Source organism: Mucilaginibacter gotjawali, assembly GCF_002355435.1.
In the GTDB taxonomy this organism is placed as follows: Bacteria; Bacteroidota; Bacteroidia; order Sphingobacteriales; family Sphingobacteriaceae; genus Mucilaginibacter; species Mucilaginibacter gotjawali.
On record NZ_AP017313.1, the window covers coordinates 286,000 to 516,685 of the forward strand.

182 protein-coding genes, 2 tRNA genes, 3 rRNA genes and 1 pseudogene (2 of these 188 running past the window's edge) are annotated in these 230,686 nt (G+C 44.6%); 110 read left to right on the plus strand and 78 right to left on the minus strand.

Annotation, left to right across the window (positions count from 1 at the left end; translation table 11 throughout):
* Both MgSA37_RS01415 and MgSA37_RS01420 read right to left on the minus strand, forming a co-directional pair.
* On the minus strand, positions 1-413 hold the 5' end (the start) of the coding sequence (locus MgSA37_RS01415; protein ID WP_096349496.1) for an acyl-CoA mutase large subunit family protein. It extends 1,135 nt beyond the left edge of the window; only the first 413 of its 1,548 coding nucleotides appear in the window; it begins with the start codon at positions 411-413; its stop codon lies off the left edge, out of view.
* Positions 414-513: 100 nt separating this feature from the next.
* The gene (locus tag MgSA37_RS01420) at positions 514-1,044 is read right to left on the minus strand and encodes a DUF7935 family protein (protein WP_096349497.1); all 531 of its coding nucleotides are present in this window, start codon (positions 1,042-1,044) and stop codon (positions 514-516) included.
* Between the two features lie 91 nt (positions 1,045-1,135).
* Here MgSA37_RS01420 and MgSA37_RS01425 point away from each other — a divergent pair, with 91 nt between their 5' ends.
* Positions 1,136-1,489 (plus strand): HesB/IscA family protein, encoded by a 354-nt coding sequence (locus MgSA37_RS01425; RefSeq protein ID WP_096349498.1) that lies wholly within the window; start codon positions 1,136-1,138, stop codon positions 1,487-1,489.
* 94 nt (positions 1,490-1,583) lie between these two features.
* Here the strand turns inward: MgSA37_RS01425 and MgSA37_RS01430 are convergent, their stop codons facing one another.
* The 3 genes from MgSA37_RS01430 to MgSA37_RS01440 form a co-directional block, all read right to left on the minus strand.
* Positions 1,584-7,739 (minus strand): cadherin-like beta sandwich domain-containing protein, encoded by a 6,156-nt coding sequence (locus MgSA37_RS01430; protein ID WP_172885279.1) that lies wholly within the window; start codon positions 7,737-7,739, stop codon positions 1,584-1,586.
* Between the two features lie 673 nt (positions 7,740-8,412).
* Positions 8,413-12,375 carry a cadherin-like beta sandwich domain-containing protein gene (locus MgSA37_RS01435; protein WP_096349500.1) on the minus strand — a complete coding sequence of 1,321 codons (3,963 nt, stop codon included), beginning with the start codon at positions 12,373-12,375 and terminating at the stop codon, positions 8,413-8,415.
* Entirely contained in the window at positions 12,339-13,037 is a 699-nt protein-coding gene (locus MgSA37_RS01440) for a hypothetical protein (RefSeq protein ID WP_157750375.1), read from the minus strand. The genes MgSA37_RS01435 and MgSA37_RS01440 overlap by 37 nt, the downstream gene beginning before the upstream one ends.
* Positions 13,038-13,418: 381 nt before the next feature.
* On the opposite strand from MgSA37_RS01440, the gene MgSA37_RS01445 reads away from it, so the two are divergent.
* The 3 genes from MgSA37_RS01445 (at position 13,419) to MgSA37_RS01455 (ending at position 19,766) form a co-directional block, all read left to right on the plus strand.
* Complete coding sequence (locus tag MgSA37_RS01445) at positions 13,419-13,919, plus strand: hypothetical protein (RefSeq protein WP_157750376.1); 501 nt, start codon at positions 13,419-13,421, stop codon at positions 13,917-13,919.
* A 98-nt stretch (positions 13,920-14,017) separates the two neighbouring features.
* Positions 14,018-16,546, plus strand: a complete 2,529-nt coding sequence (locus tag MgSA37_RS01450) for a TonB-dependent receptor (RefSeq protein WP_096349503.1) — start codon at positions 14,018-14,020, stop codon at positions 16,544-16,546.
* Positions 16,547-16,655: 109 nt separating this feature from the next.
* Positions 16,656-19,766: a WD40/YVTN/BNR-like repeat-containing protein gene (locus tag MgSA37_RS01455; RefSeq protein ID WP_096349504.1), complete on the plus strand. Its 3,111-nt coding sequence runs from the start codon at positions 16,656-16,658 to the stop codon at positions 19,764-19,766.
* A gap of 21 nt (positions 19,767-19,787) precedes the next feature.
* Here MgSA37_RS01455 and MgSA37_RS01460 read toward each other — a convergent pair whose 3' ends face one another.
* From MgSA37_RS01460 to MgSA37_RS01485, 6 genes are all read right to left on the minus strand, one after another.
* On the minus strand, positions 19,788-20,267 hold the full coding sequence (locus MgSA37_RS01460) for a hypothetical protein (RefSeq protein WP_096349505.1): 480 nt from the start codon (positions 20,265-20,267) through the stop codon (positions 19,788-19,790).
* 132 nt (positions 20,268-20,399) lie between these two features.
* Entirely contained in the window at positions 20,400-27,647 is a 7,248-nt protein-coding gene (locus tag MgSA37_RS01465) for a cadherin-like beta sandwich domain-containing protein (protein ID WP_096349506.1), read from the minus strand.
* 356 nt (positions 27,648-28,003) lie between these two features.
* A complete protein-coding gene (locus MgSA37_RS01470; RefSeq protein WP_096349507.1) occupies positions 28,004-35,341 on the minus strand; it encodes a cadherin-like beta sandwich domain-containing protein in 7,338 nt (2,445 codons plus the stop codon).
* A 221-nt stretch (positions 35,342-35,562) separates the two neighbouring features.
* A complete protein-coding gene (locus MgSA37_RS01475; RefSeq protein WP_157750377.1) occupies positions 35,563-42,249 on the minus strand; it encodes a cadherin-like beta sandwich domain-containing protein in 6,687 nt (2,228 codons plus the stop codon).
* Between the two features lie 297 nt (positions 42,250-42,546).
* Positions 42,547-43,164: a response regulator gene (locus tag MgSA37_RS01480; protein ID WP_096349509.1), complete on the minus strand. Its 618-nt coding sequence runs from the start codon at positions 43,162-43,164 to the stop codon at positions 42,547-42,549.
* A gap of 221 nt (positions 43,165-43,385) precedes the next feature.
* Entirely contained in the window at positions 43,386-46,295 is a 2,910-nt protein-coding gene (locus MgSA37_RS01485) for a sensor histidine kinase (protein WP_157750378.1), read from the minus strand.
* A gap of 325 nt (positions 46,296-46,620) precedes the next feature.
* On the opposite strand from MgSA37_RS01485, the gene MgSA37_RS01490 reads away from it, so the two are divergent.
* The 9 genes from MgSA37_RS01490 (at position 46,621) to MgSA37_RS01530 (ending at position 54,635) form a co-directional block, all read left to right on the plus strand.
* Positions 46,621-47,148, plus strand: coding sequence for a YceD family protein (locus MgSA37_RS01490; protein ID WP_096349511.1), 528 nt, complete (start codon positions 46,621-46,623; stop codon positions 47,146-47,148).
* A gap of 7 nt (positions 47,149-47,155) precedes the next feature.
* Complete coding sequence (gene rpmF / locus MgSA37_RS01495; RefSeq protein ID WP_096349512.1) at positions 47,156-47,347, plus strand: 50S ribosomal protein L32; 192 nt, start codon at positions 47,156-47,158, stop codon at positions 47,345-47,347.
* A 15-nt stretch (positions 47,348-47,362) separates the two neighbouring features.
* Positions 47,363-48,301, plus strand: a complete 939-nt coding sequence (gene plsX, locus MgSA37_RS01500) for a phosphate acyltransferase PlsX (RefSeq protein WP_096349513.1) — start codon at positions 47,363-47,365, stop codon at positions 48,299-48,301.
* Between the two features lie 11 nt (positions 48,302-48,312).
* On the plus strand, positions 48,313-49,302 hold the full coding sequence (locus tag MgSA37_RS01505; RefSeq protein ID WP_096349514.1) for a beta-ketoacyl-ACP synthase III: 990 nt from the start codon (positions 48,313-48,315) through the stop codon (positions 49,300-49,302).
* A 245-nt stretch (positions 49,303-49,547) separates the two neighbouring features.
* Positions 49,548-50,021 (plus strand): acetyl-CoA carboxylase biotin carboxyl carrier protein, encoded by a 474-nt coding sequence (accB, locus tag MgSA37_RS01510; RefSeq protein ID WP_096349515.1) that lies wholly within the window; start codon positions 49,548-49,550, stop codon positions 50,019-50,021.
* Positions 50,022-50,112: 91 nt separating this feature from the next.
* Positions 50,113-51,453, plus strand: coding sequence for an acetyl-CoA carboxylase biotin carboxylase subunit (gene accC / locus MgSA37_RS01515; protein ID WP_096349516.1), 1,341 nt, complete (start codon positions 50,113-50,115; stop codon positions 51,451-51,453).
* A gap of 73 nt (positions 51,454-51,526) precedes the next feature.
* Entirely contained in the window at positions 51,527-52,420 is an 894-nt protein-coding gene (gene tatC / locus MgSA37_RS01520; RefSeq protein ID WP_096349517.1) for a twin-arginine translocase subunit TatC, read from the plus strand.
* A gap of 138 nt (positions 52,421-52,558) precedes the next feature.
* On the plus strand, positions 52,559-52,993 hold the full coding sequence (rpiB, locus tag MgSA37_RS01525; RefSeq protein WP_096349518.1) for a ribose 5-phosphate isomerase B: 435 nt from the start codon (positions 52,559-52,561) through the stop codon (positions 52,991-52,993).
* A gap of 256 nt (positions 52,994-53,249) precedes the next feature.
* On the plus strand, positions 53,250-54,635 hold the full coding sequence (locus MgSA37_RS01530) for a LutB/LldF family L-lactate oxidation iron-sulfur protein (RefSeq protein ID WP_096349519.1): 1,386 nt from the start codon (positions 53,250-53,252) through the stop codon (positions 54,633-54,635).
* 175 nt (positions 54,636-54,810) lie between these two features.
* Here MgSA37_RS01530 and MgSA37_RS01535 read toward each other — a convergent pair whose 3' ends face one another.
* The 4 genes from MgSA37_RS01535 to MgSA37_RS01550 all read right to left on the minus strand — a co-directional run bounded on the left by MgSA37_RS01535 (position 54,811) and on the right by MgSA37_RS01550 (position 57,714).
* Positions 54,811-55,155, minus strand: coding sequence for a hypothetical protein (locus MgSA37_RS01535; RefSeq protein ID WP_096349520.1), 345 nt, complete (start codon positions 55,153-55,155; stop codon positions 54,811-54,813).
* A 345-nt stretch (positions 55,156-55,500) separates the two neighbouring features.
* On the minus strand, positions 55,501-56,094 hold the full coding sequence (locus tag MgSA37_RS01540) for a hypothetical protein (RefSeq protein WP_096349521.1): 594 nt from the start codon (positions 56,092-56,094) through the stop codon (positions 55,501-55,503).
* A gap of 251 nt (positions 56,095-56,345) precedes the next feature.
* Entirely contained in the window at positions 56,346-56,786 is a 441-nt protein-coding gene (locus MgSA37_RS01545) for an SMI1/KNR4 family protein (RefSeq protein WP_096349522.1), read from the minus strand.
* Positions 56,787-56,850: 64 nt separating this feature from the next.
* Positions 56,851-57,714: a DUF4198 domain-containing protein gene (locus MgSA37_RS01550; protein WP_096349523.1), complete on the minus strand. Its 864-nt coding sequence runs from the start codon at positions 57,712-57,714 to the stop codon at positions 56,851-56,853.
* A gap of 202 nt (positions 57,715-57,916) precedes the next feature.
* Between MgSA37_RS01550 and MgSA37_RS01555 the strand changes: the two genes are divergently transcribed.
* The 5 genes from MgSA37_RS01555 to MgSA37_RS01575 all read left to right on the plus strand — a co-directional run bounded on the left by MgSA37_RS01555 (position 57,917) and on the right by MgSA37_RS01575 (position 63,180).
* Positions 57,917-59,893, plus strand: a complete 1,977-nt coding sequence (locus MgSA37_RS01555) for an alpha-ketoacid dehydrogenase subunit alpha/beta (protein ID WP_096349524.1) — start codon at positions 57,917-57,919, stop codon at positions 59,891-59,893.
* A gap of 6 nt (positions 59,894-59,899) precedes the next feature.
* Positions 59,900-60,445, plus strand: coding sequence for an AAA family ATPase (locus MgSA37_RS01560; RefSeq protein WP_096349525.1), 546 nt, complete (start codon positions 59,900-59,902; stop codon positions 60,443-60,445).
* A gap of 344 nt (positions 60,446-60,789) precedes the next feature.
* Positions 60,790-61,368 carry an RNA polymerase sigma factor gene (locus MgSA37_RS01565; protein WP_172885280.1) on the plus strand — a complete coding sequence of 193 codons (579 nt, stop codon included), beginning with the start codon at positions 60,790-60,792 and terminating at the stop codon, positions 61,366-61,368.
* The gene (locus MgSA37_RS01570; RefSeq protein ID WP_096349526.1) at positions 61,365-61,928 is read left to right on the plus strand and encodes a hypothetical protein; all 564 of its coding nucleotides are present in this window, start codon (positions 61,365-61,367) and stop codon (positions 61,926-61,928) included. Before MgSA37_RS01565 ends, MgSA37_RS01570 begins: the two co-directional genes overlap by 4 nt.
* Entirely contained in the window at positions 61,909-63,180 is a 1,272-nt protein-coding gene (locus MgSA37_RS01575) for a DUF4097 family beta strand repeat-containing protein (RefSeq protein WP_157750379.1), read from the plus strand. Before MgSA37_RS01570 ends, MgSA37_RS01575 begins: the two co-directional genes overlap by 20 nt.
* Before the next feature lie 97 nt (positions 63,181-63,277).
* On the opposite strand, the gene MgSA37_RS01580 is transcribed toward MgSA37_RS01575, so the two are convergent.
* The 4 genes from MgSA37_RS01580 to MgSA37_RS01595 form a co-directional block, all read right to left on the minus strand.
* Complete coding sequence (locus MgSA37_RS01580) at positions 63,278-64,465, minus strand: class I SAM-dependent rRNA methyltransferase (protein ID WP_096349528.1); 1,188 nt, start codon at positions 64,463-64,465, stop codon at positions 63,278-63,280.
* Positions 64,466-64,698: 233 nt separating this feature from the next.
* Positions 64,699-65,811, minus strand: a complete 1,113-nt coding sequence (gene dinB, locus MgSA37_RS01585) for a DNA polymerase IV (protein WP_096349529.1) — start codon at positions 65,809-65,811, stop codon at positions 64,699-64,701.
* A gap of 85 nt (positions 65,812-65,896) precedes the next feature.
* Complete coding sequence (locus tag MgSA37_RS01590) at positions 65,897-66,391, minus strand: hypothetical protein (protein WP_096349530.1); 495 nt, start codon at positions 66,389-66,391, stop codon at positions 65,897-65,899.
* An 87-nt stretch (positions 66,392-66,478) separates the two neighbouring features.
* Positions 66,479-67,669 (minus strand): THUMP domain-containing class I SAM-dependent RNA methyltransferase, encoded by a 1,191-nt coding sequence (locus MgSA37_RS01595; RefSeq protein WP_096349531.1) that lies wholly within the window; start codon positions 67,667-67,669, stop codon positions 66,479-66,481.
* Between the two features lie 82 nt (positions 67,670-67,751).
* On the opposite strand from MgSA37_RS01595, the gene MgSA37_RS01600 reads away from it, so the two are divergent.
* Positions 67,752-68,114 (plus strand): DUF3127 domain-containing protein, encoded by a 363-nt coding sequence (locus tag MgSA37_RS01600; protein WP_096349532.1) that lies wholly within the window; start codon positions 67,752-67,754, stop codon positions 68,112-68,114.
* 144 nt (positions 68,115-68,258) lie between these two features.
* On the opposite strand, the gene MgSA37_RS01605 is transcribed toward MgSA37_RS01600, so the two are convergent.
* The gene (locus MgSA37_RS01605) at positions 68,259-69,131 is read right to left on the minus strand and encodes a T9SS type A sorting domain-containing protein (protein ID WP_096349533.1); all 873 of its coding nucleotides are present in this window, start codon (positions 69,129-69,131) and stop codon (positions 68,259-68,261) included.
* A 129-nt stretch (positions 69,132-69,260) separates the two neighbouring features.
* Here MgSA37_RS01605 and MgSA37_RS01610 point away from each other — a divergent pair, with 129 nt between their 5' ends.
* Both MgSA37_RS01610 and MgSA37_RS01615 read left to right on the plus strand, forming a co-directional pair.
* Positions 69,261-71,090 carry a sensor histidine kinase gene (locus MgSA37_RS01610; RefSeq protein WP_096349534.1) on the plus strand — a complete coding sequence of 610 codons (1,830 nt, stop codon included), beginning with the start codon at positions 69,261-69,263 and terminating at the stop codon, positions 71,088-71,090.
* Positions 71,091-71,325: 235 nt separating this feature from the next.
* Complete coding sequence (locus MgSA37_RS01615) at positions 71,326-72,018, plus strand: response regulator transcription factor (RefSeq protein WP_096349535.1); 693 nt, start codon at positions 71,326-71,328, stop codon at positions 72,016-72,018.
* Here MgSA37_RS01615 and MgSA37_RS01620 read toward each other — a convergent pair.
* Positions 72,011-72,616, minus strand: coding sequence for a hypothetical protein (locus tag MgSA37_RS01620; RefSeq protein WP_096349536.1), 606 nt, complete (start codon positions 72,614-72,616; stop codon positions 72,011-72,013). The two genes, MgSA37_RS01615 and MgSA37_RS01620, sit on opposite strands and share 8 nt — an antisense overlap.
* 32 nt (positions 72,617-72,648) lie before the next feature.
* Positions 72,649-73,230, minus strand: coding sequence for a bleomycin resistance protein (locus tag MgSA37_RS01625; protein ID WP_096349537.1), 582 nt, complete (start codon positions 73,228-73,230; stop codon positions 72,649-72,651).
* A 261-nt stretch (positions 73,231-73,491) separates the two neighbouring features.
* Here MgSA37_RS01625 and MgSA37_RS01630 point away from each other — a divergent pair, with 261 nt between their 5' ends.
* Together MgSA37_RS01630 and MgSA37_RS01635 are read left to right on the plus strand one after the other, a co-directional pair.
* Complete coding sequence (locus MgSA37_RS01630; RefSeq protein ID WP_096349538.1) at positions 73,492-75,051, plus strand: M28 family metallopeptidase; 1,560 nt, start codon at positions 73,492-73,494, stop codon at positions 75,049-75,051.
* 253 nt (positions 75,052-75,304) lie between these two features.
* A complete protein-coding gene (locus MgSA37_RS01635) occupies positions 75,305-77,170 on the plus strand; it encodes a RagB/SusD family nutrient uptake outer membrane protein (RefSeq protein ID WP_096349539.1) in 1,866 nt (621 codons plus the stop codon).
* 55 nt (positions 77,171-77,225) lie between these two features.
* Here the strand turns inward: MgSA37_RS01635 and MgSA37_RS01640 are convergent, their stop codons facing one another.
* A complete protein-coding gene (locus tag MgSA37_RS01640; RefSeq protein WP_096349540.1) occupies positions 77,226-78,629 on the minus strand; it encodes an MBL fold metallo-hydrolase RNA specificity domain-containing protein in 1,404 nt (467 codons plus the stop codon).
* Positions 78,630-78,837: 208 nt separating this feature from the next.
* Between MgSA37_RS01640 and MgSA37_RS01645 the strand changes: the two genes are divergently transcribed.
* Positions 78,838-79,209 carry a BlaI/MecI/CopY family transcriptional regulator gene (locus MgSA37_RS01645; protein WP_096349541.1) on the plus strand — a complete coding sequence of 124 codons (372 nt, stop codon included), beginning with the start codon at positions 78,838-78,840 and terminating at the stop codon, positions 79,207-79,209.
* Between the two features lie 2 nt (positions 79,210-79,211).
* A complete protein-coding gene (locus tag MgSA37_RS01650; protein WP_096349542.1) occupies positions 79,212-80,918 on the plus strand; it encodes a M56 family metallopeptidase in 1,707 nt (568 codons plus the stop codon).
* 137 nt (positions 80,919-81,055) lie between these two features.
* Here the strand turns inward: MgSA37_RS01650 and MgSA37_RS28525 are convergent, their stop codons facing one another.
* Positions 81,056-81,193: a hypothetical protein gene (locus MgSA37_RS28525; protein ID WP_172885281.1), complete on the minus strand. Its 138-nt coding sequence runs from the start codon at positions 81,191-81,193 to the stop codon at positions 81,056-81,058.
* A 285-nt stretch (positions 81,194-81,478) separates the two neighbouring features.
* Here MgSA37_RS28525 and MgSA37_RS01655 point away from each other — a divergent pair, with 285 nt between their 5' ends.
* On the plus strand, positions 81,479-81,901 hold the full coding sequence (locus MgSA37_RS01655) for an SPW repeat domain-containing protein (RefSeq protein WP_096349543.1): 423 nt from the start codon (positions 81,479-81,481) through the stop codon (positions 81,899-81,901).
* Positions 81,902-82,007: 106 nt separating this feature from the next.
* On the opposite strand, the gene MgSA37_RS01660 is transcribed toward MgSA37_RS01655, so the two are convergent.
* On the minus strand, positions 82,008-82,271 hold the full coding sequence (locus MgSA37_RS01660) for a protein tyrosine phosphatase (protein WP_096349544.1): 264 nt from the start codon (positions 82,269-82,271) through the stop codon (positions 82,008-82,010).
* Between the two features lie 87 nt (positions 82,272-82,358).
* Entirely contained in the window at positions 82,359-82,919 is a 561-nt protein-coding gene (locus tag MgSA37_RS01665) for a nuclear transport factor 2 family protein (RefSeq protein WP_157750380.1), read from the minus strand.
* Between the two features lie 131 nt (positions 82,920-83,050).
* Here MgSA37_RS01665 and MgSA37_RS01670 point away from each other — a divergent pair, with 131 nt between their 5' ends.
* From MgSA37_RS01670 to MgSA37_RS01690, 5 genes are all read left to right on the plus strand, one after another.
* On the plus strand, positions 83,051-83,386 hold the full coding sequence (locus tag MgSA37_RS01670) for a tRNA-binding protein (protein ID WP_096349546.1): 336 nt from the start codon (positions 83,051-83,053) through the stop codon (positions 83,384-83,386).
* The gene (locus MgSA37_RS01675) at positions 83,386-83,856 is read left to right on the plus strand and encodes a nucleoside deaminase (RefSeq protein WP_096349547.1); all 471 of its coding nucleotides are present in this window, start codon (positions 83,386-83,388) and stop codon (positions 83,854-83,856) included. The genes MgSA37_RS01670 and MgSA37_RS01675 overlap by 1 nt, the downstream gene beginning before the upstream one ends.
* A 175-nt stretch (positions 83,857-84,031) precedes the next feature.
* Entirely contained in the window at positions 84,032-84,637 is a 606-nt protein-coding gene (locus MgSA37_RS01680; protein ID WP_096349548.1) for a superoxide dismutase, read from the plus strand.
* 121 nt (positions 84,638-84,758) lie between these two features.
* Positions 84,759-85,754, plus strand: a complete 996-nt coding sequence (locus MgSA37_RS01685) for a zinc-binding dehydrogenase (RefSeq protein ID WP_096349549.1) — start codon at positions 84,759-84,761, stop codon at positions 85,752-85,754.
* A gap of 5 nt (positions 85,755-85,759) precedes the next feature.
* On the plus strand, positions 85,760-86,767 hold the full coding sequence (locus tag MgSA37_RS01690; RefSeq protein WP_096349550.1) for a ferredoxin--NADP reductase: 1,008 nt from the start codon (positions 85,760-85,762) through the stop codon (positions 86,765-86,767).
* 65 nt (positions 86,768-86,832) lie between these two features.
* Here the strand turns inward: MgSA37_RS01690 and MgSA37_RS01695 are convergent, their stop codons facing one another.
* Both MgSA37_RS01695 and MgSA37_RS01700 read right to left on the minus strand, forming a co-directional pair.
* A complete protein-coding gene (locus MgSA37_RS01695; protein WP_096349551.1) occupies positions 86,833-88,059 on the minus strand; it encodes a glycoside hydrolase family 5 protein in 1,227 nt (408 codons plus the stop codon).
* Positions 88,060-88,089: 30 nt separating this feature from the next.
* The gene (locus MgSA37_RS01700; protein WP_096349552.1) at positions 88,090-89,565 is read right to left on the minus strand and encodes a glycoside hydrolase family 30 protein; all 1,476 of its coding nucleotides are present in this window, start codon (positions 89,563-89,565) and stop codon (positions 88,090-88,092) included.
* A gap of 216 nt (positions 89,566-89,781) precedes the next feature.
* On the opposite strand from MgSA37_RS01700, the gene modA reads away from it, so the two are divergent.
* From modA to MgSA37_RS01715, 3 genes are read left to right on the plus strand one after another with little or no spacing between them, the layout of a single operon-like run.
* The gene (gene modA / locus MgSA37_RS01705; protein WP_096349553.1) at positions 89,782-90,558 is read left to right on the plus strand and encodes a molybdate ABC transporter substrate-binding protein; all 777 of its coding nucleotides are present in this window, start codon (positions 89,782-89,784) and stop codon (positions 90,556-90,558) included.
* 35 nt (positions 90,559-90,593) lie between these two features.
* Positions 90,594-91,265: a molybdate ABC transporter permease subunit gene (gene modB / locus MgSA37_RS01710; RefSeq protein ID WP_096349554.1), complete on the plus strand. Its 672-nt coding sequence runs from the start codon at positions 90,594-90,596 to the stop codon at positions 91,263-91,265.
* Positions 91,262-91,888, plus strand: coding sequence for an ATP-binding cassette domain-containing protein (locus MgSA37_RS01715; protein ID WP_096349555.1), 627 nt, complete (start codon positions 91,262-91,264; stop codon positions 91,886-91,888). Before modB ends, MgSA37_RS01715 begins: the two co-directional genes overlap by 4 nt.
* A 55-nt stretch (positions 91,889-91,943) precedes the next feature.
* Here the strand turns inward: MgSA37_RS01715 and MgSA37_RS01720 are convergent, their stop codons facing one another.
* The 5 genes from MgSA37_RS01720 to MgSA37_RS01740 form a co-directional block, all read right to left on the minus strand.
* The gene (locus tag MgSA37_RS01720) at positions 91,944-92,453 is read right to left on the minus strand and encodes a molybdopterin-binding protein (protein WP_096349556.1); all 510 of its coding nucleotides are present in this window, start codon (positions 92,451-92,453) and stop codon (positions 91,944-91,946) included.
* Between the two features lie 50 nt (positions 92,454-92,503).
* Positions 92,504-93,085: a peroxiredoxin-like family protein gene (locus MgSA37_RS01725; protein WP_096349557.1), complete on the minus strand. Its 582-nt coding sequence runs from the start codon at positions 93,083-93,085 to the stop codon at positions 92,504-92,506.
* Between the two features lie 79 nt (positions 93,086-93,164).
* A complete protein-coding gene (locus tag MgSA37_RS01730; protein WP_096349558.1) occupies positions 93,165-93,431 on the minus strand; it encodes a hypothetical protein in 267 nt (88 codons plus the stop codon).
* A 273-nt stretch (positions 93,432-93,704) separates the two neighbouring features.
* Positions 93,705-93,980 carry a hypothetical protein gene (locus tag MgSA37_RS01735; protein WP_232010763.1) on the minus strand — a complete coding sequence of 92 codons (276 nt, stop codon included), beginning with the start codon at positions 93,978-93,980 and terminating at the stop codon, positions 93,705-93,707.
* A gap of 8 nt (positions 93,981-93,988) precedes the next feature.
* On the minus strand, positions 93,989-94,543 hold the full coding sequence (locus MgSA37_RS01740) for a sigma-70 family RNA polymerase sigma factor (RefSeq protein ID WP_096349560.1): 555 nt from the start codon (positions 94,541-94,543) through the stop codon (positions 93,989-93,991).
* 365 nt (positions 94,544-94,908) lie between these two features.
* Here MgSA37_RS01740 and MgSA37_RS01745 point away from each other — a divergent pair, with 365 nt between their 5' ends.
* From MgSA37_RS01745 to MgSA37_RS01755, 3 genes are read left to right on the plus strand one after another with little or no spacing between them, the layout of a single operon-like run.
* A complete protein-coding gene (locus tag MgSA37_RS01745) occupies positions 94,909-95,691 on the plus strand; it encodes a DUF1223 domain-containing protein (RefSeq protein ID WP_096349561.1) in 783 nt (260 codons plus the stop codon).
* Between the two features lie 37 nt (positions 95,692-95,728).
* Entirely contained in the window at positions 95,729-96,430 is a 702-nt protein-coding gene (locus tag MgSA37_RS01750) for a cytochrome b/b6 domain-containing protein (protein ID WP_096349562.1), read from the plus strand.
* Positions 96,414-97,205 (plus strand): molybdopterin-dependent oxidoreductase, encoded by a 792-nt coding sequence (locus tag MgSA37_RS01755; protein WP_096349563.1) that lies wholly within the window; start codon positions 96,414-96,416, stop codon positions 97,203-97,205. The genes MgSA37_RS01750 and MgSA37_RS01755 overlap by 17 nt, the downstream gene beginning before the upstream one ends.
* Positions 97,206-97,255: 50 nt before the next feature.
* Here MgSA37_RS01755 and MgSA37_RS01760 read toward each other — a convergent pair whose 3' ends face one another.
* The gene (locus MgSA37_RS01760; protein WP_096349564.1) at positions 97,256-97,645 is read right to left on the minus strand and encodes a DUF302 domain-containing protein; all 390 of its coding nucleotides are present in this window, start codon (positions 97,643-97,645) and stop codon (positions 97,256-97,258) included.
* Between the two features lie 174 nt (positions 97,646-97,819).
* Between MgSA37_RS01760 and MgSA37_RS01765 the strand changes: the two genes are divergently transcribed.
* The 3 genes from MgSA37_RS01765 (at position 97,820) to MgSA37_RS28965 (ending at position 100,421) form a co-directional block, all read left to right on the plus strand.
* The gene (locus tag MgSA37_RS01765) at positions 97,820-99,154 is read left to right on the plus strand and encodes an IS5 family transposase (protein WP_096349565.1); all 1,335 of its coding nucleotides are present in this window, start codon (positions 97,820-97,822) and stop codon (positions 99,152-99,154) included.
* A gap of 140 nt (positions 99,155-99,294) precedes the next feature.
* Positions 99,295-99,585 (plus strand): PAS domain S-box protein, encoded by a 291-nt coding sequence (locus tag MgSA37_RS28675; protein ID WP_232010764.1) that lies wholly within the window; start codon positions 99,295-99,297, stop codon positions 99,583-99,585.
* The gene (locus MgSA37_RS28965) at positions 99,582-100,421 is read left to right on the plus strand and encodes a sensor histidine kinase (RefSeq protein WP_232010765.1); all 840 of its coding nucleotides are present in this window, start codon (positions 99,582-99,584) and stop codon (positions 100,419-100,421) included. Before MgSA37_RS28675 ends, MgSA37_RS28965 begins: the two co-directional genes overlap by 4 nt.
* 21 nt (positions 100,422-100,442) lie before the next feature.
* Here the strand turns inward: MgSA37_RS28965 and MgSA37_RS01775 are convergent, their stop codons facing one another.
* The 5 genes from MgSA37_RS01775 to MgSA37_RS01795 all read right to left on the minus strand — a co-directional run bounded on the left by MgSA37_RS01775 (position 100,443) and on the right by MgSA37_RS01795 (position 105,065).
* Positions 100,443-100,874: a hypothetical protein gene (locus MgSA37_RS01775; protein ID WP_096349566.1), complete on the minus strand. Its 432-nt coding sequence runs from the start codon at positions 100,872-100,874 to the stop codon at positions 100,443-100,445.
* 5 nt (positions 100,875-100,879) lie between these two features.
* Complete coding sequence (locus MgSA37_RS01780; protein ID WP_157750381.1) at positions 100,880-101,221, minus strand: phage holin family protein; 342 nt, start codon at positions 101,219-101,221, stop codon at positions 100,880-100,882.
* An 87-nt stretch (positions 101,222-101,308) separates the two neighbouring features.
* Positions 101,309-101,575: a YtxH domain-containing protein gene (locus MgSA37_RS01785; RefSeq protein WP_096349568.1), complete on the minus strand. Its 267-nt coding sequence runs from the start codon at positions 101,573-101,575 to the stop codon at positions 101,309-101,311.
* A 160-nt stretch (positions 101,576-101,735) separates the two neighbouring features.
* Positions 101,736-102,773, minus strand: coding sequence for an AI-2E family transporter (locus MgSA37_RS01790; RefSeq protein ID WP_096349569.1), 1,038 nt, complete (start codon positions 102,771-102,773; stop codon positions 101,736-101,738).
* Between the two features lie 306 nt (positions 102,774-103,079).
* Complete coding sequence (locus MgSA37_RS01795; protein ID WP_096349570.1) at positions 103,080-105,065, minus strand: KUP/HAK/KT family potassium transporter; 1,986 nt, start codon at positions 105,063-105,065, stop codon at positions 103,080-103,082.
* A gap of 823 nt (positions 105,066-105,888) precedes the next feature.
* Here MgSA37_RS01795 and MgSA37_RS01800 point away from each other — a divergent pair.
* Complete coding sequence (locus tag MgSA37_RS01800) at positions 105,889-109,920, plus strand: beta strand repeat-containing protein (protein WP_172885282.1); 4,032 nt, start codon at positions 105,889-105,891, stop codon at positions 109,918-109,920.
* Between the two features lie 440 nt (positions 109,921-110,360).
* A complete protein-coding gene (locus MgSA37_RS01805) occupies positions 110,361-118,934 on the plus strand; it encodes a putative Ig domain-containing protein (protein ID WP_096349572.1) in 8,574 nt (2,857 codons plus the stop codon).
* Positions 118,935-119,011: 77 nt separating this feature from the next.
* Here the strand turns inward: MgSA37_RS01805 and MgSA37_RS01810 are convergent, their stop codons facing one another.
* Both MgSA37_RS01810 and MgSA37_RS01815 read right to left on the minus strand, forming a co-directional pair.
* On the minus strand, positions 119,012-120,406 hold the full coding sequence (locus tag MgSA37_RS01810) for a Gfo/Idh/MocA family protein (protein WP_096349573.1): 1,395 nt from the start codon (positions 120,404-120,406) through the stop codon (positions 119,012-119,014).
* A gap of 214 nt (positions 120,407-120,620) precedes the next feature.
* Positions 120,621-122,195, minus strand: coding sequence for a carboxylesterase/lipase family protein (locus MgSA37_RS01815; RefSeq protein WP_197706066.1), 1,575 nt, complete (start codon positions 122,193-122,195; stop codon positions 120,621-120,623).
* 151 nt (positions 122,196-122,346) lie between these two features.
* On the opposite strand from MgSA37_RS01815, the gene MgSA37_RS01820 reads away from it, so the two are divergent.
* Positions 122,347-124,239, plus strand: coding sequence for a beta-N-acetylhexosaminidase (locus MgSA37_RS01820; RefSeq protein WP_096349575.1), 1,893 nt, complete (start codon positions 122,347-122,349; stop codon positions 124,237-124,239).
* A gap of 81 nt (positions 124,240-124,320) precedes the next feature.
* Here the strand turns inward: MgSA37_RS01820 and MgSA37_RS01825 are convergent, their stop codons facing one another.
* Together MgSA37_RS01825 and MgSA37_RS01830 are read right to left on the minus strand one after the other, a co-directional pair.
* Positions 124,321-124,830: a hypothetical protein gene (locus MgSA37_RS01825; RefSeq protein ID WP_096349576.1), complete on the minus strand. Its 510-nt coding sequence runs from the start codon at positions 124,828-124,830 to the stop codon at positions 124,321-124,323.
* 265 nt (positions 124,831-125,095) lie between these two features.
* Complete coding sequence (locus MgSA37_RS01830; protein ID WP_157750382.1) at positions 125,096-125,251, minus strand: hypothetical protein; 156 nt, start codon at positions 125,249-125,251, stop codon at positions 125,096-125,098.
* Positions 125,252-125,616: 365 nt separating this feature from the next.
* Here MgSA37_RS01830 and MgSA37_RS01835 point away from each other — a divergent pair, with 365 nt between their 5' ends.
* On the plus strand, positions 125,617-125,898 hold the full coding sequence (locus MgSA37_RS01835; protein ID WP_096349578.1) for an ATP-dependent Clp protease adaptor ClpS: 282 nt from the start codon (positions 125,617-125,619) through the stop codon (positions 125,896-125,898).
* Between the two features lie 116 nt (positions 125,899-126,014).
* Here the strand turns inward: MgSA37_RS01835 and MgSA37_RS01840 are convergent, their stop codons facing one another.
* Positions 126,015-127,241 carry an IS4 family transposase gene (locus MgSA37_RS01840; protein ID WP_096349579.1) on the minus strand — a complete coding sequence of 409 codons (1,227 nt, stop codon included), beginning with the start codon at positions 127,239-127,241 and terminating at the stop codon, positions 126,015-126,017.
* 213 nt (positions 127,242-127,454) lie between these two features.
* Positions 127,455-128,519, minus strand: coding sequence for a branched-chain amino acid aminotransferase (locus MgSA37_RS01845; RefSeq protein ID WP_096349580.1), 1,065 nt, complete (start codon positions 128,517-128,519; stop codon positions 127,455-127,457).
* 567 nt (positions 128,520-129,086) lie between these two features.
* Between MgSA37_RS01845 and MgSA37_RS01860 the strand changes: the two genes are divergently transcribed.
* The gene (locus MgSA37_RS01860; RefSeq protein ID WP_096349583.1) at positions 129,087-129,539 is read left to right on the plus strand and encodes a type II toxin-antitoxin system VapC family toxin; all 453 of its coding nucleotides are present in this window, start codon (positions 129,087-129,089) and stop codon (positions 129,537-129,539) included.
* 37 nt (positions 129,540-129,576) lie between these two features.
* Complete coding sequence (locus tag MgSA37_RS01865) at positions 129,577-129,999, plus strand: hypothetical protein (protein WP_096349584.1); 423 nt, start codon at positions 129,577-129,579, stop codon at positions 129,997-129,999.
* Here the strand turns inward: MgSA37_RS01865 and MgSA37_RS01870 are convergent.
* The gene (locus MgSA37_RS01870; protein WP_096349585.1) at positions 129,996-130,949 is read right to left on the minus strand and encodes a tryptophan 2,3-dioxygenase family protein; all 954 of its coding nucleotides are present in this window, start codon (positions 130,947-130,949) and stop codon (positions 129,996-129,998) included. The two genes, MgSA37_RS01865 and MgSA37_RS01870, sit on opposite strands and share 4 nt — an antisense overlap.
* 242 nt (positions 130,950-131,191) lie before the next feature.
* Here MgSA37_RS01870 and MgSA37_RS01880 point away from each other — a divergent pair, with 242 nt between their 5' ends.
* From MgSA37_RS01880 to MgSA37_RS01895, 4 genes are all read left to right on the plus strand, one after another.
* Positions 131,192-131,950 carry a hypothetical protein gene (locus MgSA37_RS01880; RefSeq protein WP_096349587.1) on the plus strand — a complete coding sequence of 253 codons (759 nt, stop codon included), beginning with the start codon at positions 131,192-131,194 and terminating at the stop codon, positions 131,948-131,950.
* Between the two features lie 192 nt (positions 131,951-132,142).
* Entirely contained in the window at positions 132,143-132,730 is a 588-nt protein-coding gene (locus tag MgSA37_RS01885) for an RNA polymerase sigma factor (protein ID WP_096349588.1), read from the plus strand.
* On the plus strand, positions 132,727-134,301 hold the full coding sequence (locus MgSA37_RS01890) for an outer membrane beta-barrel protein (protein ID WP_096349589.1): 1,575 nt from the start codon (positions 132,727-132,729) through the stop codon (positions 134,299-134,301). Before MgSA37_RS01885 ends, MgSA37_RS01890 begins: the two co-directional genes overlap by 4 nt.
* A gap of 85 nt (positions 134,302-134,386) precedes the next feature.
* Positions 134,387-134,866 (plus strand): universal stress protein, encoded by a 480-nt coding sequence (locus tag MgSA37_RS01895; RefSeq protein WP_096349590.1) that lies wholly within the window; start codon positions 134,387-134,389, stop codon positions 134,864-134,866.
* An 80-nt stretch (positions 134,867-134,946) separates the two neighbouring features.
* Here MgSA37_RS01895 and MgSA37_RS01900 read toward each other — a convergent pair whose 3' ends face one another.
* Positions 134,947-136,239, minus strand: coding sequence for an HAD-IB family phosphatase (locus MgSA37_RS01900; RefSeq protein WP_096349591.1), 1,293 nt, complete (start codon positions 136,237-136,239; stop codon positions 134,947-134,949).
* 317 nt (positions 136,240-136,556) lie between these two features.
* Here MgSA37_RS01900 and MgSA37_RS01910 point away from each other — a divergent pair, with 317 nt between their 5' ends.
* The 3 genes from MgSA37_RS01910 (at position 136,557) to MgSA37_RS01920 (ending at position 138,238) form a co-directional block, all read left to right on the plus strand.
* Positions 136,557-136,961, plus strand: a complete 405-nt coding sequence (locus tag MgSA37_RS01910; RefSeq protein WP_096349593.1) for a DUF1761 domain-containing protein — start codon at positions 136,557-136,559, stop codon at positions 136,959-136,961.
* A 73-nt stretch (positions 136,962-137,034) separates the two neighbouring features.
* Complete coding sequence (locus MgSA37_RS01915) at positions 137,035-137,424, plus strand: RidA family protein (protein ID WP_096349594.1); 390 nt, start codon at positions 137,035-137,037, stop codon at positions 137,422-137,424.
* A gap of 187 nt (positions 137,425-137,611) precedes the next feature.
* Positions 137,612-138,238, plus strand: coding sequence for a hypothetical protein (locus tag MgSA37_RS01920; RefSeq protein ID WP_096349595.1), 627 nt, complete (start codon positions 137,612-137,614; stop codon positions 138,236-138,238).
* Here the strand turns inward: MgSA37_RS01920 and MgSA37_RS29315 are convergent.
* Together MgSA37_RS29315 and MgSA37_RS01930 are read right to left on the minus strand one after the other, a co-directional pair.
* Positions 138,235-139,074 carry a methyltransferase RsmF C-terminal domain-like protein gene (locus tag MgSA37_RS29315; RefSeq protein ID WP_096349596.1) on the minus strand — a complete coding sequence of 280 codons (840 nt, stop codon included), beginning with the start codon at positions 139,072-139,074 and terminating at the stop codon, positions 138,235-138,237. The genes MgSA37_RS01920 and MgSA37_RS29315 overlap by 4 nt on opposite strands.
* Entirely contained in the window at positions 139,047-139,631 is a 585-nt protein-coding gene (locus tag MgSA37_RS01930; RefSeq protein WP_096349597.1) for a hypothetical protein, read from the minus strand. The genes MgSA37_RS29315 and MgSA37_RS01930 overlap by 28 nt, the downstream gene beginning before the upstream one ends.
* A 666-nt stretch (positions 139,632-140,297) precedes the next feature.
* Between MgSA37_RS01930 and MgSA37_RS01935 the strand changes: the two genes are divergently transcribed.
* The 5 genes from MgSA37_RS01935 (at position 140,298) to rrf (ending at position 145,904) form a co-directional block, all read left to right on the plus strand.
* Positions 140,298-141,819: ribosomal RNA gene (locus tag MgSA37_RS01935) — 16S ribosomal RNA — on the plus strand.
* Between the two features lie 299 nt (positions 141,820-142,118).
* Positions 142,119-142,193 (plus strand) — tRNA-Ile (locus MgSA37_RS01940).
* Positions 142,194-142,295: 102 nt separating this feature from the next.
* Positions 142,296-142,372, plus strand: a tRNA-Ala gene (locus MgSA37_RS01945).
* A 252-nt stretch (positions 142,373-142,624) separates the two neighbouring features.
* Positions 142,625-145,501, plus strand: a 23S ribosomal RNA gene (locus MgSA37_RS01950).
* 291 nt (positions 145,502-145,792) lie between these two features.
* Positions 145,793-145,904 (plus strand): 5S ribosomal RNA (rrf, locus tag MgSA37_RS01955).
* The 16S, 23S and 5S rRNA genes sit together here with 2 tRNA genes alongside, the layout of an rRNA operon.
* A gap of 452 nt (positions 145,905-146,356) precedes the next feature.
* Here the strand turns inward: rrf and MgSA37_RS01960 are convergent.
* Entirely contained in the window at positions 146,357-146,593 is a 237-nt protein-coding gene (locus MgSA37_RS01960) for a hypothetical protein (protein WP_096349598.1), read from the minus strand.
* Between the two features lie 169 nt (positions 146,594-146,762).
* Here MgSA37_RS01960 and MgSA37_RS01965 point away from each other — a divergent pair, with 169 nt between their 5' ends.
* Together MgSA37_RS01965 and MgSA37_RS28035 are read left to right on the plus strand one after the other, a co-directional pair.
* Positions 146,763-147,563, plus strand: coding sequence for a sulfite exporter TauE/SafE family protein (locus MgSA37_RS01965; RefSeq protein ID WP_096357189.1), 801 nt, complete (start codon positions 146,763-146,765; stop codon positions 147,561-147,563).
* A gap of 223 nt (positions 147,564-147,786) precedes the next feature.
* Positions 147,787-147,933, plus strand: a complete 147-nt coding sequence (locus tag MgSA37_RS28035) for a hypothetical protein (protein WP_157750383.1) — start codon at positions 147,787-147,789, stop codon at positions 147,931-147,933.
* Between the two features lie 58 nt (positions 147,934-147,991).
* Here the strand turns inward: MgSA37_RS28035 and MgSA37_RS01970 are convergent, their stop codons facing one another.
* Positions 147,992-148,999: a glycoside hydrolase family 88/105 protein gene (locus MgSA37_RS01970; RefSeq protein ID WP_232010766.1), complete on the minus strand. Its 1,008-nt coding sequence runs from the start codon at positions 148,997-148,999 to the stop codon at positions 147,992-147,994.
* Positions 149,000-149,172: 173 nt separating this feature from the next.
* Complete coding sequence (locus MgSA37_RS01975) at positions 149,173-150,186, minus strand: hypothetical protein (protein ID WP_096349600.1); 1,014 nt, start codon at positions 150,184-150,186, stop codon at positions 149,173-149,175.
* A 132-nt stretch (positions 150,187-150,318) separates the two neighbouring features.
* Here MgSA37_RS01975 and MgSA37_RS01980 point away from each other — a divergent pair, with 132 nt between their 5' ends.
* On the plus strand, positions 150,319-151,113 hold the full coding sequence (locus MgSA37_RS01980; RefSeq protein WP_096349601.1) for a PIG-L deacetylase family protein: 795 nt from the start codon (positions 150,319-150,321) through the stop codon (positions 151,111-151,113).
* A gap of 62 nt (positions 151,114-151,175) precedes the next feature.
* Here MgSA37_RS01980 and MgSA37_RS01985 read toward each other — a convergent pair whose 3' ends face one another.
* Positions 151,176-152,138, minus strand: a complete 963-nt coding sequence (locus MgSA37_RS01985) for an AAA family ATPase (protein ID WP_096349602.1) — start codon at positions 152,136-152,138, stop codon at positions 151,176-151,178.
* 7 nt (positions 152,139-152,145) lie between these two features.
* Complete coding sequence (locus MgSA37_RS01990; RefSeq protein WP_096349603.1) at positions 152,146-153,546, minus strand: peptidylprolyl isomerase; 1,401 nt, start codon at positions 153,544-153,546, stop codon at positions 152,146-152,148.
* A 181-nt stretch (positions 153,547-153,727) separates the two neighbouring features.
* On the opposite strand from MgSA37_RS01990, the gene MgSA37_RS01995 reads away from it, so the two are divergent.
* The 3 genes from MgSA37_RS01995 to MgSA37_RS02005 all read left to right on the plus strand — a co-directional run bounded on the left by MgSA37_RS01995 (position 153,728) and on the right by MgSA37_RS02005 (position 156,069).
* On the plus strand, positions 153,728-154,264 hold the full coding sequence (locus MgSA37_RS01995; RefSeq protein WP_157750384.1) for a hypothetical protein: 537 nt from the start codon (positions 153,728-153,730) through the stop codon (positions 154,262-154,264).
* A gap of 4 nt (positions 154,265-154,268) precedes the next feature.
* Positions 154,269-154,850: a non-canonical purine NTP diphosphatase gene (locus tag MgSA37_RS02000; RefSeq protein ID WP_096349605.1), complete on the plus strand. Its 582-nt coding sequence runs from the start codon at positions 154,269-154,271 to the stop codon at positions 154,848-154,850.
* A gap of 697 nt (positions 154,851-155,547) precedes the next feature.
* Positions 155,548-156,069, plus strand: coding sequence for a hypothetical protein (locus MgSA37_RS02005; protein WP_157750385.1), 522 nt, complete (start codon positions 155,548-155,550; stop codon positions 156,067-156,069).
* Positions 156,070-156,378: 309 nt separating this feature from the next.
* On the opposite strand, the gene MgSA37_RS02010 is transcribed toward MgSA37_RS02005, so the two are convergent.
* Complete coding sequence (locus MgSA37_RS02010; protein ID WP_096349607.1) at positions 156,379-157,620, minus strand: peroxiredoxin family protein; 1,242 nt, start codon at positions 157,618-157,620, stop codon at positions 156,379-156,381.
* A 27-nt stretch (positions 157,621-157,647) separates the two neighbouring features.
* Positions 157,648-158,787, minus strand: a complete 1,140-nt coding sequence (locus MgSA37_RS02015) for an acyl-CoA dehydrogenase (RefSeq protein WP_096349608.1) — start codon at positions 158,785-158,787, stop codon at positions 157,648-157,650.
* Positions 158,788-159,425: 638 nt separating this feature from the next.
* Here MgSA37_RS02015 and MgSA37_RS02020 point away from each other — a divergent pair.
* Together MgSA37_RS02020 and pnuC are read left to right on the plus strand one after the other, a co-directional pair.
* Positions 159,426-161,477: a M13 family metallopeptidase gene (locus MgSA37_RS02020; RefSeq protein WP_096349609.1), complete on the plus strand. Its 2,052-nt coding sequence runs from the start codon at positions 159,426-159,428 to the stop codon at positions 161,475-161,477.
* A 276-nt stretch (positions 161,478-161,753) separates the two neighbouring features.
* Entirely contained in the window at positions 161,754-162,350 is a 597-nt protein-coding gene (pnuC, locus tag MgSA37_RS02025; protein ID WP_096349610.1) for a nicotinamide riboside transporter PnuC, read from the plus strand.
* A gap of 73 nt (positions 162,351-162,423) precedes the next feature.
* Here pnuC and MgSA37_RS02030 read toward each other — a convergent pair whose 3' ends face one another.
* Positions 162,424-163,302 (minus strand): hypothetical protein, encoded by an 879-nt coding sequence (locus MgSA37_RS02030; protein ID WP_096349611.1) that lies wholly within the window; start codon positions 163,300-163,302, stop codon positions 162,424-162,426.
* A 1,845-nt stretch (positions 163,303-165,147) separates the two neighbouring features.
* On the opposite strand from MgSA37_RS02030, the gene ilvD reads away from it, so the two are divergent.
* The 12 genes from ilvD (at position 165,148) to ilvA (ending at position 178,517) form a co-directional block, all read left to right on the plus strand.
* On the plus strand, positions 165,148-166,854 hold the full coding sequence (ilvD, locus tag MgSA37_RS02045) for a dihydroxy-acid dehydratase (protein WP_096349614.1): 1,707 nt from the start codon (positions 165,148-165,150) through the stop codon (positions 166,852-166,854).
* Positions 166,855-167,019: 165 nt separating this feature from the next.
* Positions 167,020-168,735, plus strand: coding sequence for a biosynthetic-type acetolactate synthase large subunit (gene ilvB / locus MgSA37_RS02050; RefSeq protein ID WP_375782353.1), 1,716 nt, complete (start codon positions 167,020-167,022; stop codon positions 168,733-168,735).
* Between the two features lie 53 nt (positions 168,736-168,788).
* Positions 168,789-169,379 carry an acetolactate synthase small subunit gene (gene ilvN, locus MgSA37_RS02055; protein WP_096349615.1) on the plus strand — a complete coding sequence of 197 codons (591 nt, stop codon included), beginning with the start codon at positions 168,789-168,791 and terminating at the stop codon, positions 169,377-169,379.
* A 118-nt stretch (positions 169,380-169,497) separates the two neighbouring features.
* A complete protein-coding gene (locus MgSA37_RS02060) occupies positions 169,498-170,076 on the plus strand; it encodes an O-methyltransferase (protein WP_096349616.1) in 579 nt (192 codons plus the stop codon).
* 151 nt (positions 170,077-170,227) lie between these two features.
* Positions 170,228-171,286, plus strand: coding sequence for a ketol-acid reductoisomerase (gene ilvC, locus MgSA37_RS02065; RefSeq protein WP_096349617.1), 1,059 nt, complete (start codon positions 170,228-170,230; stop codon positions 171,284-171,286).
* Positions 171,287-171,371: 85 nt separating this feature from the next.
* A complete protein-coding gene (leuC, locus tag MgSA37_RS02070) occupies positions 171,372-172,775 on the plus strand; it encodes a 3-isopropylmalate dehydratase large subunit (RefSeq protein ID WP_096349618.1) in 1,404 nt (467 codons plus the stop codon).
* Positions 172,776-172,825: 50 nt separating this feature from the next.
* Complete coding sequence (locus MgSA37_RS02075; protein WP_232010767.1) at positions 172,826-173,248, plus strand: GxxExxY protein; 423 nt, start codon at positions 172,826-172,828, stop codon at positions 173,246-173,248.
* A gap of 90 nt (positions 173,249-173,338) precedes the next feature.
* Entirely contained in the window at positions 173,339-173,935 is a 597-nt protein-coding gene (leuD, locus tag MgSA37_RS02080; RefSeq protein ID WP_096349619.1) for a 3-isopropylmalate dehydratase small subunit, read from the plus strand.
* Between the two features lie 105 nt (positions 173,936-174,040).
* On the plus strand, positions 174,041-175,105 hold the full coding sequence (leuB, locus tag MgSA37_RS02085; RefSeq protein WP_096349620.1) for a 3-isopropylmalate dehydrogenase: 1,065 nt from the start codon (positions 174,041-174,043) through the stop codon (positions 175,103-175,105).
* 97 nt (positions 175,106-175,202) lie between these two features.
* Positions 175,203-175,961 carry a class I SAM-dependent methyltransferase gene (locus MgSA37_RS02090; RefSeq protein ID WP_096349621.1) on the plus strand — a complete coding sequence of 253 codons (759 nt, stop codon included), beginning with the start codon at positions 175,203-175,205 and terminating at the stop codon, positions 175,959-175,961.
* Positions 175,962-176,107: 146 nt separating this feature from the next.
* Complete coding sequence (locus tag MgSA37_RS02095; RefSeq protein WP_096349622.1) at positions 176,108-177,274, plus strand: 2-isopropylmalate synthase; 1,167 nt, start codon at positions 176,108-176,110, stop codon at positions 177,272-177,274.
* Between the two features lie 4 nt (positions 177,275-177,278).
* The gene (gene ilvA / locus MgSA37_RS02100) at positions 177,279-178,517 is read left to right on the plus strand and encodes a threonine ammonia-lyase IlvA (RefSeq protein ID WP_096349623.1); all 1,239 of its coding nucleotides are present in this window, start codon (positions 177,279-177,281) and stop codon (positions 178,515-178,517) included.
* A gap of 18 nt (positions 178,518-178,535) precedes the next feature.
* On the opposite strand, the gene MgSA37_RS02105 is transcribed toward ilvA, so the two are convergent.
* From MgSA37_RS02105 to MgSA37_RS02115, 3 genes are all read right to left on the minus strand, one after another.
* Complete coding sequence (locus tag MgSA37_RS02105; protein ID WP_096349624.1) at positions 178,536-179,561, minus strand: type II secretion system protein GspG; 1,026 nt, start codon at positions 179,559-179,561, stop codon at positions 178,536-178,538.
* A gap of 19 nt (positions 179,562-179,580) precedes the next feature.
* Positions 179,581-181,782 carry an alpha-galactosidase gene (locus MgSA37_RS02110; RefSeq protein WP_096357195.1) on the minus strand — a complete coding sequence of 734 codons (2,202 nt, stop codon included), beginning with the start codon at positions 181,780-181,782 and terminating at the stop codon, positions 179,581-179,583.
* 204 nt (positions 181,783-181,986) lie between these two features.
* On the minus strand, positions 181,987-183,261 hold the full coding sequence (locus MgSA37_RS02115; protein ID WP_096349625.1) for a metal-dependent hydrolase family protein: 1,275 nt from the start codon (positions 183,259-183,261) through the stop codon (positions 181,987-181,989).
* Between the two features lie 99 nt (positions 183,262-183,360).
* On the opposite strand from MgSA37_RS02115, the gene MgSA37_RS02120 reads away from it, so the two are divergent.
* The 3 genes from MgSA37_RS02120 (at position 183,361) to MgSA37_RS02130 (ending at position 185,571) form a co-directional block, all read left to right on the plus strand.
* Complete coding sequence (locus tag MgSA37_RS02120) at positions 183,361-183,930, plus strand: RNA polymerase sigma factor (protein ID WP_096349626.1); 570 nt, start codon at positions 183,361-183,363, stop codon at positions 183,928-183,930.
* Positions 183,914-184,681 (plus strand): hypothetical protein, encoded by a 768-nt coding sequence (locus MgSA37_RS02125; RefSeq protein WP_096349627.1) that lies wholly within the window; start codon positions 183,914-183,916, stop codon positions 184,679-184,681. The genes MgSA37_RS02120 and MgSA37_RS02125 overlap by 17 nt, the downstream gene beginning before the upstream one ends.
* Before the next feature lie 83 nt (positions 184,682-184,764).
* On the plus strand, positions 184,765-185,571 hold the full coding sequence (locus MgSA37_RS02130) for an outer membrane beta-barrel protein (RefSeq protein ID WP_096357197.1): 807 nt from the start codon (positions 184,765-184,767) through the stop codon (positions 185,569-185,571).
* 545 nt (positions 185,572-186,116) lie between these two features.
* On the opposite strand, the gene hemA is transcribed toward MgSA37_RS02130, so the two are convergent.
* Entirely contained in the window at positions 186,117-187,340 is a 1,224-nt protein-coding gene (gene hemA, locus MgSA37_RS02135; protein WP_096357199.1) for a glutamyl-tRNA reductase, read from the minus strand.
* A 167-nt stretch (positions 187,341-187,507) separates the two neighbouring features.
* Between hemA and MgSA37_RS02140 the strand changes: the two genes are divergently transcribed.
* From MgSA37_RS02140 to MgSA37_RS02155, 4 genes are all read left to right on the plus strand, one after another.
* The gene (locus MgSA37_RS02140) at positions 187,508-187,903 is read left to right on the plus strand and encodes a DoxX family protein (RefSeq protein WP_096349628.1); all 396 of its coding nucleotides are present in this window, start codon (positions 187,508-187,510) and stop codon (positions 187,901-187,903) included.
* A gap of 28 nt (positions 187,904-187,931) precedes the next feature.
* Positions 187,932-188,384 (plus strand): RDD family protein, encoded by a 453-nt coding sequence (locus MgSA37_RS02145; RefSeq protein ID WP_096349629.1) that lies wholly within the window; start codon positions 187,932-187,934, stop codon positions 188,382-188,384.
* Positions 188,385-188,387: 3 nt separating this feature from the next.
* Positions 188,388-189,218: an alpha/beta hydrolase family protein gene (locus MgSA37_RS02150; RefSeq protein WP_096349630.1), complete on the plus strand. Its 831-nt coding sequence runs from the start codon at positions 188,388-188,390 to the stop codon at positions 189,216-189,218.
* Positions 189,219-189,352: 134 nt separating this feature from the next.
* On the plus strand, positions 189,353-190,357 hold the full coding sequence (locus tag MgSA37_RS02155) for an MBL fold metallo-hydrolase (RefSeq protein ID WP_096349631.1): 1,005 nt from the start codon (positions 189,353-189,355) through the stop codon (positions 190,355-190,357).
* Between the two features lie 131 nt (positions 190,358-190,488).
* Here MgSA37_RS02155 and MgSA37_RS02160 read toward each other — a convergent pair whose 3' ends face one another.
* The gene (locus MgSA37_RS02160) at positions 190,489-191,244 is read right to left on the minus strand and encodes a phosphosulfolactate synthase (protein WP_096349632.1); all 756 of its coding nucleotides are present in this window, start codon (positions 191,242-191,244) and stop codon (positions 190,489-190,491) included.
* Between the two features lie 174 nt (positions 191,245-191,418).
* Positions 191,419-192,822, minus strand: a complete 1,404-nt coding sequence (locus tag MgSA37_RS02165; RefSeq protein WP_096349633.1) for a tetratricopeptide repeat protein — start codon at positions 192,820-192,822, stop codon at positions 191,419-191,421.
* A 234-nt stretch (positions 192,823-193,056) separates the two neighbouring features.
* Here MgSA37_RS02165 and amaB point away from each other — a divergent pair, with 234 nt between their 5' ends.
* From amaB to MgSA37_RS02200, 7 genes are all read left to right on the plus strand, one after another.
* Positions 193,057-194,598, plus strand: a complete 1,542-nt coding sequence (amaB, locus tag MgSA37_RS02170; RefSeq protein WP_096349634.1) for an L-piperidine-6-carboxylate dehydrogenase — start codon at positions 193,057-193,059, stop codon at positions 194,596-194,598.
* A 105-nt stretch (positions 194,599-194,703) separates the two neighbouring features.
* Positions 194,704-196,317: a S8 family serine peptidase gene (locus MgSA37_RS02175; RefSeq protein ID WP_096349635.1), complete on the plus strand. Its 1,614-nt coding sequence runs from the start codon at positions 194,704-194,706 to the stop codon at positions 196,315-196,317.
* Positions 196,318-196,550: 233 nt separating this feature from the next.
* On the plus strand, positions 196,551-197,534 hold the full coding sequence (locus MgSA37_RS02180; RefSeq protein ID WP_096349636.1) for a pyruvate dehydrogenase complex E1 component subunit beta: 984 nt from the start codon (positions 196,551-196,553) through the stop codon (positions 197,532-197,534).
* Positions 197,535-197,728: 194 nt separating this feature from the next.
* On the plus strand, positions 197,729-198,259 hold the full coding sequence (locus tag MgSA37_RS02185; protein WP_096349637.1) for a hypothetical protein: 531 nt from the start codon (positions 197,729-197,731) through the stop codon (positions 198,257-198,259).
* Positions 198,260-198,416: 157 nt separating this feature from the next.
* Positions 198,417-199,166, plus strand: a complete 750-nt coding sequence (locus tag MgSA37_RS02190) for a 3-keto-disaccharide hydrolase (RefSeq protein WP_197706068.1) — start codon at positions 198,417-198,419, stop codon at positions 199,164-199,166.
* Between the two features lie 11 nt (positions 199,167-199,177).
* Positions 199,178-200,701, plus strand: coding sequence for a Gfo/Idh/MocA family protein (locus MgSA37_RS02195; protein ID WP_096349639.1), 1,524 nt, complete (start codon positions 199,178-199,180; stop codon positions 200,699-200,701).
* A 143-nt stretch (positions 200,702-200,844) separates the two neighbouring features.
* Positions 200,845-202,191 carry an MFS transporter gene (locus MgSA37_RS02200; protein WP_096349640.1) on the plus strand — a complete coding sequence of 449 codons (1,347 nt, stop codon included), beginning with the start codon at positions 200,845-200,847 and terminating at the stop codon, positions 202,189-202,191.
* 64 nt (positions 202,192-202,255) lie between these two features.
* On the opposite strand, the gene MgSA37_RS02205 is transcribed toward MgSA37_RS02200, so the two are convergent.
* Together MgSA37_RS02205 and MgSA37_RS02210 are read right to left on the minus strand one after the other, a co-directional pair.
* Positions 202,256-203,494 carry an SAM-dependent methyltransferase gene (locus MgSA37_RS02205; RefSeq protein ID WP_096349641.1) on the minus strand — a complete coding sequence of 413 codons (1,239 nt, stop codon included), beginning with the start codon at positions 203,492-203,494 and terminating at the stop codon, positions 202,256-202,258.
* Between the two features lie 84 nt (positions 203,495-203,578).
* Positions 203,579-204,376: a DUF1365 domain-containing protein gene (locus MgSA37_RS02210; protein ID WP_096349642.1), complete on the minus strand. Its 798-nt coding sequence runs from the start codon at positions 204,374-204,376 to the stop codon at positions 203,579-203,581.
* 118 nt (positions 204,377-204,494) lie between these two features.
* Between MgSA37_RS02210 and MgSA37_RS28680 the strand changes: the two genes are divergently transcribed.
* Both MgSA37_RS28680 and MgSA37_RS02220 read left to right on the plus strand, forming a co-directional pair.
* Entirely contained in the window at positions 204,495-204,674 is a 180-nt protein-coding gene (locus MgSA37_RS28680; RefSeq protein ID WP_197706069.1) for a hypothetical protein, read from the plus strand.
* Positions 204,675-204,715: 41 nt separating this feature from the next.
* The gene (locus MgSA37_RS02220; RefSeq protein ID WP_096349643.1) at positions 204,716-205,318 is read left to right on the plus strand and encodes a hypothetical protein; all 603 of its coding nucleotides are present in this window, start codon (positions 204,716-204,718) and stop codon (positions 205,316-205,318) included.
* Between the two features lie 4 nt (positions 205,319-205,322).
* On the opposite strand, the gene MgSA37_RS02225 is transcribed toward MgSA37_RS02220, so the two are convergent.
* From MgSA37_RS02225 to MgSA37_RS02235, 3 genes are read right to left on the minus strand one after another with little or no spacing between them, the layout of a single operon-like run.
* Positions 205,323-206,639: an NAD(P)/FAD-dependent oxidoreductase gene (locus MgSA37_RS02225; protein WP_232010768.1), complete on the minus strand. Its 1,317-nt coding sequence runs from the start codon at positions 206,637-206,639 to the stop codon at positions 205,323-205,325.
* 28 nt (positions 206,640-206,667) lie between these two features.
* Positions 206,668-207,807: an alpha/beta hydrolase gene (locus tag MgSA37_RS02230; protein WP_096349644.1), complete on the minus strand. Its 1,140-nt coding sequence runs from the start codon at positions 207,805-207,807 to the stop codon at positions 206,668-206,670.
* 53 nt (positions 207,808-207,860) lie between these two features.
* Positions 207,861-208,919, minus strand: a complete 1,059-nt coding sequence (locus tag MgSA37_RS02235; protein WP_232010769.1) for an SAM-dependent methyltransferase — start codon at positions 208,917-208,919, stop codon at positions 207,861-207,863.
* A 399-nt stretch (positions 208,920-209,318) separates the two neighbouring features.
* Here MgSA37_RS02235 and MgSA37_RS02240 point away from each other — a divergent pair, with 399 nt between their 5' ends.
* The 5 genes from MgSA37_RS02240 (at position 209,319) to MgSA37_RS02260 (ending at position 214,715) form a co-directional block, all read left to right on the plus strand.
* The gene (locus MgSA37_RS02240) at positions 209,319-211,199 is read left to right on the plus strand and encodes a M61 family metallopeptidase (protein WP_096349646.1); all 1,881 of its coding nucleotides are present in this window, start codon (positions 209,319-209,321) and stop codon (positions 211,197-211,199) included.
* Between the two features lie 233 nt (positions 211,200-211,432).
* On the plus strand, positions 211,433-211,780 hold the full coding sequence (locus MgSA37_RS02245; RefSeq protein ID WP_157750386.1) for a hypothetical protein: 348 nt from the start codon (positions 211,433-211,435) through the stop codon (positions 211,778-211,780).
* Between the two features lie 165 nt (positions 211,781-211,945).
* Positions 211,946-212,494, plus strand: coding sequence for a hypothetical protein (locus tag MgSA37_RS02250; protein WP_096349648.1), 549 nt, complete (start codon positions 211,946-211,948; stop codon positions 212,492-212,494).
* A gap of 149 nt (positions 212,495-212,643) precedes the next feature.
* Positions 212,644-213,942, plus strand: coding sequence for a M20/M25/M40 family metallo-hydrolase (locus tag MgSA37_RS02255; RefSeq protein ID WP_096349649.1), 1,299 nt, complete (start codon positions 212,644-212,646; stop codon positions 213,940-213,942).
* Positions 213,943-214,109: 167 nt separating this feature from the next.
* The gene (locus MgSA37_RS02260; protein ID WP_096349650.1) at positions 214,110-214,715 is read left to right on the plus strand and encodes a hypothetical protein; all 606 of its coding nucleotides are present in this window, start codon (positions 214,110-214,112) and stop codon (positions 214,713-214,715) included.
* Between the two features lie 8 nt (positions 214,716-214,723).
* Here the strand turns inward: MgSA37_RS02260 and MgSA37_RS02265 are convergent, their stop codons facing one another.
* Positions 214,724-215,110, minus strand: a complete 387-nt coding sequence (locus MgSA37_RS02265) for a hypothetical protein (RefSeq protein WP_096349651.1) — start codon at positions 215,108-215,110, stop codon at positions 214,724-214,726.
* A gap of 131 nt (positions 215,111-215,241) precedes the next feature.
* The gene (locus MgSA37_RS02270) at positions 215,242-216,792 is read right to left on the minus strand and encodes an NAD(P)/FAD-dependent oxidoreductase (RefSeq protein WP_096349652.1); all 1,551 of its coding nucleotides are present in this window, start codon (positions 216,790-216,792) and stop codon (positions 215,242-215,244) included.
* Positions 216,793-216,911: 119 nt separating this feature from the next.
* Here MgSA37_RS02270 and MgSA37_RS02275 point away from each other — a divergent pair, with 119 nt between their 5' ends.
* Both MgSA37_RS02275 and MgSA37_RS29635 read left to right on the plus strand, forming a co-directional pair.
* The gene (locus tag MgSA37_RS02275) at positions 216,912-217,139 is read left to right on the plus strand and encodes a DUF433 domain-containing protein (RefSeq protein ID WP_096349653.1); all 228 of its coding nucleotides are present in this window, start codon (positions 216,912-216,914) and stop codon (positions 217,137-217,139) included.
* Between the two features lie 138 nt (positions 217,140-217,277).
* Positions 217,278-217,361, plus strand: a pseudogene (locus MgSA37_RS29635) (hypothetical protein); the annotation flags it as partial.
* Between the two features lie 267 nt (positions 217,362-217,628).
* Here the strand turns inward: MgSA37_RS29635 and MgSA37_RS02280 are convergent.
* Complete coding sequence (locus tag MgSA37_RS02280) at positions 217,629-218,042, minus strand: DUF7674 family protein (protein ID WP_096349654.1); 414 nt, start codon at positions 218,040-218,042, stop codon at positions 217,629-217,631.
* A 379-nt stretch (positions 218,043-218,421) separates the two neighbouring features.
* On the opposite strand from MgSA37_RS02280, the gene MgSA37_RS02285 reads away from it, so the two are divergent.
* Both MgSA37_RS02285 and MgSA37_RS02290 read left to right on the plus strand, forming a co-directional pair.
* Complete coding sequence (locus tag MgSA37_RS02285) at positions 218,422-218,634, plus strand: hypothetical protein (protein WP_096349655.1); 213 nt, start codon at positions 218,422-218,424, stop codon at positions 218,632-218,634.
* A gap of 151 nt (positions 218,635-218,785) precedes the next feature.
* Entirely contained in the window at positions 218,786-220,300 is a 1,515-nt protein-coding gene (locus MgSA37_RS02290; protein WP_096349656.1) for an alpha/beta hydrolase-fold protein, read from the plus strand.
* A gap of 127 nt (positions 220,301-220,427) precedes the next feature.
* On the opposite strand, the gene MgSA37_RS02295 is transcribed toward MgSA37_RS02290, so the two are convergent.
* Positions 220,428-220,838 (minus strand): BrxA/BrxB family bacilliredoxin, encoded by a 411-nt coding sequence (locus tag MgSA37_RS02295; RefSeq protein ID WP_096349657.1) that lies wholly within the window; start codon positions 220,836-220,838, stop codon positions 220,428-220,430.
* 292 nt (positions 220,839-221,130) lie between these two features.
* On the opposite strand from MgSA37_RS02295, the gene MgSA37_RS02300 reads away from it, so the two are divergent.
* The 3 genes from MgSA37_RS02300 (at position 221,131) to ahcY (ending at position 224,023) form a co-directional block, all read left to right on the plus strand.
* A complete protein-coding gene (locus MgSA37_RS02300; protein ID WP_096349658.1) occupies positions 221,131-221,994 on the plus strand; it encodes a M23 family metallopeptidase in 864 nt (287 codons plus the stop codon).
* 12 nt (positions 221,995-222,006) lie between these two features.
* Positions 222,007-222,432 carry a bactofilin family protein gene (locus MgSA37_RS02305; RefSeq protein ID WP_096349659.1) on the plus strand — a complete coding sequence of 142 codons (426 nt, stop codon included), beginning with the start codon at positions 222,007-222,009 and terminating at the stop codon, positions 222,430-222,432.
* A gap of 274 nt (positions 222,433-222,706) precedes the next feature.
* On the plus strand, positions 222,707-224,023 hold the full coding sequence (gene ahcY, locus MgSA37_RS02310) for an adenosylhomocysteinase (protein ID WP_096349660.1): 1,317 nt from the start codon (positions 222,707-222,709) through the stop codon (positions 224,021-224,023).
* A 180-nt stretch (positions 224,024-224,203) separates the two neighbouring features.
* Here the strand turns inward: ahcY and MgSA37_RS28040 are convergent, their stop codons facing one another.
* Both MgSA37_RS28040 and MgSA37_RS02315 read right to left on the minus strand, forming a co-directional pair.
* Positions 224,204-224,341, minus strand: a complete 138-nt coding sequence (locus MgSA37_RS28040) for a hypothetical protein (protein WP_157750387.1) — start codon at positions 224,339-224,341, stop codon at positions 224,204-224,206.
* Between the two features lie 153 nt (positions 224,342-224,494).
* On the minus strand, positions 224,495-225,046 hold the full coding sequence (locus MgSA37_RS02315; RefSeq protein WP_096349661.1) for an REP-associated tyrosine transposase: 552 nt from the start codon (positions 225,044-225,046) through the stop codon (positions 224,495-224,497).
* 234 nt (positions 225,047-225,280) lie between these two features.
* On the opposite strand from MgSA37_RS02315, the gene MgSA37_RS02320 reads away from it, so the two are divergent.
* Positions 225,281-225,796, plus strand: coding sequence for a hypothetical protein (locus tag MgSA37_RS02320; protein WP_157750388.1), 516 nt, complete (start codon positions 225,281-225,283; stop codon positions 225,794-225,796).
* 58 nt (positions 225,797-225,854) lie between these two features.
* Entirely contained in the window at positions 225,855-226,385 is a 531-nt protein-coding gene (locus MgSA37_RS02325; protein ID WP_096349663.1) for a GNAT family N-acetyltransferase, read from the plus strand.
* Here MgSA37_RS02325 and MgSA37_RS02330 read toward each other — a convergent pair.
* Positions 226,351-227,376: a hypothetical protein gene (locus tag MgSA37_RS02330; RefSeq protein WP_096349664.1), complete on the minus strand. Its 1,026-nt coding sequence runs from the start codon at positions 227,374-227,376 to the stop codon at positions 226,351-226,353. The genes MgSA37_RS02325 and MgSA37_RS02330 overlap by 35 nt on opposite strands.
* Positions 227,377-227,476: 100 nt before the next feature.
* Entirely contained in the window at positions 227,477-228,142 is a 666-nt protein-coding gene (locus MgSA37_RS02335; protein WP_096349665.1) for a hypothetical protein, read from the minus strand.
* A 142-nt stretch (positions 228,143-228,284) separates the two neighbouring features.
* Here MgSA37_RS02335 and MgSA37_RS02340 point away from each other — a divergent pair, with 142 nt between their 5' ends.
* Positions 228,285-228,920, plus strand: a complete 636-nt coding sequence (locus tag MgSA37_RS02340) for an RDD family protein (protein WP_096349666.1) — start codon at positions 228,285-228,287, stop codon at positions 228,918-228,920.
* A gap of 64 nt (positions 228,921-228,984) precedes the next feature.
* On the opposite strand, the gene MgSA37_RS02345 is transcribed toward MgSA37_RS02340, so the two are convergent.
* Positions 228,985-229,431: an endo-arabinase gene (locus tag MgSA37_RS02345; RefSeq protein ID WP_096349667.1), complete on the minus strand. Its 447-nt coding sequence runs from the start codon at positions 229,429-229,431 to the stop codon at positions 228,985-228,987.
* A 373-nt stretch (positions 229,432-229,804) separates the two neighbouring features.
* Here MgSA37_RS02345 and MgSA37_RS28685 point away from each other — a divergent pair, with 373 nt between their 5' ends.
* A complete protein-coding gene (locus MgSA37_RS28685; RefSeq protein WP_183476245.1) occupies positions 229,805-230,449 on the plus strand; it encodes a hypothetical protein in 645 nt (214 codons plus the stop codon).
* A gap of 54 nt (positions 230,450-230,503) precedes the next feature.
* Here the strand turns inward: MgSA37_RS28685 and MgSA37_RS02355 are convergent, their stop codons facing one another.
* On the minus strand, positions 230,504-230,686 hold the 3' end of the coding sequence (locus MgSA37_RS02355; protein WP_157750389.1) for a carboxypeptidase-like regulatory domain-containing protein. 2,502 nt of this gene lie beyond the right edge of the window; the window shows 183 of its 2,685 coding nt (coding positions 2,503-2,685); its start codon lies beyond the right edge, outside the window; its stop codon occupies positions 230,504-230,506.

A 230,686-nucleotide genomic window follows, 5' to 3' on the forward strand; every position in this document is an offset into this window, starting at 1 on the left:
AATAAAATAGGAGCGGTGGCATTAATGGTCATCGAGGTGGAAATATTTTTCAGTTCGATGCCGTCGAACAAGATTTCGATATCTTTTAATGAGTCAATAGCCACCCCAACTTTTCCTACTTCCCCCTCCGCCAGCTCATGGTCCGAATCATAGCCAATTTGTGTAGGAAGATCAAACGCAACGGAAAGCCCCATGGTGCCCTGGCTTAACAGGTAATGGTAACGTTTATTGGATTCTTCGGCGGTTGAAAAGCCGGCGTACTGGCGCATTGTCCAGGGTTTCCCACGGTACATATCCTTCCGGATCCCCCGGGTAAACGGAAATTCGCCCGGAAGTTCATTCATGCCCGAAGGCTCAGTATAAACCTCTTTTATTTCGATACCAGATGTGGTCGTATGTTTTTTTCCGGGCATGTTTTTTAATTTGAAAATTTGAAAATGTGTTAATTTGAAAATGAACCGGAGATTTAGGAACTATGAAAGTTTTTAATTTTCAAATCAACTCATTTTCAAATTAAAATAGCTCCTCCAGGTCTTTACGCATCATGCTGGTGCCGATGTCGTATGGGTTATTTTCTACCTGGCTCAAAAATCCCAGTATTGCTTTACTCAGCTCCAGTCCGGTTGCGGTTTCGGGCAATGATTTTACGGCATTGCCTACCATGGCCAGGGTATCATCCTTCAGGTTTTTCACTACTCCCCAGGCGCGGCTGCTTACATAAATTTGCTGGGTGATATTGTGCTGGTACTCGCTGCGGATATCCTCCATTATTAAACTGTGTAATTCATGGGCGCTGTAAGCCGTGGCATTCAACCTGATCAGCATATTGGCAGGATTGATGCGTTCAATAAATAAAACCAGGCGCTCATAAGCCTGCAGGCGCAAAGGCAGCGTCTGGCTGCTCATTGATTTCCTGAACTCCAGTAATTGTATTTTCTCATCTCTTTCAAGATAAGGCTTCACCAGGTAAAAGGCAATCCATACAACCCCAACGCCGGCGAAGGTATATTTTAAAATATCTAATAAAAATGGTAAAAGGTTCATACAGATGAATGTTAAATAGCGGTCATAAATAGTCCGGGTGCAACAAAAATCTGCAATTTACCTTATATTTGTGTACTTAAATAAAAATAAGATGAGTATTGCTGTTGAAACCGCGCCTGCACCGGTAACATTTACAGAAGGCGCCGTAAAGGAATTGTTTAAATTAAAGGACCAGCAGGAAATCGGCGAAGATTTCGGCCTGCGCGTTGGTGTTGAGGGTGGTGGCTGTTCAGGGATGAACTATATTTTAGGTTTTGACCATAAAAAAGACGGCGACCAGGAATTTATGATCGACGGCATCAAAGTTTATATGCACAAGGCCCATGGATTATACCTCGCCGGGATGCAGATCGACTTCCAGGACGGCCTGAATGCCCGCGGTTTTACTTTTAATAACCCCAATGCGGCCAGCACCTGCGGATGCGGTACCTCGTTCTCCGTATAGTCCGATAGCATCAGAATAAAAGAGCCGGGAACCAGGATTGAAGTGTTTATCTTCTCCTGGTTCCCGGCTCTTTTTGTTTATTTCTCTCGTTGGCTTAATATTTCAGTACTATAAAGCCCGTTTTATGTATGGTGGTACCGTTTGCCACATAATCCAGCGAATAAAAATAAGTGCCGGGCAGCTGCATTGCCCCCGTTTTGTTGCTGTGCCCGTCAAATACTTTATTGCTGTTATCGTACCCTTTAGCTTCAAAAACCAAAGCTCCGCTGCGGTTCATGATCTGCAGTTTATTATCCGGATAGCCGGTGATCCCATCTATCAGCAAAAAGTCATTGATACCGTCCCCATTGGGCGACAGGCCCTGGTGTACCAAAATTTCCTCCCCCATCATTTGCGGATGGGCTGTCGGATTACTTACACTAATAGGCTGGTAAACAGTATTTAAGGCATTTATAGCCCGGGTAACAACAACGGTGTACGTTTTTGTTATTACACCATCGCGGGCGGTTACCGTTGCCGTAATCACATTATCCCCTGGAGATAACACGATATTACCTGACGCTGTGCCTGTGGCTACTGTCGTTCCATTTATAGTTACAGTTGCCAATGGATCGGCCGTTGTGGGCTTTACCGTTATAAATGATACAGCGTAACCAACTACCGCTGTATAGCTTGTTGTCCCTCCCGCAAATGCAGGAGATAAACTGCCGCTGCTTAATTTCAGGATGGCGAGATTGGGGCTTGGCAGGCGGGTTAGCGTAATCGTGTAGTATTTTACAGTACCGTCCGGTGCTTTTACTGTCGTTGTGATAATATTGGGGCCTATACTTAAAGGCAAGTCTGGCGAAGCAGATCCCTGTGGTACGATCACCCCGTTTATCCTGATTGTGTCAGCAGGGTCTGCGGCGACCGCTGTTAAAGTTATGGATGCGGTTGCATTACCAACGGAGGACGTATAACCGGTTATTGCCTGCGTAAATACTGGCGACAAGTGCCCTGTGTTTAAGCTCAACGCAGTGAGATTTACATTTGGTGCTCGCGTTACCCTGATTACGTAGCTACGGGTAGAAATACCGTCCTGGGCAGTTACCAATGTAGTGATGGTATTGATACCCACAGCTAGTGGGATTGGTGCTGAAGCCGTGCCGGTTGCAACTATCGATCCGTTTACACTCACAGTAGCTGTATTTACTGTTGTGGTCGGGATCACAGAGATACTGGTTATTGCGTTACTTACTGAGGCTGTATAATCCTTATAGTCAGGCCCGGCATCAACTGTTAATGCGGTTGCAGGACTTAATTTCACAGAACTTAAATTGGCGTTATTTGAAGCTGCACGGGTGACCAGGATTACATAGGTATGGGTAGATATCCCATTTTCAGCGGTTACCACCGTGGTAATGGTATTAACGCCAACATTTAAAGCTATCGGTGCGGATAATACACCCGATGAAACAGCCGCTCCATTCACTGTTATAGTGGAAGTTGCGACAGAAGTAGTAGGAATTACCTGGATGCTGGAAGTGTTGTTATTAACCGATGCTGTATAATCCTTATAGTCAGCACCTGCTACTGTCGTTAAAACAGTGCCGGGGCTTAACCGGATCGCACTTAAATTATCATTTGCAGATGCTGCGCGTTTTACGGTTACAGCATAACTATTGGTTGTTGTGCCGTCCTGGGCAGTTATGATTACTGTTATAAAGTTATCACCAACATTTAATGGCTGTGCAGCTGATGCAGCGCCCGAAGCTACTACAACCCCGCCAACTTTAATAACCGCATTGGAATTTCTGCTTACGGGTGTTATAGTAACTGCAGTAATTGCGTTACCTACGGATGCAGTGTAGCCGCCTGCGCCATTTGCGGTAAACGATCCTGAACTTATGGCAAGGCTTAAAAGACTTGCATCTGCTGACGGCAGGATAGTTAATGAACCGTTAACGTACCCTATGATATAATTGGCATCCAGGGCCCCGGAGGCAGTTATTGTGTAAATGCCCGCAGCTGACGACGATGAGGCGGTTGTGGTAATTGCCGGCTGCCTGCTTAAATTCTCTTGTGTATCACCATTTACAAAGCCCGTAATGGTGGCGGTCAATACCGGCACAGGTCCGCCATAATTCATCGTTTGATTATTTGCTGTTATGGTCAGCGCAGCCGGGCTTACGGTAAGCAATTGTGTTACATCAGACGCCGCCAAATGTTTTTCGTCGCCTTCCTGTGAGACGGTAATATTTGTTGTACCTGCACCTTTAATTTGGATAGTACCATCGTTTAAGACTTCAGCTACCGCGGTATTACCGCTGCTGTAAATTAATGCTGAATCGCCGTTGTTGCTTGTTGCGCCTGCAGTAAAGTCTCCATCGCCATAAGTTTTGGCGGCAAGCGACCCGAACGTTATGGTAGCCGGAGTTTTTGCCCGGTTTACCGTCAACGTATAGCTTTTGGTAGTTACGCCATCCTGTGCAGTTACGGTTGTCGTAATAACATTGGTACCTATATTAAGACTGATGTTGCCTGACGCAGCGCCCGACGCTACAGCCACATTGTTAACTGTTATTGTTGCGTTTGTGTCATCTGTTGTTGGTGTAAGTGTAATTCCGGTAATGTCGTTGGAAACATTTTGTGTGTAAGCGTTTGTATTTGGATCAAAGGCCTGGTCGAACGCGCCGGTACCGGTTACGAGGCTGCTCAGGGAAGCATCGGGTGATGCTGCCCTGGTTATGGTCAGGGTATAAAAATTTATGGTTGAGCCGTCCTGCGCGACTACTATCGTGGTGATGGTATTTACGCCCACATTTAATTCAATATTCCCTGAAGTTGTGCCCGAACCTACGGCGGCACCATTGATAGTTAATACGCTGGTATTAACGTCAGATGTTACCGGGGTTAGGCTGATCGTACTAACGGCGTAAGGTACGGTTTCCGTGTAGTTGATGGTCGTTGGTGAAAAAGCCTGGTCAAATGAACCTGTGCCGGGCGAAAGGCTGATAAGCGTCGCATCAGTTGAAGCTGCTTGTATTATATTTGTCGTATAAGTTTTAGTGGTAACTCCGTCTTGAGCTGTAACAGTAGTTGTAATCACATTACTGCCCGGGTTGAGGGGTATCGGATCTGATGTGGCGCCTGATTCGACGGTGGCACCGTTAACCTTTAAAACAGCTGATGGATCGGCAGCAGTTGCTGTTACAATAATGCTTGAGATCGTGCTGGCCACTGTATCTGAATAAGCGGTGGTCCCGCTTGTAAATACAGGGCTTAGCGAGCCGTTACTGTACACCAGGTTTGCAAGCGATGCATCGTTAATAATGTTAACCGTTGACGACGATCCACCTGAATCTGAGTTACCATTATCATCGTTGCCGGTTCCCGGTTGGATACTGATCGACAATTGTCCATTGCCCGAGATGCCACTCAGTGTAACGTTAAACGAAGTGCCGCTGCCTGTCACCGCTACTGACCCATAAGCCGCTGTTCCGCTGGTTGAAACGTTTATATTTCCGGGCGCTAAAGTCACACTCATGTTTTCTCCTGAATAAGTAACCGGGAAGCTAAGGGGCCCAACAGCCGTATTGCTTCCTGACGGTGTGCCGATAGTGAGCGTTGGCGCAGGGTAAGGTGAAATAGTTACTACATCAGATGATGTACCGGGAACGCCTGAAATAGCGGAAGGGTTAATGCCAGTTGTATTAGCCATCGTTAATGCCACAGTTCCGCTGGCTCCGCTATAGGTTACTGCAACGTAATAATAATATAGTTCGCCACCCTGCCCATCTGAATACGGACCATAGGGGCCATACACGCCTTGCGGCGATGCGCTTAAACTTCCGGTGGTTATTACCGAGAAATTACTTGTTTTCAATCCTGCTATATTTCCTTCAAAAGCTACCTCAAAATCCATGTCTCCAAAACCATTATTGCGGTTGGTGTTATCAACCGAAATTGACGCAAGGCTGGCGGCACGCGTTATCATGAGCGTGTAGTTTTTAGTAGTTACCCCATCTGGCGCCATTACTGTAGTTGTGATGGTGTTGCTGCCGACACTCAGGTTGATGGTGCCTGATGCTGATCCTGATAGTACAGCGTTCCTGTTGACAGTTATGATCGCATTAGGGTCAGTGCTGGTTGGTGTTAGCGTTATGGAGCCGGTACTGTAGGGCACCGTTTGGGTATAGGAAGTAGTCGCAGGGGAAAAATCCTGGTCAAGTACGCCACCACCTGATACCAGGCTCCTTAAAGTTGCAATGCTTGATGCAGCGCGAATTATAGTTACAATATAAGTACTCTTTGTAATCCCATCCGGCGCAGTCACCACAACGCTTAACGAATTTGTGCCTGTATGAAGCAAAATTGAACGGGATGATGTACCGGAAGTTACCGAAGTATCATTTACGGTAATTGTTGCGTTTGCATCGGTGGCCGTCGGTGTCACAGTGATATTGCCGGTGGCGTTTCCTACGCTTGCTGTATAGGTGGTAGTTCCTCCTGCTAATGCCGGGCTTAAAGTGCCGTCGCTGAGTGTAAGATTGGATAGGCTAACATCATAAACAACCGAAAGGTTAATGTTTGCTGTACCGCTGCCGTAATAATTATAGCCTTTAACGGTATAATTGGTGGCCGGGCTGATAGCCGCTGGTATACCACTAACACTACCGGTGGTGCTGTCGAAGTTCAAGCCTGCCGGTAAAGCAGGGCTGATATAATAACCACTAAAGGCTGATATTTTAGTAACCAGATTGGTGTTCCAATCAGCAATAAAAATATTATTAAGGGCATCTACAGCTGCGCCGCAGGTATTGCTGAAATTTTGGCCAATGGCAACCTGTGATCCGCCGGCAGCCGGCACGATATAGACATAGCCATTGAAACCCGTAATATATATTTTGCCGTTATTGCCCGCTGCTATATAAGATGGCCCTGTTATGGTTGCGATAGTGACCGGTGTGCCGCCTCCTGCTGGTATTTTTTTCACCGCGTTGTTGAGCGCGTCGCAGACATAAATATTGGCCGAAGCGTCGAGCGCTATACCCACGGGATTGTTAAATCCGCTTCCAAGGGTTAAAATGGTGCCGCCTGTGGTGATCTCTTTAATGGCGTTGTTCTGACTGTCGGCAACATAAACATTGCCTGCAGCGTCAACGGCTACTCCTTGCGGATGATTAAATCCTGAACCCAGCGCGCGCTTGTTGGTCCCGTCAGCTGCCATTTCCCAAACTGAATTGTCGTTATATCCGGCCACGTAAATATTGCCTGTTGCGTCAACAGCAACGCCACAAGGGTAATTGAAAGTTGAATTCAGTGTTATAATCGCGCCGCCTCCTGCTGGTATTTTTTTTATCGCATTGTTTCCTGCATCAGTTACATACACATTTCCGGTTGCATCAGCGGCGATACCATGAGGGTTAATAAAGCCCGACCCAATGGTATACTGGTAGTTTGCTCCCGGTGCGCCAACTGTACCTGCACTAATCGCCGGTGCCAGGTTTGCCCCGGCTTTATGCTGCGTATAGATCGCGGGGCTCGTATAACTGAATGCCGGCGGCGAATCTGCGCGTTTAACAATGACCGATGTAGTTAAAGTGCTCGAATTATCAGCGGAGGTTGATACGACAGTGATGGTGTTATCCCCTATATTTAAGGCGATCGTACCTGAAGCCGAACCTGTGTTCACCGTTGTTCCATTTACAGTAACGGTAGCAAGAGGATCATTAGCTGTAGGGGTGATGGTTATACCACCTGAAGCATAGCTAACGGAATCGGTATAGCTTGTTGTATTTATTGAAAAAGAAGGGCTGAGGGTACCCGAACTTACCACCAGGCCGGACAGCCTGGCATCAGCAGTTGTTGTAAAATTAATGGGGTTATTTGCTGCGGTAGTAACATTAAAAACCGGGGTACCTGAGGTTCCATTTGCTTCAAATACCATAACCCGGTAGATTGTATTGCCCGTTAAATTTGAAATATTGACTGAAGAACCGATGCCGGCATAAACACAATAAAAACCGGATGTTCCTATTTGAGTGCCAGAGTGAAAGTTGCTGTTTGCTGAATAACGGGTAGCCGAAGGGGCCGGATTTCCACTGGATGCCTGCGCAACAAATACTTCCCTGAACACACCATTTCCGTTAGTCCACCGTATCGTTGCTGTGGCAGCGGTCAGGTTGCTGATTTTGACGCTATCGGCCTGCACCGTTGGCGCGGGGGCCGGTATACCCGCCCTGGCCTGGCCAGCAAAGACAGCTGCCATTAAAAAAATAACAAAAAAACCTTTAAGTGTTATGCTCTTTAATCGGGCATTAATTGTAGCAATCATATGTGTAAGTTTAAATTCATAATAAGTGTCGGTAATTTGTATCCATCAATATTTGGCGTTCCGCAGGTACCCTGGTGGTAATGCCCACTAAAATTCAGATATGCTGTTTGTGATGAAGTTTTTGCACCATAGGCTGTTTTAAGTGTAACCCTTTTTAAGTCTGAAAAACCAATACCCGGAAGCGCTCTGCAAAGGAAACAGCAGTTAAATTATCTGAAGAGCTTGAATTTTGAGCGCTCCGGGGTTGGCCAATTATTTTTTGTATCGCCTGATAAACAAAGGATAACATGATCGTTTTTTTCATTTGTGTTTGATAATGGTTTAATCCTTTATTAACTTCCGGTGATACGATGATCGTTTTTATAATTCAGGGGTATTATAAAAACAATCAATTGTACGGCTCAGAGCGGCTTAGGTTTATAGACCCTTTTATGAAATTGTTGTAGTGTTTTGGCTGACATCAACGGTTTGAAAATTAACAGATTGTCCTGCAACTGCTGGCGAAAATGATGTAACACGGGTGCATCCGGCCCTGCCCTTGTGCGCTATTAAACAAAAAGACCGCCCTGGGATAGCCAGGGCGGTCTTTTTTAAAAATAAGTCGAAATTAATACTTCAGTACGATATACCCGGTTTTATGTTTAGTTGTCCCGTTTGCGGTATAATCCAGCGAATAAAAATAAGTTCCGGGCAACTGCATTGCGCCGGTCTTGTTAGAGTGCCCGTCAAATACCCGGTTACTATTATCATACCCTTTGGCTTCAAATACCAAAGCTCCGCTGCGGTTCATGATCTGTAGTTTATTATCCGGGTAACTGGTGATCCCGTCTATCAGCAAAAAATCATTAATACCATCCCCATTGGGCGAAAGGCCCAGGTGCACAGTGATCTCTTGTCCCATCATTTGCGGATGATCGGTTGGATTACTCACACTTACCTCTGCTGACAAATTAGCGATTGCAGCCGCACGTGTTACCGTAATGGTGTAAGTTTTAGCGGTAGTGCCATTTTGGGCCTTTACCACTGTAGTAATAATGGTGTTACCTAAATTTAAAGCAATAGCGCCACTGGCTGAACCAGAAGCAACAGCTGTTCCGTTTACCGTTATGGTCGCCAGCGCGTCACTTGCTTTCGGCGTTACAGTCGTCGAAGATACCGAATTGGCGACTGATGCAGTATAACTGGTAGTTGCTGTTGCAAATGCAGGTGTTAATGGCCCTGCGCTTAGGGTTAAATTGGAAAGATTTGGATTGGCCGGCAGCGACCGTGTTAGGGTTACCGTATAGGTTTTGGTGGTTACCCCATCCTGCGCGGTTACAACCGTTGTAATGGTGTTGGGGCCTACACTTAAAGCGATAGCCCCTGAGGCGGCTCCTGAAGTTACGGCTGTTCCGTTTACCGTTATTGTTGCCGTGGCGTCACTGGTAGTTGGCGTTAAGGTTACTGATGCTTGCGAATTGGGTACCGATGCTGTATAACCGGTGGTGCCGGATGCAAATACCGGGTTAAGCGTGCCCGTGCTTAATTGCAGGTTGGCAAGGTTAGCGTTGTTTGAAAACCTGGTTACAGTTACTGTATAGGATTTTGTGGTGGTTCCATTCTGGGCTGTTACCACGGTGGTGATAACGTTCGTACCCACAGTTAAAGGAATAGCGCCCGAGGCCGTATTGTTACTTACCGCTGTACCGTTCACGGTTATGGTGGCCAGGGCATCACTTGCTTTCGGGGTCACCGTCATCGAGGTTACTGCATTGGCCACTGAAGCGGTATAACTTGTAGTTGCTGTTGCAAATGCAGGCGTTAATGTCCCGCCGCTTATGGTTAAATTGGAAAGATTAGCATTGGCGGGCAGCATCCTGGTTACGGTAACCGTATAGGTTTTGGTGGTTACGCCATCCTGTGCCGTAACAATTGTAGTAACCGTATTAGGGCCTACACTTAAAGGTATACCCCCTGAGGCTGTACCCGAACTTACCGCTGTACCGTTAACGGTTATGGTTGCCAGGGCATCGCTGGCTTTCGGCGTAACTGTTAGCGAGGTTACTGAATTGGCGACAGATGCAGTATAGCTTGTAGTTGCCGTTGCGAATACAGGCGTTAGTGTCCCCGCGCTTAGGGTTAATTTTGTAAGATCGGCATTGGCGGGCAGCGATCGTGTTACGGTAATGGTATAGGTTTTGGTGGTTCCGTTCTGGGCCTTTACCACGGTGTTTATAACATTGGTACCCACAGATAAGGGAATAGCGCCCGAGGCAGTACCCGAACTTACCGCGGTACCGTTCACCTTTATTGTTGCCAGGGCATCAGTGGCCTTCGGTGTTACGGTTATCGAGGTAATCGTATTGGCTACAGATGCGGTATAACTTGTAGTTGCTGTTGCAAATGCCGGCGTTAATGTCCCTGCACTTATGGTTAATTTTGAAAGATTGGCGTTGGCCGGCAATGACCGCGTTACGTTTACCGTATAGGTTTGGGTAGTTACGCCGTCCTGTGCCGTAACAACGGTTGTAATGGTGTTAGGGCCTACAACTAAAGGAAGGGCGCCGGAGGCCGTGCCCGAAGTTACAGCAGTGCCGTTTACTTTTATGGTTGCGGTAGCGTCGCTGGTGGTTGGTGTCAGTGTTATTGAAGCTACCGAATTAGGTACTGAGGCTGTATAACTTGTGGTGCCGGATGCAAATACCGGGTTAAGCGTTCCTGTACTTAATTGCATGTTAGCAAGGTTCGCATTGTTTGAAAAAGGCGAAGGAACTGTGGCGGTAAATAACCCGCGGCCATGGGTTGCGGCTGCCAGTGTCCTGTCAGAAGCCCGATAGGCTAACATATCCACCTCCACATTTGCCAGTCCGGTATTTGTTGGATCCCATACCGTTGACGATCCGTTGATGAGGTCGGTGGTCCACACGCCTAATTCGGTAGCAATGATCGCCTTGGTTGGGTCTCCGGGATAAAACAACGCCCAGCGAACAGGCATGTCAGGCAGGTTTCCGCTCACATTGGTCCACGTAGGGGTAGCGGCACTTGCATTCGTGGTTTGGATAACATGGGTTACGCCATAATTGGAATAGGTTACCATAATATGGTCCTCACTGGCAGGATCCACCGCAACGCATGAAACGTTGATATTACTGCCCAGGCTTGGGGCCAATACAACCCCTGCTAATGAGGTGCCTGTTTGCGCGTTGTCTACACGTACAACGCTGCCATTATCCAATCCAAAATACACACGGTTGGCGGTAATGGGGGCTACGGCCACCGTGGTTACGTTGGCACCGGCGAAAGCAGAAACAGCTACTTCGTTATAAGTGGGGCTCAAGATATTTGCCGCCCTGTAGTAGTAACCCGAAGCACTGCCGGCGTAGAGGTTTTTTGTTGAGGGATCATAAGCAGTCGGGTTGATAAACTGACCATTGCCAAACCCGCTTAAGCCATGAAAGCTAACGCCATTATCTGTAGAAACGTAATAGTTGTCGTACACATAGGAAGTTACCTGGATATTGCCATTGGTCTGGTCGATAAAAACATCAGCGCCATCGCCGCCGGTTGCCACTGACGTTGGCCCGATGCCCGCACTTGTAAATATTTGCGAGCCATTATCCTGGGCGCCCGCCAACGCGTAATTGGTGCTGGTAGGGTGCAGGGCAACTGAATAATACTGCGTAACGTTATAGCCATTGTTTTTATTCACAAAAGATGGCGTAACGTTGGCATTAACGGTATAAAATACACCACCGTCGGTACCCATCATTAAACGGGTTGATGATCCGGGCGCATAAACATAGGCGTGATGGTCTGCGTGTACGTAATTTGAAGCGGTGGTGGCAGCGCTCCAAACACTGTAGCGTGTCCAGGTTAGCCCGCCATCGGTTGATTTTTCGGCATCGAGGCTGCCAGCATATAAAACACTGGGGTTGTTAGGGTCAATCGCCGCAGCAATGGAATACCATGACTGCCCGTTGCTAAATGCCTCGGTGGGAACAGCTTTTACGGTCCAGGTATTGGCCGATTTGTTATACTGCTGTACCGAGGATAGTTTTAAATTACCGGTGCTGCTGTAATCGGGTTCAAAAAAGCCATAAACAATATTGGCATCACTGGGGGCCGTGGCTAGTTTTATCCGGTTCCAGGCGGTTGTACCCGGGGTTATCGTCCCGTTGCTCGCCGGTGTAATATTGGTCCAGGTGCCGGCATTCCCGGTATGTGTGCCGTTGACTGTAAAATCAGAAATATAAATATGCCCGGTTAAATAAATTACCCCGGTGCTTGCGTATACATCGCCGTTGGCCGCCATTTGAAGGTCGGCGCCGGCTTCGGCTGAATTGATTACATTGGTCCAGGTACTGCCGCCATCAGTTGATTGATCAACCCCAAAGCCTACAAATATATCGGTTTCACCAGCAATGTAAACATGGCCGTTTTTGTCAACCAAAATGGCGTTAATATATTTAAACCCTGCTGTACTGGCAAGATGTGCCCAGGTTGCGCCACCATCAGTTGATTTCCAAACCCCCAGCCCCTGTATGGCATCGCCATTTAAAAAACCTTCGCCGGTACCTGCATAAATTTCCAACGGATTAACCGGGTTTTGTGCAATACAACTGATAGCGATGTTGTCAAAAAATCGTTTATTTTAGTCCATTGCACCGGGGTTGCGGTAATATCACTGGTAACCCACAGGCCGCCGCCAACGCCGCCGGCAAACACTTTTTTATAGCCGTTCGCCGCATCGCCCATATCAAACATCAAGGCCCTGGTGCGGCCGCCAACATTATTGGGGCCGCGTTCAAACCATTGCATATTACTAACAGTAAACGGAGCGGATGGCAGTGCGGCGGGGGCGTTCCCTGACGGTTTTACCACGTTGCCCTGTGGTACGGCATTGTTTCTTCTAACTTTAATGTTATTCAAAAACTGATCTCTTTTTTGGCGGGCTATAAGCAGTCGCTCAAGCGGTACCCGGTTTAATTTGGGGTCGCGTTGCTGTAAAAATTCCTGGCGTCCGCGCGCGCGGATGTCGTTATCTACCCCATCCTCCAAATCATCCTCTTCCTTCTTTATTTTTTTCGTCCTTTTAAGCTTTCCGGGCTTCTGGAATTGCGAAGTATCACGCGGACTAACCGCCGTTTTCAGCGAACGCGCTGCTGCGGTTGTCCCCATTGCCTGTTGAAAGCACATAACGATCAAAAAAGCAACAACGATTTTGCAGAAGGTCTTAAAGTAGATTGTCTTCATAGCGTGAAATTTTTATATCTCTTAGGTTAATAATTGTTTTTGATTTAGATGAAATTTAACTTAAATGGCTTTACTTTCAGTTAATCTTTCCAGGCATCAGATATTCCTTATAATAGGGGTAAAAAGGATTTTAAATATAGAATAATATTTTCCGGAAAACAAATACCTTTTTTACATAGCTTATTGGTGGTCAAATTTTTATACAGCGCCTTTAATTAATTCAGCCTGTTTTTTTTATTTTAATAACAACCATTTAACATTTATTGGTACTTTTAAAGAGTTTGATTCCCCTCGTTCATTTTACACGGTATTTATTGCCTGTTACCGGATTGATCATCATTGCTTAATTTACGTCAAATCAAAAAAATAATTTCCATATCGTTGGTTTTAATACTCGGATTTAACCAGGTGGGCTTGCCTTTTTTTTATTGGGCAAAAATTCAGCTCTGCAAATTAAAAGCGGAATATGCCGAAATGGAACGGGCAGCATCAACAAAATCACTCATCGTATTTTCATCACAAAAAAAAGGTATTCAACAGGTAAACGGAAGCGAGCTGCTTGTTGCAGGCAAAATGTATGATGTGGTAAAAACCCGGTTGCATAACGGCATCAGGTATTATTATGTGGTAAGCGATAGTGATGAAGATACTTATATCCATAAACTGGCCGATACGGAAAAAGGCGACCGGGGGGAGAAATCGATGCCTGCAAAAATGTTTAAGCTTTACGAGGTGAAGTATGTAGCAGACGTGAAGAATTACGACTCCGCTTGCGTGACTTCGGATCATATCACCGGCTTTAACGTTATCAATTCTCCGTTTATTTATCCTGTTCCTTTCAAAGATATTTTCTCCCCGCCTCCAAATCTTTCATTTTCCTGAATTTCCTGATAGGTTAATAACCATAAATGTTTAGGCTTGCATTGTTCACAATGTGCCTGCCTGGATATTATTACTATTAAATTTATTATCTGAATTTTATGAAAAGACGATTACATTTTTTTTCTTTTTACCTGTTCCCTTTTTTTGTTTTTCTTGCAGGCGGCCTGGCAGCAAGCGCCCAGGGAACGCTGGGTGGCAAAATAACCGGCGGCAAAAATCACCTGCCTGTTGCCGGGGCAACCATCAGTTTTTCTGATCTGAATATATCGGCTGCATCCGACTCGCTTGGTCAATATAAGCTCTCGCGCATTCCTGATGGTTACTACCTTATTAAGGTGTCTGCAACAGGGTATGCATCTAAAATTGAATCCGTTACGATTAAAGGAAGCATCAAAAAGGATTTCCAGCTCGACGCTTCAGCCATTGAACTAAATGAAGTAGTGGTTACAGGCGTGATTGCCGCCACTGCCAGCAAGGACGCGCCTGTGCCGATCACCACGATGAACTACGACCAGTTGCTTCAAAGCTCGTCGACGAATGTGATTGACGCCATTGCCAAAGCGCCGGGCGTTTCGGCCATTACCGACGGGCAAAGCATCTCAAAGCCGGTAATTCGCGGGTTGGGTTATAACCGCGTTTTAACGGTGAACGATGGGGTGGAACAAGTTGACCAGGCCTGGTTTGATGAATTCGGCATCGAGGCCGACCCCGATGCCGTAAACCGTTATGAAATATTGAAAGGTCCGGCATCACTGGCCTATGGATCAGACGCTATTGCAGGGGTGATCAATTTAATCCCTGAAGATCCCTTGCCGGAAGGGCAGGTTAAAGGCGATGTTTTGTTAAATTACCAAACCAACAATGGTTTGATGAAAGGAATGTTTCACCTGGGCGGAACAAAAAACGGGATAGCCTGGAGCGCGAGGGTGGATAACACCATGGCGCATGCCTATCAAAATAAATACGACGGATATGTGATTAATTCGCAGTTCAGTAATTTTAATGCTGATGGTACCATCGGGCTGCACCGCAAATGGGGATACACCCAGTTGCACGCCAGCTATTTTGACTTGCAGACAGGTATAGTGGATGGTACGCGCGATTCAGTATCCGGTCAGTTAATGCGGCCCGTTGCTTACCCCGATCTTAATGGAGGAGCCCCAACTTATGAAATCCCAACGCACCAGGAGCAGACTACCTATACGCCGTTTGTGATCAACCAAAAAATACATCACACCAAAATTGTTTGGGACAATAGCGTTGCTGTTGGCGAAGGACGCATAAAAGGCATATTCTCATGGCAGAAAAACCAGCGGCAGGAATTGAACGACCCTACCATACCCAATACCGCCGATATTTATTATTCGTCAAACGCTGCGACCTATGATCTGCGGTATATTTCGCCGAATTTAAACGGGTTCAATTTTTCTACCGGCACCAACGGGGTTTATCAATCGTCCCAAAGCCTGGGTACATTGCTGCTGATCCCCAATTATAACTTTTTTGAGATCGGCGCTTTTGCTATCGCCAATAAAAAGATCGGCAGGTTTAATTTAAGCGGCGGGATCCGTTATGATGAGAGAACGTTTAACGGCATCGATCATTGGGTTGATTCAACCACCCAGGCGCCGGTTGCACCTGGCGCAACTAATGGCTTTCATGAATTCCCAGGGTTTACCTCGCATTTCAGCGGGATGTCGTTCAGTTTTGGCGGCACTTATGATATTTCAAAAAGCGCTTATGTAAAAGCTAATATCGCCAGGGGCTGGCGGGCGCCCAACGTTGCCGAAGCAGCTGCCAATGGTGTACATGATGGTACGGTAGTTTATGAAATAGGCGACCCGTCACTTAAGCCGGAAACCAGTTTGGAAGAAGATATTGCCTTTGGCGTAAATGCAAAAGATGTTGATTTTGAGGTTGACCTGTTTAACAACAGCATCAGTGATTTTATTTATGCAAGAGGTTTAAAAAATTCAATGGGTGCTGATTCTATCAACAACTCCCTGAATGCCGTTGGTTTGGGCGCTGCGCCGGTGTATAAATACAGCCAGGGCGGTGCGCAATTGTATGGCGGAGAAATTACTTTTAATGTACACCCTTCGGCTATATCATGGGTGCAGTTGAATACCACTTTAAGTTATGTAAAAGGCGGACTGCAGCATGCGCCCGACTCTACCAAATATTTGCCTTTTGTACCACCAACCCGGATTACAGCGGACCTGAAATTCCCGGTCAATCCTGCCGGCGGTCCCATCAAAAATGCCTACCTGAAATTCGGTATGTTAAGTTGCTTTCAGCAAAATGATGTTTATCAGCAGTTTGCCATTTACAGCGGGTTAAATACCGCATTAACACCTTATGAATATGCAGCGAGTAAGTCGGCAACCAAAGGATACACCTTATTTAATGTGGGTGCGGGCGGTGATATTGTTGCGAAGGGGAAAACAGTTTGCAAGCTTTATTTAATCTGCAATAACCTGTTTAACACTGCTTATATTGATTATATGAGCCGTTTTAAATATAACCCGGTAAATTATACAACCGGCAGGGTCGGTGTGTTTAATATGGGCAGGAATTTGAGTTTGAAGCTGTTGATCCCGCTTGACTTTACGCCGGAGCGGAAATAATTGGGGGGAATTAGGGCGGTCTTCGGTCAGTTGACTATCTGAATTTGAACATCAGGAATATTGAGGTATATTTAAAGCCTGTTTAAATTTTAGATTAAATTTTTCAACTATGAGATCGCCTTACCCTTCCCCCAAATTTGCAAGTGTTATTGTTTTATTATTTTTTTCGTTAACGGTTAATGCCCAAAAAATAGATCCTTCGGCCTATAACATGCTGCAATGGCGGATGATCGGGCCGCACCGCGGCGGAAGAACCGTTGGCGCCACGGGCGTGGTACAACAACCGAATGTTTTTTATATAGGGGTAAACAATGGCGGGGTTTGGAAAACCATAGATTATGGCAGAACCTGGCAGCCGGTTTTTGATGAGCAGCCCACCGGGTCCATCGGCGATGTTGCTGTTGCGCCGTCAAATCCAAACGTGGTTTATGCCGGCAGCGGCGAGGGCATCCAGCGGCCCGACCTTTCGGTTGGCGATGGTGTTTATAAATCAACCGACGCAGGCAAAACATGGATAAATACGGGACTAAAAGATGCGCAGCAAATAGGCGGACTGGCTGTAGACCCTAAAGATGAAAACAAGGTTTTTGTGGCGGCCCTTGGCCATCCCTACGGGCCAAATACAGAAAGAGGGGTTTACCGCAGCACCAATGGCGGCAAATCCTGGGAAAGGGTATTATATAAAGATGAAAATACGGGCGCGATACAGGTGACGATCGACCCAACCAATTCAAATATTATTTATGCCGACCTATGGGCCGGCCGGCAGGGCCCCTGGGAAAACGGCGAATGGGAAGGTACCGAAAGCGGCTTGTTCAAATCAACCGATGGCGGTACTACCTGGGTTAAATTAACCAAAGGGTTGCCATCGGCTGCCGATGGTTTGGGGCGGATTGGTTTTTGTATAGCGGCCAGCAACCCGAAACGGATGTATGCCTGCGTGGATGCTACGAAAGGCGGCGGTTTATACCGCTCGGATGATGGCGGGGAATCATGGAAAGAACAAAGTACGGATGAGCGCCTTTGGGAACGCGGCGACGATTTTGCAGAGTGCAAGGTGGATCCTCAAAATGCTGATGTGGTTTATATTGCCAATGTGGTTACCTGGAAATCAACAGATGGCGGCAAAACCTGGCTGGCAATCCGCGGCGCACCCGGTGGTGATGACTATCACCGCTTGTGGATCAATCCGGAACATCCTGAAATTATTTTGCTGGTAAGCGACCAGGGCGCTGAAATTACCGTGAACGGCGGCCAGTCATGGAGCTCCTGGTATAACCAGCCAACGGCGCAGTTTTATCACGTAAGTGCAGATAATGCTTTCCCCTATAATGTTTACGGCGGGCAGCAGGAAAGCGGCTCGGTAGGCATTGCCAGCCGTGGTAACGACGGACAGATCACTTTCAGGGAATGGCACCCGGTAGGTGCCGAAGAATATGGCTATGTAGCCGCCGACCCGCTTAACCCGGATATTATTTATGGCGGTAAACTTACCAAATATGATAAGCGCACAGGCCAGGTTCAAAATATATCGCCACAAATTGGAAGAAGAGGCAACTATCGCTTTTTGCGGACAGCGCCGGTTATCTTCTCAACTGTCGACCCAAAGAGCCTGTTTTACGCGGGCAACGTGTTGTTTAAAACCATTAACGGCGGTAACTCCTGGGCTGTTCTTAGTCCCGACCTCACCAGGAGCAGCTGGGAGATCCCTAAAAGTGTGGGCATTTATAACAGCGATAAATTAAAAACGATGCCAAGGCGCGGAGTGATCTATACCGTTGCGCCGTCACACAAAAATATTAATACCATTTGGATAGGTACAGATGACGGCTTGATACAATTGACCAATGACGGCGGCAAAACCTGGAAAAATATAACACCGGAAGAAATTACCTCATGGAACAAGGTCTCGCTCATCGATGCCGGTCATTTTGATGACCTGACCGCTTATGCCGCCATTAATAAGATCAAGCTGGATGATATGAATCCGTACATCTACAAAACACACGATGGTGGTAAAACCTGGAAAAAGATAGTGAATGGTTTGCCGCGCGATCCGGTGAACGCGGTTAGGGAGGATCCTGATTGCAAAGGTCTGCTTTTTGCCGGAACTGAAAGAGCGGTTTATGTTTCTTTTAACGACGGGGAACTATGGCAGCCTTTAAAGCTGAATATGCCTGCAACCTCCATACGGGATTTGGTTATTAAGGATAACGACCTGGTAGTTGGCACGCATGGCCGTTCGTTCTGGATCATGGATGATATTGCAGCATTGCGCAACCTTGCCAAACTAAAAAACGCCAGGGAGACTGCTTTATATGAAACCGGTTTTGCCTGGAGGGTGCGCTGGAACATGAACAGCGATACCCCTCTGCCGCAGGAAGAGCCTGCCGGGCAAAACCCGCCTGACGGCGCAATTATTGATTATTATTTAAATGACGATGCAAAGGGAGTGGTCAGTATGGAAATACTTGACGCGACCGGTAACGTGGTGCGTACTTACAAAAGTAACGATGCGCCTTACGAGGTACCGCCGGTAAATATCCCGCTATACTGGATTAGGCCGCAGCAGATACTTTCGGCAGCGAAAGGCGCGCACCGGTTTATCTGGGATATGCATATGCAGCCGCTTAATTTGCCGCCTGATTACGCCATCGCTGCTATTTATGGCCAAACAGCGCCAAATCCAACATCGCCATGGGTAATGCCAGGCGTTTACACCGTGAAGCTGACCGTAGATGGTAAAACCTATACCCGGCCGCTAACTATTAAAATGGACCCAAGGGTAAAAACACCCGGGATCGAACTAAAAAAACAATACGACCTTTCGGATAAATGTTACGTCGAATATAAACAGGCTACAGCCGCTATGGATAAACTGCAAAGTTTACAAATACAGGCCGAAAAAATATTGCCCAATGCAACCGGTGCTTTGGCCGCCTCATTAAAAAGTATGGCCGCTGATGCCTCAAAATTGGAAAAAGGGGAGCAGGCAAGCAAGCAGGACGGCTTTGCAAGCGTAAAAGGGAAGCTGTTCGGCTTGATGAATTTAATGCAGCAAAGTGATATGCCGGTAACTACGCAGGTTTCAGGGGCGGTTACGGATGCCGATGCTTCGTTTAAGCGACTGAAATTGCAATTCAGCAGTCTTACCGGTGATAAGCTTAATTTATTGAATGAGCAGTTAATGAAGGCGGCCCTGGGAAAGATTGTTTTGTAAGTTGGAATTTAAGCGGGTGATTTATGGCATCAGATCGGGCGTAAGTTCGGCAACGGATTCGTTCGATCTGATATAAACAGATTTACCGTTTAATGTGCCGGTTAATATGAACGAACATGCTTCAGGTTTTTCAATTTTCCCCCGGAGTGTCAGTATTAACTGAGTTATTTTGCTTTTGCGGCCGGTTTTAATTATTACCGGCATATTGGTGTTTTTTAAGGTGCCGGCAGTTATTGTATCCTGTTCTGCCTGCACCGTTTCCACTTTATATTGGTTTCCATCTATAAAGGCTGTTTCCCAAACCGGCGATTCATTTTTCCTGCTTACTTTAAGGTAACAGATCAGTTGGGTTGTTTTGCCCTGTAAATGCTTTCCGTTTCTGTCGGCAGGTACGTTGCCGTTATATTGCGTTTTTGTAAAAAGCCAGACCTTTTGCACGTGGTATTCACCCTGCAGACTATAAAAGGAGAGCAAAAAGGAGAGCCATAGTACTTTGATCATGATTGATAAAAGTAAGTAATCATTTCATTTAAAACGCTATCGGGCAAAAGGTTGTTGTCCTGAAAAAATTATCCTTTTTATCTGAAAAGGTTAGAAACTGATCGCCAGTCTCTAACCTCTGATTAACTCACCTCAATACTTCAGTATAATAAACCCTGTTTTATGTTTGGTTACCCCCTGGTCGGTATAATCAAGCGAATAAAAATAGGTGCCCGGCAATTGCATGGCACCGTTTTTATTTGAATGCCCGTCAAATACCCTGGTACTGTTATCGTAACCTTTGGCTTCGAAAATTAACTGACCGGTTCTGTTCATGATCTGTAGTTTATTATCCGGGTATGCGGTGATGCCATCAATTAACAGGAAATCGTTGATGCCGTCGCCGTTGGGTGATAAACCCTGGTGCACCATAATTTCTTCCCCCATCATTTGCGGATGTTCGGTTGGATCGCTTACACTGATCTCCCCCGACAAATTGGCGATGGTAGCCGCCCGCGTTACGGTGATGGTATAGGTTTTGGTGGTGGTTCCGTTTTGGGCTGTTACTACTGTAGTAATAATGGTATTGCCCAAACTTAAAGCAATGGCGCCACTGGCTGATCCCGAAGCTACGGCAGTGCCGTTTACTTTTACCGTTGCCAGCGCGTCGGCGCATTTGGGGGTGACGGTAACTGAAGCCACCGCATTAGCCACAGCTATGGTATAGCTTGTAGTCGCCGTTGCAAATACGGGCGTTAAAGCCCCTGCGCTCAGGGTTAAATTTGAAAGATTGGCATTGGCGGGCAGCAGCCGTGTTACGGTTACGGTATAGGTTTTGGTGGTTACTCCATCCTGTGCGGTAACCACGGTTGTAATGGTATTGGTGCCAACATTTAAAGGGATGGCTGCCGAGGCAGTGCCCGAAGTTAAAGCGGTACCATTTACCGTAATCGTGGCGTTAGCGTCGCTCGTGGTAGGGGTTACCGATACCGAGGTTACAGAATTGACTTCGGATGCCGTATAACTGGTGGTAGCCGAAACAAATACAGGGCTAAGCGTTCCGGTGCTGAGCGTTAACGCGGAAAGGCCGGCATTGGCAGACACAGCCCTTGTTACGGTGATGGTATAGGTTTTGGTGGTGGTGCCATTTTGGGCAGTTACTACCGTGGTGATGACATTGGCACCCACGTTTAAAGGAATAGCACCAGAAGCCGTATTGGTACTTACTGAAGTGCCGTTTACTGTTATGGTTGCTGTTGCATCAGTTGCTTTCGGAGTTACGGTTACCGAGGTTACCGTGTTGGCTACGGATGCGGAATAACTGGTCGTAGCTGTTGCAAACACAGGTGTTAAAGTACCTGCGCTTATACTTAATGCAGCAAGGTTAGCATTGGCAGACAATGCGCGGGTAATGGTTAGGGTATAGGTTTTAGTAGTAGTGCCATCTTGTGCCGTTACTAGCGTTGTAATTACATTAGCACCTACATTTAGAGCGATAGCTGCTGAGGCTGTGCCGGATGCAACAGTAACGCCGTTTACTTTTAGTGTAGCCGTTGCGTCACTTAACGTTGGGGTTACTGTGACAGAAGTTACCGTATTGGCAACGGAAGATTTGTAAGTGATAGTGCCGCTGGCAAACACAGGTGTTAGTGTGCCGGTACTAATGGTTAATGCAGAGAGTGTTGCAATGCTGGATCCGGCCCTGTTTACAACGATGGTATAAGTTTGCGTGCTTACACCATCCTGGCCGGTAATTACAATGGTTATGGTATTTGGCCCGACATTCAGATCTACGGGGCTTGAGGCAGCGCCTGGTTTTACCCCGATACCGTCAACAGTAACAAATGCATTTGGATCTGTTGCGATTGGAGTTACCGTGATTGAACTTACACTATTGGCTACGCTTTCATTATAATTTGCCGTTGTTGAGCTAAACGCAGGCGATAGAGTACCTGAACTTGTAGTAAGCCCGGATAGTGTAGTGATGGCCGACGCTGCCTTTGTTACGGTTATTGTATAAGTTTTGGTGGTAGTACCGTTTTGAGCGGTGACTACCGTAGTGATAACGTTATCGCCTGCAAACAGCGTAATTGGAGCTGATGCCGTACCTGAGGTTACAGCTGCACCATTTACAGTAACGGTAGCAGTTGTTACGCTTGTTGTTGGCGTTACGGTTATGGTTGAAACCGAACTTGCTACCGACGCCGTGTATGTTAAAGTAGCAGCAGCGAAAACAGGTGTCAATGTGCCGCTGCTTATTACAAGATGTGAAAGGTTTGCATTTGCCGAAGCGGCCCTGGTAACGGCAATGCTATAATTTTGTGTGGTGGTGCCGTCAGATCCGGTTACTACCACGCTGATATTGTTTACACCCACAACAAGCGGTAAACTGGCAGATGCGGTGCCCGAAGCTACGGCGGTGCCGTTCACTTTTACAGTGGCGGCAGCATCGCTGGTAGTAGGTGTTACGGTTAATGTTGTTACAGTATTGGCTACACCTGCTATGTATGATAAGGTTGCTGAAGCAAAGGCAGGCGACAGCGTGCCCGCACTTAAAACTAAAGCTGAAAGGTTAACGTTTACGCCAACGGCCCGTGTTATAACAACGGTATAAGTGCTGGTTGTTGTACCATCCTGCGCAGTAACGATGGTTGTAACGGTATTTTGGCCCACATTCAGCGGAACATTTACCGGGGTTGATGGTCCGGCTATTGTTCCATTTACTTTCACAGTGGCCGTTGCGTCAACAACAGTAGGTAATACATTAACCGAGGTTACAGCATTGGTTACACTTGCAGTGTAGGAATAGGTGGTAGCAATAAAATTGGGGCTCAGCGTTCCAGCACTGATCGCCAGGTTGGCAAGCAAAGCATTTGATGATGCAGTCCGCGTAATTACTATGGTATAAGTTCGGGTTGATGTCCCATTTTGGGCCGTCACTTTTGTAGTTATCGTATTTTGGCCGGGCTGCAGCGCAATAGCCCCCGATGCCACACCAGAGACAACGGCTACACCATTTACCTGCACCGTTGCATGTGATTCTGCGGTTGTTGGTGTTATCGTAACGGAGGTTACGGAGAAAGGAACGGTAGCCGTATAGCTGAGCGTTGCCGCTGCAAAAACAGGGCTTAAGGTCCCGGAGCTTATTACCAGTTTTGATAGTGCCGGATTATTTGATAAAACCGCTCCGTTTACGGTTATGTTTACCGTTGCTGCTTTTCCTCCCCCTGCGTTATACCCGGTAACGGTATAATTGGTAGCGGGGCTGGCCACAGTTGGCGTTCCGGTTATAATGCCTGATGTGCCGCTGATAGCCAAACCCGCAGGCAATGCCGGGTTTACATAATACCCGCCAACGAGTTTGATTTCTTTTGCCTCGTTATTGCTGAAATCAGCAACATACACATTTCCGGCAAAATCAACTGCTACGCCGTATGGATTGGCAAAGCCGGACCCAATAGTAACCGGCGCGCCGCCTGCTACGGGAATTTCTTTAACAGCGTTTGATGTGCGATCAGCAACAAATACATTTCCCAGGTTATCAACTGCAACGCCATATACAGAAATAAATCCGGAGCCGATAACAACAGGAGCGCCACCTGCAGCAGGAATCTTTTTTACTGCATTATTTCCTGAATCGCCAACATAAACATTACCCGCTGCGTCTACTGCGATACCAAAAGGGTGGCTAAAGCCAGTCCCAAGGGCAGTAATGGTGCCTGTTCCTGCAGCGATCTTTTTCACTGCATTATTTCCATAATCAGCAACATAAACATTGCCCGCGGCGTCAACCGCTACACCGGCAGGGTTGCTGAAGCCCGAGCCGATAGCCGTGGGCGTGCCTGTGCCGCCCGTTATTTTTTTAACCGAGTTATTGCCGCCATCACCTATGTAAATATTTCCGGTCGCATCAATTGCAATACCAACAGGTAATAAAAAGCCCGAACCAACTATTGTTGGGCTTTGACTGCCCGGTGCAAATTTATAAACAGAACTGCCGGTATTGTTGGTTACAAAAACATTGCCGGTAGCATCAACAGCCAGTGCTTCAGGAGCGCTTAAGCCAAGGGCCAAAACCGATGGCACAGCGCCAAAGCCCTGGGTGGCTACGCCGCTGCTGGTTGGGGCAAGCGCTGTAATAGTAGTACCCATGGTATAAACCTGGGGGGTGGTGTAACTAACGGCCGGCAACGCTGGTGCATTTACGGTAATATTTACCCGGTTATAATTACTTCCGGAAGTATTGTAACCCCAAACAATATAGTCCTGCCCCACAACAGCCGTAGTCGGCGTTCCGCTTATGGTACCAGTTGTGTTATTGATTGTTAATCCGGCAGGAAGTGCATGGTCTACAAAAAAACCGCCATTGGGGATGAACTCCTTTACCGAAGCATTGTTATAATCGGCGACGTATAGCGCACTGGCAGGCGCTGCGTAGGTAGCGGTTGGCTGCGCGATGGCGATACACGAAGGCTGGCTTACTGAAGTGCTGAGCGTAAGTATAGTGGTGCTTCCGAAAGGAACCTCTTTGATGGCATTATTTGTGCCATCAGCTACAAAAACGTTCCCCGTTCCGTCAACCGCAACGCCATAGGCATTATTGAAACCTGATCCGATTGACGTATGTGTGCCGCCGCCCGCAGGTACTTTAATTATTGAGCCCGTGCCGGTAGTCCCGATGTAAACATTTCCGGCAGCATCAGCAGCCACGCTTAGTGGGGCGCTGTAACCACTGCCTATGGTAACAATTGAATTATCACTTGCGAGCAGTTCTTTTACCAATCCGCTGCCGTTATCTGCCACATATAAATTTCCGTACCCATCAACAGCCAGCCCGGTTGGATGGCTGAACCCACTGCCTACGGCAACAGGTGTAGTAGTTCCGGAGAAGATCTTTTTGATGGCATTGTTATTGTAATCAGCAATGTAAATATTTCCAAAGAAATCTACAGCCACTGCGGTTGGGCCGTTAAAGCCTGACCCTACGGTAACCGGGCTGCCACCGCCGACCGGGAATTTCTTTACCACATTCGCGGTGTAATCAGCAACATACATATTCCCCTGTACATCCAGCGCAACGCCGCGCGGATTGGTAAAATTTGACCCAACGGCTAACCCTGTAGCAGGATACGATGGCGCCAGCACACCGTTGGCAACCGGTGTAACCGGGGTAATAGCAGTGCCTGCATTATAAACTAACGCAACGTTATTGTTGTAAACCAACGTAGGCGCTGCACCGGCCGCTACGGTAATGTTCACCACAAAAGAGAATCCGCCCAGGCTGTTATAAGCTGATGCCGTGTAATTTATGGATGGCCTTGCTGTGGTTGGTGTTCCGGTTATGGTACCGGTACTGGTATCGAAGTTTAAGCCTGCAGGGAGCGATGGACTGATATAAAAACCACCGTTAGGCACTACTTTAGTAACGGAGTTATGCCCTGCATCGGCTACTAAAATATTTCCGTAAATATCTACTGCCAGGCCCTGAGGCGTACTGAACCCGGTAGCAATAACAGCAGGAGTATTGCTTCCTGCCGGGATTTTTTTAACAGAACCCGCGGTATGTTCGGTAACAAAAATATTCCCAAGGGCATCCACCGCAACACCTGTTGGTGAAACGAATCCTGATCCTATGGTGATTGCCGCGCCGCCATTTGCCGGAAGTTCGGTAACCAGGTTTGTTCCTGCATCAGAAACATATACATTTCCTGCGCCGTCAGCCGCTACCGCATTTGGTGTGGTAAACGCCGTACTTAGTGTAACGGTTGCTCCGCCGCCAACGGGGATCTTTTTTATCGCATGATTGCCCTGGTCGGCAACGTATACGTTGCCGAGAAAATCGACGGCTACGCTGACAGGGCTGCTAAAGCCTGTGCCGACGCTTACCGGGGTATTGCTGCCGAAAGGTATTTTTTTGACCAGGTTGTTGGTCTTATCCGCCACATAAATATTCCCGGTTATATCAATAGCTACCCCCGAAGGCGCGCTGAATCCGGAACCCAGGGTTGCTGTAACGCCTCCCCCGGCGGGGATCTCTTTAATCGCGTTGTTGGCCATGTCAGCCACATAAATATTGCCTGCAGCATCAGAAGTTACCGCATTTGGCGAACTAAAGCCGGTAGCAACTGCGGCAAGGGTACTGCTGTAGCCCGGCGCGCCAACTGTGCCGGTAACTACCGGCGAACGCGGTGAAATAGCCACCCCGGTATTATAACTGAGCGGTGTGTTATAGTAAAACGAAAGACCGCTTACCTGGATATTTGCCTGCGCCGTGCTGCCGCCGCCCGTGGTGGCGTAAGCAGTGATGGTATAGTTAGTGGCGGGGCTCACCTTTGTTGGCGTGCCGGTAAAAACACCTGTTGTGCCATTGAAACTTAATCCCGGAGGAAGGGATGTGGCGAAATAACCGCCGATCGGGATGATCTCACGCACATAACCGTCGCCATTATCGCCTGCAAACACATAACCTGAATTGGCGATGGTAACGCTCACCGGCACGTTTATACCCGAACCTATGGTTACGGGAGTTGTAGTCCCGGCCGCTATTTCCTTTACCGCGCCGTTGCCCGCATCGGCAATAAACAAATCTCCTTCAAGGTCGATAGCCAGGCCCTGTGGCTGGTTAAATCCTGACCCGATAGTTATTAATGCACCGCCTGCTGCAGGGATCTCTTTCACCGTATTATTACCCTGGTCGGCTACAAAAACGTTTCCCAAAGCATCCACAGCGATGCCGGTGGGGGATACAAATCCCGAGCCCAAACTAACAGCGGCTCCGCCGCCCACGGGTACCTTTTTTACAGCCGCATTTCCCTGGTCGGTTACGTAAACATTGCCCGCAAGGTCAACCGCCACTCCGTAAGGATGGTTAAACCCGGTGGCAATGGTGGCAGGGGTGTTGCTCCCCGCAGGAATCTTTTTAATCACGTTATTGCCATAATCGGCCACATAAATATTGCCGCCCGCGTCAGCAGTTAAGCCGTATGGAGCACTAAAGCCCGAGCCCACAAGCACCTTGCTTGCGTTACCGCCGCCATAGGGTATTTTGGTGATGGTATTTGCCACCGCATCGGCAATAAAAACATCCCCGGCGCCATTAACGGCTACGCCTGATGTGCTGCTGAAACCTGAAGCCAGCGTAACCGCGTTAACGTTATATGCTGGCGCACCAACGCCGCTGGTTGCCGGAGCAAGCGGTGTTATAGCTGTATTTACTACAAAGTTTTTGGCGGCATAACTGAACACCGGTTGTGCAACGCTGTGCAAAGAAATAGCCGAAAAAAGGCTGCATATAATGATGGAATACAATAATAGCCTGTTTTTGGGATGGCAGCCGCCAAACGGACGGCGGCTTATAAAAAAGTACTTCAAAGGGTTGCGGGATGATAATTTCTTTTTCATTGCGTGAGCGGATTGTTGCGTTGGGGATAATTTATTAAGCTTAAACAGTGCTTAATTTTTAAGCTGATTATGTTTATAGTAACATAAAAGTGACAATGTTTTGCCGATTCATTCACGCGTTTTAATAAGTGGCGGCAAAACTCTGATAAGTGGTAGTTATTTACTACAATGGCCTGGGGTATCTGGTGTTCAATCGTGGCCGGCGGTTATTAAATATCCGCTTTAAAAAAGCTAATAGGAGGGGTGGGTTTTCCAAAATATAAAAGCCCCCCTGTTAAAATAACAAGCGGGCTTTAGCAAAAATGAAAAGGTTGAGGCGGTTTGTTTGGTTTGCAGCGGTGGTTTGAACAGCCGCGCTAATATTTCAATATGATAAAACCCGTTTTACGTTTGGTTGTGCCGTTTACGGTAAAATCAAGGGAATAAAAATAAGTACCCGGCAATTGCATAGCGCCGGTTTTGTTGGAATGCCCGTCAAACACCTTCGTGCTGTTGTCATACCCTTTGGCTTCGAAGATCAATTGCCCGCTGCGGTTCATTATCGTCAGTTTGTTATCCGGGTAATTGGTGATCCCGTCTATCTGCAAAAAGTCATTGATACCATCACCATTGGGCGATAATCCCTGGCGTACTACAAGCTCCTCGCCCATCATTTGTGCCTTTCCGGCCGGGTTTGTTACGCTTATCGGTTCATAAACGCTGTTCAATGAGCCCGCTGCACGGGTTACCGTTACCGTATAGGTTTTGGTGGTCGTTCCGTTTTGGGCCGTAACGATGGTCGTGATCACATTGGTACCCACATTTAAAGCAATTGCACCCGAGGCCGTGCCTGAATTTACCGCCACACCGTTCACTGTTATGGTTGCCAGGGCATCGCTTGCTTTGGGCGTCACCGTAGTTGATGTTACCGCATTGGCAACTGATAGGGTATAGCTGGTAGTAGCGGTTGCAAAGGCAGGCGTTAATGCCCCTGCGCTGAGGCTTAAACCGGAAAGATTGGCATTGGCGGGCAGCATCCGTGTTAGCGTTACCGTATAGGTTTTGGTGGTGCCATCCTGTGCCGTAACTACAGTGGTAATGGTATTGGGCCCTACATTTAAAGCAATAGCACCTGAGGCGGTACCAGAGCTTACGGCCGTACCATTTACTGTTAGGGTTGCCGTAGCGTCACTGGTGGTTGGCGTTACGGTTACCGAAGTTACTGAATTCACCACTGATCCGTTATAGCTGGTAGTGCCGGATGTAAATACCGGGCTAAGCGTGCCGGTGGTGATGGCTAAACCGGCGAGGTTGGCGTTGTTCGAGAGCCTGTTTACCGTTACCGTATAGGTTTTGGTGGTTACCCCATCCTGTGCAGTAACTACCGTTGTAATGGTATTTGTACCTGCACTTAAGGCGATGGCCCCCGAGGCTGTCCCTGAATTTACGGATGTCCCGTTTACTGTTATCGTTGCTGTGGCGTCGCTGGTGGCAGGCGTTACGGTTACAGAAGTTACCGAATTTACAACTGATGCCGAATAGCTGGCGGTAGCTGATGCAAATACGGGCGTTAAGTTTCCGCTGCTCAAGCTTAAGTTTGAAAGGTAAGCATTTGTTGAAGGCGCCCGCGTTACCGTTACTGTATAGGTTTTGGTAGCGATGCCATTTTCTGCCGTTACTATGATGGTGATCAAATTGTTACCCGCATTTAAAGGGATGGCACCTGATGCCGTATTGGTACTTACTGCGGTACCGTTCACTTTTATGGTTGCCAGTGCGTCGCTGGCTTTTGGTGTTACGGTTATGGAGCTTACCGGATTAGCCACGGAAGCTGAATAGCTGGTTGTTGCTGTTGCAAAAACAGGCGTGAGTGTACCTGCGCTTAGGGTTAAATTGGAAAGATTGGGATTGGCAGGCAGCATCCGCGTTACGGTGATGGTATAGGTTTTGGTGGTGGTGCCATTTTGGGCTGTTACCACGACAGAGATCACATTGTTTCCTACTATTAGCGGAATAGCGCCGGATGATGTATTGGTATTTACCGAGGTACCGTTCACTTTTATAGTAGCCAGGGCATCGCTGGCTTTTGGGGTCAGCGTTATGGAGGTTGCCGAATTGGCAACAGATGCGGTATAACTGGTGGTTGCTGTTACAAATGCTGGCGTTAATGTCGAAGCGCTTATGGTTAAATTAGCAAGATTGGCATTGGCAGGCAGCATCCGTGTCACGGTTATGGTATAGGTTTTGGTAGTGGAGCCATCCTGTGCTGTAACAATTGTTGTTATGATATTCGCACCGACACTTAATGGGATGGCGCCTGATGCCGTTCCTGAATTTACAGTAGTGCCATTCACTTTTATAGTTGCGCTGGCATCGCTAATAGTTGGCGTTACAGTTACAGACGAAACTGAATTTACTACGGATGCTGTGTAATTTGTGGTGCCTGATGCGAATACAGGGTTAAGGGTTCCTGCGCTTAATTGCATGTTTGCCAGGTTCGCATTGTTTGAGGGCCGCGTTACAGTTATGGTATAAGTAGTGGAGGTAACACCATCCTGTGCTGTTACAACGGTAGGGATTATCGTATTACCCACAGACAAAGCAATGTTCCCGCTGGCTGTGCCCGAATTAACAATGGCTCCGTTTACGCTTACGGTGGCATTCGGGTCGGAAGTGGTTGGGGTTACAGTAACTGCGGTTACACTATTATTTACAATGTCGGTGTAACTGGTCGTACTGCCCGAAAATACCGGCGAAAGTGTGCCGGCACTGATGGTCAGCGACGACAATGTAGATATAGCCGACAATGGCCCTTCCACCGTTATTTTGTAGGTTAATTTACTAACGCCGTTTTGGGCGGTTACGGTAATGATTATCGTATTGGAGCCAGGCGCAAGCGGGATAGGGCTGCTTTGCGAACCGGAGGCAACGGCAACGCCGTTTACCGTGACGGCTGCCGTAGGGTCAGCCGTGGCAGGGGTTACCACAGCTTCAATATTTCCGCCAACGATTACGTATCCAATGCCTGCACTGGATAGCAGGGCATTAGATGACGGTGCCGCGCGGTTTACCGTTATGGTATAGGTTTTCGTGCTGGAATGATCGCTGGCGGTAACCACTATACTGATGGTATTGGCTCCAACCTGTAAGGCTATAGGTGCCGATGTGCTGCCGTAAGCCACGGCCGCGCCATTTACGGTAACGGTAGCATTACCATCCACCGCCGTTGGTGTTATGGCAATTTGTTGGGTAGCATAAGGCACACTCACCGCATAACCGGTAGTTGCTGTGGCAAAAGCCGGGCTTAAGGCGCCGGTGCTTACGGCTAAATTGGCCAATGCGGAACTCGGCGGTGTTACGCCAAAACGCAGGGTAGTTTGGGTGCTTCCGCTTGCGTTGTACGCGGTGATCCTGTAATCTTTTACAGGGGTGATAACGGTTGGTGTTCCACTGATGACGCCTGTGGTGTTGTTAAAACTCAAACCCGCAGGTAAGGAAGGCGATATATAATAGCCGCCACTGGGGGTATATTTCCGAACCTGCGCGAACCCGGCATCGGCAACGTAAAGGGCTCCATTTACGTCAACGGCTACGCCGTTAGGGGTTTTCAGGTTGGGGATTACTGTTATAACCGGCCCGCCGCCTGCGGGCAGCTCCTTTACCACGCCGTTGCCGCCGTCGCCTATAAATATATTGCCCGTGCCATCGGCTGCCAATTGGTAGGGTGCGTTAAACCCGGTGGCCACGGCAATTGGTGTACTGCTGCCGGCCGGTATTTTATAGAGTGTATTATTGCCCCTGTCGCCCACAAATATGTTCCCAAGCCCGTCGACAGCTATACCGGTTGGCGTAATAAACCCGGAGGCTATCGTGGTGGGCGTATTCGATATCAATTGCAACACTGTACCATTACCGGGACTTGCTCCAAACACATTGCCGTGCGAGTCGGTGCTAATACACATTACCGGAGCATTGTCATAAGCCTGATTTACAGCCATTGCCGGGAACGGTGATAGTTTTTTTGCCTGGCTGCGTATCGTATAAAATATGTTGCCTGTGCTATCCGTAGCAACACAAAACAAGCCGTAGTTATAAACTTCCCCTGGTAACTGTACATACGGTCCCCTACCCTTTGCAAAACATTTGTTACCACGATAATACCCCGGAGAAAAATCTGAGCTAACTGCAAATGTCCCAAAATTATAAGGATCGGCCACAAAAACATTTAACGAAGTATCAACAGCAACAGCATAAGGCGCGCCGAACTGGAAATCCATAAAGCCGGGCACCGGGTTATAGCCCTGCGCAGCTACGCCGGTTGAAGCGGGCGTAAGCGGGGTAATAGCCTTGCCGATATTGAAAGATTGGACACCACCGTAGGATACAACGGGCGGAGCGGCTATAACAGCCAGGCTTTGCACAGCCGAAGCGCTGCCCAGCGTATTATAGGCGGTCACCGTGTAGTTTACCGACGCGCCAGCTGTGGTGGGGGCAGTGGGTGTACCGCTGATGCCGCCCGTTGAACCGTTAAAGCTTAAGCCCGGCGGCAATACGGGGTTAATGTAGTAGCCCCCGGTTGGGCTAAAACGGTCTATTACGTTGTTGGTATAATCGGCCGCATACAAATTCCCTTTGCCGTCAATAGCCAGGGCTTTTATGGTACCCAGGCCGGAAGCAATAAGCACGGGCGTAGTGCTTCCAACCGGTAATTCGCTGATGGTATTGGCTATATTGTCGCTATAGTATAAGTTCCCTGCGCCATCGATGCAAATATTGGCCGGCGCGCCAAGGCCCGTAGCCAGCGTTGTCCACTGTGCGCGGCTGGCGGGAATCACGTCAATAGTTCCCGCGCCGGCATCTGAAACATAAACATTCCCGGCAGCGTCAGTCGCCACACCCGAAGCTGAAGAAAAACCATTCCCGATAGCAAATGGATTCGCCTGCGCATTTATGGGGAAGCCGTCAGTATATTCAATTACAGATTCGTTTCCATCATTCGTGGAAACATACGCATTACCCGCGGCGTCAATGCTAATTCCCGTGCAGGTATTGCCGGTGAGTGGCGCTGTGGGCGGAGACCCGTAGGCTACGCTTGTTGAACCAGGCGGAATAACACTAAATTGATAGATGCCGGTTAGTGTAGTGGTTGTAAGATTTGTAAAATAAAAGTTTCCCACGCCATCCGTTGCCAGTGGGCTATAGCCGTTGCCCAGGGATGTTGCCAGCACACTCCCCGGTGCAAATTTATCTATATTGTTGCTGTTATCCGCTACATATACATTTCCGGCGGCATCAACCGCCACACCCGTTGGCGATGTTACACTGGCAAAAGTGGTCGGAGTACTATTGTATTTTTGTGCCGATATACTCCCGCTGGTTGGCGTAATTGTTGTAATAGCCGCGCCCACTGTTGCATTTACAGGGACGCCATAACTTAATGATGGCGTAGTGATGGTTTGAATGTTTACTGCGGCCGTAAGGTTGCTGCTTCCGGCCGTTGCGCTTACGGTATAATTGGCCGCAGGTACGACGGCTGTGGGCGTCCCGCTGATCACGCCTGTTCCACTATTGATGCTTAGGCCCGCCGGTAGGCCCGGATTTACCTGGAAGTTGTTTATTACTGCCAGCTTTTCGATAGTTGTTCCTAAATTAACGTATAAGTTACCCTGGATATCAAAAGCGATAGCGTTAGGCGCCGAAGGTAAAGTGGCCACGGTTAACGGGCTGGTTGAGCCGGGGGCAAGTTCGTTGAGCGATGTTCCGTTTCCATACCACACATCTCCCTGCGCATCCAGCGCAAAAGCGGTAACGCCGCTCAGGCCGATATTGGGCGTACCCCAGGGGCTAACCACCGACCAGGCCCCGCCTGAGTAAGTGGCATAGTAAAGATTATTATCAGTACCTATATAGGCCAGTTTTAATCCACCCTGGTAATTATTTATCGCCATCGCCGAGCCTGGGAATGCATTGTTGATCAGGACCGGGGTGGACCAGGTCCCCGCGGTGCGCGTCACGAAGGCTAGCTGCCCGCCCGCGTTATAACCCCTGTTGATCATCGCAATTTCGGGGCCCGATGATGGGTGTACGGCAGCCACAATCGTTACACCTCCGGGTTGCGCTGAGCATATGGTGACCGGGGGATTAAATGAGCCGTTAGTAATATCCATAGCCCGGAAGGCGCCGTTAAAGGCGCTCAATAAGGTGCTGGTTGAGGCAGAAATGGGGGCAATGGCAATATTTGCACTACTGTTGGCAGGTAAAGGAACAAAGCTATTGCCCATTTGATATTGGATAATTTCGGTGCTGCTTGAAATAATATAAGCATTGCCATTATAGTCGAGGGCCAGGCCGGTGCCCGACGTAGTGCTGGCAAAAACACTTGTATTTACGGTTTCCACAGGCGTTAATGGGGCGATAGGCGTGCTGGTGGGGTATATATTTGGAGTGGTGTAACTAACTGAGGATGGCCCGCTAACCTGTATATTTACCGTCGTCGTAAACGCGCCGCTCCCGGTGGTTGCGGTAACGGTATAATTGGTGGCCGGGCTAACCGCGATGGGCGTACCGCTGATGACCCCCGTTGCACTGTTGAAACTTAGTCCGGCCGGAAGCGCCGGGCTTACCTGGAAGCTGCTTGCTACCGCCAGCTTTTCAATAGTTGTGCCTAAATTAACACATAGGTTTCCTGCTACATCGAATGCGAGGCCAACAGGTTTTGACGGCAATGTGGCCACGGTTATCGGGGTAGTTGAACCGGGAACGAGTTCGTTCAGCGAGGCGTCGGTAGCGTACCACACATTTCCTTGCGCATCCATCGCAAAAGCCACTGTATTTTCTTGGCCCAGGTTGCTCAAGTTGATATTCGGAGAACCCCATGGAGTAACCGCCGACCAGGCGCCGCCCGAGTAAGTTGCATAGTAAAGCTGGGCATCAGAGCCTACGTACGCCAGTTTAAAGCCCCCCTGGTAATTATTCATTGCCAGGGCAAAAAGGGGTTGCCGATACGGCGACAGCATATTCTCTGGCAGATAAGTCGGGCCGGACCACACCCCGGCGGTGCGCGTAAAAAAGGTTATTTGCCCGGCGTCATAACCTACATTGACCATGGCAATTTCGGGCCCTGATGCCGGGTGTACAGCTGCCACAAAGGGGAATGCTGTGAGCTGCGCTGAGCTGAATAATGATACCGGCTGCTGCAATTGTCCGTTGGAAACATCCACTGTTTGCATGATGTAAGAGGAACTTCCATTTATAGCCCATGACAATAAGGTGCTGTTTGTAGAAGAGATCAGGGCAGCGGCAAGGGAAACCGCCGAAAAACCTGGTACTGCAACCGGGGTGCTGCTACCCGGCGCATATTGATAAAAATTTGAAGATCCGTCGCCAGATTCCTGTATATACGCGTTGCCATTATAGTCGAGCGCGAGGTGTGTTCCAGGTACTGTACTGCCAAAAACACTTGAGTTTACCGTTTGCGCAGGAGTTAAAGGGGTGATTGCCGTGTTAGTTTGGTATGCGTTTGGCCCTGTGTAACTAAATGACAGCGTTTGCGCTGCTGCAGGCATGGCAAAAAAAACAAAAGAAAGTAAAGCCGCTGCAAAACGCAACGGCTTTTTTATTTGTGTAAAGGGTTTGGGGGTGTTTAATAAACGGCTGGCGGCTTTGCAAAGCTTTTTTGCACCGGCATAGTAGATTTCAGTATAAAAAATTGTCATATCAGGTCGGATTTTAATAAAGGGACAGCCAGTAAAAATTACCGCGCAGGCAGAAGATAATTGTTAATAACCTGCTTATCAAAAATATCCGAAATATCAACACGTGTCTATAACATCTTTGGGGTATATGAGGGTTAGTTATTAGAGGTTAGATGATTAGAGATTAGTTAATCAGCGGCCGATTTTTCCTAAATGCTAATTAACTAATCTCCTATTTTCAACTAATACTTCAGTATGATGAATCCTGTTCTGTGTTTGGTTGTGCCGTTTACGGTAAAATCAAGCGAATAAAAATAAGTACCCGGCAATTGCATAGCGCCGGTTTTGTTGGAGTGTCCGTCAAACACCTTCGTGCTGTTGTCATACCCTTTGGCTTCGAAGATCAATTGCCCGCTGCGGTTCATTATCGTCAGTTTGTTATCCGGGTAATTGGTGATCCCGTCTATCTGCAAAAAGTCATTGATACCATCACCATTGGGCGATAATCCCTGGCGTACTACAAGCTCCTCGCCCATCATTTGTGCCTTTCCGGCCGGGTTTGTTACGCTTATCGGTTCATAAACGCTGTTCAATGAGCCCGCTGCACGGGTTACCGTTACCGTATAGGTTTTGGTGGTCGTTCCGTTTTGGGCCGTAACGATGGTCGTGATCACATTGGTACCCACATTTAAAGCAATTGCGCCCGAGGCCGTGCCTGAACTTACCGCCACACCGTTCACTGTTATGGTTGCCAGGGCATCGCTTGCTTTGGGCGTCACCGTAGTTGATGTTACCGCATTGGCAACTGATAGGGTATAACTGGTAGTAGCGGTTGCAAAGGCAGGCGTTAATGCCCCTGCGCTTATTGCTAAACCGGAAAGATTGGCATTAGCGGGCAGCATCCGTGTTAGCGTTACCGTATAGGTTTTGGTGGTGCCATCCTGTGCCGTAACTACAGTGGTAATGGTATTGGGCCCTACATTTAAAGCAATAGCACCTGAGGCGGTACCAGAGCTTACGGCCGTACCATTTACTGTTAGGGTTGCCGTAGCGTCACTGGTGGTTGGCGTTACGGTTACCGAAGTTACTGAATTCACCACTGATCCGTTATAACTGGTAGTGCCTGATGCAAATACGGGTGTTAAGGTTCCGCTGCTCAAGCTTAAGTTTGATAAATCAGCATTGCTTGAAGCAGCGCGCGTTACAGTAACCGTATAGGTTTTGGTGGTGGTGCCGTTCTGGGCTGTTACCACTGTGGTAATAACGTTGCTACCCACATTTAAAGGTATAGCACCTGATGCGGTGTTGTTACTTACCGCAGTACCATTAACTGTTATTGTTGCCAGCGCATCACTGGCTTTTGGCGTCACGGTTATTGAGCTTACCGAATTAGCTACAGATGCCGTGTAGTTAATTGTTGCCGTTGCAAATGCAGGCGTTAACGTCCCTGCGCTGATGGTTAAATTGGAAAGATTGGGATTGGCAGGCAATGACCGCGTTATGGTGATTGTATAGGTTTTGGTGGTTACCCCGTCCTGCGCAGTAGAAACAGTTGTAATGGTATTAGGGCCAACACTTAAAGGAATGGCACCTGAGGCTATCCCCGAATTTACCGCTACAACATTTATTGTCACTGTTGCAGTAGCATCTGCGGTAGTTGGCGTTACGGTTACCGAAGTTACCGAATTGGGTACCGATGCTGTATAGCTGGTGGTTGCGGTCGTAAATGCCGGGGTTAATGTTCCTGCGCTTACGCTTAAACCTATCAGGTTGGCGTTATCTGAAAGCGAGGTAACGCTGGCAGGGTTGCCGGTACTTTGGGTTGTTAAATATCTTATGTTGCCACTTGTACCGTTATATTCGATTACCATTAACTGGTAGGTAGTTCCTTTAGTCAGGCCGGTAATGTGTACCGTGTTACCTGTTCCGTTATAAACGCAGTACCAGCCGGTACTGCCAACCTGGTCGCCGGTGCCAAAAGCCGCGTTGGCGTTGTAGGCTGTATTATTTACCGGCGCCGGGCTGCCTGACGAACCTGCAAACATAAACACAGCACGCGAGGTGCCGTTGCCGTTTGTCCAGCCGGCGGTGGTAGCGGTTTTGGTGGTGCCGGTAAAGGTTAGGTTGCCGGCCTGCGCGGTGGGGGCCTGCAATGAAATATATGCCCAGGCGGCGCCCAGGCTGTTATTATCGCCAAAGCCGCCTGTCATGGCGGTGTTGCCATCAGCGCTGAGCGATACAGAAGCGCCTATGTAGGCACCGGAGGTAGCATCTGTGCCCACCAGTTTTGGGCCCCGCTGTGTCCAGGTACCACTGTTGCGGGTGTAAACCCATGCCGCGCCCTGGTTGTTATAATCAGACTCCGCACCTACAATTGCCGTATTGCCATCCGAGCTTAGCGATACAGAAGTACCTTGCCCGGATTTGCCGGCAGCGCCCTTCCCAACCAGCTTTAGGCCTTGCTGTGTCCAGACGCCAGCGCTGCGGGTGTAAACCCATGTGGCACCTATGTAGCTATTGTCATGCGCTCCGCCTATTATGGACGTATTGCCATCGGCGCTGATCGCTACCGAAGTGCCCTGAGCAGCAGCACCGACAGCACCCGTACCCACCAGTTTTGAGCCCTGCTGTGTCCATACGCCACCGGAGCGGCTGAAGACCCATGCGGCGCCCTGGCTGCTATTATCGGCATAACCACCCACTATGGCGGTATTGCCATCGGCGCTAAGGGATACCGAACTCCCCTGGCCGGAATTGACGGCAGCGTCGGTAAAAACCAGCTTTGGGCCTTGTTGTGTCCAGGTGCCGCCGCTACGGGTGTAAATCCAGGCGGCACCGTGGTAATAGCTATAGCCACCGTAATCACCTGCTATGGCCGTATTGCCATCGGCACTTAGCGATACAGAAGCGCCTGAATAACTGCCGGCGAGCGCATCGGTGCCTACTAATGGCGAACCCTGTTGTGTCCAGGTACCGCCACTGCGGGTATAAACCCAAACCGCACCCGCGCCAGCAGCATTATACCCGCCTGCAAGGGCTGTATTGCCATCGGCGCTAATCGCTACTGAAGTGCCTTGAGCAGCGCCATAGGGGCCGATATTGTTGTTATCCACGAGTTTGGGCCCCTGCTGTGTCCACACACCGCCGGTTCGGGTATAAATCCATACGGCGCCCACGTTGGAATTGTCAGATGGTCCGCCCACTATTGCGGTGTTGCCATCGGCGCTAACAGCCACTGACGCGCCTTGACCTGCAATAGCACTGGAGCCCGTACCCACCAGCTTTGAGCCTTGCTGCAGCGATGGGTACAGGGTTGCAGTTACTTTGAAGTTACTGCCACCTGCAGCCATGCCGCCTGCCGCAGTTATTGAAACAGGTCCGGTTGCCGCGCCGGGCATCACCATGCCCACCAGGGTGTTATCTTTGTCTGATATTATTATTGCCGGCACACCGCCTATGGTAAGGCCGGCTGCCGCGATTAAATTTGTACCGCTTATGGTTACCAATGTGCCCACGGGTCCGCTCGTCGGGGTAAAACCTGCAATGGTGGGGGGCTGCGGCGGCAAGGTTGTTACCCCTGCCGGATTGCCTGTGCCTGCAGTGGTTAAATATTTCACGTTGCTGCCCGGGCCGTTATATTCAACTACCATTAACTGGTAGGTAGTTCCGATGCTTAGGCCGGTAATGTTTACCGTGTTGCCTGTGCCGTTATAAACGCAGTACCAGCCGGTGCCGCCCACCTGGTCGCCTGTGCCAAAAGCCGCATTGGCTATGTAAGCGGTATTGTTTACCGGTGCCGGGCTGCCCGACGAACCTGCATACATAAATACCGCCCTTGAGGAGCCGTTACCATTTGTCCAGCTGGCGGTGGTAGCTAATGTGGTGGTGTTTGTAAAAATTACGTTGCCGGCCTGCACAGTGGGGGCCGGCAATGAAATATATGCCCAGGCTGCGCCCAGGCTGCTATTATCGCCAAAGCCGCCTGCAATGGCTGTATTACCGTCCGCGCTGAGCGATACGGAACTGCCTTGTTCGGAACTGCTGCCGGTGCTGCCGGTACCCACCAGCTTTGCGCCCTGCTGGGTCCATACGCCGCCGCTGCGGGTGTAAACCCAGGCTGCGCCCTGGCTGTTATTGTCAAACCAGCCCCCAACCATCGCCGTGTTGCCATCTGCGGTAAGGGATACGGAAACGCCCTGTTCGGCAGCGCCGACAGCGCCTGTACCCACCAGTTTTGAGCCTTGCTGTGACCATACACCGCCGCTGCGGGTGTAAACCCAGGCCGCACCAACGCTGCTATTATCACTTTTCCCGCCTACTATGGCCGTATTGCCATCGGCGCTCAGGGATACGGAAAAACCCTGACCCGCATTGCCGGTAGCGCCGGTACCTACCAGCTTTGCGCCCTGCTGAGTCCATACGCCGCCGCTGCGGGTGTAAACCCAGGCTGCGCCCTGGCTGTTATTGTCAGCAAAGCCGCCCGCAACGGCTGTATTACCATCGGCGCTAAGCGATACCGACCAGCCCTGATAAACATTACTGCCAACAGCGCCCGAGCCCACCAGCTTTGCGCCCTGCTGTGTCCAGGTACCACCGCTGCGGGTATAAACCCAAACCGCGCCTACGCCTGAATTATCATAATAACCGCCCACAATTGCCGTATTGCCATCGGCGCTGATCGCTACCGAATAGCCTTGAACGGCGCCATAAGAACCGGCAACGCCTGTACCCACCAGTTTGGGCCCCTGCTGTGTCCAGGTACCGCCGCTACGGGTATAAACCCAGGCAGCGCCCTGGTTGTTATTGTCACCAAAGCCCCCTACTATTGCTGTATTGCCATCGGCACTGATGGCAACTGAATTGCCTTGATCGGTGGCACTGCCAACAGCATCATTGCCTAACAGTTTTGAACCCTGTTGTGTCCATATGCCGCCGCTGCGGGTGTATACCCAGGCGGCCCCACGGCTTGAATTGTCGAAATTGCCGCCTGCGATGGCGGTATTGCCATCGGCGCTTACCGCTACCGAAATGCCCTCCTCTGCGTTGCCCGTGTTGCCGGTGCCCACTAATTTTGATCCCTGTTGTAATGACGGATACAAGGTTGCGGTTACCGTAAAGTTGGCGCCGCTGCCTGCTGTACCGCCGTTGCTGGTAAATGACACAGGTCCGGTTACTGCTCCGGGCATCACCATGCCCACCAAAGTGTTGCCATTGTTTGATACTACGATGGCTGGCACACCGCCGATGGTAAAGGCAGTTGGGGCGGTTAAATTTGTGCCGCTTATAATTACCAATGTACCCACGGGGCCGCTCGCCGGGGTAACGGAACTGATAGAGGGCAAAATATCGCCGGAAACATTTACCGTTTGCGATGCGCCGGCGCCGGTATCTGTATTGCCGGCCAAATCGGTGGCATATCCCCCTGCCACTGAAATACCGAGGGTTCCGACACCCAAAATATGTGAAATGGTGACAACATAGGACGTGCCGGACCCCGTCACTGATACTGTGCCGCTTGCCGTACCGGTAGTATTTAAGGTAATGCCTGAAGCTGTAAGGTTACTGGAGCCGAAATTTGCATCCGCGTAGTTTACGTTATACGAAACCGAGCTCGTTCCGCTATTGCCCACTGTTGTTGCCGACGGCGAACCAATTGTTGCCACCGGCGGCGTTTTATCAATCGTCCCTCCTCCCGAAAAAGGTAAGTTTGTACTTATGCCGGGGGTTAACCCCGTTGCATTAGCCAGGTTTAAGACGATCATGCCATCGCCGGTGCCGGTATTTACCGTTACGGTATAAGTTGAACCGGATCCGCTGACCGATGCTACACTTGCTCCGCTCACTGCTCCGGTGGTGGTTAAGTTGAAATTACCGGTGCTTAGCCCGGTAATTGAAGCGCCGAAGGTTACTGTGAACGGCATCGCGCTTCCGTTTGAGAAGGCGCTGTTGGGAATAATGGAATTTATTGTCGTAGGATGAATGTTTACTTGCTGGGTAAGTGAACCGGTGCTTGACAAATAAGTTGAATTTGCGTTATAAGTCGCCTGGATATTGTAAGTACCTGCTGTTGAAAAGCTGGGGTTAAGCGTTGCCACTCCGCCGGACACCGTCGCGGCGCCAAGCGCTTTGCCATTGGCGGTAAAAGTAACAGTTCCCTCGTTAACAGTACCTGCTGCACTTCCAATTTCGGCAGTTAAAGTTACCGAGTTGTTGGGTGAAGTTATAAAAGAAGGATTAGGGTTTGAGGTAACAGTTGTAGTTGTTGGCGTGGTACTTATTTGCTGCGTAATGGTAATCGCCCAGCTGCTGATCGTGAAAGCATTGCTTCCATAAACTGCATACAAGCGCCAGGTACCATTTGGACTGGCACCGTTGAAAATGGAAGATAAAGTGGGATTGGAAGCGCTACTGCCTGGCAGATTATAAGGGCCGGATGGAGCAGGCGAAGGAAATGCGTAATTGGCTGGTACATAAGATGTAGGCTTATAGGTACCCGAATTCAAATTTCCGTTGGTGGCAAATGTACTTGCCTGGTCCGAGAAAAACAACTCCACATTGGATGGACCGGCAGTAGCCTGAGCTGCTGTACCAGCAAGTAAAACAATATTTTCTCCCAGGGGTCCTACCAGTAATAGTGAAAACGGACCCGGTAATGATGCAGAAGTTATACCCTGTACATCAATTGTTAAGCCACTTATTGTGCCTGCAAGACCGCTTACCGCTATGGTTGACGGGTATGGCGCAGGGGTGGCATTGCCCGAGGTTCCGGTAATTACGGCAGAACTGGCGAACGTTTGCCCCATTACCGTATTATTTAACCCAAACATGACGGTTAAAACAACAAAAAAAACAAATCGCCATTTGGCCTGCAAATGAGCGGCAAACGGGTGTAATTGTGCGTTGCGGCGGGTAAGGTTGTTGTGCATCATATCAGCTAAATATATAAACTGGAAATATGTATTGGAAACATCGCATGTGCTCAATGTCTTCATGCAACATATCCGCAAGAAAGTTAGCTCAAATGGTAATACCCATCAATCACATATTTGGGGTATATGGGGAAGTGGGAAAGTCCGGAAGGCGGAAAAGAAAAAATTTTAGCATTACCGTAAAAACTGCTGACAAGATTTTTTCAGGAGTTAAGTTATTAATTATTAGTTGTTTATGCTTTTTTAGCAGATGCGGCATTTTAGCGCTGCAACTACACTTTTCGATTTTGCGCCCGGTTACCTGAACTCGTTAATGAGCTGTACCCGGCTGTTCACCTGTAATTTGCGGTAGATGTTTTTGATATGCTGCCTTACGGTATCCGGTGAGATATTGAGCTTCCAGGCAATTTGTTTATACGTTTCGCCGGTAATGAGGAGCTGTGATACCTCGCGTTCGCGGAGGGTAAGTTGTTCATGCTCATTGCTTTCAGCCGCGACTTGCTTGCCCGAAAAATAGGCGATCACTTTCTTTGCAACCAACGGGCTCATAGGTGCGCCGCCATCCAAAGCCTCCAGCAAAGCCGTTTTTATTTTATGCAGTGGCGTGTTTTTTAACAGGTAGCCGGTAGCCCCGGCCTGCAATGCCTTAAAAATGCGCTCTTTGTCTTCGTAAACGGTAAGCATGAGGATATTTACCGACGGATGTTTTTGTTTGATCCTGAATGCGCCTTCAAGGCCGGTAATACCGGGTAGCTCGATATCCAGCAACAATACATCCGGCACGGTATTGATCTTCAGAAATGCCTCGACGCTTCCAAACTCGCCCACGTGATTAAATTCAGGCTGCATTTGTAAAAATTCAACCACACTGTTCCTGATATAAATATCATCCTCAACTATTGCAACATTTATCATGTATCAAAAATGATAATATTAAACCTTTTTGCCTATAACATGATTGGGGTATTTGTGGGTTAGTGATTAGTTAATTAGAGATTAGTCAGGAAGTCAGTAAAGTCCGAAAGAAGCTGCAACAGGACTTTCAGCAAAAACAACTAAGCTGTAGATGAAAGGAGTAATACTTAAAAAAGCAAAATTATAACTAATCTCTAATCTCCAGTCTTTAATCACTAACCTCACCATCGTTTCATCTTTATCGTTATCGTAAACAAACTTCCGTCATTCAAAATATCCAGCGTGGCTTTCATGCGTTTGGCGCGCATTTGCATGTTGCGGAGGCCCTGGCCGGTATGGGTTGATGCCGGTTTTTTTTCGGCAATGGTATTTTTTATACTGATGGTCATGCCTTTTAGCTGGTTGTTAAGCATTATAAAAACTTCGGGGTTGGTATTGTGCTTGGCTATGTTATTGATGGCTTCCTTAAATACCAGGTAAATGTTTTGCCTTACCAGTTGGGGCAGGTCGGTCACCCTGTCTAATCCCGATACTTCAAAATTCAGGCTTGCCATACCGTCGAGCATATTGTGGGCATGCTCCCGCATCCTGGCCACCAGGTCCTCGCGGGTATCGTTCCTCGCATCTATCGACCATATAATATCCGAAATAGACGCTATGGCTTCCTTACTGTCTTTTGATATCCGCTCGACTACTTTAGTATCAAGTTGCTGTTTAATGTTCATCAGTTCGCTGGTCAGCGATATCCGTGTAAGTGCACTGCCGATCTCATCATGCAAATCGCTTGCGATAGTGGTGCGCAGCAGGTGCTGGTTTCTTATTTGCCGGGCACGGGCAAGCCAGGCCATATAAATAATCAAGCCTATAACCAACCCTACTATCATATCAAAAAACCAGGTTTGATAAAAATGAGGTACCACTGTAATGGTTTTAATAAGCCAATAGCGCTGATCGGTGACAGAAGGAAACCGCACCTGCAATGTGTATTTTCCGGGCGGGATGGCGAATAAAGAAACTTCTTCAGATAACTTCCGCTTCTGCCAGGCAGTGCCGAGCTCCTTAATACGGAAGAGGATGTATTTTTGATAAAAAGGCCCCGAAAATTTTAGCCCTATAAAGGTATTGCCAGGTAAAATTTTGATAACGCCCTGGTTTGAAACAAAAATATCAGTAGCCGGCTGCTGCGACGTCTTATATCCCTTCTTAATATAGGATAGATTTACGCGGTCATTGGGTTTTCCCGCAGCAGATCTCAAATAATCTTTGTCTAAAAAAGTTAGTCCCTGGGTGCCCCCGAGAATAATCTTATTTTCAGCCGTATCATCAAATACTGCCGAATGATTAATTTCCTGATATAAACTGCCATCGAACGCCGGCAGATCAGGAATGGCGAGCGGCTGCATCCCGGATGACCGGTCAAAAATGCTTATCCCCCCGCTCGTGCCGGCTATTACCAGTTTATCGAGTTGAAATAAGGAATAAACGTACTCGCCTGCCAGCCCATCTCCAAAATGAATTTGTTTAATTACTTTTCCGGCTTTATCAATTTTTATCAAACCCTCTCCGTTCGTGCCTATCCAAAATCCGTCGTTATCTTTAAGTATGGCATAACAGCCCAGCGCACGGCCTGCGGGGTACACTTTATTTGCGTTGCCACTTTTATCAACTTTAAATAAACCCAGTACCGATGCTACCCATAAATCGCCATTGATAAATTTAAGGTCCTTAACAATCCCAATTTTTGCGTCGGTAAGCCATGGGGTAATTTTATAATCGCCGTTGGGCAAAGCAGTCAAATAGTAGATATATCCGGATGAGCCAGTCAGGAAACCGTTAGTGTACGGTATTATTTTAGTAGTACTGGTAGTACGCAAAGTGTTTGGGTTTAAATGCCATTCATCGGTACGTGTATCCAACAAATAAAATCCTGTGCCGCCTTCCATGCCTACCAATAGGTTGTTTGGCGCAACAGGCTGCACCGTATAAGCAATATTGCCGTTTATACGTTTAAAAGTATTGCCATCGTAAACAAAATGCCCCTGGTAGGTGCCCACGTATAACTTTTTATTTGACGAACGGTAGATGCTCCGGACACTTTTATTCTTAAAAAAATCAACAACCAGCTGCTGTTTGTCCGTTTCGCCGGGCATATCGTCCGAAGGGCCAATTTCCAGCAGGCCTTTATCTGTCCCTGCCAGTGTTCGGTTGGTGCCGGGTTCTTTGCACATATCCTGTATGCGCAAATCTTTTATCACTTTAAAAACCGGGAGCTGCCCGTCTTTGCCGGGGAGGGAAAGGCTGTAGGTTTCGTCAAAGCGTTCGTAAACAATTTGCAGGCTGTTTTTATCATATACTACCAGGCCATTACCACAATTGGCAAAAACATATTTCGAATCGCACCATGCTTGTTTTACAAAAGCCAGTGCCTGAAGTGGTGCAGCGGGAAGGCTCCAAATAATGCTGTCTTTCTTAACCAATCCTGCTTTTTTATGCGAAAACAAATAGGTGTTACCTTTTGCATCAATGGTATAATATTCCATACCATCGCCTTTAACCCAGCCCTTGCAGGTAAAATATTTATCTGTTTGCTTTAATCCACGCTCATCAGTAAACATCCACCGGCTGCCGTCGCTGGTCATAAATTGAAGTGCCCCGCCTTTGCCGATCATATAATTAATCGGCCTGCCAGGCATGTTATATTGGCTCAAATGCTTGTTGCCGATATTATAACAGAGTATTTGATACCTATTTGTGGGGACATCACCTAAACTAACAAATAAGAAATTATGATACCGGTATATGCCGTCCGGCACGGTGTTTTGCGGCAGTAAAGGGCTATGAATATCAACCGGCTGTACGTCGGAACCATCAAAACGCCAGATTCCCTGGTTGGTTATAAACCACAAAAAGCCTTCGTTATCCAGCATCAAATGTCTTATTTCGGCATGGTCAAACGGTTTGGGAAGATTGACCGGGTTTACAGTGATGGAGTTTTGCGCGGCCGATAATAAAGGAATAACGCAAATTGCCATCGCCAGAATACTAATGCTGATGAGTTGGCGACAAAAATGGTAAGGTAGAAAAAAGAGGAGCGGCGTGTCTGTGCTTTTTGAGCCCGGCGGTTCGTGCATTATTATTCTTTGCGATTGAATAATAAAGATAAGGATTTTGGTTGAATATAAACAACCCACTAATGGAGCTGCACAATGAGGATCTTTGATGCTTTGTTCAGCTCCAAAACTTTGCGATAGCACAATATTTAACAAAAGCATCGGGGCTGAAAATAATTACCTTAGGCCTATTGCCGGAAGCGACAGCTACCATGCTCTGGCACCCAGCTGTTTTGGTGCCGGTGAGCCAACGCACAACCACTAAAAAACGCCCGCAAACCCTATTTAAAAAAACCCTTTTCAAATATCATATTTATCCTTACATTTGCGGGCTAATTGTTGCTCATTGAAATCGCTAAGAAATTTTTCGATTCCTTTTACCGGCCTTAAACTGGGAAAGCACGGGTTTGAATTCGAAGTAACGGATGCTTTTTTTGATGAATTTGAATATTCACTGGTAAAAAAAGCGAATTTGAAATGCCAGGTGGAGCTGGAAAAACAGGAAACGATGATCATCCTGAATTTTCGGATCACGGGCACGATTGATACCAACTGCGACCGTTGCCTGGCGCCCTATCCGCAATATGTGGATGTACGCGAGCAGCAGGTGGCCAAGTTTGGTGAAGAGGCAATTGACGAGGATGAGGAGATCATTATCCTTACCAAAAACGACCACGAGATTGATATCTCGAAGTTGATTTACGAATACATAAACGTTGCATTGCCGCTGATTACGGTTTGCATTGATGAGGGTAACACCCCTTATTGTGATAAAGAAATGCTGGAAAGCCTGAATAAGCTGACCGCAAGTACTGAACAAAACGAGCAAGTTGACCCACGCTGGGAAGCGCTCAAAAATTTAAATAAAAAATAAAAGGATTATGCCACATCCAAAACGTAAAATATCCAAATCAAGGAGAGACAAGCGCAGAACGCATGACAATGCTCCTTTGCCAACTTTAACTACCTGCAAAACTACTGGTGCCGTGCATTTGCCGCACCGTGCTTACACTGTTGATGGTAATGTTTACTACAACGGAAAGTTACTGATCGAGAAAGCAGCCGTAGCTTAAGTTTAATTTTCTGAAATGAAGATTGGCTTAGATATTATGGGCGGCGATTTCGCTCCGCAGGCTACAGTCTTAGGGGCAATTGCTGCTTTTAAGATGTTAGCTGCTGATCAAAAACTGGTGTTAATAGGCGATAAGGACATCGCCGTTAGTATCCTTCAGGAAAATAATTTCAGCCCCGATAATTTTGAATATGTTCATACCACCGAGGTGATCGGCATGGGTGAACATCCTACAAAAGCCATCGTACAAAAGCCAAATTCCAGTATCGCTATTGGTTTTAAATTGCTTAAGGAGGGAGAGCTCCAGGCTTTTTCGTCTGCAGGCAATAGCGGCGCTATGCTGGTTGGGGCCATGTTTAGTATTAAAGCTATACCCGGCGTGTTACGCCCGGCAATCACAAGTATTGTTCCGCGGCTGAAGGGCAGTTTGGGTATGCTTGTTGATGTTGGCGCCAATGCCGATTGTAAGCCGGAATTTTTGCCGCAGTTTGGCGCCCTGGGCAGCTTATTTGCTCAATATGTTTACCATATTGAAAACCCGCGGGTTGCCCTGATGAATATTGGCGAGGAAGAGGAAAAAGGCAATATACTTTGCCAGGCCGCCTACCCGCTGATGAAAGAAAGCAAGCTAATTAATTTTGTTGGTAATATTGAAGGGCGCGATGCCTTTGAAGACTGTGCAGATGTAATTGTTTGCGATGGCTTTACCGGGAACGTTATCCTGAAGCTTGCTGAATCATTTTACGACGTATGTGTTCAAAGGAATATCAAAGACCCGTTTTTTGATATGTTTAATTATGAGCAATACGGTGGAAGCCCTATACTAGGTGTAAACGCGCCGGTGGTGGTGGGCCATGGCATATCAAGTCCTGAAGCGATAAAAAATATGGTGCTTTTATCAAAAAATATGGTGGAAAGCACTCTTGTTGAAAAAATAAAACTGGCTTTCCAGTAAAAAATAATAAAATGAGTAAAATTCACGCTGCTATTACAGCCGTACATGGTTATGTACCCGATTATGTACTAACTAACCATGAGCTGGAAACAATGGTAGAGACCAATGATGAATGGATAACCTCACGTACCGGAATTAAAGAACGCCGGATTTTAAAAGGCGAAGGTTTGGGTACTTCGGATATGGCCGTGCCGGCCGTTAAAGCTTTGCTTGAAAAACGCGGTATTGGCGCCGAGGAAATTGACCTGATCATTTTTTGTACCACCACCCCCGATTTTGTATTTCCGGCTACGGCCAATATCCTTGCCAATAAAATAGGCGCCAAAAATGCCTGGGGTTACGACCTGCAGGCAGCCTGCTCCGGGTTTATATTCGGGCTGGCCACCGGCGCACAGTTTATTGAAAGCGGCAAGCACAAAAAGGTATTGGTAGTTGGCGGCGATAAAATGTCAGCAATAACAAACTTTAAGGACCGCGCCACCTGTATTATTTTTGGCGATGGCTGCGGTGCTGTTTTGCTTGAACCAAATGATGAAGGCAATGGCGTAATCGACTCTATTTTACGTAGCGATGGTTCGGGCGCAGCTTTCCTGCACCAAAAGGCAGGCGGCTCGGTAAAACCCGCAACCCACGAATCTATAGATGCTTACGAGCATTATGCTTACCAGGAAGGCCAGGCTGTTTTTAAATTTGCCGTTACCAATATGGCCGACGTTGCTGCCGAAGTAATGGAACGCAATAGCCTTACTGCCGATGATATAGCCTGGCTGGTACCTCACCAGGCTAACAAACGGATTATTGATGCAACAGCAAACCGTACCGGCGTAAGCGCTGATAAGGTAATTATCAATATTGAACGGTATGGCAATACCACAAACGGAACTATACCCCTATGTTTGTGGGAATGGGAAGATAAATTTAAAAAAGGAGATAACCTGATCCTGGCCGCTTTTGGCGGAGGATTTACCTGGGGATCGATTTATTTAAAGTGGGCTTATTGATTTGAAAATGAGTTAATTTGAAGATTTGAAAATTAATCATGAGCGTTTCTGATTTTCAAATTAACACATCTTCAAATTTTCAAATTCTTTTAATTCGTACATTATTCATCGGAACATTATCAAATATGTTTTGTTAATTTGCTTATAACTAACTATCAATTTAACTAATTAAAATATTTGCATCCGCCATTTGGCGGACATATTTGCAAATCTGAACATTTTATTAAACCAATTAACCACCGGGCATGGATATTAAACAAATTCAGGATCTTATACGCTTTGTTGCCAAATCAGGAGTAAACGAAGTATCCATAGAACAGAATGATTTTAAGATCACCATTAAAACCAACCAGGTTCAAACTGTTGTTAATGCAACTGTACCCGAAGGGCTTCATTACGCACCTGCTCCGGCAGCAGTGCCGCCGCCTGCTCCTGTAGCGGCCGCGCCAGTCGCCGAACCTGTTGCTGATACCTCAAAATTTGTTGTGGTAAAATCACCAATGATCGGTACTTTTTACCGCTCGGCAAGCCCTGACAAACCTCTTTTTGTAAATGTGGGTGATGAGATCAAACCCGGATCAGTGCTTTGCATCATCGAAGCCATGAAGCTTTTCAATGAAATTGAATCTGAAATTTCGGGCCGTATCGTAAAAATACTGGTTGATAACGCATCACCGGTTGAATATGACCAACCTTTATTTTTGGTAGAACCTGCTTAATTAGTTGATTAAGTTTATGGGTTGATTCGGTGAATGGTTTGTTTCAACTTAATCAACCGCTCACTCAATCAACCAATAACCAATTAAAAAAATGTTTAAAAAAATATTAATAGCTAACCGCGGTGAAATTGCCCTGAGAATTATACGCACGTGTAAGGAAATGGGGATAAAAACCGTAGCTGTATATTCAACTGCCGACAGGGATAGCCTGCACGTGCGTTTTGCCGATGAGGCCGTATGTATAGGCCCCCCGCCCAGCCGTGATTCTTATTTAAATATCCCCAATATTATTTCAGCTGCTGAATTAACCAACGCCGATGCGATCCATCCGGGCTATGGTTTTCTTTCTGAAAACGCAAAGTTCTCTGCCATTTGTGCGGAGTACGGGATAAAATTTATTGGCGCTACTGCTGCGCAGATCAATGCCATGGGCGATAAAGCCTCGGCAAAAGAGACCATGAAAAAAGCAGGCGTACCTACTATTCCGGGTTCCGAGGGATTATTGACCGGTGTAAAAGAAGGTATTGATATTGCAAAAAAAATAGGCTATCCTATCATATTAAAAGCAACTGCCGGCGGTGGCGGCAGGGGCATGCGCATTGTTTGGAAGGATGAGGAGTTTGAAGCAGCCTGGGATTCGGCCCGGGCGGAGTCGGGTGCTGCATTTGGTAACGATGGCATGTACCTGGAGAAATATGTGCAGGATCCTCGCCACATCGAGATCCAGGTAGTGGGCGACCAGTATGGCAAAGTTTGCCACCTTTCCGAAAGGGATTGCTCTATCCAGCGCCGTCACCAAAAATTGGTAGAAGAATCTCCTTCGCCGTTTATGACGGAGAAGCTGCGCAAGAAAATGGGCGATGCTGCTATTAAAGGCGCAAAAGCTGTTAAATATGAAGGCGCCGGGACCGTAGAGTTTTTGGTTGACAAAGACCGGAACTTTTATTTTATGGAGATGAACACCCGCATCCAGGTAGAACACCCGGTTACGGAAGAAGTGATCAATTTCGACCTGATCAAAGAACAGATCAAAGTTGCTGCAGGCATCCCGATATCGGGCAAAAACTACGAGCCGCAGATGCACGCCATTGAATGCCGCATCAATGCCGAAGATCCGGCAAACAACTTCAGGCCTTCGCCCGGAAAGATCACCAATTTTCATTCACCCGGCGGTCATGGGGTTCGTATTGATACCCATGTATATACCGGTTATGTTATCCCGCCGAATTACGATTCAATGATTGCGAAAGTGATTTGCGTGGCACAAACCCGCGATGAAGCTTTAAGCACCATGGAGCGCGCGTTAAGCGAATTTGTAATTGAAGGCGTAAAAACCACTATTCCATTCCATTTACAATTGTTGAAGGACCCCAATTTCAGGGCCGGTAATTTTACAACAAAGTTTATGGACACTTTTGAGTATCACGGATAAATGCATGGCGTTTAAATAAACAAACGAATACATGGTTTCAGGGTGATAAGCGCCCGCAATTTTATAGGTAAAAATGAGCATATTCAGCAAACTGACCAGGTCGATCAAGGAAAAAGGGGAACAGATGGGCGCTGAAATGTCGTTTTTTCAGCACCTGGAGGCCCTGCGCTGGCACCTCATCAGGTCTGCTTTAGCGATATTGGTATTTGCCATCGTCGCTTTTATTTATTACCACGAAATTTTCTACAATGTAATCCTGGGTCCAACCCGTACTGATTTCTGGACCTACCGGATGATGTGCAACATGGGAGGCTTTTTTCATAGCTTGATTCCCTATATTGATGCCAAAGGGTTTTGTGTCGGTGAAATAAACTTCCATTTGATCAATACCGACCTGGCCGGGCAGTTTAACCTGCAGTTCAGCTCGTCTATCATGATCGGACTCATAGCGGGCATTCCTTATCTTTTGTATGAGATCTGGCGATTTATCAGACCGGCCCTGCACGAAAAAGAACGTAAAGCTGCCAGCGGTTTTGTGTTTTATTGTTCTGCTTTGTTTGCGCTTGGCGTTATGTTTGGCTACTATGTGGTAACCCCTTTATCCATCAGGTTTTTTGTCAATTACAAAATCAGCGATTCCATCGATAATTTGTTCAGTATAGATTCCTTCATCTCGTCGGAAAGTATGCTGACGCTTGTTGCCGGGATCGTTTTTCAACTGCCGATAGTAGTGTATATCCTTTCGAGCCTGGACATCTTGACGCCGAAGTTTATGCGCGAAAAACGGCGTTATGCTACGGTGATCATTTTGGTACTGGCTGCTATTATCACACCTTCGCCGGATGCGTTGACGATGCTGGTGGTAGCGATGCCATTGTTCATACTATATGAGTTCAGCATCTGGGTAGCCGTTATGGTACAGCGCAAGAAGAAGAAAAATGAGGAAACCGGATTGACGGTTCAGTAATATGATGTGCGGATGTGCAAATATGCAGATGTGCAGATAAAGAAATAATTTGAAGATTTGAAAATGTGGTAATTTGAAAATGCTTTTCAGGCCATCCATCTTCAAATTTTCAAATCAACAAATTTTCAAATTAATAATATGAAACAGGGGCTAAAAATTGCAATTGGCGGAGATCACGCAGGGTTTGAATACAAACAGGCGATCATTGATTTTTTATCAGGACAGGAAGTTAAGGATTTTGGTCCTTTTTCTGCCGATTCATGCGATTATCCTGATTTTGCCCACCCCGTGGCTTTAGCCGTTGAGAGCGGAGAATTTGATTTTGGCATCCTGATCTGCGGCAGCGGAAATGGGGTGGCCATCACCGCCAACAAACACCAGGGTATCCGCGCGGCTATCTGCTGGAATGAGGAACTGGCCGACCGTGCCCGCAGCCATAACAACGCCAATATTTTATGTTTGCCCGCCCGCCATATTTCTTTGGAAGAAGCAAAAAAGATAGTCGACATATTTTTCACGATTGAATTTGAAGGCGGAAGACACGCAAACAGGGTGGATAAGATTGCCTGCTGAGGGAATCCATGATTCCTATTCTTATTTTTTGATTTCCCAGCAAATGCTTTAGGCAAATGTAATTAAGTTAGGGATTTTAATATCGAACCCCCAATGCCGAACCTGCCCGCCGGTAGGCTGGTGTTGAATAATGAAGTAAGACACTTCGAAATTCGACATTAATAATTCATTATTCGATTTTAAATTCCTTCTATTTTTCCTTTAACTTAATGACTTGGGCTTTAGACTTAAGACCAAAACCCCTATCTTCGTATTAATGAGCAGTACGGCGGAAGAATTTTTGGTAGCTTCAGAGGAAAAGGCATTTGATAAAAGGCACAGGCGTATTATCAATTACAACATTGGTAAATACGATGCGGCTGTTGAAAGGGGATTGTCGCGCATCATCAACCTTGAAAACATTAAGCGCAAGCAGCATGTGATTAAATGGCGGGTGATGGAAAACCTGGATAAATACCTGCCCGAATTTGAAGCCAACTTTATGAAACACGGGGGCAAGGTGATTTGGGCCAATGATGCCGAAGAAGCTAACCGCGAGATCCTTAATATCCTGCAAAAAGCGGGCGCCAAAACCGTAGTAAAATCAAAATCGATGGTGACCGAGGAAATTCAGCTCAATGAATTTTTGGAGGCAAATCATATCGAATCGCTGGAAACCGATTTGGGCGAGTATATTGTGCAATTGCTGGGCCAAAAACCATATCATATTGTTACGCCGGCGATGCACCTTAGCAAAGAGGATATTGCCAAATTATTTAATGAACGCTTTGGCACCCCGCTTGATTACACCCCCGAACAACTCACCCAAAAAGCCCGCGAGTTATTGCGCGATAAATATGTGCAGGCGGATGTGGGCATTACAGGTGGCAATTTTTTAATTGCCGATACAGGCAGCGTTGCTGTGAGCGAAAATGAAGGTAACGCCCGTTTAAGCATATCATTTCCTAAAATACATATTGCGGTGGTGGGGATTGAAAAGATCATTCCTTCGATAGCCGACCTGGATATGTTTTGGCCCATGCTGGCTACGCATGGTACCGGTCAGAATTTAACCGTTTACAATACCCTGTTAAACGGCCCCCGTAAACCAGACGAAACCGACGGGCCCGACGAAATGTACGTGGTATTGCTGGATAATGGCCGCACCAACCTGCTTGCCCAAAAAGAACAGCGGCAGGCGCTATATTGCATCCGCTGCGGCGCCTGTTTAAATGCCTGTCCGGTGTATAAAAATATTGGCGGCCATACTTACGAAACCACGTACAGCGGCCCGATAGGCTCCATTATTTCGCCGCATATGAACGGCATGGAGCAATTTAAGCACCTGAGCTATGCCTCCAGCCTTTGCGGAAAATGTACGGAAGTTTGCCCGGTGAAGATCGACATCCACAAAATGCTGCTCCTGAACCGCCGGGATGCAGTAAACGAACACCTGGTGACCCCCATGGAAAAATATGGCTGGACGGCCTGGAAACAAGGGATGCTGAAACGCAAATGGATGGACTTTTTCAGCGGCAAAACCAAAAACTTCTTGCTAAAACGGTTCTTCAAAAAAACCTGGGGCCATTACCGCGAAATGCCCACAGTAGCGCCAAAATCCTTCAGCCAGGAATGGATGGAAAGGAATGGGGGGAGAGATTAGTCCGAAAGTCAGTAAAGTCCGGAAGTCCGAAAGAATCGGTGAAGGGAAGAGGAGTGCGGAAGGTCGATTGCGGAATGGTGAAGGAGTTTATGCTTACTTATTGATAGCAACGGCAGGTATTGTCTTCAAGTTTACTTTTCGTTATTGCAATCAAGCGGCACGTTGACTGGGCGGATTATCTTTCAAGTTCGTCTTTTCCTTGAATAACAATTTGACCATTCCTTTTAATTAACTCTATTATCATTGAATTTTTCTTCTTAATCAGCGAATCTCCTTTCGTTATCCTGTTATGGTCAAAATCCCAATTGTTGTCCGATAAATCATAACTACTACCATTTATAATTATGGTAGCTTTACCTTTTATATCATAAGAAACACGTTCAACCCGCCCATCAAATTGATAGGCAAGATATATTTTTCTATACTTATAAGAACCATACATAAATAAGACACGGGCTAAACACACGAAGAGTACAAAGAAAACCATAACTGTGACAGTGTGCCTTTTATTAAATAGCATATCAGCAAATTTTACATAAATATATCGTTACCTGGTGTATTTTGCAATCCCCAATCGAGCAAATATCTAAGTTAGTAAAGGCCTTCGGCGATTTGTATAGTCTCTTGCTTTTCGTTATTGAAGTTAAGCGACAGGGCCTGACTAGGCGGGGATTATCGCGACCCCAGCGGGGGCCAATATCGGTAGAAAAAATATCAGCCAGATGTGCCGTGCCATCGGTACGGAACCTATACGCAATGCATTGGCGTTAAAGTCGCTTCACGAGTTGCGTACCGATGGCACGCTTTTTATTTATTATTTATTTTTCTACCAATATTTTGCACCTAACGGTGCAATCAAAATAATCTATAATGAACTACCTCTAAACTCTTTTACAATAAATAAGCTTGTGGAATTTTCATTTATAACTTCTCTCAAGAGTTCTTTATTTATACTTAATAAATCAATACTGGACCGACCATAAATTTTCATTATAAATGATAATTCACCATGTGAAATATCCAAATTTTTATAATAAACCCCCTCTTTATTAAATATAGCGGATGGGTATGAGATTAAATCCCTGGAAAATTTTAGCAAATCATCGTTTGTAAAAATTAAAGCACCCCTAAATGCTTTCGGAATATTATTTTGTTTGAATAGGGCTCGTAAAGCGGTTAAATTATCCTCGTCATTTGGAAACCAATTCAAGTCTTTATCGTCGTGATTTACAGTCCAGGATGAACCATTATCAAGTTTTAATACTACATTCTTAAATAAACCTTCATAAGCGTCAACAAACGCTGTTAACCCGGGTACCTTTCCTTGATAAGCGCCGGGTAATTGAATTGAAACTCCATTCCATTCGGTAGGTAAATCACAATCATCATCCCAAAATTGAAGGTAAAGCCGTCTATTGTAAGGAAGTACTTTTTTAACGCTCTTATTAAATTCTATCATAACGGCATCTTATTTGCATTTAAAAAACACTGAACCAGTAGGGGACGTTTGTCAGGCGACAATAATGGACAGGCGGCCAATTACTTTTTGTGTAAACCCGCAATTTTATTAAGCATCTGATTGTCAATTAAATAATATCAAATAATCTGAGAAAGTGTGAACCTTTTGTAAACCCTGATTGCTTGTTTGCTTGTTTATGCCGTCAAGCTTCGTCTTTCTAACAATCTGTTCGTAATTCCGGTACAAGCGGGTTAATCAATCAGATTTTCAATAAAATCATTAAAAGAAATAGATAACTGAGTGAAATAATTTTCAAATATTTCAGCATCGTAATGGTGCATATCACAAAAGAATATTGCATTATACTTGTCAGGTAATGTCGAAATACAAAAAAAATCCCCTCCATCATCTGACGCAAACGGTAAGAAACCTACTGGCAATATCTGCTCGATAACAAATAAATCCATGTAGGCTTCTTCTAACTGGGTAAATCCCTTATATCGAATAGAGAAAAAATGGTTTATTCTTGTTTTGACTCCATCAGGCCACAGATAATTTCTATTAACGGGATACCCTCCGTTGTATTTGACATAATGATCTCTGAAATTTGGGGTAAACGAAACCCCTAATTGATTTTCTACTTCTTTTAGTTCTTCATAAGTCAACTTTTTGCTTAATTGCAAAAATTTCATATATCAACGTTAATTCCGCATTCGCCTCTCCGCATTCCGCAATTAAATAAATCCGAACCCACGCCTAATGCACATTCCCGAACCCGAATTCTTTATAAGTATTAGGCATTTCGTCTGAACTGCTGAAGGGGAAGGTGTAGGTGGTCCACCAGCTAACATAATCGGCATCTTTGTCGCCGGTAGGTTCCACATGCACACTGCGCAGCATATAAATGCCCTCGCGGCTCATGGTGATGGATATTTCGCCCTTATTATCGGTGGTATAGGTTTGGGTATAAACATTGCCGCCAAGCGATTTGATATAAAGCGCTACCACTTCGCCTTTTGCCGGTTTGCCGCTGAATAAAAGCTGGGCCACCATATCATCGCCATATTGCTTTTTGTAAGGATTGTCTTTTAAAACAATTTCGCTGGCTTCGCCAAGTACTTTTTCGTAGTCGCTGCCATCATGGTTATCAACGGAAAATAATGTTTTTATATACCGTGCATGTTTTTCCTTTACACGGAACTGGGTGCCATTTTTTATCTTGTCGGCCAGCTTATCATTACCCAATTGGGTTAAAAAATCGGCATAATTATCGCGCGAATAATTGCTGTGATCAACCCCGGTAGTGATGGACACCAGGGACTGCCCGCTGGTTTCCATGGGGAAATCCTTCAGTAATATCGAAGTGTCTTTGGCAAGACTGGTAAGATCCGTTTTCTTTTTGCCCGAATAAAGCACAAAGGAGATGATCTTTGCGGTTTGCGGGGCAACTTCATTCTGCTTTAAAAATAAATCACCCTCTAACAGGTGGAGGTTAAGTTTATCGCCCTTATGCAGAAAAAAGTTCTCGGGCAGCAGGAAATAATCGTGGGTAGTTGCCGCAAGGCCTATGGCCGCGGCCAGGATCAGCAGGATGAGGGGTATCTTTCGTTTATAGTTCATTAGTTCACAGGTTCATTTGTTCATTGGTGCATCGCGGATTAACCGTTTAGCTCAACGAACTATTATCACCGCAATTTATCATTTTGTTTAATAGCAATGAAGCATGTGATAAACAAATTACTTTTAAACCATCTCTATCAAACTTTTCACCAATGAACTAATGAACTAATGAACCAATAAACAAATTCCGTAGTTTTGCCGGATGATTTTCGACAGGAAAAACCTGACAAATAACCAGCTGATAGATTTTTATTCGAAGTTGCTGTGGCCGCGCATGATCGAAGAGAAAATGCTGATCCTGTTACGGCAGGGGCGCATCGGTAAATGGTTTTCGGGGATAGGGCAGGAGGCCATTGCCATTGGCAGTACCCTTGCCATGAACAGTGATGAATACATCCTGCCAATGCACCGCAACCTTGGCGTGTTTACCGCGCGCGAGATCCCGCTTTCGCGGCTGATGGCGCAATGGCAGGGCAAGGCCTCCGGTTTTACAAAAGGGCGCGACAGGTCGTTTCATTTTGGCACGCAGGAATATAAGATCATCGGGATGATCTCGCACCTTGGCCCGCAGATGGCCCTGGCTGATGGTATTGCACTGGCTGATGTGTTGAGCAAACGCAGCCGGGCCACCCTGGTTTTTACCGGCGAAGGCGCCACCAGCGAGGGAGATTTCCACGAGGCGTTAAATATAGCTGCGGTATGGAACCTGCCGGTGATTTTTTTGATAGAGAATAATGGTTACGGGCTAAGCACGCCCGTGAGCGAACAATATAAAGCCAGGCAACTGGTTGACAAAGCGATAGGCTACGGCATGGAAGGCCGCCGCATTGACGGCAATAATTTGCTGGAAGTTTACCATACCATCAGTGAATTAGCCACTGGCATGCGCACCAAACCACGCCCGGTATTGGTGGAGTGTATGACCTTCAGGATGCGGGGGCATGAAGAAGCATCAGGCACCAAATATGTGCCGCAGTATTTATTTGATTTTTGGAAAGAGAAAGATCCGCTGGCCAACTTTGAAAAGTATTTGATAGATGAACATGTACTTCGCCCCGAATGGCTGCCGCAGATGCGCGCAGAGTTTACGACCCTGATCGATTCGGAAATTGAAAAAGCATTCAGTGAGCCCGACATTATCCCCAATGCGGAAACAGAGGTTGCTGATATGTACAAAGCGCACAACCTTCCAACATTCCAACCTTCCAACCTTCCAACAAAAAAAAGATACATCGACGCCATCAGCGATGGCCTGCGTCAAAGCATGCTCAAATTTGAACACCTGGTGATCATGGGCCAGGATATTGCCGAATATGGCGGCGCTTTTAAAATAACGCAGGGTTTTGTGGAAGAGTTTGGTAAAGACAGGGTGCGAAACACCCCCATTTGCGAATCGGGTATTGTAGGCGCCGCCATGGGGCTGGCTTTAAACGGCTACAAAGCGGTAATGGAGATGCAGTTTGCCGATTTTGTTACCAGCGGTTTCAACCAGGTAGTAAACAATCTGGCCAAAACACATTACCGATGGGAGCAGGCAGTTGACGTGGTGATCAGGATGCCGGCAGGCGCCGGGACAGGCGCAGGACCGTTCCATTCGCAAAGCAACGAAGCCTGGTTTACTAAAACACCGGGATTAAAAGTAGTATACCCTGCTTTTCCTGACGATGCCAAGGGCCTGCTGATGGCTGCCATTGACGATCCCAACCCGGTAATGTATTTTGAGCATAAATACCTCTACCGCAGCAACACCGGCGAAGTGCCCGACGGCGATTATTATGTAGAAATAGGTAAAGCAAAGATCATACAGGCAGGGAACAAAGCCAGCATCATTACTTTTGGCCTGGGCGTGCACTGGGCGATAGCATATGCGGCCAAACACCCTGATCTCTCGCTGGAGATCATCGACCTGCGCAGCCTGCAGCCATGGGATAAAGAAGCAGTAGAGCAAAGCGCAAAAAAGACCGGCCGCGTTTTGATTTTGCATGAAGATACCTTAACCAATGGTTTCGGAGGTGAAATAGCCGCTCATATTGCCGAACATTGTTTTATACACCTTGATGCTCCTGTGATGCGTTGCGCCAGCCTGGATACTGCTATCCCGATGAATAAGGCGCTTGAAGATCAGTTTTTGGCCAAAGCAAGGCTGGAAGAGACCATGGAACGGTTATTGAACTATTAGTATTAAATGAAAAACCCGTCTCCCGAAATTTTAAAAATTGCAGTAGTGGGCCCTGAGTCGACAGGGAAATCAACCATGTCATCCTATCTTGCAAAATACTATAATACCATTTGGGTGCCGGAGTTTGCACGTGAATATTGCGAGAAACTAACCCAACCACCTACCTGGCAGGACGAAGTAAACATGTTTTACGGACAGGTTGCGCTTGAAGATGAATTGTTGCCGCAGGCAAGCCGGTTGCTGATTTGCGACACCACATTTATCACTGTAAAAATTTGGAGCGAATATACGTTTGGAAAATCGCCGCAGGAAGTGCTGGATGAACTGCCTAAACGCACCTATGACCTTTACCTTCTTTTAAACATCGACCTGCCCTGGGAAGAAGACCCGTTACGGGACTTCCCCCATCTGCGCGGGCATTTTATGGAGGTTTGGCATAAAGAATTGGATGAGCTGAACGCGAATTATAAAGTGATATCCGGAACCGGGTTTGAAAGGCATAATAACGCCGTAAAGGTTATAAACGAGTTTCTGATTTCGGATCTGAAATAGGATACTACTAGGAAAAGTGTCAGTTATTTGAAGCTGTTTAAAAACGGTTTTGAGAAACTAACATAGGCAAAAGTCCATTGCCGTTGGCTTCAGCCAACGGAATGTTTGAATTGCGTGTGTTGGCTTTAGCCAAATTGCCGGTGTAATTGGCTGCTAATGCATTTGGCTAAAGCCGAAAATGTTCAGTTTATCAGATTCCGTTGCCTGAAGCCAACGGCAATGATGAATTTAAGTTATTTTTATACAGCGTCTTGCTATAAATTAAATAAATCCGCAATCGAACATCCGAATTCCGAAATTCTCTACCTTCATGCAACGTTGTAAAAAACCTTGCGTCATATAACATGCAAGCTGATCAAACTTTGGAAGCCGTATATATCGACAAACATTATCAACTGGTGGTGGAGTGCAAACAGGGCAGTAAAAAAGCCTGTTATGAACTGTACCGTTTATATTCAAAAGCGATGTTGAACGTCGCCTTCAGGATAGTGGGTAATATTGCCGAAGCGGAAGACGTGTTGCAGGAAGCTTTTTTGGATGCTTTCGGTAAGGTGAAAGATTTCAGGCAGGACACTACTTTCGGCTTATGGCTGAAACAAATTGTAGTAAACCGGTCCATCAACCTGTTGCGCAAACGAAGGCTGGACTTGATCGAATTGGAAGGCGAGCAGATAGAGAATATAGCCGATGAGGTTGCTGAAGACGACGAAGAAGTAAAGTACAAGGCGGCACAGGTTAAAGAGGCTATAAAAGAATTGCCTGATGGCTACAGGTTAGTGATATCACTTTACCTGCTGGAGGGATATGATCATGAAGAAATTGGACAAATACTAAATATATCAGAAAATACCTCGAGAACACAGTTTTTGAGAGCAAAAAGAAAACTGGTAGAGATTTTAAATAAAAGGGGGATACCATCATGAGCAAAGGATTGGAAGATTTAATACAGAGTAAAAGGGAGGAGTTTGACGACCTGGAACCATCTGCAGATCTGTGGGGGAGAATTGAAAAGCAGTTGCCACCTCAATATACTGAACAACAAAAACGCGAAGCGAAAACGTTTTCGCTTGGCTTTGTGCTGCGCGTTGCAGCAACAGTGATCGTTGTAATGGGCATATCATTCGCGCTGTATTTGCACAACAGCCACAGGAATGGCGTCGACCTGGCAGCGATAAATCCTGAATATGCCCAGCAGCAGGTACACTATACTTCACTTATAGAATCAAAGCGTACCGAATTAAAATCTATTGAAAAAACAGATCCGGAATTGTATAAGGAGTTTAACTCCGAAATAAGCAAAATGGATTCGACCTATAAACAATTAAAAAGCGAATTGCCCGCCAGTCCTAACCAGGAGCAGGTTTTATTAGCCATGATCCGCAACCTGGAAATACAAACACAGGTGCTTAACAGGCAATTACAGGTGATTGAGCAGTTCAATCAAATAAAAAAGGAACAAAAAAATGAGAGTAAAGATATTTAAAGTTTCTATGCTGCCGGTTATTGCATTTTTAGCTATTAATACCGCCGGTTTTGCACAGGATATTTCGGTTTCAGTAAGTACCTCTTCCCCATCGGAGGTATCTGTTAATGCAAAGGTTAAGACTAAAAGAATCAAGGCAAAAATCAATAAGCTTAACAACGACCTTGAGTTGAGCTTAGATAATTTAGCCGCGAATATTACTGAAACCATAAATGATATTGCGCCGAAAGTTGTATCGGAAGTAACCAATATGGCCTCAAATATTGTGGTGGAAGTGAATGATGATAGCAACAACGATATTGCATACAATGGTGATGAAAAAGGATCGGTAATCGAAAAGTTTAAAAGCTATAGTAAAAGCTACCCGTTGGATGGCAACGACCGGATCAGATTGAGTAACCAATATGGAAAAATAGTGGTAAACACATGGGACAGGCACGAAATTAAGGTAGATGTACAGATAAAAGCCGTGGCGCAAAGTGATGATGAAGCCCGGAAACTTTTAGATGGCGTTCAGATCCTGGATAATAAAGATGGCGACCAGGTGTCGTTTAAAACCCAGATTGAGCGCAATAACAGTTCGTGGAAAATATGGAACTGGGGCGGAAATAACGGAAAGCACAAAGTGGAAATTAATTACACCGTTTATATGCCTGCAAAAACTGATCTCAGTGTGGAAGATAGCTATGGCTCCATACAGTTGCCTGATCTTTCCGGAAAAGTAAGGATCAATTGCTCCTACGGCAGTGTATTGGCCCAAAACCTGAGTAACCCGGCTAACGAAATTGAAGGCAGCTACGGCAGCCTGAAGGCGGGCAATATCAACGGCGCGCGCCTTGATTATTCGTACGGAAGTGCCGAGATCGAAGAAATCAATAACCTGAAAGCGGACCTGAGCTACGGCTCATTTAAATTAGGGAAGTTAAATGGCACAGCATCAATAGACTTGTCGTATGTCGGCGGATTTAAGATAGATGAGATCTCCAATTCATTTAACAAGCTGAATATTGATGCTTCTTATTCAAGTGTAGCGCTTGGTGTGCCTGCCAATGATAACTTTAATTTTGATATTACTACCTCCTACGGCGGCTTTAGTTATGATGACGAAAAGGTAGCCATCACCAGTAAAACTCCGGCCGATGGCAGCAGGCACGAAAGTTCAACCAAAAACTATAAGGGCCATTTTGGAAAAGGCGGGTCTGAAGCCCAAATCAATATCCATACCAGTTATGGGAGTGTGAATTTTAAATGATTTGACACGAATAAGTTCGAATTATGCGAATTTAGGAACGGAAATGTTTGCGGAGTTTGGAGACATCTGACCGTACCCGTTACATTTCGCTTTTCCCTCAAACCACCCTGCACAACAACCCTTTTAAATACTCACCTTCCGGGAACGACGACCTTACCGGGTGATCTTCAGGCTGGCAAAACTGGTAAATAAATTGCACCTGTTTGCCGGCATCCAAAGCTGCCCATGCCAGCACCTGTTTAAAAGTTTCCATATCCATAGCGCCGGAGCAGGAAAATGTTGCCAGCAAACCGCCCGGGTTCAGCAAAAGCATCCCCATACGGTTAAGGTCTTTATAGGCCCGCGAAGCTTTGTCCAACGCTGAACGCGATGGTGCGTATTTGGGGGGATCCAATACAACGATGTCAAACGTCTCGCCCTCATCCCTGAATTTACGGAGCTGTTTATTTACATCGGATACAATCGGAGTAACTTTTGTTTCATCAAATTTATTCAGGATAATATTTTCTTTTAGGGTTTCAACCGCCAGGGCTGAACTATCAACAGTGGCGACCGATGTCGCGCCATTTTGCAAACAATTCAATGTGAAGCCTCCGGTATAGCTGAAGCAGTCGAGCACTTTTTTGCCCTTAGCATGTGCCGCCAGTATTTTGCGGTTCTCGCGCTGGTCGCAGTAAAAGCCTGATTTTTGGCCTTCGGCGATGTTGATATTATAGGTGATGCCGTTTTCTTTTACTTCAACGCGCTCGGGTGGATGGCTTAAAGTAAGGGCAGTGTTGATAGTCTCCAAACCCTCGTGGCTGCGGGAAGAGGCGTCGCTTTTATCAAAAATACTTTCGGGTTTCAATAAAAGCTGCAATTCATCAATGATCACCGGCAACAATTTTTCAATGCCCGATGTCAGTACCTGTACGGCCAGGTGACCGGCATATTTATCAACGATCAATCCCGGCAGGAAATCCGATTCGCTGAAGATCAGCCGGCAGGTATTGGTAAGGCCATCGGCCAGAATTGAGCTTCGGCTTGCTACTGCGATGCCTACTTTTGCCCGGAACCATTGCTCATCAACGGCAACAGCCTCATCCCATTCCAGCAAACGCAAAGCCACCCGCGATTGGTCGTTATAAAAACCATAGGCCATAAAGCCGCCTTTGGCATCCATTAACCTAACAATATCGCCATTGGCAGGTTTCCCCTTTATATTTTCAATAGCGCCGGAAAACACCCAGGGATGGCGATGAAGCACCGCTTTTTCCTTGCCTTTTTTTAATATCACATCGATCATAGCGGCAAAGGTAATAAATGAAGAATAATGAGGCTGTCTCAAAAGTACCTAAGTATAAAAACCAATCAACTTTAATTCTTTCATTGTGTTCTTTGTGAAATCTTTTTGCCCATAGTGGTTAATTTTTACCACAAAGAGCACCAGGGGTTCACTAAGGTCACGAAGATTTGAAGGTGACAAAATATTATTTGGCATTGAACCTTGCTTTTTGGCTTTTGGGACAACCTCTCCGGTTAAAAATCAAACAGGGTTAACTGATCTGTCGGCTTTTCTTCTTTACCCCTCACCACCACATCATTAAAATTAGAAAGCGAAATCCCGAGCAGCCTGATCTTTTTATCCTCGATGCCTGTCGCCACAAGCAGTTTTTTAGCGGTTGCGCAAACAGTTTCCAGGTCGTTCAACCCAGTAGGAAATGACTGGTTGCGGGTGATCTGTTTAAAATCGCTGTATTTTATTTTCAGGGTGACGGTGCGGCCCTTTAATTCGTACTGCTGCAGACGTTTGCAAACTGTTTGGGCAATTTTATCAAGCTCCTCTTCCATTTCTCCCAGCGTGGTAAGGTCATAAGGGAAAGTATCTTCTGCAGCCAGCGATTTTGTTTCGCGGTTGGGCTGCACTTCGCGGTTGTCAATCCCGCGGACGATCTGGTAATAAAACTTCCCAACCTTGCCAAAGTGTTTGGTTAATTCCCCTTCAGTCAATTTTTTAAGATCATCACCGGTATGCAGGCCCATATTCTTCATCTTTTGAGCGGTAACTTTACCTACGCCAAAAAACTTTTCAACCGGCAGCTTCTCCATAAAAGCTTCAATAGCCGAGGGGCCTATGAAGGTTAAGCCATCAGGCTTCTTGATATCCGACGCAGTTTTGGCAACAAATTTATTAATGGATACTCCTGCGGAGGCGGTCAATTGCAATTCATCCTTAATGGCTTGTTTTATTTGCTGCGCGATCTCGATAGCGGAACCGATATTGAGTTTATCGCTGGTGACATCGAGGTAGGCTTCATCCAATGACAGGGGTTCGATGAGGTCGGTATAACGGCTGAAGATCTCACGGATTTTTTGGGAGGCTTCTTTATAGGCAGGAAATCTGGGTCTTATAAATATAGCATGCGGGCAAAGCTGCAGGGCTTGTTTGGATGACATGGCCGACCGGATACCGAACTTCCGTGCCTCATAACTCGCGGTAGCAACCACGCCGCCACGCCCTTCGGGCAGGCCGCCAACAACCAAAGGTTTGCCCCGGTATTCGGGATTATCCCGCTGCTCAACCGACGCATAAAACGCATCCATATCAATATGGATAATCTTGCGATAGTTTTGCGCGTCTCCTTTTGGCATATTGCTGTAGCCTGTTATTTTGCTTGGTACAAATATACAGGGAACGGCAAAACTTACTTTAGTTTGATTGGCAATTATAATTCAGTTAAGGAAGATCGTAATTTACCGGCACGGGAGGCAACAGGGTAGTTTCATCAAGGGGCACCTGGTCTTTTGCCATGATAGGATTTCGTCTGCGGTAGTTGTCATATACCTTTTTTTGCAGATCACTTCCGGCAGCATCAGGCGGGTTAAAAGTAAATACAAAGGGTATAATGAAATCGTGGGCTTTTTCATTTGCCGAAATGATCCACTTATGGTTGGTTTTTCTTAAAGCGTCAATAACCGGCTGTACCAATATTGCATCGTCAGCATAATAAACAACTATTTTGCTTACCCCGCCATTTTGATTCGCGGTAAACTTAATAACAGCAGTGCCAATGGCTTTTTTTTGTGTGATGTCCTGCGAAACATTCAAACTATCTCTGAAAAACTGGGTCATCGCTTCTTTGCCGCCCTGGAACGGAAATGATAGTTGCTCCTGTGCAAAGCAGTAAGCGGATATTGTTAAAAATATTACAGTTAGTATGTTCCTTTTCATTGTGTAGATTAATAATGAACCTGCCTGACGGTGGGCAGGTATCGAACTCCGAATTTCGAATTTTGAAGTTGTAATTGTTTTACTTCATTATTCGATATTTTCTTTTTCTTCATCCTTCGGAGCCCTTTTGCTGCCCTCATAAAGCTCATATTCGAGCAGTCGGCAGTCGAGTTTACCATTATAAAATTCAATTTTCCTTTTGGCCGCCAGGCCGATTTTTTTCGCAAGATCGGGGTTGCCGGTAAAAATATAGCCCCTGTACCCCTTGCATTTGGCTTTCATAAAATCGCCTACGCGTTTGTAGGTCATCTCCAGCTTGGTATGTACGCCCAGGCGTTCGCCATATTCGGGGTTAAACATAACAATGCCTGCCTCTTCCGGTACCGGTGTATCTGCAAAGTCACAAACGCTGAAGTCTATTAAATGTTCTACGCCTGCGGTTTTTGCATTTTTTTGGGCGATGTCAACCGCATCGTCTGAAATATCCGTCGCGATGATCTTAAACCCTATTTCTTTTTTTGCCTTGTCTTTCAGTTTCCTTCTTTCGGTAAAAAACACGGTTTCATCGTACCCCATAATATGCATAAACCCATAATTCATCCTGAAAAGACCCGGGCATTTATCGGTTGCCAGCAGGGCGGCCTCAATAGCCAGCGTGCCCGAGCCGCACATAGGATTAATAAAGGTGCTTTTCATGTCCCAGTTGGTGGCCATAATGGTGGATGCTGCCAGGGCTTCAAGCATTGGCGCCTTGCCCGGGATCTTCCGGTAACCATGTTTGGCAAGCGTTTCGCCGGACGTATCCATAAAAATATCGGCGTCACTGTCCTGCCAGTACAAGTGTACCAGGGTTTTATTTACTTCGGGGCCGGAGTTCGGCCTTAAGCCTTTTTGGGCCTTTATCCTGTCGGCAATGGCGTCCTTCACCTTTACGTTTGCAAATAAGGGTGTGCGGATATGCTCATTATTAACGTTGGATGATACCGAAAAATAGCCCGAAAAATCGATCAGTTTTTCCCATTCAATCTGTACCAGGTTATCATAAAGTTCCTGCGGGTCATCAGCCTTAAAGCTTTTTAGCAGGTATAAAACCTGGCTTGCGCAGCGCAGGTTAAGGTTTAAAGCAATACAGTCCGTCACCGTGCCCAAAAGCTCGACGCCGGTTTGAAAAACACGGACAGGTTTAAAGCCCAGATCCTCCACCTCTTTTTGGAGGTAGGGCGACAGCCTTTTATTGCAGGTAATAACGATTTTACTTTCAGTGTGGAAAACTTGCATAATATTTTGCGAATTTATGAATTAAATACGGCCGTTTTTGTTTCTTAATCTATTAACTTTACATCTTTAAATTTTTTAGTTTATGGAAATTAAAGGTAAGGTACATGAAGTAGGTGCAACCATGCAGGTAACCGACTCGTTAAAGAAAAGGGAACTGATAGTTGAATATATCGAGAATCCTCAATATCCCGAATATTTAAAGTTCGAAGCTATACAGGACCGCTGTAACTTATTGGATAATGTTAAGGCTGGTGATGATGTGGAAGTGTTTTTTAACCTGAGGGGAAGGCCATGGACCGATAAAGCCGGCAAAAAGAGCTATTTTAACTCGATGCAGTTATGGAAAATAAATATGCTGGCCCCTGCGGGTGCAAGTGCGAGCCCTGAATATGCGCCACCGGCTGATATCAGCGCTACGCCTGATGAGGACGATCTGCCTTTTTAGTTATTAGGCATTAGTCATTTGTCATTGGTGCTTGACGGATAAGTTCAAATTTCATTAAAAAGCAAATAGCCTTTAGATTCCTAAAGGCTATTTGCTTTTTATAGCTTTCGTCGAATGACCACTGACTAATGACCACTCACCAACCTACTCCTCTTTCATAATCCTTTTCACAGCAATTCCGCTACCCTGTTTTACCTGCAGGTAATAAATGCCGTTTAACCCGATAACGAAGCTTTTTGTAAAACTGCTGCCTGTCGTTTTTTCAGACCACAGTTCTTTGCCTTCGCTGTTTATCAGTTTAACATCAGCGGCTCCCTTTGATGGCAGTGTAAACAGCAATAAAGTTTTCCCGGTTGAAAATTGCGGAACGATATTCAAATCGGCAATATCAAGCATCGGGCCTTCAATATGCGGCATTTTTTTAAGGTCATCATTGGTTACATCAGAAATATAGAAACTTACCCGCGTGCTGATGTCATCGTTGTCTGTATTTATATAGGTAAAATTCTGGCTGTTCCTGTGATCGGGCCGCATCATAGGTCTCCGCATCGGGCCATTTGCATCACCGTTTCGCCATTCCATTCTCTCCGGCATTTGATCCGGATTGTTATATTTAAAGGTCATACGGTTTTTCATACCACCCCGTGTCTCCGAACGTGTTTCAACCATATTGCCAAGGCTGTCTTTGTTGATCGTAATGTTTTCGGTAATCATCTGGCGTCCGCCATCATTTTTCATCGCGGTATCCTTGCGTTTAAAAACAAAAACCCGTTGCTTGCTGTCATTGCCTGGCGCCATATCTCCTGATAAATGTTTAATGTCCCTGAGGGCATTCGCCCTGTCTTTTGGCGACAGTGTTTTAATATTTTTGCCGTTAATGGTCGTATCGCCATTTTCTATTTTTATTTCAATATCCTTTTGATTTTGGGCCATCAGCATCGGTGGTAATCCTAGTATCGCCATCATGCTTAAAGCAAAAATGAATTCAAAGCCGGGTTTAAAAAATTGGGTTTTCATGGATATGTGGATTTAAGGTTCAAAATTAGCAAACAACTATAAGCCAAAACGTTAATTGGGTATATTTAATTGTTAAAATTTGTTAAAAGCCAGCAATGTCCGTTTATTTAAAATAATTTTGTTTTTCGCATGAAAAGAAAAAGCATCGCGCTGATCATAGGTTTGATGGGTTTTGCACTGTTAGGTGTAATGGCTATGCAATTGTATTTTCTGCGCCAGTCGTACCAGATGCAATCCGAACTTTTTGACCGCTCGGTAAATGAGGCTCTCGGTAATGTTGTTGCAAAAATAAGTAAGCAGGATGCGCTGAATTTTCTGAAAGTAAAAGCAAAAGGGGGCGACGCCTATAAACCTGTGTGGAACGGTAATCAAAATAATATCAGCAACAGCAAAGGGGTTACAGACAATAATCTTGTTGCAAATGCAAATCTTGTAACCAGGCATAAACTAACCAGCCGGGAAAGAAAGATTGCTGTTTGGCGTGACAGCCTGAGGCGGATGATCCTTCATAAAAGAATGGACGACGAAATGGCCAGGCTATTGCAGGGTGGATCCGTTGACCTGCAGATTCATTTGGAAGAGTTTACTGATGAATTTGGCAATGTTCACGGTAGTGTTACCCCCGTACTGGTGAGGAATCCGGCCCCTGTTTTAAATAAGCATCAAAAGCTGCATAAATATGACACGGTACGTTATACCTATATGGACCCTCAATTTGGCAAACAGGTAATTTCTATCCCGCATTTAAATTTACAGTGGCAGCAGGAACAACAAAGAAAGCAAAAGGAAAAGCAGTTGCGCGAATTAAGGAAAATGCTTGAAAATGATTCGCTGCAAAATACGCCGAGGGGTAAGTCAACTGTAATTGAAAACCTTGCCGAGGAATACGGGAAATATGGCGAACCTTTAAAAATGCGTTTGAACCCTTTTTGGATAGATACGCTTATACGGTTTGAATTGCATAATAAAGGGATCGATCTGCCGATTAGTTACGACGTAATGACAGCCAACAGCGACTCCGTTATTTTTTCAAAAGCAAATGATGTTACCGGCGCTCAGCCAACCTTTAAAAATATTACCGTTTACCAAACGCCTATCTTCAGCAGGGATGTGATCAATGATCCGGGCTTGATCAGGCTCGCGTTTCCGCAAAAAAACTCATTGATCCTTAACAAGATGACTGCCTCATTGGCTACTACAGGTGGGTTACTGATGGTGCTGGTTTTTTGCTTCGGATATACCATATTCTCGATACTTCGTCAAAAAAAGGTGTCCGAAATGAAAACCGATTTCATCAATAACATGACGCACGAGTTTAAAACGCCTGTATCAACCATCATGATTGCCAGCGAAGCCCTGAAAGACAGCGAGATTGCTGTTGACAGAAGCAGGGTGGCGAGGCTTGCCAATATTATTTATGAAGAAAACGAACGTTTAGGGAGCCATATCGAAAGGGTGTTGAACATTGCGCGGATAGAAAAGAATGATTTTAAACTCGAAAAAAGGCCGCTGGATGTGAATGAAATGATAGCCGTTGTGGTTGACAGTATGGAGCTGAAGCTGCAAAAATGCAATGCTAAAACTACGTTACAACTGGATGCGGATAATGCGGTGATCAGCGCAGATGAACTGCACTTTTCAAATGTAATTTATAACCTTATTGACAATGCCATTAAATATAGCGCCGGTGACCCTGAAATTACCATCAGCACCCAAAATAAAAACGGGCAGGTGGTTATTAAGGTAGCTGATAAGGGTATAGGCATGAGTCGGGACCAGCAAACAAAAATCTTTGAACAGTTTTACCGCATACCAACCGGCAACCTGCACGATGTTAAAGGGTTTGGATTAGGCCTGAGTTACGTTAATACCGTTGTGAAAAGGCTTAACGGTATGATCAGCGTAAAATCGGAAAAAGAAAAAGGATCGGAATTTGAATTGAAGTTCCAGGTGACGTGAGGAAGTCCGGAAAGTCGGAAAAGTCCGAGAGAAGCTACGGAGGGCGGTATTGACGGTTCGGGTGAAATGCCGCACATTTTATAAACAATCAATCTTTCGGACTTCCGGACTTTCCGGACTTCCGGACTTAAAACAATCAATCTTTCGGACTTCCGGACTTTCCGGACTTCCGGACTTAAAACAATCAATCTTTCGGACTTCCGGACTTTCCGGACTTTCGGACTTAAATAATCACATGAAAAAAATACTATTGGTTGAAGATGATCCGAATTTAGGACTGCTGTTACAGGATTACCTGCAACTGAAAGGCAAGTTCGACGTTGTTTTGTGTAAAGACGGCGAAGAAGGCTTGCGCAACTTTACAAAAAACACCTACGACCTGTTGATCCTTGATGTAATGATGCCCAAGAAGGATGGCTTTACATTAGGGAAAGATATCCGGAAAATAAACAGCCATGTACCTATTATTTTTGCGACAGCCAAGGGGATGATAGAAGATAAAACCCAGGCCTTTAATTTAGGCGGGGATGATTATATTACAAAACCTTTTCGTATTGAAGAGCTTTTGCTCCGTATCAATGCTTTGCTGAAAAGAGCCGGCAATTCCGAGAAACATGAGGAAGAAAAGCAAACTACCTTTAAAATAGGGCAGTATAGCTTTGACTATACCCAACAGGTAATTACGATTGGTGACAGCCCGCAAAAACTATCCACCAAAGAGGCTGAACTGCTGCGTTTGCTTTGCCTGCGCAAAAACGAAGTGCTTACCCGCGAAGAGGCGTTGCTGAATATCTGGCATGATGATAATTATTTCAACGGCCGCAGTATGGATGTGTTTTTAAGTAAAATACGGAAGTATTTAAAGGACGATCCGAGTGTGGAGATCATTAATGTACATGGCAGGGGATATAAATTGCTAATTAATTAACCGGCGTCTTAAAATATCCTTCAAAATAGTATTTGTTTGTTTGCGTACCTTTTTTGCTGTTTTGTATTATTTCAGTAAACCGGGCTTTTATATACCCGCTGATATTATTTGCAACAGCATAGTTTTTCTGATATATGATCAGTTTGCATCCGGTAACTTTATAAATTATTTTCTCGTCCATGATGAGCTCGGGATAGACCACCCGGGGATCGAAATTGAAGGTGTTGTTTTTTAGCGCCAGGTGAAATTCATTGGCGTAAGCCGGCATCCCGCCTGAAAAGTTCAGGCTGATATTTCTTCTTTTTCTTGTCGCAGAACAATACTTTATGGTATAACCTCCCTGGATATTTGTTTTGCAGTTGGCAGTAAAGTACAAGTGCGCAGTATCGGCTGCCTCAAGTTTTTCGCCGTCCGTTTTCTCAAACTTTCCGTTTTCATATTTTATGACGCCTTCGGGATAACTCCATTTTTTGGTAAAGGAAAATGCTCCTTCCGGAGCTTTTTTAATAACCATGACCGGGTAAAATAAATGCTGGCCGGACGCGGAACAGGTAATAAAAAAGCAACAGGCCAGGGCCATCAATAGTTTAAACTTCATTGCGGGTAATTAAAATTGTGGCCTGTCAGCGATCATTCATCGCCCATGTCTTCACCAAAATGGATAATATTACCGTTGTTATCCAGTATGCTGAATTGTTTCATTCTCCAGGGCTTTTCTTCTAATTTACCGTTTGGATGAATAATACCAAGAGGTTCGTATTTTGCGTAAAGTTTATCAATACCCTTAACATTGATATAGCATCCTGTGTTTTTCGCAATTTCCGGATCTGTACACGGCCATAAATGCAGGTTTATTTTATCAAGGCCTAAAATCAGGTAGCCTTCCCAACTCGAGTAAAACATAAAGCCCAGTTTTTCCGTGTAGAATTTAATAGTTTCCTCTTCATTAAGGGATGCTAAAATGGGGACTGCTGATTTGAGCATAGTTTCATCTGATTTATAAATTTCCGATTTATCCTGTTCTTCCTTACTCCAGGCTCTAAAAATAGCTCTATCCACTTTGGGCGGCTCATTTTCCGGATAGCCATAGGCAATGCTGTTAAACAAATTAGCTAAACGGAGCCGCGTCTGCCATGTTAAGCTACTAAAGTAAGCAGCATCTTTAGTCCTTTGTGCGTTAAAAGCAGTCCTGTCTAACGAGTGCGAACCCATAATTCAAATATACTTCAAAATAATTATTGCTTTTAAAAAGAATCAAGAGCCAGGAGTCAAGATAGCGCGAATAGCGATTGGTAATAACCAGGTAGCCAAAAAAACTTGTTCAATTATTATTGATACTGTTTTTTTAATCTTGATTCCTGGCTCTTGATTCTTGTCTCTTTCTCCTCCATTGTAACAACTTTTTTAGATGGCTGATTAACTTTTGCGGCTTATAATAAATAAGTTTGTTCCAACTGATCTTAATTATTAAAAATGAATAAAAAACTACTTTCATTGTGCCTGTTTTTTGCAGGCGCTGCCGGCGCCGCGTTTGCGCAGGAGCCTGTTGACACCGCTATGGTCAAGAAAATCCGCGAGGAGGGTTTGAACCATTCCAAAGTGATGGAGACTGCATTTTACCTTACCGATGTTTCCGGCCCACGTTTATCGGGCTCGCCCGAATTAAAGCATGCCCAGGAATGGGCGGTTAACCAGTTAAAATCATGGGGGCTGGTAAACGCGCAGCGCGAGCCCTGGGGCAAATTCGGCAAAGGCTGGGAGGTTCAAAAAAACTATGCGGCCATCACATTGCCATATTACCACGCCATTATTGCCATACCAAAAGCCTGGACACCGGGTACTAACGGCCTCATAAAAAGTAATATTGTGCTTATTAAAGCAGATACCATTACCGACCTGGACAAATATAAAGGCACCCTGCAGGAAAAAATTTTAATTATTGACGCCAAAGCCGGCACCGAACGCACTTTTAAAACGGATGCTTCACGGGCTACCGATGAAGAATTGGATGCCATGGCCAAAGCAAAACCGGAAGCAGCGGCACCACGCAGGGCTATTGACCGCAATTCGCCTGCATTCCGCGCCAGGGCATTCCGCACGGCAATAAACACATTTTTAAAAGATCAGAATGCCGGCTTGGTATTGAGCCAGGCCCGGGGCAGCGATGGTACCGTTTTTACCACTAACGGCGCATCCTACGCGGATACAGCAAAAGCTGTATCGCCTGAACTAGAGGTAAGCGGGGAGGATTTTCAGCGCATTTTGCGTTTGGTAAAAGCCGGTATACGCGTTGAAATGGAAGCTGACATAAAAACACAATTTTATACGGATGATTTGCAGGGCTATGATGTTGTTGCAGAAATACCCGGAACTGATAAAAAGCTGAAAGACCAGGTGGTGATGATTGGTGGTCACCTCGACTCCTGGCATGCGGCAACCGGCGGAACGGATAACGCCGCCGGGAGCGCTGTGATGATGGAGGTAATGCGCATCCTGAAAGCGGTTAATTTTAAACCGCGCCGCACCATTCGCATTGCCTTATGGAGCTCAGAAGAACAGGGGCTGTTCGGCTCAAGAGGATATGTGCTCAACCATTTTGGCGATCCAAAAACGATGGAACTTAAACCTGAACAGGCAAAACTTTCAGCCTATTATAACCTTGATAACGGTTCAGGAAAGATCCGCGGCATTTTTTTGCAGGGCGACTCGTTGGCGGGTCCAATATTTAAAGCCTGGCTTGATCCGTTTAAAGACCTGGGAGCATCGACAGTTACTATACGAAATACCGGAAGTACCGACCATGTCTCCTTCGACGCCATAGGGATCCCGGGGTTCCAGTTTATACAGGACGGTTTGGACTATGGTAGCCGTACCCACCACAGTAACCAGGATACATATGATAAATTAAGCGAGGACGATTTGAAACAGGCAGCAACCATTGTGGCATCCTTTGTTTATCATACCTCCCAGCGGGAGGAAATGATACCAAGAAAAGAATTGCCCAAGCCGCAACCGCCGGCTGCCCGCAATTAAAAAATATGGCCCCCCGCGAAAACGGGGGGCTTTTTATTTTAAGGCGAAAATAGCCTGGGTTTAACAGGGAATCCTGGTTTGTTCAAACATGTACGGCTTTTGTTTTGAGGCGTTTACCTTTTAGTTTTATTATTAAATAATTAAATAACTTTTATATTTGATGTAGCATAGGATGATGAATCATCGTATAAATTGTCAATACCCCTTTGAACAATTATAAACCATAATCCTGAACGTGTTTAATTTTTTGCTCATGAAAACTTCTTATGGTAAATTCATTTCCCTGGGATCGCTGGTTGCACTTACTTTAATTTTTTCGTGTAAAAAACTGCTTAACCAGGCACCGGTGGGCTCGCTAAACGGCGCTGTACTGGCCAACAAGGCCGGTCTGGACGGACTGCTGATCGGCGCCTACTCCATGCTGGATGGTTACACCAACACCTCCGGCACTGAGTGGGAATCGGGTATCGATAATTGGGCCTATGGCGGAGTTGCAGCTGACGATGCTTTTAAAGGCTCAAACGCGACCGACCAAACAGCTGTAGTTCCTATCGCCAACCATACGGTAGATCCCTCAAACGAATATATTGCAGAAAAATGGGCTGCGTTTTACAATGCCATTCAGCGTGCAAATGACGTGATCCGCGAAATCCCTTTAATAAAAGATGGTTCCGTATCAGCAGATTATGCAAAAGAAGTAACAGCCGAAGCGAAATTTTTGCGCGGCGTGTTCCACTTCGAACTGGCAAAAATGTTCAGGAATGTACCTTATGTAGACGAATCTATCACTTACAGTGCAGGTAACTTTAACGTGCCCAACCCCGGCCCGATATGGGATAAAATTGAAGCCGATTTTACTGCTGCAATGGCTGGTTTACCAAAAACACAGGGACAAATTGGCCGTGCTAACTATTACGCCGCCGAAGCATTTTTAGCAAAAGCATACCTGTGGGATCACCAGTATGCCAAAGCCAAAACAGCCCTGGATGACCTGATCACCAATGGCGAAACTGCCGGCGGTGAAAAATATGCATTGAGCGCTAGTTACGAAGATAATTACAATGCTGTTAAAAAGAACGGCCCTGAATCAGTATTCGCGGTTCAGATGACTGTTAATGACGGTTCAAACGGATCAAATGACAATCCTGGTGAGGCCTTAAACTTCCCTGCCGGTACCTACACAGGTTGCTGCGGTTTTTACCAGCCATCATACACTTTGGCCAATGCCTTTAAAGTGGATGCAAACGGCTTGCCCATGTTGGGCACAACAAGTACGGTTTGCGCTGATTTTTCAGCCAATAATTCAACTACTGTTAATGTTACCGCTAACTTGCCCAATTACAACGTGGTAAACCTTGCCAACGACCATGGTTTAGGCGCTTCGGATGCATTCACACCTCCGACAGATGCCTTGGATCCCCGTATCGACTGGACAGTTGGCCGTCGCGGTATCCCATATCTTGACTGGGGCCTTTGCGGTGGTGAACAATGGTCACGTGGCGACCTTTGCCCATACAACCCGATCAAAAACGTTTTCTACCACTCTCAGCAAGCTTCAACTGCTGATAACAACGGCGGATGGGCCAGTAACCAGGGTACCGCAAATAACTACAACCTGATCACTCTTGCCGACCTTTACTTATGGCGTGCCGAGTGTGAGGTTGAGTCAGGCGACCTTGCCGGTGCAATGGCTGATGTAAACGTGGTAAGAAACCGTATGCAGGATCCTGCTGGCTGGGTTCACACCTATGTTGACGACAGCAACCCATCTGCCGGTTTTACCACCACTCCTGCTGCCAACTATAAGATTGGTTTGTATACTACATTCCCTTCACAATCATATGCCCGCGAAGCAGTTCATATGGAAGAGCAGTTAGAATTTGGTATGGAAGGTCACCGTTTCTTCGACTTACAGCGCTGGGATCCTATTTATGGTGGTCCTGAGCCTGCAGGTTACATGGCTGGCGTTATAAATACACATATCGCCGCTGTAACACGCGTAGCTAACCCCATTTTGGACGGGCATTTATTTACAGCCGGTAAAAACGAACTTTACCCGATACCGCTTGAGCAAATTACTTTGGAAAATGGACAATTAAAACAAAACCCCAAATATTAGCCCTGAATCATAAAGAAAGCTGCTTTCGGGTGGCTTTTTTTTTGATTCAGCTATTTTACAAACCGGCTATTTTTTGATGCTGGTAGGGTATTTCAACATCTTTAAACCCTTTTGCCAATATTTTTTCCCTGAAATGCTGCTGCACTTCGTATTCGCCATGTACAAGAAATATTTTTTTAACTTTTCCGGGGTCCTGGTTCGAGATAAAATGGAGCAGATCATCATAATCGCCATGTGCGCTCATTGATTTTACGGATTCAACTTGTGCTTCAACCTCAAAACGTTCCCCATAAATGGTAACTTCTTTTTCACCTCTCAGCAAGCGGCCGCCAAGTGAGTTTGGCTCACAATAGCCCACCATTAATATCGTGCAATTTTTGTTGCCGATGTTGTTTTTTATATGATGTTTAACCCTGCCGGCTTCGGCCATGCCTGATGCGGATATGATCACACACGGCGATGGGTCATCGTTCAAAGCTTTTGATTCTACCGTTGACTGAATGAAACGCAGGCCTTTAAAATCAAAGGGGTTTGCATCGATTTTTAAAACATCGCTCACTGCTTTATTATAAACTTCCGGGTGGTCCATCAATACCCGGGTAGCTTTTTCAGAAAGAGGGCTGTCAACATAATAGCGCACATCAGGCAACAGGCCTTTCAATTCTAAACCATTTAGTGCGTACAGCAATTCCTGTGTGCGGCCGACGCTAAATGCAGGGATGATGACCTTGCCTTTATGGATAAGGCAAGCGTTATTGATTACCTCCAGCAGTTTATCTTCAATTGAGCCTGTTTCCTTATGGAGCGAATCGCCGTAGGTTGATTCGATTAAAATATAATCAGCCTGGGCGAAAGTTTGCGGGCTTTTCAGCAGGATATCCCCGTAACGGCCAACATCGCCGCTAAAGGTGATGTGGGTTTGTTTGCCATCCTCTTCTATGGTTAAATGTACCGCCGCGCTGCCAACCAGGTGGCCGGCATCTGTGAAATTGAATTTTACGGAAGGGGTAATTGCGTAATCCTGGTGATAGTCGACCGATTTAAACAGGCTTAATGCTTGCATTACTTCCTCTTCCGTATATAATGCACTTAATAAGGGCAAATTGTTTTTGCGCCGGTGTTTATTGCTGTATTCGGTATCCTGCATCTGTATCCTGGCCGAATCCATTAAAAGAATGTTCACCAGGTCGAAAGTTGGCGGGGTGCAAAATATCGTCCCCCTAAAGCCTTCAGCAACCAACCGGGGGATTAGTCCGCAATGGTCGATATGGGCGTGAGACAAAATAAGGTAGTCAACCTTTTCAGGGTTAAAACCAAAATGTTCGTTCAGGCCCTCTGTATGCTCGCCCATTCCCTGGAACATGCCGCAATCCAATAAAATGCTGGTTCCGTCGTTTAGCTGAACGAGATGTTTGCTGCCGGTAACGGTGCGCGCCGCACCGTGAAAAGTAATTGTCATTGGCTTTTTTTAGGAATTGGAAAGCTACAAAAACGACATGGAAAAGAAGCAACTAAAAATAACTAAAATTTTAGTTGTAATTTTCATTATTAAGATTTACCTTAGATCAACCAATAATTGGAAAGTTGGCCCGGGGGTATATTTTTTGCTGTCGTTTTTAAATTAAAGCCGTTCCGATCCGTTACAACTATTTCAAACTTAAAGTACCATGGAAATAAAAGAATTAACCCGTGCCGAAGAACAAATAATGCAGGTATTATGGCATTTGAAAAAAGGGTATGTAAAAGATGTGATTGAAGTGTTACCGGAGCCAAAGCCTGCTTATAACACGGTATCGACGATCATCAGGATATTGGAGACCAAAGGTTTTGTGGGCCATACCGCTTATGGTAAAAGCCATGAATATCACCCGGTGATCAGCAAAGAACAGTATCAGAATTTTGCAACTGATAAACTAATGACGGGCTATTTTGATAACTCGGTAAAACGTATGTTCTCCTACTTTGTAAAAAAGGAAAAGATTGACCTTAAAGAGGCTGACGAGATAATGAAACTGATTGAAAAACTTAAAGAAAAATAATCATGACCTGGTGGCAATATCTGGTATTGGTAAATATTTACCTGTTGTTATTTTATGTATTCTACGTTGTTTTACTTAGCAGCGAGACATTTTTTCAGCTGAACCGGATTTACCTTGTTTCGGCCGCTTTGTTTTCTTTTTTTATACCGATGATCCAATCGGATTGGGTGAAAAATTTATTTATCACCCAAAAAGTTGAATACTCCATTTACAGCAGCCCGGTATTTCTTTACCATTTTAAGCCTATCCGGGATACACATATTACGATGGGTGAAATATTGGTTTGGGTTTATAGCACCGGAATTGCCTTTTTAGTGATCAGGTTTTTAGCGCAGGTTATCGCCCTTAACCGGATCATAAGGAAACCACAATCAGAGATTGCTTATTCTTTCTTTAAAAAAATAAAACTCGGCAATCAACAGGAAAACCGTGACGTTATTGCGGCGCACGAAAATGTACACGCAAAGCAATGGCATTCGGCTGATGTACTGGTGATGGAAGCTGTAATGATCATTAACTGGTTTAACCCGGTGGTTTACCTGTACCGGTATGCAATTAAACATATACATGAATATATTGCCGACCGGCAGGCCATAAAAGCAGGAACTGGTAAAGCCGAGTATGCTTTGATTTTATTAAGCCAGACATTTGACACCCCTGCTCACCAATTGGTAAATCCATTTTTTAATAAAAGTTTATTAAAACAACGCATCATGATGCTCCACAAAAACAAATCGCAGCGGGTAGCGCTGGTTAAATATTTTTTGTCGGCACCTTTGTTTATTTTGATGCTGATCCTTTCATCTGCCACAGTAAACAACAGTAAAACAATACGGCTGATCAATACAAAATTTCAAACGGTTCTTTTGAAACCGGCAAATGAAATAACGGAGATCACCATTGATAAATCATCGGACAAAAACGGACTGGTTAGGTTAAATACCACGCTGATTGATACCCCGCAAAAGAAAAAGATAATAACGATCACAATAGACGATACTGCTAAAAAAGCCGGCCCGGTATTTACAGCAGTGGAACAAAACCCAAGCTTTCCCGGCGGCCTTGAGGCTTTTTACAGATTTTTGGGTAAGAACGTTAAATACCCCCAGGAAATGCGCGATAAAAATGTGCAGGGACGGGTGATCATCAGATTTATAGTTGAACAGGATGGGGCGTTGACAAATTTCAACATTGTACGCGATTTAGGTTATGGTGCTGGTGAAGAAGCCGTACGGGTTTTGGCTTTATCGCCAAAATGGGAGCCCGGAATTCAGAATGGCAGGGCTGTTCGGGTAATGTACTCTGTCCCCATCAATTTTACTTTAGCTGACGAAGGTCCTGCCAAACCCGTTGAAAATAAATCAGGGGCAATAAACGGTGTAAAAGGAACTGTTATTGGGTTAACGCTTCAAAAGGATAAAAGCAACCCTGAAGATACTGTTAGCAACCAAAATGCCATTCATATTATTGGCGCCGGCGCAAACCCTTTGTATATTATTGATGGCAAACAAACCGCTTCAAACGGGCTTAGTTTAATCGATCCAAAAGAGATCGAAAGTATATCTGTGCTAAAAGATAAATCGGCCACGGCGCTCTATGGAGCCAAAGCCTCTGGCGGGGTAATTATTGTAACGACTAAAAAAAGCAAAAAACTCCAAATCCTGTCATCCCCAAAAACTGATTATACGAATCCTCAATTTCATAACTAAGAATGAAATAATTGATTGAATAACACTGTCTATATTATCCCTTAAAATTATTAAAAAGAACTGGCGGAAAAGAGACGGGACAAGCGTTTAAAGATAGTTCAACTAATCTCTAATCTCCAGCCTCTAATCTCCAACACCTACTTCTTCTTTTTAGCGGCCTCCATAATGGGTTTAACCACATTGGATTTTCCAGACTGGTAGTCGGATGGCGCTTTTTTAGCTAAAGGATTAGCAGGTTTTTTTTTCTCTTTTACGGCTTGCCTGTCTTTGCTCATGGGATGGTATAGTTAGGATGAATTTTTAGATATCTGAATATGAAACGATATTAACGGGCATTAATTGCACGTTTTTATAGCGGGATAATGTTTCCGTATGGATTAAAGGTACGCTTTAAAAAGCTGTAAAAAACGAATTGGGGCTTTTTTTTAAATATTTATATGAATTATGGTAAGAATTATGCTGAAAGCATTTACAGATAAAAGGAAATTTATACCTTTGACGTAATTATTTGAAAAAAGTAATCTTAATTAATAAAACGCTACTACAATAACAATTAAAATATGAAACCGTTTATTTCCACCGCATTTTACGGCTTTTTTAAGTACATCCTGGCGCTTACTTTAATAGCAACCCCATGGATATTTAAAGGGTTTGATGGAACTAAGCTGGCTGATATATCAAGCGCAGCTTTACTGATCCCGATTTATATTGGCTGGTTGCAATTGATCATGAATATTTTTAGTGATACGGAAGCAAGCCCGATCAGGCAGTTCCCGATAAAAATGAACATGGTACTTGATACTGTAATGGGTTTCATTTTATTTGTATCGCCATGGCTGTATAACTTTAAAGCAAAAGCTTTTTTGCCTGAAATATTTTTTGGCGCCCTTTTGATATTTTTAGGTGTTTTCACCAAAAGATCACCTTTTACCAGCAAAGAAAATCATTCACCTTCAAAAGGCCTGTTAACTTCAACAGACTGAACAGAAAGAGGCTGGTAAAATCGATCAAACCTGATTTTATAGCCGTTCACAATATTAGTGCAGATCCCGCCAGTTTTAAGAGTTGCCGGGATTTTTTATGTTAGGTTTATAAATAGTTGTAAAGTTTTTCTCTGAGGATGCTGATAAGTTCATCGTCGCCGAAGCGATAATTATCCTCAATATCCAGCACGATCAAAGTTTTTTTCGTTAATATAAGGGGGAATTGCTGGTGGAGCAGTTGTTTATGCCTGCGTTCCATCACCATGATCACATCAGCCCAGGCCAGCAGTTGCTCGTTTACTTTTATCCTCGCTTTATCACTCGTTCCTGCAGAACGTGCCCAATGGTCCGGATGATTTTTAAACAACATTTCGGCGGTGGGGCTTCGCCATTGGTTTTTACTGCAAATGAACAGGATATTGGACAAGCGGATTTTATTATCGGTGAACGAAAATTTTTAGTTACTGGCAATGATGCCTTTTTCCTGCATCCAGGTCTGGCTCTTCACCAGCCATTTACCGTTAATATCCCTCAATACAAAAGTAAAAGCGCCTCTTACGGCAAAGTGCTGCTTGCCGGGTAAATTGCCTTTGTAGCTTACAGGCACAACAATATAAACATTGTCTTCCCTGGATTGGTATATGTTTATAGGTTCAATTTTTCCGGTAAGGTTGGTCAACCGGTTATTTTTACATGCTTTTTCAACGGCATTAACCCATTGCACCCCGGCCGTAGGGCCATTCCACGAATAAGGAGCCTCATCATCAGCTATTGCTGCGTTAGGCGTATATAATTTGGCCACCGCTTCAATATTAAACGAATTTGTAGCATTTATAATAGTAGTTATTACCTCCATAATTTCTGATGGCGGTACAGTGTCGACTAAAGGACGCGTGCAGTTGTTGATTCCTGTGTGTTTATAAAAAGAAATTTTCGAAGTAGCGTTAGCTGCCCCGGCAGGTACAAATAAGACCGCCAGCAGGCAAAAAGCCGATATAAACAAAATATTTCTAGTCATAAATGATAAAATGCGGAGCAGCATTTTGCTTTTCCAATTACAAAGTTAAATTACATAAACGCTTTTACACTATAAAATAAAAAATCGACCCCAAAGGGTTTTGATTTGTTGCAGGTTTTTAACTTTGCAAAATGGAAACCATCACCTGGCACGAATTTGAGAAAGTTGAACTCCGGGCCGGAACGATACTGGAGGTTGCAGATTTCCCCGAAGCCCGCAAACCTGCTTATAAAATAAAAGTTGATTTTGGTTCCCTGGGTATAAAATGGTCGAGCGCTCAGATTACCCGGCATTATACTAAAGAAGAATTGCCCGGCAGGCAAATCATCGGGGTGTTAAATTTCAAAGCGAAACAGATCGCCAACTTTATGTCGGAGTTTTTGGTTACCGGTTTTGCAGATGAAAACGGTGACATTGTGCTGGCGGCTATTGATAAACCTGTCCCGGATGGGAGTAAACTGATATAATGAGGTATGTTACTTTTGGCGATGAACCCGCCGTTTCGCCCGACGATTTTTTTATGAATGAGGCTATCCGCGAGGCGAAATTGGCTTTGGCTGAAGATGAGATCCCGATTGGCGCCATCGTGGTTTGCCAGGGAAAGATCATTGGTCGCGGGCATAACCTTACGGAAAGGTTGAACGATGTTTCGGCCCACGCCGAAATGCAGGCGCTTACCGCAGCTGCCAACTATATGGGAGGTAAATACCTGCCTGAATGTACCTTGTACGTAACATTGGAACCATGTGTAATGTGCGCCGGCGCCTGCTACTGGTTCCAGCTAAGTCGTATCGTTTTTGGAGCGTATGATACCAAACGCGGTTTTGGCAGGTTAAATCAAAAGATTACCCATCCAAAAACCGTTATTACCGGCGGTATCCACGAAAACGAATGTGCCGACCTGGTAAGGGATTTTTTTAAAAGCAAGAGGAAATGAGAAAAGTCCATGGTCGATAGTCCATGGACCATGGCAGAAAATAATAAATAAAAAACTATGGACCATGAACTATGGACCATCGACTGTTTGAAAAACATTACATTTATCAGAACAAAATACCCAATCAACACTTTATATTTGTTACACACTATAATTAAACATTAAACTTAATATTATGGCTTTTACACTACCGGCGTTACCTTACGCTACCGACGCGCTTGAACCGCATATTGATAAAATGACCATGGAAATTCACCATGGCAAACATCACCAGGCTTATGTTACCAATTTAAATAAAGCACTGGAAGGAAAACCAGAAGCCGACAGCAATATTGAAGATATCATTAAAAATATCTCCAAATTCCCGATGGCTGTCCGCAATAATGGTGGTGGCCACTTTAACCACAGCTTATTCTGGACCATATTAGGCCCCGGAGCAGGTGGCGAGCCTACCGGCGCGCTTGGCGATGCAATTAAAAGCACCTTCGGCTCATTTGCCGATTTTAAAACTAAAATTAACGAAGCAGGCGCAACCCGCTTTGGTTCAGGCTGGGCATGGCTGATCGTTACACCAGAAAAAAAACTGGCTGTATGCTCAACGCCAAACCAGGATAACCCATTGATGGATATAGCTGAAGTAAAAGGTACCCCGATATTCGGCATAGACGTTTGGGAGCATGCTTATTATTTGAAATACCAAAACCGCCGCCCGGACTACCTGGCAGCTATTTGGAACGTGATCAACTGGAACCACGTTGCCGAATTGTATAGCAAAGCGTAGTCCCCCGGCCCCCTAAAGGGGGTGATAAGAAGTAAAGCGGCAGTTATTCAATACTGCCGCTTTTTTAATTTTTAAAAATCCGGGAAATCATAATAATCAGCGTAATCCACGTTCAGACAAAATGAAAGCAATTGTATTAGAAGGTGCAGGCCAACCTTTAGTTTTAAAAAAAGTTGAAAAACCAATCCTAAACGCGGGTGAGGTTTTGGTAAAAATAAAAGCGGCGGCCTTAAACCGCCGCGATTACTGGATAACTATTGGCAAATACGCCGGCATAAAATACCCCTCTATTTTGGGTTCGGATGGGGCCGGAATCGTTGCGGAAGTTGGAAACCGTGCAGATGAACATTGGATCGGCAGGGAAGTAATCATTAACCCGAGCCACGATTGGGGAGATCATCCGGAATACCAGGGAAAGGATTTTAAGATACTGGGCCTGCCCGAAAATGGCACTTTTGCTGAATATGTAAAAGTAAGCACAGAATACCTGTATGCTAAGCCAACCCACTTAGATTGGGAGCAGGCTGCTGCTTTGCCGCTTGCAGGTTTAACAGCCTATCGGGCCTTGTTTACCAAAGGCAAAGCTAAAAAGGGTGATAAAGTGCTGATCTCCGGCGTAGGGAGCGGGACCGGTACCTTTGCACTGACCTGGGCCTTTGCTGCCGGATGCCAGGTTTTTGTAACGTCTGGTTCGGCGGAAAAAATTGCTAAGGCGATGCAATTGGGGGCATCGGCTGGTGTAAATTATCATACGCCGGACTGGCCCGAACAATTGCAGCAACTTGCCGGGGGCTTTGATGTAATCGTCGACAGTGCCCTGGGCGATGGGTTCGCCAGGTTTTTGGATATCAGTGATCCCGGGTGCCGGATTGTGTTTTTCGGCGGGACAGCCGGGAATGTACCTGAATTGAACGGACGTAAAATATTTTGGAAACAATTACAGATCCTGGGTACCACTATGGGCACAAAGGAAGAATTTAAGGCGATGGTTGATTTTGTAAATGAACACAGGTTAGTGCCCGTAATTGATGAGGTTTTTCCGATGGTTGATGCAGAAAAGGCAGTACAAAAAATGGCTGAATCCCCGCAGTTTGGTAAAATTGTTTTAAAGGCGTAAAAGGAATGCTTCAGTTAAAAGTTGAAGCGATTAAGTGGGAACTGCCGGATGCGGCCACTTTGGTTTTTAGCGAAGTATCCGGGAAAAAGGTAAATTATAAAGCCGGGCAGTTTATCACCCTGGTTTTTGATCATCATGCTGAAGAGATCCGCCGGTCTTATTCCCTGAGTTCATCGCCTGACGAGGATAAATTATCCATTACCGTTAAGCGTATCACTAACGGCGAGATCTCGCGCTACCTGCTCACTAAAATAAAGCCCGGCGATATTATAAACGCAGTTGAGCCGGCGGGCAGATTTACGATAGAAAATTTAGAAGCCGAAAAAGATATATTTTTATTTGCGGCGGGCAGCGGAATTATCCCCATATTTTCACAACTTAAATATGCACTCGCCAGGCCCGGGTACTGTAAATTCATCCTGATTTACAGCAATCAAAATGAAAGTTCGATTCTTTTTAAGGATGAATTAAATGAACTGGCAGAAAAAAGTCCCGCCAGGTTAAAAATCATTCATTTACTAAGCAGCCAGGCCAACCGCCTTAATAATTTGGTGGTAGAACAGTTAGTCCGCCAGCATCTGAAATCAACCTTAATTAATGCCGAAATATACACTTGTGGGCCTTATGAGTACATGCGGATGATTCGCCTTACCATGCTGTATATGGGGTTTGATCCCGGGCAGATCAGGAAGGAAAATTTTGTACTGGATACCGTGCCGGTAAGTGCAGCTATACTAAATTACCCGCCGCGGAGGATACAAATCCATTTTAATAAAGAAACTTATGACCTGGTTTGTGGCGAAAACCAATCGATATTGCAGGCCGCCTTGCAAAATAGTATCCCGTTACCCTACAGTTGCCGGGTAGGGGATTGCTCAACTTGTTCGGCTATTTGCAAAAATGGCAGGGTGGAGATGGTGAAAAATAATGTGTTGACGGATGCCGACCTGGCCAAAGGCTGGATCCTGACCTGTACCGCGCATCCTTTAACGGAGGTCGAAATTGAATTTTAATGCATAGCCGGCAGAAAGGAACATAGCTAATATCCGCTTTTAGCTTTCTGCTTTAGGCCTTAAGCTTATCTAAACCCCAAAGCTGCCATATAACCTTTATTTGGCCTGCAATTTTCAAATTTGCAGTTTTGGATAAACTGGAATAATGCCTTTTTAATTAATTCCCTGTCCTGAGGCGCTGCTTTGCGGATGGCGCCGAAATCGGCCCTTGGCTGTTCGGTATATTCAATTACTTTATCATACCCTGCCGGAACATCAAAAGTGATAACGCCCGCTGTATTGTCCATTTTTTTATAGGGCCAGTAATGCCAGCCGATGTTGTTCCTGTCGAGGGTTTTTCGGAAGGCTTCGCACCACTCATCCTTATTCTCTCCTGTTTCGCCGCAGTAGATGGGGACATTGTATTTATCCCTGAAATCGATATAATCCTGGATAATTTCTTTCCCTGTTGTTTGGGTCCAGTATTTATGGAACTGGTACACCAGCTTTTTATCAAACGGCGGGCCGAAAGGTTTAAAGTTGCTGTCCCACTGTGCGCCGCCCAAAATCAGGATGTGGTTTTTATCCACCATCCGGATGGCTTTGGTTATTTCTTTATAGGTGGGCTCAAGGTAGGGGTTAAGTTCATCGGCATTAAAATAGGTAGCGATAGGCTCGTTCAGTAAGTCATATCCCAGAATGATGGTTTCATTTTTATAATGATTGGCTATGCTTTTCCAGATAGCGGCTGTTTGTGACCGCATGGCTTTGCTTTTAAATAAAAAAGGATAGCCGTTTCCATCGTCAATATTATCGCCTGTTTGCCCGCCCGGAGCGCAATGCATATCTAAAATAACATAAAGTTTTTCCTTTTTGCACCACCCGATCACCCTGTCAAGCAATTCAAAGCCGCGGTTAGCGTTATTTTGCCCGCAGTAATTTTCAGTAGTAAAAAGCCTGTAGTTAAAAGGGATACGGATAGAGTTCATCCCGGATGCTTTTAAAAAGTGGATATCTCCGGCGGTAATATAATTGTCCTGGTATTGCTTCCAGAATTTGGTGGTTTCTTCAGGGCCTAAAAGTTCGAGTATCGCTTCATTGATCAGCCTGGGCGAGCTTACATCCTTAAATTTAAACATATAGCCCTCGGGCACCAGCCAGTTGCCCAGGTTTGTGCCCTTCATCAGGAAGGGTTTATTATCAGGGCCGATAATATCTTTTCCACGTACGCTGATAAATTTGCCGCCCTGGGCCCTAAGGAATGCCGGGATAAAGAGAATTAACAGTGAAGCATACAAAAGTTTTCTTTTCATGATAACAGGTTATTTATCTAAAAGTAAATATTACCAAACATAGGTTGCAACGGCGCCACCGGGCAAAGTGGTGGTAACCATCTTCCCGTTAAATTGTATATTAAAAGTTTGCGCTGCATTTGCGGAATTTAATACAATGAGAACCTTTGATCCGTCAGCATTTTTAAAGGCGACGTTGGGCAGCGAGTTCACTTCGTCTGAAGCGATCCGAACAGCCCCCGGTCTCACAAATTTTGACGCATGTGCAATAATATAATAGGATACATTGCGGGTTACTGATGGCGCATTAATGGTTAAAGCCCCCTGGCACGTAGTACAGCCGCCGTTGGTATGCGGGCCAAAGCCGCCGTCAGTCGCCAGGTTCCATTCCAGTACATTCCGGCTCCAGTTTTTTGTGGCGCCGATAATCAAATTGGTGATATGCCAGGCTAAATCGCCCGAAAATGTACCCGAAGTTGAAGTATATTGCTCGGTAAAATAAATATTCTTATTGGGATACGCGTTATGAACCGGTGTAAGGGCGCTGATATTGCCGGCATAAAGATGAAACGCCGAGCCATCAACATAAGGGTTGGCAGCCGCATCGGCAAGGATGGTTAAAGGATAGTCTGTACGGTCGGTGTTATGGTCGTATACCAATATTTTGGTCGACAGGCCGGCCGTTTTTAACTGCGGGCCTAAACTATTTTTAACAAAATTTGCCTCCTCAAGCGGCTGCATTACCATCGCGGGGTTATTATTCGGGTTAAGGGGCTCATTCTGCGGCGAGATGGCATCAATTGTAATACCCTGTGCCTGCATTGCCTGTATGTATTTAACCAGGTAAGCCGCATAAGCATCGTAATAGGCCGTATTTAAGTTTCCGCCTGTAAACCCGTTATTGCCCGTTGTATTGCTTTTCATCCAAACAGGGGCGGTCCATGGCGTAGCCATTATTTTAATAGATGGATTTAAGGCAATTATTTTCTTCAAAACCGGTACCAGGTCGGTCAGCTCAGCAGCAATGCTAAAGTTAGCAAGGCTGACATCAGTTTGCCCGAGGGCCATGTCATCATAAGTAAAGTCGGCGGCGCTCATATCCGAAGCTCCGATGGAGATCCGGAGGTAACTGATGCCGATATGCGTGGTATCGGTTAAAAATAATTCCTTTAATAACGCGTCCTGCTGTGCTGCTGCGAGGCTATGGATCAAGGTGGCACTGCCCCCGGTTAAGCAAAAACCAAATCCATCTATGCCCTGGTACGTTTTTGTAGTATCAACATTTATGTTGGTATTGCTATTGCTGCTGCTCTTGAAAATCAAGCCCACATTTTGTTTTTGTAATAATGCCGATTGACTCGGGGTAGTCAGCCACATCGCCACGTCCGACTTTAAAGTAACCACCGGTGGTATTACAGGCACGGGTTGTATGCCACCGCCCACAGCCTTTTTGGTGCAGCTGATGCCAGCCAGTAAGTTGAAAACTAAAACGAAAGTGAAAATGATTTGCGTGGAGCCTTTCTTCATGATTCTCAGGTATATGGTAAATAAAATTTAAATTGGTTTATTAAAAATATAAAAATAAATCGGCTTTATATTCGGATAGGGCTAATATAGTATTATTGTATGTTAACGGGTATTCGGAATCGGGCAAGTTTTTGTATCACATAACCTTTACAAAAATTCTGATAAGCTTTACTAACAGTGTATATTAGCGCTGCGTTTGATTATTAATAAAGACAAATGGAAGGCAAAAAGCATTTTATCAGAATTGCAAATAAAACCAAGGTTTTAACGGCTGGCTTTTTATTATTTACAGGGCATTTGTTTGCGCAAAATATAAAAGTAGCTGTGGCAGCTAACCTGCAGCCAGTAATTAAAGCGCTTGGGCAGGATTTTAAACAAAAAACAGGCGTAGCCATTGAGCCAATAGTTGGTGCATCGGGAAATTTGGCAACCCAGGTACGTAACGGTGCGCCTTTTGATGTTTTTTTGTCTGCCGATATGACCTTCCCTGAAACATTGTTTAAAGAAGGCTTAAGTACAAAAAAACCTGTCGTTTATGCGCAGGGCAGCCTGGTGATCTGCAGCATTCAGAATATAGGTTTTGAAAACTGGGCGCGGGTATTGCTCACCGGGAGAATAAATAAGATAGCCATTGCCAACCCTGCAATTGCCCCTTACGGCAAAGCCGCGACCGAGGTGCTGAGAAAAAAGGGAATAATAGCTGATGTGCAAACCAAGATAGTTACAGGGGAAAGTATTTCGCAGGTGAATACCTATATCACAACAGGAGTTGCTGATGTTGGTTTTACCACCCAGGCTTTGGTAAAAGATCCTAATAATAAAACAAAGCTCTACTGGGAGGTGATCGACCCCCAAATTTACTCGCCCATTGAACAGGGCATGGTTTTATTAAAACATGGCGAGGGTAATCCAGACGCTGAAAAGTTTTATCAATATATCCTTAGCGCTGCTGCAAAAGCTATTTTTAAAGAATATGGTTACCATGTAGAATGATCTGCGTGTTAAAATCCTGCAAATAAATCAAATTAATGGATCTCAACCCCATATGGCTCACTTTAAAATTAGCAGGCATAACCACCATTTTACTCCTGGTGATCGGTTTGCCGGTGGCCCGGTGGTTGTCAAAAGGGCGATCCATTTTTAAGGTAATCGTCGAGGCCATTATTACCATGCCGCTGGTTTTGCCCCCATCGGTATTGGGGTTTTATTTACTGCTGGCTTTCAGCCCGCAGCATGGTATGGGTAAATGGTTGCAGCAAACTTTTAACGTACAGTTTGTATTCTCCTTCCAGGGGCTGGTACTGGCATCCGTAATTTACAGCATGCCCTTTATGCTGGGGCCTATAAAGTCAGCTTTGCAGCAATTGCCGGTAACACTTTCACAGGCATCTTTTTCATTAGGAAAAACCAGGTGGCAAACATTTATTCATGTTTTATTGCCCAACATCAAACCATCTTTGCTCACAGCTATTGTGCTCACCTTCGCACACACCTTAGGCGAGTTTGGCGTAGTGCTGATGATCGGCGGCAATATACCCAACGTTACCCGTGTAGCTTCTATAGCAGTATATGATTCGGTAGAGCAGATGGATTACTCCACCGCCAACGCATACTCGCTTATTTTGTTTGGTATTACATTTATCCTGGTGATCTCCGTATTCATTTTTAATAAGTACCGTTTAAAAAGCCCGTTGGAATGATCAGTATCAACATAGAAAAAAAGCTGAAGACGTACCATGGGCAGCAAGTATTAAAAATTGCCGGGCATTTTGCCATGGGCAGTATCACTAAAATTTACGGCCCATCCGGCGCGGGGAAAACCACTTTTTTAAAGGTGATTGCCGGATTTGTTCAGCCTGAAAAAGGAAATATTATGGTAGACGGCCTACCCTGGCTGGATACCACTTCAAAAATCTCGCTGCCAGCCCAAAAAAGAATGGCCGGTTTCGTTTTCCAGGATTATGCACTTTTTCCAAACATGACAGTGCTGGAGCATTTGGAATATGCCACTAAAGATGACAGCTGGATAAAAAGGCTGCTGGCCATCGGCAAGCTGGAAACTTTAACTACCCACAAACCCGAATATCTTTCCGGCGGTCAGCAGCAGCGCCTCGCAATTTTAAGGGCGTTGGCTACGAAACCGAAACTGTTATTGATGGATGAACCGTTTTCGGCCATTGATCCCAAAATGAAAACTGAATTGATCAGGGAATTACAGTTGTTATTTAAAGAATTAGGCACAACAGTGTTCATTGTGAGTCATAACCTGCCGGAAGTTGAAGGTTTGTCAAATGGTGAATTAATGATCCCGTTAGTAAGCTAACTAACATTAAAGTGAATTGGTGAAAATTCGGCCTTATTCGTGACATTCGCGTCAATCAATCAACCTTCCCCACCACTATCTTCTCCAGATTATGCAAATAGCGCCGCCCGGTTTTAAAATCCGATGCGGAGGTCATCTGGATGCTTTCGGGCATTTTATCCGCTTTAATGCCATTCTTTTCCATAATTATGAAAACGTGGTTGCCAACCTCTGTATTAAACAATTCGTTCCACGAATAAACCACGGCATAACCATCGTTACCCATGCAGGTAAAATAAAACCTGCTGTACAATTTGGGGCTGTTTGCATCCAATACGATATGACTTAAAATATCTTTTAACAAAACGCCTTTTAACTGATCGTCCTGATGTTTAAACGTCCCCAAATGATCGGTTACCCTAATATCGCCAATAACATTTACCTGGTAAGTGTTTAGCGAGTCCAAAGTAATTATGGAGCTGTTTTTAACCTTTCCGCTAATGCCGAAACTAAGGGTTTGTTTTAAAGGCTCCTGGGCTGACGCAGTGGAGCTAAAGAAAAGAAATAATATCAAAATGTATTTCATGACAGGCTGAAAGCAGGTGGTGCTTTCAAAACAAATATAAATACTAAGGCTTAATTTAAGGAATTTAATATGGCGTGTACAGTTGTCCGTTTGGTGTAGTCTTTATCGAAATGTACATAAATGATCTTTCCGGAAGGTGCGATTACATAGGTTGCTGGCACAGGCAACACATGGTCGGTATTGCCATTGTTTTTCTCCAGATCGACGCCGTAGCTTTTTAACTTAGCATTAAGGGCATCATCCACCCGGTAGTTTACATCATAAGCTTTCATGATGCGGTAATCTGTATCCTGGATAATAGAAAACGATGCATTGGTTTTACTAACCGTTTTTTGGATATTTTCGCCGGTTTCAGGTGTTACGCCAATTACGTAAACGCCTTTAGTGGTTAATAACTGGAGTGAGTCCTGTAGTTCTTTGATCTGTTTATTGCAATAAGGGCACCATTGCCCGCGGTAAAAAAACAGGACTATCGCTTTGTGGGATTTGAGCAGATTTTTCAAATCTACTGTTTTGCCTGAATTATCCTTACCACTAAATAAAGGCGCCTGGCTGCCGCTTTTCAATCCCGATTGAGCTGAAACTTGTGTGTATAATGCTATGCCGAGTAGAATAAGTATATATTTTTTCATGTTCGATTTTATTAGTCTTAAATGTAGGATGATGCAACAAAGGGGGGCGGGGCCCCCCTTAAAACAGCACCAAACATACTTACATTTTACCTGAAGAATCCTTAGCCATTTTCATTTTGCCGGAATTCATTTTATCCATTTTTTTGTCGGCTTTCATTTTGCTTTTTGCCATTTTGCCGGATTTTTTGGTCTCCATTTTGTCCATCTTCATTTTGTCTTTTGCCATTTTGCCGGTATCACTCAACGCCGGAGCAGAAGCGTGGTTAAAAGATTTTGCCTGGACATTAAGGGTTAATGAAGCGATAACTGCGGCGGCGATAACTGCGCCTGAAAAAATTGATTTCATACTTTGTTTTTTAGTTTTTTAATGATTTTACCCCTTGGTCGGGCAAACTTTAGAAACCTTACAAAATATTTTAATTAAACAACACGAATGTTCACGAATAGGGGTGAATAGACACGAATTGATTGGGCACGAATGTTCCCGAATGGTTTCTAATTTACACGAATAAGAAAAAACCTGAATGATATTTTTAGAATTTTGTTGAAATTGATATTGCTTTTTTAAAGCCGATTAGTGAATATTCGATCTTATTCGTGAACATTAGTGTAGATAATTTTATTTCTTTAATTCTTCCTCAATCTTTTCCTGCAATTCCTTTTTAAAGGAATCATCCAGCCCGGGTTTAGCTTGCATTGCGCTTTTAAAAAGTTCTTTTACCAGTTTATTGATTATATGGCTTTGTTTTTGGAAGATCCTGCAAAAGGAACAGCCAAAAAGATGGATGCGTAGTTCAATAGCTTCCCTGAAACTTAATCTTTTGATGGATTTCTTTTCGATCAGGTAGGTGGCTTGCTTGCAGTTATGTATAATTTTTTTCAGATGGCTCATCATTCAATCAATTAAATCCAGTTTTTTTGAAGGCATGCTCTCAGGTTCAGTTTGGCGCGATGGATGATCACCCAAAAATTTGAGGCCGTCACTTTAAGTTCGGTGCATATAGTTTCAGTTGCTTCTTCATCAATATGTTTCATCGTAAAAACGGATTTCCATAATACCGGGAGCTTTTGCAGGCATTGTTGCAGGATGTGCTCAAATTCTTTGTTAACCAGGTGGTCTTTATCTTCAATGCCAAATTCCTTCGGGCCATGTTCGGCTTTCCAGTGCCCGTCCTCTTCAAAAAAGTCTGCCTCCCGGTTTTCTTTTTCTTCGTTGTCAATTGCTTTCAGCCCCTGTGATTTTTTCCGGTAAACATCAATGATCTTGTTTTTAAGGATGGCTGTAAGCCACGTTCGCTCGGAGCTTTTACCTTCAAAGCTTCCTGTTTTTTGCAGTGCGGCTAAAAAAGTTTCCTGCACCAAATCCCTGGCCATCTCTTCATCGTTGATACGTGTAATAGCAAAGGAGTAAAGATAATCGGCATGGGACGAAACCCATTGATGGGGATTTAAAAGCATAAATAAAATTAATAATTAACACGAATGAGGTCGAATTTAATAGGCACGAATTTCACGAATAGATTCGAATATACACGAATCTGTTTGGTGAAAATCCGGCGACACAGGCTTCATTTTACTCTTTAGTCGTTAATACATGGAATACCTTACAATAAAAAGGAGGTTTAACCCAACGCACATAAAACGCGCCGGATAGGATTAGTGTCAATTCGATCTTATTCGTGCACATTCGTGTCCATTCAATTCATTTTGCTACAGGTTGATTCAACAAATTTTAGAAACCTAAAATAATTTACATTTATTGTAAGGTTTTGGAAAAGTATCCGACAGAGAGAACAAAAACAGTAATTTTAAATGATAAAAAGATGAGACCAACAAAGATATTTATCCTTGCAATGTTGCTAATGGTTGCCACCCTGGGGACAAAAGCCTACATAGGCACTAAGCTTTTAACCCACATCAAAAAAGAAAGCAAAGGCTTTGCTGTTATAGAGCTTTTTACTTCTGAAGGTTGTTCCAGTTGCCCGCCGGCGGATGCTTTAGTGGCGAAAATAGCAAAAGAAGATAAGGATATGCCGGTTTACATACTGGCTTATCACGTTGATTACTGGAACCGTTTGGGCTGGAAAGATGCATTTAGCAGCGCTGACTTTTCAAAAAGGCAAAATGAATATGCAAGCTACTTACACCTGCGGCAAATTTATACGCCGCAGATCATTGTAAACGGTAAGACAGAGTTTGTGGGTTCCGAAGAAGGTACCCTAAGAAGTGCCATCAAAACCAACCTGCAGGTAGCTTCGCCGGCGCAGCTTTCCCTGGGTATTTCGGCTGTTGAGAAAGGGCAGGCCACAATCAAATACAGCGCGGATGGAACTGATAGTAATACAGTATTGCTAATAGCTGTATTGCAAAAAAATGCACAAACAAAAGTTGAGCGGGGCGAGAATGTTGGCCGTACCTTATCGCATGTGCAGATCGTGCGTAAACTTCAAAAAGTTGCGTTAAATAGCAAAACCGGTACAGTAAATGTATCTTTACCAAATGGTTACGATGCCAGTGGCTGGGAGCTTGTAGGTTTATTGCAAAATACTTCCACAGGTGCCATTACAGGTGCAGCGAAGATAAAGGGAACATCCGCCACAATTTAAAAGGAGCAATAAGTCTTAAAGAGAGCATTATTCAGGTATGAAAACGATTAAAGAAAAACACTCATTAGCCATGCGCTGGTGCCACTGGGTAAACTTCCCGATATTAAGTATTATGATATGGAGCGGGTTGCTGATCTATTGGGCTAATGATATTTATTCCATCACCATTTTCGGGCATACGTTTGTTAAATTTTTCCCTGACTGGTTTTATAAAACTTTGGGCATCCCGCAGCGGCTGGCCGAGGGGATGGCCTTTCATTTCTTATTTATGTGGTTTTTTACGCTCAATGGTGTGTTTTATATCTTATATACCATAATTTCGGGAGAATGGCGTGAATTGGTGCCAAAAAGGAACTCTTTTAAAGAGGCCTGGCTGGTATTGCTCCACGATTTGCACATCCGCAAAACGGCGCCACCGCAAAATAAATACAATGCCGCGCAGCGCATTGCTTATACTGCTATTATCATAATGGGTGTCGGATCGGTAATAACGGGGTTGGCTATTTATAAACCGGTGCAATTTTATTACTTAACATGGCTTTGTGGCGGTTATCATTTAGCCCGCATTTTTCATTTTGCCTTAACTATAGGCTATGTACTGTTTTTTGTGATCCACATTGTGCAGGTGATCCTGGCGGGATGGAAAAATTTCAGTTCCGTAATATCAGGCTTTGAAGTAGTTAATGAAACACCTAAACCAGCAATTCAAACAGTAAACGACGATGAAAACGCCAAATAAAAAAATAAAAAAGGAGCTCACTATTGAGCAAAAGATCAACAGGCGCAATTTTATTTCTTTCGGCGCTTTCACTGTTTTTGCTGCTGGTGCGTTTGAAGGCTGGCGATGGTTGTATAAATCGCCAACCGAAACAGCAGGCATAACCGGAGAAGCGCACCGGCCGTTAAGGAAGGCGCTAAATAAAACAGAGATATTTTTCAGAAGATTAGTTTTCAACGAAAATCACCTGGTAAAAACTTATCCTAAAGAGATGGCTGCTAAACGGGTAAGGTATAACAGCGATATCGGGATGGAAGCCAAAAAGAAATTCGATCCGGCTACCTGGAAATTACAGGTGATAAAAAAGGGTGGCGAAATACTGCAGGTTTCCATTGATGAATTGAAAGCCCTGCCAAAAACGGAGATTGTTTATGATTTTAAATGCGTTGAAGGCTGGGACCAGATCCAGCATTGGGCCGGCGTAAAATTCAGCGACTTTATAAAGCATTTCCAGCTGGAGGACTACGCAAAAATGCAATACGTGGGCATGGAAACACCCGACAAAGGATACTATGTGGGCATTGATATGCCCAGTGCAATGCACCCGCAAACGCTGCTTGCCTATGAGGTTAACGACCACCCCATCCCGCTTAACCACGGCGCGCCGCTGCGTCTAATCATCCCCGTAAAATATGGCATTAAAAACCTGAAACGAATAGGCTCCATTAACTTTAGCAATACCCGCCCACGCGATTATTGGGCCGAGGAGGGTTATGATTACTATTCGGGATTGTAGGGTTAAAGTATTGATGATGTATCTCTTAAGTCAGATTGGATATTATAGGTTCAGCTATTTAGCGCCGCTGTAACCAGCGTGTCAAGATTTAAGGGGGAATTGGCAATTTGCGTTAATCCGTACCTTTCTGTAATATATGCCTCGTCGTTATAAGCGATAAAAACGTTCCTTTTGTGGTCTTCCCAGGCAATTATTTTTAATGGCAGGTCAAGTGCGGCCATAGGGTTTTCCAGTATAACCTGGCCGCCCGCTTTTGGGTTTCCAAACAGGATAAATTCCAGCGGTGGTATTTCCAGGCCGGCCTTCCGGAGTTCCGCTTGCTGGTCGATGCGTGCGTATACAGTAGCGCCATGCGCCTGCACAAGTGTTTCCAAACGGTCAATTATTTCTCTTACGGAATGCCGGCTCTTATATAAAGTTATACCACGTGATGTTTCCATAGTTGTAGCATTGGTTTTACGAAAATAATTAAAAGAGTAACCGTTTTAAAAGCGCGGTAATTAGTCGTCCCTTAAAAATGATTTAATTTGTTGATAATCAACAAGATGTTAATAATATTTATTTCTATAATCTGCAAGTTTTTCAGAAATTAGTGTAAAAGCTTGCAGATATTTATGCTTAATAAACCAATAAATACAGGACAGCTGAGTTTTTTACAGCCAGGCTTAAAAGAGCAATTGTCCAATAAACACCCTTTATACTTATTAGCTGATCAGATTAATTGGTCTTTGTTCGAGGAGAGCTTCAGGAAACATTATAAGGAGGACTTTGGCAGGCCTGCCAAACCGATCCGGTTGATGGTAGCCCTGCTGATGCTGAAGCATATCCGAAACCTGAGTGATGAAAGCGTGGTGGAGCAATGGTCAGAAAATGCTTATTATCAATACTTTAGTGGAGGGCAAACCTTCACAGCAAAAGAACCTTGTGAGGCCAGCGAACTGGTACATTTCCGTAATCGCATTGGGGCAGCAGGTATAGAATTAATTCTGAAGGAAAGTATCCGCATAAACGGCAAGGATGGCAAAGAAGACAGAGCAAGCATTGACACCACCGTTCAGGAAAAGAATATCACTTACCCTACCGATAGTAAACTGCACCGGAAGATTATTAAAAAGTGCGTAAGCATTGCCCAAAAGGAAGGGATAGTGCTTCGTCAGAGCTACAGCCGCACTTTAAAGAAGCTGGGCATTGATCAGCGATTCAGAAACCACCCTAAAAATGGTGCAAAAGCGCGTAAAGCGGATAAAAAAGTAAAAACAATAGCTGGCAGACTGGTAAGGGAACTGCAAAGAAAACTACCTGCAGAAAGCTTTAGTGATGAGCTGGATTTATTTCAACGGGTACTCCGGCAAAAACGGCAGGACAGCAATAAAATCTATAGCCTTCATGAACCAGATGTAGTATGTATCAGCAAAGGCAAAGAACATAAGAAATATGAATTCGGCAGCAAAGTATCCATTACCGTTACCCAAAACAGTGGCGTGATCATCGGGGCGCTGAACATTCCCGGCAATGATTATGACGGCCATACGCTGGATGCTGCCCTGGAACAACAGCAAAGACTTACCGGACACACGCTCAAAGAAGCATTTGTGGACCGGGGGTACCGGGGAAGAAAAGAGGTGCACGGAACCCTTATTCATACCCCAAAAACATTTAGCAGTAAACTAACAAGTTATCGCAAGAACAAATTAAAAGAAGGCTTCTCAAACAGGGCGGGTATTGAACCTAAAATAGGCCATCTGAAAGCCGATCACCGTTTAAGTCGTAACTTTTACAAAGGAATTAAAGGCGATACGATCAATGTAATGCTCGCCGCAGCTGCCATGAACTTCAAAAGAATGATGAATATCTGGAAAGACAACCTTTTGGCACTTATTTTTCGCCTTATTCAGATTTTTACAGCATCTGCTACTCGCCCGAATTATTCATCCGTCATTGTTTATTGACTTTTTAAGGATCGACTAATTAATTTAATTTCTTATGGGTTTATAATTTGGTAACATACTTGTTATTTATTAGTTTTAGGTAGCGCTTTATGATGCTTACAGGTAAATTTATTTAACTTGTTAAGTTTTTGTATTGAACTATGGATTTACCGGGAGAGGATAAGGCAGCAATAGCGCTGGCCAATGAGAGGGGGCGTTCGGTTGCAACCAATAATTTTGATCTTGAGTTGTTTTTTGAATTAACGCCTGATCTTTTGTGCGTGGCGGGTTTTGATGGCTACTTTAAAAAGATTAATCCGGCAGTTTCCAAACTTTTAGGTTATACCGACGAGGAATTGTTTTCAGCGCCTATAAATCACTTTGTTCATCCGGAAGACCAGAACATTACCCAGCAAAACCGCGAAAAGCTTTTGAGGATTTTCCACTGTTGAACTTTGAAAACAGGTACGTTACGAAAAGCGGCGGGATAGTTTGGCTGGCGTGGACATCAATGCCGGTTTACAGTGAGAAACGGGTTTATGCTATCGCTAAAGATATCACCCATACAAAGAAACTGGAAGAAGACAGGAATTTGCTGATCAAAGATCTTACCAAGATTAATACAGATCTGAAGCAATTAACCTTTACGGCTTCGCATGACCTGAGGACGCCTGTCGGAAATTTGCTGTCCGTTTTTGATCTTCTGGATACTTCAAAAATTGAGGATGAGGAGACCCTGGAGTTTATCAATATCCTGAAGTCGGCAACCGAGAGCCTGAAAAACACCTTAAATAAATACATGGATGGTTTAATTCAAAAAGAAACCATACAGGCGCAGGTTGAGGAGGTGGATCTGGAGGAATCGCTCAAAGTAGTGTTGTGGTCCTTAGGTTTTTTAATAAAAAGCTCAAATACTATATTGAGGGCCGATTTTACACAGAAAAAGACGATTAGGTTTAACAAAGCTTATCTGGAAAGTATATTTTTAAACCTGATCACCAATTCGGTTAAATATTCAAAGCCCGGGCTTCACCCGGAAATTTCCATTACTTCAAAACAAAATAATGGGGTAAGCCAGCTGATATTTACAGATAACGGGCAGGGTTTTGATATGGATAAAACAAGGGATAAAATATTCGGCTTTAACCAAAAGTTTAATGACAGGTCAGATAGTAAAGGTATTGGCCTATACCTGGTATATAACCATATCACCAGCCTTGGTGGTAAAATTTCGGTAAGTAGTCGTCCAAATGAAGGCGCCGAATTCGTTATCTCCTTTAAGGATTGAAACCCTTCAATCTTTTAATAATCAATAGGTCTCGCTTAATGGCGGCACTCCTTTGTGCGCAGGTGTTACCTGAGGGATTTTGCTTTTGAAAAGTGATTTTGCCTTATCCCAAAGGCTAACTACCATGTCTTCAGTTATAAAATTAGAGGCTTTTTGAGAAACAAGGCCAACAAGTGTTTTTATGATAAAGCCTGAATTCCTGAAAACAGTTTTATTCAAAGTAAACGGTAATACAAAACGCGAGATCAGGCTAACGATATCCTGGTCAAAAAAGCCGTTCTCTTTGTGGCCATCGGCATTTGCCGGCGTGTGAAATATGGATATGATGGATGATAATATAGCACCCGGGCTTCTGAACCGCTGGGACAATGCAATACTTTGCTCCTGCTCAACTCCCTTAAGCCTGGATATTTCGTTCCGCAAATCATCAATATTTCTAACAGGTATATCCATTTGGTTTAGTCTTTAAATATCTTTTGTATAAATGCGTCAACGATAGGTTTTTCAAGCCTTTTTTTATTGTATTTTATGGCTAAGGCAATAATTAAATACAAAACGGATACGCACCCAAAACCCATCCACCAGGCGTGAAATAAACTGCCTAAATAAAGCGCCAGGGTAAAACTGGCAAATAAAAAAGCCAGCACCATACTGATAATGGTTACCAAATCAGAAATAAGGCCTGCGGCTATGGTGGTCCCGCCTTCTATAGCCTGGTATTTAGCCAGTTTTATACGGGTTTCCGCATAATCTTTAAGCTGATCAATTAAGGGTGGCGGAGTATCGTTTTTTGCTTCCATATTTTTATTTACTGTAATCAATCAGCCTTTGGTTTCAAGTTTGCAGAAAATTTCCGGGAGCTTAAAACCAAAGACTAATTATTTCTATCACGCATGTTCAAGATCATCCTGAAATTCCTGCTCAACGCCGTTTATTTTGGTCTTAATATTATCAACAACTTTATTTTTTAAGTCCAACAGGTTGTCAATCTCTTTTGATGCAGTTTCTTTAATTGAATCGCCCAGGTTTTTTAGTGATTCTGCAAGCTTGTCGCGCGTTTCATTTCCCTTGTCAGGTGCAAATAAAATACCCAACGCTGCCCCTGCCGCCAATCCTACCAGCAAAGCAGCCAAAACTTTTGTGTTATCTTTCATAGACTATAAATTTAAAAGTTGATTAATTGTTTTTTTAATTTTGATTAAATATCCTGCCAAATGTTACCGGTCTGACTAAATGTCTCAATTTGTCTTCTTAGTGACGCTGATATGGCCGATTTATTATTACCCACAAAGATAAATATATTATAGTTTACGTTTATGGCGCTGTACGAATCCGTTCCAGCCTGTCGGCTGCCATTCTGTTGGTTTCATAAATTTCGAGCAGGAGCAGAAAATACGACAACAGCAACGGCCCGAAAACCAATCCAAGAATCCCGAAAAGCGGAACACCTATAAAAACACCTATAATGGAAATGAGCGGGTGGGTATTGGCCAGGCGCTTATTGATGATGGCCCTTAAAAAATTGTCGACATTGCCGATAAATAATAGGCCATAGGCTAAAAGCAAAATTCCTTTAACAGGATGCCCGCCGGCAAATAAAATGATGCTGGCCGGAATAGTGAGCGTTGGCGCCCCTACCACCGGTAAAAAGGATATAAAAGCGCCGATCACCCCCCAAAATACCGGGTCGGGCAGATTGAATATCAAAAAGCCGTTTGCAAGTAAAAATCCCTGAACAACAGCAATAATGCCCTGCCCCAGTACATTTGAATAGGTTGCATTACGCAAGGCTACCGCAAACTTTAATGCATGCTGTTCCCTGAAGGGGGCATACTTAAGCAGTGCGGATTCAAATTGCCGGATCTGCACCAGCATAAAGTAGAGCAAAAAGTACATTACCAGCAGCGTGATAAGGATATTGGCAGCGCTGCCTAATATTGACGGGAAAAGATCGGTAGCAAAGGTGCCGAGTTTCTGCATGGTGTTTTCGGCAAAATGCGGCTGGTTAAAATTGTAACCGGCATAATCATCAATTTTTGAGATCCAGCTTTGCAGGTCAAATGATTTTAAATTAATACTCCCTATCTTGCTGACAACCATAATACTGAGCGACATTAAAGGAATAACGATAACTACGAGCGATGTAAACATGATAAGTACAGCAACCAGCGATTTATTCCATTGCTTTTTTTCGACCAGATGCAGGTAAACCGGCCTGAAAAGAGTAAACAATACGATAGCGCCTAAAATTGAGCTAAATAAGCCACTTAACGCATACAGAAGGAAACAGCCCAGGATGACGATGGCCCCGAGGACAATATTGTTGCGCTGCTTGTAATTAAAAATTGACATTTTAAGGCCTAAACTTATCTTATAAACGCAAAAACTGTAAAAAGTTTTTGCCTTAACAGTTAATAATTGTTAAGTGATGATTTTGATTTATTTAAGGTGCAGTAATACTTAAATTGGTTTAACCGGGTAATTCACATTGTTGACCGCACCCGGCCGATTCATCGGAATAAAGTTAAGTAATTGCAATGATATTGGTGTGCTGGTGCCGGTGTTTGCAGGCATAATTACCTGGCCGGATAAAAAAACAGCCGGCTGTGTGGCCGGCTGTAATGATTTTTTTAGGGCTATAATGCCTGCTGATTTAATTTAAGCCTCAATTCTTTTTAAAATAATATTGCCAACAGGTTTCACTACCAATGGTATTTTTTCGACATATGTTTCGCTGGTATCCAGGCCGAATGCTTTGGCCTCGGTTTGTGCCAGTTTTTTGATGGCAAAATAGCTGTTGAGGATAAATCCTTCTTTAGCGCCAAAGGAGTTGTTGTACGAAAGGAATTTCTCCATAATGACAAACCTGAAATCGGCCGCTATTTTGTATTGATTCAGCGATTCGTATTTGCTGGTGATATCAATTTCCTTGCGGGCAACCATGTCCTCAATAACTTTGCGGTACAAAACATTTACTCTCGGCTGGATCCTGAAACCTAAACGGAACTCAACCCGGATAACTTTGCCTGGCTCAATCTGGTCGACACTATACTCCATGGTATAGGGTTCATTGGTGGTTTCGATATGGATGAACCAGTAAGTATCGGCCCGTTTGGGTTTCCGGCTCATGATGGAGTACATCACCTTTTCCTCAATCTGTTTGGCGTTGTTTGCCTTGGTCAGGTAGATAAGGTGGGTGGAGTATTTGCTTACCGACTCATCGGCGCTTAAAGCAATTAACAGGGGTATCTGATCTTTCAGGTCGATAAAATGCAAAAAGCGGTTGTTGATCTTGCGCGCTTTGAACCAGATGTACATGGTAAATATCAGTCCGATCTCGAAAACAACAAAGAAGATCCGCTTTAATAATTTAGCAGCGTTGGTAATGAAGAAGGAGAATTCAACGGTTAAAAATACGCACAGGATGATGACAACAATCCAAAGCGGCCAGTGTTTCACATAACGCATAAAGTACGACATGAGGATGGTCGTCATCAACATGGCAATGGTGATGGAAAATCCGTAAGCAGCCGTCATGTGCTCTGATGTTTCAAAATAAAGGGAAACCAGGATACAGCCGATACATAAGATCCAGTTGATGCTGGGGATATAGATTTGCCCGCGGATATTTGATGGATATTTAATGGTGATGCGTGGCCAGAAATTCATGCTTACCGCTTCGCTGATGAGGGTAAACGAACCGCTGATGAGGGCCTGGCTTGCAATAATGGTTGCTAAAGTAGCCAATACCACGGCGGGGATCATTAGCAATTGAGGGTCAGGCACAATGGCGTAGAAAGGGTTAACCCCGGCAAAACTGGTGCCGGCAGGCCGCGACAGCACCCAGGCTCCCTGGCCCAGGTAACTTAATAAAAGCGTAGTTTTTACAAATATCCAGCTTACCTGGATGTTTTTCCGCCCGCAATGCCCCAGGTCGGAATAGAGCGCTTCGGCGCCCGTGGTACATAAAAACACCGCGCCCAGTAACCAGAAACCTTCCTTGTGTTCAGTAAGCAGCCTGTAGCCATAAACCGGGCTTAATGCTTTGAAGATAGCGGGATCATGCACGATCTGCAAAGCGCCCAATGTGCCGATCATCAAAAACCACAGTAACATGACCGGGCCAAAGGCTGAGCCGACGATCTTGGTGCCGAATTGCTGAAAGAAAAATAACGCCAGCATGATCCCGATCACCAGCCCTAAAATAAGGTGGCTTCCAGGCACAAATTCGGGGTGTTTTATTGGATTGCTTAGTGCGGGCACATTGCTTAACCCCTCAATGGCTGACGTTACCGAGATAGGAGGAGTGATAATGCCGTCGGCAAGCAGGGTGCCGGCGCCAATAATTGCAGGTATGGCCAGCCATTTTCCGTAACGCCGCACCAGGGCATATAGTGAAAATATGCCGCCTTCACCATGGTTATCGGCCTGAAGGGTAATGATAATATATTTAAAAGTGGTTTGTAAGGTAAGTGTCCAGAAAATACAGGAGATTGAACCCAGCACGAGCAGGTTGTTGACCTTGCCGCCTTCAACCAATAAGGTTTGAAAAACATATAAAGGGGATGTGCCGATATCGCCAAAAATAATACCTAGGGTAACAAGCGTACCAGCAAACGTGAGCTTTTTAATGTGGGATTCCATTGATCAGGAAAGAATAAAATGTTGGTTGAAAGAAAATGAAACAGATAATTCCTGCCGCCGGGATATGGCGGATGGGGGTAAATTATTGCTGCTGCTCATTATGAGTGTTTAATCAATTATTTTTTAGTTATTAATAAAGCGAAGCCAATCCCTGTGCCATTAGCCGAAAATCTTTCAGCTATTAAATTAAGACGTTGATTTTCAAAATATTATCAAGTTGGCGTATGGCCTACATATTGTAAATAGCCTATCATTTTGATAGGGTGATTATCATTTTGATAGGATGGGTGATGTGTTTTTTTACAAAAAAGACTTTTTGGGCGGTAAATAAATTAAAAAATGAAGGAGCAATCTGAAAACTTTTTAACGGTTAGGTGTATTATACGTTCAGCAATTTGTCTTAATTTTTATAAAAATGAAAAATATAAGTTTTCTGTTCGCCACACTCCTCTTGTTTTGTTTAAGCAGTTGTACTGCAATCGAGGGGATTTTTAAAGCTGGTTTTGCGGTTGGCATTATCGCCGTGGTTTTAGTTATCGCACTCATTATCTGGATCGCCTCTATGTTCAGGAAATAACGGTTTGCATTTAATAACCGGATGTATTCGGGCTGATCACTTCCCTGGTATATCTCATTCAAATACAACAAAAAAACTGCGGCAGATTTAAAAAGATCACTTGGATTCAATAAAAACTGCGCGATAAATTAACAATAGGAAGTTTTCAACATTTTAACGGGTAAGTTAAATATATTTAATAATTTCATGCCGGATTGACGTTGTTCCTTATCACGGTCAAGATTGATAAATTATTACTTTACTAAATTGAAAACGAAATTATTTATAAGTTTTTTTGTTTTGGTTTTAATATTGGGTTTTAAAGACGCCAATGCCAACGCAATACCCCTACTCCGCAGCGCAGGCAGTACCACTTTAAAATCAATTAAGCTAAGTACCGGCTCAACACTTACCCTTATATCTGGCACCAGTAATGTAAATTATACAGCTTCGGTAGCTGCTGCTGTTACAATATTAACGGTAACGCCAACTACAACAACCCCTGCTTCCACTGTAACCGTTAACGGGCTGCCGGTTGCGTCAGGAACGCCATCGCAAGCTATTGCCATTACAACCAATCCAACGGTTATTAATTTGCTGGTTACTGCGTCTGGCGGAAGCACGCGGTCATATTCCATCACTATTTACAAAAACGGTTCAAGCGATGCCGCGTTAAAATCAATAAAGCTAAGTACAAATTCATCACTTACCCAGGTAACCGGCACAAGCAATGTGAATTATACGGCCTCTGTAGCTTCTTCTACCGCGTCGTTAACAGTAACGCCCACAACTGATGACCCTAACGCTACAGTTACCGTTAACGGGATAGCCGTTGTATCCGGTTCCCCTTCACCGTCTATTGCGTTACCGGCCAATCCAACGGTTATTAATATGCTGGTTACCGCTCAGGATGGTACCGTCCGGTCATATGCTGTTACTATTTATAAAAACGGCTCAAGCGATGCGTTATTAAAATCTTTAAAGCTAAGTACGGGTTCGCTTCTTACTTTAGTAACGGGCACAAGTAATGCTAATTACACAGCTTCGGTAACTTCAACCACTACGTCGTTAATGGTAACGCCAACTACTGATGACCCCAATGCTACCGTAACTGTTAATGGCATTGCCGTTGCATCGGGCACAGCATCGGCGCCTATTGCTATTCCAACCAATCCTACAGTAATTAACCTGCTGGTTACTGCACAGGACGGTTCAACCAAAAGAACTATCTCTATTACGGTGAACAAAAATGGTTCAAGTAATGCAGCGCTGAAGGGTTTAAAGTTAAGTACCGGTTCAGCGCTTACTTTGGTAACAGGGAGCAGTAATGTCAATTATTCAGCTTCTGTAAGTTCATCAGTTGCGGCATTAACCGTAACCCCAACTACGGCTGACGCCAATGCGACCGTAACGGTTAATGGTATTGCTGTTACATCAGGCACCCCTTCGCAATCTATTGCCCTGACAAGTAACCCTACGGTGATTAATTTGCTGGTTACCGGGCAGGACGGGAGCACCACCAGGACGTATTCAATCTCAGTTTATCAAACCTCGTCGTTAACCTTTATATGGACAGGCGCTGGCGCCAATAGCAATTGGAGTAACAGCAGTAACTGGGCGCCATCAACTGGTTTTCCGGCAGCGGGTGATACGGTACTTATTGGTGCTACGGCAAAAACCCCGGTGGTTGATGTGCCCTCCGCATGCGCGGCAATACAAATAACCGGCCCTACCAATGTTAGCCTTGCTGCGCCATTAACTGTTAGCGGGGGAGTAACCGTAAATGCCGCGCTATCAGTTTCCGGAACGGGCGGCGCGTTTACTGCAGACTCGCTGGTAATTAATTTCAACGCCGGGCTTACCAATTCAGGAACATTTACGGTCAATTCAGGCCACATATTTTTAAATGTCAGTGCGTCTGTTACAAACAATGCATCCGGTACTTTTAACGCCGTTAATTTGCAGTACATCAATATGGTGTACCAGGCGAACATCATAAATTCCGGAAACTTCAATGTCCGGGGTTCGGCAATAAAGTTGGGCGGCGCGGGTTATATCAGCAACATGGCAGGGGCAACTTTTACAATAAACGGCGCGAGTACCATAGATTTTGCATCAAATTCAGCCGCCCTGGCTTATATCCGGAACAGCGGAACATTTTATGCCGGTTCTATTGGTTCTGCCTGCATCGTTAATTTAAATTACCCGGGCGTTTATCTTCAAAATACGGGTACTTTTTATTTGGGTTCATCGTCTGTTATTAATTTAACCGGCTTTGGTACCTCTGTTCAAAATACCGGAAACTTTACCTTGCAGTCCGACAACACGGGCTGTGCCGCCATTGGAAATATTTCGGGTGTTAATGCTGTTTGTACCGGCACTTATAATGTTGAACGTTATTTAAGCGGGGGTACCAGTGCTTACCGATCTTACCGCGACCTTTCTTCGCCGGTATATGAAGCAACCGTGGGCGGGAATAATGTTTACAGCGTAAATTATGTAAAATTATCGGCACTTATAACCGGCACGGCGGGTCCTGCGGGCGGCTTTGATAAGGCAGGCAACCCAACCCTTTATTTGTACCGGGACAATTTAGCGCCGTCAAACAGTTCATTTACGGGGGGCAATTTCAGGGGAATCGCTAATATCAGCGCCGACCCGAATTATACAATTGATAATGATGGCAGTGGTTTTAATATACCTGTAGGCAATGGCTTTATGTTTTTTGACCGGGGCGACCGTATCAACAACCTCGCCAATAAATATAGCCCCGGCACTGTGGCGGAAGCCATTACTTTAACTGCGACAGGGACACTGAATACCGGGCCGGTAACCGTGAAGCCTTGGTTTAGCCTTTTATCAACTTTAGATTATACGGCGGTTGCAGGTAATTCATCTGTTTTGGGATTAGCTTTTGTGGGCAATCCGTATCCAAGTTCAATAGATTGGGACACTTTTAGCACAACTTCTTCAGCGAGCGGGATCTACGGGCCAAATGTAAGTCCTTTTATATATGTGCTCGACCCTTTAAGCGGAAGCTATAATGTTTACCAGCAAGGTAACGGTGGTTTTGGCACTTTAGCATCATCCGGCTCCAACGTAATACCTAGTGGACAGGGGTTTTTTGTAAGTGCACTTTCGTCCGCCGCCTCGTTGACATTTAACGAAGCCGGAAAAACAGGCGCACAGGCAAACCGGGCTATCGGTAATTTGTTCCTCGGCAATGCACCTTTGGCAAATGTGAGCCAGTTCATCAATTTGAAACTGGTTCAGGATTCAACTCATAGTGATGGCTTGCTTGTAAGATTTGACAGCAACGCCAAACCGCAATTTGCGATGAATGAAGACGCGGTATATAAACCGGGCAGCGGGGCAGTTAGCCTTTCGAGCTTGTCCGCAGACAATGTAGCGCTGGCCATTAATTCGCAGGCCCTTCCAAAATTAAGCCCGGCGATTATCCCTTTAAACGTAAATGCTACTGCTGATGGCGGCTACCAATTAAAACTGTCGGCTATAAAAAGCATTCCTGATCTGTACGACGTGTGGCTGAAAGATGCTTACACCAAAGACTCGCTTGATATTAAACATAACCCGGCTTACGCATTTGACATAGTTAAAAGCGACACCAATAGTTTCGGAGCAAAGCGTTTCAGTCTGGTTGTTCGCGAAAACCCTGCTTTAATGGTTCACCTGTTGAATTTTGCAGCAACAAAAGCCGTTGATGGCGCACAGCTGGTATGGAAGACCGAAAACGAACAAAACTACACCAATTTTACCGTTGAAAAGAGCACAGACGGCGGCACAACGTTTAATGTATTGGGCGGATATGCCTCAAGCGCGGCAGGTGCCTATAGTTTGGTGGACAAGGCGCCTGCGGCAGGAGAAAATTTGTATCGCCTGAAAATGGTGGATTTGAACGGAACCGCCAGCTACTCCGGCGTGGCTAAACTGATGTACAGCAATACCAATAGCCTGGCAAAAAGCAATATCAGTATTTATCCTAACCCGTCTTCGGGGGTGATCAACCTGGCAGTTAACCAGGATAACAGCAATTCGATACCAGGAATTTCGGCTTTGCAACACCTTAGCTTAACGCCAGCGCTTAACGGTGTGGTAAATCAGCAGGCTTATGATATTAAGATCATTAATGCCATCGGTTCGGTTATCAAATCAGTTACTTCAGCAAGCGCTACCTGGCAGGATAATGTAAGCAATTTGTTGCCCGGGACTTATGTTATTGAGGTTATAAATGATAAAAACAAAAGCCTGGTCGGGAAAAGTACTTTTGTAAAAATATAAAGGCTGCGGCGGGACATTTTTACAGTGCGAAGAAATAAAGCATGTAAAAACCTGATGTAAACAATGTTCCCGCTTTGTGGAAAATATTACATTGCATTTTAAATATAATATAATAATTCCCCTATAGGGGTATATTATTAAATTTATATCTCTTATAGTACATTTTCTTTTTTACCGAAAAAAACTACACACCTTAACCTTTCGGCAACGCCGCGTAACCAATGTTTAACTTTGATGAATCTTAAGAAATAATTTAAAACTATACTCACGATAGTTTTTAAGTCTGATTATTTTCTTTAGATTAAAATCCCTTTAGCACTGTATTTGTGTTATTTAAGGCAAATTGATAAATTATAGTTTTCGATTTGAAGGCAGGTAGTGTATACCTGGCTCCCCTCCTGCATCTCTGAAAACCAGGTTATACCTAACGATTCTTTATTGTGAGAAAACTTTTACTTTACGTATTTGCTGTATTTTTATTTTTGCTGTTTGGCAATAGCACATTTGGGCAAACGATAACCTATCCTGCGACAAATATATTTACCGTTGGCGTAGCTGTTACGCTAACCCCTACCGCAACGGGTGGAACACCGACTGGCTGCACGTTAAATATAGGGACCATACCCCCGGGTTTAACATTAAATGCAAACGGAACAATTACCGGGACGCCCACAACGGTAGCTGCAGCAGCTAACTTTAGGGTAAGAGAAAGCAACGGCGGGGGCCGTAACAGCAACACTTTTACGATCCAGATTGTTGCTGCGGCTACGTTGAGTTACACATCTCCTCCGGCATTTAATGTTGGTACTCCGATTACACCTTTGAGCCCTACGTCATCAGGTGTGGGAGCAATAGGTTATGGAACAGGGACAGCACTTACAGGTGCTACTTTGAGCGGAACCTATGGCATGGCCATAGATGGTTCAGGGAATGTTTATGCAACCAATTATAATGGCACTACTGTCAGCAAATGGAATTCATCCGGGGTTTACCAGGGTACTTATGGTACAGGCAACCCCGCATACAGCAGGCCGGCAGGTATCGTATTTGATGCTTCAGGAAATGGCTATGTTTTAAACAGAAATACTACGGGAAATGGCAGGGTTTATAAATTTAATTCATCAGGTGTATACCAGTCTACTATTATAAATGGATTAAGCCAGGCCGTCGGATTGGCCATTGATGGATCGGGAAATCTTTATATCGCTGATCCAAATGCAGGAAGGGTATATAAATATAGTAACACCGGTACCTTATTGCTGACAATTACTTCAAATCTTACCAATCCGGAGAATGTGGCAATTGATGGTGCGGGAAATATTTATGTGGTAGATATCACAACCAATAATTTAAATAAATATAATTCCAGCGGAACTTTTGTATCCTCGATAGTTACAGCTTTAAGTACGCCTTATGGGCTGACAATAGATGCCGCCGGAAATTTGTATGTCGGCGATTCAGGTACGGGAACTGTTAAAGTTTATAATTCAACAGGTACCACATTAACAACAATCACAGGCCTGACCGATCCTAGAGGCTTGGTTACAGACAGCAAAGGAAATCTTTACGTTTCTGATTTTACCAATGGCTCAGTAACCAAATACCCGCCTGCCGGAGGCTATTATATAACAAGTATAACCGGCGGTAGCACAACGTTACCTGCCGGATTAAGCTTTAACAGTTCGACAGGGACTTTTACAGGTACGCCCACTGCTACGTTTGCTTCAACAACTATCACCGTTACTGCTTACAACACAGCAGGCACGGGAATTAGTGCGAACGTTACGTTTTCTTGTATTGTTCCTCCGCCGGTACTAACTTATGCCGGAACGCCATATTCTTATACTACCGGTATTTCAAATACAACAGCCGCAATTACCAATACGGGTGGCGCAGTTACCAGCAGCTATGCGTTATCAATTACCAGCGGCGCATTACCGGCAGGGATAACTTTTAATACCGCCAACGGCACATTTACTGTTGTTCCTACGGCCGCAGGTTCTTTTACAGGTAATGTAACGGCAAGCAATGCCGGGGGAAGCAGTTCTGCACCTATTTCAATGACGGTAACCAATCCGGCAGTTCCAAACATTTCGTATGCTTCTTCTCCTTACATAGTTACGTACGGCACCGTTGTTAACGCAACGATCACCAATTCAGGCGGACCGGTGGCAAGTTATGCTATCACATCCGGAACAATGCCAACGGGTTTAACGTTAAACACATCCACCGGCGCAATTACAGGAACGCCATCAGTAACAGCGATAACCAGCATAACGGTAACCGGAACAAACGTATCCGGCACCGGTAATGCTACGTTTACCATAACGGTTAACCCTGCGCTGCTAACTATTACGGCCACGGGCCCTGCAAAAACTTACGGTACTGCCCTAACGGCAGGGCCAAGTGCAACAAACTTTAGCACGAGCGGAACAGTAAATGGCGAAACGGTTTCGGGCGTTACCCTAACACCGGATGCAAATGGCTTGTCGGCTTCAACAGCAGCCGGATCGGCATACGTGGTAACTCCTTCGGCAGCAACGGGTGGTGGTACTTTTTCTGTAAGTAATTATACCATCACCTATACTCCTTATAACGGAACTGTTGCAACAGCGCCATTAACGGTAACTGCCAGCGCCCAAAGTAAAGTATACGGATCGGTGTTTACTTTTGCAGGCACGGAGTTTACCACCAGCGGTTTGCTGTTTTCAGATGCTGTAACCAGCGCGTCGCTTACAAGTACGGGATCGGCGGCCACCGCGGCAGTGGGTACTTATAATATAGTTGCCACGGCTGCCGTTGGAACAGGTCTATCAAACTATACCATAAGTTATACAAATGGTACGATGACGGTAACAAAAGCTGCTTTGACCATTACTGCAAATGATGTTACCAAAACTTATGGAACTACTTTAAATACGGTTAATGCATCATCGGCGTTTACTTCAACAGCCCTTCAAAACGGCGAAACTATCGGGACGGTAAAAATTGTTTATGGAACGGGTTCAGCGGCAAATGCTGCGGTAGGGACATACACATTGCAGGTAACGCCGTCGGCGGCTACAGGTGGAACTTTTAATACGAACAACTATAATATTACCTATGCAAAAGGGGCAATTATTGTTAATCCCGCGGCGCTAACTATCACCGCAAGTGCAAACAACAAAACCTACGGCGCCACTTTAACCAACGGGAATATAACCACGGGTTATAATTCAGTCGGCTTGCAAAACGGGGAAACGGTTGGTAGAGTTGCTGCAGTTTATGGAGCCGGTGGAGCAGCCGCCGATCCGGTTGGAACTTATACCAACCAGATCACTATCTCCGCGGCGGGCGGCGGAACATTTACTCCATCTAACTACACCATTACCTATGCCCCAGGCAATATTGTGGTAGGGCAGGCTAATTTGACCATTACCGCGAATAGTGTTACCAAAACCGTGGGTACAACCTTAACAAGCGGGCCAGGTTCAACCGCCTTTACTTCAACCGGGCTTCAAAACGGTGAAACCATAGGATCGGTGACCATGACGTATGGCGCGGCCGGCGCTTCGGGCGCCGCAATTGGCACCTATGCAAACCAGGTAACGCCTTCGGCAGCTATCGGCGGCACTTTTACAGCTGGAAATTATTCGATCACTTATGCAAAAGGAACCATTACCGTTGTGGATGTGGCGCCGGCATTTACCTATAATACGCCAAATGTTTACACCGTTAACATAGCCATTTCAACTTTAGGCCCGGTAAATACAGGAGGAACGGTTTTAGCTCCCGGTACAAATGCCGGGACCGCCTTAACAGCTTCGCCGGCTTTTAACGCCCCCCAGGGGATGGCTGTTGATGCCTCAGGCAACGTGTATGTAGTGGACAACAACGGCGTTATTAAGGTATTTAATTCAAGCGGCACCAATACCGGGACCTTTGGTTCGGGTTTAACCAATCCGGTAGGAATGGTTTTTGATGCCTCAGGCAATGCCTATGTGCTGGACGCGAGTACCAAAAAGGTTTATGAATTTAACGCTGGCGGGACGCTGGTTAATACTTTAACGATTACCGGTTTAAATAACCCCCAGGCTATTGCCATTGATGCTTCAGGCAATTTATACATCGCGAACCAGGGCGCCAATAGTATTATTAAGGCTAATTCAAGTACCGGTGCTGTAATTCAAACCATCACTTCAAATATAAATGCGCCTACCGGGGTAGCCATTGATAACTCGGGGAATATTTATGTAACCAACTCATTTAATTTTGGAACATTCAGCGCTACGGTAACTAAGTACAATTCAAGCGGTAATTACACCTCTACTTTTAAAACAGACTTTCTGGGTAATTACTCAGCCATCACAATTGACAATTCAGGAAATATTTTCGTTGCCGATAACAGCCTTTTATATGAATCGGTATATGAATATAATACGGCCGGAACTACACTTAAAACGATTACCGGCTGGACCGCGCCGGACGGGATTGTTGTAGATAAAACCGGGAACCTTTATATCTCTGACAATAGCAACAATACCGTAACCAAATACGGCCCTACGGGCGGCTATTACATAAGTGGTCCGTTGCCGGCGGGTTTAAGTTTCAACAATACAACGGGGCAAATTACAGGTACGCCAACTGCATCTTTCGCCACAACAAGTTATACAGTTACCGCTTATAACTCAGGAGGTAGCGGCACCAGTAATGTCTTCACCATAACCTGTGGCATTGGTCCGGTATTTAGCTATGCATCGCCTCAGACTTATACGGTGGGTACCGCCATCACTACCCTTTCGCCAACGGTTACCGCCAACGGACCGATCGTAAGCGCCACTGTCAGCCCGGCGTTGCCTGCCGGATTAGCTATTGATGCCTCCGGAAATATCACCGGCACACCCACAGTTGCCAGCCCCTTAACTACCTATACCATTACTGCAACAAACCCTGCGGGCTTTACCGGAACGGCTACCTTGCAGATTAAATGCATTAACCCGCCGGCACCTATCATAGTCTATACTACGCCGCATGTGTATATCACTAATATAACTATTGCGCCACTGGCTCCAACCAGCACCGGCGGGCCCGTCGCAAGTTATTCAATCAGCCCGGGTTTACCCGCAGGTTTATCCATCGATCCGCTTACCGGGATCATATCGGGCACGCCGACGGTGATCAGCCCGGCCACCAATTACCTGGTCACAGCTACCAACGCAGGAGGCACAGCAACTTTTACAATCAATATTACCGTCAATCCACCTGCACCGGCCATCACTTACCCAAGCCCGGATGTGTATAACGCAGGCACGGCCATCGCGCCGTTAACGCCAACCAATACCGGCGGCCCTATCCTTGGCTTCACCGTGAGCCCCGCGTTACCGGCCGGTTTGAGCATAGACCCGGTAACAGGGATCATCACCGGAACCCCTACTACTATTACCGCTGTTTATGGCTATGTAGTTACCGCCACCAATGCAGGGGGGAGCAGTTCGTTCACCATCTTTATTACTATCGTTTCTTCGGCGCCGGTATTTACTTATACCACGCCTGATAATTATACCGTGGGCAGTGCAATTCCGCCGCTTGTTCCGGTAAACACCGGGGGAACTCCTGTGAGCTATGCGATTAGCCCCGGCCTGCCTTCAGGTTTAAACTTTGATACTACTTCAGGTATTATAACCGGTACACCAACTGCCGTGAGCGCGGCCGCTAATTATGTAGTTACCGCAACCAATGCCGGAGGCACGGGCAGCTTTACCATTAATATTTCCTGCCACCTGGCAGGCCCTGTTATAGCATATGCTACGCCGGATATTTTCCCGGTTGGGGTGGCTATTGCGCCGTTGAGCCCAACCAATACCGGCAGTGCGCCAACCAGCTATTCCATCAGCCCGGGTTTGCCTGCGGGATTGAATTTTGATACCACTACGGGGATTATCTCGGGGACACCAACCATTGCAAGTCCTCCAACAGCTTATACAGTTACAGCTACCAATGGTACGGGCAGCGGGAATGCGACCCTTATCATTTCGTGTACAGGTTATGTGGATTGGCTTGGCGGCACCAGCACCGACTGGAACGACCCCGCCAACTGGGCCACCAACGCGGTGCCGACAGCGGCAGACATTGCAGGCATCGGGGTAAATGGTACTTTCACCAATTTTCCTAACGTACTGGCAGGTGCAGGCACCATCAATGTTGGCGCTGTGGTTATCGGCACCAATGGCGGCCAGGCCGGTGGTTTTGTGGTGAATAGCGGAAGCACCTTAAATGTCACCGGCGGCATTACTTATCAAAGTGACGCAAACTCTGCATTGGGATACATAGCCACTATTTCAGGAGCGGGCTCGGTTACAGCAGGTGGCATAAATATAAATGCAAATACAACACTTGGCGTTTCTTATACCGAAACATTGGCATCGTCTGTAAATAGCATGGCTTTATCAAGTAATATTGCATTAACCTCGTCAGATGCTGGCGGCAATAGCTTTAAACCAACCTTTAATATTACCGGCGGAACAGTTTCATTGGCTGGAAATGTTCAAACGGCCAATACAGCAGCAGGTACTTCAACTATAGCTGTAACGCCGGTTACTACTGCAACATTACAATTGGCAAATGCTGCGCCACTATCAGGTTTATCGGCAACGGGAACTAATGTGATCGCATTTAACAATGCAGGCGCAACTATTGAATATTCGGGCGCGGCGCAAACTTATTATACCGATGCGCCAATTACCGGCTTAGCTTCGGGCGTAACTTATGCCAATGTTAAATTCTCAGGCACCAGTGTGAAAACACCAACCGGCACCGGTGCTAATAATTTAAAAATATCAGGCGATCTGACCAATGCGATTACTTTAAATGACGCCGGCAATTATATCGACCTAAGCGTTCCAACGGTAATATTTAACGGCACCACCCAAAATATTTATGGGGGCAATGGCACAGGTACCAAATTTTATAACGTCACATTCAGCGGTGCCGGTACTACCACTATTCAAAGCGGTAGCGCAAGTGTTGCATCATCAGGTTTATTGGTGATGAGCGGCGCAAGCGCTGTATTGGCCGCAAACGGCTTACTGACATTAACTTCAGACATCAATGGCTCAGCAACTGTAGCGCCTCTACCGGCCGGATGCAGCATCACCGGCAATGTAAATGTGCAGCGGTTTATTACCGGCGGCAACATTCTGTACAGGGGATACCGTTTGGTTTCCTCGCCGGTTTATGCAGCTACCGTTGGCGGTAATAATGTTTACAGCTTGAATTACCTGATGAACAGCGTTTATTTGAAAGGCACTAACGGTGTTGCGGGCGGTTTTGACGCATCCGGCAACCCTAATCTCTACCTGTTCCGCGAAAACCTCGCACCTTCCAACTCGTCATTTACCAGCGGCAATTTTAGGGGGGTAAGTGACCTGTCAGCCGGGCCGAGTTATTCAATAGATAATGATGGTAGCGGATTTAACATCCCGGTAGGTAACGGGTATATGTTCTTTTTCAGAGGCGACAGGAATGTAGCGCCATTGTCATCGGAAACCTCCACCTCATTCGTCCCTACAAATACGATATTAACCGCCACCGGTGTACTTAACCAGGGCCAGATCACGGTAAGCGATTGGTATACTCCCGGTTCAACCAATTTAGGGTTTACAACTACACCGGGCAACGGACCGGTACAGGGCTTCAACCTGGTGGGTAACCCTTATGCCAGTTCTATCGACTGGGACCTGTTTAATACATCGTCACCAACTACCGGGATCTATGGCGGTCCGGGTGGCCCGGGCGTGGCAACCAACCCGTTCCTTTATATCATTGACCCGGTAAGCAAGAATTATAATATTTATCAGTCGGGCTTTGGCGGGGTGGGTACCATTGCTTCATCTGCTTCAAATATTATCCCGAGCGGGCAGGGTTTTTTTGTAGTAGCGCCGGCCAACACAGCACAGCTGGTATTTAATGAATCGGCAAAAGTAAGCACCCAGGCCAATGCCACCAACGGTAACTTATTTTTGGGTCCACCGCCGGTAGCGAATGTGATCCAGTACATGCATTTAAAACTATTCCAGGACTCAACCAATGCGGATGGGATGCTGATCAGCTTTAACGGCAGCGCCAGGCCTCAGTATAACATTAACGAAGACGCCATTTACAAACCGGGTAACGGCACTGTAAGCCTGGCCAGTATCTCTGCAGATAACATCGCACTGGCCATAAATACCATGCCTTTGCCCGGCCCGAAACCGATGGCCATCCCGCTAACCGTAAACGCCAATACCGATGGTAATTTCACCATCAAACTTGAAGCGGTAAAAAGCGTACCTGCGTTGTATGATTTTTGGCTGAAAGACGCATTTGCCAAAGACTCGCTGGATATCAGGCATAATCCAAGCTATGCCTTTACACTGGCACACAGCGATACCAATACTTTCGGCGCGCACCGGTTCAGTTTGATCATCAGGCAAAACCCATCGCTGATGGTGCATTTGCTGAACTTTGGCGCCACCAAAGTGGCCAACGGCGACCAGGTGATATGGACCACCGAAAACGAACAAAACTATACCAGCTTTGCCGTAGAGCGGAGTACCGACGGCGGTTCGACGTTTAATGTATTGGGCGGCGTACCGGCGAGCGGGATAGGCAGTTATAGTTTGCTGGATAAAACACCTGTATTGGGTGCAAATGCTTACCGTTTAAAGATGACCGACCTGAACGGGACCGTCACCTATTCAAACGTGGTAACCATCATGTACGCCAATACCGGCAACCAGATTGCAACCAATGGATTTATATTATATCCAAACCCGACAGCAGGGCCGATGAACGTGAAAATGAACCAGATCAATGCAGGGCAGGCCTACACGATACAGATTATTAACAACCTTGGCGCGGTAATTAAAACGGTAACATCCAACCAGCCAAACTGGCAAACCGATGTAAGCAGTTTAGTGCCGGGCACCTATTTTGTGGAAGTAAAAAATAACAGTACCAATGCTCTTGTTGGGAAGAGCGGGTTTGTGAAACTTTAGGTTAGAGATTAGTTAATTAGAGATTGGAGATTAGTAAGAACGTAACTAACTAATCTCTAATCTCCAGTCTCTAATCACTAACCCAACCTCATATGCTCCGCATCCCAATGGATCACTTTGTTTTGAAAATAGCTGTCGTTGCATGCTAATGCGGGAGCTGCCGCCCTGAAGCCGAATACGGCATCTTCAACTATTGGTTTGCCAAGGCGGATGCCGTCAAAGAAACTATTGAAATGGTCGATATTGGCGTCATAGCCAGCGGGTGTATGGTAGGTTGTCCCCGGTATATTAGGAATTTGCTGATCAGCAGCTGAATATTTTTTATTATAGTCGTCCATCAGCGCTTTTTGCATAGCGGTAGTATAAGTACCAAACGAATCCCATCCATCGATCCCCGGGGCAACCGGCATTTTATTTTTACGGATGGTAAAGCCGCCGCCTTCATCTGACAAGTCCAGTACTCCTTCGGAGCCGATAATTTTGGTTGACGAATGATCACCCTCGCCGCTAATGAAGTTAACCCGTAAAATAGCCTGGAAGGCTGGGTGTTCTTTGGTGTGGGGATACTCAATCACTGCGCTCATAACGTCGGGCACATTTCTGCCATCTTTCCAGTAATAGGTGCCACCAATAGCAAAAATCTTATCGGGCCCTTTTGAATCGGTAATAAAGTGAATGCCTGATAGCAGGTGAACAAACAGGTCGCCGGCAACGCCGGTACCGTATTCGCGGTAGTTTCGCCACCTGAAAAAACGGTTACTGTCGTACGGCAGCTTTTTCTGGTCCTTTGCGGTGTACCTGTTCCAGTCGACCGTTTGGGGCGAGGCATCCAGCGGGATGGTATATTGCCAGGCACCCAAAGCGCTTTGGCGATTAAACGAAGCTTCGATAGAATTGATCTGCCCGATAGCGCCAGACTGGTACAATTCCTTTGCTTTTTTGAAGGCCAGGCTGCTCACACGCTGACTGCCCACCTGGAAAACGGCTTTGGTTTCCTGTTGGGTTTTTATCTCGTCCAACCCCTCGCTGATGTAATGTACCATGGGTTTTTCGCTGTAAACCGCTTTGCCCTTGCGCATGGCTGCTTTGGCGATGGTACTGTGCCAGTTATCGCTGGTGGCGATGATAACCGCATCCACATCGTTGCGGTCGAGGATCTCGTGGTAGTCTTTGGTGGTGAAGATATGTGCGCCGAAAACCTCTTTTGCATGGTCGAGCCTGCCGGTGTACAGGTCGCAGCAGCCAACCAGTTCAACCCCCGGGCAGGCCAGGGCCGTACGGGTATCATTATACCCCATAATGCCCAAGCCTATAGTGGCAATGCGCACCTTATCATTCGCGCTGTATCTTTTTTCAGCCTGCAAAATTCTGTATTCGTGTTCTTCCATAGCGGCGAAGCTTGAAAGTGTTGCCGAGGTAAGCGCGATAGTGCCCCCGAGCTGTTTTAAAAATTTTCTGCGATCAGATGACATGGTTTTCGTGATTTTTTAATTGGTGGGTGTAAGTTAGTGGGAAAGTCCGAAAAGTCCGAAAGTCCGGAAGAAAAAGTTTGTAAATAAGTCCGAAAGTCCGGAAAGTCGGAAGAAAAAGTATTCAGGATAGTCAAGGGTCGATTAAGTTGGCTGTGTTGATTAAGTTTTTTCCCAGGAAGGTGCCAACCCAATCAACTTAATATAACCCAATCAACTATTTCCCCGCTTCCACCCTGTCTACCATAAATTTCAATTCCTCCTTATCCGGCAGGGTTTGTTTGCCGCTGGTGGCGTCAAATATCATGGCTTGCTGCGTGGCGTTGTCATATTTCAGCCAATCGGGCAAGCCTTGCCCGTTGGGGTTGCCTGTGGTAATAAAGTTGACCCAGTAGGCCGACATCAGCGTTGCCAAAGGCTGGTCTGCAGGTTCCCAGGGGCGGTTAAGGAATTTCAGGTCATCCATCACATAGGCAACCTCGCCGGTATGGAAGGCGCCGTATTTTACAAAGTCAGGCGTTGCCGGCAATTTGCGGTTAAAGTTGTATGCATAAATGGGCGCTTTGCCCTGTTGGCTTTGAAGTGTGATCCATTTATAGCCCGACATGGCGAAGGTTTGGTCGCGGCTTATTTTTACCTGCGAGCGGGCGGCTTCTTCATCTGTATTGCCGGGGTAATATTTCAAAAATTCATCCGCATCAGCGCCATATTGTTTTTTAATCTGCGCTACATATTCGTCTTTCTTTTTAAAACTCATTACAAAACTTTCATCCGCGTTCCAGCCGGTAATTACGGGTACGTTATTTTGTTTGCCTTCGGCGAAGATCTGGTAAATGGGTTCAGGCAACACATAGCCATCGGTAATAGGTGAAAAACGGCCCTGGATCTTCATCAAATCTTCAGCCGGCATTTTTCTGAGGTCTGCTATATCATGAGCTTTGGCTGATTCTGCAAATTTTACACCTTGCTCTTCTGCTGCTTTGAGCGTTGTTGTTGGTATAAGCGGATTAGCGATCATAAATGAACCACTCTCGGCAATGGCCCTGTTGAACAGGCCATGTGCCACCGGCGAGGCCACCAGGGCATTCACACTCATGGAGCCCGCCGACTGCCCGTCGATCGTTACATTATCCGGGTCGCCGCCAAAGGCGGCGATGTTCTTCTTGATCCATTTAAGCGCTGCCACCTGGTCCAGCAAACCATAATTCCCCGACGCATGATTGGGCGATTCTTTGGTAAGATCAGGATGCGCCAGAAATCCAAAAACACCAACCCGGTAATTGGCCGATACAAAAATGACGCCTTTTTTAGCCATCGCTTCGCCATCATAAATAGGCACACCCGCGCCGCCGCTGCTGAAGCCGCCGCCATAGATCCATAAAAAAACGGGGTGTTTTTCACCTTTGTGCGCTTTTGTCCAAACATTAAGGTACAGGCAATCTTCGCTGATCGGGGTTTCGGGGATCAAAAACTCCGGGGTATAAACCATAAATGGCACAGGTTTGCCCTGCATGGGGCTTGGCCCAAAGGCATTGCATTTTTTTATACCCTGCCAGGAGATCACCGGCTGTGGCGCCTTCCAGCGTAATTCGCCAACCGGGGGCGCGGCAAAAGGAATGCCTTTATAAGCTGTAATATCACCATCGGCACTTTTAACACCGCTGATGCTACCGCCTTCAACTCGGATTGTATCATCATTTTTACTAACGCTTTCTGCCCCTTTAAAGGAATAAAACATCAAAGTGATGCCTGCCAAAACAGGGCAAATGCCTCTAACGAATTGTTTTTTCATGAAAATTGGTTTATAATGTGTCGGGATGACGCAATATAATAATTATCCTGCGATGATTTTATATGGAAACACTTTTTAATATTATTTAAAAAGTATAATTTGCAGGCTGTAAGCCCCTGTAATGTAAACCCTTTTTTAAAAAACTTGTAGCATGAAAAAAGTATTTCTTTTGTCCATCTGTTGTTTCATGGCGTCCATTTCTTTCGCCCAAAATAACAAAGGCACTTTGGCTATTATTCCCGAACCTGTAAGCGTAGTAACAAGGGACGGCGAATTTATACTGCCTAAACATATTTTAATTGAAGCCGGTTCGCAGTCGGAGGAAAAATTGGTGTCCACTTTTTTGCGGAACAAGCTGACAACCGCAACCGGTTTTGCAGTTACCGTAAGAAATGCGTTTTCGGCCCCGGCGACTATTAAATTACAGTTAAATACCACAAACGATGCGGTACTTGGTAAAGAAGGATATTTGTTATCAGTTGGCAAAAAAGGAATCATCATAAAGGCAAACACTGCAGCCGGCTTGTTTTACGGCGCACAGACACTGTTGCAATTGTTCCCGAAAGAGATCGAAAGCCTGGAAGCTGTTCCTAATTTTACATGGACTGCTCCTTTGGTAGATATAAAGGATTACCCGCGTTTTGGCTGGAGAGGATTGATGCTGGATGTTTCGCGGCATTTTTTTACCAAAGAAGAAGTGGAGCAGTATATCGACCAGATGGCGCGTTATAAATTTAACCTGCTGCACATGCACCTTACTGATGATGAAGGCTGGCGCGTTGAAATAAAAAGCCTGCCGCGTTTAACCACCGTGGGCGCTTATAACGTTAAAAAGATCGGGCATTTTGGCGATTTCTCTCAACCCCAACCTGACGAGCCGCGCACTTACGGTGGTTTTTACACCCAGGAGGATATAAAAGAACTGGTACAATATGCCAAAGACCGCTTTATGAATATTATGCCCGAAATTGACGTGCCCGGACATAGCATGGCGGCAGTGGTTTCGTATCCTGAACTATCTTGCACCCCTGGTGCAGATAAATTTGTGGTACGCTCGGGCGAGGACCAGCAAACGGATAATACCTTGAATCCATCCAGCGAAAAAACTTATGCCTTTTTAGATAAGGTAGTAACTGAAGTAGCCAAATTGTTCCCATTTGGTTATATGCACATGGGAGGTGATGAGTGCAACAAGGAATACTGGCAAAAAAGCGATTCGGTTACTGCATTGATGAAACGCGAAAACCTGAAAACCTACGAAGAGGTGCAAAGCTATTTTGAAAAACGTTTGGAAAAAATAGTAGAGTCAAAAGGTAAAAAGTTTATGGGCTGGGATGAGATTATTGAAGGTGGTTTAGGCCCCAATGCAGCCGTAATGAGCTGGCGTGGCATACAGGGCGGTATTACCGCTGCCAGACTGGGCCATGAAGTAGTAATGAGCCCTACCACCTTTGCTTATCTTGACTATATGCAAAGCGACCGCGTAATGGAGCCGCATGTATATGCTACCCTTCGTTTAAACAAAACCTACGAATTTGAGCCGGTGCCCGACAGTGTTGATGCCAAATTGATCCTGGGCGGACAAGCCAACCTGTGGACAGAGCAGGTATTCAATTTCAGGCAGGTGGATTATATGACCTGGCCGCGCGGCTTCGCCATTGCTGAATCGGTATGGTCGCCAAAGGATAAGAAAAACTGGAACAATTTTTACCCGAGGGTGGAGAAGCATTTTGGCAGGCTTGACGAAGCAGAGATAAAATATGCGCCAAGCGTTTACGACCCAAGCTTTGAGCCCCGGCTAACCCCGGATAATAAAATGATCATCGAGCTGACCAATGAGCTGCCGGGCCTGGATATTTATTACAGTTTTGATAACTCGTATCCCGACAGGTTTTATCCTAAATATACCGCACCGTTATTAGTGCCCGAGGATGCTACCCAGTTAAAGGTGATCACTTACCGCGGCAACAAACCCGTTGGCCGCATGGTGACTATGCCGATTGCAGAACTGCAAACGAGGGTGCAAAGAAGCCAGAAACATTAATTTTGTCACTTAATTTGTCATTGCGGGCAAGCTGCCCGCAATGACAAAAATAAAACATAGAAACCGTTAAAACATCCGGGATCACAGTGTTTCAAACGGAACAAGGCTTTCTTCGATGATCAAACCGCTTTTACAAAAGCCCAGTAAATGCGGGCCTTCCAGCTTTGCATAAAGTGTGGCCAGGTCGTGGTCGCTGCCGGTTTTACTGATCATGAAGGTGTCGGGTCCAATGCTACTCAGCTGGGCGCCGTACGTGCCGAGCAATTGCCAGATGCTGTTATTTAACGCGGTAGCTGCCATGCGGTAAAAGCCGTTTTTTTTGAGCTGGTGGCTGGTGTCATAAGTGGTTATCGCGTATACTTCGATGATCTTTTTCAGCCTTTCAGTAAAAGGCAGCAGTTCATTTTCAGGAACGACAGCTTCCAGCGTTAGCAATACCAGGTCGCTGATGTCTGTCCGGGCTACGTTGAGGCTTTTTATTTCAAAGTTTTTCCGGTTGAAATAAACAAGGATTTGGCCGAGGAGACCTTTTTTGTCTTCAGCATAAATGGCGAAAATGGTTTGCTGGTGCTGTTTGGATAACTTTTTCATGATTTTAAGATTAAAAAAAAGCCCCCCGGTATTTCCGGAGGGCTGAATATTGCTGGTAAATTTTTGACAATAGGATCAGGACACCCCCGGTAGTATGGGAATAATGAGAAGGACAACGACAATAATTATTGCGCTTGAAATGCGGGTATATAGTTTATTGGTTGCCATGCAGTGTTGCAAGGTAGTAATTTTATAAGTACCGCAAAAATGGTTTGCTGAAAATTTATGATGGTGAGTTACTCGTTCCTTTAAATGCGGGTACGCTTTATTTTGAAGGGCGCGGTGCCGGATACTTCTTTTTGTTGATTTGGAGGGTTTTTACCCGGGAGGGTTTAGGTTTTGTACTTGCAGCAGCAGCAATTGGTTGCTGTTGTGCGGCATTATCCTGGTAGGCCAGGGGGATCCATTCGGGCTTTAGCATATTAAAATCGGTAAAAATGTTATTTTTTGCCTCAAACCTGCGGGTCAAATATAGGGAAAAACAGGCCCTGTTATGCGGAAATCATCTTTGTTTTATGCCCGATAAAAATTAAACCTATTGATTTACAATTTATTAATATTGTTTACAGTCGTTCCCGGGTGTTCACCTTTGTTCTTATTTTACAGGAGGAACAGCAAAGCTTTGCCAAATATAACGTCACACCAATGCCTGTTAATGTGTCCGGCCAGGCTGTGTCATTACGATACACCTGAAACTGCTGCCGGTATATAGAAAACCTTGTTTAATGACCAATGAGCACATTTTTGCCGTTTTATTATAGATTTTGAGTAAATTCGCAGTTACATATGTCAACCGAAGTACAGGAAGAAACATTTACCCTGGAGGAATTGCTGGTAAGCCTGAAGGAGCTTCACCGCCTCATTTTATGGAACGATGATGTTAACACGTTCGATCATGTGATCTTTTGCATGATGAAATACCTCGATTACTCAGAAAACCAATCCGAAAAGATAGCCTGGAAGGTACATAATGAAGGCAAGTGCGCCGTGCTGGAAGGTTCGTTTACCGAGGTAGAAGTATACCGCAAGATTTTACAGCAAGAGGGATTGACGGTGAGTGTAGAGTAGAATTTGAGGTCCATGGCTCATCATGGGTGTCCGGTAGAAAGTTTAAACTTACAAAAAAAGCATGTTTAAATGATTGAGACACGTTTTAAAAGTTGATTTTGACTGGGAAAAAGTATCTAAATCGGGAATAAAAGGTTAGCTTGCGGGCTTGCTTTTAGCTTTAGTCGAACCGTAATCTCTCTAATGTCATTAACGATATAGGATAGGCTATGGTAATGCATTAAGCAAATGCGAATCAGGTTTACGAAATTAGAAAAGCCATGTACAGTTTTACTGATGCATCTTCTGATGACTTCCAGCAGTAAAAAAGCGATCATGGCGATGTATATCTGAGACTTACAAGCATTTTCGGATGTGCCTAAAAAGGTTTTAATCTGTAAGTTCTGTTTCATTCCCTTAAAAAACAGTTCAATATTCCAGCGAGATTTATAAATCAGACTTATCGTCTCAGCAGACCACTCTAAATTAGCTGTTAACAGGTCTATCTCACGATTATTTATGCTGTCATAAGCCACTACTCTCCGCATTTTACAAGTGCCCAAGCCGGTAGTGCGCGCCTTTTCCCCTGTGATCTGGATGATCTGATCAGAAATGATGATTGTGTTTTCCCCGGATATTACAGGCCGATCTTCCAGCACCTGGTAACTTATTTTTTCTTTCAGGCGGGTAACAAAGTCGCCATTGTTATCAATACGATCTTTAAAAAAGGCAAAATCAAGGTACCCTCTGTCATATACCAAAATACTTTGGTAGCTTGTTTTGAGGTGAGATAGAGCCTTCCTGTCATCTGTCTTAGCATCGGTGATATAGACCATTTCCGGTATTTGGCTTGCCAGGTCGAAGCTCACATGTGCCTTGATCCCGCCTTTTGCTGTCCGGAATTTTGCCCATTTAATCAGGTTTAGGCATACGGTCATCGTGGTGGAATCTATCAACTTTACTGAGCGCCCTTTAATCTCTTCAATGATCTTATAATGCTCGCTTTTTGAAAACAATCCTTTGTAGTAAGTTATTAATTCGGAGAACAATAACTCATATACTTGATAGTTACGCTCTGCATTCCCATCCGACATTGTGGAACGGGCCGGAGATTGTTTTAAGCCAAGTTCTTTTAGGAACAATGTGTTTACATTCATGCCTAAAGTGATGTCCCGGAGACTATAACAGCCGTTCAGCTGTCCGAAAAGCATAGCAATTAGCTGACTTTCTGTATTATAGCGCCTAAAGCCATCATCGGAAGAATTCTTATTAATACACTTACTTAATATTGTAGAAGGAATTAAGCCGAGGATTTGGCTAAACAAACACTTGTCATTACTTTTACTTCTGTGAATTGAGCTCATTGGATTGTTTTAAATGTGGTAATTCAAAACTAATCTTTTGAGCTCTTTTCTTTAAACTTTTTTCTACCGGACAGTAGTGATGGCTCATGGTCGATGGTACATGGAAGAAAATATACATTCTGAGATGCACCTTATACTCATACGGTGAATCCATTAATTAATAAAAAGCGCCTTTAGAAGACTAAAGGCGCTTTTTCGATATTATTAAGAAACTTAAACGAGATAATTCCAGCCATGGGTATCCGCAACCCTACCATATTTTATAGCATCCAGTTCCTTTAAAACCTTTTGCGAGAACTCCCTTTCTTTTGGGTCGATCAGGAAATATTCTTCGCCATTATAGCTGATTGAACCCACAGGAGCAATGGTAGCAGCAGTGCCTGCCCCAAAAGCATCGGTTAATTTGCCTGTTTTGGCGCCTTCAATAATTTCGGCAACGGATATGCGGCGCTCCTCAACCGGCATGCCCCATTCGCGGGCAAGTGTTAAAACAGTATCGCGGGTAACGCCATCCAAAATGGTATCGCGGGTTGATGGGGTGATCAGTACGCCATCCAGCACAAACATTACATTGGCGGCTCCCATTTCTTCTACATACTCGTGGTTTTTGGCATCGGTCCAGATTACCTGGTCAAAACCTTGTTCTGTTGCACGTTTTCCGGCAAGCATGGCGCCCCCGTAGTTGCCCGATGATTTGGCATAACCCATACCGCCTTCAGCAGCCCGGGTAAAAAATGTCTCCACTTTTACGCGTAGGGTTTTTGAAAAATACGGGCCGACAGGACCCAGCAAAACCATAAATTTATAAGTGCTTGACGGTTGTACCCCCAAAAAAGGATCAGTAGCGAACATAAACGGGCGGATATACATCGAGTGATGTGCTTTTGAGGGAACCCAATCGCGGTCGACGTCCACTACTGCAGCAATACTTTGTACAAAAATTTCTTCTGGAAGTTGTGGCATGCACAACCGCTCTGCCGATTTATTAAAACGGGCGGCGTTTTTATCGGGGCGGAAAACAGATACCTGTCCGTCAGCATGTTTGTAGGCTTTTATACCTTCAAAGAATGATTGACCGTAGTGTAAAGCAGAAATAGCCGGGCTAAAAGAGACCTCGCCATAAGGGACTATCTGAAAATTCTTCCATTCTCCATTTTCGTAATCGGCCACAAACATGTGGTCGGAAAATGTTTTACCAAATTGTAAATTGTTAAAATCCGTTTCTTGCAAACGGGAGTGGTTTGTTTTGGTGATCTTAATGTCCAGCGTCTCAGTCATGGCCTTTGATTATTAGAATTCGAAAAATGGCAATATAGCGATTTTTCCTCGTTCATGGCTCATAGTTCATCGTTCATGGCTGTTTTTTTACATAAATAATATACTAAAGCTTTATAATAATAGATTCCGGCCATGAACTATCAACCATGAACTATGAGCCAGCAATTTTCTCCACCCAACCTTTTCCCCATTCATCAATTTCCTGTTCGGTCCATAATTCAGGGTAAAAGGGCCTTTTTTTGAAAAAGGTGAGATAGTGTTTTGCGAATTGATGCCATAACTGACTTGAATATTGTACAATATATTTTGTAAATTTGTGATACACATGGCGCATTAAGACTATGAAAAAAAAAATATCGAAGCATTCAATAAGCCTCGTCCTTTATTTTCCGGGCTTAAATCATATTCTGTTGGTGAAATATTAGCGGCCGGTGGCACTACTGCCTTCGCTAATAAGATGGGGAAAAGTGCTGAGGGATTAGAAGATGCTTTAAAAAAATTACCAAAAGAAGCATTCCTTACAGAAGAAGAGTTTTCAGAAGCGATGAAAACATTGAATGAAAACAAATGAACCTATTGCTTGATACAAACATTCTTATTTATCTTATTAAAGATCCAAGCAGTCAATTGCTTGAAAATGTTATAAATCCCAATAAAGAGAATATTCTTGTATCTGTAATTTCGATTGGCGAATTAAAATCCATTGCATTACAGAATAACTGGGGCGTTAGAAAATTACAAACAGTTGAAACAGTTTTAGATAAAGTTTCGATAGTTGAAGTGAGCGAAAGTTTGATAAACACTTACGCTGAAATTGACGCCTTTTCACAACGACGGAATCCATCATATACTGATTATCCATTTAGCACACCGCGAAACATGGGTAAAAATGATTTGTGGATAGCGTCAACAGCAGCATTACTCGGTTTGAAAGTGGTAACTACCGATGCTGACTTTAATCATTTACACCAGATATTTATAGAAGTACAAACTGTGAAACCCGACTTATTTAGAAGTTGAGATTTTTTGTTCATATTTTAGAAATGAACCTTGTCATATGAAATTAGTTTTAGCAATAATTCTTTTTTTTACGTTCGGATTAATTAATGATCAGGTACCGAATCCCCGTTTATTTAAGTTAACAACCTTTAAAAACGTGCCGGATGATATGACAGGTTGCGGTGATGATTGTTATTTGTCAGCAAAAGATGAAAAACGGGATGTGCTTATTTGCAGAACCGACTATGCCGGTGCCCTCATCCACGTTAACAATAAGGCCGTTTTGTTAAAGGCAGATCAAACGGTAAAACATGATAAAGACGAAGAGATTTACACATCCGGTAAATACATCTTAAGCCTGAAAATGATCTATAAAAAACAAGATGGTGACGAAGATTATGCATTTAAAGGCATCCTGACAATTAAATGGGGCGAAAAAATTTTATGCCAGCAAAAAGTAACTGGCGAGGGTGGTTGTTAAATACCTTTCACAGCACTGTCCACCCAACCTTTTCCCCATTCATCAATTTCCTGTTCGGTCCATAATTCAGGGTAAAATATGCGTTTCTGAAATCTTGGGGGCAGATACTTTTGCCAGTTGGTGCCGCCGGTGGCTTTTATTTCTTCAGGCTCGCGGTTAAGGTAGCGTACCGCAGATTTATAATGCGACAGCGGCCAGTTTACATTTACATTGATGTCCAGTTGCTTTAATTCGTCTTCGAGTTGTACGGTTGCCTGGTTATTAATTTTAAGCTGGTGATAAAGCGCATTGAAATTATGGTGAATACTTGCCTCGCCCAATTCGATAAAGCTTTTGGCGTATTTCTTTTCAAACTGCTTCAGTGTAAGCGTTTTTTTGCCCGTAGAGAGCTCTGTGGCGCCGAATTTCCAATACAGGTATTCAAACTGATCCCTGATGGAAGCATCCTTTAGTTCCGCTCTTTTATCCCTGGCTACCAGGTTGATAAAATTGGTAGCATAAATTTCTATCATGCGGTATTGCCCGCTCTGGAAACCGCTGGCGGGTAGTAATGACATCCTGAATTTTAGGAACTGGTCCTTCTCCATTCCTTCCACCATGATCTCAAACGATTGGGTAAGGGCCTCAAAATACCGGTTAATGCGTTTTAAACGGGCAGTAAAAAAATCGGCATTTAAAGGTTGCGCAGCAGTGATCTGTTTGCATTCATGCAGGGCGAGCTTAAAATACAGCTCAGTGATCTGGTGATAAATAATAAAGATCTCCTCATCCGGGAAAGGCGTTTTTGGATTTTGCAGGCTCAAAAGGGTATCCAGGTGGATGTAATCCCAATAGGTTAAAAAATCAGCATGAAGCAAGCCATCCAGGTACGATACCATATCCTGCCCCATGGCTTCATACTTTTCCTGTAAGCGGGTCAGTCGTTCTTCAATTTCGGGAGAGAAATGCATGGTCAAAGGTAGTAAGATTTAGGGGATAGAGCCAAGAGCCAGGAACCGGGAGACAAGATTTAGGATGAAAAGGTCGGGATGCTTGGGTATCCTTATCAACCCGAAATATCTCCTTTCTTTTTTCTGTCTTCGCTCCTGAGTCTTTATTCTTGGATCTTTTTCCCTCCTCCACCCAACGTTTCTGATCGTAAACCCGATGATGCTATAAAACGGATTAGAAAACATCTTTTAAAACTAAAAAAATGAAAAAATCACTCTATGGCTTAACAGCGCTTTTGCTGGTATTTTGTTTAATATCAGCATGTAACAAATTTGGCGATCTGCCCGGTTCTCAAAATGGTAAATTGCAGGCTTCGGCTTATAAGGTTGATATCGACCAGCCGGATACCCTGGTATTTGCGGGCGCAAAATCAACTGACAGTGTTAAGTGGAGTGTAATACCATCAGGTTTTGATTCACTCATTACTCAAAACAACAAAGCGTTGATTTTTTTTAAAAAAGCAGGCAAGTACCAGGTGAGCGCAGCCGCTAAAGGCGTAGCCGCCAGCACTAACATTACCGTTAGCGATTCGGTTTATCACCCGGTTACAAGCTACAATTATGTGCAGCTTACCGGCGACCAAATCACACTTGTTCCTCACTTTTATAGCGCCCCACTGGCTGATTCAAGCTACCTCTCCTTCGTGGCCCAAACCCAAAAATCATATTGTGGTACCAGCCGCCTGGTGGTTGCCGATAGCCTGATCAGCAATAAATTTGGGATCAATTTTCTGTATGTAAAACAGCCAACCCAGTGTACTCTCGGCGAAAGCCCTATAGCTACGGTTATCAATTTTACACAAAACCTGCCGGGTACTTTGCCAAACGGTACTTTTCCTTTATCGGTTACCCTAAATGGCACTACTTACAACGGAAGCATTGTTGCCACGTCAACTACCATTACATTTAACTGGAATTATACGTCGGGTGTATTGATAGCGCCTAAACAGATCAGCAGATAGGTTGTAAGCGATGTAAGGAGTTGTAAATGTTGTAATGTTACGTTTGTAATCGCCGTAATTAGGTTATTGTAAATAGTTACAACTCCTTACAACCTTTGCAACTTTTTTCAATAATAAATAAATATCAACCCAACGTTTCAGGCCGGCCATCCGAAGAGTATCTTTAAGCCGATGAGGGAATGAATTTTTGGAATGAACCTTACAAAAAAGCAAGCAAATAAGCTGGTAACAGGATGTATTGATAATAACCGCAAGGCCCAGGAGGAATTGTATAAGCTTTTTTATGCCGATATGTTAAGGGTCTGTATCAATTATTTGCCCGATAGGGAAATGGCTAAAGAAGCATTTAATACAGGATTCCTGAAAGTATTTCAGTCGATTAAAAATTTTGATACCGAAAAAGGAGAGCTGGGGGGATGGATCAGGAAGATCATGATCTTTACATCGATTGATAAATGCCGGAGCGAATTGAAATTTAATCATCTACTGATTACTGATAGGGATGATGACGAATTTTTCATTTCGCCCGATATATTAGAAAAGCTTTTTTTTGACGATATATTAAAAGAGATCCGCACGCTGCCCCTTGCAACGCAAACAGTTTTTAATTTATCAGTACTGGATGGCTTTAGCCATAAAGAAATAGCGGCACAATTAAATATAAGTGAGGGTACCTCGCGCTGGCATTTGTCCGAAGCCAAAAAACAATTAAAAGGATTGCTTGAAACATCAGCAAAAGGCGCTGGCCGGCAAGCAGAAAGGAGTGGTAAAACCAAATGAAAAACTCACTCAAATACCTTAAACTCTGGCAGAAGAAAAGAGGTGAGATGCAGGTCAATGATGATCCGCAGGCCGATTGGCTCCGGATACAATCGCTTCTGGATGAACAAATGCCCGAAGTTAAAAGGTTATCCGGCTTTAAAAGACTCAAGATATTGCCAACTTTTTTTATTGCTTTTTCGGCAGCGGCGATGGTTTATATGGTAAGTAATATTGTTTCACTCGAAAAAAACAAACACCCCGTCAAACATGGTTATCACCATACTGCTAATTTTATTCCTGATTCCGCCAATCAAAGTCAGGCCATAGCCGTTGATTCTTTAAATCCAGCTGGTTCCGGGACAGCAGCCGATAGCACGGGATTAACCGGAGAAACGGCACAAAACGCAGATAGCAGCCTGGTTAAACCGATTAACGATGAAGCCGCGACGAACAGAACGAAACCCGCTAAAAATGTCGGGGTCGCCGGCGGTCAGGCCCCTGCAGGCCAGGTTTCCGGGGGTATAAATGCCCAAAATAAAACTGTCTCAGCAAGCAAAGGTTTTGGGCAGAGAACCGCGCTATCAAACCTTTTGCATGTGTCCGGACAGCGCAATAACACCGGCCTGCATGCAGCAGGAAGAGGCGCAAAAGGGCTTGTACAAAGCCGTTATCCTGGCCATGCCTTGCTGCCGAATGCTCCGAATTCAAATAATGAGCCGGTTAGTGATGCTATTACTCCCAATTTATTTACGGGCACGCAGAATGCCTCGGTCAGCCGCGATAATCCTTTCATAGCGGCAGTAAAACCGCAAATAGATTTTACTGCTATAAGTGCCGTTCATCCGGTCAACCTGCCTGCTTTTGGAAGTGGTTTGGTGCCCACAGGTTCGGGGCAGCCACCGGCCGCAAAAAATACAAAGGGAAAAACCGCAAAAGCAAAAAACAACAAACCCTCGGATATTGATTGGGGAATACTCACCGGCGTAAATTCGGCAGGTAGTTTTACCCCGAAAAACCAGAATGCGAACTTTTACGGGAGTTCCCCGGTCGACTTGTACTTTGGCTTGTTTGTTTCGTATAAGGTGAATGCTACCTGGGCAATAGCCCCACAGCTTAGGCTATTTAGCCCTCAAACCATCACCACAACCTACTCACATGCAAATAACAGTAAGGTTGATTCAAACCAAAACCTTACTATAACATCTTCCCGCAAAGTTTATGCTTTAAGCGTCCCCATTTATGCAGTTTATAATGCAACCAGCAATCTAAGTATTAAAGCCGGCCCGGTGATCAATTTCCCAATAAAACAAATTAATACCAATAGTTTGTTGCAGCCGGCCACGTTAAAAGCCGACAGCGCTTACTACACAAACATCATTGGTATAATAAATAAAACAAAATATGATCAAAAACTGAATTTTGGAATATCAGCCGGGGCAAGCTACAAATACAAGCGCTTTATTTTTGAAGCGGCCTATCTGAAAAGTTTAAGCGGCTATAGCGTAACATCAGGGCTGGGCAGCTATAAGTCTTATAACGGCACATTCCAATTTACGATAGGATTTCAGCTGGATAAATTGAAACCCTGATAGTGAAATTTGCCATTATTTTTGTTTTCCGAATCCCGATATAACCCAACTTGTTGCTATATTTATAACAAAAATATTTACTGCTATGATGATCAAAAAAATCCTTATCGGAATAGATGATAGCAAACATGCAGCATATGCTGCAGAGTTTGGGTTTGATTTAGCCCGGAAATTTAACGCACAGGTTGGCCTGGTGAATATCGTAAGCCCGGTTATAATTTCGCAGTTAACGGGTGCCGATCCAATCATCGGAATGCCATTACAGGGTACCGGTATTGAAGAAACCGAGCTATTGGATATACAAAAAAGCCAGTCAGAAAATATCGTTGAGCAAACCATTAAAAAATTTGCCGGGGATTTACCTGTTACCCATTTTTCGGAATACGGTTCAACTGCCGATGGAATAATAAGCTGCAGCAAAGAGTTTAATGCCGACCTGATCGTTGTTGGCACACATAATCGTACAGGCCTTGATCGCCTGTTTATGGGTAGCGTAGCCGAGCACGTAGTACGGCACTCGACGGTGCCGGTTTTGGTGGTGCCTTTAAAGTCCGAAAGTCAGTAAAGTCGGAAGTCCGTAAGATGATTGTGGTTAAAATTCAACTATAAAAATCTTTCGGACTTTCGGTCTTCCCGACTTTCGGACTAATATAGCAGCCTGAACTTTATCGTATGCTCAATCGCCTTCAGCTCATTTAAAACTTCCGGATCATAACCCGTGTTTACATCCGTAATTACATAACCGATTTGCGGGTTGGTCACCAAAAATTCGCCCACAATATTAATGTTGTGGCGGGCAAAAACATCGTTTATTTTAGCAAGAATGCCCGGTACGTTTTTATGGATGTGGATGAGCCTGTGCGCGTTGTTGTTCCGTGGCGGCTGCAGGTCGGGGAAATTGCAGCTGGTATGGGTTTTGCCCTCGTTCATAAAAGCAATTACCCTTCGGGGGATAAAATCTTCATTACGCGGATTGTTTTTGGGGTCATCAAAAATAATGATGCCATTTTCGCAGGCCGCTTCCATCAATTTGCGGCCGTTTATTTTGCCGAAAATGCCTATCACTTTTAACCTGCCTGCATTTTGCAGTTGTTCAGGCGTGGGCTGGTTTTCTTCGTCGCAAAATAAAATACCGGCTTCCTGCAGGTATTTCTCCTCAATACTATCCTTTTCGCGGATATTATAGCCTTCTTTCCGCATCAGCGAAAGCGCTTCCTCTTCCACATTACCAATTACCAGGCACTTGATCCGGTTTTTAGGGTACGATATAGCCCTGGGAAGTTTATTGATGTACAAAAACTCGTCAAAGCTGGGCGTAATGTGGTCGGCCTTTTCGGCTACTGATTTGCGCTCGATATTTTCAGTAAAAGCAAAGAATTTTTTAATCATTCCCGATTCCTTCAGCTGGAAATCCGAATAGCCATCGCCAATGCCAAATATTTCACCCTGTAAGTTAAGCTCTTTCAATAATTTAACCTTGCCACCTTCCTGCGAAAGCGGGTTGCTGCGGTCATACCCTATAATATTGCCTTCCTCATCAAATACAAAGGTATTGGCGTATATATTCTCTTTCTTAATAAAATACTCTGTTACTACGGGGGTAATAAATTCCTTAAACCCACCTGATACGATCAGCACCTCGTCAGCATGGTTTTTGAAAAACACCGTATTGCGCGAAAATGAGGTCGATACTTTCTTTTTTAAATGAGTAACCAATTGTTTTAAATGGTCGCGGTTGGCCTCTAAAAGTTTAACCCTGTTCTCCAGGCTTTGGGTAAAAGATAATTTACCCTCCATGGAGGCATTGGTAAGGTCCTCTATCTTTTTGTAGATATTTTCCCTGTCGGGGTGATTTTTTAGGGAGATCCGGGCCAGCTCGTCTAAAGCCTCAACCTGCGTAAATGTACTGTCGAAATCTATGATAAAGTATTGATCCATTTTGATATGCAACTATGCGATTGCCTTGCGGTTGCAAATGTGCGAATTTTGGATGATTTATAGACGTTAGAATGAAAGGTAAAAATGCAGGGCTGTTTTTTGTAAATCAGTATTTTTTTCTTTATTTTTGAAATAAATACCCCAGGCAATTTTGCTTAAATTATTAATTTCCAAAGCTGTAGCAGTGCCTGCTGTTTGTTTTTTTATGCGCGAACATGAGCCGGCGTTTTGTTTCAGCAAACATATTCCGGATTCCGGCCAAACGAAATAGAATTCATTCAACGTAGTTAATACAATAAAACCCTAAAATCACGATTATGCAAGTTCATGTAAATTTCCTGGCTGTCGCAGCGGCGGCAGTTGCCTGTTACATTATCGCCGCTATTTGGTATGGCGCTATTTTTAGCAAAGTTTGGGTGCGCCTTACCGGCATCACCGATATGAAGCCCGAACCTTTAAATATTGTGCTGGTGCTCATCGGCTCATTTGTAATGGCCTATGTTCTGGATCATTCCCTTGTTTTCGGCAATGCCTATTTAAAAACAAGCGGTATACAAGGGGGACTAATGGGCGCATTTTTCCTTTGGCTGGGCTTTGTTGCCACGGTAACCTTGTGTACTAAATTGTATGAGAAAAAACCATGGGGGCTTTGGCTGCTGGATAATGCTTTTTGGCTGATCGCCATGATGGTGATGAGCGTTATCTTATCAGTGTGGCCGTAAGTTATTTATTGCAAGAGAAATTAGGACAAAATTTTATTAAGTTTGAGTTACTAAACAATTCAACACTTATCAAATGGATCCACAGGTTTTTAACACCCCCAACGCACCGCGCCCCAATGCTTTTGTTCCGCAGGCAGTAATAGCGGGCAACCTCATCTTTGTTTCAGGCACGGTCGGCACTGATCTTTCTACCGGAAAGTTGGTTGCCGGTGGTTACGAAGAGCAGGTTGTACAATCTTTCAAAAATGTGAAGACTATATTGGAAGATGCCGGGAGTTCGCTGGATAAAGTGGTAAAGATAACCGTGTTCATGGTATCCGGTCAGGATCCCTATTTTTCGGTCATCAATAAAGTTTACAGTACATTTTTTCCAAAGGTAACACCTGCGCGAAGCGCCCCGCAGGTGATGCCTTTTCCTGGCGGTATTCTTTTTTCGGTAGAATGCATCGCAATTATTGGATAAAGCCTCGCATAATAAAGATGTTGGCGTAGTAATAGCTACAGCTACCATGCCCGGATTGGAGGGCTGGGTCGGATGTTCTCAGTTCTTGCGCCAATTATTTGTATGCCCAGGCAATAGTTCTTATAGCGGGTATCCGAAAGACGATTTTTGATTTACGACAATAATCATACATACCTTATATTTGAATATGAAATTCCTTTTCCTCTCACTGTTGTTTTTGACAAGCTCACCCCTTTCCACACGAACTAATAATCGTTTTTTGCCGGCTATCGCCCCGCCAGATTCTATCCTTGCCAAACTAAAAGCTTCTAAGGCTGCCATTGATAAATATGTAGCACAGCATCCGAAAAATTTAATCGTTTTAGTTAAAGTGCCGGGCAAGAAAAATTTAGTAAGGGTTATAAATGAGAAATGGCCAGATGAAATTGAATACACTTATAATATAATGATAGGCCAACCCGGAAAGGTAATCTTTATCGACCAAATACCTTACAGTGAAAGTGGGGATTGGTTTATCGAGTATAAACATTATTTTGATGAGCGTGGAAACACATTTGCTTTTAGCAAGGAAGAATCAATTTTTGATGATAGTGTAAAGGGGGGCATTGTAAGAACGACGCTTTTGAAATATTTTGACGCGGGGTTTAAAAATATAAGCCAGGTTGATAAACTTACGGACAAAGACGGAAATGAAATAAAGAAGAATAAAAACAACTTCAATTTTCGGGAATATAAATATGCTATTTATAAAAGTGTAAAGGATTGCCTTGACGGGTATTATATCAATTATAGCCAACTCAAACTCCCCCTTTAGGGGGTCGGGGGGCTAGCGAGTATCCTGATCTCTTTTGGATAATAATTATTGATCCTGTTTGGCAGCAGCTTTGCCCATCCCAGCGGTTCGCCTTCAAAGCACATCAGGCTCCAGCCTTTATCCGTTGGGTTGATATCGATATTCTCCCGCCTTAAATATTGTATGGCTTGCTCATAGGTAAGCTCCGTTTGCAAAAAAGCATCCTTGTTAGTATGGATACTCAGCGCCAGTTCATGATCGGGTACCAGGTCTTTACCCATCAGCTTACCTATCCTGACACCTGATTTTTTAATATAGAGATACCGCTGCAAGGTGTCCAGGCTTTCTTTATGAATCCTGTTGATCGCCAGCCAGTCGTCATTAATTTTATTATAATAATAGTTTTCAGGTTCAATTAAATAGCGTTTCACTATTTCGATCTCCTGTAAGGCTAATTTTTGATGCCCTTTTGCTTTGAAGGACGGTGCATCATCAGCCTGCTCTTTCTTTTTCAGGCAAGCTGCAAATAAGCCTTCACCTTTTGCCTGCCCCGGGTAAAAACGATAGCCAAAGGCTTGATGCTTTTCCGACCGGGTTTCAACAATACCCCACTCCTTGTCATGGTGAGTTTGCCGAACCATAGGTATAGGTAAGCTTTCCATATTAAAGGTGTCACAGAGCCAATCAAGGATTTCCTCATTTTCCTGGTGCGAATAGGAGCAGGTACTATATATAAGGTATCCGTCTTCTTTTAAGGCGGGATAAACATCGGCCAGTATCCGTTCCTGCCGCTGGTGGCAAAGGTTTACATTGGCTTCGCTCCATTCGTTCATGGCTGCCGGGTCCTTACGGAACATGCCCGAACCCGAACAGGGCGCATCAGCCAGGATGATATCAAAAAGCCGGTCAGCCGGCCGAAGTCTTTTGGATCATTATTGCTTACTATACTATTGGCAGTGCCCCAGCGGTTAAGATTATCGCATAAAACAGGTACCCGTGTTTTAATGATCTCGTTAGCCACCAGCAGATCATCGGCGCCGATGGCCGAATTGATGAGCGTGCTTTTGCCGCCGGGCGCGGCGCACAGGTCGAGTATTTTCACCGGTTCATCCTTGTCCGGTCTTATGGTTTTAAGGATATGATCAATAAACATGGAGGATGCTTCCTGCACATAATAACAGCCTGCGTGAAAAAGCGGGTCGAAAGTAAATGACGGGCGGGTGTTAAGATAATAACCATCGACACACCAGGGCACCTGGCCATCAGTTTTGAGGGCATGTTTTTTAAAGGGATTTAAACGGATCGAAGTAGGCGATTCAGTATTTTGATGTGCATTGATGAAATTTCCGGCGTCGAAACCTGGCTCGGCACTTAATATTGAAATAAAATTTTCGGGGAAATTGGGCTCGTTCATATCTTTTCAAAGATACTAATTCCATTGAATGGTGGTCTTTGGCACCTCATCAAATACAATAGTGCTTTTCATTTGGTTTAGCATACAGATAGTTAGCTGTTATGTTTTATCTTTTTTAAAAAATGTTTTGGCAGGTAGCCGAAATCTCTGTACATTTGTGACCGCTTTAGAAAAAAGGCGTTGTTTTTTGAAAATATAGCGAATAAAAATAATCTGAAAATAAGTGAAAATAACACTTGACAGGAATTAAAAATAATCGCATCTTTGCAGCCCGCAAACGAGGAAAGAAAAGGAGAGAGGAAGCGGGGAAAAAGAAGAAAAGTAAGCTTTAGAAAATAAAAAAAAATAAAGTTTGCGAAACAGAAAAAGGTTGATACCTTTGCAGTCCCAAAAGAAAGGGTCGCCGAAAGGCAAAAAGCGGAGAGCGATTCTCAGCTTTAAAAAATGAAAAGTTGACACTTGAAAGAGTGAAACACTATAAAGTCTGAACCGTGAGGCGAAGATGAAAAGTTCTTATAAAAGATAGATAATCATGTAGCATAACAGCTGAGCCGCGAGGCGAGGTAGTTATGAGATAAAAAGAGAGAGGATACTGTAAAAGGAATAATTTTTTTACAGATTCTATTAATTAATAATAGGGTCAGGTAAATCAAACAACAACATTATACAATGGAGAGTTTGATCCTGGCTCAGGATGAACGCTAGCGGCAGGCCTAATACATGCAAGTCGGACGGGATAGGAGAGCTTGCTTTCCTTGAGAGTGGCGCACGGGTGCGTAACACGTATGTAACCTACCTTTATCAGGGGGATAGCCTCTCGAAAGAGAGATTAAGCCCGCATAACATGAAGACACAGCATTGTGATTTCATCAAATATTTATAGGATAAAGATGGGCATGCGGAACATTAGCTAGTTGGTAAGGTAACGGCTTACCAAGGCTACGATGTTTAGGGGATCTGAGAGGATGACCCCCCACACTGGTACTGAGACACGGACCAGACTCCTACGGGAGGCAGCAGTAAGGAATATTGGTCAATGGGCGCAAGCCTGAACCAGCCATGCCGCGTGCAGGAAGACGGCCCTACGGGTTGTAAACTGCTTTTGCAGGGGAATAAACCTCATTACGTGTAATGAGTTGAATGTACTCTGAGAATAAGGATCGGCTAACTCCGTGCCAGCAGCCGCGGTAATACGGAGGATCCAAGCGTTATCCGGATTTATTGGGTTTAAAGGGTGCGTAGGCGGCCTATTAAGTCAGGGGTGAAAGACGGTAGCTTAACTATCGCAGTGCCTTTGATACTGATGGGCTTGAATGTACTAGAGGTAGGCGGAATGTGACAAGTAGCGGTGAAATGCATAGATATGTCACAGAACACCAATTGCGAAGGCAGCTTACTATGGTATGATTGACGCTGAGGCACGAAAGCGTGGGGATCAAACAGGATTAGATACCCTGGTAGTCCACGCCCTAAACGATGAATACTCGATGTTAGCGATATACAGTTAGCGTCAAAGCGAAAGCGTTAAGTATTCCACCTGGGGAGTACGCCCGCAAGGGTGAAACTCAAAGGAATTGACGGGGGCCCGCACAAGCGGAGGAGCATGTGGTTTAATTCGATGATACGCGAGGAACCTTACCCGGGCTTGAAAGTTAGTGAATGATACAGAGACGTATCAGTCCTTCGGGACACGAAACTAGGTGCTGCATGGCTGTCGTCAGCTCGTGCCGTGAGGTGTTGGGTTAAGTCCCGCAACGAGCGCAACCCCTATGTTTAGTTGCCAGCATGTAATGATGGGGACTCTAAACAGACTGCCTATGCAAATAGAGAGGAAGGAGGGGACGACGTCAAGTCATCATGGCCCTTACGTCCGGGGCTACACACGTGCTACAATGGGCAGTACAGAGGGCAGCTACCTGGCAACAGGATGCCAATCTCAAAAAGCTGTTCACAGTTCGGATCGGGGTCTGCAACTCGACCCCGTGAAGTTGGATTCGCTAGTAATCGCAGATCAGCAATGCTGCGGTGAATACGTTCCCGGGCCTTGTACACACCGCCCGTCAAGCCATGGAAGCTGGGGGTGCCTGAAGTGCGTAACCGTAAGGAGCGTCCTAGGGTAAAACCGGTAACTGGGGCTAAGTCGTAACAAGGTAGCCGTACCGGAAGGTGTGGCTGGAATACCTCCTTTCTGGAGCAGTATCCACAAAATCTCTTCAAAACATAACAGCTGAGGCTGTTAGCTGCATGATCTATTTTTTATATTAGAAATGAGATCTGAGATCTGAGATGTGAGACAAAAATCTCAATACTCAAATCTCAATACTCAAGTCTAACAAAAGGAAACCCAAAAGATGAAGCCATTAGTATATGGCTTTAACTGAAAGAGGTTGCGAGATTGTAAGAAATTACGAATTACGATTTACGAATTACGATTGACTCGGAAACAAGAAAAATCTAAAATCGTACATCTGAAATCGTAAATCAAACAGTCCCGTAGCTCAGTTTGGTTAGAGCACTACACTGATAATGTAGGGGTCAGCAGTTCAAATCTGCTCGGGACTACACGCGGCGCAGCCGCGAGTCAAAAGTCGGAAGTACAGAGTCCAAAGTCAGAAAAAGACAAAGACTTAGAACTCAAGACTTAAGACTTACGACTCATCATAGGGGGGATTAGCTCAGCTGGCTAGAGCATCTGCCTTGCACGCAGAGGGTCAACGGTTCGAATCCGTTATTCTCCACCACGCCCACCGTTTCCCTCAAGGGGGATAGGATATCATGCAAAGTTTGAGGGATCAAACGGGGCCACGTTCTTTGACATATTGGAAGAAGTAAATTGAAAGAGAAGACAACAGTATAGAGGACTGTTAAGGCTTCAAAGGTTTACAAGAACAAAGGGACAACGGTAGCGATACCAATGAACTGATGAACGAGTGAACTAATGAACGTAACAAGAATCAAAAAGCATACCATACGAGCAAAAGGCGTATGAGTAGAAGAAAGTAAGAAAGGGTACACGGGGGATGCCTTGGCTCTCAGAGGCGATGAAGGACGTGATAAGCTGCGATAAGCCGCGGGGATCAGCAAATATGAATTGATCCGCGGATTTCCGAATGGGGAAACCTAACTATTTGAAGAATAGTTGCATAAATGCGCGAACGTGCTGAACTGAAACATCTAAGTAAGCATAGGAAGAGAAAACAACAGTGATTTCCTGAGTAGTGGCGAGCGAAAGGGAAGAAGCCCAAACCTACTATGTTACGGCATAGTGGGGGTTATAGGACCACAACATGATATACAAAGAAAACCGGAACGGGGTGGGAAACCCGGCCATAGAGCATGAGAGCTGCGTACGGGTAATTGATGTAAGGATAGTGGTATCCTGAGTACCGCGAGGTCGGAGACGCCTTGTGGGAATTTGCCGGCACCATCCGGTAAGGCTAAATACTCCTGAGAGACCGATAGTGAACCAGTACCGTGAGGGAAAGGTGAAAAGAACCCCGAACAGGGGAGTGAAATAGAACCTGAAACCGTGTACTTACAAGCGGTCGGAGCTGCGAAAGTGGTGACGGCGTGCCTTTTGCATAATGAGCCTACGAGTTACTCTTCATTGGCAAGGTTAAGTGTTTAAGACACGCAGCCGAAGCGAAAGCGAGTCTGAAAAGGGCGCACAGTCAGTGGAGGTAGACGCGAAACCTTGTGATCTACCCATGGACAGGTTGAAGGTGCCGTAACAGGTACTGGAGGACCGAACCGATAAACGTTGAAAAGTTTCCGGATGATCTGTGGGTAGGGGTGAAAGGCTAATCAAACTGGGAAATAGCTCGTACTCCCCGAAATGTTTTTAGGAACAGCCTGGCGGTTGAGTTAATAAGAGGTAGAGCTACTAATTGGGTGCGGGGGAGTCAAATCCTACCAAATCCAGATAAACTCCGAATGCTTATTAATATACGCTGGAGTGAGGCTCTGGGTGCTAAGGTCCAGGGCCGAGAGGGAAAGAACCCAGACCATCAGCTAAGGTCCCCAAATTACCGCTAAGTTGAACTAACGAGGTCCGATTGCACAGACAGCTAGGATGTTGGCTTGGAAGCAGCCATTCATTTAAAGAGTGCGTAACAGCTCACTAGTCGAGCGATCGGGCATGGATAATAAACGGGCATCAAGCGGTATACCGAAGCTATGGATTTGCACTTTGGTGCATCTGGTAGGGGAGCATTCTATTGCCGGCGAAGCAGATACGTAAGTTACTGTGGAGGTTATAGAAAAGCAAATGTAGGCATAAGTAACGATAAGGCGGGAGAGAAACCCGCCCACCGAAAGACTAAGGTTTCCTGATCAACGCTAATCGGATCAGGGTTAGTCGGGGCCTAAGGTGAAGCCGAAGGGCGTAGCCGATGGACAACTGGTTAATATTCCAGTACTATTTATAATTGCGATGCGGTGACGGAGCAGTGACACTGACGCGAACTGACGGAATAGTTCGTTAAAGGCCGTAGGTATAGGAGAGGTAGTAAAGTACGCCACTCTTGCTGAAAGCTGATAGTACCTTGAGCCTTCGGGTAAGGGGATAGTTCAGGTAATCATACTTCCAAGAAAACCCGCTAAGCTTCAGATTATGAATACCCGTACCGTAAACCGACACAGGTAGTCGAGGAGAGAATCCTAAGGTGCTCGAGTGAATCATGGCTAAGGAACTCGGCAAAATGGCCCTGTAACTTCGGGAGAAGGGGCGCTTCAGCAATGAAGCCGCAGTGAAAAGGCCCAGGCGACTGTTTAACAAAAACACATGGCTATGCAAAATCGAAAGATGACGTATATGGCCTGACACCTGCCCGGTGCTGGAAGGTTAAGAGGGGATGTTAGGAGCAATTCGAAGCATTGAATCGAAGCCCCAGTAAACGGCGGCCGTAACTATAACGGTCCTAAGGTAGCGAAATTCCTTGTCGGGTAAGTTCCGACCTGCACGAATGGTGTAACGATCTGGGCGCTGTCTCAGCCATGAGCTCGGTGAAATTGTGGTATCGGTGAAGACGCCGGTTACCCGCAACGGGACGGAAAGACCCCATGCACCTTCACTACAACTTAACATTGAAATCGGCTACAGGATGTGTAGGATAGGTGGGAGACTGTGATCTGGCTTCGCTAGGAGTCAGTTAGTCAACGTTGAAATACCACCCTTTCTGTATCTGGTGTCTAACTCCGCATAGCGGAGGACATTGTTTGGCGGGTAGTTTGACTGGGGTGGTCGCCTCCAAAAAGGTAACGGAGGCTTTCAAAGGTAAGCTCAGTACGCTTGGTAACCGTACGTGGAGTGCAATAGCATAAGCTTGCTTGACTGTGAGACAGACAAGTCGATCAGGGTCGAAAGACGGATATAGTGATCCGGTGGTTCTGCATGGAAGGGCCATCGCTCAAAGGATAAAAGGTACGCTGGGGATAACAGGCTGATCTCCCCCAAGAGCTCATATCGACGGGGAGGTTTGGCACCTCGATGTCGGCTCGTCACATCCTGGGGCTGGAGAAGGTCCCAAGGGTTGAGCTGTTCGCTCATTAAAGTGGCACGCGAGCTGGGTTCAGAACGTCGCGAGACAGTTCGGTCCCTATCTGTTGTGGGCGCAGGAAGTTTGAGTGGGGCTGACCTTAGTACGAGAGGACCGGGTTGGACTAACCTCTGGTGAATCTGTTATGGCGCCAGCTGTATTGCAGAGTAGCTACGTTGGGAATAGATAAGCGCTGAAAGCATCTAAGTGCGAAACTAGCCACAAGATGAGACTTCCATTGAGGGTCGTAGCAGACTACTACGTTGATAGGTTACAGGTATAAAGGTGGTGACATCATAGCCGAGTAATACTAATCGCCCGAAGCTTTCTCATAGCAGGTAATAATAGTGATTAGAGATCAGAGAATAGAGATTAGGACTTGTCCTGTTCGCTAAACTTAAGGCTCTAATCACTCAACACTAATATTGTTGTTTTCTCAATCTACTTACTTCTTTCAATTATGTTTAAGTTTGTTCATTAGTTCACTGGTTCAGTAGTTCATTGGTAACTGCGGGATAGTAAACAAAAGACAACAAACAAAATAAAAATACTGGTTAGGTACATTAGCCAACATGCTCATACCAATGAACAATTGAACTAATGAACCAATGAACCAAAAAATATTCAGGTGCCTATATCGGCGGTGTCCACCTCTTCCCATTCCGAACAGAGAAGTTAAGCCCGCCAGAGCCGATGGTACTGCAGTAAAATGTGGGAGAGTAGGTCGGTGCCAAATCTTATCAAGACCCTTAGTTCAAACGAACTAGGGGTTCCTTGTTTTAGTGCCATCTTTTACGGATGTTATGCCCGCCGGAGCCGATGGTACTGTCCGGCTGAAAGACGGATGGGAGAGTAGGTCGGTGCCAAATCTTACTGCGTCCGCCAAAAGGCGGATCAAGACCCTTAGTTCTAAAGAACCAGGGGTTTCTTGTTTTATAGCCTTTTTTTGTTCCCATCGCCGTCATACACCAACCAACAACAGTAAGCCGGGTTCATCACCTAAACTACAATGAAAAAGCCCTGGCGTTATACACCAGGGCGGTCGAAAGCTTATTAGATTTAAATACCCATGGAATTTAGTATTGGTATTATGCAATCAGCAAACAAGCCATTGATAGCAAATACAGTGTGCTGCGGATGGCGGGATAGCAAAAAATTAATCCCTAATCTCCGGCCGCTAATCTCCACCTACGAGTTTTTCTTCAAATACTCGTCGGTAAACTGGGCGATATATCGTTCCACATTATTGCGGATCTCTTCCAGGTCGCGGTTTTCCACTTTTGCCAGCACCTGCATCAGTAACAGGTTGTTTATTTTATTGTAGGCATAAGTTGAAGCTGCATTGCTTAAAAGTTTGGCATTCAGATCAATTACCCGCGCCAGTTGTTCAGCCTTTAGTTTATCGTTTTCTGTTAGATCGCTCATAATGGATTGTATTAAATAAAATTAGTCGAATATTGGTTTGTCCTGCAAATAAAAACAATTGCCGCCGATATTTTAATAATTTTTTGTGACTTTATTGTTGAAATTGAAAAAACTATAATATGCATCTTTGCGCCTTTAACCCTTTCCCCTAACAGGGATGTTCATTAAGATGGCGCATATTCTACTGCTTATTGGTAATATATTTCCCCCGTCGCACGCTGTATCTACTGACCTGTTTTTGCTGGCTGCAGGCTTGTTTGCCGGAATGATCAACGCTGTGGCCGGCGGCGGCACTTTTATCAGTATGCCGGTATTAATTTATGCAGGTTTACCCTCGGTTCAGGCAAATGCATCCAGCACGGTTGCGTTATTCCCCGGTGCGCTTGCAAGCGTCTATGCTTATCGTAAAGATTTTAAAAGTTTTGAAAAGATCTCGCTAAAAGCACTCATCATTATTTCGCTAACGGGTGGCTGTATCGGCGCGTTCCTGCTGATTCTGACACCGTCTAAGAATTTTGATAAGATCATCCCCTGGCTGATATTATTCGGCTCGCTGACATTTATTTTTGGAAAACAGGCAGGCCGGCTGCTGCAAAGCCGGTTTACGATCAGCCGGAGTTCCCTGATTATTGCACAATTTATTTTAGGGATTTACGGTGGGTATTTTGGCGGCGGAGCGGGCATTATGATGATGGCCGTATGGAGTGTTTTCGGATTAACCGATATCAAGCTCATCAACGTCAACAAAACGCTATTGGTGGGAGCAGCCAATTCCATCGCTGTTATTATTTTCATCATCTCGGGCAAGATCTGGTGGACCCAAACCTGTATTATGCTGGTAGCTACTACCATAGGTGGTTATGCCGGCGCTTACTATGCGCGCAGGTTAAATCAGCAAGTACTGCGCGGGGTTATTGTTTTCCTGATCATTCTGATCACTGCATTTTTCTTTTACCGCGCCTATAAATAGCTCATGCCATCCCTCCGGATATCTGTTTTATTTAACCAGATAAAAAAATAGTTTGTTTGGTAATTGCTACATCTTTTTATAATAAGGAATACAGGGTAATATAAGTTCCATGCCTCTTATACGTAACATATTGCAAATAAACCGGTTAATCTGCAGGTGGCACCTATTTTGTATTGTATTATAAAATAACGTTAATAATAACCATTATATAAAAATCATCATTATGAAACCGATCAAATATTTTGCATTGCTACTGGTGGTAGCGGCAAGTTTAAATTCTTGTGTTGTACACCGCGAAGGTTGGGTTCGCGGCCATTATAATTATGGACCAAGGGGAGGCCGTGTATGGGTTCCGGGGCATTATAATTAATTTTTTAAAATAACGGTTGCAGGGGAAATTTACCTGCAACTTTTAGTTTATAAAATTCTTAATGCTCATCCAGGTATTGGTATAGTTGAGCGCCTGCAAGTAAAAAGGCGCCGGTACCATAAACCTCGTTACTATCTTCTGTCACTTTATCAGGGCTGCCTCCTATGGGTTGTACATAGCCTAACATTCCGTTGGGTTTAACGGCGGTGACCATTGCCAGCCAGGCCCTTTTGGCTACCGGCAAATATTGCTGTTTATTTAATAGCCCGTGGTTCATTCCCCACAAAATAGCATAACAATAAAAGCCGGTTCCGCTGCATTCTTTAATAGGATAGCTCGCCGGGTCTAACAATGAGGCGTGCCAGCTTCCATCGGGCTGCTGTAAGGAAGCGATCTTTGCCGCCATATCTTTAAACAGGCTAACAAATTTTTCCCTCCCGGTGTAATTGGCAGGCATATTTTCAAGCAACCTTGCCAGCCCTGCCAAAACCCATCCATTTCCCCTCGACCAAAATACTTTTTCACCATTCTTTTCTTTCTTGTCCAGGTAACTGCCATCCCTCGAGTAAAGATGCGCCTGCGGGTCGTACAAATAGGCGGTGGTTTTCCACCAGAGGGTGGTAGCTTTATCCAGGTACTTCCGGTCGCCGGTGGCAGATGATAAATAAGCCAATGCCGTTGGCCCCATAAACAAGGCATCGCACCAGGCCCATTCGCGATCCTGGATGTTATTCTTCCACTCCAGTGACTCAGTAAAGGGGAGGCTAACAATACTATCCCCCAAATGTTGAAAAGGGGCGATCATTTCGGGCCGTTTGTATTTCATATACAACAGCGAATAGGTTTGCCCAACGCAATAATCATCAGCCATCAGGCGGTTGTTTCCTGTGTTCCAGTTCACCTCATTACCAATTTCTATCAGTTTATTATCGTACCTTTCATCGCCGCTTGCCTTACTCAAATCAAAAAGGCCGGTATACAAAGCAGCATTTGTCCAATCGGTTTTTTTGTGCGTGAAACCTTTGGTTTGCCAGTATTGTAATTGCCAGTCGCCAACCCGTTTCATTATTTTGAGGACGGAGTGGGGGGAAAAGACAGTGTCGCGGGACACGGGATTTGATTTGTGTGCCTTCACAGCTTGCACAATTATTAAGAATGTCAACACCAATATAGAAATTTTATTAGGTTGAGTTTGGAGTAGTTTCATTTTTTAATCCTATTTGTTTTCGATAAAATTTGTCATTGACTTCTTAACATCTCTGCCTTTAAAAATACGTTTGAAGGTGTGAGGATTTCTATTTTTCCATCACCCTTTATCGCCAGTTGTTTTGTTTGCTTGTTAAATACGATCTGAGGATATTTCAATGAATCATGTCCTATCATACTTGAGTTTTGCTCTCCACTATATATGGACTCGTCTTTGTCTACAATTTCGCCGTTATCTAGATTTATTATTTTCGGAAATTTAAAAGTATCCCAGGAAAACTTGTCGTTAATGGGGTATAAATTTCCAAATTCTCCTTTTATTTTTACAAAATTAGTCACTTCATTTAACCCTATATCCCAAATACCTACGTGCTTCAGGGGAAGATTAAGATTTTCATCATCATAAGCCTCATCTGATGTGCCAATCATAATTTTTGAGTCATTTATAAAACTTGCAGTACAAACCTCAACATCTATATTCGGACTTAAAATTGATTTATCGAGAAGCAATGGATTATTAATACACGCGTCTATATTAAAAACTTGTACAACATCCGTTGGATGCCAGCACCAACCCTTACTCATTAAAAAAGTATTTGGGGCGTTAATTTCTAACCTGGAATGAAATACATAGGATGGTTTTCGTCCCGGTATATCAGTTATCAATTCTCCGGTTTCTACATCTTCAAAATCAAGTCTGCTATATTCCAATGGACAATGCACTAAATAAGTTTTGTAGTTGACAGTAACGAATGCTGCGGGATATTCATATACATCAGCATAATAATATGACCTGTTTATTTCCCTAAGGAGTTCACCATTTTTTAATAGCAATCCTTTTGTTTCAAGTTTTTTATATATAAATGCATATTGACCATCAGATGAAACAATGGAGCTGTCGAAATTATATCCGTAATGATATTTTCCAAGTTGCTTTTCCTTTCCATCCAGCGAATACAATTGTCCCGCTGAAGCCCAATCAACAACAGCCGTATCTAACCAGCAAATCGTACTTAAAAAGCCCGCTGTTATTGTTTTTCTTTCCATTTAGGCGATGTTGGTTTGTAATGATGGTACTAATATATCGCTTAATTATGCTCATTGAATCAACTTAATGAAAAGAGGTATGGTCAAAATATAAGATATACTACATTATTATAAATAATCTACATTTAATCTATGGAAAAAAACAAACCGGCCCGGCGCGATTTTATTAAACTTTCGGCTTTGACATTAGGTAGCCTTACCCTTGCTCCTTTGGTAAATGCAGATGCAAAACCATTTAAGCCGCTAAAAAAGGTAAACACCGGCGGTAAAAAACTGCACATAGTTTGCCTGGGCGCCCACCCGGGCGACCCTGAGTTTGGCTGCGGCGGCACCATGGCTAAATACAGTGGAGCCGGGCACAGCGTTACCTTTTTATACCTTACCCGTGGTGAAGCCAGCGATCCAAATAAAACCCATGCCGGGATGGCAGCGCTGCGAACCAAAGAAGCAGAAACCGCCTGCAAAATAGTAAACGCGACACCACAGTTTGCCGGGCAGATTGATGGTGACAGTATTTTGAATAAAGAATGGAACGACAAAGCGACGAAAATGCTGGCGGCCTTAACCCCTGATATTGTTTTTACCCAATGGCCAGTTGACGCGCACCGCGATCACCAGGTTACCGGACTATTAGGCTTAACTGCCTGGGTGCGATCGGGCAGAAAGTTTGATCTATACTTTTACGAGGTAAATACCGGGGTTGAAACTATGGCCTTTACACCGACTGATTATGTTGATATTACCGCTGAACAGGAAAAGAAAAAGCAGGCTATGTTTGCACACCAAACGCAGGACCCGGTAAATACCTATAACAATTATTTTAAACCGCTGGAAGAATTCAGGGGGCTGGAAGCCGGCGTTAAAGCTGCCGAAGCATTTATCCATTTTAAAGCCGGGGACAAAAGAGCAGGGATTATTGGTCTGTGAGCGTCAGGGCATCTACAGCTCCCATTGCAGATTAAGCTCATTCAGCAATCAGCATTCCGCAATTAAAACAGCCCTTCGATGATATCATCAGCTGAAAGCCCTTCGGCTTCGGCATGGTAGCTGCGTACAATGCGGTGGCGGAGTATGGGTTTGGCAATGGCCTGTACATCTTCAATGTCCGGAGAATATTTCCCGTTGATCACGGCATGGCATTTAGCCCCTAATATCAAAAATTGCGAAGCACGGGGGCCAGCGCCCCAGTTTAACAAGCGTTTTACCTGTGGTGCGGCCATTTCGCCATTGGGGCGGGTTTTGGCAACCAGTTTAACCGCATATTCAAGCACGTTATCAGTAACCGGGATATTCCTAACCAATTGCTGAAAGTAAATGATCTGTTCGGCGCTGAGTAGTTTTTTTACTTCTGTTTTTTGGCTGCTGGTGGTATTTTTTACGACAAGCAATTCTTCCTGGAAAGTAGGATAATCAAGGGCTACGTTAAACATGAAACGATCAAGCTGCGCCTCGGGCAGCGGATAGGTACCTTCCTGCTCAATAGGATTTTGTGTTGCTAAAACAAAAAACGGCTGCGCCAGCCGATGGGTGATGCCCGCTGCTGTTACCGATTTTTCCATCATGGCCTCCAGCAGGGCGGCCTGGGTTTTTGGCGGGGTACGGTTAATCTCATCAGCCAGGATGATATTTGCAAACACCGGGCCGGGTATAAATTTAAAGTTACGGTCCTCGCCCAAAATCTCCGAACCGATAATGTCCGAAGGCATCAGGTCGGGGGTAAACTGTATGCGCTTAAAATCAAGGTCCAATACCTGGGCAACGGTTTGTACCAGCAGGGTTTTGGCCAGGCCTGGCACACCAACCAGCAAACAATGTCCGTTACTAAAGATAGAGATCAGTACAAATTTTAATACTTCCTGCTGGCCAATAATTACTTTGCCTATTTCGGCGCTTATTTGCTGATAAGCCTGCCTTAAAGCATCAGCAGCCTCTACTTCGGTACGGTGTTGCATATTATGGTTAAGGTTTAACTTCTGCCGGGGTTGTAGTTACCATGCTTTCGTCAACGGGGCTTGCCCATCCTTTCATATTGGTACACTGCTGGTATTCCGGATCAATCTTAATAAAAGTTTGCTTACGCCTTTTCTGGAACCACTCGCTCACCTTACGGTTAATTTTATCGTTGGTGGCATATTCCTTTATTTTGGGATAGTCATCTACCAGGTTTGCCTTATGGGCGTTGGTGCTTGATTTAAGGTACAAAATTTTATAAGTCTTTTTTCCGGCAGCATCAGTAAACAGCAGCGGTTTTGACATGCTGCCCACTTTCATGGTGTCAACTACAAGTGCTACCTGCGGATCAAGTTTATCTGTCGGGATATAAGTGGTACGGGTTTCAACGTCAGATGCATTCAGCATCATACCACCGTTATATTTTGTGTCTTTATTGTCCGAGTAATAAGCGGCAGCGTTTGAAAAAGATATTTTGTTATTCTTTGTCAAAAAGTCATAAACACTATCGGCTTTTGCCTTTGCCCTTTGCAGGCTGGCGTCAGTTACTGTTGGGATAATTAAGATATGCCGTACATGCACCTGTTCGCCGCGGCGTTCAAGCACCTGTAAAAAGTGAAAGCCATACTCTGTTTCAAACACCGGCGAAAGTTCTCCGGCTTTAAGCCTGAAGGCCCAGGCAGTAAATTCCTTTACGTAAGTGCTGCGATCGGCAAAGCCCATATCGCCGCCCTGTAATGACGAACCCGGATCCTGTGAGTACAGGCGGGCCAAAGCGCCCATATCTTCCCCTTTTTTTACACGATCCAATAAATCCTGTGCCTTTGCACGGAAATAGGCTTTTTCAGTTTCGTTTAATTTCGGGTTAAACTGGATCTCGCCCACCTCAACCGTTTTGTTAAAGGTTGGCAGGCTATCTTTAGGGATGGTGTTAAAGAATTTTTTTATGTCCTCCGGTGTGGTGTTAACATCGGAAGTGATTTTTTGCTGCATTTTTTGGGCGATCAGCTCTTCCTTAATGTCAGGGCGTATTTCGTCTTTATATTGAATAACGGAGCGGCCTAAAAATTGCTCCAGCCTGTCCTGGCTGCCGGCACGGCCTATCATACCGCGCATACGGCGGTCAATATCGGCGTCAACTTCATCATCCTTCACATCAATACTGTCAATAATAGCCTGCGCCGCCAATAGTTTTTGTGTAACAAAACTTTGCGCTATCTGGCATTTTACAGCAGGGTTTGCCGGATTGCCCTGCGCAAGATAGGTGGCATATTTTAACTCAATATCCGATTGCAGGATAATGCTGCCACCCACTACCGCCGCTATTTTATCAAGCGTATGCTTTTGTTGCGCACGGGCAAGGGATATGAATAATGTAAAACTTAAAAGGACTAACCCAAACTTTCTCATGTATCTCGATACTAATAAAACTTAACCCGGTTTGCCGGGCGCGTTAAAAACTCCGAATTTCGGTAAAATTTATTAATTATAGCTGAACATTTAACCGGAATTGATTAGCGGCAGCTATAATTGTGCGAATATGCTGATAATGCGTCAAACTGTTTAGTTACTTTTGTTAAAATTTGTTAAAGTGAGAATAGAAAACCCTGTTGCTTTTAGTTTTATACTCCAGGATGACCTTTACCTGTTAAATAATGACAAAATAGTTAAGCCTGTTGCCGAAATCCCTGCAAATGTGCCTGAACCTGTTTTACAAGCGCCTGTACACCAAATTGAAACGCCTGCACCTGATTTTAATTACCTCGGCAAGCATAAAAAACATTGCCTGATCCTGGTTTTTTACCCCGGGCTTGAGTGTATGCCCGCCCCGTATTTAACCGCGCTTGAAAATACGCTGAAACGACTGGGTTTTGAACAGGATGATGTAGCGATTTTGAACCTGGCCAATTACAAGGAAACAGTATTTGAGCAATTGCTAACTTATTTTAAGCCTCAAAAACTGCTGATCATGGGCAGGCACGCTTTGCCCAAAGGGCTTGCTGCTCCGGCGGTTAATCAACAGGTACAGGTAGGTAACGCCCGCACCTTATTCACTTTCAGTTTTGATGAAATGATGGATAACAACGAGATGAAAAAGGTATTTTGGGAACAAATGAAACAATGGTAATAGTATGCGGCAATTAGTTTTTGCAACCAATAACCGCCATAAGCTGGATGAAGTAGCGGCCAAAGTTGGCAGCCAGATAAAATTATTAACCCTTAATGATATTGGCTGCGATGAGGACATCCCCGAAACGGGGCATACCTTCAGGGAAAATGCAGCTATAAAAAGCCACTATATCTACCAAAAATATAAACTGGATTGTTTTGGCGATGACAGCGGCCTGGAAGTTGACGCCCTTAACGGCGAACCCGGCGTTTACTCGGCCAGGTATGCAGGCACCCACGGCGACCATGAAGCCAATATGGATAAAGTGCTGGCAAAATTAGCCAGCGAAACCAAGCGTAAAGCCCGTTTCCGTACCGTGATCTCCCTGATATGGAACGGCGAAGAGCATTTTTTTGAAGGCACAGTAGAAGGCACCATCCGCCATGAACGCGCAGGCGCCCAAGGTTTTGGTTACGACCCGATTTTTCAGCCTGATGGTTACGATATCACCTTTGCCGAAATGAGCATGGAGGAAAAGAACAGCATCAGCCACCGCGCCAGGGCAGTGGAAAAATTGATTGGGTTTTTGTCTTTGGGGCATTAAGTCATTGGGTCATTAGCTTTGCGTCATAAGGTCATTGAGTCATTAGGTCATTGAGCCATTGGATGGTTTGGATAGCGTGTGGTATTATCTGGGGCAAAAGGGGTGTCATGCTGAGGCTCTCGAAGCATGGTGTGGTGGGCTGACGGATGACAGGTAGGACAAGGAACGTTATTGGAGCATTAGGTCATTGGGTGGGTGGATAGCGTTTCGCAAGAGAAATGAAGTAACGCGAAGGTGTCATGCTGAGGCTCTCGAAGCATAGTGTGGTGGGCCGACGGATGACAGATGGAACAAGGAGCGTCATTAGGTCATTGGTTGGATAGATGATAAGCAATGTCCCTATCTACCTAAATCAATTATATTATTTACTTAGATTTGAGCTGCCATAAACCGGCTAAGCCTTTGACCCTACGCCCAATGTCATTAAGTTAAGGAAAAAGTGAAGGGAATTAATATCGAATAATGAATTTTGAATGTCGAATTTCGAAGTTTCTTACTTCATTATTCAATATTCGGCATTGGGTGTTCGATATTAATATTCCTTAACTTAATGACATTGCCCTACGCCATGAAAATATTTAAAAAACTTTCTCTATGCTTTACAATCCTTTTTTTATTGTTATGGATTTATATACTGATCTATATTAAAATAATATCCCTTGGCTGGTTAATTGCTGAACTCGCAAGCTTTTTATTTATGGTAATAGCATATATCGTGCGTGGTATTTTGGAAGGAATTGAACGGCCCCGCAAGATATTTCTCAGTGCCTTAATGATGGTTATTATCTTCTGCATTCCCGGTTATGATGACATCAAAGCCTATAAAAGAAACGTTTGCCAGGCTCAATTCGGGCCTCAATTTAACACGAAACGACGAAACCTGGGCATACCTGTAATTCCTGAAAAATGGCAAATAAAAGAAAGCAGCGAAGGCCGGGTGCGTTGGGCGCCAGCCGACAGTTTGATAGGGCATCAAAAAAAATACATATATATTGATACTGGTTGTGTAATAGAAGAGGAGTTAGATTACTATGGCCTTACAAGCCAGCATGGTAATAAAAGGGAGGTGATGATTGAAACTCAATTCGGGAGAGGCCGGCTAAACGATTCTGTTTTCTATTATTATTATCACGATGATGCAGGCAGGCGTGCCGACACCATCACCCGCCAGCAGGCCGACAGCATATTTGCCGCTGAAAAAATAAGGAAGGATTATTGAAGGCATCTATCAGCTACGTTCTTCACTTTCGCCGGTCATCCAATGAGCCAATGACAAAAATAGCTTCCTATATGTCATCCCTAACTTGTTTCGGGATCTCATAGACAGGTAACCCAGTGAAAGGTAAGTGAATGACAGGTGCACCACCAACGGGCGGCTCAGCGCCCGGTTACTTAGCGCGCGGCTAAGCGTGTGGATGCTGAAACAAGCTCAGCATGACATGATTTTTAGGTTTGTTCAAGTTTTTTGTATGGTATATCCGCCCAACCAATGACCTAATGACCCAATGGCGCGAAGCAAATGACCCAATTACTTCTCCGCCAGCAGATCTTCCGTCAGTTTCTGAAACTCATCAATAAATTCGGTGTAATAAACGCCGGTACCCGGGCCGCTGAAGCCGGTATGGATTTTACGTACTTCGCCTTTTTTATCAATGATGATGGTAGAAGGGAAGCCCTTAAAATCGGCCAGCATGGGCAGGCTTTTTTGTGCGTCGCCGGCAGCAGGGGTAAAGCCGGTGATCAGTAATGGATAGGGTACATTAAAGTGCGTTTTCATTTGCTGCAGGGTGCGTTGCGATTTGGCAAAATCGGTGGTGCGCTCATAGGCCAGGCCGATCACTTCTACCCCTTTATTATGGTATTTGGGATAATAGCTGCTTACAAAATAATTCGTTTCGTCCATACAGTTAGGGCACCACGAGCCCAGGATCTGTACAATAACCACCTTGTTTTTAAATCGGGCGTCGCTTAAGGATACTTCTTTGCCGTTAATGTCTTTAAAGGTGAAAGCTATCTTTTTGTAGCCGGGTTTTAATGCGGTGAGCGAATAAGCATCAGGCAATTTGGCATTAGCATCCTTCACCGCGCTCCAGGTATCCAGGCCTGAGAAGCCTGAATACTGCTTGCCTTCGCTTAATGTTTTATCGTCGTTAATTTTTGCGGTAAAGATGTAGGCATGGCCGCCATCAAAGCACGATAAATACATTTGGTTGCCGGCAACGGTACCTTCCAAATAGCGGTAGTCGCCGCTGGTGCTTAAAAAGGTGCCGGTTAATTTAGCACCGCTTTGTTTAAACTCTCCCACCAAAGTATCCCGGGTGTCGCCTCCGCCAAATATAGCCGACCAGCGCCCGCTGATATCATACGCGGGTTTTTCCGGGTCTTTAAAAAAGCGCCAGGTTGTATTTGGCACGGCGTTAAAAGCCATTATCGCATCGCTGTTACCTAAATGTTTTATCCAGTTTCCGCTTAAGCCTGATGCATCCAGTTTCAATTTAAATTCCGAATCAAACAAGGGCATGTGTATAAAAACCGAATCACCCTTTGATTTAATGGCTGTTACTTTATAACGTTCGTCGCCATTAATTATGGCCAATTGCTGTGCGCCCGCGGTATCCTTCACCTCAAAATTGAAAGGGAGTTGGCCGCCGGCCGAGTTTTTTAAGGCGCCGCGCCAGACACCGGTTGGTAATTTTGTTTGTGCCGATGCGGTATAAATTATGGAGCAAATAAATAATGCCGATAGAATATGTCGTGTTTTTAATAGCATATTCAAACGTATTAAAATTTGATCAATTTATCTCAACACCTCGCGGGATATTACAATCCGCTGAATTTCCGAGGTCCCTTCATAGATCTGGGTGATCTTGGCATCGCGCATTAAACGCTCCACGTGGTATTCCTTTACAAAGCCATAACCGCCGTGGATCTGCACTGCCTCAACGGTAGTGCGCATCGCTACTTCTGATGCATAAAGTTTCGCCATCGAACTGGCCTGGGCATAGGGCAGCCCTTTATCTTTCAGCCATGCAGCTTTAAGGCACAGCAGGCGGGCAGCCTCTATCTCGGTAGCCATATCCGCCAGTTTAAATTGAGTAGCCTGTAAATCGGCGATGGTTTTCCCGAATGCCCTGCGTTCTTTGGCATAGGCCATCGCCAGTTCATAAGCGCCTGATGCAATGCCCAAAGCCTGTGAGGCGATGCCAATACGGCCGCCATCCAGAGTATTCATGGCAAACTTAAACCCGAAGCCATCTTCGCCGATACGGTTTTCCTTGGGCACCTTCACATCAGTAAACATTAATGAATGCGTGTCTGATCCGCGGATACCCAGTTTGTTTTCTTTATGCCCCACTGTAAAACCTTCCATGCCGCGTTCAACAATCAGGGCGTTAATGCCATGGTGGCGTTTGCTGGCATCGGTTTGCGCAATAACCAGGTAAGTTGATGCAGAGTTTCCATTGGTGATCCAGTTTTTTACGCCGTTCAATAAATAATGGTCGCCCATATCAATAGCGGTGGTGCGCTGGGAGGTAGCATCAGATCCTGCCTCCGGTTCGGACAAACAAAACGCGCCTATCTTTTCACCTTTGGCCAGCGGTACCAGGTATTTTTGTTTCTGGGCCTCGCTGCCATATTTTTCGAGCCCGTAACAAACCAATGAATTATTAACAGAAACAACAACGGAAGTGGATGCATCAATTTTTGATAATTCTTCCATTACCAAAACGTAGGAGATGGCGTCCATACCTGCGCCGCCATAATCAGGCGATACCATCATCCCTAAAAAACCGAGTTCGCCCAGCATCTTTACCTGTTCGGCGGGGAAGGTTTGGTGTTCGTCGCGTTCAATTACGCCCGGCTTAAGTTCGGTTTGTGCAAAATCCCGCGCCGCCTGGCGGATCATTTCTTGTTCTTCTGTGAATTGAAAATACATGATAAGCAGATTTAAAACACAAACATAATATTATGCATGCATAGTAAAAAATAGGACATAAAAAAGAGAGCCTTTTTGAAGCTCCCTTTCCCCTAATTAATTTAAACTATTGATTAAACCCAAAACAAAGAACAAAAAAACCTCAGCTTGGGCGTCTGAGAAATTCAATTTAAAGTTTTTACATAGGTAGATGTATATCTTTATTTTTTCACAGATGTTGCAGGGCCGATAAAATTATAACAAATGTTAAGCCATAATTTTTTCAAACGGTTAAAGTCATCCCATTTTCCCGGCAAAAGTGTAAACTGCTACGGTGCCTTAATAAAGTGTACTTAAAATTTTACTTTTAACTATTATGATATCGTATTTGAAAAGTTTATACTTGTATTACTGGATTTTACAGCTGATTTAGAATGAATTAATACCCTTAATGCCTTTTTGCAGATTTGATAAATGACTATTTTTTAATTTTTTTCAGATAACGATTGAACTTATTAATCATAAAACAGAACTGACCATATCATCGATATTATTATTCAATTTTCCGGACAGTACCGTAAATAGGGGGTATTTGGCCGGGAATTGTCTGTTATTTCATACAAGACTTGTATTTTATTACCTACACATAAACGATTCAGATGACAAAAAAACGGATTTTCGGGACCTTGCTGGCAACTGCAGTATGTACCCTGGCAGTTGTTTCGTGCAATAACGCACAAAAGAACTATGCAGCAAACGATGCTCTCATAAAAAATATAGATACCACAATAAAGCCGGGAGACGATTTTTTTAATTATGCCAATGGCGCCTGGCTGAAAAAGAACCCGATCCCGGCGGCTTATCCTTCATGGGGTATAGGCAATGTGGTGGAAGAAGAATTAAGGGACCGCCTTAAGAAATTAAACCTTGAAGCGTTAAAGGCCAATGCTGAAAAAGGAACCAGCTCGCAAATGATCGGCGATTTTTATTACAGCGGGATGGACACGGTTGCTATTGAAAAACAAGGTATTGATCCGCTTAAGCCTGAACTTGACAAGATTAATAGCCTAAAAAACATTAGCGACCTGGTTGATGAATTTGCGCATTTGCAGACAATTGGTGTTGAAACACCCATTGCCTGCGGTATAGGGCAGGATGCAAAAAATAGTAATAAAAACATGCTGCAGCTGTTCCAGGGTGGCATAGGCTTACCCAACCGCGATTATTATTTTAACGCTGATCCGCATAGCGTAGCTATCCGCACCGATTACCAGGAAAAACATTTGCCTATTGTTTTTAACCTTTTGGGATTGACCGGGCCGGAAGCCGCTTCAGCCACCAAAAAAACTTATGAATTGGAGAGGTTTTTAGCTGATAGTTCGCGAAAGCTGGAGGATCTGCGCGACCCTTATCATAATTATAATAAAATGCCGCTCGGGGGTTTAACCAAACTTACGCCAGCTATCGATTGGAAGGGCACGTTCGAAAAAATGGACTATAAAAATGTGGACACCGTAATTGTGGGGCAGCCTGAATATTACCGGGCGCTTAACAAGGCCCTTACCCTATTTACCATAGACGACTGGAAAAATTACCTGCGCAAAAACCTGGTATCGGCCTTTGCCTCAAACCTGAGCAAACCTTTTGACCAGGAGGACTTCAGGTTTTACGGAACTATATTATATGGTGTAAAAGAACAGTTGCCGCGATGGAAACGGGTGATTGATAACGAAAATGGTTTGATGGGCGAAGTGCTCGGGCAATTGTTTGTGAAAGAATATTTTCCCGAAAAAACGAAGAAACGTTATGTTGATCTGGTGGAAGCGATGCGCGCCAGCTTTAAAGAGCACATTGGGAAATTGGACTGGATGAGCGAACAAACCAAACAAAAGGCTTATGACAAGCTGGCCAAAGTAATGCCTAAAGTGGGTTACCCCGACCATTGGAAAGATTTTTCGACGCTGACCATTGACCGCGGACCCTTTGCATTAAATGTGATGCGTGCCAACAATTTTTGGCACCGCTTTGATGCCAATAAACTGGGTAAGCCGGTTGACCGTACCGAATGGGGCATAACACCGCAAACTTATAACGCCTATTATAATCCGTCAAATAACGAAATTGTATTGCCGGCGGCGCAGTTTATGATACCGGGATTTAAGGATGAAGATATTGACGACGCGGTAGTATACGGCTATGCAGCGGCATCCACTATAGGCCACGAAATGACCCATGGTTTTGATGACCAGGGCCGGCAGTACGATGCGAAAGGTAATTTAAAAGCATGGTGGCAGCCGCAGGATTCGGTAAAATTTGCCAAACGCGCCCAAATGCTTGTCGGCCAGTTTAACGGCTACAGTATTTACGGGCAGCATGTAAACGGCAAGGCAACTTTAGGCGAGAACATTGCCGACCTGGGTGGAATTGTAATCGGCCTAGATGCTTTTAAAAAAACCGACCAGTATAAAGAGGGTAAACCCATTAACGGGTTAACCCCGGTTCAGCGGTTTTTCCTGGGTTATTCGCTGGGATGGCTTGGACAGGAAAGAAAGGAAGCCCTGTTAAGCCAGATCCTCACCAATGAACATGCGCCCGGCTTTATGCGCGTAAACGGCCCTTTTACCGATGTGCCTGAATTTTATGAGGCTTTCCATATTAAAAAGGGCGATAAAATGTGGTTGGATCCGGAGAAGAGGGTGAAGATCTGGTAGGTAACCAATTTTTTGCCCTCTTTGCCGATTTCGGCAGAGAGGGCTGGTCGAGCGTAGCAATGACCGGGTGAGTCAACCCTGCGGACATTACCGCCCGTGCATGGCGGCGAGTTTACTCACCCCAGCGTCGCTACGCTTGCTGACCCTCTCTGCCGAAATCGGCAAAGAGGGTGGAAAACGTTTAGCATATATTACTTCGGGTGCCAGACCAACATTTTCAGGCCTTAATTTCAACCTGTTCTCTTTTAAAACTTTATCTATATTTGGGCGACATATATGATCTACTTCCTGCAAGATTGGTTACACCAGCAAACCTGGCTCGAAATTATCGGTGTTGTCACCGGGCTTTTGTGCGTGGCATTGGCGGCCATTAATAATATCTGGAACTGGCCTATTGCAATTGTAAGCGTTGGCATTTTCATTTTCATTTTTTTTAAAGCGCATTTATATGCGGACATGGGCCTGCAGGTTTATTTTATGCTCATGAACATCTACGGTTGGTACTATTGGAGCCAGGCGCCCGATGAAGAAGAAAAAACCCCTGTTTTAATCGTTACCAAAACGGAGCTTATTTATGCTGGTATCGCCGTTGTTATTTTTACCTTTATTTTAGGCTCACTGTTAAAATATACCCCTGCTTCTTTTCCTTTCCTTGATAGTTTTTGTGCCGCCTGCAGCCTGGTGGGCAGGGTATTTTTAGCCCGTAAAGTTTTAGAAAACTGGCTGATCTGGATCTTTGTCAATATTATTTACATCGGCATCTTCATTTTCAAGCACCTCGAGCTAACCGCCATAATGTATGGCGTGTATGTCATCCTCGCTCTATGGGGTTATTTTGACTGGAGGAGGGAATATAAGCGGCAGGTGGGGTGAGGGTTGGGCAATAAATTAACAATCATGTCGATGAACAAAGCGGTTTTTAACTTACAAATCAATGAACGTAATGTTAATGGACATTTGTTATTTGAAACCCTTTAGCAGTTTTCAATGCCGCCATAACGTTAATTATTGAATTTTTATCTTTTGGCTTCAAACTGTGTAATATTACGACTCCGTTTCCGGGCCAAGACATTATCCAGCCTTTTAGGTGACTTTGAACGATGTTAGTGATAATGCTGGACATTTCTTCTATAGATATTGCGTTGTCTTCAAACTCTATCTCAATAGAAGAGTTAAAAAGGTTGCTAAGGGTATTAATATCAGGATTTACATTGTGAATAAAAGATGCGGTTTTATTAGAGTTCAGACTATTTTCTAATTGATCTAACCTCCTTATAAGATACTCATTAAAAGATTGTTCTTTGCCGCTAACCGCCTGTATTATTGTTTTTTCTTCTATTACCTGATAAATTGGGTTGTCAATACTTTTATCTGCCAAAGAAGCTTTAATGGCTTCCCGTAGTCTAGGTTTAGCATCTTCTGAACCGAGTAATGTGTCGTGATAGAAAATCGTTCGTTGATCATTGATGTCAAAAGGCAACATTGTCCCGTACTCCGCCATAGTAATTATTGGCAATCGAATGGAGTGTCTAACAGCCAATTCGTACATGACATTGGGATTTAAACTTGTTAGGTTTGCAATTACTAATTTATCATTCAAAATACTTTTGAGTATCTGCTTTGTTATTGACCCACTATTATTTATTTCGTAAGCGGGAACCGCTTTAAAGTTAAATTCTTCTAAAATTGGGGCGATGACGGACGAAATAAGCCCTTTTGTTTTTTTAAATGTCTCGGAATCAATTGCACCGATAGGGGTAATGATAAAACAATTTTCCTTTCCGTCTTCCGACGTATCTTGTTTTGCTTCTGGTTTAACGGCCATTTTCAATAAAACATAAAGATAAATTAAAAAGCGATAAAAGCAATTATTTGATTAGGCGCGATATCTGCTTTTATGAAAGGCCTCAGCGAAACTCACAAATTGTAATAAATTTCTCTAAAGTTGGTTGACATTTTGAATTAAGGTTGCGCATCTCCCATAGGAATATAGTTAAAATGGCATAACAAAATTCCTTAAATATTCAACCAGAATAACCAAAATATATTTCCATCATTTTATATCGTTTTTTGGATACTTTGCTGAACATTTGTTCTTAAATGTACATCATTTGTCGCATTTCAGATTTGTATTGTTTTAACTCTGATATTTGTCTATATTTCATTAATTGATGATCAAAGAAGAATCGCAGAATCTAAAAATGACTAAAGCTCAAACCGAAGTGAATGAGTTTGTTCGACTTGTTTACAGGAGAGGGAGGCTTTCTACTTGGATTTTTGTTGCTGCCATTATTTGGTTTTTGTTTTTGATGACCGTTGTAATTTTGATAGTTATTAGGAGGGTCTCCTTGCCACAGTTTTTCTACTATACTTTGATCGTGTGGACTGGCTTCATTTTTCGCCTATTAATAATTGTGATAAGATATATCTTCAACCCGAACTGTAAACGATAATTAATTTTGCTGGCATAAAATCATTCTTCGCCAGTTCAAGTGTTTGCCACTTGGATACTCAACAATTTAAGCGCTTAAATTAATATCAATGTCCAATACTGGGGTAAGGATTATAATTTATGCCGGTATCGTTAACTTCCCGCCTTTGCTAAAGTTTTCTCCAACAAACCGAGATGCCAACAATTGTTAGGTATTAACCCATAAGCAAATGCACTTCGTTCCCCTAATCACGAAGATTGTCGATGAGGACATCGACAACGTGGAAGGGGGGAGTTCAATCCGCCGCAAAAAATCCAATCATCCTCTAATCCTACGCATCCAGGTTCAGACAAAAAGAATGCATGGCGGCTACCCGTACCCCTCGCGATTGCCGCGCTACGCAATGACAAAGTTTTTTAAATCCCCTTATCCGCCCCTCTCCTCAATCCAGGCATCAACAAATTCCCCAATCTGCAAATCAATGTCGTTTAGTTAAGGATCCACCTGGCATTTTGGTCATAAGAGGCCGTAATCCCGGCAAAAGTGCTGACAAGATTTTGTCACTGACAAAATTTTGCCAGCACTTAAATTGTTGATTATCAGTTTTGTTGCGCTTTGTTGCAGGGTATTGCACGTGTTGCGCAACGCTACAAGCTACAAGTTTCCATTGATGAACTTTGGTTGATGGTATTTGCGCTGAATCGTTTATACTGCTTCTGAGGATTTGGACTAAAACGCAAAGAACAGCTGCCTTTTTATCCGCGGCAAAAATCCTATCAATCCTTTAATCCTACGCATCCAAGTTCAGACAAAAGGAATGCACGGCGGCCACCCGTTCGCCTCGCGATTGCCGCGCTACGCCAGCAATAACAAAGTTTATTATTCCGCCCATCCGCACATCATCCCTCATTGGCAAAAACACCAACTTTTTCACCCCAAAACGCAATTTCAGGCAGAAAACCGACACTTTGCTATGCATGCATAAAATCAATACCGAATACCGTTTTGAACTTTGGTATAAATTGTAAAATATTATATTCTGTAATTTGTAAATTATTCATACTTTTATATTGAATATTTAAAATAAACAGAATTAAATACCAATTGAAGTTTTCTGATTAAATCCTTGCGATTCCTTTGGGGTATGTCTATCTTACAAAGACCAATTTATAAAACCCGGTGACCAAAAGGTTTTATAAAGATTCTTTTACTAAATACAGCTGATACAGCATTATAAAATGAGTACATCTAACGATACCATACAGGCAACGGAGTTAAACCGCTACAGTAAAACTTTCACGCAGGACCCTACCCAGCCTGCCGCCCAGGCCATGCTTTACGGCATTGGTTTAACAGACGACGACATGCAAAAAGCGCAGGTAGGCGTGGCAAGTATGGGTTACGATGGGAATACCTGCAACATGCACCTGAACGACCTGGCCAAACTGGTTAAACAGGGCATTTGGGAAGAGGATATGGTTGGTTTGGTTTTCCACACCATAGGCGTTAGCGATGGCATGAGCAACGGCACCGAAGGGATGCGCTATTCATTGGTGAGCCGCGATATCATTGCTGATTCCATCGAAGCAGTTGTTGGCGGGCAATATTATGACGGGCTGATCACCATCCCCGGCTGCGATAAAAACATGCCTGGCTCTGTAATGGCAATGGGCCGTTTAAACAGGCCATCTATAATGGTATACGGCGGTACCATAAAACCCGGCCATTATAAAGGCGAAGACTTAAATATCATATCGGCATTTGAGGCCCTGGGCAAAAAAATTGCCGGGCAGATAGACGACATCGATTTTAAAGAAATTATCAAACACTCCTGCCCCGGCGCAGGCGCCTGCGGCGGCATCTATACAGCCAATACTATGGCGGCCGCTATCGAGGCTTTGGGCATGAGCTTGCCTTACTCTTCATCAAACCCGGCCATCAGCGATGAGAAAAATGCCGAATGTTTAGCAGCCGGTAAAGCGATAAAAATCCTATTAGAAAAGGACATCAAACCGTCAGACATCATGACCCGCGAAGCGTTTGAAAACGCCATCGTGGTCATTATGGTTTTGGGCGGTTCAACCAACGCAGTGCTCCATTTAATTGCCATGGCAAAAAGCGTGGGCATCAAACTAACGCAGGATGATTTCCAGGCCATCAGCAACCGCATCCCGGTTTTGGCAGATATGAAACCAAGCGGTAAATACATGATGGAGGACCTCCACAAAATTGGCGGTGTGCCAGCAGTAATGAAATACTGCATGGACCAAAGCTGGCTGCACAGCCATTGTTTAACCGTAACAGGTAAAACTGTTGCTGAAAACCTGCAGGATGTACCCGACCTGGAATTTGAAACACAACAAATAATCCGCCCGGTTGAAAACCCTATTAAGGCAACCGGCCACCTGCAGATCTTATACGGTAACATAGCCGAAGGTGGTAGCGTAGCCAAAATAACCGGCAAGGAAGGTACCAGCTTTGAAGGCCCTGCCCGTGTATTTGATGGCGAGTTTGAACTGATCCACGGCATCCAGAGCGGCCGCGTTAAAGCGGGCGATGTGGTGGTGATCCGCAACGTTGGGCCGAAAGGCGCACCGGGCATGCCCGAGATGCTGAAACCTACCTCTGCCATATTTGGCGCAGGTTTGGGCAGTTCGGTAGCGTTAATTACTGATGGCAGGTTTTCAGGGGGTACCCACGGCTTCGTCGTCGGTCACATCACTCCCGAAGCGTATGACGGGGGTGGTATTGCCTTTGTTAAGGATAACGACCGGATTTTTATTGATGCGATTAACCGCACCATAAATGTAATGATCAGCGACGAAGAGTTCGCTGCCCGCAAAGCACAATGGATCCAGCCGGCATTAAAGGTAACCAAAGGCGTTTTATATAAATATGCAAAAACCGTTACCACAGCTGCTGAAGGTTGTGTTACGGACGAATAAGGACGGTGAAAGGTAAAAGGCGAAAGCTGAAAGGTTTAAGCAGTTACCATGACCCAATAACAAACGACTAATATTAATCGGTGAAATCACTTTTTTAAATCGGTGAAATCCCAAAAAATAAATACAGTGGAGACACAAACAATCGGCACACAGGAAATCGGTGAAATCACGGAAAAATCGGTGAAATCACCTGTGGAATTATCAGGATCACAAGCCTTGCTTGACGCTTTGATCATTGAGGGGGTAGATACCATTTTCGGGTATCCGGGTGGTGCTATCATGCCCATTTACGATGCTTTATATGATTATAATGACAGGCTGAACCATATTTTGGTCCGCCATGAGCAGGGCGGGATCCATGCCGGCCAGGGTTATGCACGTACCTCGGGCAAGGTAGGCGTGGTATTTGCTACCAGCGGACCGGGCGCCACCAATTTAATAACCGGCTTAGCCGATGCGCAAATTGATAGTACGCCATTGGTTTGCATCACAGGCCAGGTGTTTGCACACCTTTTAGGTACCGATGCTTTCCAGGAAACAGATGTGATCAACATTACCACCCCGGTAACCAAATGGAACTACCAGGTAACCGATGCTAGTGAAATCCCTGAAGTGATTGCCAAAGCTTTCTACATCGCTAAAAGCGGCAGACCGGGACCGGTTTTGATAGACATCACCAAGAATGCGCAAATCCAGAAATTTAATTACGAAGGCTATACCCCCTGCAACCATATCCGCAGCTACAGGCCGAAGCCAATTGTTCGTCCGCAATATATTCAGCAGGCGGCAGAGTTGATCAACCAGGCTAAAAAGCCGTTCATCATTTGGGGCCAGGGTGTAATTTTAGGCAGCGCCGAGCAGGAATTTAAAGCTTTTGTCGAAAAAAGCGGCATCCCTGCGGCCTGGACCATATTAGGCGCCGGCGCTATCCCCACAGATCATCCTTTAAACGTTGGTATGCTGGGTATGCACGGCAATTATGGCCCTAACGTATTAACCAACGAGTGCGACGTATTAATTGCCATAGGCATGCGCTTTGACGACCGGGTTACCGGCCGCCTGGATAAATATGCAAAGCAGGCCAGGGTGATCCATTTGGATATTGACCCTGCCGAGATCGACAAAAACGTAAAATCAACCGTGCCTGTTTGGGGCGATTGTAAAGAAACCTTGCCGATGTTGACCGAACTGGTAGAACGTAAAGTACTTACCGAATGGCACGATAAATTTAAAGAGTTTACCCGCCAGGAAGTTGAAGCGGTTATTCATGATGAATTAAACCCCACCTCGGACGAAATGACGATGGGCGAGGTAATCAAACAACTGAACGAATTAACCAAAGGCGATGCGGTTATTGTAACCGATGTGGGCCAGCACCAGATGGTGGCCTGCCGCTATGCCAATCTCAACAAAACCCGCAGCAACGTTACCAGCGGTGGTTTAGGTACCATGGGTTTTGCTTTGCCTGCGGCGATAGGCGCAAAATTTGGCGCACAGGAGCGCGACGTGATCGCCATCATCGGCGACGGCGGTTTCCAGATGACCTTACAGGAACTGGGCACCGTGATGCAAAGCAAGGTGGATATCAAGATCATTATCCTGAACAACCGTTTCCTGGGCATGGTGCGCCAATGGCAGGAACTGTTTAACGAACGCAGGTATTCATTTGTAGATATTCAAAGTCCTGATTTTGTAGCAGTTGCCGCCGCCTATGGCATTGGCGGTAAATGTATTTCAGACAGGGCCGACTTGCAGCCGGCATTAAAAGAAATGATGGAAAGCAAAGGCGCTTACCTGCTGGAAGTAATGGTAACCAAGGAAAATAACGTATTCCCGATGGTACCGCAGGGATGCAGCGTAAGTGAGATCAGGTTAAAATAACGCGTAGGGACGCAAAATTTTGCGTCCTATTATGGGGTTTAAAAAAGATTAAAATGGAAAAACAGGAATTTAACATAACCGTTTACACCGAAAACCAGATAGGGCTTTTGAACCGGATTGCGATCATTTTTACGCGCCGCAAAATCAATATCGACAGCTTGAATACTTCTCCTTCGGAGATCGAAAGCATCCACAGGTTCAACATCGTGATCACTGAATCAGAAGATGTAGTACGGAAACTTTGCCGTCAGATTGAAAAACAGGTAGAGGTATTGAAAGTATATTACCATACCAATGCGGATGTGATCTGGCAGGAACTGGCCTTATATAAAGTATCAACAGATGTAATTGCCGAAAAGGTAAGTGTTGAGCGTTTGCTTCGCGAGAACGGCGCCCGGGCGGTAGTTATCCGCAAGGACTACACGGTATTTGAAACAACCGGACACCGCGAAGAAACCGACAACCTGATCAGCATACTACAGCCTTATGGCCTGATAGAATTTGTACGGAGCGCACGTGTTGCCATTATCAAGGACAGCGAAGGCTTTAACTCGAAACTGCGGGAATTTGAAAGACTTGAACCGGGTGAAGACGTGATTGAAAATGAATATTTGAACCAGGGGCAGAAGGTGTTCTCGATGTAAGCCCCCTGACCCCCTAAAGGGGGAAGCGTGGCGGCGATTTAAAGTAATTAAAGAACAGTTAATAATAAATAATAAACCCGTTTTGTTCCCCCTTTAGGGGGCTAGGGGGCTCGGCATCATGCTTGAAGAAATTAAACAAAAATACCCATTAGCGTACAACGCGATCAAAGAAGCTACTGAGGCCAATGGTTTTACCATGCCATCGGAAGTGCTTACTTGTTCTTTGCTGAAGACGCTGGCCGCTACAAAGCCGGGGGGTAAGTTTTTGGAGCTGGGGACGGGTACAGGTTTGTCAACCACCTGGATTTTGGATGGGATGGATGAAAAATCCACATTAATATCCATTGATAATGATGAAACGTTTTTAAATATCGCCAAAGAGAATTTAGGGGTGGATAAAAGGTTAAGGCTGATTTGTACCGATGGGGCCGACTGGATCAAACAAAACGCAGGCAAAAAGTTCAGCTTTGTTTTTGCAGATACCTGGCCCGGAAAATATCTATTGCTGGATGAAGTGCTGGATATGGTTGAAAAGGGAGGCATTTATATTATAGATGATATGCTGCCGCAGCAAAACTGGCCTACTGGCCATGCAGAGAAAGCAATCCAGCTGATTGCCTACCTTGACAGTCGCGACGATATCATCCTAACAAAAATGGGATGGGCAACCGGCATAGTAATAATAACAAAGAAATAGGTGAGTTGTGAATAGTGAGTGGTGAAAGGTGAAAATAAAAATCGGTGAAATCAAAATCAATCGGTGAAATCAAAAAAATAAAAACTATACAATTAAAACAAGGCATCGGTGCAATCAAAACAAAATCGGTGTAATCATTAAACCAACTAAGATGGCAAAATTAAATTTCGGCGGAACTGAAGAAAACGTAGTAACCCGCGAAGAGTTCCCTTTAGCAAAGGCACAGGAAGTATTAAAAAATGAAGTGGTAGCTGTAATTGGCTATGGCGTTCAGGGACCTGGCCAGGCGCTCAATCAAAAAGACAACGGTATCAACGTAATTGTTGGTCAGCGTAAAGGCACAAAAACATGGGATAAAGCGGTGAATGATGGCTTTGTACCGGGAGAAACCCTTTTTGAGATTGAAGAAGCCCTTGAAAGAGGAACTGTGATCTGCTATTTATTAAGCGACGCTGCACAGATCGCTTTATGGCCAACCGTAAAAAAACATTTAACGGCAGGCAAAGCTTTGTATTTTTCACACGGCTTTGGTATCACGTTTAAAGAGCAAACCGGTATTATCCCTCCGGCTGATGTTGACGTATTCCTGGTTGCACCAAAAGGATCAGGTACCTCATTGCGCAGGATGTTTTTACAGGGCCGTGGCTTAAATTCAAGCTACGCTATCTTCCAGGATGCGACTGGTAAAGCAAAAGACAGGGTTATCGCCTTAGGTATTGCAGTAGGAAGCGGTTACTTATTTGAAACCGATTTCAAAAAAGAAGTATTCAGCGATTTAACCGGCGAACGCGGCACTTTGATGGGCTGTATCCAGGGTGTATTTGCAGCACAGTATGATGTATTGCGCAGCAATGGCCACTCACCATCTGAAGCATTTAACGAAACTGTTGAAGAGTTAACCCAATCTTTAATGCCTTTGGTTGCTGAAAACGGTATGGACTGGATGTACGCTAATTGCTCAACCACTGCTCAACGTGGTGCATTGGATTGGTGGAAGAAATTCCGCGATGCTACAAAACCTGTATTTGAAGAATTATATAACAGCGTAGCAACCGGCAAAGAATCACAACGCTCAATCGACTTAAACAGCCAACCTGATTACCGCGAAAAACTGGATGTGGAGTTAAAAGAACTTCGCGACAGCGAAATGTGGCAGGCAGGCAAAACTGTACGCAGTTTAAGGCCTGAAAACCAGGTGGTAGAAGCATAATAACAAGTCTGTAGTCGTAAGTCTTGGGTCGTTAGTCAACGGCCTGGTACTTACGACTCCGGACTTTAGACTAAAGACTTGAAAAATGGCTAAGACATTATTTGATAAAATTTGGGATGCACACGTCGTCAGTAGCAACGAGGGCTTTCCTGATATTTTATACATTGATACACACTTCATTCACGAGGTAACCAGTCCGCAGGCGTTTGACGGGCTTCGTTCCAGAAAATTACCCGTGTTAAGGCCAAAACAAACGGTCGCCACTGCCGACCATAATGTGCCCACCATTAACCAGCATTTACCCATTAAAGAAGAGCTATCCCGCTACCAGGTGGATATGCTTACCAAAAACTGCAAGGAATTCGGTATCGAATTGTATGGCCTGGGCCATCCTTTCCAGGGCATTGTACACGTTATAGGCCCCGAGTTAGGTATAACTCGTCCGGGGGGCACCTATGTTTGTGGTGATAGCCACACTTCAACCCATGGTGCTTTCGGCGCTATTGCGTTTGGCATAGGCACTTCGCAGGTAGAACAGGTTTTGGCTACACAATGTTTGCTGCAATCGCGCCCTAAAAGAATGAAGATTGAGGTGAACGGCAAATTGCAAAAAGGCGTAGGGGCTAAAGATATTATCCTTTATATCATCTCGCAGATCAGCGCCGCAGGCGGTACGGGTTATGCGGTTGAATATGCCGGCGATACTTTCCGCTCGCTGAGCATGGAAGGCCGCATGACGGTTTGCAACATGAGCATCGAGATGGGTGCACGCTGCGGCTTGATAGCCCCGGACGAAACCACCATTGAATACGTTAAAGGCAGGGAGTTTGCTCCCAAAGGCGAAGATTGGGATAAAGCGGTTGCTTATTGGAAAACACTGTATTCTGATGACGACGCCCAATTTGATAAAGTATTATGCTTTAAAGCCGAAGATATTGAGCCGATGATCACCTACGGAACAAATCCGGGGATGGGCATTGGCGTTACCCAGCATGTACCCGAAACCTCGTCTTTCGAACAAAAAGAACAGGGCTCGTACAAAAAAGCGCTGGAATACATGGGCCTGCATGATGATGAGCAATTATTGGGGAAACCTATTGATTATGTATTTATCGGCAGCTGTACCAACTCCCGCATTGAAGACCTGCGCCAGGTAGCTGAATTTGTAAAAGGAAAGCACAAAGCGGAAAATGTTACTGTTTGGGTAGTTCCCGGTTCAAAAAAGGTACAGGAGCAAGCCATCCGCGAAGGACTGGATGTTATTTTGGGTGAAGCTGGCTTCCCTTTGCGCGAACCGGGCTGCAGTGCCTGTTTGGCGATGAATGAAGACAAGATCCCGGCAGGTAAATACTGTGTATCCACCAGCAACCGGAACTTTGAAGGCCGCCAGGGACCAAACTCACGTACCTTTTTAGCTAGCCCGCTCACCGCAGCAGCGTCGGCGATAAATGGATATGTGACGGATATAAGGGAATTTTTAATTGTCTGAACTCGAATTAAACGAATTTATAGAATTAATAGAATTTTGATTTTGAACTAGTGGAGGCCGTCAGGAGAACAGCAGACGAATTCAACGATCCAACCAGTAAAATAATTGGTTGCGCCATGAGGGTGCATGCTACTTTAGGCAATGGTTTTCAGGAAGTGATTTATCAAAGGGCGTTACAGATTGAGATGGGCTTAGCCGGCTTGGGTTTTGTTAGAGAGATGGAAATGCCGGTGATTTACAGAGAAGAGTTAATCGGGACCAGGCGGGTTGATTTTTTTGTTGAAGAAGAGATAATGGTGGAGCTGAAAGCATTGATTGAACTGGAAGATGTTCATATGGCTCAAGGAATCAACTATCTGGAAGCTTACAATATTAAAATAGGCTTGCTTATAAATTTCGGCAGTAAGAGTTTGCAGTTCAAAAGGCTATTAAACAGAAAGTACCGTCCGGGCGCTAATAAATTAATTATTTGAGCAGGATTTATTGAATTAAAGGACACGAAAAAATAATTCAATAAATTCTGTTAATTCAAAAAATTCGAGTTCAGACAAGAAAAATTAAAAATGGCAACTAAAATATTCAAACACATACAAACCAGCGTGGTGCCGCTCCCTATCGAAAATATCGATACGGACCAGATCATCCCCGCAAGGTTTTTAAAAGCCACCACCCGCGAAGGTTTTGGCAATAACTTATTCCGCGACTGGCGATTTGATGAAAATGATAACCCAAAACCGGATTTCGTTTTAAATCACCCGGTGTACAGCGGGAAGATCCTGGTAGCCGGTAAAAACTTCGGTTGCGGCAGCAGCAGGGAGCATGCCGCCTGGGCCATTGCTGATTACGGCTTTGATGCCGTAGTAAGCAGTTTTTTTGCCGATATTTTTAAGGGTAATGCTTTAAATAACGGTTTGCTGCCAGTGCAGGTGAGCGATGAGTTTTTGAAGAAAATATTCGACGCGGTTGACGCTGACCCGCATGCCGTGGTAGAGATTGACCTGGTTGACCAGTTCATAAAAATCGTCGCCAGCGGCCAACAGGAAACTTTTGAGGTTAACCCCTACAAAAAAGCCTGTATGACCAACGGCTATGATGATATAGATTATATTTTAAGTAAAAAAGAATTAATAGAAGAGTTTGAAAGCCCCCTGGCCCCCTAAAGGGGGAATTAAAAAATAGGCGGAATAAAAACAGTAACGATTATTAGTAAATAACAATAAACAATCTTTTTCAGCTCCCCCTTTAGGGGGCTGGGGGGCAAAATAATGAAGAAACATATATTAGTAATTTCCGGAGACGGTATCGGTGCCGAGGTAACAACCTGGGGCAAAGCAGTATTGGAACAAATTGGCAAAACTTATGGCCATGAGTTTACTTTTGATGAAGCTTTAATGGGCCATGAAGCCATTGAAGCAACCGGCAGCCCGCTGCCTGATGAAACTTTGGAAAAAGCAAAAGCAAGCGATGCCATTTTATTCGGCGCAGTTGGTCATGCTAAATATGACAATGATCCCTCTGCCAAAGTAAGGCCTGAACAGGGCTTATTAGGCATCCGCAAAGGATTGGGCCTATACGCCAATTTAAGGCCGATCATGTTGTTTGACGAGTTGCTGAATGCATCGAGCCTAAAACCCGAGATTTTAAAAGGAACTAATATTTTATTCTTCCGCGAATTAACCGGCGACGTTTATTTCGGCGAGAAAAAACGCAGCGCAGATACCGCTTCCGACCTGATGATCTATCACCGGTACGAAGTGGAACGCATCGCAATCAAAGCCTACGAAGCAGCAAGGCTTCGTGGTAAAAGATTATGCTCTGTTGATAAGGCCAACGTGCTGGAAACATCCCGCCTGTGGCGCGAAGTGGTTCAGGAAGTTGCTAAAAGATATCCTGACGTGGAAACTGAGCACATGTTTGTAGATAACGCAGCTATGCAATTAGTTAAAAACCCTAAAAAGTTTGATGTGGTATTAACCGCTAACCTTTTTGGTGATATTTTAACCGACGAGGCTTCACAAATTGCCGGTTCAATGGGTATGCTGGCGTCAGCATCTATCGGCGATGGTACAGGTTTCTTTGAACCGATCCATGGTTCGGCACATGATATTGCAGGACAGGACAAAGCCAATCCGCTGGCGTCGATACTATCAGTTGCCCTGATGCTGGAAATCAGTTTTGGCCTGAGCGAAGAAGCAAAAAGCATTAAGGATGCTATCGATAAAACATTGAAAGAAGGCTACCGTACCGGTGACATTGCCGACAGCAACACTGATAAAAGCAAAATACTGGGTACAACAGCCATGGGTAAAAAGGTGCTGGAATATTTATAAGCCCCTCCCAACCCTCCCCGGTAGGGAGGGCTTTTAAAAAGAACAAAAGAAAAAGTCTCCCCTACCGGGGGAGATTTAGAGGGGGCTTGACTAAAAGATGAAATGGAACGCAGAATTATATGACGACAAACACGACTTCGTATTTCAATACGGGGAAAGTGTTCTGGAATTGCTGGATGTAAAGCCGGGCGAGCGCATACTCGACCTGGGCTGCGGCACAGGTCATTTGACACAGGAAATTAAAGATCATGGCGCTGAAGTGGTCGGCATGGATGCTTCTGCGGAAATGATCGCGAAAGCGAAAACGAGCTATCCTGAAATTAATTTCTTAGTGGGTGATGCCACCGATTTTCATTTTGATCAACCGTTTGACGCAGTGTTCTCCAACGCTACGTTGCATTGGGTGCACAAAGCAGACGAGGCTATTAAATGTGTTTATGATAGCCTGAAAACCGGCGGTCGTTTTGTTGCCGAAATGGGCGGCAAAGACAATATGCTGCACATGATCGCGGCGACACAGCAGGTGCTCGAAAAATACGGTCACCATCAACTGGCGCAAAAGAAAATGTGGTATTTTCCTTCATTAGGAGAATATACCACGAAGTTGGAAAATGCGGGCTTCCGGGTAACATTTGCCGTTCATTTTGACCGGCCTACTTTGTTGAAGGATGGCAGGATCGGTGTTACCAAGTGGCTGAACATGTTTGGCCCTACTTATTTTGAGGGAATTGATGAGAGCGAAAAGGACCAGATATTATCAGAGATCACCGGTCTGCTCGAAAAAGACTATGAAGCGGACGGCAATTGGTACGCTGACTATGTACGGCTCAGGTTTGTGGCTGTAAAAGAGATGTGAGATATAAGACTTGAGATATGAGATTTTTCTTGGGTCTCCGTCAGTAATATAAAAATAAAATAAAAGCAATAACCGATGTCGGGTGCACGATGTGCGATTTTTAAAAATCTCATATCTCAAATCTCGCATCTAAAAATCTAAAAAATATGATACACGATCCAAACCGCGTTTATGTTTTCGATACCACGCTTCGTGATGGCGAGCAGGTACCGGGTTGCCAGTTAACTACTTCTGAAAAGATAGAGATCGCACGGGAGCTGGAAGCATTGGGGGTGGATATTATTGAGGCAGGTTTCCCTATTTCAAGCCCGGGTGATTTTCAAAGTGTTGTTGAAATCTCCAAATCAGTAACTCATCCTACTGTTTGCGCCTTAACCAGGGCCAACAGGGGCGATATTGATGTGGCCGTAGAATCACTCAGGTATGCCAAACACCCGCGGATCCATACAGGGATAGGTTCTTCAGACCAGCACATCAAACATAAATTCAACAGCACCCGCGAAGAAATACTGGCCCGCGCCGTTGACGCGGTAAAATATGCCAAAAAATCTGTAGAGGATATTGAGTTTTACGCCGAAGACGCCGGCCGTGCCGATGTTGCTTTCCTGGCGCAAATGATTGAGGCTGTTATTGCTGCCGGTGCTACCGTAGTAAACATTCCGGATACCAACGGCTATTGCCTGCCCGAGCAATATGGCGGCAAGATAAAATACCTGAAAGATAACGTTCAGAACATCGACAAAGCTATCATCTCCGTTCATTGCCATAACGATTTAGGCCTGGCCACCGCTAACTCTGTTGCCGGTTTACAATACGGCGCAAGGCAAATTGAAGGTACCATTAACGGTATTGGCGAACGTGCAGGAAATACCTCTATTGAGGAAGTGGTAATGATCTTAAAAACACACCCTACACTGGGATTGCATACCCACATAAATGCCCGTAATTTTTACGAGATCAGCCGGATGGTGAGCACCCAGATGCGGATGCCGGTACAGGCCAACAAGGCTATTGTGGGCAGTAATGCATTTGCACATAGCTCAGGCATTCACCAGGATGGTTTTTTAAAGAACCGCGAAAACTACGAGATCATTAAGCCTGAAGACGTTGGCTTCCCGAATGCCTCTATCGTGCTTACCGCACGCAGCGGCAGGCATGCCTTAAAGTTCCACCTGGAGCGGCTGGGCCATTCGCTGGATAAAAAAGAACTGGAGGACGTTTATAAAAACTTCCTTACCCTGGCAGATGTTAAACTGGATATAGATGATAACGACCTGCTAAGTCTGGTGGCTTACCGGTTAGTGAGACAATAGTGATGTGGAAATAACCCTTGATTTTGAATCAGCTTACGAACGGATAAAAGGGACGGTTAAACATACCCCCCTGATTTATAACGACCGATTATCTGAAAAATACGCCTGCGAACTTTATTTAAAACGCGAGGACCTGCAAACGGTGCGGTCCTACAAGCTTCGTGGCGCCTTTAACATGATCAGCCAGCTAACGGCTGACGAGCGGCACCGCGGCGTAGTGTGCGCCAGTGCCGGTAACCATGCACAGGGTGTTGCTTTTTCCTGCAATAAACTGAATATAAAGGGTGTTATCTTTATGCCGGAGATCACCCCGAAACAAAAGATCAGCCAGACCGAAATGTTTGGATGCGGCCATGTAGAGATTATTTTGGTAGGCGATACTTTTGACGACTGCCTGCTCGAAGCCTTAAAATATACTCAGGCCAATCAAATGACCTTTATCCCTCCCTTTGATAATTACAGCGTTATTGAAGGCCAGGGAACCGTCGGCGTTGAAATACTGGAAGACTTGCCGGATACCGAAGTGGTAGTGATGCCCATTGGTGGCGGCGGCCTGGCAGCCGGTGTTGGCACTTATTTGAAACAACAGAATCCTGATATTTTTTTAATCGGCGTTGAGCCCGGAGGTGCGCCAAGTATGCTGAAAGCCTTTGAGCACGGCGGCCCCGTAACGCTTCCTGATATTGACCGTTTTGTAGATGGCGCCGCAGTAAAAACCGTTGGTAAGTTAACTTATGATCTTTGCCGCAATGTGCTGGATGAAATGCTGCTGGTTGCCGAAGGTAAAGTATGCACCACCATATTAAAGTTGTACAATGAGGATGCCATTGTGGTTGAACCTGCGGGCGCCTTATCGGTAGCGGTACTGGATGAATGTAAAGAGCAGATCAAAGGCAAAAAAGTGGTTTGCATCATCAGCGGCGGTAATAATGATATAGCCCGGATGCAGGAGATCAAGGAAAAATCATTACTGTACGAAGGCTTAAAACATTATTTTATCGTTCGTTTCCCCCAAAGGCCCGGCGCATTAAAACTATTCGTAAATAATGTATTGGGCCCGCACGATGATATCACCCGCTTTGAATTCATCAAAAAATCTGAAAAAGAAAGCGGCCCGGCGCTGGTAGGTATTGAACTGCAATCCGCCAATGATTACCCCGCCCTGTTAAAACGCATGGAAGCCTATCGTTTTGATGTCATCGAACTAAACCGGGAACAGACTTTGTTTGAGTTTTTGGTGTAAGGTGCATAAAAACTGCCCTCACTTCCTGATAAAACCAAGTTTACTGGTATCCGCATTGCTAAGGTTTGGATAAATATCATCGGCAGTATTCGCAATCCCGTCCTTGCCGACTGAAAACAATAAATATTTATTTCCTTTTCGCTGGTATTGGTAGGTAACTGATTTTTTATTCCCGTTAATGGCTTGTGTAGGGTCGTCAATAGAAGTGAAACTATCTTTTGTTTGGATTTGTTGCAGGCTATCAGGATATGCTCCATTTTGTAGTTTATAAAATTCGATATCTTTCACCAGGTCATTTAGCTGGATTTGGGCGATGTTTGCAAAGCCGTCTTTTACGATACCGCTCGTTTGTACAAAATAAATCATCGAGCCATATATACCAATTGTTATAAGCATGCCAATAGCTCCCATGATAATATACACTTTATCCTTGTAATGAACGATACCTAATATGAGCACCACCAAACCTGCAAAGAAGCCTATGACCGGTATCAGGCAAAGTATCGCTACCAAATACCCTGGCTTAAAAGTAAAGGGTTCTTTTACCGGAACGCCTTTCGTGTTGGCGACACCGTTTTTAACAACCCTAAAAAAATGTTCGATCTCCTCCACGGACGAAAAACACCCAACAGGCAAAAGATAATAACCGCCAAACTTGGGGACAAGGTATATAAAGTTACCCGTTCTCCCCACTTGCCTGATGTCTTCATATCTCAAAAAAGTTGCCGGGCTTTCACCTGTAATCTCTATGCCCGAAGCAAATGGTTTGTACATTCTGAGGGCAGTTGGAGACACGATGCTGTCGTAAGCTTTTCTAATCCTCTTTTTCGATTCAAAATAGGGTATCCCGATAAAAAGCGGGGCTAATATGATCCCAAGAAATAAAAGATTTATTAAATAAACCGATGATATTGGCCTGAAAGCCGATAAAATAAGGCCCGCAATTATTAAAAACAAACATCGCTGAAGCCAATTTCTTCTTAAGCTGTAGTCCCTCCAAAAATCAATATGATCATATTCGGTTGTTTCAACTACAATTTCCATAGCTCAGGGTTTATTAATTTTATTTCTGCTCCTTCACCCCAATCAAAACACTTGTCCTGCCATCCTTTACATCGGGGTTAATACCTACGGTCATTAAAAACTTGCCGCTGTAGATGGCATTTGTGATGGATGACTGGGTGCCCGGGAATAAATTTACCTCGCTTATCGCATAGTTTTTATCCGGGTTAAGCCCTTTTAATTTAATGGGAAGTTTGCTGCCTGCCGCATACCGGTTATTCACCAGGTAATTGAACATAATGGCATTGGTTTTTGTAGTGTCGACATACATAATGGAGGCTACATCGTTTTCCATGGGATCCTGCAGGCGGTATTGGTCGCCGTGCCATATTGCTTCCGAAAACTCCTTGTAGGTTTTAACCGCATCCTGGCAAAATTCCAGTTCATCGGGTTTTAGTTTGCCAACCACAATATCAAAACCCAGTTTGCCCATCATGGCCACATCAACCCTGAATTTGATGGGTTCTTTACCCCAGTTGGTTACGTGGTTGGAGCTGGCCAGCGCCGGGTAGAAATAGGAATATTCCCATTGGATAAAGATCCTTTCCAGCGGTTCGGTATTATCGCTGGGCCAGTATTCGGTAAAATATTTCAAAGCGCCATAATCTACCCTGCCGCCACCGCCTGAGCACAGCATCATGGGCACTTTGGGGTATTTGGCGCGCAAACGGTCAAGCACTTTATACAACCCGAAAACATAATCCGTATAAAAATTAGACTGCTCTTTTTCATAAGCCGAATGCGCGTTATAGATCACCGAATTACAATCCCATTTGATATAAGCCAGGTCCGGATTTTTGACGAATAAGTTATCAACGACATTAAACACAAAGTCCTGCACCTTAGGGTTGCTCAGATCGAGCACCAGCTGGTTACGCATATAATATTCGGGGCGTTGCGGTTGCTTTACCACCCAGTCGGGGTGTTTTTCATAAAGTTCGCTTTTAGGGTTCACCATTTCAGGTTCTACCCAGATCCCAAACTTTACGCCGTCGCCGCTTGCGGCTTTAGTTAAAAAGGCGATGTTATCAGGCAGTTTGGCTTTGTTTTCCTGCCAGTCGCCCAAGCCCTGGTGATCGCCATTGCGGGAGTACTTATTGCCGAACCAGCCATCGTCCAATAAAAATAAATCGACGCCAAGCGTTTTGGTATCTTTTAAAATATCGGCCAGTTTATGCTCATCAAAATCAAAAAAAGTCGATTCCCAATTGTTCAGCAAGGTTAAACGCGGGCCTTCGCCATCCACAATTTTATATTTGCGGGCCCAGCTTTGCAGATTTCTGCTGGCCTCGCCTTTGCCCTTATTACTCAGGGTATAAACAAATTTCGGAGTGGTAAACTCTACACCTGGCTTAAGCACATAGGCGGAAGCATAGTTGTTGATGCCTGCGATCAACCGCAGGTTATTGGAAGGATCAACCTCAAAATCCATACGATAATTGCCGCTCCACTCCATATTGCCATATAAAACTTCTCCGTCATCCTCACCGGAAGGTTTGTTTAACGACACCATAAATACCGGCGGTTCAAAAAGATCAGCCCGGCTACCCAATTTGGAATCCAGCGTTTTGATACCATGATCAAGCTGTTCTTCTTCAGGTCGCATTTCCTGCGCCCAGTCGCCATGAAAATGTTTCAGCCAGTACGAGCCTGCCTGCAGGTAAAGATTGGCAGAGGCGTACTTGCGCAGCGTTACATCATGCTTTTCGTGATGGGTGATCACACTCCATTGTTCGGTAACATCTTCGTTAAAATAAGTCTGGTAGTTGAGGGTGACTTCGAAATCATAAACGGAGTCTTTCAGGCGGATGCTCAGCAAACTGACGTCGTCATTGATCCTCGTCACCAGGTGACTCACATATTTAAGGTCGAGCGACTGGTTGCCATCTGCATGGGTAACCGCAATGGCAGGTTCAAGCAGGTTGCGTGATCCGGCTGTTGTGTAGGCAGAGTTGTATCCTTCGGTATTGCCGTCAAGGCGAAAGGCTTTGGCCGTGGCGTTATATTCATTTTTATCAGAAAGCCTTTTGCCGAAATACACCGTATTCAGGTATTTTTCGGGGCTTACCTGTAATACCAGCGCGTTGTCCTTCGTCTCAACGGGGATGGTGATGGATTGCGCGTTCGCTGTTGAAATGCTTATTATTAAAAATAAAAGAGGAATTATCCCCTTCCAAGACGCATTTGAGTAGACTTTATACATGGTCATAAATTATTTTTAAGCAAAAAAACGAATTCAATATTTTAGTTCCCCTCTTGAGAGGGGGTGTGCAGGCTTGTGTTGTGGCAGGGGTGTGTTCACCGGCATGTTGGCTAACACACCCCTGCCCCCTCTCGAGAGGGGATTCGCACTGGGCCAGTTTGAACAGTACTTTTTAGGCACTAAAATATTCTAAATCAGTTTACATTAATTGGTATAGATAACACCGTCCTTCATCACAAGTTTAACCAGCTTTACAGCTTTTATATCTTCGGTCGGGTCGCCTGTAACAGCAACCAGGTCGGCAAGATAGCCGTTTTTTATATTGCCCAATTCTTTTAACCCAAAAACACCTGCGTTTACGGATGTTGCCGATCGCAAAACATCGATGGGTTTCATGCCGTACTCAACCATCAGCAGCATTTCGCGGGCATTATCGCCATGGGTAAAAACACCCACGTCGCCGCCCATGCAAATAGTAACGCCGGCTTTAAGGGCTTCGGTAAAAATATAATGCTTTTGTTTAACGCCTGCGGGATCGGGATCAATCCCTTTTTTCCAGCCGTGATAAGTTGCAATAGCTTCGGTTGCCGAAATGGTGGGGCAAAGGGCGATACCTTTCTCTTTCATCATGGCAAAAAGTTCGGGCGTACCTCCGTCGCCATGTTCAATGGTATTCACGCCGGCCAGGATAGCCCGCCGCATTCCTTCTGTGGTACCCGAATGCACGGCAACTGTCCTGCCGCTGCTATGGGCAACATCCACAGCAGTTTTCAATTCATCCAAAGTGAAAGTAGGTTCAGCGCTTTCATTAAGTCCCCAGCGGTAGTCTACATAAATTTTCACCACGTCCGCACCATGTCCTATCTGCGACCGCACAGCATGGGTAATGCCGTCAACGCCGTCCGCCTCTTCGGCGCCTTTTAATATATCCGCCTCGTTTACCAAAGCTTTCGGCCCATAGCTGCCTGTCGCCACTATGGCCCGGGTAGCTACCAGCATCCGCGGGCCGGGGATTATTCCCTTTTCAATAGCGGTTTTTAGGCCGACGTCATCATACCCCGCACCTTCGGTACCCAAGTCGCGAACGGTGGTAAAACCTGCAAGTAGCGTTGCTTTAGCGTGCATTACGGCGCGGGCGGTGCGTTCCGCACGGCTTTCGGTAAGCACCTGGTCGTTCCAGCTGGTTTCATTATAGGGATGAAGAAAAAGATGTGAGTGGCCCTCTATCATTCCCGGCATCAGGGTTGTGCCTTTTAAGTCGATTATTTTAGAAGAAGCCGGAGCGTTTACAGATGTCGGCTTACCAACTGCCTCAATGTGGTTCCCTTTTACCAATACCCACCATCCGGTATGCATTTGCTGCCCGTCGAAAACCCGGTCGGGCTTCAGCAGGGTATAACTATCTTCGGCTTTTGGCTGGGCGAAAACATGGACGAACATGAGCAGTATCGCCAAAAAAGAGAGTTGAAATGATTTCATTTTTATAAAGATAGAGGTTCCTTTAAAACATAAAAATTAATTTTATTTTCAGCCTGATGCAACCATTGTACCCCTCTTTCCATCTTACCTGTAAATTATATGTTTTTGGAGCAAACTTACCATATAGAAGAATTAATAAAACGATGCAAAGCCGGTGAGCGCAAAGCACAGGAATTGCTGTACAAGCAGTTTGCTTCGAAAATGCTGGGGGTTTGTTTCAGGTACGCCACCGACAAAATGGAGGCCGAGGATATGCTGCAAAACGGGTTCATTAAAGTGTTTCAAAAACTGGCCGACTATCGCGGTGAAGGCTCATTTGAAGGCTGGATCAGGCGCATTATGGTGCACAGCTCCATTGAGTATTACCGCAAGCACCATAAAATGATGCAGGTAGTGGATATTGAAGAAGCCGGCAGCGAAACGTCATCAAACCCGCTGGCAACGGCCAAACTGGCTGCAGAAGATTTGTTGATGCTGATCAGGCAGCTGTCGCCGGGATATCGCATTGTATTTAACCTTTACGCGATCGAGGGTTATTCGCATAAAGAGATTGCGGCAATAGCCGGAATAACGGAAGGCGCTTCAAAATCACAACTGTCGAGGGCGCGAAGTATATTAAGAGAACAGGTAATAAAATTGGAAGGAAAAAAATATGGATATGCAGGATAAGGAAATGGACGAGCTCTTCCGCTCGCAACTGGAAGGGTTTGAAATGGAACCATCAGCCAATGTATGGCCCGCAATAGCGGCTGAAATAAATCCGGCTAATAAAAAGACTATCCTGACGCCATTTTTAAGCGTTGCAGCCAGCATTGTTGTTTTGGTTGGCGCCGGTTTGCTTTTTATCCCTCAAAAAGAAGCTGTAAAAAGTAAGGGGCAAGTAACGCCGGTGGTTGTCAAGGCCCCACCTTCGGTAAAAAGGGTATCCTTAATAGCTGCAGCGCCGTTGGCAACATCCAAGCCGGTTATAGAGAACCGTATAGCCAACATAGCAATGGCATCGCATAAAAAAGCCGCCACTAACAGTATAGTTACAACGATTGACAGCAGCCCTAAGCCGGCAATAAATATTCAACCGGCGCAGCAGCAGGCAATCGCCAATGTGCCGAAACAACTGCCGGCCAGGGCCGTAGTGCCGGATAATGCAACACCGCTGATCGCTAAACAAGCCCCCGACCAGGTGACTGACTACATAGCTCAAGCCCAAATTGCGGCATTGCCGGTTAAGCCCGCTCAAAAGGATACAACTGCGGTAAAAACACGGCGCAGTATACACAGTTTTGGCGACCTGGTGAATGTGCTGGTAGCGAAGGTGGATAAACGCAGGGATAAAATAATTGAATTTTCGGCCGATGACGACGGCGAAAGCCACTTAACAGGTGTTAACCTGGGCATTATAAAAATTAAAAAAAGAGAATAAAAACGCCTTATACCGTAGTAATGGGTTTTAAACCCATTACTACGCAGGAAAAAAATTGTACACCATTTAATTTAATCATAAACATGAAACGTATACTTTTTACAGCAATATTGCTGGCAGGCACCGTATTGGCCTTTGGGCAAAACAAAACAGCAGATAGTACAAAAAATACAAAAGATTCCACCCGTGAAGATGGATTGAATTTCTCCGTAAATTTTCATGGACACCACAAGCGCGATACTACCAGTCACCACGAAGGGAGATACCCCAAAGCCTTTATCGGCATTACCTTTGCCAGGTTCGACCTCGGTTTGGCCACTTTGGTGGATAATGGCAGCTTTACATTGAAACCCCAAAACCAGTTTTTAAGCTATCGCCAATGGAAGACCAGCAACGTAGGTTTTGATGTGTTCCAGATGGGCGTGAAGCTTAACCCGCAGTTCAAGATCTTTATCTCCGGCGGCTTCGACTGGACACTGATCCGCCTGCGGAACAATATTACCATATTGCCCAACCAGCCGGTGTTAACTTATCGCCAGGATAGCATTGGTTACAGTAAGAACCGTTTTTCAGCCAGCTACCTGCGCATCCCCTTGTCATTTGATTTTCGCACCAAAATGGATGAACATGGCGAACGCTGGCATTTCGTCTTCGGCCCCGAAGGTGGCTTCCTGCTGGATGGTATGGTTAAACAGATCAGCTCCGAATTTGGCAAGAAGAAATTCTATGATAATTATCATTTTGCAACCTTCAGGTATGGTGGTTTCGCCAGGATCGGTTATGGCGACTTTGGGATCTTTGCCAAATACTACGCCAATGATATGTTTGAGAACAGCCCCGCGCAGGCAGGTTTAAAAGACTTTGCTTTTGGGTTTACGCTTGGGTTCTGATACAGAAAAAAATCCAGTAACTAATATAGAAAGGCCTTTATTGGCCTTTTTGTGTTTTTAGCTGGCCAATTGGGATTTAGTTGTAATGAAGGGAAATCGCTTTAAAATAACACGACCGAGAGGAGGCTCCTATGGAGCTATAATTTTCAATTTTATTCTGCTATAAACACGAGACTCCTCCGGAGTCTGACAGGCACTTTATTATTAGAGGCTGTATCAAAAGTCTATGAACTAAAAAGCAAGCGAAATAAAATTTGGACTTAGTGTTCTTAGTGAATACTTTGTGCCCTTTGCGGTTTGTTTTTTTACCACAAAAGGCACGAAGAAAGAACACTATGGCCAGAAAGACCTAACGGTTCAAAATATAATTTGGTTACCTTTTACATGGAGAGACTTTTGATACAGCCTCAACCTGTTTATAGAAAAAATTGGAATCGTTTTTAAGGCTCCATAGGAGCCTCCGCGTTAAAAGCCATTTTCCAGGCTGTAATTGCTATTTCAAAGAGAAAAAAAAATTAAAAATTTGAAAGGAAAAAATCGACTGATCAATTATTGATCAATATATCCTTCGCCATGATCATGGGTACGCTGATATATTTTTTCTCCATGTAGTTGATCACTTTCTCCAGCACGTCGCGGCTCTGCTGGTCCATACCCTGCACTTCGTCGGCAAAAACAGAATTAATGGCGGTATTGCGGATTTCCTTGATCTTTTCGGGTACCTGGCGCATAGCCACTTCAATGCGGCGTTGTTTTAGCTCCAGTAAAAAAGCGGATATATTATCGTTGATGATGGCTTCGGCGTCGCTAAGTTCTTCATAGCGTTCCTGCAAATTCTTTTTAGCAACTTCATTTAAGGAGTGCACCTCGATAAAGTTAACCGGGAACTGCTCCAGTACTTCCGGCGCAGTATCATTCGGAACGGCAAGGTCGACGATCGTTTTCCTGTCGGTTTCGCCATTCAGCAAACCCGCATATATTTCGGGCGTGATGATTGGCTCGACAGATGAGGTACAGGTAATGATGGCGTCAAACCCTTTTTTATAACTTTTTAATGCCTCCAGGTCAAACGCTTCCCCGTTAAGGTCAGCGGCCAGTTGTTTGGCTTTTGACAGGGTGCGGTTAAATATAGTGAAGTTGGTGAATTTATGCTTTTGAAGGTATTTTGAAAGATTGAGGTTGGTTTCGCCTGCGCCGATGATCAGTACGCGGGCATTCGTGCAAAGTTTCAGGTCCCTTAACTTTCGGTAAGCCAGCGAGACCACCGAAATCGGGTTCTTTGAAATATTGGTATGCGTATAAACCTCTTTGGCGGTTTTAACCACGCAGTTCATAAACATGCGCAGCCCGTCGCCGGTAAGACCGGCCTCGCGGCAGCTATCGTAGGCTTTGCGTAATTGCGCCAGGATCTCTTTTTCACCAACGATCAAACTTTCCAATGAGCAGGAAGTACGTAACAGGTGATCAAGGGCTTCGCGGTTTTCGTAAATGGCGGCGGCTTCTAAAAACGCGCTGGTAGATACAGGGCACAGGCCCATTTGCAGCGAGTACATAAATTGCTTTGCGAATTCTTTATCCACCACGCGGTCGGTAATCATCACAAACTCAACCCTGTTGCAGGTACCCAGGTAAAAAATCTCCGAAATGCCGAATTCCTGTTTAACCCGGTGAAGTTTATCTGTTAGATTTTCCTGGCAAATCACCAATTTTCCCAACTCCTTCAGCTCGATCTGTTTGTGCGTAAAAGCGATTACCTTTAGATACTTCAAAGCAATTTTAAAATTTAACCCGACAAAAATAATAGGATAAACAACATCACGTGTCAATACTTTGTCATACCGATGTATTTAGAATGATTACAAATTAAATCCAAAGCCTGTTTTTATCGTATTTATTTGGTGAAAATGCCCTTTTAAAAAATTTTATATCACAAATCATGCATAAACTTAAAAAAATAAGCCTCGTCATCATGGTAGTCGGCTATGGTGCAGCAGGCCTTAACCATTTCAGGAGCCCGGCTTCCTACATCAAAATAATACCGCCTTACTTTCCTCATCCTGAAATTTTGAATATTGCGGCCGGCAATTTCGAAATAGGTTTTGCCATCATGCTGCTATTCACTCAAACCCGCAGGCTGGCCGCATGGGGAATCATATTAATGCTGGTCGCTTTTTTACCGGTCCACATCAAAATGGTGATCGACGCACCGTTTATGCTCGGCGATTTAAAAGTAACGCCGTTTATTGCCTGGTTGAGGTTGGTGGTGCTACAGCCAGTGCTTATTTTATGGGCCTGGTGGTATACAGATTTTGCCGTGAAAGAGAAAAATTAGGAGTACATTCGACGGTTAATTTTAAAGAATGATATTCCATAAAGTTGAATACAAGCGGTATGTTAAACTGCGAATATTTGCCACCTTAATTGACTACAGTATCTATTTGACTATATTTTTCCTTTATTGCTATGTTTTTGGAGTAAAAAACCCGGATGGGGCAATGGAGGTTAATGGTTTGCCCGCCCTGCCACTTTTTATTTTTTGGTTTCTTTATTTTCCAGGCACAGAGGCCATTAACCAGGCAACACCCGGTCATGATATTTGCAAACTGATTGTTGTTAGAACTAATGGTGATAAAATATCATTTTGGGACGCCTTTAAACGAAGAGTAGTTGATCCAATAGATATAATGTTTTACGGGATACCAGCCTTAATTTGTATTTGTAATACACCAAAATTTCAACGCCTGGGCGACTTGCTTGCTGATACAGTTGTTGTAAAAAAATCAGACATTATAGAAACTGAAGTGACATTTTAGATCATGATCAAAAAACAATATTTTACCGTCCCCGGCGCTAAGGGCCGCGGCATGCAGATGGACCTAACTTTCGACGATACTTTAAAAAAAGCTCCCATGGTGATCTTCGCTCATGGCCTTAAAGGTTTTAAGGATTGGGGCTCGCATAACCTGGTGGCGCATTATTTTGCCGAAAATGGTTTCAGGTTTTTAAAGTTCAACTTTTCGCATAACGGCACAACCGTTGCCCATCCCACTGATTTTGCCGACCTGATCGCATTTGCGGATAATACTTTTACCATGGAGCTTGATGACCTTAATGCAGTAATTGATTTCGCCTGCGGCGGATCGGCAATGCCTTCGGAGCCATGGGTGTATTTGATAGGGCACAGCATGGGCGGCGGGCTAAGCATCGTAAAAGCAGCCGAAGATTTAAGGATAAAAAAGTTGGTTACGATGGCTTCTATTTCGGACTTCCGGAATTTGTGGGCGCCGGAAACAGAACCCCAGTGGCGCCTGCAGGGGATTACCTATGTGCTGAATAAACGTACAGGGCAGGAACTGCCTTTAAAGAAAACCCTTTTGGAAGACCTGGATAAAAACCCGGCCCGCCTTGACATCCCCGCGAAGGCAAAAGAGGTAAAACAACCCTGGCTGATCGTTCACGGCGATGCCGACCCTACTGTTGCATTAAGCTGCGCCGAAGAACTTAAAGCAGCGCAGCCTGCTGCAGAATTGCTTGTTATACCTGGTGCCGACCATACTTTCGGCTCCTCTCAGCCTTATTTGGGAACGGCCTTACCGCCGCTTTTAGAAGAGTTTTGCAGGCAGGCTGTCATTTTTCTACAAAAATAAACTCAAATTACATCCGTAAGCAAACAAATCCCGTTTATCGTGTTTAGTTCATCTGGCTTAATGTAACAATTTAGTACGATGCTTTTCTAATTTACGCTCTCAAAGGGTATATTTGATTGATTTGATAACAACATATGAGTTTAACCGGGGCTAGAAAAAAGGGTAAGAAATTCCTTAACCCAATACCTACCGATGAAGCCGGGTTCAGTAAAATGATCCCGATCCTGAAAGAATACTACAACAATAAGGCCGAAAACAACCCAAAGCAAACTATCGGCCCATTTAAAACCGACTTATCGGTTTACCAAACACCGCCCACAAGCGGTTTGCGGGTTACCCTGGTAGGGCACTCAAGTTTGTTGATCGAGATTGACGGCAAACGCATCCTCACCGATCCCGTTTGGAGCGAAAGAGTTTCGTTTTTGTCCTTCATGGGGCCGAAGCGTTTTTTTGAGCCACCGTTAGCGCTGGAGGAACTGCCTGCGCTTGATGCAGTGATCGTTTCGCACGACCATTACGATCACCTTGATAAAGCAACGATTAAGTTTTTTGCCGGTAAAAACATCCCTTTCTTTTGCTCGCTTGGCGTGGGCAGGCACCTGGAAAGTTGGGGCATGTTGAAAAATTTTATTACCGAGATGGATTGGGGTGATAGCGTAATGATAGGCGCGGATTGCGTGCTCACCGCGATGCCGGCAAGGCATTTCAGTGGCAGGGGCATCATCGGTCGGAATGAAACTTTATGGTCATCCTTTGTGATAAAGGGCAGTAAACACAATATATTTTTCGGGGCCGATTCGGGGTGGTTCCCGGGTTTTGAAGAGATTGGCAATTTATTCGGGCCGTTTGATTTGACCATGCTTGAAATTGGTGCATATGGCCAATACTGGGCTGATATTCATATGGGGCCCGATAACGCCTCAAACGCACACCTTGCATTAAAGGGGAAGATCATGATGCCCATCCATTGGGGGACCTTTAACCTGGCCCCGCATGCCTGGTATGAGCCAATAGAACGGCTGGTTGGCTACGCTAAAGAAAAGCATATTGAATTATTTGTGCCCGAGCCGGGTAAGCCGACTGAAGTAAAGCCGTACATCTCGGGGTGGTGGAAGAAGTATTTAAGCCCAGCCTCGTAACCACAATGTCATGATCTTAAGAATTTTAATATCGAACACCCAATAGCGAATGTTGAATAATGAAGTAAAAAAACTTCGGAGTTCAGTATTCAACATTCATTATTCGATATTAAATTTCTACAATTTTGCCCTTACAAAAAATGATCGAAGGTATCGCTCCTGATACCAAGACGTAAAGTTTCCAGCGGGATAACTTCGGCAGGTGCAATATTACCCAGATTTACGTTGGCGCCGATGAGCTTGATGAACCAAACCTGCTGCGCTTTTTGCGGCGCTTCCCAGATGATGGTTTCTTCGGGGATCTGTGTTAAGATCTCATCCACCAGGCCCTGGCGAACTTCGCCCGAGTCGCGGTAAATTCCTACATTGCCACTTTCGCGCGCTTCGGCGATCACCTTCCACGAGCCGGCCTCAATTTCGGCTTTCATCAGTTTAATCCATTTGTATGGTGCAAATATCTTTTGAACGTCCTTTGAGCCTACTTCCGAGATCACCGTTACCAGCTTGCTAAGCTTTTGGATGTATTCGCATTTTACTTCATGTTCAATTTCAATAGAACCATCTGATACTTCCACATACTCCATTTTGTATTTATCAAGGATGCGGCAATAGTCGTCAAACTGGTTCCGGATCAAAAATGCTTCAAATAAAGTGCCGCCAAAATAAACCGGGATACCGGCGCTGCGGTAGATATCCAGTTTTTCCTGTAATTTGGGCGTTACAAACGAAGTGGCCCAGCCCAGTTTAACAATATCGGTATGTGTACCCGCAACATCTATAAAATCTTCAACCTGCCGTAAACTAAGCCCTTTATCCATAACCATAGTTATGCCGCTGTTTCGGGGTTTCACTGCGCGCTCCGGAAGGTTATTCATCTGGTAATTCATAAATTCGGATTAGTTATAGACTATAACTAAAAGTTTTAATGGCAGCAAAGGTGTAAAAAAACCTGAAATTTTCCTAAAATTTCAGGTTTTTTTAGAGGTTAGAGATTAGTGATCAGAGATTAGTTAGGTCGATATTTGATTTTCTTCTAATCTCTGATCCCTAATCTCTAATCACTATTTCGTATACCTGTTAATAATATCAACAATCACTTTGTTTTTTTGTAGCTGAGGCAAATAATCAAACAGGATATAATGTTTTTCCGGGTCGGCTGAAAGGGCCATTTCCAGGTGGGTAAGGGCCTCGTTATAGTCGCCTTTGGCAAATAAATAAGCCACCATCCGGTAATAGAGTTCCGCTGCGTCCGGGTTACATTTTATAGCCTGTGCAATCACTTCTATCGCATCAACCAGGCGCTGCTGTTCGTATAATATCGACGAATAATCCAGCCAGGCATCCACATCAATAGGGTTAAGCTCAACCACTTTTTCGTAAGCCTGCTCCGACTCTTCCATATGGCCCAGTTTGTATTCCGCATCGGCAATGGCAAACCAGTAATCAGCATTGGCTATATCCAGGTCAAGCGCTTTTTTGTAAAAATGCAGCGCCTCAAAATAGCGCTCTTCAAAATCAAGCGTTACACCAATCCCAAACCACGCATCAGCCAGTTTTGGATCCATCTTCACTGATTTTTTGTAAAAAGCACGCGCGTCATCCATTTGCTCCAGCTTTTCGTAGCATTCGCCGATAGCGCAATAGGTATCGGCATTTGGTTGTTCGTACTCAAATGTTTGGCGGTAAACTTCTATCGCGTCAGCATATTTCTCCAGGTTTACCAGCGCATTGCCTTTATTAAAATAGGCTGATGCGAAATTATCCTTTATTAAAATGGCGTAGTCATATGCATCTATCGCCTTTTCAAATAAGCTTAATTTAGTAAAAGCATTACCAAGGTTATACCAGGCAGCATAGCTGTATGGTTCGTTATCAATATATTGCTGATAAAACGTAACGCTTTCCTGCTGGTTGTCCAAAACGTCGTAACAAAAAGCCAGTTCGTAAAGGGCATCCTGGTTTTCCATGTTTTGTTTCAGGCAAAGTTTGAGGTAAGTGATGGAAGTTTCATAGTCGCCCATGTTTTGGTACACATAAGCAATATGCAGCAAAACTTCATCAGTATCTTCAGCCAGTTCAAGCGCTTTTTCATAATTTTCCAGGGCTTCGCCATAGCGTTCCATACTTTCGTACAGGTTGCCGCGGATGATATAAATATCCGGATCCGAAGCTTCCAGCATAGCGGCTTTTTCAAGCGCGGCAAATGCCCCGGCCACATTATTGGTCACTACTAAAAGCTGGGCTTGTTTAATTAAAAAAACTGCGGCAAAAGGATGCTGGTTTCGGGCATACTCGGCTACCTGCAGGGCTTTAGGCGGGTCGTTTTTTTCGATATAATAGTCGATGATGTTCTCAAACGCCTGGGCATCAAAAAAGTACTGATCATGATTGCGAATCATTTCTTCGTACCGTTCTACCGAAAACTTTGCATCTTCGGTATAACCAAATTCAAATTCTTCTTCCATTCAATTTTGTTTCAGAACATATACAGTTAAGCCTTTAAACTCGCTCTATTGAACTTAACATGAGATTAAATTACAAGTATTAAACCTCCATTATACAATTTAGTTATCAACATTCAAACATTGTCAACACGATTAATTACAAAGCCCTGATAATTAATGCGAATGATTTTGCCGGCAAATGATGAGTTGATATAAATTGCCTTAAAGATTTTTACCTTTGGCAAAAGTAAACATATGAACTTTAATATTTCAGAAATTCTGAATCGTTTACACATAAACGACATAAACGAGGCTTTTAGTACGGGAAGCACCTGGGGAAGCAGCCCCTCGGCCGTTGTAAAAGAAATTGTATCCCCTGTTGATGGCCAAAAAATAGCCTCTGTTAAAATAGCCACCGGGGATAATTATAACCAGGTAGTTGAGCAGGCTGCAAAGGCCTTTATCAAGTGGCGTGCCGTGCCGGCGCCTAAACGCGGCGAAATAGTACGCGAAATTGGCAATGCGCTGCGCGAGAAAAAGCAGGACCTGGGTAAACTGGTAAGCTACGAAATGGGCAAAAGCCTGCAGGAGGGCTACGGCGAAGTGCAGGAAATGATTGATATTGCAGATTTTGCGGTGGGCCTGAGCCGCCAGTTATACGGTTTAACCATGCACTCCGAACGCCCAAGCCACCGGATGTATGAGCAATACCACCCTTTGGGTATTGTGGGCGTTATTTCGGCATTTAACTTCCCGGTGGCAGTTTGGAGCTGGAATGCTATGCTGGCCTGGGTTTGCGGGGATGTTTGTATCTGGAAACCCTCAGAAAAAACACCTTTAACAGCCATAGCCTGCCAGCATATAGCGCAGGAAATATTTAAAAAACATCATATTGACGAAGGAGTTAGCTGCCTGGTGATCGGCGACAGGGAAATAGGCGAACTGATGGCTAACGATACCCGTATGCCATTGGTTTCGGCTACCGGTTCCACCCGGATGGGTAAGGCGGTGGGTGCAGCAGTAGGGGCAAGGCTTGGCCGGAGCTTGCTGGAGCTTGGCGGCAATAATGCCATCATCATCACCGAAAATGCAGACCTGGATATGTCGCTGATTGGCGCTGTATTCGGCGCAGTAGGCACAGCCGGGCAGCGTTGCACCAGCACCCGCAGGCTCATCATCCACGAAAGTGTTTACGAAAGTTTTAAGCAGAAACTGGTGAGCGCCTACGGGCAGATAAAAATCGGCAACCCGCTGGATGAAAACAACCACATGGGGCCGCTGATTGATAAGGATGCAGTTCGCGCCTATCTTCAATCCATCGAAAAATGTAAAGCTGAAGGTGGAAAGTTTGTGGTTGAGGGCGGCGAACTATCAGGCGGGGAATATACTTCAGGATGCTACGTAAAGCCTTGCATTGCCGAGGTGGAAAATCATTATGCTATCGTTCAGCATGAAACATTTGCGCCGATATTGTATCTGATCAAATACAAAACGCTGGATGACGCCATAGCGCTGCAAAACGGTGTGCCACAGGGACTCTCTTCAGCTATTATGACAAATAATTTGCGCGAGGCAGAACAATTTTTATCCTGCGCAGGGTCTGATTGCGGGATAGCAAATGTCAACATCGGCACATCCGGCGCCGAGATCGGCGGCGCCTTCGGCGGTGAAAAGGAAACCGGTGGTGGCCGCGAATCGGGCTCCGATGCCTGGAAGGTGTACATGAGGCGCCAGACAAATACTATAAATTATTCAAAAACGTTACCCTTGGCACAAGGGATTAAATTTGATTTATAATTAGTTGATTGGTTGATTGAGTTGGATTAGGTTGATTAAGTTGAAAAACAAAATAACAACCACTCACTTAATCAACCACTCACTTAATCAACCTATAAAATATACATGCATAAACTAAAAAACTACGCCCTGGGCTCGATGTTATGCGGGGCGCTGCTATTCAGCCTGAACACTTTTGCTCAAACTGCTGTAAAAACAGAACCTGATCCGCCAAAGACATGGCACCAGATGGATTTAAAAGCTGATGGTTTTTATGGCGTGAGCCTTACCCAGGCCTACCAGTTTTTAAAAGGCAAAAAAAGTAAAACCGTTGTGGTAACCGCCATTGACAGCGGTATTGATACAACACAAAATGACCTTAAAAGCATTTTATGGACAAACCCAGTGAAGACTGACCCTTACGTTGGCGATGTGCATGGCTGGGATTTCTTAGGCGGAAAAGATGGAAAAGTAGATTACACGGAAACCACCGAAGAAGTACGCCAGTATTATAAATTGAAAGATAAATATGCCGGCACAACTACCGCGCCTGCCGGGCAGGAAAAGGAATTTGCATATTGGCAAAGTGTAAAAGCTACTTACGATACCACCTTTAACAAAGCCCAGGCCGAAATAAAGGACCTTACAATGGAAGTGAATGTGCTTTCGGCAACGAATTATTACATCAAAAAAGAGCTGAAACTTCGGTCGGACCAAACGTTTAATAAAGCTGATCTTGAAAAGATCACCACAACCAATGATACCCTTGTACAAAGCAAAACCGTTTGGCAATCGGTATTTACACAAATTGGGGAGAGCACCGATAATGCCAAGGTACTGAAAGACCTGACTGAATATTATGCCAAACAAAATAACACGGTAAACCCCGACCTGGATGCCCGTGCAAAAATTGTAGGTGACGACCCCGATGTTAACGACGGCAAGCCTTATGGCAATAATATTTTGAAAACACCGGATTGCTCGCACGGTACCGGCGTTGCCGGCCTGATAGGTGCGGTACGTGGTAATGGCTACGGGATTGATGGCATTGCAGACAATGTTCGGATCATGTCGATAAAAGCGGTACCTAACGGGGACGAATATGATAAAGATATCGCCAATGCCATCCGCTTTGCGGTTGACCATGGCGCAAAAGTAATTAACATGAGTTTTGGTAAAAAACTCTCGCCGCATAAGGATTGGGTGGATGCCGCGTTTAAATACGCTGCTGCACATGATGTACTGCTGGTAATGGCATCAGGCAACGACGGGCAGGATATGGACGCGAAGCCCGAATTTCCAAACGATACCTACCTGGATGGAACGACTACTGACAATGTGATCAGCGTAGGCGCCTCGGGCCCCAAGCTGGGTGAAAACCTTGCAGCCGATTTTAGTAACTATGGCAAAAAAAGCGTGGATATTTTTTCTCCGGGTGTTAAAGTAACCTCGATTGATATGGATGCCGAATTTAACACGGCCGACGGTACCAGCTTCTCGTCGCCTATTGTTACCGGGATTGCCGCATTGATTTTAGAATATTACCCCAACCTGACCGCAAGCCAGGTGAAACATGCCATTTTAGCATCAGCAACACCGTTAACCGGCACCATGGTGGTTAAACCGGGAGATAAAACCCAAAAAGTTGATTTTGCATCGCTTTCAAAAACCGGCGGTATCGTAAATGCCTATAAAGCGTTGAAAATAGCTTCAGAAATGAAGGGTGAGCGAAAGGAATAAAAATTGGCAGTTCAATTGTAAATCAAAAAAGCGAGGTTTTTAAAACTTCGCTTTTTTTTATACGCCCCGGTACTGTTTTTTTATCCAGACCGGGAATAAAAAAAGTGGTTTGGTGATTTTTGCCAGGAGTTTTTCCCTTACACCGTAAAATTATTGTGCTAAAATCATCACAAATTGCAAATCACACATCATTGCTTATATTTGCGTTCGCAAAAAAGCATTATAGTATAACAATGAGAGAAATACAATTCAGAGAAGCGCTTCGTGAAGCTATGTCCGAAGAAATGCGTAAGGATGAGAACATATACCTGATGGGTGAAGAGGTTGCCCAATATAACGGCGCCTATAAAGTAAGCCAGGGCATGCTTGATGAATTTGGTGAAAAAAGGGTAATTGATACCCCCATCTCCGAAGCTGGATTTGCAGGGATCGGTATAGGGTCGGCAATGAATGGTTTAAGGCCGATCATTGAGTTCATGACCTTTAACTTTTCATTGGTGGCTATCGACCAGATCATCAATGGCGCTGCCAAGATCATGTCGATGAGCGGTGGCCAATTCTCGGTTCCAATCGTTTTCCGCGGCCCAACAGGTAATGCAGGTATGCTAAGCTCGCAGCACAGCCAGTGCTTTGAGAACTGGTACGCCAATTGCCCGGGCTTAAAGGTAGTGGTACCTTCAAATCCCTATGATGCTAAAGGCTTGTTAAAATCATGTATTATTGACCCTGATCCCGTAATTTTTATGGAATCGGAATTAATGTATGGCGATAAAGGCCCTGTCCCAGAAGAAACTTATTATATCCCCCTGGGCAAAGCCAATGTCACTAAAGAAGGATCAGACGTAACGCTGGTTGGTTTTGGTAAAATAATGAAAGTGGTAAACGCAGCAGCCGCCGAGCTTGAAAAAGAAGGCATCCATGCTGAAGTGATTGATTTGCGTACTGTGCGCCCTATCGATTATGATACCGTGATCACTTCCGTTAAAAAAACAAACCGTTTGGTTATTGTTGAAGAAAGCTGGCCTTTAGGCTCGATAGCTACCGAAGTTGCCTTTAAGGTACAGAAAGATGCTTTTGATTACCTGGATGCACCGGTATTGCGCATTATGGGCGGAGACGTTCCATTGCCATACGCACCAACATTGATACAGGAATACCTTCCGAACCCTGAAAGAGTGATCAAGGCGGTAAAAGAAGTAATGTATGTTACTAAATAAGTTGATTGGGTGAATGGTTGATTGAGTTAGACTAAGTTATATGAATATTATAACGAGTTGGCTGGCAAAAGAAACTGGTTGTTTCAACTCACGAACCTAATCTAACTTAATCCAACATAATCAACTTAAAATATAGACCTGCTATGCAAATAGCAGGTTTTTTTATTACTTTACGTTTTTAAAAACTACCTGTTATGAAAAAATTAGCTTTAAAGCCGGTGTCCGGCCGGTCAATACTTTTGGTAGCAGCTATCTGCCTGGGTACACTGGGTGTTATGGCGCAGGCACCTGCAAAAAAGGCTGCAAAAGCGCTTGTTGCACCTGCTGCGGCAAAACCAATAATTGCTCCTAAATCAGTACCGGCCATTATAGATGCTTTTTTTAAAAAATATAAAGACAAAGGTGCAGATACGGCCATCGACTACCTTTTTGGTACGAATAAATTATTAGCTAACCTGCCTCAGCTCCCGGTTTTAAAAGCCAAATTGGATTCACTGCCGATATCAGCGGGTAAATACATGGGGCATGAATTGATCGCACAAAAAAGTGCGTCGCCAAGTTTATTTTTCTACAGCTATCTTGTCAAATTCGAAAATCAGCCATACCGCTTTACGTTTATGTTTTATAAACCAGGGAACGAGTGGGAGCTATACCGGTTTAAATATGATGACCAGCTGGATTCGGAACTGGAAGAGGCAGGAAAGATCAATAATAAACACCCGTAGGGACACAAAATATTGTGTCCCTGCAATATTTCCCCTCCCCAATAAATCTTATTGGGAAGTTCAATAAATATCCATAATTTTAGTGAACCATTATAAACCCGTTCGGCTTCAATAGAATGCCTTGCGGACTTATTTCTTTTTATAACCAAATTAACTAATGATGATGACTAAAAAAATGATCCTCAACGGCGTTCGCCTTGTTGCGGGCTGCTTGCTTGTTGTTTTATGTTTAGGTGTAAGCGCTTTCAAATTTGCAGGACACCTGGCGGTTGCTTCAGTCCCCGGAAAAATTAAAAATGCAGTAGCTGACAGTGGGTGGCGGCAGCTTTTTAACGGAAAAAACCTGGACGGGTGGAAACAGGTTGGTCCGGGCTCCAGGTACGTTGAAAACGGATTGACCGGCAGCCATGGCGGAATGGGCCTTTGCTACTGGACGAAAGAAAAGTTTGGCGATTGCGTGATCCGTATTGTTTATAAAATGCAAAAAGAAAACAGCAACTCCGGTTTTTTCATCCGCATACCCATTGAACCGCGCGAAGCCTGGATGCCTGTGTTTTATGGGTATGAGGTACAGATCGACAACCATCCGGAAACCTCCGGCGAAGATGACTACCATGTTACCGGTACTTTGTATTCACTAACCAAACCACATGCCAAACCCGGTAAACCCGGCCCGCAATGGAACGTGATGGAAATAACGCTGGATGGCGCACGTACCATCGTCAAAGTAAACGGCGAACTGGTGACCGACTATACAGAAGGCGACCCTACCCCCGAACGGAAGTTTGATTTCGAACCATTCCGTGGTTTAAGGCCAAATTATGGTTATATCGGGATGCAGAACCATGGCGATGATGACATTGTATTTTTTAAAACGGTTGAGGTAAGGCCGCTTCACCTTCAATAAATTAAATTGACATGGAAGAAAATAAAAACGAAACACCAAAAAACACGATAAGCCGCGGCGATTTCATTAAAAAATCAGCGCTGGCAACAGCAGGCTTTTATATAGTGCCACGCTTTGTTTTAGGCGGAAAAGGTTATACAGCACCAAGCGATAAATTGTACATTGCAGCGGTAGGAACCGGGGGCGAGGCCGAAAATGATATACACCATTATGCCACCGCGCCAAAAAAGAATGCAGAAATTGCTTTTTTGTGCGATGTGGACGAGCGCCCGGGCATGCAGCGGATGAAAGAGTTTCCAAAAGCGAAATTTTACCACGACTGGCGCGAAATGTTTGATAAGGAGCATAAGAATTTCGATGCGGTTACTGTGGCTATTCCTGATCATAACCACGCCATCGTTGGCCACAGCGCTATGCAGATGAAGAAACATTTATATCTGCAAAAACCTTTAACACATGATATTTACGAGGCCCGCGTATTAACCGAAGCCGCAAAAAAATACCAGGTGGTTACCCAAATGGGCGACCAGGGCGCCTCATGCGATGGCATGCGCACCATGCGCGAATGGTTTGAAGCCGGCCTGATTGGCGATATTGAAAAAGTTTATTGCTGGACCGACAGGCCCGTTTGGCCGCAGGGCATTTCATGGCCGGCATCAAAACCACCGGTACCTAAAGAACTGAAATGGGACCTGTGGCTGGGCACTGCAAACTATGTTGATTACATCGACAACCTCGTCCCCTTTAACTGGCGCGGGTGGTGGCAATTTGGCACAGGGGCTTTGGGCGATATGGGCTGTCATATCATGGGCCCACCGTTTAAACTGCTTGAACTGGGTTACCCCACAGAAATATCAGGTAGTGCCAGCACGGTTTATACAGGCATTTTTAAAGAGGGTGTATTCCCTGAAAGCGGGCCGGTTTCCAGCTCCATCAAATTCAATTTCACCCTAAAAAATGGCAAACTGCTTGACCTGTACTGGATGGATGGCGGCATTACGCCCGAGCGCCTTGCAGAACTAGATCCGGACGTAAATATGAACGAGGCGTTAGGTGATATCCCAAGTGAAAATGATTTTGAGGGATGTACGCTGTTCATTGGTACCAAAGGAAAAGTATCCTGCGGATGGGGTGGCAGCCACCCCAGGTTGTTGCCGCTTTCGCTGAACAAAGATGTGCATGTGCCTGAGAAATATCCGCGCATAGAAGGCGGCATGGACGGCCACTGGTGGCAATGGGTGGATGCTGCAATAGCAGGTTATGGTAAAATGGAAGTGGATTCGCCTTTTGAAGGCTATGCCGGCCCGCTTACCGAAACTGTGTTGCTGGGTAACCTTTTACTGCGCAGCTTTGATATCCAGGAAAAAATAAAACGCAACGACCCTGTATACGGGCAAATGGAAGGCCTGAAATTCAGCGGGCGGTACACAGGTTTAAAATGGGATGGCGCCAATATGCGGGTAACCAATTACGAACCCGCCAACCAGTTTATTCGCCGTACCTACCGCGAGGGTTGGGGCGACCTGAAGTTATAACTCTTTTTTACCCCGGTGATTTGCTCATCAATCACCGGGGTGCATTTTAAAGGGCTGCAATATCAATAGCATAAGCTGACACGGATCAAACAATCTAAATTCGTGATATTCGTTTCAATTCGTGAAATTCGTGCACTATAATTATGCCCGTAGAAAAGCTCCCCTTTAAAAAACAAATTGCCTATGCCTGCGGGATGATCGGCTGGAGCATCATGACCAATATCATCATCGTGATGCTGCCTTATTTTTATTTGCCGCCATCCAGTTCAGGCTTGATACCGCTGGTTCCCCAGTTCCTGGTTTTTGGGGTGCTGAATATCATGTCGCTTATAGCGGCTTCCGGCCGGCTGGTCGATGCTGTTTACGATCCTTTTATTGCCTCGATGAGTGATAAAAGCGGCCATCGCAAAGGGCGACGCATCCCCTTTATGAAATGGGCCATACTGCCTGCTGTGCTTTTTTGCGGCCTTACCTTTTGCCCATTGGTTAGGGGTGAGAGTATGCACAATGCTTTCTGGATTATCATTACCTTAATAGGTTTTTTTATGGGTGCTACTACCTATATCATCCCCTATAATGCCCTGCTGCCCGAACTCACCGATACCGGCGCTGAAAAAGTTAAACTATCATCTTTTCAGCAGGTGGGTTTTGTTATCGGCATTATCATCAGCGCACTGGTAAATAATTTCGCCGACCTGGTACAGCATCTTTTTGACGTTACCAACCGCGATTCAGCCGTTCAATATACTATCTGGGGTTTAGCTGTTTTTGCAGGTATCATTATGCTGATACCCGTCTTGGCTATCGACGAGCGAAAATACCTGGTAAGTAAAAAACCTACGCATTTGCCTATATTGCTGGCTATCCGGAAAACTTTTAGCCAGCGTAATTTTAAATACTACCTCATTTCCGATTTCTCCTTTTATATGGCATTAAGCATCATATCCAGCGGCTTATTGTATTTTGTTACCGTGTTGCTTCACCTGCCCGAGTCAATGGGGGGCCTGCTGATGGGAACGATGGTAATTGGCTCATTGATATTTTATCCCCTGATCAATTATATCTCTCATAAGCATGGCAAAAAGAGCCTGGTGCTGTTTTCTTTCGCCTTGCTGAGCCTGATTTTTGCCATGATCTACTTTTTAGGCAAATTCCCGGTTTCTCCGAAGGCGCAGGTCTATACGCTGGTTTTATTAGCGGCTTTCCCGCTGGCGTCGCTGGGTATTTTACCTAACGCCATCCTTGCAGAAATAGCCGAACGGGACGCCCGGGTAACAGGCGAAAACCGGGAAGGGATGTTTTTTGCAGTAAAATTCCTGTTTGTAAAACTGGGGCAAACTTTGGGAATAGCACTGTTTGCCTTTTTAACTGTTTATGGTAAAGACCCCGGTCATGATTATGGCCTGCGCCTTAATGGCATCTGCGGTTTTGTGCTTTGTTTGATCGCCTTTGTTTTCTTTACCCGTTTCCGGGAAAGGAAAATTGGTTGATTGAGTTGAATAAGTTGATTGAGTTTAACTTTAATCAACATTTAAATACAAACTACAGCTCACCCTACCTTACCGTATTATTCGGCCTGGCGTAAACCAGGTGCATTACGTTGATATTGCGCATGGCAAAAGCAGCTTCGCAATAACACAAATAATAGTTCCATTTGCGGATGAACGTTTCATCAAAGCCAAGCGATTTTACTTTGGCGAGATTTGCATTAAAGGCATCATGCCAGAGTTTCAGGGTTTTGGCATAATCAAGGCCGATATCTTTCAGGTCGACCAGGGTTAAGTCGCCGGTTTTATTGATGGAATGATTTATGGCGCCAACAGAGGGGAGCAGTGAGCCCGGGAAAATATGTTTCTGGATCCAGTCCACGCCTTTGCGCAGGCTCTCAAACCTTGAGTCGGGCGAGGTGATTACCTGCAGCGCCAGTATCCCGTTTTTCTTTAACAACTCATGGCATTTTTTAAAGTAAACGTCCATAAATTTATAGCCAACGGCCTCCAGCATTTCAACGGATACAATCTTATCGAAGGTGCCATCCATCAGGCGGTAATCTTTCAGCAGGATTTTTACTTTGCCACTCAATCCTTCAGCTTCCACGCGCTCAACAGCCATTTTATGCTGCTCTTCGGAGATAGTTAATGAGGTAACTTTGCAGCCATAAGTTTTGGCCATGTAAATGGCGTTGCCGCCCCATCCGCTGCCGATCTCCAGCACATGGTCCTGTGGTTTTAAATGCAGCTGGCGGCATAAGCGTTCATATTTGGCCAATTGTGCTTCCTGCAGGGATAACCCATCACGGTAGAAATAAGCGCTGGAATAGGTCATGGTCGGATCCAGGAAGCTGGCGAAAAAATCATTGTTCAGGTCGTAATGTTCCGAAATGTTCTTTCGTGATCCTTCAACGGTATTAGCTCTTTTTTTGTGAAACAGCTTATTATAGATCTTCAGCAAGTTAAGCGACACGGTTTGTATATTACTGCCCGAAACACCGGGCGCATTCTCAACATTAAGCAGTACCCATTTAATCACATTGGTAATATTGTCCGTCTCCCACAAACCATCCACATAGGCTTCGCCAAAACCAATATCGCCATATAAAATAACACGTTTATAAAACGCTTCGCTATTTATGATGATGTTCGCAGTAATTGTACTATCACCATTTCCCATAGCGATCTTTTCGCCGTTTGGCAGGGTAAGGTATAAAGTTCCGTTCTCCATTTTGGAAAGGAATTTCAAAACAATATCCTGGTATAAACTCCCTTTTTTTGCGATAGTAATGGTATTGGCCATAATTCAATAAATGCTGTACGTGTTGCGTGAAATATGTACGTAAAATAATTGGTTGAAAGTTTTGTTAAGGTACAAAAAATTAAATTAATTATAAGGACGATACACCTCTTTTTGCAGCGGGAGGTCGTCTCCTTTTTTATGGTAGGGGATCTTTTTTAGCCAAAGTTTTAATGCCTGCCAGTGTATCAAACTTATTATTTTTAGCGTGATAAATGGAAAACTCAAAAAATAAAGCAGCAGCGTGGCGTCTTTTAAAGGCTTGCGCCTGCCACTTAAGGTGCTGGTAAAAAAACGGTTACCGTCTTTGTCATAATCATCAATTTTTACCTGTAATTTTTCGCCGGGGATGTGCAGGTCGAAATCAAAATTGGTATCCATGTCAATAAATGGTGACACGTAAAAAAACTTGGTGGTATTCAGTTTAAACTCTTCGTCCTTCAGCGTTTCGCAACCCAAAAAATAGGGCTTCATTTCAAGGAAAGTATTACAGACCTCCACTATGGAACATACTATTTGGCCCGCCTCATCATAACAATAATAAAACGATACCGGGTTAAACTGGTAACCCAGGGTGCACAAATTAGTAAGCACCATAATGCGGCCGTTGCCGATAGCAACGCCGTTTGATGCTAAATAATTGGTGATATGCGCCCGGATATTTTGGGAGGTATCTGGTTTTTCTTTCGGTAATTGCAAATGGTCCTTATCCCTGAAATTGAAAAGATTGAACCGGTTGCGACTCATGAATTTCAGCTTTTCGGAAAGGCTGTCGATCTCATCCAGGTCTAAATAAAACATAAATACGTTGTAATGGAACCGGTGCACTTTAGGCGCCAGGCGGTGGTGCATTACTTTTGCTTTATAGAGGCAGGAATTCATCATGTAATCTACGAAAAATAGTAAGAATCAGATGGATTAGATTTGCGAACTTCTGAACTTTAGATAATGAGAAAAGTTTCATTTTAACAAAACTTTTTTATCTTGCTTAATAATAAAAGAGATGAAAACATACACTTTGGATGAAGTTCAGGATAAACTTATCGGTAAAATTGGTATGCCAAACCTAGACGAGTTCGAAAAAGAATTACAAGTAGATTCAACGCAAATATTCACTAAGCGAGAAACCAAAACCACCTTGCAGAAAGATTTGTTTGGTGGAAGAATAAATAAAATGCAATAAAAAAAATGAAAGTGCCACTTTCGCTTATATTTTAACTCAATATGGATTTTCAAGCACTGCCGATTGGTAATATTCTATTAGAAATCAATAATCAGCCTGACCCGGTACAAGCGTTTAAAAACATTCTTAATTTTTGTGACATTGCATTGTCGTCGAAAATCTGGGAAACATTTAGAAAAATGGATTTGCAAAAAGATGCAGAGGCATCAACTATTTGGTTACAGCAAACTATCGATGAATTTTCGAACACAAAAGGAATATACTTAGGGCTTGATACTTTAAACATGGAGAATGGCAGTGGTTCCAACGTAGAAATTGGTTTAAATTCAGATTGCGATCCCAGTATTTTATCTGATGGGTGGACATACGATTGTGATAATTACGGAGAGTCCCACTTAATTGAAGGGTTGTGGCTCGTTTCAGATAGTTTTATTAGTGAAGAGAGGTGGTCTGATGATGAACGAAGATTTTCGGAATATACAATTTTTTTGGGCTATAGCGGACTGGTTCTAAGAGAGGCTTTATTAAATCTTAAAACGAATAATGATTTTATTTCGATATGGGGTTTTCACGATGGTGATATGTTCTTTTTAGTGAATAAAAAAGATGGAAAAATGAACTTAATCGCAAATACTGATAGTTAATGTTTCAAAAAGTCATTCTATCAGCAAGTAATTTTACGCACAACTCCACCGCGCTGGCAAAGGCATCCTCGTGAAACCCATATTTAAAATAGCTGCCGCAAAAATAAACCGGACCCGTTTCATTAAGCCGGTGCAGTTCGGCCTGGGCATTGATGGCAGGCACGTCAAATAGCGGGTGTTCATAATCCAGTTCTTTGATGATTTTTCTTTCATCGAGCCCATTATGCGGGTTGATGGAAACAAAATAATCCTTTTTATCTGATACCTGCTGCAGGCGGTTCATCCAGTAAATGGTGGTGGGCGTCAGTTTGCCCTCCTGCATTTGGATGCGGTAGTTCCAGCTGCTCCAGGCCAGTTTGGCTTTGGGCATAATGCTGGTATCGGTATGCAGCACTGCCTTATTATACTGGTATTTGAATTTCGACAATAGCCGTTCCTCTGCGCCGGTCGGTGCTTCCAGCATTTGGAGTGCCTGGTCGCCGTGCGCGGCAATAATTACCCTGTCGAATGTTTCCTGTGTGCCATCGGAAGCATGAATCACCACTTTGCCGGTTGCCTGCCGCTCAACCTTTACCGCCTTGCGGTTGATGCTGATGCGGTCTTTAAAGGGCTTGATGAGGATTTCGCGGTAGGCCCGGCTGCCTTTTTCAAGGGTGTACCACTGGTGCTGGGTATCGAGCCCTAAAAAACCGTGGTTAAGGAAAAACCTGATGAGCGTTACCGCCGGAAAATCAAGCATCTGCTCCATTGGCGTCGACCAAACGGCCGAACTCATCGGCACCAGGTATTTCCACAGCATATCCTCGCCAAAATCAAATTCCTTAACGTATTCACCTATGGAGTAATTGGCATATTTGGGATCGTCCAGGATCTTTATACTTTCCTTGTTAAACCTGCCGATCTGGTTCAGCATTTTGAGGTATTTAAGGTTGAAAAGATTTTTACGCTGGGCGAACAGGTGGTTGACGCTCGATCCGCTGTACTCCAATCCGCTCGGCACATGCTGTACACTGAACGACATATCCGTCTTTTTTACCGGGGCTTTGATCTCATCAAAAAGCTTACAAAGGTTTGGATAGGTTTTAAAATTAAACACCATAAAACCCGTGTCAATATAAACCGGCTTGCCATCTTCGTCAACGGTAACCGTGTTGGTATGGCCGCCTACATAATCATTTTGTTCGTAAATCGTAAGGTCACTTTGCTGATGCAGAAAGTGGGCACATCCCATGCCTGCTATGCCCGTCCCGATAATGGCTGTTTTGCCCCCTAACCTCCGCCCATTGGCGGAGGAGCTTATAGTGCCTGTATTCATTTCCATGTAGTATCAATATTTTATTCCTCCCCCTTTAGGGGGTTTGGGGGCATACAGTTTTTAAAAATGTTGCTACCGCGAAGGTAGACAATTGTCCGCCCGGGCCGTTTAAATTATAATCAAAGCCATGGGTGGCCCATGGCAGTTTAAGCCAGTAATGTTTAATGCCGTTTTGTTGCAGTTTTAAGTTGAGCCGGCGGCTATGCTCAGGCGAAACCAGTACATCGTTACTGCCATGAATGACCAACGTAGGCGGCGACTTTTTGCTCACAAATTCCAATGGAGAGCAGGCAAAATACTTTTGAGGAACTTTGCTGTAAGTGCCTCCGATATAATCCTCCATTACCTTCCTTGAGTCCATGATCAGCGGGTTAGACGGGATGGAATATCCCCAAACCATATCTTCCGGTCCATAAAAATCAATTACACCCTTTAACGAGGGTTCATTGATCGTATAAGCGGCCAACGTAGCGATCTGTGCGCCGGCCGAGCGGCCAAGCAATACAAAATTCTTGGTATCAATGTGCAGCTCATCCGCGTGTGTTTTTAAATAAGCTATAGCTGCCTGTATATCCTCCACAGGTGCCGGTGTTTGCCACTTTGGCGCCATGCGATAGTTTATAGCGGCTACATTATAACCCTTTAAAGCAAGGTAACTGTTTAATTCAGGCAGTTGCCTGCTGTCGCCGCCCGCCCAGGAGCCTCCGTGGACTACAATTACACAGGGCCGGTTTAATAAAAAATCACCATCTGCCGATTGCGCCGGATAGAAATCGAGTTTAAGGGTTGTATCGTTGTATTTTACGTAGTCAAATGTTTTGTAAGAAACCGCCTTTGTAACATTGAATAGCCTGAAAAAACTAAAAGAGGAATCAAAATTCGGATCAGCATTAAATGCCTGTTCCATGTTTTTCTTAAGGTCTTTCGCTACCCACCAGGCCCTTACAATTGGCGATAAAAAGATCAGCATGGTTACCACGCCTAAAACAGTACCGGCCATTTGATATTTATGCGCCCAAAAACCGGTTAATGTTAACACCAGGCTGATGCCGAAGAAAATGAGCGGAAATTCAGTCACCACGATAGCCAGCAGCCAAAGGTGATATTCGGGGGCTTTTAAAAATGCCAGCAGGGAGATGAGGGAAACAATAATGAGCAAGTAGAATCGGATCATAGAAAAATTATTATGTAGAGACGCAATACTTTGCGTCTCTTAACGGCATCAAATTATTTTGCGTTTTTGTGAAATAAATAATGGCTCACGATCCATTCGTTACCCTTGTTAAAATTCCATAATTCTGCACAGGCCATATAAAATATGCGCCAGTAAACCCACCATTTTACGGCCTGGTCATGGCCATAGGTGGTTTCAAAAAGAGGCATGATCTCCGCTTTATGCGCGTCCATGTTTTTTAGCCATGCCTCGGCTGTTTTGCCGTAATGGGTGCCGTTAACATGCCAGTGCTTTTCGACAGATAAATCATCGTTAAAATAAAATAGCAGGTCGTCGCTGGGCATAATGCCGCCGGTAAAAAAGTATTTACTCATCCAGTCGGTATCGTCCTTTACCTCAAATAGGTAGGCATATTCCTTATGAGTGAAAATATGGATAAAAAGCTTCCCGTCGGGTTTTAAAAAGGAGGCCACCTTTTTCATCAGTAACTGGTAATTGCGCATGTGTTCAAACATCTCGACAGACACCACCCGGTCGAATTGCTCATCAATGCTAAAGGTATTCATGTCGGCGGTGATCACCGTCAAATTTTTAATGCCGCGTTGTTTGGCCTGTTCGTCGATATGTTGTTTTTGCGTGCGCGAATTTGATACTACCTTAAACGTACTCCCCGGAAATTTTGCAGCCATGTAAAGCGACAGTGAACCCCAGCCGCAACCCAGTTCCAACACAGCCTGGCCATTGGCCAGTTCCGCACGCTGGCAGGTGAGTCCCAGCATATCGTCTTCCGAGGTATCAATATCCGTTACGCCCGGTTTCCAGTACCCGCTGGAGTATTTGAGGTTTTTGCCCAGGCAGTACTGGTAAAATTGCGTTGGTACTTCATAATGCTGCTGGTTGGCATCTGCCGTATTTACGGCGATGGGCGATGCTTTAAGCTGATCGATCAGCGCCATCAGGTGTGCCTGCTGTGTTTCCACATCGCCTTTGTTTTCATCATCCAGCCGCTGCTGTAATAACTTCCGGATGCCCTGCCGCAATAAAAAATCAGGGACTTTGTTTTGTTCAATCAGTTTATCGTACCACATGTGTGCAGGTTTGGCTTTTGCCAAATCGTTTTTTAAATGTAATTGTTTTGTGCAGGATTTACGTTTTTTGAAAAGGTACGGATTGCGAAAATTAAAATTTTAGAGCTTTTAGCTATATTCCAGGATGAGCGAAGGGAAAAATTGCATTACCCTCTTTAACGCATGCGTTAGAGAGGGTCGACCAGCGTAGCGCAGTCGGGGTGAGTAAACTCGCCGCCCTGCATTGGCGGTAATGTCCGCCGGGGTTGACTCACCCGGTCATCGCTTTGCTTGACCACCCTCTCTTTTGCAGGCAAAAAAGAGGGTAGAAAACTTTTTTTTAATGTTCTTCATTCATCGTAATAATATTGATATAAAACATTTACTGATTTAATAGTAAATTCAGCGCTGTTAATTTTACTACTGATAACTGACCCCATATTTATGAAAAAACTGATCTTTTTAGCTGGCTTCTGCTTTACTATTGCCCTGTCCCATGCCCAGGATGCACAAAAGGCTATTTTTTACGAAGTGTCTTTCGCCAATGCTGCGCACCACGAGGCGGAGATCATGATCACCATCCCTTCGGCGCCTTCCGGGCCATTTAATGTGCGGATGAGCCGTTCATCAGCGGGGCGCTATGCCACGCACGAGTTTGGCAAAAATGTTTACAATGTAACTGCCTCAACTGTTGATGGCGCAACTATCGCCTTAAAGCAATTGGAGGGCGACGTTTTCCAGGTGGCCGAAGATCACCCGGCTACGGTAAGGATCAGTTATACGCTTTTTGCCAACTGGACCGACGGCACCTACGCCAGTATTGACGAAAGCCACGCGCATCTGAATATGCCTGCCGCCTTTATGTGGGTGGTTGGTAAAGAACAGGAGGCACGGCCGGTAAAATTTGCATTTAACGACCTGGATAAATATGGCTGGAAAGTGGCTACCCAATTGAAACATGAAGGTGCCAATGTGTACAGCGCGCCTAACCTGCAATACATGATGGATAGCCCTACCGAACTGTCAAACTTTAAAGAAAGCAGCTGGGATGTGGTGAATACCGATGGTAAAACCGAAAAGATCAACCTAACCGTACACTCGGACGATGCACAGCCGGTGATTGATAACTTTGGTAAAATGGTGCAAAAAATGGTGCTGGAAGAGAAAGCCGTATTTGGTGAGTTGCCGGCCTATGATTTCGGCGAATATACTTTTTTGGATGATGTTTACCCGACAGTCTCGGGCGACGGTATGGAGCACCGTAACTCTACCTGTATCGTACAGCCGATTGATAAGGTAGAGGGGAATGAAGTGCGTTTATTAAGTACTTTTTCGCATGAGTATTTTCATAGCTGGAATGTGAAACGCATACGCCCCAAATCATTAGAGCCTTTTAATTTCGAGCATGCAAATATGAGCAGCGAGCTTTGGTTTGCTGAAGGTTTTACCCAATATTATGGCGAACTGCTGCTGGAGCGGTCCGGCTTTCATACGGTTGATGATTATACCCGTACTTTGAGCGGGCTGGTTAATTCGGTACTGCATACGCCTGCCGCGGCCAAATACCCGCCGACCCAGATGAGCCGTTACGCTGTATTTGCGGATGCCGGTGTTTCCATCGATCCGAACAATGATAACAATGTATTTACCAGCTATTACCTATATGGAGGCGCCACTGCACTGGCGCTCGACCTGATCCTGCGCAGCGATTTTCACCTGACGCTGGACGATTATATGCGCACCGTTTGGCTGGACAGGGGTAAAGTAATGAAACCTTATACCGTACCCGACCTGCAGGCCGACCTTGCCAAAGTAACCAATAGCCCCAAATTTGCTGCTGACTTTTTTAACCACTGCATTTATGGGGTTGATAAAAGCAATTACGAAACACTGCTGGCCAAAGCCGGGCTATTGCTGCGCAAAGCGGCGCCGGGCAAAGCATGGGCAGGTTCCTTAACCGGCTCGGGCCGCAGGGGCCGGTCGGGCCAGGCGCGTACCAGCGGCAGCGAAGGCATCCCTATTTTAACCAGTACTGTAATAGGCACGCCGGTTTATAAAGCAGGCCTTGATGCTGGTGATGTGATTTTAAAGATCGACGGAAAAGAAGTGAAGGAAGAAAAAGAGGTAGATGATATTGTGGCCACCAAAAACATAGGCGATAAAATAGTGGTGAGCTATAAAAACCGCACCGGCAACCACGAAACTACGGTAACGCTGGAAGAAAACCCTTACCAGGAAGTGGTTACCTTTGAAAAAGCCGGCAAGGAATTAACCCAGGGGCAAAAAGATTTCAGGAGTAAGTGGTTGTCTTCAAAGGTGCAATAAACTGGTTACCCTGCCGGGGCTTACCTTTTTGGTCAGCACTAGCGGGGAGTGCATTTAAACCTACTCAACAAAGTAAAATTTATATGAAATACTTTTTTAAATCTCGATATTTAGTTTGCTTGATTTTTACGTTTTCTATGCCTCATCTTGTAGGGTGTAACTATTCGAGGGACTCGTTAGGTAGTTCTCCTAGAATATTCTTTCCTGTTTCGCGAAAGACACTTGAGGTAGGAATGGATAGCATATTTTCTAAAAATCCCCAATATATGATACCCGAAAAATGGCGGGATTTAGACAATTGGTCTCAAAGAGGTTTTGGGTTTTTAAATGGTAAAATAGTTTATTTTAAAATATCCCCAGAAGAAATGTATTACGTAACGATATTAGGTGATTCCGTGGGCTATCGAAGTAACCTAAAAACGACAATTGCAATTAGAGCAATTAACATAGGTTACCGCTGGTTTAAATACAATGAATTGAGCGATGAAGACAGAAAACGGATAAATGATAGATTTAATGAAGAGATAGTACCAAAGCTTGAGGTCTATACAAATAGCCATGCTGCAAAGGAAACCGAATAGCGCCCGCTGTCCGCTGTCTGTAGATTGTACCTACGGACTACTATGCATGTAGTTTGTAACTACAATACCGTCCGCTGTCCTTAGATTGTACCTACTTGCGGCTGGGAGCTTGATTAACAGGGTTAATATCCCAAATCAAACAAATCTTTTAGGTACCCAATTAAAATGGCAGAGATGAATTTTTTTTTAAATCTAAATGAACGTGAAGATTTTGTTAAATTTTGCTTTGATAACGCTTTCACTATCATTCCCGATATGCAATACGAGGACAACTCTTATTACGTCATCAAAATCCTCGGCCATTATCGAAAATATATGAATGAATGTGTTAGGTTTTTTATCATCTCTGAAAAGTACAAAGCTTATTCATTGGAAATGGACAATTACGAGAAAGACAATAAACGAATTTATTATATCATGCAAAGGTACGGTGGACCTTCGATAGATTTTTATACTCCATTTTTTGCAGAAAGGAACTATAATAAAATTGGGCCGGGTTCGATAGGTATTTATCCTTTTTATTATCATTACAATGAAAAATTTATTCCGGATAGCGAGTTAAAGAACGCGTACAACTTATTAATTTCATATATCCGTAAAAAATCAAAAAAAGTTAAAATTGGTAAAAAAAATTACTGGATCGGTATTAATACACTAGAAAGTGTTGCAGAAGGTACCCTTGAATTTGTAGAAATGGATGGGCTGGATGTGTAAGTATTATAACAAACCAAGCTGTCCGTGGCAGTGTATCCACAGTTACAAGAAATCGGACGTTGGGTCCCCCTTGAAAAAACACGGAATTAACCACCGAACCATTAGCATTTCAGGAATTAATTTTTATCTTCAAAAGTTCAAAAAATCACATGAAAAAAATATTCCTCTCCACATTTTTACTGGCGGCAGCATTTGGCGGCTTCGCACAGGATGTAAATAAACTCATCAGCCAGGATGATGTTACGCGCATCATCAGCACCCTTGCCGCGGATGATATGCAGGGCCGGGCCACTTTTACGCCCGGGATTGAAAAAGCCGCGCGGTTTATTGAAAGTGAATACAAAAACATTGGCCTTAAGCCATTGGCCGGTGATGACGGCTTCCGCCAAAATTTTGCCATGACGCATTCTACCCCGGTTAATTTGGGCGTTGCCATCAACGGCAAAGCTATTGGCGCCGACAGCGTTTTTGCCAACACCAGCGCAGCCGCTTTAAACTGGAGTAGCAGCCCCGATGTGGAAATAGTAAAACTAACAGCCGATAAAACCTTCCGTACGGAATACCGGAGCTATGTAAGCAGCGGCAAAAAACTGCTGATATTGGTGGATCCTAAGTTTGCTGATATATTTAAAATGCTGAAAGGCCGCCTGCAAAATGGATCGGTGAGCCTTAAACCCAATGATGGCCAGGCGCTGGTTTTTGTACTGGGCAATCATGATGACCTTAAAACCTTTGAAGTAAACTACACCGGGAAGAAAGAACAATTGCCGCTGTTTAACGTCGCGGGCATCATCCCGGGCAAGACAAAACCCAATGAATATGTGGTCTTTTCGGGCCACTACGACCATTTAGGTATCCTGAAACCCGTAAAGGGCGATAGTATTGCCAACGGGGCCGATGATGACGCCTCGGGTACTACCGCGGTAATTGAATTGGCCAGGTATTTTAAAAAACTGGACAACAATGCCCGCACACTGGTTTTTGTTGCCTTTACAGCCGAAGAGATCGGCGAATATGGCTCCCAGTATTTCGCAACCACCGTGGAGCCGGATAAAGTGGTGGCCATGTTTAATATTGAGATGATTGGCAAGGCTGCCAAATTTGGCGAAAATTCAGCCTTTATTACCGGGTTTGAGCGTTCGGATTTTGGTCCTATCCTGCAAAAAAACCTCGAAGGCACCGCCTTTAAGTTTTTCCCGGACCCATACCCCGAGCAGGACCTGTTTTACCGGAGCGATAATGCCTCCCTGGCAAGGGTCGGCGTACCGGCGCATACCATCTCCACCGACCAGATCGATAAAGACAAATTGTATCATACTGTAGGGGACGAGTTAAGCACGCTGGACATGGGTAATATTACTTCTACGATCCGGGCAATAGCGCTGAGTTCAAGAACGATAGTTTCAGGAGAGGATACACCAAAACGGGTGGCGAAACTGGAAAGATAATATTGCCTCACCCCGGCCCTCTCCAAAGGAGAGGGAGTAAAGAATAGTTAAATTAAATCTTCTTTTTTTCAAGGCCTCTCCTTTGGAGAGGATGAGTGAGGGCGGCGCCGTTTAGGTGAGGCGAAAGAAGTGTTTTTAAATAGAAATTATCGGCTATTAGAATCTATATGGAAGAAAAATCTCCTATCGTCCCGGATGTAGCTGTTAAAGGCATTGCCACCGGCTTGTGTATGATGGCTTTTTTTAATTTACTATGGGCCGGTATTGCCTATGGCGGATTAAAAACGACCAACTGGTGGTTTTTAATGATCGTATTCCCGGCGCTGAGTATAGTGTTTGTGATCAATGCCGTGAAACTGTTTGGCATGGCCAAATATTATCCCAAATTAACTTCCGAAGCGGATCTTGCTGAAGAAAAGCGGATGGGTAAATGGTTCGGAATCATCTTTGGTGCTGAAGGTTTGGGTATTTTTATAGGGATCAATGTGGTGATCAATTTAGGTTACCCGCAATTAACTATCCCGGTACTCGCGCTGGTGGTTGGATTGCATTTCTTCCCGCTGGCAAAAGTATTTAAACGCACCATCGATTATTACCTGGCAAGCTGGAGCACCATTATTGCTATTTTATCCATTGTTTTAACACTCAATAAAACCTTTACGGAAAATGGTATGCTTGCTTTTACCGGTGTGGGGATTGCAATTGCAACTTCAGGTTACGGGATCTATATGCTGCTGAGCGGAAGGGCGCTGCCGAAAATAGCTGCGAATTAACGGAGGCACTAGCTGAATTTTCTATTTTCCCGCAAATAGAACTCTTGAACCGGTGGGTTATTATTTAACTCAACGACCTCAAATTTATTCGCCGGTAGTTGTGATAATTTAGACAAAGCCAGGTAATCGACTACCACATTTTTGTCAATGCTTATTTTTCCGCCTCCGGCCCAATGCCGGTCTTCTCCGTTTTTCTTTATTCCTGAAATCCAATAAGAATCACCAGTTGATACCTCTAAATGATTACCCGCACTATGTCTTTCACCTTTTAAAAAGGTTAGCCCATTGAAATATACTGTTTGTCCGGTTTTTGAAAAATGCGCCATACCAATCCAGGCCGGCCCATTGTCGCTATAGCCTGTTTTAAGCTCTACATACATTAATTTAGATTTCATTTGAGATTGGTTTTTGGGATATTATGGTTAAAATTTCGCTGAACCATGTAAACGATAAGGAATGGTTGCATGGCTATTAAAAAATAATGGCTTAAAGTACGCTATATTTATAATATTGAACAACCGCAAGCCTACGCCAAAACTTTCAACGCAGCCGAAGCGCAATTGATACCATCAATAGCAGCCGAAATAATGCCCCCGGCGTAACCGGCGCCCTCCCCGCAGGGAAATAAACCGCTTACCTGGGGGTGCTGTAATGTTTCCTTATCCCTCGGCACTTTAACCGGTGAAGAGGTGCGCGATTCAACCCCTACCAATATGGCCTCGTTGGTATAATAGCCCTTCATTTTACGGCCAAAAACAGGTAAGGCTTTGCGCAATCGCTCATTGATCCATCCGGGTAATACCTCCTTTAAGGCCACGCTTTTTGTGCCAGGCAGATAGGAGTTTAACGGCAAGTTGGCCGACACGCGGTTTTCCGCAAAATCTACCATGCGCTGGGCAGGTGCAACCAAATGGCCGCCGCCAAAATTGTAGGCCACCTTTTCAATTTGCTGTTGAAAACGGAGCATGCGTAACGGATCATTTTCGTCGCCTTTTACATCTTCCAGATTTACCTGCACCACCGTGCCCGAATTGGCAAACGGGTTGTTCCGTTTAGAGGGGCTCCAGCCGTTAACTACAATTTCGTTGAGATCGGTAGCACATGGGGCAATAATACCGCCCGGGCACATACAAAAGGAGAATACACCGCGGTTATCCACCTGCTCCACCAGGTTGTAGTATGACGGCGGCAGATCAGGGTCGCGGTGTTCGCAATGGTACTGGGCCTGGTCGATGATCTCCTGCGGATGTTCAATCCTCACCCCCAAAGCAAAGGGTTTGGCTTCTATCAATATATTTTGGCGGTGCAGCATTTCAAAAATATCCCTTGCCGAGTGACCCGTTGCCAGGATAACGGCCTCCGCTATGAGTTTATCGCCCGATGCCAGCTGTACCCCTTTTATCCTGCCAAAATCAACTAAAAGGCTGCTTACTTTGGCATCAAAATGCACCTCGCCGCCGGCGTTTAAGATACTGTCTTTTATGGAAGTGATGATTTGCGGTAATTTATTGGTGCCGATATGCGGGCGCGCATCTATCAAAATATCCTCCGTAGCGCCATGGGCCACAAAGGTTTTCAGCACCGCGTTTACATCGCCCCGTTTGGTTGACCGCGTATAAAGCTTACCATCCGAATAGGTACCTGCACCACCCTCGCCAAAACAATAGTTGGATTCGGGGTTAACCAGGCCCTGCTTGTTGATATTGGCCAGGTCGCGGCGGCGTTGTTTCACATCTTTGCCCCGCTCCAAAATGATGGGTTTTAAGCCCAGCTCGATACAGCGTAAAGCGGCGAACAACCCGGCCGGCCCTGCGCCGATAATGATGACCCGTTTGCCGTTTTTTACATCCGGGTAATTAACCGTGAACGTTTCGGGCAGATAAATTTCATCCAAAAATACCTGTACCTGCATGCGGTAAAGCACCTTGCGGCCACGTGCGTCGATGGATCGCTTAAGGGTTTTTAAGGCTGTTATTTTTTGTGGGGAGATATTTAAAGAGGTTGCCGCAATCTTTTTTAAAGCGCTTTCGTCTTCCTGCTGGCCAGGCGGACAAACAATTTCAATTTCTTTGATCATGGGTTTGCCGGGTTTTTATCCCGGATAGGGGCAAAGGTAGGGAAAACCCATTGTAATATGAAGGAAGCAGACTATCGAATAATGAAGCGGTTATTGATATAACTTATTTAAATTTGTGTATGGCACCAGTTGATTATAAAGAATACATCGAAGTTGACCCTGAAATAAGGTTCGGCAAGCCTGTAATTAAAGGGACAAGAATAACTGTTTATGATGTTTTGCAATGGCTTGCGATTGGAATGACTCATGGCGAGATAACCAGCGATTTTCCACAGATTACCGAAATGCAGATACTTGCTTGCCTGGCTTATGCTGCAAATAAAGAGCGAATTATAAAAGTAGCTTAGTATGTTATGCGCTTCATTGCCGACGAAAATATTTCCTGGCGCCTGAAAAAAATGCTTCCCGATTGGGAAATATTACCATCCAACGAAATAAAAGCCACCCAGCGTTTATCAGACCTAATGATATAGCAATTCGCCAAAGCTAACCAATATCATATTCTAACTTTTGATGAGGATTTTTCAGAAATACAAAATATGTTTTCTTACCCGCCTAAAATAATATGATTGAGAATGGAAACTCAAGTACAAGTGAAATCGCCTCATTGTTATTGAAATATACAGAAGATATAAATGATTTTTTAAAAATAGCGAACTCGGGATATTTGAAATCTATTTATAAATTCCGCCTTGACAAAGGTACAAGCACCAGATTGATATCCCCTATAATTTAATTACGGCCATTTTATTTTTCGGTCACCATGGCTGGCAATCAAATTCATTGTTTATTGGTTTGCCAGGTTTTTATCCCGGATGTGGAAAAGATAGGGAAAATCAGGAAGAGGACAGATCGGTTTTTATATCAGCCAAAAATTTGTTTAGTGTTTCATCTTTAGATAGGGATTCGTAATAAGCAGCTAATTCCTCTTTGGCTTTTTTTAATTTCACCGGAAGCAATTTTTCGACCTCGCTGTCTCTTGCAATTTCCAGTTTTCCGAGGTAGGATATCATTAAAGAATTTTCTATTCTAAACACCACTGCATTGAAGTTTATGTCGACGAACTCAAAACACTTTTTTACCGTTTCCAGATCACCGGCATCGATAGCATTTTGAGTAAAATGTCTGAAACAGCCTATTTGCAGACTGATGAACTTCTTATAATCTTCATCAAAAACCTCACTTTTTATTTGCGGAAAGGTGTCGACTAATTCGCTGATGAAGATTTTTTGGTTTTTTAATTTTGTCATAATTGAATTAAATGTATTTGGCAATTAGGTAAATGCCTATTATGATAAATCCTAAATCTGCCCCGATTATTTTGATATCCGCCCCCAATTTATCCGCCTCACCCTTTGAAAATATTTTTATTTCCTTTATTCCATCATAAACCCATAAGCCAAACTAGCGATTCCACCTAAAACAAACAAGATATTCATTGTGATAAAAGTTAAAGTTTAAAAGTAAGAAATCCCTCCGAATTAACCCGCTATCAACAAATGACTAAATAACTTTCCTATCCGCCATTCTATATAATTGCAAATCCACAATGATAAACTTATGCTTCGCTGCAACCTATTGCACAATTCCGGTGTCTTATCAATATAAAACCGTTAGCCGATTGGAAATATGGACGTTGAGGACATTGCCTGGAAACTTGCAGCAAAAAAAATGGCAAACGAAGCCTCGGCAGAGGAATTACGAAAATTAGATGAACTATTGAGGCTGCACCCCGATATGAAGGAGAAAGCTGCTCTTTTATTTGAATGGTGGGATAGCGGGACCGGACGAACTATTGAACCCGGCAATCAAGGGCTTTTCAAAAAATATTGGAACGGATAAAAGATGGTGACCACGCTGTAAACGCTGCAAAGGGTCTGCTAAACCTTCAGCCTGACAAAAACAAATCGGGTTAATTTAAGTCTTTATTTTATTAGTGCGCCCCATTGCCTAAATTCACGGTAATATTATCTGATTACCACAAACCATTACCATGAAAAGAAACCTGCGCCTGATTTTATTGTTGCTAATTTTCGCCATTTTTGGCCTAAACGGCGCCTTACACGCCCAGTACCTGCCCGGAAAGCGGGATTCTATCAATTCGGCAATTCTTAATGAAAAAAGGTTTATAGAGGTAGTTTTCCCGCAGAATTACAACCCTGCCAAGGCGGATAAATATGATGTCTTATACGTGCTGGATGGCGAGGGCAACACAAAGCTGGCCATGGATCTGCAGCGATATCTTGAAGGCGAAAATTACATGCCGCCTATTATTATCGTAGGTATTATAAACACCGACCGTAACCGTGACCTTACCCCAACGCATGTTAATGATACTAAAACATCAGGCGGGGCCGATAAATTTTTGGCTTTCATTAAAAATGAACTTATCCCGTATGTCGACAAAAAATATCCTACTGACGGTGATAACGCTATTTTCGGGCATTCCTTTGGAGGCTTGTTTGTAATGCACGCGTTGTTGAATGAGCCGCATGTTTTTACATCGTACATCGCAGCCGACCCAAGTTTTTGGTGGGACAAGGGTTTTATGGTACGTGAGGCTGCCAATAAAATGCCTGCGATAGCCAACCTGCGCCGTACACTTTACATGACCGGGCGCGATGATGATTTAATTGGCATGGGGATACCACCGATGGATACCCTGCTTAGAAAATACGCCCCGGCAGACCTGGTATGGAAACTTACCGCTTATACCGGCGAGACCCATGGTTCTGTAAGGCTTAAAAGTATGTACGATGGCTTGAAATACATTTATGGTGGTTACAATACCAAAAGTCCCGGTTTTCACCCGGCGAATGGCACGCTTTTAAAAGATAAGCCTATTACGCTATTGAATTTCAACGATACCACACGCCTTCGGTATACGCTTGATGGCAGCGAGCCTTTGTTAACCTCGGCAAAAATGGGAAAGGAACTTACATTGACAGGCCCGGCCAGAGTTACCGTAAAACTATTTTCAAACAGGGATAAGTATAATAAAATTGCTGTCGGAGATTTTAAGATAGGAGCGCCATGGCCTGCCCATTCGAAAGTGAAAAACATAAAACCAGGTGGCTTTCATTATAATTACTACGAGGGCGAATGGGATAAATTGCCTGATTTTTCAACATTAACACCGGTTAAATCGGGCATTGCCGATTCAGCTTTTGATCTTAATAAACTTCCCCGCCAAAATAACTTTGCTTTGCTTTTTGATGGCTGGATGGAGGTAAAAGAAGAAGGTTATTATTTGTTTGGCCTGGCCTCGGATGACGGATCAAGGTTTTTTATCAATAATCAAAAACTGCTGGATAATGACGGCTTGCATGATCTTAGCGGTTTGAAATCGTACATCGTGCCACTTCAAAAGGGTTTTTATCCAATCAGGCTCGAATACTTTCAAAAAGATGGCGGCAAGGACCTAAAACTCATCTACCTTATACCTTCTACAATTAACACGAAACATCCAACTCCAATTCCTTTGGAACTGCAATACAGTAAAGAATAACCAGCTTAAATCAAAAACCCGGTCTGCAAAAACAAACCGGGCTTTATTTATAGGTATAAAACTTCTTAAGTTACACTGATACTTTTTCTTTCGGACTTCCGGTCTTTTCAGACTTTACCGACTTCAACTAGCAATACTGCTCAAACGCGTTGATCAGGTTGTCGGCAATCATTTGTGCCGGGCGTCCTTCAATTTGATGGCGCTCAATAATATGTACCAGTTTGCCATCTTTAAATAAAGCCATTGCAGGCGAAGATGGAGGATAAGGCAGCATGTAAGCACGTGCTTTATTTACCGCATCAGCTTCCATACCAGCAAATACGGTTACCAGCCTGTCGGGATGTTTGGCGTTTTGTGCAGCTATCCTGGCAGCAGGGCGCGCATTGGCAGCAGCGCAGCCGCAAACCGAGTTTACCATTACAAATACTGTTCCTTCGCTTTCAACAGCTTTGGTAACAGCTTCAGGGTCTTTCAATTCTTCAAACCCAACCCTGGTCAGTTCTTCCCGCATGGGGGCTACTAAATATTCCGGATACATCTTTATTTTTTCTTAATTGAAATACAAAATTAACAAATCATTATGAGTTACCATTAAATTTAAGAATAATAACATTGTGCTGACGGAGGAGGAAGTCGGAAAGTCGGGAAAGTCCGGGAGACCGGAAGAAAAAAAGATCAACAAATTAACTTCAAACTAATTAAAAACGCCTGCAGTTTCTTCCCACTTTACTGACTTTCCGGACTTTCCCGACTCCCCCGACTTTATTCAATTTTAATATTGTATTTTCCCGCCTAATCCCTATATTGCCGACCCTAATTATAAAATTGTTATGAAGCGTAAGCCTTCTGATATCAGTACTGTAATTATAGTAAACAAAAACAGCGAGCCCAAAACCCTGCAAATTAAAACGCTGCATATTACCCGGCTAAGGCACTACGCTGCCACTATACTGTCTGTTATCGTTATACTCAGTGGCACAATTATTTATTTACGGGCGGTAAACGACCGCAAAGATGCCGAAGAAAAGCAGCTCCAGGCACAGATCGTAAAACTTAAAGGCGCCGTTCCTGCACCTGTAATAGCTGATAAAAAACCTGCTAACGCCCAAAGTTATATCCAGTCGATTGAAGGGAAGCTGCAAAAAATTAATGATTACTTAAAGAAACGCGGATTAAAAGGTTTTTCAACCAAAGCGGTTGGCGGAAGCGGCAATGCCGACGATGCTAAGTTAACTGATGATGAAACCTACTCCCTATACAATGAATATTTAGACCGCCTGGTGCATTCAGTCGCTTTTACACCAATGGGATACCCGCATATCAGTTCATTAACCTCCTATTTCGGTTACCGCAGCGATCCGTTTAATTCGGCCCACGCGGAGTTTCACCCCGGTATCGACTTTAAAGGCACCAAAGGCGATGCCGCCCGTTGCACCGCAAATGGCCGGGTGGTTTTTGCGGGATGGTATGGTGGCTATGGTAACTGTGTACGCATAGCCCACATGAACAATTATGAAACCCTGTACGGCCATTTATCAAGGATCAGCGTAAAGGTAGGCGAAGAGGTGACCGTAGGCGAAAAGATAGGCGAAGTTGGTTCAACAGGCCATTCAACCGGTACACATTTACATTACGAGGTTCGTAAAGACGGCAGAGCAATAAACCCGATCAGTTTTCTTAATCTCAGCAAATAAACCGTACAGGACATGTCAATATTTTCAAAAAAAGACAAAGTAACGCTCGACCTGCAGTCTATCTCCACCCTCATCAGTGAAGGAAGTATTTTAGACGGTAATTTGAAGGCCCCTGCCTTTGCCAGGATTGACGGGCAGGTAACCGGTGACGTAATGGTAGATGAAGGCCTGATCCTGGGCGAGAAAGGATCTATCCTGGGGAATATCATAACCAAAGAAATGGTGGTATACGGTACGATCACCGGTAACATTCAGACAAATTCCCTTGAAATAAAAGCTTCGGGAAAAATAAGCGGCGAAATAAGGACCCAAACCTTAGTTGTTGAAAATGGCGCTGTGTATAATGGCAGCCTTTCCATGACACAAAACCATAAACTGGCTCAGAGCCAGAACCATAAGCTTTCGCAACCGAAACCAAAAATGATTGAGGTAGGTTGAGGAAGTTGATTGGGTTAGATTAGGTTGATTGAGTTGAAAACAGCTGAGCCAATCTAATTGTAATGTAAACTTTATCGGCAACTCCTACTGTAATTTGCCTTTGCTTTAAACCCTGGGGTTGTACAGCTAATGGATTTTGGGTGTTTAATGTTTAATAATGGCAAATATCTTCGCCAACTTAATCAACTACTCACCTAATCAACCCAATCAACCAACATTAGCATTTCATTTTGATATATTTATAAGTTAAATTTGCAAAAAAAATCAAAATCGCATGTCAGCAGTAGAACCCGCGTACGTAAAATTTAAAGTAAAGGACTTGTCATTGGCTCAATGGGGCCGTAAAGAGATTGAACTGGCTGAGGCCGAAATGCCGGGTCTGATGGCCCTGCGCCAGGAGTATGGTCCGTCAAAAATATTAAAAGGTGCCCGCATTGCCGGTTGCCTTCACATGACTATCCAAACCGCCGTTTTAATTGAAACATTAATTGAACTGGGTGCCGAAGTTACCTGGTCATCATGCAATATCTTCTCCACCCAGGATCATGCTGCCGCTGCTATCGCTGCTGCCGGTGGTGCTGTTTACGCCTGGAAAGGCATGAACGCCGAAGAATTTGACTGGTGTATTGAACAAACTTTATTTTTTGGCGAAGACCGCCAACCGTTGAACATGATTTTAGATGACGGCGGCGATTTAACCAATATGGTGCTGGATAAATATCCTGAACTGATTGCAGGCATCAAAGGTCTGTCAGAAGAAACTACCACCGGCGTACACCGTTTATACGAGCGCATGAAAGCAGGTACCCTGCCGATGCCGGCTATTAACGTGAACGACTCGGTTACCAAATCGAAATTTGATAATAAATACGGCTGCCGCGAATCGTTGGTTGATGCCATCCGCCGTGCTACCGATGTAATGATGGCCGGTAAAGTGGCTGTTGTTTGCGGTTATGGCGACGTAGGTAAAGGCTCTGCCGATTCTTTACGTAATGCCGGTGTACGTGTTATCGTTACCGAGATCGACCCGATATGCGCCCTACAGGCTGCTATGGAAGGCTTTGAAGTAAAGAAACTTGGCACCGCAATTACCGAAGCTGATATCGTAGTTACTGCTACAGGTAACAAAAATATCGTTCGCGAAGCGCATTTCCGCGCGCTGAAAGATAAAGCCATTGTTTGTAACATCGGTCACTTTGATAACGAGATTGACATGGCGTGGTTAAACGGCGCTTATGGCGATACCAAAATTGAAATTAAACCGCAGGTGGATAAATATACCATCAATGGTAAAGACTTGATTATATTGGCTGAAGGTCGTTTGGTAAACCTGGGCTGTGCCACCGGCCACCCAAGTTTTGTAATGAGTGCTTCATTCACCAACCAAACCCTGGCACAAATTGAACTTTGGACCAACAGCGAAAGCTACAAAAACGAAGTTTATACCCTGCCAAAACAACTGGACGAAAAAGTTGCACGCTTACACCTTGCCAAAATTGGTGTTGAACTGGAAGTTTTAGACCAGGACCAGGCGGAATACATTGGCGTAACAGTCGAAGGTCCGTTTAAACCGGAGTATTACAGGTATTAAGTCAAAAGTCTTGAGTCGAAAGTCTTAAGTCAAAATATAAAAGGGAGTGGTTTTAGGATCATTCCCTTTTTTGTTTCTATCGCGACAGCAGATAAAACAGACTGATTTATTCTATCGCTGCCGCGAGTTTAGCGCAGCGTAACTCGTGGTAAAGCATGGCGTAAGCTTTCAGCTTACGCATTAAACCATCAATATAATATCAATCAACCCCTTTCCTCCGGCATAGTCACGGGCGCTGCTGTAAAGGTAATGTTCAGGCTCATCCACCCAACCTGCCACTATGGGGTTATAATGGATGTAATCCAGCTTTTGATCCATTACCTCGCTGCTCCATAACTCAATCGGGTGGCTTTCATTCTGTTGCCAGAATTGGTATTGTTCATTATTGGGGTTTTGTTTACCCTATCGCTGCCGCGAGTTTAGCGCAGCGTAACTCGTGGTAAGGCATGTTGTAAGCTTTCAGCTTACACATTAAACCATTAATATAATATCAATCAACCCCTTCCCTCCGGCATAATCACGGGCGCTGCTATAAAGGTAATGTTCCGGTTCATCTACCCAACCTGCGACTACCGGATTATAATGGATATAATCCAGTTTTTGATCCATTACTTCGCTGCTCCATAGCTCAATAGGATGGCTTTCATCCTGTTGCCAGAATTGATATTGTTCATTATTAGGGTTTTGTTTGCCTTCCCGTTCAAAAAACCACAACATCCATTCACGCCTGCTTTCCAGCACATTTTCGCTGATCGCTTTTGTTAATGCTTTTGAGGTATGCCTTTTAATATCCCTTAAAATACTGCCCATAGGTTTATCTTTTGTGCCGATGATCAGGTGCACATGATTACTCATTATCACCCAGGCATACAACTGCAATCCCTTCTTTTCGATGCAAAATTTAAGGCTTTCAACCAGTATGTCTTTGTATTCGCGCCGCGTAAATACATCAATCCATCGCACTACGGTAAAGGTTACAAAATAGGGGCGTTCCTGGTCGTCGAATTTGTAATTTCTGCTCATAAGGTTTATTTGCTTAGATGGGTAAAATAGTAAGATTTGGTTAAAGTTGAAAGTTTTTATCAACGTTATATTGAAGGGTTTAGTGAAAGCTGAAAGCTTTCCCAATGCTATACCACGAGTTACGCTGCGCTAAACTCGCGGCAGCGAAGGGGTCATTCCCTTTTTTATTTCTATCGCGGCAGCAGATAAAAACGACCGATTTATTATCTAATTTTAGCCGGGCTAATTTATTTTATGATGAAACCAGTTTTACGAAAGATCGGCTTCTGGATCGGTATATTTTTGCAAACATTAATTATTGCGGGGATATTTTTGATTGGATGGGGCATGAGCTTTACGGCTATCGACCTTAATAAAGCTGCAAAAACTACCGGTACTATCGTCTCTGCCCGGCCCGAACAAAGCAGGCAGTCAAAAACAGTATCAGGATTTAAGCCATTGATTATTCGCCTGGATAACGACGGGACTGGCTACTGGCTCTACCGGGCATCACAAAACTATTCGGGTATCATAGCTGCTTTACCATTAGGCAGCCGGGTTACTATTTATCGCAGCAACGTGCCCGATGCCGACGGTTACACCGCCTACCAGGTAAACAACAGCCAGGGCATTATCTATTCCATATCCGAATACGAAGACAAGGAAAAGCTGGCCGGCAGGTTTATAGCATTGCCAGGCGCTTTCATTTTATTGGGTGCTGTTATTTTTCAAATACGTAAACGTTATAAACCATCGCGGCAGCAAAGCTAAATCGTATTTTGTACGCATTAATTTTGTCTTCCCTATATTCGCCAACTAATTAAAATTAATGGTAACAATCAGGAAATGTAATGCTGATGATATTCCCCTGGTGCTTGATCTCGCCATCAAATCATACCGCGAAACCTATGAATATTTATGGGATGACCGGGGCGATGCGTATGTAAGCAGGTTTTATTCGAAGGAAATACTGGAGCGTGAAATCGCGATGCAGGGTGTGAGCTATTTTTTAGTTTACACAGATGGCGGGGCGGCCGGTTATTTTAAAACTACAGAAAATACGCTGGCCCCGGGCGAAAATAAAGACAGCCTGGAAATTGACAAAATTTATTTTTTAAGCCAATTTAAACGAAAGGGAATTGGCAAACAGGTGATGCTGTTTATTGAGAATTTAGCCCGGGTACAACATAAAACCCAGCTATGGCTTAAGGTGATGGACAGTAGCACAGCCATACCATTTTACCGGGCCCATGGCTTTACACCAGTAAAAAGCACCCGGCTTGATTACCCCCACATGAAAGATGAGTTTAGGGTAATATTAACGTTTACCAGGCGTTTAAATGTGCTATCGTCGCCATAAACCCATCAGCGTCATCAATCCCCATTAATATTGAGTCAAACTCCTTACCTGAGCCGTACAGTTTTTCAACCATAACCGGTTGTTTAAAGGTGATGAGGAGGTTGCAATTGCTTTTGATGGCGCCGCCTTTATAGCAGGTATCAGTTGCATGATTATCAAATGTGATTTTTTTTATGGTACTGATATTGCCTGTATTGGTGGTAGCCCGCCAGCGTAAACCGGTTCGCAATATCAATTTATCACCGTTTACCAATACCTTGCGTTTAAGGATGGCTGACAGATCGGCAATTAAAAATATGATGCTGTATAAGGTGAGCAGGGTAAGTATGTTAGCAGCGACGTGGCTCCATTTCTGCAGCGCAAGGTGTACTGCTATCATTTCAACCGTAACTGCTACCAATATAATGCACCAGATGGCTATGTAGCCGCTTTCTTTGTGCGTACTGAAAGTTATACTATTATTTATGCAAGATTTCTCTTTTTTCCAGCATAACAGCCCGTACCGTAACATGGCCATTTCAGATGCCAGTACTTTAACCGGCACGGAATCGCCCAAAACAGCAGCCATTGCAGTGCGCAAGTTATAAATCGGGTCGGCAAATAATAATTCCTCGCTTTTATAGGCTGCCCTTATCTTATTAAACTTCGTAATACAATAAATAATAAAAAGCAGTTCAATTACCGAGGTAAGTTTGCGTACCTGCAAAATGTAATCGCGCTGGTGTTGCGGCAGCAATACATACCCGGCCAAACAACACAGGCTAATGACCAATACCATACTGCGCGGCCTTGTTTTTAGCCTGCGTACAATGATAAAATAATAGGCAGCCGGAAAGGTTACCAGGAAATCGGCCATCAGGCCGTCAGCTATTTTATCTTTTGCCTGTGCGGGTACAAAATGCAGCATAAATGCACCGCCTATAAAAATGGCAAAAGCAATGGCAGTTATCAGGGCAATGGATCGGGTTTTATCAATAGCTGTGGCAGTCATGTTGAGGTTTTTGTAAAGATAAGGAGTATTGGGCGAAGTCCACTTATTAGAAACACATGGTAACACTTGTTTCTAATGTTTCCAAAATGTTTCTAAACATTTACTTATCAAGCGCCTTTATCGCCTCATCGTACTGGTACAGCAAACCCGCCGCACGGTCAACTGCCCAGCCTTTGTAATTATCGCGGATCAGGATAAGGGTTGTGCGAACATTTTCAGGCTTGCGCGATTCGGGACTGAAGATCACTTTGGCCACTTCATCTTCTATCTTCGCTACTTTTTCCTGGTCGGCATAAATATGGGTAAGCATATAAATGGTTTTGATATCCACTTTTGAGGCGATATTATGGCTTTTGGCAACTTCCCAGGCGGCATCATCAAAATAACGGTACAATATACCCTGTGGTGCAATATAGTTGAGGTGGAACTCGCCATTGGCCACGATCTTCTTTTGCATTTCGGGACTTGCCAGCGCCGAGTCGATCGACTTTAAAACTTTTAATTGATAAGCATATTGCTCTGCTTCATGTTTACGGTTAGTGATCATTTCGTTACGAATGTTGCTGATCAACTCGTTAGTGTCTTTTTGATCGTGCAGGTAATTGATATACTCGGTGAGGATCAGCGCAAGCAAAACACTAAAGATGATCAGTAATGATTCGCCCGCATATTCTTTCCATCCCCTTAATACATAAACTTCGGGAATAGGTTCAATAGCTGGCTTTGGTTCTCTGATACTATTTTCTGCAGGTAATTCTTCTTCCATTGAAATGCGTTTATGTTAAAGTAAAGATATAAAATACTGGAAATAAGCAAACATGCACAACTATTTTAGGTTGTAACGTTAACATTTTCCATTAGCAAACGTCAAAGTATAGTTATATCTTTCGGTTGTTTTTATTGTCCTGATGAACGAAGCATATTATATTTTGGTTGACGGTGAGCAAACCGGGCCGTATACATTTAATGAGTTAATTGAAAAGGAACTGGAACTGCATACCCGTATCATGGCGCCATCGGCAGATACCTGGCAGGATGCCTGTGATGTGCCCGAGCTCTATGAGTATTTCAGGGAACAGGGGTACCATTTCCCTACGGAAGATAACCTGGCCTCGTACTGGTGGCGATTACTGGCTTTTTTGATTGACAGTTTTTTGTTATCCTTTGTGGTGAGTTTCAGCATTCCTATTCTTAACTCAAAGGGAGTTACCCACATTAACCTTACCGACTTTGATCCTTCCAAAATATCTATACATGATGCCACCATTATTCAGGCGATCTTCTACATCCTTTTATTGTTTTATAACGCGATAGGCGAGGCCTCGGTTATAAAAGGCACCCTGGGTAAACGAATTTGCGGCCTTGCGGTGGTCGACCAGGATGGCGACGGCATTAGTTTGCCAGTGGCATTGTTCCGCAGCCTGGGTAAAATACTTTCTATCTATTTATGGGGCCTTGGTACGTTCAGTATTTTTTGGACAGAGGGTAAACAAGGGCTGCACGATTTCCTGGCAAAAACCTACGTGGTAAGGAAGAACGTTTGATGAGTTGCCAGCCTGCCTGCCGAAGGTAGGTTTCCGCTTGGCAGGTTAGCTGAAACCAAGGTTACTATTGCTTATTGAAAGCATGTATCGACATGCCGACAATTTTCCAATCGCCGTTTATTTTCTCCAGCATCTTAAATTCAATGCTATAGGTCTTTTTGCCCTCTTTGGAAACGGATTCTTCCTCATGGCTAAGCCACGCACTATTGCCCATAACGGATATTTTATAATTGGAGTTGGTAAAAGTACCGCCGCCGCCCATCATGCTTGCAGGCGGATTGATCATGATGGCAGGTGGAACCTCGATTATTTTTCCGTCTGTCGTCGAAATCACTATCCGGCTGTAAGGTTGTATTTTCCAGCACTCGGCATGGCCCTTAACATCGCCGTTGCGGAAGGTGGTTGATTCTTTTTCTAGTAACTGTTTTATCGCGGTTGTGTCCGGGATGGATTGGGAATAGCCGGTTAAGGCGATGAGAAGGCCAATGACGGTGAAGACTGTTAGTTTCATTTGGTTGGTTTGATTGTTGGGTTAAGATTTGAGACTTCAGCGTAAATATAATGATATGTTTCACTTTATTGTCAAACCCGGCAGTCCAAGCAGTGAAATCGTTTTTAAAATAGGGGGGGCTCCGCTGGAGCCATTAAATCACAAGTGTATGTGCTATAAACAGGTAGTTCCGCTGGAACTATTGCAATGTTCTGCCTATGACTCCGTAGGAGTAGCCTGTTTATAGCTTAAATAGATCTGCTGATGGCTCCGTAGGTGCCTACTGTTAGCTATTAGTTTTTAAAAGCGATTTTCCTGGTAGTCCAAGCGGGATACAGGTTTTCTTATTTCGCCAAATTATTCTAATATTAGCGTTGCGTTCAAATCAGTCGCCATGAACAAAGAAACAGCCAGATATATCATTATTCGTTTCCCGAATCTGCTTACCGCTGACGAAAGAATGGCCATAAGAAACTCAATGTCGTTGCAGAAATTAGGCGACAAAGACAGAAGAAGCAGCCCTCATGCGGAATTTATGTGGAAAAGAGGCTTGCTGACAGATAATCCGGTAGTTCTTGATTTACTTAAGTACGGCTATGATGCGTTTGAACTGCGCGCTTGCGAACGAATTATGGCGGAATGCCCGGAAAAAGTATTTTTTAATTATTGCCCACAATGTAAACGGCTTGCGCGTACACCTTATGCCCGCCAATGCCGGTATTGTGGTCACGATTGGCACGAAATAATCGCTGGAAAGTTTATGTTATACTCGTCTGTTTCAATAACAAGGAGGGGATTTTTTATATTGGGGGAGATTACCGAAGGAGACGCGAGAACAGGCCAGTTTTTAGATTTGACTATGCTAGGCCTGGTCAGGAAACCTAAAATCAATTCCATTGAATACGCAATAAAAGATGCCGCGGGTCAGCCAACGTCATATATCGGATTCGGGACCGATGAACTGGACGAGGAAGAAATGAATTATATTAGGGAACAAGGCTCTTTTGGAACCCCCCTTGACATTTTGAAAGAACGTTAATAGGTAATATCCAGAATGTTTAGGACTTTGAAACTCATATCCCTGCAACATAAATCAAAGATTAAACATCACCTTCAGCAAAATAATCCTACCCGGCAATGTATACGAGCTGGCGGTAAAGGTATTTGCCGATAAATTGAGATACCTGTAATTTTTAACATTCAAAAAGTTTACCGCGCTCAACTCCACATCGGTTTTAAGTTTTTTGAGCCTGAATTTCATCGAGGCATCTGCAAA

Bases quoted from the DNA above. Each gene is read 5' to 3' on its own strand.
- MgSA37_RS01420 (WP_096349497.1), bottom strand. From the start codon at position 1,044: ATGAACCTTTTACCATTTTTATTAGATATTTTAAAATATACCTTCGCC.
- MgSA37_RS01425 (WP_096349498.1), top strand. From the start codon at position 1,136: ATGAGTATTGCTGTTGAAACCGCGCCTGCACCGGTAACATTTACAGAA.
- MgSA37_RS01430 (WP_172885279.1), bottom strand. From the start codon at position 7,739: ATGGCAGCTGTCTTTGCTGGCCAGGCCAGGGCGGGTATACCGGCCCCC.
- MgSA37_RS01440 (WP_157750375.1), bottom strand. From the start codon at position 13,037: ATGAAGACAATCTACTTTAAGACCTTCTGCAAAATCGTTGTTGCTTTT.
- MgSA37_RS01450 (WP_096349503.1), top strand. From the start codon at position 14,018: ATGAAAAGACGATTACATTTTTTTTCTTTTTACCTGTTCCCTTTTTTT.
- MgSA37_RS01455 (WP_096349504.1), top strand. From the start codon at position 16,656: ATGAGATCGCCTTACCCTTCCCCCAAATTTGCAAGTGTTATTGTTTTA.
- MgSA37_RS01460 (WP_096349505.1), bottom strand. From the start codon at position 20,267: ATGATCAAAGTACTATGGCTCTCCTTTTTGCTCTCCTTTTATAGTCTG.
- MgSA37_RS01465 (WP_096349506.1), bottom strand. From the start codon at position 27,647: ATGAAAAAGAAATTATCATCCCGCAACCCTTTGAAGTACTTTTTTATA.
- MgSA37_RS01470 (WP_096349507.1), bottom strand. From the start codon at position 35,341: ATGACAATTTTTTATACTGAAATCTACTATGCCGGTGCAAAAAAGCTT.
- MgSA37_RS01475 (WP_157750377.1), bottom strand. From the start codon at position 42,249: ATGATGCACAACAACCTTACCCGCCGCAACGCACAATTACACCCGTTT.
- MgSA37_RS01480 (WP_096349509.1), bottom strand. From the start codon at position 43,164: ATGATAAATGTTGCAATAGTTGAGGATGATATTTATATCAGGAACAGT.
- MgSA37_RS01485 (WP_157750378.1), bottom strand. From the start codon at position 46,295: ATGCACGAACCGCCGGGCTCAAAAAGCACAGACACGCCGCTCCTCTTT.
- rpmF (WP_096349512.1), top strand. From the start codon at position 47,156: ATGCCACATCCAAAACGTAAAATATCCAAATCAAGGAGAGACAAGCGC.
- plsX (WP_096349513.1), top strand. From the start codon at position 47,363: ATGAAGATTGGCTTAGATATTATGGGCGGCGATTTCGCTCCGCAGGCT.
- MgSA37_RS01505 (WP_096349514.1), top strand. From the start codon at position 48,313: ATGAGTAAAATTCACGCTGCTATTACAGCCGTACATGGTTATGTACCC.
- accB (WP_096349515.1), top strand. From the start codon at position 49,548: ATGGATATTAAACAAATTCAGGATCTTATACGCTTTGTTGCCAAATCA.
- accC (WP_096349516.1), top strand. From the start codon at position 50,113: ATGTTTAAAAAAATATTAATAGCTAACCGCGGTGAAATTGCCCTGAGA.
- tatC (WP_096349517.1), top strand. From the start codon at position 51,527: ATGAGCATATTCAGCAAACTGACCAGGTCGATCAAGGAAAAAGGGGAA.
- rpiB (WP_096349518.1), top strand. From the start codon at position 52,559: ATGAAACAGGGGCTAAAAATTGCAATTGGCGGAGATCACGCAGGGTTT.
- MgSA37_RS01530 (WP_096349519.1), top strand. From the start codon at position 53,250: ATGAGCAGTACGGCGGAAGAATTTTTGGTAGCTTCAGAGGAAAAGGCA.
- MgSA37_RS01535 (WP_096349520.1), bottom strand. From the start codon at position 55,155: ATGCTATTTAATAAAAGGCACACTGTCACAGTTATGGTTTTCTTTGTA.
- MgSA37_RS01540 (WP_096349521.1), bottom strand. From the start codon at position 56,094: ATGATAGAATTTAATAAGAGCGTTAAAAAAGTACTTCCTTACAATAGA.
- MgSA37_RS01545 (WP_096349522.1), bottom strand. From the start codon at position 56,786: ATGAAATTTTTGCAATTAAGCAAAAAGTTGACTTATGAAGAACTAAAA.
- MgSA37_RS01550 (WP_096349523.1), bottom strand. From the start codon at position 57,714: ATGAACTATAAACGAAAGATACCCCTCATCCTGCTGATCCTGGCCGCG.
- MgSA37_RS01555 (WP_096349524.1), top strand. From the start codon at position 57,917: ATGATTTTCGACAGGAAAAACCTGACAAATAACCAGCTGATAGATTTT.
- MgSA37_RS01560 (WP_096349525.1), top strand. From the start codon at position 59,900: ATGAAAAACCCGTCTCCCGAAATTTTAAAAATTGCAGTAGTGGGCCCT.
- MgSA37_RS01565 (WP_172885280.1), top strand. From the start codon at position 60,790: ATGCAAGCTGATCAAACTTTGGAAGCCGTATATATCGACAAACATTAT.
- MgSA37_RS01570 (WP_096349526.1), top strand. From the start codon at position 61,365: ATGAGCAAAGGATTGGAAGATTTAATACAGAGTAAAAGGGAGGAGTTT.
- MgSA37_RS01575 (WP_157750379.1), top strand. From the start codon at position 61,909: ATGAGAGTAAAGATATTTAAAGTTTCTATGCTGCCGGTTATTGCATTT.
- MgSA37_RS01580 (WP_096349528.1), bottom strand. From the start codon at position 64,465: ATGATCGATGTGATATTAAAAAAAGGCAAGGAAAAAGCGGTGCTTCAT.
- dinB (WP_096349529.1), bottom strand. From the start codon at position 65,811: ATGCCAAAAGGAGACGCGCAAAACTATCGCAAGATTATCCATATTGAT.
- MgSA37_RS01590 (WP_096349530.1), bottom strand. From the start codon at position 66,391: ATGAAAAGGAACATACTAACTGTAATATTTTTAACAATATCCGCTTAC.
- MgSA37_RS01595 (WP_096349531.1), bottom strand. From the start codon at position 67,669: ATGCAAGTTTTCCACACTGAAAGTAAAATCGTTATTACCTGCAATAAA.
- MgSA37_RS01600 (WP_096349532.1), top strand. From the start codon at position 67,752: ATGGAAATTAAAGGTAAGGTACATGAAGTAGGTGCAACCATGCAGGTA.
- MgSA37_RS01605 (WP_096349533.1), bottom strand. From the start codon at position 69,131: ATGAAAACCCAATTTTTTAAACCCGGCTTTGAATTCATTTTTGCTTTA.
- MgSA37_RS01610 (WP_096349534.1), top strand. From the start codon at position 69,261: ATGAAAAGAAAAAGCATCGCGCTGATCATAGGTTTGATGGGTTTTGCA.
- MgSA37_RS01615 (WP_096349535.1), top strand. From the start codon at position 71,326: ATGAAAAAAATACTATTGGTTGAAGATGATCCGAATTTAGGACTGCTG.
- MgSA37_RS01620 (WP_096349536.1), bottom strand. From the start codon at position 72,616: ATGAAGTTTAAACTATTGATGGCCCTGGCCTGTTGCTTTTTTATTACC.
- MgSA37_RS01625 (WP_096349537.1), bottom strand. From the start codon at position 73,230: ATGGGTTCGCACTCGTTAGACAGGACTGCTTTTAACGCACAAAGGACT.
- MgSA37_RS01630 (WP_096349538.1), top strand. From the start codon at position 73,492: ATGAATAAAAAACTACTTTCATTGTGCCTGTTTTTTGCAGGCGCTGCC.
- MgSA37_RS01635 (WP_096349539.1), top strand. From the start codon at position 75,305: ATGAAAACTTCTTATGGTAAATTCATTTCCCTGGGATCGCTGGTTGCA.
- MgSA37_RS01640 (WP_096349540.1), bottom strand. From the start codon at position 78,629: ATGACAATTACTTTTCACGGTGCGGCGCGCACCGTTACCGGCAGCAAA.
- MgSA37_RS01645 (WP_096349541.1), top strand. From the start codon at position 78,838: ATGGAAATAAAAGAATTAACCCGTGCCGAAGAACAAATAATGCAGGTA.
- MgSA37_RS01650 (WP_096349542.1), top strand. From the start codon at position 79,212: ATGACCTGGTGGCAATATCTGGTATTGGTAAATATTTACCTGTTGTTA.
- MgSA37_RS28525 (WP_172885281.1), bottom strand. From the start codon at position 81,193: ATGAGCAAAGACAGGCAAGCCGTAAAAGAGAAAAAAAAACCTGCTAAT.
- MgSA37_RS01655 (WP_096349543.1), top strand. From the start codon at position 81,479: ATGAAACCGTTTATTTCCACCGCATTTTACGGCTTTTTTAAGTACATC.
- MgSA37_RS01660 (WP_096349544.1), bottom strand. From the start codon at position 82,271: ATGTTGTTTAAAAATCATCCGGACCATTGGGCACGTTCTGCAGGAACG.
- MgSA37_RS01665 (WP_157750380.1), bottom strand. From the start codon at position 82,919: ATGACTAGAAATATTTTGTTTATATCGGCTTTTTGCCTGCTGGCGGTC.
- MgSA37_RS01670 (WP_096349546.1), top strand. From the start codon at position 83,051: ATGGAAACCATCACCTGGCACGAATTTGAGAAAGTTGAACTCCGGGCC.
- MgSA37_RS01675 (WP_096349547.1), top strand. From the start codon at position 83,386: ATGAGGTATGTTACTTTTGGCGATGAACCCGCCGTTTCGCCCGACGAT.
- MgSA37_RS01680 (WP_096349548.1), top strand. From the start codon at position 84,032: ATGGCTTTTACACTACCGGCGTTACCTTACGCTACCGACGCGCTTGAA.
- MgSA37_RS01685 (WP_096349549.1), top strand. From the start codon at position 84,759: ATGAAAGCAATTGTATTAGAAGGTGCAGGCCAACCTTTAGTTTTAAAA.
- MgSA37_RS01690 (WP_096349550.1), top strand. From the start codon at position 85,760: ATGCTTCAGTTAAAAGTTGAAGCGATTAAGTGGGAACTGCCGGATGCG.
- MgSA37_RS01695 (WP_096349551.1), bottom strand. From the start codon at position 88,059: ATGAAAAGAAAACTTTTGTATGCTTCACTGTTAATTCTCTTTATCCCG.
- MgSA37_RS01700 (WP_096349552.1), bottom strand. From the start codon at position 89,565: ATGAAGAAAGGCTCCACGCAAATCATTTTCACTTTCGTTTTAGTTTTC.
- modA (WP_096349553.1), top strand. From the start codon at position 89,782: ATGGAAGGCAAAAAGCATTTTATCAGAATTGCAAATAAAACCAAGGTT.
- modB (WP_096349554.1), top strand. From the start codon at position 90,594: ATGGATCTCAACCCCATATGGCTCACTTTAAAATTAGCAGGCATAACC.
- MgSA37_RS01715 (WP_096349555.1), top strand. From the start codon at position 91,262: ATGATCAGTATCAACATAGAAAAAAAGCTGAAGACGTACCATGGGCAG.
- MgSA37_RS01720 (WP_096349556.1), bottom strand. From the start codon at position 92,453: ATGAAATACATTTTGATATTATTTCTTTTCTTTAGCTCCACTGCGTCA.
- MgSA37_RS01725 (WP_096349557.1), bottom strand. From the start codon at position 93,085: ATGAAAAAATATATACTTATTCTACTCGGCATAGCATTATACACACAA.
- MgSA37_RS01730 (WP_096349558.1), bottom strand. From the start codon at position 93,431: ATGAAATCAATTTTTTCAGGCGCAGTTATCGCCGCCGCAGTTATCGCT.
- MgSA37_RS01735 (WP_232010763.1), bottom strand. From the start codon at position 93,980: ATGATGAGCCATCTGAAAAAAATTATACATAACTGCAAGCAAGCCACC.
- MgSA37_RS01740 (WP_096349560.1), bottom strand. From the start codon at position 94,543: ATGCTTTTAAATCCCCATCAATGGGTTTCGTCCCATGCCGATTATCTT.
- MgSA37_RS01745 (WP_096349561.1), top strand. From the start codon at position 94,909: ATGAGACCAACAAAGATATTTATCCTTGCAATGTTGCTAATGGTTGCC.
- MgSA37_RS01750 (WP_096349562.1), top strand. From the start codon at position 95,729: ATGAAAACGATTAAAGAAAAACACTCATTAGCCATGCGCTGGTGCCAC.
- MgSA37_RS01755 (WP_096349563.1), top strand. From the start codon at position 96,414: ATGAAAACGCCAAATAAAAAAATAAAAAAGGAGCTCACTATTGAGCAA.
- MgSA37_RS01760 (WP_096349564.1), bottom strand. From the start codon at position 97,645: ATGGAAACATCACGTGGTATAACTTTATATAAGAGCCGGCATTCCGTA.
- MgSA37_RS01765 (WP_096349565.1), top strand. From the start codon at position 97,820: ATGCTTAATAAACCAATAAATACAGGACAGCTGAGTTTTTTACAGCCA.
- MgSA37_RS28675 (WP_232010764.1), top strand. From the start codon at position 99,295: ATGGATTTACCGGGAGAGGATAAGGCAGCAATAGCGCTGGCCAATGAG.
- MgSA37_RS01775 (WP_096349566.1), bottom strand. From the start codon at position 100,874: ATGGATATACCTGTTAGAAATATTGATGATTTGCGGAACGAAATATCC.
- MgSA37_RS01780 (WP_157750381.1), bottom strand. From the start codon at position 101,221: ATGGAAGCAAAAAACGATACTCCGCCACCCTTAATTGATCAGCTTAAA.
- MgSA37_RS01785 (WP_096349568.1), bottom strand. From the start codon at position 101,575: ATGAAAGATAACACAAAAGTTTTGGCTGCTTTGCTGGTAGGATTGGCG.
- MgSA37_RS01790 (WP_096349569.1), bottom strand. From the start codon at position 102,773: ATGTCAATTTTTAATTACAAGCAGCGCAACAATATTGTCCTCGGGGCC.
- MgSA37_RS01795 (WP_096349570.1), bottom strand. From the start codon at position 105,065: ATGGAATCCCACATTAAAAAGCTCACGTTTGCTGGTACGCTTGTTACC.
- MgSA37_RS01810 (WP_096349573.1), bottom strand. From the start codon at position 120,406: ATGTCATCTGATCGCAGAAAATTTTTAAAACAGCTCGGGGGCACTATC.
- MgSA37_RS01815 (WP_197706066.1), bottom strand. From the start codon at position 122,195: ATGAAAAAACAATTCGTTAGAGGCATTTGCCCTGTTTTGGCAGGCATC.
- MgSA37_RS01820 (WP_096349575.1), top strand. From the start codon at position 122,347: ATGAAAAAAGTATTTCTTTTGTCCATCTGTTGTTTCATGGCGTCCATT.
- MgSA37_RS01825 (WP_096349576.1), bottom strand. From the start codon at position 124,830: ATGAAAAAGTTATCCAAACAGCACCAGCAAACCATTTTCGCCATTTAT.
- MgSA37_RS01830 (WP_157750382.1), bottom strand. From the start codon at position 125,251: ATGCTAAAGCCCGAATGGATCCCCCTGGCCTACCAGGATAATGCCGCA.
- MgSA37_RS01835 (WP_096349578.1), top strand. From the start codon at position 125,617: ATGTCAACCGAAGTACAGGAAGAAACATTTACCCTGGAGGAATTGCTG.
- MgSA37_RS01840 (WP_096349579.1), bottom strand. From the start codon at position 127,241: ATGAGCTCAATTCACAGAAGTAAAAGTAATGACAAGTGTTTGTTTAGC.
- MgSA37_RS01845 (WP_096349580.1), bottom strand. From the start codon at position 128,519: ATGACTGAGACGCTGGACATTAAGATCACCAAAACAAACCACTCCCGT.
- MgSA37_RS01860 (WP_096349583.1), top strand. From the start codon at position 129,087: ATGAACCTATTGCTTGATACAAACATTCTTATTTATCTTATTAAAGAT.
- MgSA37_RS01865 (WP_096349584.1), top strand. From the start codon at position 129,577: ATGAAATTAGTTTTAGCAATAATTCTTTTTTTTACGTTCGGATTAATT.
- MgSA37_RS01870 (WP_096349585.1), bottom strand. From the start codon at position 130,949: ATGCATTTCTCTCCCGAAATTGAAGAACGACTGACCCGCTTACAGGAA.
- MgSA37_RS01880 (WP_096349587.1), top strand. From the start codon at position 131,192: ATGAAAAAATCACTCTATGGCTTAACAGCGCTTTTGCTGGTATTTTGT.
- MgSA37_RS01885 (WP_096349588.1), top strand. From the start codon at position 132,143: ATGAACCTTACAAAAAAGCAAGCAAATAAGCTGGTAACAGGATGTATT.
- MgSA37_RS01890 (WP_096349589.1), top strand. From the start codon at position 132,727: ATGAAAAACTCACTCAAATACCTTAAACTCTGGCAGAAGAAAAGAGGT.
- MgSA37_RS01895 (WP_096349590.1), top strand. From the start codon at position 134,387: ATGATGATCAAAAAAATCCTTATCGGAATAGATGATAGCAAACATGCA.
- MgSA37_RS01900 (WP_096349591.1), bottom strand. From the start codon at position 136,239: ATGGATCAATACTTTATCATAGATTTCGACAGTACATTTACGCAGGTT.
- MgSA37_RS01910 (WP_096349593.1), top strand. From the start codon at position 136,557: ATGCAAGTTCATGTAAATTTCCTGGCTGTCGCAGCGGCGGCAGTTGCC.
- MgSA37_RS01915 (WP_096349594.1), top strand. From the start codon at position 137,035: ATGGATCCACAGGTTTTTAACACCCCCAACGCACCGCGCCCCAATGCT.
- MgSA37_RS01920 (WP_096349595.1), top strand. From the start codon at position 137,612: ATGAAATTCCTTTTCCTCTCACTGTTGTTTTTGACAAGCTCACCCCTT.
- MgSA37_RS29315 (WP_096349596.1), bottom strand. From the start codon at position 139,074: ATGTTCCGTAAGGACCCGGCAGCCATGAACGAATGGAGCGAAGCCAAT.
- MgSA37_RS01930 (WP_096349597.1), bottom strand. From the start codon at position 139,631: ATGAACGAGCCCAATTTCCCCGAAAATTTTATTTCAATATTAAGTGCC.
- MgSA37_RS01960 (WP_096349598.1), bottom strand. From the start codon at position 146,593: ATGAGCGATCTAACAGAAAACGATAAACTAAAGGCTGAACAACTGGCG.
- MgSA37_RS01965 (WP_096357189.1), top strand. From the start codon at position 146,763: ATGGCGCATATTCTACTGCTTATTGGTAATATATTTCCCCCGTCGCAC.
- MgSA37_RS28035 (WP_157750383.1), top strand. From the start codon at position 147,787: ATGAAACCGATCAAATATTTTGCATTGCTACTGGTGGTAGCGGCAAGT.
- MgSA37_RS01970 (WP_232010766.1), bottom strand. From the start codon at position 148,999: ATGAAACGGGTTGGCGACTGGCAATTACAATACTGGCAAACCAAAGGT.
- MgSA37_RS01975 (WP_096349600.1), bottom strand. From the start codon at position 150,186: ATGGAAAGAAAAACAATAACAGCGGGCTTTTTAAGTACGATTTGCTGG.
- MgSA37_RS01980 (WP_096349601.1), top strand. From the start codon at position 150,319: ATGGAAAAAAACAAACCGGCCCGGCGCGATTTTATTAAACTTTCGGCT.
- MgSA37_RS01985 (WP_096349602.1), bottom strand. From the start codon at position 152,138: ATGCAACACCGTACCGAAGTAGAGGCTGCTGATGCTTTAAGGCAGGCT.
- MgSA37_RS01990 (WP_096349603.1), bottom strand. From the start codon at position 153,546: ATGAGAAAGTTTGGGTTAGTCCTTTTAAGTTTTACATTATTCATATCC.
- MgSA37_RS02000 (WP_096349605.1), top strand. From the start codon at position 154,269: ATGCGGCAATTAGTTTTTGCAACCAATAACCGCCATAAGCTGGATGAA.
- MgSA37_RS02005 (WP_157750385.1), top strand. From the start codon at position 155,548: ATGGTAATAGCATATATCGTGCGTGGTATTTTGGAAGGAATTGAACGG.
- MgSA37_RS02010 (WP_096349607.1), bottom strand. From the start codon at position 157,620: ATGCTATTAAAAACACGACATATTCTATCGGCATTATTTATTTGCTCC.
- MgSA37_RS02015 (WP_096349608.1), bottom strand. From the start codon at position 158,787: ATGTATTTTCAATTCACAGAAGAACAAGAAATGATCCGCCAGGCGGCG.
- MgSA37_RS02020 (WP_096349609.1), top strand. From the start codon at position 159,426: ATGACAAAAAAACGGATTTTCGGGACCTTGCTGGCAACTGCAGTATGT.
- pnuC (WP_096349610.1), top strand. From the start codon at position 161,754: ATGATCTACTTCCTGCAAGATTGGTTACACCAGCAAACCTGGCTCGAA.
- MgSA37_RS02030 (WP_096349611.1), bottom strand. From the start codon at position 163,302: ATGGCCGTTAAACCAGAAGCAAAACAAGATACGTCGGAAGACGGAAAG.
- ilvD (WP_096349614.1), top strand. From the start codon at position 165,148: ATGAGTACATCTAACGATACCATACAGGCAACGGAGTTAAACCGCTAC.
- ilvN (WP_096349615.1), top strand. From the start codon at position 168,789: ATGGAAAAACAGGAATTTAACATAACCGTTTACACCGAAAACCAGATA.
- MgSA37_RS02060 (WP_096349616.1), top strand. From the start codon at position 169,498: ATGCTTGAAGAAATTAAACAAAAATACCCATTAGCGTACAACGCGATC.
- ilvC (WP_096349617.1), top strand. From the start codon at position 170,228: ATGGCAAAATTAAATTTCGGCGGAACTGAAGAAAACGTAGTAACCCGC.
- leuC (WP_096349618.1), top strand. From the start codon at position 171,372: ATGGCTAAGACATTATTTGATAAAATTTGGGATGCACACGTCGTCAGT.
- leuD (WP_096349619.1), top strand. From the start codon at position 173,339: ATGGCAACTAAAATATTCAAACACATACAAACCAGCGTGGTGCCGCTC.
- leuB (WP_096349620.1), top strand. From the start codon at position 174,041: ATGAAGAAACATATATTAGTAATTTCCGGAGACGGTATCGGTGCCGAG.
- MgSA37_RS02090 (WP_096349621.1), top strand. From the start codon at position 175,203: ATGAAATGGAACGCAGAATTATATGACGACAAACACGACTTCGTATTT.
- MgSA37_RS02095 (WP_096349622.1), top strand. From the start codon at position 176,108: ATGATACACGATCCAAACCGCGTTTATGTTTTCGATACCACGCTTCGT.
- MgSA37_RS02105 (WP_096349624.1), bottom strand. From the start codon at position 179,561: ATGGAAATTGTAGTTGAAACAACCGAATATGATCATATTGATTTTTGG.
- MgSA37_RS02110 (WP_096357195.1), bottom strand. From the start codon at position 181,782: ATGTATAAAGTCTACTCAAATGCGTCTTGGAAGGGGATAATTCCTCTT.
- MgSA37_RS02115 (WP_096349625.1), bottom strand. From the start codon at position 183,261: ATGAAATCATTTCAACTCTCTTTTTTGGCGATACTGCTCATGTTCGTC.
- MgSA37_RS02120 (WP_096349626.1), top strand. From the start codon at position 183,361: ATGTTTTTGGAGCAAACTTACCATATAGAAGAATTAATAAAACGATGC.
- MgSA37_RS02125 (WP_096349627.1), top strand. From the start codon at position 183,914: ATGGATATGCAGGATAAGGAAATGGACGAGCTCTTCCGCTCGCAACTG.
- MgSA37_RS02130 (WP_096357197.1), top strand. From the start codon at position 184,765: ATGAAACGTATACTTTTTACAGCAATATTGCTGGCAGGCACCGTATTG.
- MgSA37_RS02140 (WP_096349628.1), top strand. From the start codon at position 187,508: ATGCATAAACTTAAAAAAATAAGCCTCGTCATCATGGTAGTCGGCTAT.
- MgSA37_RS02145 (WP_096349629.1), top strand. From the start codon at position 187,932: ATGATATTCCATAAAGTTGAATACAAGCGGTATGTTAAACTGCGAATA.
- MgSA37_RS02150 (WP_096349630.1), top strand. From the start codon at position 188,388: ATGATCAAAAAACAATATTTTACCGTCCCCGGCGCTAAGGGCCGCGGC.
- MgSA37_RS02155 (WP_096349631.1), top strand. From the start codon at position 189,353: ATGAGTTTAACCGGGGCTAGAAAAAAGGGTAAGAAATTCCTTAACCCA.
- MgSA37_RS02160 (WP_096349632.1), bottom strand. From the start codon at position 191,244: ATGAATTACCAGATGAATAACCTTCCGGAGCGCGCAGTGAAACCCCGA.
- MgSA37_RS02165 (WP_096349633.1), bottom strand. From the start codon at position 192,822: ATGGAAGAAGAATTTGAATTTGGTTATACCGAAGATGCAAAGTTTTCG.
- amaB (WP_096349634.1), top strand. From the start codon at position 193,057: ATGAACTTTAATATTTCAGAAATTCTGAATCGTTTACACATAAACGAC.
- MgSA37_RS02175 (WP_096349635.1), top strand. From the start codon at position 194,704: ATGCATAAACTAAAAAACTACGCCCTGGGCTCGATGTTATGCGGGGCG.
- MgSA37_RS02180 (WP_096349636.1), top strand. From the start codon at position 196,551: ATGAGAGAAATACAATTCAGAGAAGCGCTTCGTGAAGCTATGTCCGAA.
- MgSA37_RS02185 (WP_096349637.1), top strand. From the start codon at position 197,729: ATGAAAAAATTAGCTTTAAAGCCGGTGTCCGGCCGGTCAATACTTTTG.
- MgSA37_RS02190 (WP_197706068.1), top strand. From the start codon at position 198,417: ATGATGATGACTAAAAAAATGATCCTCAACGGCGTTCGCCTTGTTGCG.
- MgSA37_RS02195 (WP_096349639.1), top strand. From the start codon at position 199,178: ATGGAAGAAAATAAAAACGAAACACCAAAAAACACGATAAGCCGCGGC.
- MgSA37_RS02200 (WP_096349640.1), top strand. From the start codon at position 200,845: ATGCCCGTAGAAAAGCTCCCCTTTAAAAAACAAATTGCCTATGCCTGC.
- MgSA37_RS02205 (WP_096349641.1), bottom strand. From the start codon at position 203,494: ATGGCCAATACCATTACTATCGCAAAAAAAGGGAGTTTATACCAGGAT.
- MgSA37_RS02210 (WP_096349642.1), bottom strand. From the start codon at position 204,376: ATGATGAATTCCTGCCTCTATAAAGCAAAAGTAATGCACCACCGCCTG.
- MgSA37_RS28680 (WP_197706069.1), top strand. From the start codon at position 204,495: ATGAAAACATACACTTTGGATGAAGTTCAGGATAAACTTATCGGTAAA.
- MgSA37_RS02220 (WP_096349643.1), top strand. From the start codon at position 204,716: ATGGATTTTCAAGCACTGCCGATTGGTAATATTCTATTAGAAATCAAT.
- MgSA37_RS02225 (WP_232010768.1), bottom strand. From the start codon at position 206,639: ATGGAAATGAATACAGGCACTATAAGCTCCTCCGCCAATGGGCGGAGG.
- MgSA37_RS02230 (WP_096349644.1), bottom strand. From the start codon at position 207,807: ATGATCCGATTCTACTTGCTCATTATTGTTTCCCTCATCTCCCTGCTG.
- MgSA37_RS02240 (WP_096349646.1), top strand. From the start codon at position 209,319: ATGAAAAAACTGATCTTTTTAGCTGGCTTCTGCTTTACTATTGCCCTG.
- MgSA37_RS02245 (WP_157750386.1), top strand. From the start codon at position 211,433: ATGGATAGCATATTTTCTAAAAATCCCCAATATATGATACCCGAAAAA.
- MgSA37_RS02250 (WP_096349648.1), top strand. From the start codon at position 211,946: ATGGCAGAGATGAATTTTTTTTTAAATCTAAATGAACGTGAAGATTTT.
- MgSA37_RS02255 (WP_096349649.1), top strand. From the start codon at position 212,644: ATGAAAAAAATATTCCTCTCCACATTTTTACTGGCGGCAGCATTTGGC.
- MgSA37_RS02260 (WP_096349650.1), top strand. From the start codon at position 214,110: ATGGAAGAAAAATCTCCTATCGTCCCGGATGTAGCTGTTAAAGGCATT.
- MgSA37_RS02265 (WP_096349651.1), bottom strand. From the start codon at position 215,110: ATGAAATCTAAATTAATGTATGTAGAGCTTAAAACAGGCTATAGCGAC.
- MgSA37_RS02270 (WP_096349652.1), bottom strand. From the start codon at position 216,792: ATGATCAAAGAAATTGAAATTGTTTGTCCGCCTGGCCAGCAGGAAGAC.
- MgSA37_RS02275 (WP_096349653.1), top strand. From the start codon at position 216,912: ATGGCACCAGTTGATTATAAAGAATACATCGAAGTTGACCCTGAAATA.
- MgSA37_RS02280 (WP_096349654.1), bottom strand. From the start codon at position 218,042: ATGACAAAATTAAAAAACCAAAAAATCTTCATCAGCGAATTAGTCGAC.
- MgSA37_RS02285 (WP_096349655.1), top strand. From the start codon at position 218,422: ATGGACGTTGAGGACATTGCCTGGAAACTTGCAGCAAAAAAAATGGCA.
- MgSA37_RS02290 (WP_096349656.1), top strand. From the start codon at position 218,786: ATGAAAAGAAACCTGCGCCTGATTTTATTGTTGCTAATTTTCGCCATT.
- MgSA37_RS02295 (WP_096349657.1), bottom strand. From the start codon at position 220,838: ATGTATCCGGAATATTTAGTAGCCCCCATGCGGGAAGAACTGACCAGG.
- MgSA37_RS02300 (WP_096349658.1), top strand. From the start codon at position 221,131: ATGAAGCGTAAGCCTTCTGATATCAGTACTGTAATTATAGTAAACAAA.
- MgSA37_RS02305 (WP_096349659.1), top strand. From the start codon at position 222,007: ATGTCAATATTTTCAAAAAAAGACAAAGTAACGCTCGACCTGCAGTCT.
- ahcY (WP_096349660.1), top strand. From the start codon at position 222,707: ATGTCAGCAGTAGAACCCGCGTACGTAAAATTTAAAGTAAAGGACTTG.
- MgSA37_RS28040 (WP_157750387.1), bottom strand. From the start codon at position 224,341: ATGGATCAAAAGCTGGATTACATCCATTATAACCCCATAGTGGCAGGT.
- MgSA37_RS02315 (WP_096349661.1), bottom strand. From the start codon at position 225,046: ATGAGCAGAAATTACAAATTCGACGACCAGGAACGCCCCTATTTTGTA.
- MgSA37_RS02320 (WP_157750388.1), top strand. From the start codon at position 225,281: ATGATGAAACCAGTTTTACGAAAGATCGGCTTCTGGATCGGTATATTT.
- MgSA37_RS02325 (WP_096349663.1), top strand. From the start codon at position 225,855: ATGGTAACAATCAGGAAATGTAATGCTGATGATATTCCCCTGGTGCTT.
- MgSA37_RS02330 (WP_096349664.1), bottom strand. From the start codon at position 227,376: ATGACTGCCACAGCTATTGATAAAACCCGATCCATTGCCCTGATAACT.
- MgSA37_RS02335 (WP_096349665.1), bottom strand. From the start codon at position 228,142: ATGGAAGAAGAATTACCTGCAGAAAATAGTATCAGAGAACCAAAGCCA.
- MgSA37_RS02340 (WP_096349666.1), top strand. From the start codon at position 228,285: ATGAACGAAGCATATTATATTTTGGTTGACGGTGAGCAAACCGGGCCG.
- MgSA37_RS02345 (WP_096349667.1), bottom strand. From the start codon at position 229,431: ATGAAACTAACAGTCTTCACCGTCATTGGCCTTCTCATCGCCTTAACC.
- MgSA37_RS28685 (WP_183476245.1), top strand. From the start codon at position 229,805: ATGAACAAAGAAACAGCCAGATATATCATTATTCGTTTCCCGAATCTG.